Origin of the sequence: Dyella sp. SG609 (assembly GCF_012275375.1) — a bacterium.
In the GTDB taxonomy this organism is placed as follows: domain Bacteria; phylum Pseudomonadota; class Gammaproteobacteria; order Xanthomonadales; family Rhodanobacteraceae; genus Dyella_D; species Dyella_D marensis.
On record NZ_JAAZQJ010000004.1, the window covers coordinates 1 to 230,686 of the forward strand.

Sequence of the window (230,686 nt, forward strand, 5' to 3'; positions counted from 1 at the left end):
TCAGCCTTGAACTCGTCGGTGAAACGTTTGCTGGTCATAGATCCTCCGATCCTCAATAGACACTATCAGGTGTCTACGGAATCGGGGGCGTACCACTGAGTCGTCGAATAGCCCTGCCAGGAGCGCCGAAATGGCTGAGACCAGCAAGAAAGCCGTTCCACCCTACGCCACGTATCAAAGTTTCTTCAATTTTATCAATGGTTTGCGCGAGCACGGTACGCCCAAGCACATCACCCGTAGCATGCTCCCGGGTTCGAACTCCGGCAAGGCGTCTATGTCTGCAACGCTGTCGGTGCTTGGGCTGGTTAACGCCAAGGATGAGCCAACGGATAAGATGCGACAACTTACTGATTCTGAAACTAATTACGGGGAGAAGTTAAAGGAAATTCTTCAGAGTTCCTACCCGTTCTTCCAGGATGGTTCGTTGGATCTGTCTGACACAACCACCGACAAGGTGGTCGAGAAGTTCAAGGAATTAGGAGCGGGCGGTAGCACCATCACGAAGTGTATGGCCTTTCTCTTGGCTGCCGCGAAGGACGCGAACATCCCCGTCTCCCGGTACGTGAAGACGCCGCCCCCTCCGACGAAGGGCAACGGCAAGAAAAAGATCTCGCGCGCCTCGGTGGTTGAGGAGGAGGAAGAGGAAGAAGGCTTGCCGCCCCCGCCTACCGACAAGGAGCGCATCGTCGTCTCGGTCCACGGAATGGACGACTGGGAGATCTACGTACCTAAGGGGTTGACTCCCGCTCAATGGAAGCACGGCCTGAAGATGGCCAACTTCATCCTGAGCAACTACCGGCTCGCCGATGACGACCCAGCACCCACAGGGGGTGCGACATGAGACCCCGCTAAAGGCTCTTGGTAACCGATGTGCCAGCAAACCCAGAGCCTATAACCACGCGGTACTACGTGCGATCCCCTGCAAGAGACTACACGTAGTACCGGCTGGCGACCTCGGAAGCGCTGCGGGCTCCACCTAGATCAATCGGGGTGCATGTTGACGCATGCAAATCCTCCCCGGAGAAGGAGGTGTTGCCGATGAAGCAGCTAAAGCTAGCGTTGCCGATCCCTGAGGGTTACGTACTGATCTTCCGTCCGTACCGTGACCTCAAGAACGGGAAACGCATTTATGCGAAAACGTACGGCTATCGTGCGTTCCCAATGCTGATCAAATCAGCTTAACCGGGACTCGTAGCGCTTCCGCCCTTTCAAGTCTACGCATTGGCCTATTTGGTGTCCAACGGCGGCCAGGCCGGTGGAAATGTCTGAGACAGATTTGTCTTGGGGTATCAAACAGTGCCCCGTTGCTGGATTCCCCCTGGGTACCCCTTCCGTGCAGCCAACCAATCTTGGCTGTGGCGCCTGCTCAGCGTGATCGCTGGCCTTGACGACCATAGAATCCCTCGCTGACTCACGCTCATGGCCTAACAGTGTTTCTCGGTTGTGCAGGTCTGCATGACCCAACCGGAGCGGCATCCAGACATCTCGCTTATGCTGCAACTTGGCTCCGAGGGAACCTTAAGCCAGTGCTCGATGCGCTGGCGGCAAACGGGGTGGTCAGCTTAGGCGCCGTGGCTGCTGCGTTGAATGAGCGCGGAATGCTTACCCTTGACAGCCCGCCTGCCCAGGCACAGCCTGCTCCAGTCCTGTCAGGGGGTGAGTCATGGGCAAGGTCAAGACGCAGCCGCGAAAGAGCGCGGCCGGCAAGAGTGCGACCGACAAGAAGCACAAGGTCATTCCTCCCAAGAAGCTGATCGATGCGCACAAGGCGCCGGATCTGCGCCGCTCGACGCGGCGCCTCGAGAAAATGCCGGAGGCGGCCTATCGCGCGGCGATCGACTTGGGCAACCGGCAGCCCACCATCAACATGCATGGCGGCGTGGGCATTCCCGGTCCGCGAACCAAGGCAGCCGTAACGAAACTGACCAGGCTCGATTTCGCCAAACTCGATACCGAGCTGCCCGCCATCTTGAAGATGTCGCAGCAGGTTCGCGGGAACAAGAACATCACCGCGGTCCGCAAGAAGGTAAAGCCGGTCAATCGCCAGGTCGTCTACCGCGAGGGCGCGTCCGACGTCCATTCGCTGCACGTCGCCAATGACATCGCCGCGGTGTCCAATAGCCGCACCAGCAAGGTCTACGACTATCCGGATCTCGCCCCCAAGCTCGACAAGCGCTTGCAGAGCAATGGCAAAGCCAAGGGCAAGACCTACTTCGACAGCAAGATCAAAGCGGCCGACCGCCGCTCCCGCGTCACCCAAGGCCTGCAGCACCTGATTGCCGGGCATAACGACAAGGCCCAGGAATCGTTCGACAACGCCGGACTCACCGCCAAGGGCCTCAAGTGGGTGCACAAGATGGGCACGCTGATGCTTGCCGAGCGCGGCAGGGAATTGCACGGCGGCGGCGGTGCCGACAGCAGCAAGGTGAGCGGCGCGCTGGAGCACGTCAAGGGTGGCCGCAACTTCGAGGATGTCTTCGTCAAGAATGCCGCCACGCTGGCGCCGTTCGCGCTGCGTGGCGGGGCCAAGACCCTGAAGTAGACGGAGCGGGCAGCCGCGTATTGCGCCTCCGAATTCCTCGCCCGCGCCGTGCGCTGACGCACATATCCAGCAGCCACGCCCGGCAATAAGCCCTATCGCCCCTGGCTAGCTGCAAGGCCGGCACGCCGGATGTAGCTTCCCTGCCCGCACCGCGCATTGGGCGCGAAAGGAGGCGACGATGGCTACGCAGAAGAGGCAGGCCCTGACGCTGGAAGGGCTGGTGGAGAAATACGGTGTCGCCGCACTGGCGGCGCTGCGCAATCCCGCGCTGTGGGATGTGATCGTGCCGATGGGCGGTCCAACCAAGAACGGTGCGCTCACCGCTGCCGCTAAAAAACAGCTGCAGAGCGAATTGAATGCGGTCTACGGTGCCTTGCTCGACAACGCCAAGGCCGGCGACGCCGTATCCGGCGCATTCGCCGCGCACGTGGCCATCAGCAAGGCGGCGATCCACTGAAAGGCGCAACCGCGTCCGCGCTTGCGGACGCGGTTCGCCGAGCGGCTTACATCTCGCGGTCGCCGATCAGCACCACATCCGCCGGACGCTGCGCGAACAGGCCCACGGTGACGATGCCGGGAATCTGGTTGAGCTCTTTTTCCAGCGCCACCGGGTCGGCGATCTGCCAGCCGTGCACGTCGATCACCCAGTTGCCGTTGTCGGTGACCACGCCGTCGCGCCACACCGGGTTGCCGCCGCGCTTGACGATCTCGCGGCCGACCAGGCTGCGCGCCATCGGGATCACCTCGATCGGCAGCGGGAACTTGCCCAGCAGTTCCACGCGCTTGCTGGAATCGATGATGCACACGAACTTCGCGCTGGCCGCGGCGATGATCTTCTCGCGCGTCAACGCGGCGCCGCCGCCCTTGATCAGGCGCTTGTAGGGGTCGCATTCGTCGGCGCCGTCGACGTAGATCGACAGCGGGCCGGTGGCGTTGAGGTCGAGCACCGGGATGCCGAGGCGCTTGAGCTGCGCGGTCGACTGCTCGGAGCTGGACACCGCGCCCTGGATGCGGTCCTTCAGGTCCGCCAGCGCGTCGATGAAGAACGCCACGGTGGAACCGGTGCCGACGCCGACGATGCCGCCTTCCTCGACGTAGCGGATGGCGGCTTCGCCCGCCAGGCGTTTTTCGTTGCTCATGATGCAGTCCGGACAGTAGGGAATTATTCGAGCGTGAGGATGTGGCGCCACTCGGCGGCGGCCACCGGCATCACCGACAGGCGGTTGCCCTTGCGCACCAGCGGCATCTCCACCAGGGCCGGGTCGGCCTGCAGTTCCTTCAGCGAAATGGTGCGCTTGAGCTTCTTCACGAACTTCACCTCGACCAGCATCCAGCGCGGGTTGTCGCGCGAACTGCCGGGGTCGAAGTAGTTGCTCTTGGGGTCGAACTGGGTCGGGTCCGGATAGGCCTCGGTCACCACTTCGGCCACGCCGACGATGCCCGGCTCGGCGCAGTTGGAGTGGTAGAAGAACACCTTGTCGCCCTTGCGCATGCCGTCGCGCATGTAATTGCGCGCCTGGTAGTTGCGCACGCCGTCCCAGGCCTCCTTGCCCTTGCGCTTGAGGTCGTCGATGGAAAAGGCGTCCGGCTCGGACTTCATCAGCCAGTGGTTCATGCGTGGGCGTCTCCGTTGCCGGCCGCGTCGGCATGGCAATCGATCAGTTCCTGCTCGGTGGCGATGTAGTCCAGCTGCACGTCCCAGGCGGCCGGCTCGATCGCGGGCAGTTCCTGGAAGGCGTAGCCGATGCCGACCAGCAGCGGTTCGGTGGGGCGCGCCTGGTCCTTGAGGAAGGCGAAGCCGCGGTCGTAATAGCCGCCGCCGTAGCCCAGGCGGTTGCCGAGCCGGTCGAAGGCGAGCAGGGGCAGCAGCACCAGATCGAGCTGGAAGGGCTCGAACAGCTCGGCGGGGTCGACCGGTTCGGGAATGCCGTAGCGGTTCGGCTGCACGTCCTGGCCGGCGCTCCACGGCGCGAAGCGCAGGCGCTTGCCGGGGCCGATCACCGGCAGCATGAACTGCTGGCCGCGCGTGGCCAGGGGCGGGATCGCCAGGTTCAGCGGCAGCTCGCCGTTGGTGGCCCAGTAGCCGGCCACGCGGACGTCGGTGTGGTATTCGGGCAGCTGCTCCAGGCTGCGGCGCAGCCCCTGGGCGGCGGCCATGCGCTGGGGCGGGGAGAGCTCCCGGCGGCGTTCGGCCAGCCGTTGGCGTAGCTCGCGGCGCTGGGCGGTGGCGTCCACGTCGAGGTCTCCTCAAGAGAACGCCCGCAGCGCAAGCGCTGCGGGCGGTTTCCGCGGGCCCGGCCGATGTCGGAACAAGCTCGGCCGTAGCGGTAAAAAGGTGGCGTCCACCGCGGTGCCGCTGCCCACCAAACGACCTTGATCCACGATGGATCAGGTGGGAGGGCTACATGGCCTCAAGGCTTTCCGCACGCAGCGGACATGCACAACAGCCGATGAAAAGCCGACCCGGGGCCGTATTTAGGAACAAGGCAAATGTAAGAGTGTGCTGGCGCACACCGCAGTAAACGCCGAGGACTATTTTAGTTGCCCGTCGAGGGCCGCTTCAAGCTTGCGCCGCATCGCGGCAAGTGTGTCGCCCACGCTCTGGTCAGCTCCGCTATGGGTTTTGCGCAGGGCCAGGAACTCGTGGGTGATGCTGATCGCCGCCAGCACGGCCAGGCGGTCGAAGCCCGGCGTCTTGGCGTTGGCGCGCAGCTCGCGCATCTTGCGGTCCAGGTAGGCGGCCGATTCCAGCAGGCCCTCCCGTTCCTCCGGCGCGCAGGCGATCAGGAATTCGCGATCGATCAGCCGCAGCGCGACGGGTTCACTGGAGTTCGTCATCTGGGTGCTCAGCCGTTGTTCTCAAGTGCCTTGAGGCGCTGGATCATCGCTTCGACGCGACTGCGCGCCTGCTCGTTGCGGGCCATCAGGCCGGCTCGCTCGCTGGCCAGCTGTTCCTGGCTGTGGCGCAGGCTGCGGTTTTCCTCGGCCAGGCGGCGCACCGCGTCCAGCAGGCGGTCGACCTGCTCGCCTAGCGCGGCAAGTTCCTGCTTGACCGGATCGTTGAACGGGGCGGTGCTCATGCGCGGAACTATAGCAGGAGGCCCGGCCGTGTCAGCTGCCACTCCCGGCGCATTTCCGGAGGCTGCATTAAACTGCCGTCTTGACCCCGAAGGAGTACTTCCATGGCGCCTGCCGAGCTGATCGGTCACGAGGAACTGGACGGCGTCGCGGCGCGCCTGAAACTGGCCGTCGACGCCAGCGAACTGCACGGTTCGCTCTGCGGCTATCTCAGCGGCGGCGGCCGCGTCGGCAAGGATGCGCTGCTGGCCGTGTTGCAGCTCGATGGCGGCGAACAGGTCAGCCCCTCGGCCAACGACCGCGCCCTGCTCGAGCAGCTGGTGCGCCAGAGCGAACAGGAACTGGCCGACCCGGAACTGGGCTTCGAGCCGCTGCTCCCCGCCGACGACCGCCCGCTGGAAGAGCGCGCCGACTCGCTCGGCGACTGGTGCCGCGGCTTCCTCGGCGGCTTCGGCCTGGCCGGGCCGGAGAAGTTCGGCAAGCTGTCCGACGAAGCGCAGGAGATCCTGCGCGACCTGAACACCATCGCCGCTTCCGAATTCGAATTCGGCGACAGCCGCGACGACGAGGACGCGCTGATCGAACTGCACGAATTCGTGCGCGTCGCCGCCATGCTGCTGCACGCCGAATGCGTGGGCGGCCGCAACAAGCCCAACAGCGACACCGTGCATTGAGCATCGCGCAGGACGAATACGCCCGCCGCCGCCGGCAGCTGATGAAGATGGCCGGCGAGGACGCGGTGCTGCTGGTCGCCGCCGCGCCCGAACGCATCCGCAACGCCGACGCCGCCTGGCCCTACCGCCAGGACTCCGACCTGCATTACCTCTCGGGCTTCCCCGAGCCGGACGCCGTGCTGGCCCTGCTGCCCGGCCGCCTGCACGGCGAGGCGGTGCTGTTCTGCCGCGAGCGCGACGACGAGCGCGAGCGCTGGCACGGCGAATCGATCGGCACCGAGCGCGCCGTGTCCGAGCACGGCATGGACGACGCCTTCCCGATCGACGACATCGACGACATCCTGCCCGGCATGATCGAAGGCCGCGGCCGCGTGTATTGCCACTTCGGCCGCGAGCCGGAATTCGACGCCCGCCTGCTCGGCTGGATGCGCCGCCTGCGCCAGCTGCGCGGCGGCGGCGTGGTGCCGAAGGAATTCGTGGCGCTGGGCCATCTGCTGCACGACCTGCGCCTGTACAAGTCGCGCGCCGAACTGCGCCTGATGCGCAGCTCCGCCGCCATCGCCGCCGAGGCGCATCTTTCGGCCATGCGCATGGCGCAGCCGGGCCGGCACGAATACGAAGTGGAAGCCGAGCTGGTGCGCACCATGCGCAGCCGCGGCGCGGTGCCGGCCTTCCCGCCGATCGTGGCCTCCGGCGCCAACGCCTGCGTCATGCACTACCAGGCCAACCGCGCGCCGCTGCGCGACGGCGACCTGCTGCTGATCGACGCCGGCGCGGAACTGGACTGCTACGCCTCGGACATCAGCCGCAGCTTCCCCGTCAACGGCCGCTACAGCCGCGAACAGCGCGCGCTCTACGAAGTGGTGCTGGCCGCGCAGCACGCCGCCATCGACGAAGTGCGGCCCGGCCGCCCGTTCAGCGCCGCGCACGAGGCGGCCGTGTATCTGCTCGCCGAAGGCCTGTGTTCGCTGGGCCTGCTGCAGGGTGATGCCGAAACCGCCATCGCCGAAGGCAGCTATAAGCGTTTCTTCCCCGCCAAGACCGGCCACTGGCTGGGCCTGGACGTGCACGACGTGGGCGATTACCGCATCGACGGCGAGCCGCGCATCCTGGAGCCGGGCATGGTGGTGACGGTGGAGCCGGGCCTCTACGTGCCGCCCGGCGAGCGCTCGGTGCACGAGCGCTGGCGCGGCATCGGCATCCGCATCGAGGACGACGTGGCGGTGACCCGCGACGGCAACGAGGTGCTTACCGCCGCGGTGCCGAAGGAAGCGGAGGCGATTGAAGCGATGCTCGCGGAACGTTAGCTCGTCATCCCGGCGCAGGCCGGGATCCAGTAGCGATAAGTTCCATAAGAGCAAACACACCCCAAAGCCCGGCTCTTGAGTCTCCGGCGACCACCGAACGATGACGCCACTGGATCCCGGCCTGCGCCGGGATGACGAGCTTTAATGTTCCGGCGGATTTGTGTCCTCGCGCTGCCGCGCTTCATCCGACGCATGCACCTCGTACCACATCGCATTGAGGATGCCGAAGGCGCAGGCCAGGCCCAGGCCGAGAATCCAGCTGAAATACCACATGGTCCGCTCTCCGTATCAGTAGCTGCGATGCGTGCCGCGCACGTGTTCCAGGGTCACCCGGCCGCGCATCACGCGGAACACCCATGAGGTGTACAGCACAATCAAGGGCAGGAACACCATGACGGCGCCGAGCATCAGCAGCAGGGTGCTGCGGCTGGAGGAGGCGTCCCACACCGTGAGGCTGGAACGCGGGTCGATGCTCGACGGCAGCAGGAAGGGAAACAGCGCGAAGCCGGCCGACAGAATGGTGCCGATCACCATCAGGCTGCTGCCCAGGAAGCCGGCGAAGCCCTGCCTGGCCACCTGCCACTGCAGCAGCAGCGCGCCGCCGAACGCCGCCAGTGGCGCCGCCCAGAACCACGGATGGCGCATATAGCTGGCGAACCAGCTGCTGCCCGTCGCCACCTGCTTGAACAGCGGGTTGGACGGGCCGCCCGGCACCACCTCGCTGGCGATCGCATAGCCGGGAATGCCATAGGCCAGCCAGATGCCCGCGGCCACGTACAGCACGGCCCAGGCCAGGCAGGTCCAGCGCGCGACGCGGGCGGCGCGCGCGGCGATGCTGCGGTCGGCCTTGAACGCCACCCAGGCGGCGCCGTGAGCCAGCAGCATGCTCAGTGACACCAGCCCCGCGACCAGTGCGAACGGATGCAGCAGCTCGAAGAAGCTGCCGTGCCAGCTCATGCGCAGGTCGTCGTCGAAGCGGAACGGCACGCCCAGGAACAGATTGCCGAAGGCGACGCCGGTGAGCAGCGGCACCGCGGTGCCGGAGGCGACCAGCACCCAGTCCCACAGTCCCTGCCAGCGCGTGTGCTCGATCTTGCCGCGGAAATTGAAGCCCACCGGCCGCAGGATGAAGGCGACCAGCACCAGGAAGATCGCCAGGTACATGCCGGAGAACGACACGGCATACAGCATCGGCCAGGCCGCGAACGCGGCGCCGCCGCCCAGCACGAACCACACCTGGTTGCCTTCCCAGGTCGGCTCGATGGTTTCCAGCAGCACGTGGCGCTCGTCGGAGTCGCGGCCGAGCACGCGCAGCAGCGCCGCGGTGCCGAAGTCGAAGCCGTCGGTGACGGCGAAGGCGACCAGCAGGATGCCCAGCAGCGCCCACCAGATCACCCGCAGAGTGTCGAGATCGAACATGGCAGGCTCCTCAATCTTCCAGGGCGGGACGCAGCGACGGGTCGCGCGTGACCATGGGCCAGATGCCTAAGCCATCCGGCCCCTTGCGAGCGAACTTCAGCATCAGCACCACGTCCACCACCGCCAGCGCCGTGTAGAACAGCACGAAGCCGCCGAGCGAGGTCCATACCTGGCCGGCGCTCACGCTGGACACGCCCAGCGCGGTCGGCAGGATGCCTTCGATGGCCCAGGGCTGGCGGCCGTATTCGGCCACGATCCAGCCCAGCTCCGCCGCCAGCCATGGCAGCGGCAGGCTGTAGAAGGCCAGCTTCAGGTACCAGCGGTTGCGGTCCAGCCGGCGCCGGCTGGACAGCCAGAACGAATACGCGAACAGCGCGATGAAGTAGAAGCCGCAGGCCACCATGATGCGGAACGACCAGAACAGCACCGGCACGTTCGGGATGGTGCTGTCGGCGGCCTTCTGGATGTCTTCCGGGGTGGCCTTGCGCGGGTCTTCGACGAAGTGCTTCAGCAGCAGGGCGTAGCCGAGATCCTTGTCGTGCGCGGCCAGAATCTCCTTGGCCTGCGCGTTGTGCTTGTCCTCGCGCAGCACCAGCATGGCGTCGTAGGCGCGGATGCCGTTGTCGATCTTGCCCTTGGTGTCTTCCACCAGGTTGTTGATGCCGGGGATCGGCTTGGTCGTAGAGCGCGTGCCGATCAGGCCCATCACCCACGGCACCTGCAGCGCGTAGTGCGTGGTGCGGTTCTTGACGTCGGGAATGCCGAACACGGTAAACGAGGCGGGCGCGGGTTCCGTTTCCCACATGGCCTCGATCGCGGCCATCTTCATCTTCTGGTTCTCCGACACCGCGTAGCCGGATTCGTCGCCCAGTACTACCACCGACAGCGCCGCGGCCAGGCCGAAGCTGGCGGCCACCGTCATCGAGCGCTTGGCGAAGTCCACGTTGCGTCCGCGCAGCAGGTACCAGGCGCTGATCGACAGCACGAACATCGAGCCCAGCACATAGCCCGCGCTCACCGTGTGCACGAACTTGGCCTGCGCCACCGGATTGAAGAACACCTCGGCGAACGAGGTCACTTCCATGCGCATGGTCTCGGGATTGAAGGCCGAGCCCACCGGATTCTGCATCCACGCATTGGCCACCAGGATCCACAGCGCGGACAGGCTGGTGGCCAGCGCCAGGAACCAGGTCACCAGCAGGTGCTTCACCGGCGACACGCGCGTCCAGCCCATGAAGAACACGCCGATCAGGGTGCCTTCCAGGAAGAACGCCATCAGTCCTTCGATCGCCAGCGGCGTGCCGAACACGTCGCCGACGTAGTGCGCGTAATAGGCCCAGTTCATGCCGAACTGGAATTCCATGGTGATGCCGGTGGCCACGCCCATGGCGAAGTTGATGCCGAACAGCACGCCCCAGAACTGGGTCATGCGTTTCCATACTTCGCGGCCGGTCATGACGTAGACGCTCTCCATGATGGCGAGGATCCACACCAGTCCCAGCGTGAGCGGCACGAACAGGAAGTGATAGAGCGCCGTCAGTGCGAACTGCAGGCGCGACAAGGTGACGACATCGGCGTCGATGATCATGGGTGGCCTTGGCTCGCGGCGGAGGACGGAGCGGCCGGCGCGAGCAGATGCTCGATCGCGGCCGGACGGGTATCGGGACGGGGATGCGGGGCGATCGCCACCCACCAGATCAGGGTGAGCAGCACGATCTTGGCGATCACGATCAGGATCAGCTCGCGGGCCAGCCGGCGCAGCACCGGTCGCTGCGGCTCGCGGCTGCCGGGTTGGGTCGACGGCGTGGACATCCGAGGCTCCCCTGCTTCAGCTGCAGGGCAGGATACGCCGCGTTCACGTGCATGTCGCGCGAAGCATTGCCGCGCGGCAGCCGGCCGCAGGAGCTTGATCCAGATCAGGAAACGGCAGGGCCGCCGGGGCCTCAGCCGTGTTCGTCGTCTGCGCTGCCGTCCTGCGTGCCGCGGCTGCGCAGGGGGATGCGCGAGCCGTCCTGCATGATCAGCACGCCGCCGTCGATGGTCTCGCTGTCGGCGTCCTCGGTGATGAAGCGCGCGACCACGGTGCCGCTGCCGCGCTCGCCTTTCAGATGAAAGGCGAAGGTGTCCTCGTCGGGTTCGGAACTGGTCAAGGTCCAGTCGAACTCGCTGCTGCGGATGCTGCCGATGTGTTCGGCGATGACCGGGTCGGCCGCCATCGCCACCACCGCCTGCTGCTCGAATGCCAGCCAGCCCCACCAGGCCAGCCCGCCGACCGCGGCCACGATGGCCACGATCAGGCTGCCCAGCAGGATCAGCCACAGCGGCACGCGCTTGCGCGGCGGTGCGGCTACCGGCGGCGGGGGCAGCGGGGCGGGGCCTAGCGGCGGCAGCGGATCCATGGCGTGGCTCAGGCTTGCGCGAACGCGTCGCGCGTGAGGTTTTCGGGTTCGCCGGCGGTGCAGGCCACGTCGTCCTCGATGCGGATGCCGCCGTAGGGCTTGAACAGCTCGATGCGCTCCCAGTCGATGTCCTTGGCCACCGGCGTATCGCGCAGTTCGTCGAGCAGCATGTCGATGAAGTACAGGCCCGGTTCGATGGTGACCACCATGCCCGGTTCCAGCGTGCGCGTCATGCGCAGGTACGGATGCCCGGCGGGGCGCGGAATGCTGCCGCCGCGCTCGCCCTGCTGGAAGCCGGCCACGTCGTGCACCTGCAGGCCGATCGGATGGCCCAGGCCGTGCGGGAAGAACGCCGCGGTCACGCCGGTTTCCACCGCGCTCTCGGCGGCCATGCGGATAAAGCCGTGCTCGCGCAGCACGCCGGCCAGCACGTGGTGGGCGTGGATGTGCAGGTCCGGATAGCTCTGTCCCGCGCGCACCTTGGCGGCGAACGTGAGCTGGGCGGCTTCCACGCTGTCGATCAGCGCCTGGAACTCGTCTTCGCCGCGGCCGGCGTAGGTGCGGGTGATGTCGCTGGCGTAGCCGAACGCGCTCGCGCCGGCGTCGATCAGAAAGGAGCGGTGATACTCCGGCGCCACGCGGCCGAAATGCGTGTAGTGCAGCACGGCGCCGTGCTGGTTCAGCGCCACGATGCTGGCGTACGGCAGCTCCGCGTCGATCGCGCCGGCTGCCGCCAGATAGGCCTGGTGGATGCCCAGCTCGCTGGCGCCGGCGCGGAACGCCTGCTCGGCGGCGCGGTGCGCGCGCGCGCCGATGCGGCTGGCTTCGCGCATCAGTGCCAGTTCGTAGGGCGTCTTGTACGAGCGGTGCCAGTGCAGGATGTCGAGCACGTCCTGCGGGTTGTTCGGCTCGATGCCGGCCAGCGCGGGCTGGGCCGGCGCGATCACCGCGCGGCGCGTCTGCGCGCCGGGCAGTTGGGCGACCGCTTCTTCGGCCGTGCGCACGATGGTGATGTCGAAATGCTCCACCCAGTAGCCGCTGGGCGCCTGCGGCACCACATGCCAGTAATCGCGCGGCTGCAGGAACACCAGCCGCGGCCGCTGCCCTGGCGTATGCACGACCCAGCTGCCCGGCGCGTCGATCAGCGGCAGCCAGTGGCGGAAATGGGGGCTGGCGATAAAGGGGTAGTCCTGGTCGTCCAGGAACTTGCGCGGCGGCAGGCCGGCGGCGATCAGCAGGTGGTCGTGGCCGGTCAGCGCAAGCGCCTGGTCGGCGTGCTGGCGCACCGTGGCCAGGTGCTGGGGATAGAACGGGGCGAGGCGGTCGATCATGCGGTTTCCTGGCTTGAGTCCGCCGCGCGGGGCCGGGGCGGACGGATAACCGCCGCATGATCGCGCGCGGGCGCTGCCGCCGCCAGTCCGGGCGCTTAAGGGTGTGGACTGGCAGACTTCGCCGTGCCGCCTATGCCAGGGTTGAAACAGTTGCAGGGGTCGAGCTGCGCATAGAAGCCGGCGAGCGCGGGTTTTGCCTTGTACAGATGGCCCACGTTGTGCTCCGCCGGATATTCGGCACCGCGCTGGTCGAGCAGTTCGAGCATCCGATGTTCCAGCGCCGCGCAATCCGTGCCCTTCGCCACGATGTAGTCCTGGTGGAACACATGGCACAGGAAGTGCCCGTAATAGAGCTTCCGCCGTATCGAAGCCTCGATGTCCGCCGGCAGTCGCTCGAACCAGTCGCGCTGGTTGCGCGGCAGGGCGATATCCAGCGCGACGATGTCCTCGACCTCGCGCGGATGCACGGCGCGGTAGCGCACCGCCGCGCTCGCCGCCGCGAAGCGGTGCAGGAAGGCCTTGTGGCCTTCCTCGTCCGTGCATTCGAAGTACGCGCCGTCTTCGCCGGAAAAATGTGCGGACAGGAAACCGCGCGCCTCGTCGATGCCCGCGGCCGGCACCTTGAGCAGCAGGTGATGCTCGTAGCGGTTGCGATACAGCCGCAGCCGCTCCGGCAGGTGTTCCGGCAGCCGTTCGCTCAGCCACTGCATGATGCGGTCGCTCATCTGCGCCGGCAGGAAGCCGAGGCGGTCGAACCAGGCATCGCAGCGGGTCTTCAGGTTGAACAGCGCAGGCATGCGCTGCGTGCCGAAGCGGTCGATCACCAGGAACAGATCCTTGCCGTACCGGTGCGCGACGTCGAAGGCATCGCGGTGCATGTATTCGGCGGCGATGGGCAGGTGCTCGAAATTCGCCAGCACGTGGCGGCGCAGTTCCGTCAGCGCGGATGTCGTGTTGGTGCCGATATAGAACACCTTGGCGCCGCGCTCGGCCGGGAAGGTGTCCAGCCGCACCGCGAACACCATGATCTTGCCGGCGCAGCCGGAGGCTTCGAACAGGCGGCGCGGGTCGGCGTTGAAGCGGGCGGGTGTCGCAGCGTCGATATCGCGGACGTGGCTGGCGTATGCGTGATCCGATGCTGCCGCGCCGGGCTGGATCTCTTCTTGCGCAAATGCGCCGGCTTCGACACGCGCCAGTATTTCTTCGGGCGTGCCGGCCAGTTCGATACCCAGGTGATTGACCAGCCGCAACACGCCCGCTGCGTCGACGGCCGCATAGATCGCCATTTCCGTGTAGGCCGGCCCGCGCTGCACCAGCGAGCCGCCCGAGTTGTTGCAGATGCCGCCCAGCACCGAGGCGCCGATGCACGAGGAGCCGATCACCGAATGCGGCTCCCGCCCCAGCGGCTTCAAGGTGCGTTCGAGCTGGTCCAGCGTGGCGCCGCCCACGCAGACCACCTGCCGGCCGCCGTCGAGCAGATGCACGCGGCGGATGCGCGTGGTGCTGACGATGACGACGTCGCGGCCGTAGTCGTCGCCGTCGGGCGTGGAGCCGCCGGTCAAGCCGGTATTCGAGGCCTGCGTGATCACCACCGCGCCGGCGGCGAGGCATGCGGCCAGCGCATGCCATTGCTCCACCAGGCTGCCCGGGCGAATCACCGCCAGCACCTTGCCGTTACCGAAGCGGTAACCCTGCCGGTAGCGGCGCGTCTTCGCATCGCCGGTGAGCACGTGCCGCGCGCCGACGATCCCGCGGCATGCCGCGAGCAGTGCTGCGCTTGCTTCGTGAAGAGATGGCATCAGGCCCGCCCCGGCGCGGCAGCGGAGCGCCCGGTCAGCGCCAGCGCGGCACCGGCGACCAGCGCCAGCGCGACCACCACCAGCCCGCCATTCGTGCTGTGCGTCAGATCCTTGATCCAGCCGATGATCGACGGGCTGGCGAAGCCGGCGAGATTGCCGATCGAATTGATCATCGCAATGCCGGCCGCTGCCGCCGTGCCGGCCAGCACGCGGCTGGGATGGGTCCAGAACACCGGCATGGTCGACAGCACGCCGGCCGTGCCGATCGACAGCGCGATCAGGCCGGGCGACAGCTGGCCCGCGCACAGCGTGCTCGCGTACAGCCCGACGGCGCCGGCCAGGCTCGCCACGGCGAGATGCCAGCGGCGCTCGTTGCGCCGGTCGGAGCTGCGCGCGACCAGGATCATCGCCACCACGGCGACCGCGTACGGAACCGCCGTCAGCAAGCCCACGTCCAGCGCATCGCTCACCCCGGCCGCGGCGATCAGCGTGGGCAGATAGAAGCTCACGCCGTACAGGCCCATCATGCAGCAGAAGTAGATGGCCGCCAGCCGCCACACGCGGCCATCCGCCAGCACGCTGCGCAGCGGCGCTTCGGCGCCCGCATCGCCGTCGCTGGCCATGTTCGCTTCGAGCAATTGCTTCTCGCGCTCGTCCAGCCACGCTGCCGCATGGATGCCATTGGGCAGCACGAACGGCGTGGCGATGCCCAGCGCCAAGGAAGGCAGCGCTTCGAGCAGGAACAGCCACTGCCAGTTCGCCAGCCCGTGCAGCCCGCCGAACGCATGCATGATCCAGCCCGACAGCGGGCCGCCGAGCACGCCGGCGACCGGAATGCCGATCATGAAAAGCGCATTCATGCGCCCGCGCCGCGCCGACGGATACCAGTAGGTGAGATACAGCACGATGCCGGGAAAGAAGCCGGCCTCCGCCACGCCGAGCAGGAAGCGCACCACGTAGAACGCCGCCGGCGTGGTCACGAACATCGACGAGGCGGACACCAGCGCCCAGCTCACCATGATCCGGCTGATCCACAGCCGCGCGCCCAGCCGGTGCAGCAGCATGTTGCTCGGCACCTCGAACAGGAAATAGCCGATAAAGAACACGCCGGCGCCGAGGCCGTACACCGATTCGCTGAAACGCAGGTCGCTGAGCATCTGCAGCTTGGCGAAGCCGACGTTGACGCGGTCCAGATAGGCGGCCACGTAGCAGACGAACAGGAACGGCAGCAGCCGCAGCGTCACTTTGGCGTAGGTGGCGGTTTCCAGCTCGGCGGAGGCTTGCGGGGGCATGGCGAGGTTCCTGCGGCGTGCGCGATGGGGATCGCGGCGAGTGTGGTGCTTCGCACGAGGCCGGCACCACTATCGCGCAGCAGAAAGCCTCACTTTGGGATTATTCGCACCGAACGGCCGTTCCGGACGGCGTCAATCGGTGCCGCCGGGCAAGGCCAGCCAGGCTTCCAGCAGCGCGGCGTCGGCGGGGCTGATCGAGACGATGCGGAAGCCGGACCACACCTGGCCGGGCGTGGCCGCATCGTCGTGCCATTGTTCCTGGATGCCCAGCTCGATGCTCAGTGCCGCGGCGCTCGTTCCGGGGAAGCTCAGGCCCGGCAGGCCCAGGCTCACCTGGTAAATCGCTTCGCTGCGCGGTGTCTCCGGCCCAATCAGCAGCAGCCCGGTGGCCGACAGATTGCCGAGGTGGCCGAGCGGGCGGTCGTTGATGACGTCGGTGACCGCCACCGTGTAGTTGGCGCGCTTGCGCTGCGCGCGGCGCTGTTCGATCGCGCTGGCAGGGGTGTTCACTGGCGGCCTCCGGCATGCGCGGCGCCGGGCCGCAGGTTCTCCATCAGCGCGCGCAGCGCGCGGTCGAACAGGTTCTCGCGCGGCGCTACCGCCTCGCGGATATGGCCCTGCACCAGCTGGCGCGCCAGCTGTTCCAGCGCCAATTCGTCGCCGCGCGAACCGCGCCGCGTGACGAACAGGCAGCGCCCGGACACGGTCGAGTACCAGGCCAGCTTCTGCGTCCGGGCGACCTGGCCGGCGTCGTCGAGGAAATCGAACCAGGTGCCGAAGGGCAGGGTGAGCACATGCGCATGCATGCGGCGTTCTTCGTCGTCCAACGGCACCGCGGCCTTCGCCGCTTCCGGCGGCGTGGCGGCTTCGGTGGCCTGGTGTTCGCCCAGGCGCTGGTGCTGCTTGAGCTTCATCGCCACGCCGGTGGCGGTGAGGCCATCGTCCGCTGCCGTCTCGTCACCGTTGCCGAGCAGGCGGCGGGCGACCTGCGCGGCTTCCTCGGCCTGCATGCCGATCTGCTGCAGGCCGGTCTGGATGTCGTCGAGCAGGCTGTTGCGGTCGTCGATCGGCGCCAGGCCCAGCAGCTGGTCGGTGATGCGCAGGCGCGCGGCGAAGGTGTCGCTCTCTTCGCCGTTGCGCAGCAGGGTGAGCGCGAGCACGTCGGACCAGGCGCGTTCGAGCAGGGTGCGCACCAGTCCGCGCGGCGGCGCGGCGCGGAAGCGTTCGGCCATCAGCTCGGCGGCATGGTGGCGCGCATGCTCCAGGCGCTCGCGGCCCTGCATCGCTTCCACCTGGCGCCGCTCGGTGGCCTGCGCCTTGCGCGACAGCAGCGAGAGGTGGTGCTCGATATCGGTCAGCAGGCTGGCGTACAGCGCGGCGCTCGGCGGCTCGCGCTGCGCGCGCTCGGCCAGCTGGGCCAGCTTGGTGGCGAGCGAGCGGTCGACGTCGGCGTCGCCGCCATCCAGCCAGTCGTGCGCGGCCTCGGACATCGCCGCCAGCAGGCGGCGTGCGGGATGTTCGCGCTGGTCGAATACGTCGCGGTCGGCCAGCGCCATGCGCAGCAGCGGCACTTCCCATTCGCCGAGCATGCGCTGCGCGTGGCTGCCGCGCTGCATGCCGCCGGCCATCTGCTCGAACAGCAGGGCCACCAGCTGCACGGTGTCGTCCTGCCGCGGGCTGAGCGAAAGCTTGGGCGTGGAATGTTCGGTGCCGGCATTGAGCAGGGCCAGCAGCTGCTCGCGCAGGCGCAGAGCCTGGCCTTCGGCGGCGACCTGCTGCGCGGCCTGCGCCAGCGGCAATTGCAGGGCGGCCAGCAGATGCTGCAGCTGTTCGTCGCTCAGGGCCTGGCCCATGGGAGCGGGCGGCGGCGCCGCGGCGCGCTGCAGCGACAGCAGTTCGCGCAGCATGTCGAGCATGTGCTCGCCCAGTTCCACCTGCGGGCCGCCGATGCCGGCCGGCAGGCTGCCGGGGATGGCGGCAGCAGGGCTGCGCAGGCCGCGGGCGTCGCCGGGGCGGGCCACGCGATAAGCGTGCAGGTGCGGCAGGATGCCTTCGCCGGCCAGGTGCTGATTGACCGTTTCGTACAGCGAGGCCAGGTGGCGCACCACCATGTGGTCGAACGCATCGAGCAGCAGCAGGCGGTGGCGCACCGGCAGCTCCCAGTCGCGCAAGGCCTCCAGGAAGCAGCGCGACAAGGCCTGCGCGCCCAGCGGCAGATCCTCGCCCTCCATCGGCGGCAGGCTGGCCAGGGCGCCGAAGCGGAAGCTCAGTTCGAACAGCGCCGGCGCATGGCGTGCCTCGCTGCGCACGCCGGACTGTTCCAGCGCGGCGCGCTCGTCGTCCTCGCCGTCGTCCAGCAGCGACAGCGTGAGCGGCGCGGTTTCTTCAGGCTGGATGCCGATGCGCTCGAAGCGCTTGGCCACTTCGGCGAAGAAGCGCTGTTCGAGCATGTCGCGATGGCTCTGCAGCCGCTGGCGCACGCTCATGTGGACCTGCTGGTCCAGATGGTTGCGCGCCTGCTCGGCCTGGCCGAACAGCTTGTGCTCGGCGTCCAGCAGGCAGGCGCGCAAGGGTGCTTCCAGCCAGCTGTCGCAGAGCGCGTGGGTTTCCTCGATGAGGCGGCGCGCGCGCAGGCTCCAGGCCCCGTGGCCGTCGGGCTGCGCGCCGTGGCCGGGCGCGAGCGGTTGACGTCGACCCTGTTCGACATCCATGGCAGTTCCGCCGTTTTCCCCTGTGGACGGGCGCAGTCTAGGCCCGCGGCGGCGGGGCTGCCATCGGCCGAAGGTGCAGGCCGGCCGCCTTAGTCCAGGAAGGCGGCGATCACGTCGTTGAGGAAGCGCTGGCCCAGCCCGGTGGTGTGAAGAAGGGCGGGATCGTCCGCCAGCCAGCCGCGCTCGCGGCACCGGGCCAGGGCGGGGGCGATGCGCCCGGCGGGCAGGCCGGTGCGCGCCTCGAACTCGGCCATCGGCACGCCGTCGACCAGGCGCAGCGCATTGAGCATGTATTCGAACGGCAGCTCGGCCGCGTCCACCGCCTGGTCGCCGCCGATGCGGCCGGGGCCGGCGGCCGCTTCCATCCACGCGCGCGGGTGGCGCGTCTTCCAGCGCCGGCGCACTTCGCCGATGGCCGCGTCGCTGAGCTTGCCGTGCGCGCCCGCGCCGATGCCGAGGTAGTCGCCGAAGCGCCAGTAATTGAGGTTGTGCGCGCAGCGCCGGCCGGGCTGCGCATAGGCGGAGATTTCGTACTGGCCGTAGCCGGCGGCGGCGAGCGCCTGCTCGCAGGCTTCCTGCATGGCCCAGGCGTGGTCGTCGTCCGGCAGCGGCGGCGGATTGGCGGCAAATGCCGTGTTCGGTTCCAGCGTGAGCTGGTAGTGCGAGATATGCGTCGGCGCCAGCGCGACGGCGCGCGCCACGTCGTCGAGCGCGCCGTCCAGGGTCTGCTCCGGCAGCGCGTACATCAGGTCCAGGTTGATGTTGGCGTAGCCGGCGTCCTGCGCGGACTTCACCGCGGCCTCCGCCTCGCCGGCGGAATGGATGCGGCCGAGGCGGCGCAGCTTGTCGTCGTCGAAGCTCTGGATGCCGAACGACAGGCGGTTCACGCCTGCGGCGAGATAGCCGTCGAAACGGCCGTGCTCCACCGTGCCGGGGTTGGTTTCCAGGGTGATTTCAGCGTCCTGCGCCAGCGGCAGCCGTTCGCGCACGCCGTCCAGGAAACGCGCGATCAGTTCCGGCGCGAACAGGCTGGGCGTGCCGCCGCCGAAGAAGATGCTGTGCACGCTGCGGCCGTGCAGCGCGGCGGCGAAGTCGGCGCGGTCGGCGTCGAGATCGGCCAGCAGCAGGTCCACGTAGCGCTCGTACGGCGGCTCGCCGCGCAGGCCGTGCGAGTTGAAGTCGCAGTACGGGCACTTCTTCACGCACCAAGGCATGTGCACGTAAAGCGACAGCGGCGGCGCGAGCAGCGGCATCTCAGGTCCGGTCGCGCTGCCAGCCGGCCAGCCGCGCATGCAGTACGGCGAGCGCCTGGCCGCGGTGGCTGAGGCGGTTCTTGGTGGCCGGCTCCAGCTCGGCCGCGCTGTGCGCCATGCCATCGGGCAGGAACAGCGGGTCGTAGCCGAAGCCGCCCGGCCCGCGCGGCGCGGTGAGCACGCGGCCGTGCCAGCGGCCTTCGGCGATCAGCGGGGCCGGGTCTTCGGCGTGGCGCACCAGGGCCAGCACGCAGATGAAGAAGGCGCCGCGCTGCTCGTCCGGCAGGCCGTCCAGCTCGCGCAGCAGCTTGGCGTTGTTCGCCGCGTTGTCGCCGTGGCCGCCGCTGTAGCGCGCCGAGTACAGGCCCGGCGCGCCGCGCAGGTGGTCGACGCAGATGCCGGAGTCGTCGGCCAGCGCGGGCAGGCCGGTGGCGGCCGCCGCGTTGCGCGCCTTCAGCAGCGCGTTCTCGACGAAGGTCAGGCCGGTTTCGTCCGCATCGGCCACGCCCAGGCTGGCCTGCGCGACCACTTCCAGGCCGACGCCGGCGAACAGCTGGTTGAACTCGGCGAGCTTGCCGGGGTTGCTGCTGGCCAGGACGATGCGGTCCATGTTCAACCCTGCGCCAGGGCGGCGCGCTGCGCGGCGACCAGCTCGCCGATGCCCTTCTCGGCGAGCAGCAGCAGGCTGTCCATTTCGTCGCGGCGGAAGGCGTGGCCCTCGGCGGTGCCCTGCACCTCGATAAAGCCGCCGCCGTCGTTCATCACCACGTTCATGTCGGTATCGCAGTTGGAATCTTCGGCGTAGTCCAGGTCCAGCACCGGCATGCCCTGGTAGATGCCGACCGAGACCGCGGCGATCGCGCCGAACACCGGGTTGCGGCGCAGGTTCTCGCGCTTCATCAGCACGTTGACCGCGTCGACCAGGGCCACGTAGGCGCCGGTGATGGCGGCGGTGCGGGTGCCGCCGTCGGCCTGGATCACGTCGCAGTCCAGGGTGATGACGCGTTCGCCCAGGGCCTGGCGGTCGACGCAGGCGCGCAGGCTGCGGCCGATCAGGCGCTGGATTTCCTGGGTGCGCCCGCCCTGGCCGCCGCGGGCGGCTTCGCGCTGGGTGCGGCTGGAGGTGGCGCGGGGCAGCATGCCGTATTCGGCGGTGACCCAGCCCTCGCCCTTGCCGCGCAGCCACGGCGGCACGCGGTCTTCGACGCTGGCGGTGCACAGCACGCGGGTGTCGCCGAAGCTGACCAGCACGGAGCCTTCCGCGTGGCGGGTGTAGTGGCGTTCGATGGTGACGGGGCGCAGCTGGTCGCTGGCGCGGCCGCTCGGGCGGCTGACGGCATTCATGAGGGGCGGTGGCCTGATTGGGCAAGGCAGGGCGGGAGAGTTTACCATTGCGCCCTTTCCGGCCGCCCGCGGCTGCAGATAGGGATTTTCCGATGATCCGCAGCATGACTGCCTACGCCTTCGCCGAGACCACCGGTCCGGTCGGCACCCTCAGCTGCGAGCTGCGCACGGTCAACCACCGCTATCTGGAACTCAGCCCGCGCCTGCCCGACGACCTGCGCGTGTTCGAGAGCACCCTGCGCGAACGCATCGCCGCCCGCCTGTCGCGCGGCAAGGTCGACCTCACCGTGCGCCTGCGCGGCGAAGCCCGCGGCGACGCGCTGCAGGTGAACCATGCGGTGCTGGGCAAGCTGTCGGAGCTGTCGATGGACCTGGAAGCGCGCTTCCCGCGCCTGCAGATCGAATTCACCGAACTGCTGCGCTTCCCCGGCGTGCTGCAGCAGGCCGAGGTGGACCAGGACCAGCTGCAGGCCGCCCTGGTCGCCGTGCTGGACGACGCGCTGGAGGCGCTCACCGCCACCCGCGAACGCGAGGGCGCCAAGCTCGGCGCCATCCTGGGCGAGCGCCTGGACAGCATCGAGCGCATCGTCGGCGACGTGCGCGGCTGGATGCCGCAGATCCGCGAAGGCCTGCGCGCACGCCTGGAGCAGCGCCTGGCGGACCTCAAGCAGCCGGCCGATCCGGGCCGCCTGGAACAGGAACTGGTGCTGCAGATCACCCGCATCGACGTCGACGAAGAACTGGACCGCCTCGCCACGCACATCGCCGAAGCGCGCCGCGTGCTGGGCCTGAAGGAACCGGTCGGCCGCCGCCTGGATTTCCTCATGCAGGAATTCAACCGCGAGGCGAACACGCTCGGTTCCAAGTCGGTGGATTCGCGCAGCACCAATGCGGCGGTGGAGCTGAAGGTGCTGATCGAGCAGATGCGCGAGCAGGTGCAGAACATCGAATGAGCGCGAGCGATACCGCCGCCGGCATTCCGGAAGGCACCCTTTTCGTGGTGGCCGCGCCTTCGGGCGCCGGCAAGTCCACCCTGGTCAATGCGCTGCTGGAGCGCGAGCCGGCGATCTCGCTGTCGATCTCGCACACCACGCGGCCGCCGCGGCCGGGCGAGCAGTACGGGCGGCATTACTACTTCGTCGAGCGCGCGGAATTCGAGCGCGAGATCGCCGACGGGATCTTCCTGGAGCATGCCGAGGTGCACGGCAATCTGTATGGCACTTCGCGCACCACGGTGTCCGATCTGCTGTGCCAGGGGCGCGACGTGCTGCTGGAGATCGACTGGCAGGGCGCGCGGCAGATCCGCCAGTCCAAGCCGGACTGCGTCAGCGTGTTCATCCTGCCGCCGTCGCGGGTGGAACTGGAGCGGCGCCTGCGCGGGCGCGCCTCGGACAGCGCGGACGTGATCGAGCGCCGGCTGCACAACTCGCGCGAGGAAATCGCGCATGCCCACGAGTTCGACTACATCATCGTCAACGACAGCTTCGACGAGGCGCTGGGCGACCTGCAGTCCATCGTGCGGGCGGTGCGCCAGCGCAGCGAGCTGCAATGGCGGCGGCACGAGGCGCTGATCGCCGAGTTGCTCGCATAACGGCGGGCGCGGCGGCTCGCCTGAACGGCAGCCATCAAACCGAGGCGGGGCGCGGCCTCGCATAGCCTTCATGGCCGTCTTCGGCTACTTTGGGCGCCTTTCCCCTGGCAGCTTCGCCCATGACCGACTCCGTTCGTGCCAAGCCAGACGACAGCGCCATCGTGCGCGTCCGTGGCCTGACCACGGTGCTCAACGGCAAGACCATCTTCGACGCGATGGACCTGGACATCCCGCGCGGCAAGGTCACCGCCATCATGGGTCCCAGCGGCACCGGCAAGACCACCCTGCTCAAGCACATCACCGGCCAGATGCGCGGCCAGTCGGGCGAGGTGTGGGTGGACGGCCGGAACGTGCCGGCGCTGCGCCGCGAGCAGCTGTTCGAGCTGCGCGAGCGCATCGGCTACCTGTTCCAGAACTCGGCCCTGCTCACCGACTTCGACGTGTTCGAGAACGTGGCGTTTCCGCTGCGCCAGCACACCGAACTGCCGGAAGTGCTGATCCGCAATATCGTCCTGACCAAACTGCAGGCGGTCGGCCTGCGCGGCGCGGCCAGGCTGATGCCGACCGAGCTTTCCGGCGGCATGGCCCGGCGCGTGGCGCTGGCGCGCGCGATCGTGTTCGATCCGATGCTGATCCTCTACGACGAACCCTTCGTCGGCCTCGATCCCATCGCGCTGAACCAGGTGCTGAAGCTGATCCGCACGCTCAACCAGACCTTGGGCATCACCAGCGTGCTGGTGGCGCACGAGCTGGCCGCGGTGCAGCAGGTGGCCGACCACGTCTACCTCATTGCCAACGGCAAGGTGGTGGCGCAGGGCGATCCGAAAACCATCGCCGACGACGGCTCGCCGTGGACGCGGCAGTTCTTCGGCGGCGAGGCCGACGGCCCGGTGCCGTTCCAGTATCCGGCCGGCGACTACGCCGCGTCGCTCGGCTTCAAGGGGGGCGCATGAGCGCGCCACGCGACAACATCGTCACCCGCTCGCTGGCCCAGATCGGCGACTGCGGGCTGTTCCTGCTGCAGATCCTGGCGGCGATCCCGCGCAGCCTGCGCCACGCGCGCGAGACGGTGCGGCAGCTGTGGTTCGTCGGCGCGATGAGCCTGATCATCATCATGGTCTGCGGCCTGTTCGTCGGCATGGTGCTGGGGCTGCAGCTGTACGACGTGCTGTCGATCTTCGGCGGCACCTCGGCCACCGGCACGGTGGTGGCGATCGCCATCTACCGCGAGCTGGGGCCGGTGGTCACGGCGCTGCTGTTCGCCGGCCGCGCGGGTACCTCGGTCACCGCCGAGATCGGCCTGATGCGCGCCACCGACCAGATCGCCGCCATGGAAATGATGGCGGTGGACCCGATCGCCTACGTGGCGGTGCCGCGTTTCCTCGCCGGCGTGATCGCCATGCCGCTGCTGTGCTGCGTGTTCTGCGCGCTGGGCATCTTCGGCGGCCACCTGGTCGGCGTGAGCTGGCTGGGCATCGACAACGGCACGTTCTGGTCGAACATGACCGCCACCGTCGACCTGGTGAAGGACGTGCTCAACGGCGTGCTGTGGAAGAGCGTGGTGTTCGGCGGCGTGGTGTCGCTGATCGCCGTGTTCCAGGGCTACACCACGCCGCCCACCAGCGAGGGCGTGGCTTATGCCACGACGCGCACGGTGGTGGCTTCGTCGATCGCCATCCTGGCGCTGGACTTCGTGCTCACCGCCTTCCTGATGTGATGCCCATGACTACGCAGATCACTATTGCAACCATCCATTCGCCTGTGAGGATCGTGCCGTGAGCCAGAGACCGTCCTATGCCGTCGGCACCGGCCTGTTCATCGTGCTCGGCTTCGCCGCGCTCGGTTACCTCGCCACGCAGACCACCTCGGTGGCCAATACCAGCCGCGGGCCGAGCTATACCGTCGAGGCGCACTTCGCCAACATCGGCCAGCTCAAGGAGCGCGCGCCAGTGAAGGTGGCGGGCGTGCGCATCGGCCAGGTGCAGTCGATCGTGCTCGATCCCGGCAAGGAGACCGCCGACGTGAAGCTGGCCATCGACCAGCGCTACGACAAGATTCCCACCGATTCGGTGGCGACCATCTTCACCAGCGGCCTGCTCGGCGACCAGTACGTGGGCATCCAGTACGGCAGCTCGGCCAAGCCGCTGGCCAACGGCGGCACCCTGGCGCTGACGCGCCCGGCGCAGCAGCTGGAGGAAATGCTCGGCAAGTTCTTCGGCGCCGGCGGCGCGGCCGACAATCTCGGCGGCAGCTACACGGTGAAGGCGCGCTTCACCAACGTCGGTGCGCTCTCCGCCGGCGCGCCGGTGAAGATGGCCGGCGTGGCGATCGGCAGCGTCAAGTCGGTGCTGGCCGATCCGGTCAAGCTGGACGCCCTGGTGGAGCTGTCGATCGACAAGAAATACGCGCAGATTCCCGACGATTCGGCGGCCGCGGTATTCACCAGCGGTTTGATCGGCACGCAGTACGTTGCGATCCAGCCCGGCGGCTCGCCGGATGCGCTGAAGGACGGTGACGAGCTGGTTCTGACCCAGTCGGCCCTGCAGCTCGAAGACCTGATCGGCAAGTTCCTGGTCAGCGGCTCGGGCGACAAGAAACCGGACGGCGCCCCCGCTTCCTCCTCTTCCTCTCCGGCCGGCAAGCACTGAGCCGGCCGCCACTTCCCAGGAGTTTCCCCATGATGCTGCGCAGTCTGGCTCTCGCCACCGCCATCGCATTCACCGGCATCGTTGCCGCCCCGGTCCACGCCCAGGCCGCCGCCCAGGCGCCGGCCTCCACCCAGACCCCCCAGCAGGTCGCCCAGACCATCGTCGACCAGCTGGGCAAGGCCATCGACGGCCACCAGGCCGAGCTGAAGAAGGACAAGGAAAAGCTCATCTCGGTGATCGACGATGTGTTCCTGCCGCACTTCGACATCGACTACGCCTCGATCCTGGTGCTCGGCCAGCACGCCCGCGAAGCCACGCCGGAGAAGCGCGCCGAATTCGCCCGCGCGTTCTACAACTCGATCACCCACCGCTACGCCGAAGGCCTGCTCAGCTACACCCAGGGCCGCGTGAAGGTGCTGCCGTTCAGCGGCGACCTCAATGACAAGCGCACCGTGGTGCGCACCCAGGTGGTGCTGGACGACGGCAAGACGGTGTCGGTCGACTACGCGTTCCGCAAGTCGCGCGAAGGCGACTGGAAGGCCTACGACGTGATCATCGAAGGCATCTCGTACATCACCAACTACCGCAACCAGGTCGACGCCGAGATCAAGAAGGGCGGCCTGGACAACCTCATCTCCGACCTGAAGACCAAGGGCGCCGACGCGCTCAAGCAGATGGACAAGGACGGCAAGCAGGGATGAGCGCCGCCGCCTTCCAGGTGACGCGCGCCGCGCCGGATGCCGTGCAGGTATCCGGCGCGCTGACCTTCGCCACGGCGGCGCAGGCGCTGGCTGCGATCGACGCGGCAGCGGCCGGGGGTTGCCGCCAGGTCGACCTGGCCGGCGTCAGCCAGAGCGACAGCGCCGGCCTGGCCTGCATGCTGGCGGTGCTGGCCAAGGCGGTGGAGAGCGGCCGTCCGCTGGCATTGCGCAACGTGCCCGAGGGCATGCGCGTGCTGGCCTCGGTATGCGAAGTGGACCAGCTGCTCGGCTGAGCCGGCGCGCCGGCAACGCGGCAAAGAGAAAGGGGCCTTGCGGCCCCTTTTTCGTGTGCTCAGTTCTGGCTGGGCTTCTGCGCCGCGGGCGGTTCCTGCGACTGCTTCTGTTCCCACTGGTGCTGCTCGTTGAGCAGCTCGTCCGGGTCGAAGTTGGTTTCCTTCAGGCCCTGCATCTGCTCGATGACTTCCGCCGGCGGGTTGCCGTCGTAGATCTGGTAGATGCGCTGCTGGCGGTAGGCGTCGCGCAGGAACACGTAGGGGTCGTAGGCCGACTTCAGGAAGCTCTCGGCGTCGATCGCGCGCGAACGGATGGTGACCAGGTACAGCACCTGCGGGATGTAGTACTGCCCGTAGTGGAATTCGTGGTTGCGCGAGAAATAGCTGAGCGGGTCGAAGAAGTAGCTGTCCACCGGCAGGCGCCACACGTCGCGCACCGTGGTCGGGCCCACGAACGGCAGCATCAGGAAGTCGCCCTCCGGCACGCCCCAGCGGGCGAGGGTGATGCCGAAATCGTTGTCTTCCAGCGGCAGGCCGAGCTGGCTGGCCGGGTCGAAGAAGCCGCCCACGCCCAGGGTCAGGTTCACCAGGAAGCGCCCCGTGCTGCGCGCGGCCTGCAGCGGCCGGGCCTGCAGCAGGTCGTTGGCGACCGTGATCGGCATCTTGATGTTGGTAAAGAAGTCGCTGACCGCGCGGCGCACCGGCGGATTGGTCACCTTGCGGTAGCCGACGGCCACCGGGCGGATCACCGCCTGGTCGAGCGAGTCGTTGAAGGCGTAAACCTTGCGGTTGAACTGCTCGTGCGGATCGTCCGTGCGCGGCTTGGCGATGCTGCAGCCGGCCAGCAGGGCGATCGCGGCCAGGGGGAGCAGGCGCAGCAGGAAGAGTCGGATCGAAGAAGACATCGGCGTCGGGGGTCCTGTCCGCTGCGGATTTGAGGGACAACGATTAAGTGTACTGCCTGGTTTTTATATTGTGTACAGCGGGCGAGTCTCGCCCGTTGGCGCTGCAGGCCGGCTGAACCGCGCATGATACGTCCATGCTGCATTGCCAGGAAAGCGCCCCCTGGCTACACTGGCGACCTATAAGTCGCTTTATTCCCTAAGGATTTCACATGGCACGCATTACCGTGGAAGACTGCCTCGAGGTAGTCGACAACCGTTTCGAGCTGGTGCTGATGGCGACCAAGCGCGCCCGCCAGCTCGCCAAGGGTGCCGAGCCGGCGGTCAATCCCGATCACGACAAGCCGACCGTGGTGGCCCTGCGCGAAATCGCCGACCGCCGCATCGACCAGGCCACCATCGACGAGATCGACCGCGCCGAGCGCGAGCGCGCCGAGCGCGAGGCGCTGGAATGGGCCGCGGCCGAAGTCGACGACGACCTCTCCAAGGGCGGCGACGACTGATGGATGGCGCCGGCTGTAAACCTGGCCCCGCACGCGCCGGCATCGCCGGTGCGGCGCGCGGCCGCCAGCCAGCCGGCTCTTTGCTTCACCCCGATCAGCGACACGAGGTGGCTGCCTGAGCGGCGGCCAGCGCCCCGTGAGCGCGACTACGCATCCCGATCCCGTGGATACGTCGTCCTTGCCCCCCTACGTACTGGCGCTCAAGGAGCGCATCGCCTACCTGCCGCCCGAGCAGGTGGCGCGCGTGCTGCGCGCCTACGAGGTCGGCGCGCAGGCGCATGAAGGCCAGGCGCGCAAAAGCGGCGAGCCGTACATCACGCATCCGGTGGCCGTCGCCGGCATCCTGGCCGAGCTGGGCCTGGACGCCGAGACCATCATCGCGGCGATCCTGCACGACACGCTCGAAGACACCGCGCTGAGCCGCGCCGAGCTGGCCGGCGAATTCGGCGAGACCGTGGCGGACCTGGTCGACGGCGTCACCAAGCTGGACAAGATGCGCTTCAGCAGCCGCCAGGAAGCGGATGCCGAAAGCTTCCGCAAGATGCTGCTGGCGATGGCGCGCGACCTGCGCGTCATCCTGATCAAGCTCGCCGACCGCTTGCACAACATGCGCACGCTCGGCGCCAAGGATGCCGCGTCGCGCCGCCGCATCGCGCGCGAAACGCTGGAGATCTACGCGCCGATCGCGCAGCGCCTGGGCATGAACAAGTTCAAGGCCGAGCTGCAGGACCTGGGCTTCCGCGCCCTGCATCCGGACCGCTACCGCGTGATCAGCGAGCGCATCCGCGCCGCGCTGGGCAACCGCCGCGAGGCCATGGGCAAGATCGAGGCCGCGCTGTCCTCGCGCCTGGCCGGCGAGCACCTGGCCTCGCGCGTGCTCGGCCGCATCAAGTCGCCGTGGAGCATCTATTCGAAGATGCGCAGCGAGCACAAGAGCTTCGCCCAGCTGATGGACGTCTACGGCTTCCGCGTGGTGGTCGACACCGCGATGAGCTGCTACGTCGCGCTGGGCGCGGTGCACTCGCTGTACAAGCCGGTGGACCGCCGCTTCAAGGATTTCATCGCCATCCCCAAGGCCAACGGCTACCAATCGCTGCACACCGTGCTGCTGGGGCCGTTCGGCGCGCCGATCGAAGTGCAGATCCGCACCGCGGAGATGGACTCCGTGGCCGAACGCGGCGTGGCCGCGCACTGGGCCTACAAGACCGACAGCGGCCCCGCCAACAGCGCGCAGGCACGGGCGCGCGAGTGGCTGTCGTCGCTGGCGGACAGCCAGGCCAATACGGCGTCGTCGTCCGAGTTCATCGAGAACGTCAAGATCGACCTGTTCCCGGACGAGGTCTATCTGTTCACCCCGCGCGGCGACATCCTCTCGCTGCCGCGCAACGCCACGGCGCTGGACTTCGCCTACGCGGTGCATACCGACGTCGGCGACCACGCGGTGGCCGCGCGCGTCGACAAGAAGCTGCTGCCGCTGCGCACGCGGCTGGAATCGGGCCAGCTGGTGGAAATCATCACCGCGCCGTCCGCGGTGCCGAACCCGGCCTGGCTGGAATCGGTGGTCACCGGCAAGGCGCGCACCGCCATTCGCCAGTACCTCAAGCATCTGCAGCACGAAGACGCCGTCGACTTCGGCCACCGCATGCTCGACCGTGCGCTCGATGCGCAAGGCTCCAGCCTCGATGCCATTCCGGTGGCCGTGCTGGACCGCTTCCTCGAAGCCGCCAAGCTCAAGCGCCTGGAAGAACTGCTCGCCGACATCGCGCTGGGCAACCGCATGCCCGACGTGGTCGCCGGCCAGCTGCTGGCCGCGCGCGGCAAGCAGAAGGGCGGTGCGGCGCCGGCCCAGCATGCGGTGGAAAAGATCCGCATCACCGGCGCCGAGCGCGGCGTGCTCAGCTTCGGCAATTGCTGCCACCCGCTGCCGGGCGACGAGATCATCGGCTATCTCTCCACCGGCAAGGGCATCGTGGTGCACCGGATCGAATGCCCGAACGTGGTGGAATTGCGCAAGTCGCCGGAGCGCTGCGTCGCCATCGAATGGGACCGCGACGTGCAGGGCGACTACCGCGCCGAGCTGCGCATCGAGGTCATCAACCGGCCGGGCGTGCTCGCCACGGTGGCCGCGGCCATCGCGGCGGCGAATTCGAATATCGAGAACGTGGAATACGTCGAGCGCGACAGCGCCGCCGCCACCTTGCTGTTCGCGCTGGAAGTGAAGAACCGCAAGCACCTGGCCGACGTGATCCGCCGCGTGCGCCGCACCGGCGTGGTGAGCGGCGCGTACCGCTACCCGCTCTAGGCCGGTCCCGGGATTTCCGTTTTACACTTCGGGCTTTCCCCGCCCGAGGTTCCCGCGATGTCCCGCAGCATCATCTCCACCGACAAGGCGCCGGCCGCGATCGGCCCGTACTCGCAGGCCGTGCGTGCCGGCAACACCGTGTACTTCTCCGGACAGATCCCGCTGGATCCGGCCACCGGCAACCTGGTCCAGGGCGATATCGCGCTGCAGACGCGGCGCGTGTTCGACAACCTCAAGGCGGTGGCCGAGGCGGCCGGCAGTTCGCTGTCGGCGATCGTGCGCGTGGGCATCTACGTCACCGACCTGGCCAACTTCGCCACGGTCAATGCGGTGATGGCCGAGTATTTCCAGGCGCCGTATCCGGCGCGTTCCACCATCCAGGTCTCGGCCCTGCCCAAGGGCGCCGAGGTGGAAGTGGACGCGGTGCTGGTGATCGACTGACCCGGCGGCGGGGCATGCGCCGACACGCGCGGTCTCCCTCGCCGCTACGCGCCGGCGCACGCCTCCGCTAGGCTTTCCGCAATGTCAGCTGCACCCGCTTCCACCGCTATCGCTCCCGGTCTCGCGCCGGTCTCTTCGCTGCCCGGCATCGGTCCGGCGCTGGCGGCGACGCTGGCCAAGCTGGGGCTGGAGCGCGTGCAGGATCTGTGGTTCCACCTGCCGCTGCGCTACGAGGACCGCACCCAGATCAGCACCATCGCCGACCTGCACGTCGGCGAGCGGGCGCAGGTGGAGGGCATGGTGGAGGCAGTGGAGCGCGGTTTTCGCTACCGGCCGCAGCTCAAGGTCGCCATCACCGACGATTCGCGCGAAACCCTGGTGCTGCGCTTCTTCCATTTCCATCGCGCCCAGGCGGAGCAACTGCGGCCCGGCGTGCGGCTGCTGGTCTACGGCGAGGTGCGCCACGGCGCGCAGGGGCTGGAGATGGTGCATCCGCAGTACCAGCGCCTGGAGGGCGTGGCCGAGCCCACGGTGGAGGAGCGGCTCACGCCGGTCTATCCCACCACCGAAGGCCTGGGCACCAGGCGCCTGGCCGGCGTGATCGCCAAGGCGCTGGCGCTGCTGCCGCCCGACCGCGAGCTGGAGCTGATTCCGCCTGCGCTCGGCGCCGGCCACGGCCTCACGTCGCTGCGCGAAGCGCTGCTGTACGTGCATCGCCCGCCGCCGGATGCGCACCTGGGCGAGCTCACCCAGGGCCGCCATCCCGCGCAGCAGCGCCTGGCTTTCGAGGAACTGCTCACCCAGCACCTCAGCCTCAAGCGCATGCGCGCCGCGGTGAAGCAGCGGCACTCGCCGGCATTGGGCGGCGACGGCGTGCTGCGCGAGCGCCTGCTGCATAGCCTGCCGTTCCGGCTTACCGGCGCGCAGCAGCGCGTCAGCGAGGCCGTGGCCAAGGACATGGCCAGGACGCATCCCATGCTGCGGCTGGTGCAGGGCGACGTCGGCAGCGGCAAGACCGTGGTCGCCGCGCTGGCCGCGCTGGCCGCGGTGGAATCCGGCCGCCAGGTGGCGCTGATGGCGCCCACCGAGCTGCTGGCCGAGCAGCATCTGCGCAACTTCAGGCATTGGCTGGAGCCGCTGGGCATCGAGGTGGAATGGCTGGCCGGCAAGGTCACCGGCAAGGCGCGCACGCGCGCGCTGGAGCGCGTCGCCGCCGGCGCGCCGGTGGTGATCGGCACGCATGCGCTGATGCAGGAGGGGGTGGAGTTCGCGCGGCTGGGCCTGGTCATCGTCGACGAGCAGCACCGCTTCGGCGTGCAGCAGCGCCTGTCGCTGCGCGACAAGGGGCTGGAAGGCGACCAGGTGCCGCACCAGCTGGTGCTTACCGCCACGCCTATCCCGCGCACGCTGGCGATGAGCGCGTACGCCGACCTGGACGTCTCCTCCATCGACGAACTGCCGCCCGGCCGCACGCCGGTGCAGACCATCGCCATTTCCAACGCGCGCCGCATCGACGTGATCGAGCGCATCCATGCCGCCTGCCGCGAAGGGCGCCAGGTGTACTGGGTGTGCACCCTGATCGAGGAGACCGAGCAGCTGCGCGCGCAGGCTGCCGAAGTGGCGCACGCGGAACTCTCCGCGGCGCTGCAGGACTGCAAGGTAGGCCTGATCCACGGCCGCATGAAGCCGAAGGAAAAGCAGGCGGTGATGGACGCGTTCAAGGCCGGCGAGCTGGCCGTGCTGGTGGCCACCACGGTGATCGAGGTGGGCGTGGACGTGCCCAATGCCAGCCTGATGGTGATCGAGAACAGCGAGCGGCTGGGCCTGGCCCAGCTGCACCAGCTGCGCGGCCGCGTGGGTCGCGGCGCGGTGGCCTCCAACTGCGTGCTGCTGTACCAGCCGCCGCTGGGCATGCTGGCCAAGGAGCGCCTGCAGGTGATGCGCGACACCAACGACGGCTTCCGCATCGCCGAGAAAGACCTGGAACTGCGCGGCCCCGGCGAGGTGCTCGGCACGCGCCAGACCGGCCAGCTCAGCTTCCGCATCGCCGACCTTTCCCGCGACGCGCACCTGCTGCCGGCGGTGCAGGAAGTGGGCGCCGAGATGCTGCGCCACCACGCCGCCCAGGCCGAGCGGCTGATCGAGCGCTGGATCGGCGGCGCGGCGCGCTATGCGCATGCGTGAGCGGGGAACGGGGAACGCGACATCCATCCCCGCGCAACCGCGCAAGTCCCCGTTCCCCGCTCCCCGTTCCCCGTTCCCCGCCTTAAGCTATCCGGCTCACCGAAGGAAAGCCCATGACCAAGCCCCAGCTCCTGATCGACACCGACCCCGGCGTGGATGACGCGCTCGCGATCCTGATGGCCCATGCCCATGCCGACATCGCCGGCCTGAGCATCGCCGCCGGCAATGTGGGCCTGGGGCATACCGTGCGCAATGCGCGCACGCTGGTCGATCTGGTCGGCGGCGGCGTGCCGGTGTTTGCCGGCTGCCCGACGCCGCTGGTGCGCGGGCCGGAGGAAGACGCCGCTTTCGTGCACGGCATGGACGGCCTGGGTGACGTCGGCTTCGCCGAACCGGCTGCGGCGGCCGAAGCGGAGCAGGCCGCTCTGGCCCTGCTGCGGCTCACCCGCGAGCGCCCCGGCGAGCTGACCCTGGTGGCGCTGGCGCCGCTCACCAACGTGGCCCTGGCGCTGCGCCTGGACCCGACCCTGCCGCAGCGCGTGAAGCGCCTGGTGGTGATGGGCGGCGCGGTCACCGGGCATGGCAATACCGGCAACATTCCGGCGGAATTCAACGTCGGCTTCGATCCGGAAGCCGCCCACGTGGTGTTCGAGGCCTTCCCGCAGTTCGACCTGGTCGACTGGGAAGCCACCCTGCGCCATGCCTTCGACGAGGCGGAATTCGACCAGTGGCTGGCCGCCGGCGACAAGCGCGCCGAATTCTTCGGCCAGGTGTTCCGCACCGCCCGCGCCTTCAATGCCAGCAGCAAGCGCCGCGGCATCATCGCCGCCGATGCGCTCGCCATGGCAGTGGCGATCGACCCCTCCATCGTCACCCGCAGCGAGGAGCGCCACGTCGCGGTGGAGCTGGACGGCCGCCTTACCCGCGGCGCCACCGTGGTGGACTGGGGCGGCCGCCTGGGCCATCCGGCCAATGCGCGCATCGTGCTGGACGTGGACCAGGCGCGCTTCGCGGCCATGGTGAGACGCGCGCTGGGCGCGGCCTGAGCACCGGTCCCGGGGCAAGTGACTGACGCGCTTGCCCTTGGGTCGAAAGGGTCGCTATAATGCCGCTCTTTCGCCCACCGCTTTGAGTCCGTCATGAAGCCCGATATCCATCCGAATTACCGCCCGGTGGTGTTCCAGGATCTTTCGTCCGACTTCGCGTTCCTGACGCGTTCGACGATCGCCACCAAGGAAACCGTCAAGTGGCAGGACGGCAACGAGTACCCGCTGGTCAAGGTGGATATCTCCAGCCACTCCCACCCGTTCTACACCGGCAAGCAGAAGACCATCGAAACCGGTGGCCGCGTGGACAAGTTCCGCCGCCGCTACGCGCAGAAGTAATCTTCGCGCGACCGGTCAGCCGGGTTTCCGGCTGGCGATAAAGCCAAGCCAGTACACGGAGCATGGGGCGAGCGCAAGCTCGCCCCATGCTTTTTCGCGCCTGTCATCCGACCATTCGCCAAGGGATGTTCGCCGGGTGATGTGTGATAATGGCCGGCGTTGCATCGCGCCTTCCCCAGCGCGCTGCGCTTAATTCCCCCGCCTGGCGCACCACCCCCGGTGACCGGCGGCGACATTCGCTGAAGGAGGTTTCCGTGTCCGATACCAAGACCGTCAAGCTGGTGGATGAGTCGAACAAACGCAGCAGCGAGCTGCCCCTGCTGAGCGGCACGCTCGGCCCGGACTGCATCGACATCGGCAACCTGTACAAGGACACCGGCCACTTCACCTACGACCCGGGCTACGGCAGCACCGCCAGCACCAAGAGCGCCATCACCTACATCGACGGCGACCAGGGCGTGCTGCTGTACCGCGGCTACCCGATCGAGCAGCTGGCCGAGAAGTCGAGCTTCCTCGAGACGGCCTACCTGCTGCTCAACGGCGAGCTGCCCAGCAAGGGCGAGTTCGCCAAGTTCGAAGACGACATCACCCATCACACGATGATGCACGAGTCGCTCAAGGACTTCTTCAAGGGCTTCCACCACGACGCGCACCCGATGGCCATGCTGGCCGCCTCGGTCGCCTCGCTGTCGGCCTTCTACCACGACGATATCGACGTCGATAACGCCGAAGACCGCAAGCTGGCCGCGATCCGCCTGATCGCCAAGATGCCGACGATCGCCGCTGCCTGCTTCCGCTATTCGATCGGCTGGCCGTTCCGCTATCCGCGCAACAACCTCGAATACGTCGACCGCTTCCTGCACATGATGTTCGAAGTGCCGAGCGAGCCGCTGACCCTCAGCCCGGTTGCCGCCAAGGCGCTGGACCTGCTGTTCATCCTGCACGCCGACCACGAGCAGAACGCTTCCACCTCCACCGTCCGCCTGGTCGGTTCGACCGGCGCCAACCCGTACGCCTCCATCGCCGCGGGCATCACCGCGCTGTGGGGCCCGGCGCACGGCGGCGCGAACGAAGCGGTGCTGAAGATGCTCGAGGAGATCGGTACGGCCGACAAGGTCGAAACCGCCGTCAAGCGCGCCAAGGACAAGAACGACAACTTCCGCCTGATGGGCTTCGGCCACCGCGTGTACAAGAACTTCGACCCGCGCGCCAAGATCATCCGCGAGATGACCCACAAGGTGCTGGGCGAGCTGGGCGTCAACGACCCGCTGCTGGAAGTGGCGCTGAAGCTGGAAGAGGCGGCGCTGAAGGACGAGTACTTCGTCGAGCGCAAGCTGTACCCGAACGTCGACTTCTACTCGGGCATCATCTACAAGGCGCTCAACATCCCGACCGAGATGTTCACGGTGATGTTCGCCATCGCGCGTACCGCCGGCTGGATCGCCCACTGGATCGAGCAGCACGAAACCCCCGGCGCCCGCATCGGCCGCCCGCGCCAGATCTACACCGGCGCCGACGTGCGCAACTACGTGCCGGCCGACAAGCGCTGAGCGCTTAAGACCCCGCCACACGAAAACGCCCGGCCATGCCGGGCGTTTTCTTTTGCGTGGAAGGAAGGCGTCAGCGCAGCGCCGACGCCAGCTTGCGTTCGAAGTCGTCGTCTTCGCCGCCCTCGGCGACCAGGGCTTCCACCCCGGCCAGCGAGGCGCGGCGCATCGGTTTCTCGTCGATGCGGTCCAGCGGCGGCTGGCGCAGGGAATTCACCGGCAGCACGGTGAGATCGAACGGCAGTTCGTCGGCGGCGAACAGCAGCACCGGGTATTCGGCCTGTTCGTCGCGGCTCAGGCGCAGGCGGCGCGTCTGCGTTTCCACCGGCACGCCGTGCTCGCGTAGGTGCAGGATGACGGCCTCCGGATCGTCACTGAAAACGTGCAGGCACACGGCCGAATGGCTGTCCGCAGTGCCTTCCAGTACCGCGCCGACCAGCCGCGGCTCGTAGTCGCTGAGGAAGCGCATGGCTTCCAGGGCCGCCTCGCGGCGCTTCTGCAAAAGCTGCGGCTGGCTGTGCGCCTGAAAGATGCGCTGGTGCTCGCGCAGCGCTTCCTCGATCTCGTTGTTGCGGGGCAGTGCCTGGGTGTCGAAGATGCCGAGCCGCTCGGCGGCCTTGAGCTTGGCGTGATGAAAATCGCGGATGCCATGCTCGCTCATGAGGCGCGCGGCCTCCTGGGCGATACGCAGGCGGTTGCGCTGGACGCGGTCCTGCGCGTGGATGCGGTGATGCTCGCCTCGAGCCATGATCCTGGTCCCTCCTGGTCGTTGGTTGGAGGTGCGGCCGTTCGCTGACGGCCTCGCGGCGCAGCGGGTGGACCGGGCCACCCGCCTGTCGCGTCAGAAGATGTCGTACGCGTGCTGCTGGTCGGGATCCTCCTGCTGCTGGGTAGCCTGCTGGCGCAGGCGGTCCACGTCTTCCACCTTGAACATTTCCGGCATCGCATTGGGGTTGCCGGGTTCCGAGGGCAGGCCGCTGGAGCGGTCGATCTGTACCGTAGTGATGCCCGGGGGCATCGACAAGGTGGAGGAGGGGCGGTCCTTCAGGGCCGCGCCCATGTAGTCCATCCAGATCGGCAGCGCCGCCTTGGCGCCGAATTCGCCGCGGCCGAGCGAGCCGAAGTCGTCGAAGCCCACCCAGACGGCCGTGGAAAGGTCGCCGTTGAAGCCGACGAACCAGGCGTCGCGGTGCTCGTTGGTCGAGCCGGTCTTGCCGGCCAGGTCGTCGCGGCCCAGGGCCATGGCGGCCGCGCCGGTGCCGCGCCGGATCACGTCCTTCATCAGCGAGGTGACCAGGAAGTCGTTGCGCACGTCGATCACCTGCGGTGCCAGCGTCGGCGGGTGGTTGCCCTCATGCGCGTCGGCCGGCAGCACCGCGCCGCCCGTGGTGGCGGCGGCGGCCGGCGTGCCGGCGGCGGCCACCGGGTTGGCCGGGGCGGCGCTGGAGGAGGGCGGACCCGGCGGGCGGGTGTCGAGCAGGCGCTCCTGGCAGGTGCGGCAGGCGCGCGCCGGGTTGGCCACGTAGACCGGCTTGCCGTCGCGGTCGTCGATCTCGCTGATGAAGTAGGGCGTGACCAGGTAGCCGCCATTGGCGAACACCGCATAGCCGCGCGCCATGCCCATCGGCGATACCGAGGCGGTGCCCAGGGCCATCGAAAGATTCGGCGGCAGGGCGTCGGGCGAGAAGCCGAAGCGGGTGACGTAGTCGCGCGCATAGCGCACGCCGATGGCGTCCAGCAGGCGCACCGAGACCAGGTTCTTCGACTTCACCAGCGCTTCGCGCAGGCGGATCGGGCCGTCGAACTTGTCGTCGTCGTTGGACGGCGTCCACAGGCCGTCCGGGCGCGAGGGGTCGGGCAGGGCCAGCGGGGCGTCGTTGACGATCGAGGCCGGCGTGAAGCCGCGCTCGAACGCCGCCGAGTAGATGTAGGGCTTGAAGCTGGAACCCGGCTGGCGCGCCGCCATCACCGCGCGGTTGAACTTGCTGCGCAGGAAGTTGAAGCCGCCGACCAGGGCCTGCAGCGAGCCGTCCTCCGGGTTCACCGAGGCCAGCGCGCCCTGCACCTTGGGGATCTGCGCCAGTTCCCACTCGCCCTTGGCATTGCGCGCCACGCGGATGATGTCGCCGCGCTTGAGCACGGCCGCCACGTTCCTGGGCGGGGCGCCGACGCGGGTCTCGTTGACGTAGGGCTTGGCCCAGGCCACCGCGTCCTGGCCCAGCTGCACCTGCTCGCGGGTGGACAGGTAGACCGTGGCGTCGCTGGCGCCCACCCCGGTGACCACGCCCGGACGCAGGCCGGCGATGTCGGTATAGCTGGACAGGATGCGGTCGAAGTCCTCGTTGCCGGCGTTCTCGGCCAGCTCCTGGTGGTCCTCGGGGCCGCGCCAGCCATGGCGGCGGTCGTAGTCGATGAGGCCGGCGCGCATGGCGTCCACGGCGGACTGCTGCCGGGCGCTCTGCACCGTGGTCTTGATCACGTAGCCCTCGGTGAGGGCATCGTTGCCCAGGCGGTCCAGCGCCTGCAGGCGGACCATTTCGGCCAGGTAGGGCGCGTCCACCTCGATCGGCGGCTCGTGCGGGAAGGCGTTGTTGGGCTCGGCGATGGCCTGCTGGTACTCGGCCTGGGTGATGTAGCGGTTCGCCAGCATCTGCCCCAGCACCCAGTTGCGGCGCATCAGGCCGCGCTTGGGGTTGTTGATCGGATTGACCACCGAAGGCAGCTGGAAGGTCGAGGCGATCATCGCGCACTCGGCCACGCTGAGCTGGTCCAGCGACTTGCCGTAGTAGTACGAGGCGGCCGCGGCCACGCCGTAGGAGCGGTGGCCGAGGAACATCTTGTTCAGATAGAGCTCGAGGATCTGGTCCTTGCTCAACTCGTTCTCCATGCGCAGGGCGATGAAGATTTCGGTGAGCTTGCGCGAATACAACTTCTCGGGGCTCAGGAAGAAGTTGCGCGCAACCTGTTGGGTAATGGTCGAGCCGCCGGGGCCCTTGTCGCCGCCGGAGACGATCACGTGCCAGCCCGCGCGGGCGATGCCGTGCCAGTCGACGCCGGGGTGGCGGTAGAAATCGCCGTCCTCGGCCGACAGCACCGCATGCTTCAGCCGGTCGGGCACCGCGGCGATGCCGACGGGGATGCGCCGGGTTTCACCGAAGGTGGCGATCAGCTTGCCGTCCGCGCTCACGACGCGCAGCGGCACCTGCATGTGATAGTCCTTCAGGACCGCCACCGAGGGGATGCGCGGCGAGACCAGCCAATACGCCACACCTACTGCGGCGACCGCCAGCAGCAATCCGGTGAAAGCAAGGATCAGCACCCAGCGCAGCAGACGCTTGAGAATTTGCATGGTGTGGATATTGCGAGACCTGAGTCAAAACACGGCACAGTATAGATGTAGCACCATTTGCTTAACGGTACCGGCTGGCAGATTCCCACCTGCGGGTCACTGTTACGTCACAAAAAAGGCCGGGACGTGATTGGCGCTAATTGTGGATGCCGTCACGCCAAAACAGTCGAGATAGTTCGTGTAGGCCGTTGCCAATACGTTAATTTTTGGATTTAATGCCGTCGCGCACTCACCACTCAAATACGGTGCAGGCGTCCAGGGGCAAGGGGGAAAATCGTGGGGCTCTTTACACCCAAGAAGCCGCCGCTGATTGGCGTCGACATCAGTTCGACCGCCGTCAAGCTGCTGCAGCTCAGCCAGGCCGGTGGCCGCTATCGCGTGGAACACTACGCGGTCGAGCCACTGCCCCCCAATGCCGTGGTCGAAAAGAACATCGTCGAAGTCGAGGCGGTGGGCGAAGCGATCCGGCGCGCGGTGGCCCGTTCGGGCACCAAGCTCAAACACGCTGCCGCGGCGGTCGCCGGTTCCGCGGTGATCACGCGCATCATCCCGATGTCCAGTGATTTGTCCGAAGAAGATCTCGAAGGACAGATCCAGGTCGAAGCGAACCAGTACATCCCGTATCCGATCGAGGAAGTCAGCCTCGATTTCGAGGTGCTGGGTCCGGTGCGCGACAACCCCGAAATGAACAACGTGCTGCTCGCCGCGTCGCGCACCGAGAACGTCGACATGCGCGTCGCCGCGCTCGACCTCGGCGGCATCAGCGCCAAGGTGGTCGACGTCGAAGCCTTCGCGATGGAGAACGCCTTCGCGATGGTGGCCGACCAGCTCAACGTCGGCCGCGACGCGCTCGTCGCCGTGATCGACATCGGCGCCACCATGACCACGCTGTCGGTGCTGCGCAACCAGCGCACCATCTACTCGCGCGAGCAGGTGTTCGGCGGCAAGCAGCTCACCGACGAAATCATGCGCCGCTACGGCCTCTCCTACGAGGAAGCCGGCCGCGCCAAGCGCAAGGGCGGCCTGCCGGAGTCCTACGAGACCGAGGCGCTGGAGCCGTTCAAGGAATCGCTGATCCAGCAGATCAGCCGCCTGCTGCAGTTCTTCTTCGCAGGCAGTGAATACAGCAAGGTCGACCAGGTGGTGCTCGCCGGCGGCTGCGCCTCCATCGAAGGCCTGTGCCCGATGCTCGAGGAGCAGCTGGGCGTGTCCTGCGTGGTGGCCAATCCCCTGGCGCGCATGTCGCTGTCGCCGCGCGTGCAGGCGCAGCAGCTGGCCCAGGATGCGCCGGCGCTGATGATCGCGGTCGGCCTCGCCATGAGGAGCTTCGACTGATGGCACGCATCAACTTACTTCCCTGGCGCGCGGAACGCCGCAAGCATCGCGAGCGCGAGTTCTTCATGCAGCTCGGCGCGGCGATCGTCGCGGCGATCCTGTTCGTGCTGGTGTGGATGACCTGGATGGACCAGCGCATCGGCAACCAGAACGAGCGCAATACCTATCTGCAGGGCGAGATCGCGCAGCTCGACGAACGCATCGCCAAGATCAAGGATCTCGAGAAAGTCCGCGAGCGCCTGCTGGCGCGCAAGCAGATCATCGAGCAGCTGCAGGCCAACCGTTCGCAGATGGTCCACCTGTTCGACGAACTGGTGAAGACCATTCCCGCCAGCGCCCGCCTCAGTGGCCTCAAGCAGGTCGGCGAGTCGATGTCGCTCGACGGCGTCGCCCAGTCCAACGCCAGCGTCGCCGAATACATGCGCAACCTCGAAGCCTCGCCGTGGATGGGCCACGCGGACCTGCGCAAGACCGAGAACACCCACGGCGATTCGCGCATGCCTTACGTGTTTGGCCTCGACGTCGCGCTCAGCAAGCCCAAGCCCGACGAGGGCGCGGACGCCGAGCACACGCCGGTGCAGCCGGCCGGTGCCGCCAGCGCCGCGGCTCCCGCCGCGCCGGCTCCGTCCGGCACCGCCGCCCGCCAGGCTCTCGGCTCCGCCGCGCAGGCGCTGACCGCTCCGCCGGCCAAGCCCGCCCAGCCCGCCGCTGCCGCACCGCAGGCTCCCAAGCCGACCAACGCGCCGCCCAGTGCGCCGGCCAACGGGGGGGCCAAGCCATGAGTTTCATCAGCGATCTGCGCAACCTCGACCGCAACAACATCGGCGGCTGGCCCAAGTCGGCCAAGATCACCTTCATCGTGCTGCTGTTCGCGGTGGTCAGCTTCATCGGCTGGTACTCGATCATCAGCAACCAGCAGGACGAGCTGACCCAGCTCGCCGGCAAGGAAGAACAGCTCAAGCAGGAGTTCGCCCAGAAGCAGGCCAAGGCGGTCAATCTCGAAGCGCTGCAGCAGCAGCTCGACGAGATGCAGGACATGCTGCGCCAGCTGCTGCGCCAGCTGCCCAGCCGCACCGAGATGCCTGAGTTGCTGGTCGACATCTCCCAGACGGCGCTGTCCGCGGGCCTGGAGACCGAGCTGTTCCAGCCGGGCGCCGAGATCCCCAAGGACTTCTACGCCGAGAAGCCGATCCAGCTGCGCATGGTGGGCAACTACCACCAGTTCGGCACCTTCATCAGCGGCGTGGCCTCGCTGCCGCGCGTGGTGATCCTGACCCTGCACGACGTCTCGCTGACGCCGAAGGACAAGGGCGGCACCCTGGTGCTGCAGGGCACGGTCAAGACCTATCGCTATCTGGAAGACGACGAAAGCGCGGAGGCCAAGGCCGCCAATGCCAAGTCGTCCGGTGCCAAGAACGGGGGGCAGAAATGAGCAAGACCACAGCCCTCCGCGCCGCACGCGTCGCGCTGGCCATCGGTGCCGTACTGATGCTGGCCGGCTGCACCCGCGGCATGTCGGACCTGCGCGACTGGGTTTCGCAGGAGAAGCAGAAGAAGGGTGCGCCGATTCCGCCGCTGCCCGTCATCAAGACCTTCGAAACCTTCCTCTACAACGACCAGGACCGCCGCGACCCGTTCAGCCCCAGCACCGCTGAGCTGGACAACGGCGCCTCCAACGGGCCGCGCCCCGACCAGGACCGTACCAAGGAGCCGCTGGAAGCGTTCGCGCTGGACAGCCTCAAGATGGTCGGCACGGTCGGCACCGGCAACGGCATCGAAGTGCTCATCAAGGATCCTACCGGGGTGATCCACCGGACCCACCGCGGCGAGTACATGGGCCAGAACTACGGACACGTCACCGCCATCGCCGAAGACCACATCGAGCTGGTCGAACTGGTGCCTAACGGCAACGGCGGTTGGATGGAACGCTCAGCCAGCATCGCGCTTGGCGAGAAATAAGAATCACAGGGGCTGATGCAATGACGAACCTCAACAAACCAGTCCAGGGCCGTGTCATGCGCCATGCGAGTCGTCGCTTGTTCACCGCACTGCTGATCGCAGGCGCCGCGTGGTCGGGAATCGCGGCTGCCGCGACCAACACCTTGCGCGAGATCAGCTACGACACCCTGCCGGGCGGCAAGATCGAGCTGCACCTGAACTTCGCCCAGGGCCCCGTGCCCGAGCCGAAGATCTTCACCACCGGCAATCCGCCGCGCATCGCGATCGACCTGCCCGACACCGAGAACTCGGCCGCGCGCCATCTCGACATCGGCAAGGGCTCGACCATGGGCGTCTCGGCGATCGCCGCCGGCGGCCGCACCCGCGTGGTGGTCGAGCTGATCCGCGACTCGTCCTACCGCTCGCGCGTCGAAGGCAACAGCCTGGTGTTCACCGTCAACAACGGCACCGACGCGCAGACCACCACCACGGCGTCCACCATCGACCCGTCCAAGGCGCTGCCGTCCTCGGCCGCCGGTCCCGCGGTGTCGAACATCGACTTCCGCCGCGGTCCGAACGGCGAAGGCCGCGTGCTGATCAACTTCAGCGGCGCCGGCGCCAATGCGGACATGAAGCGCGAAGGCGACAAGGTGGTGGTCAACCTCGACCACGTGAACCTGCCCGCCAACCTCGCCCAGCGCCTGGACGTGCTCGACTTCGCCACGCCGGTGCAGTCGGTCACCACCAAGGCCGGCACGCGCGGCGGCGCCCGCATGGAAATCGCCATCAAGGGCAACGTGGACACCTCGGCCTACCAGACCGGCGACCAGTACGTGGTCGAGGTCGCGCCGAAGAAGGTGGCCCCGGGCACCGGTCCGGACGGCAAGCCGCTGCGCGGCCAGGAGCCGACCTACAGCGGCAATCGCGTCACCTTCAACTTCCAGGACATCCCGGTCCGCTCGGTGCTGCAGCTGATCGCCGACATGTCCGGCCAGAACCTGGTGGCCTCCGACACCGTCGGCGGCGCGATCACCCTGCGCCTGGTCAACGTGCCGTGGGACCAGGCACTGGACGTGGTGCTGCGCGCCAAGGGCCTGGACAAGCGCCGTAACGGCAACGTGATCTGGATCGCTCCGCAGGAAGAACTGGCCAAGTACGAGCAGAGCGTGGCCGAGGCCCGCCTGAAGGCCGAGGACACCGCCGAGCTGGTCACCGACTACGTGCCGATCAGCTACGGCAAGGCGCAGGACATCGCCAAGCTGCTGACCCAGGGCAGCATGACCGGTACCGGCGGCAGCGGTGGCGGCAATGGCGGCGGCCGCGGCTTCCTGTCCTCGCGCGGCAGCGTCTCCTTCGACGAGCGCACCAACACCCTGCTGATCAACGACAACCCGCAGAAGATCCGCGAGCTGCGCGAACTGATCTCGGTGCTCGACCGTCCGGTGCAGCAGGTGCTGATCGAGTCGCGCATCGTGGTGGCCACCGACACCTTCACCCGCGAGCTCGGCGTGAAGTGGGGTGTGCAGGCCACGCACACCACCGACAGCGGCAACGTGATCTCGACCAGCCCGAGCGGCGACAACGCTTCCGGACTGGGCATCAACACCAGCAACGTCCGCAATCAGTACGCGTACGATCTGCAGAACTGGATCAACGGCGGCCGCGTCGGCAATCCGCCGAAGCCGGGCACCATCACCTACCAGACCGGCGGCAACAACGGCTACAACGTCAATCTTCCGGTGTCCAACCCGGCCGGCCAGCTGGGCCTGGCGATCCTGGGCCGCAACTACCTGGTCGACCTGGAACTGTCGGCCGCCCAGACCGAAGGCCGCGGCGAAGTGATCTCCAGCCCGCGCGTCATCACCGCCAACCAGCAGGAAGCGGTGATCCGCCAGGGCCAGGAAATCGGCTACGTCACCTACCAGAACAGCGGCGGCACCGCCGGCGGCACCGCGCCGACCGCGTCCGTGCAGTTCAAGGACGCCGTGCTGGAGCTGAAGGTCACCCCGACCATCACCGCCGACAACCGCGTCTACCTCGCCATCAACGTGAAGAAGGATGCGCTGGCGCAGTTCGTCGACACGCCGAACGGCAAGGTGCCGCAGATCGACACCCGCGAGATCAACACCTCCGTGCTGGTGGACAACGGCCAGACCGTGGTGCTCGGCGGTATCTACGAGATCACCAAGCAGAACACCATCACCAAGGTGCCTGGCCTCGGCGACATCCCCGGCCTCGGCGCGCTGTTCCGCAAGACCTCGCGCCAGAACGACAAGGCCGAGCTGCTGATCTTCGTCACCCCGCGCATCCTGAGCGACAGCCTGCGCTGAGCGGAGCAGACGATCGAACGAAGAAGGGCGGCCACCGGCCGCCCTTTCTTTTTGCGCCGGCCGCTGGTCGCCTTTTTCTTCGTGCGGAGCGTCGGGCATCGCCCTTGCTGTGCCATCAGTCGCGCCCCCGCGCCGGTTGCGCCTCGCTAAACTTCCGGAACCTGCCGCTGTCTGTAGGCGGATCAAGCCGGATGGAAACCCGATGGATATGCCCGAGAGTCAAGCGTCGTCGCGGCTGCAGCAGGCCTTCACGCGTCTGCGCGAAGAACTGCAGCAGAGCATCGTCGGCCAGCCGCACCTGATCGACTGCCTGCTCGTCGCGTTGCTCGCCGACGGCCACCTGCTGGTGGAAGGCGCGCCGGGCCTGGCCAAGACCACCGCGGTGAAGGCGCTGGCCGGGCGCATCGAGGCGGATTTCCACCGCGTGCAGTTCACCCCGGACCTGCTGCCGGCCGATCTCACCGGCACCGACATCTTCCGTCCGCAGTCGGGCAGCTTCGAATTCGAACGCGGCCCGCTGTTCCACAACATCGTGCTGGCGGACGAGATCAACCGCGCGCCGGCCAAGGTCCAGTCCGCCCTGCTCGAAGCCATGGCCGAGCGCCAGATCACCATCGGCCGCAGCACCTGGCGGCTGCCCGAGCTGTTCATGGTGATGGCCACGCAGAATCCGATCGAACAGGAAGGCACCTTCGCGCTGCCCGAAGCGCAGCTCGACCGCTTCGTGATGCACGTGACCATCGGTTATCCGGATGCCGCCTCGGAACTGGCCATCCTGCGCCTGGCGCGCGAACAGGCGCGGCGCAGCCTGCATCCGCAGCCGGAGCCGCCGCCCACCTTGAGCCAGTCCGACGTGTTCGCCGCGCGCGAAGCGGTGCTGGCGGTGCATATGGCGCCGGCGCTGGAGTCGTATATCGCGCAGCTGGTGCTGGCCAGCCGCGATGCCGGCGCCTACGGCCCGCAGCTGAAGCGCTGGATCGCCTGGGGCAGCAGCCCGCGCGCCACCATCGCGCTGGACCGCTGCGCCCGCGCGCAGGCCTGGCTGGCCGGCCGCGACTACGTGCTGCCGGAAGACGTGCACACGCTGGCCCACGACGTGCTGCGCCATCGCATCCTGCTCAGCTACGAGGCCGAAGCCGAAGGCATCCGCAGCGACCAGGTGGTGACGCGCCTGCTGGAGCTCGTGCCCCTGCCGTGAGCGCCGTGCTGCCACCCGCCGCGGACGGCGACGGACGCGCCAGCGTCGCGCTTGCCGAATTGCTCGCCCTGCGTGCCCGCGCGGCGCGCAAGCCGCTGTCGCCGCGCCGCAGCCGCGCCACGCCGTCCGGCCCGCAGGCCAGCCGCGTGCATGGCCGCGGCATGGACTACGCCGAATCGCGCGCCTACCAGCCCGGCGACGACATCCGCCGGCTCGACTGGCGCCTCACCGCGCGCAGCGGAAAGCTGCACACCAAGCTGTTCCAGGAAGAACGCGAAGGCCGCCTGCTGGTGCTGCTGGATACGCACGGCAGCATGCGCTTCGGCACCCGCGCCCGCTTCAAGTCGGTGCAGGCGGCGCGCGCCGCGGCGCTGGCCGGATGGCTCGCCGCGCGTGCCGGCGAGCGCGTCGGCGCGCTGGCTTTCGGCGAACGCCGGCATCTGCTGCGTCCGCAGGGCAGCACGCGCGGTGCGCTCGCGCTGTGCGGCGCGCTGGCGGCGTGGGATGCGGAACGCAGCACCGCCGCCGCGGCGGAGCCGCTGTCCGAAGCGCTGATGCGCGCCGGCCGCCTGATGCACGGCGCCAGCCGCGTGCTGCTGATCAGCGACGGCCTCAGCGCCGACGAAGCCGCGAAGGGTCGATTGATCGACCTCGCCCGCCATACCGACGTGTCCGTGCTGATCGTCGGCGATGCGCTGGAACTGGCCTCCGCGCCGCCCGGCCGCTATCCGCTGGAACACGGCGGCCTGCGCCGCGAAGTGGTGCTGTTCGGCGATCGCCAGCGCCGCGATTTCCAGCAGGCGCTCGGCGCCGGGCAGATGAAGCTGGCCGCGCTGGCGCGCTCGCTCGGCCTGCCGCACCGCGTGATCGACACCGTCGCCGATCCGCTCGATCCCGTCGCCGCGCTGCTGGCCGGCGCCAAGGCCGGCGCATGATGCCCGCCGCCACGCCGCCGCCGGATGGCCCGGTCCTGCGCGATATCCATCTGCCGCCGGATCCGTCGTGGTGGCCGCCCGCACCGGGCTGGTGGATGCTCGCCGCGCTGCTCCTGATCGCCGGCGCGCTGGCCTGGTGGCTGCTGCGCCGGCGCCGCCTGCAGCGCGAGCGCATCGCCGCCGCGCTCGCCGGCATCGACGCGCTCGAACGCGCGCATGCGCAACAGCCGCAGCGCCTTGCCGCCGAATTGCATCAGCTGCTGCGGCGCGCGGCGCGCGCCTACGATCCGGCGGCCACGCATCATCGCGGCGACGCATGGCGCCGCTGCCTCGCACGGATTCCCGTCGATGCAACAACGCTGGATCGCCTCATCGCACTCGAAGACGCCATGTTCCGCCCGTCCACGCGCAGCACGGACATCGCCGACATCGCCGCTGCCACGCGCCGCTGGCTTGCACTTGCGCTGCAGCCGCGCCGGACGAAACGGCTGACCGCCGCCGCGCAAGGGGCCAGCCGTGCTTGAATTCGCCTGGCCCTGGATCGCCCTGCTGCTGCCGCTGCCCTGGCTGCTGTGGCGCTGGCTGCGCCCGGCCGCGCCGGGGCAGGCGCTGCATCTGCCGCATCCGCAATTGCGCCTGGCGGTGGTCGCGCAGAACGCGCGCGAGGGCGGCCGCATGTGGTGGCTGGTGCTGGCCTGGATCTGCCTGGTCGCCGCCGCCGCGCGGCCGCAGTGGGTGGGTCCGCCGCAGGCGCAGCAGCGCAGCGGGCGCGCCATGATGCTGGCGGTCGACCTGTCCGGCAGCATGCGCCTGGAAGACATGAAGCTCGCCGGCCAGGCGGTCAGCCGCTTCGGCGCGGTCGAAGCGATCGCCACCGACTTCATCGCGCGCCGCAGCGGCGACGAAATGGGCCTGATCCTGTTCGGCACGCGCGCCTTCCTGGTCACGCCGATCACCTACGACCTCGGCGCGGTCAGCGCGCAGCTGCAGGGTTCCACCGTCGGCCTGGCCGGCACCGAGACGGCGATCGGCGATGCGGTGGCGGTGGCGGTGAAGCGCTTGTCCGCGCTGCCGGAACAGGCGCGCGTGCTGGTGCTGCTCACCGACGGCGTCAACAACGCCGGCAGCATCGCGCCGCTGGACGCGGCGCGCGCCGCCAAGGCCGCCGGCGTGCGCGTGTACACCATCGGCATCGGCGCCACCGAAATGCGCGTGCCGGATTTCTTCGGTTCGCGCGTGGTGAATCCTTCCGCCGACCTGGACGAAGGCATGCTGCGGACCATGGCCTCGCAGACCGGCGGCCGCTATTTCCGCGCCACCGACACCAGCGAGCTGGCTGCGGCGTACCACACCATCGACACGCTCGAACCGATGCCGCAGCACGGCCCGGAACTGCGCCCGCGGCATGAGCTGTTCGACCGCCCGCTGCTCGCCGGCATGGTCTGTTTCGTGTTCGCCATCGTGCTCACCCGGCGCCGCAGCGGCGCCAGGGCGGCCGCATGATGACCGCCTTGCACGACTTCCACTTCCTGCATCCGTGGTGGCTGCTCGGCCTGCTGCTGGCGCCGCTGGCCTATGCGCTGGCCGCGCGCGGCGGACAGGAGCGGCGCGAGCTGGCGCGGCTGGTCGATCCGGAGCTGCTGCCGCACGTGCTGTACGGGCAGGGCGGCCACAGCCGCTGGCCGGCGGCCTTGCTGGCCTCCGGCGCGGTGCTGGGCTTTCTGGCGCTGGCCGGCCCGGCCTGGGACCGCGTGGCCTCGCCGCTGTACGCCAGCCGCGCGGCGCAGGTGGTGGCGGTGTCGCTGTCGCGGCACATGCTGGCCAAGGACGTCGCGCCCAGCCGCATCGACCGCGCGCGCTACAAGGCACGCGACCTGCTGGCGGCGAACCGCGGCGGCCTCAACGGGCTGGTCGCCTATGCCGGCGAATCCTTCAGCGTGGCGCCGCTCACCTCCGACGCCAACGCGCTCGACGACCTGCTCGACTCGCTCGCCCCCGACACCATGCCCACCGACGGCAACGACGCCGCCTCGGCGATCGAGCGCGCCGCCGGCATGATCCGTGCGGCCAAGGCCGGCAGCGGCCGCATCGTGCTGATTACCGACACCGCCGACACGGCCGCGCAGGAAGCCGCGCGCAAGGTGCGCAACGAGGGCATCAGCGTGTCCGTGCTGGGCGTCGGCACGCCGCAGGGCAGTCCGGTGCCCGACGGCGACGGCGGCCTGCTGCGCGACGCGCACGGCGAAGTCGTGGTGACGCGCCGCGACGACGATGCGCTGCGCGCGCTGGCCGCCGCCGGCAACGGCCGCTACGTGCCGATGAGCGACGACAACCGCGACATCGCCGCGCTCAAGCCGGGCGACGCCGGCACCCAGGCCATCGTGCGCGCCGACGGCGAGCACGGCGACGAATGGCAGGACCGCGGCCCCTGGCTGCTGCTGCCGCTGCTGGCGGTGCTCGCGCTGGCGTTCCGCCGCGGCTGGCTGCTGCTGGTGCCGCTGGTGGCATTGCCGCTGCTGCCGTCCACCGCGCAGGCCGGCAGCTGGAGCGATCTGTGGCGCCGGCCGGATCAGCAGGCTGCCGCCGCGCTGCGCCAAGGCGATGCGAAACGCGCGCAGGAACTCGCGCATGATCCTGCGCTGCGCGCCGCCGCGTCCTACCGCAACGGCGATTACGCGGGTGCCGCGGCCGCGTGGCAGGACCAGGCCGGCGCCGATCCGGCCTACAACCTCGGCAACGCGCTGGCCAAACAGGGCCGCTACAAGGAAGCCATCGAGGCCTACGACCGCGCGCTGAAAGCCGATCCCGCGCATGCCGACGCCAAGGCCAACCGCGACGCCGTCGAAGAATGGCTGCGCAAGCATCCGCCGCAGGACCAGCCCGGGCAGGACGACAAGCAGAAGAAGAAAGGCGACGGCAAGGGCAGCGACAAGGACCAGGCCGGCAAGGGCGACGACCGTCCCGACGAAAAGAAGGAAGGCGAGCAGAAGCCCGGCCAGAACGAATCGAAAGACGGCGGCGGCTCCGATTCCAAGCGCGACGCCTCCGGCCAGGCCAAGCAGGACGGCAACGCGGCCGAGAAGCCCGGGCAGGGCGAAGCCAAGCCGCCCTCGGCGCAGGAACAGGCCGAACAGAAAGCGCGCGCCGAAGAAGCCCGCAAGGCGCTGAGCGCGCAGATGGACCAGGCGCTGCGCGAAGGCAAGCAAGGCCAGCGCGAAGGCACCCACGAACTCGGCGCGATGTCGCCGGACGACCCGCAGGCCAAGCTGCCCGCCGACGTGCGCCGCGCGCTGCAGCGCGTGCCCGACGACCCCGGCGCGCTGCTGCGCCGCAAGTTCGAACTGGAATACCGGCAGCGCCATGGCGGCGCCGGGGAGGAAGATTGATGGCTTCGTCGCGCCTGCGCTGGTGGCTGTGCCTGCTGCTGTGCTGCCTGCCCTGGCTGGCTTCCGCGGCCGACGTGCGCGCGGTGCTCGACCGCGGCAGCGTGCAGCTCGGCGAAACCGTCACCTTGAATCTGAAGGTCTCCGGCGGTTCGGTCGGCACGCCGGATCTGTCCGTGCTCGACAATGATTTCGAGGTGCTGGGCACCTCGAGCAATTCCAGCCTCAGCATCGTCAACGGCAAGCGCACTTCGGAATTCACCTACGGCATCGCGCTGCGGCCCAAGCATGTCGGCCGCCTGACCATTCCTGCGATCGCGCTTGCCGGCGGCAGCACCGAGCCGGTGCAGCTGGAAGTGACGGCGCCCGATCAGCAGGCCGCCGCGGCCGCGGGCAAGGACGTCTTCGTCGAAGCGGTGGCCGAGCCGCGCAATGCCTATGTCGGCCAGCAGATGTCCTTCGTGGTGCGGCTGTTTTTCGCCGCCAGCCTCAGCAATGGCGCGATGGACGAGCCGCAGGCCGACGGCGCGGAGCTGAGCAAGCTCGGCGACGACAGCAACTACCAGGCCGAGCGCGGCGGCCGCCGCTACAACGTGATCGAGCGCCGCTACGCGCTGATCCCGCAGCATGCGGGGCATATCCAGGTCGGCCCGGTCTCGTTCCAGGGCGAGCTGATCGACATGGCCGACCCCAACAGTTTCTTCGGCAGCACGCGCGCGATGTCGGCCGCATCCGCGCCGGTATCGATCGACGTGCGCGCCGTGCCCGCTGCCGCGGGCAAGACCGCCTGGCTGCCCGCGCGCGCGCTGTCGCTGGCGATGGAAGCGCCGCCGGAACCGACGCAGCTGCGCGCCGGCCAGCCGCTCAATCTCACCATGACGGTGCAGGCCACCGGCCTGCCGTACGAATCGCTGCCGGCGCTGAGCCTGCCGCGGATCGACGGCGCCACGGTGTATCCGGACAAGCCGGTCAACGGCACGCGCGTCGACGGCGCCTGGTTGTCCGGGCGGCGCCAGCAGTCGTTCGCGGTGGTGCCGGGCAAGCCGGGCGAGCTGGTGATTCCGGCCACCACGCTGACCTGGTGGAATACGCAGACCGACAAGGCCGAGGTCGCGACCATTCCCGAGCATCGCTACACCGTGCTGCCGGCGGTGGGCGCACCTGCCACGGCGGCGTCGGTGGCGACACCGGAAGCGACGGAGGCGCCGGTCGCTGTCACTACGTCGGCAGACGCCACGCCGTGGCGCTGGATCGCCCTGGGCAGCATCGGACTGTGGCTGCTCACCTTGCTCGGCTGGTGGGCGCTGCGCCGTGCCACGCCGGCGCAGCGCAAGCCCGCGGCGGAAGCCCCGGCCAGCGACCGCCAGCGCCGCGCCGCCTTCCTCGCCGCCGCGCGCGGCAACGACGCGGCGGCCCAGGCACACAGCCTGCTTGCGTGGGCGCAGACCGAGCGTCCTGGCCTGGTGAATCTCGGCGCGCTTGCCGCGGCGCTCGCTTCGGCGCCGCAGCGCGAAGCCATCGCCACCCTGCAGAAGCGCCTGTATGCGACCGACGGCGCCGCGCCTTCCGGCGAGGCGCTTGCTGCGGCCTTCCGCGACGGCTTCCAGTGGCATGCCGCGGCGCCGCCGCCGGCCGATCCTTCCGGCCTGCCGCCGCTTTATCCGTTCAAGCTGGACTGAGCGCGGCGCGCCACACCGCGGCCATGCGTGCGTCGAAGCAGCACAGCAGGACACGCAGGTCGCCGTGCTCGCGCAGGTCGTCGCGCAGCGCGGCGATCGCCACCGCCGCGGCCTGTTCCGGCGGATAGCCGTAGACGCCGCAGCTGATGGCGGGAAACGCGATGCCGGCGATGCCGCGCGAGCGCGCCAGGCGCAGGCTTTCCCGATAGCAGCTCGCCAGCAGCGCAGGTTCGCCCGCGCCGCCGCCATGCCATACCGGCCCCACCGTGTGGATCACATAGCGCGCGGGCAGGGCGAAGCCCGAGGTGATGCGCGCCATGCCGGTGGGGCAGCGCACGCCGGGCGAGACCTGCGGCAGCGCGCGGCAGGCTTCCAGCAGGGCGGGGCCGGCGGCGCGGTGGATGGCGCCGTCCACGCCGCCGCCGCCGAGCAGGCCGGGGTTGGCCGCGTTGACGATGGCATCTACATCGAGCTGGGTGATATCGGCGATGATGATTTCGATGGCCATGGCGATAAACGCTATAACGAAAGCCGCTATGTCGTGATTGGCGTGGTTTCGCAGGTTTTTGCGCCGTATGCTTGCCGCCGGGGCGCCCGCAGGGGCGGAGGGTTCGGGAAACACATGAAGACTGAAGACATCTCGTTCGGCTATCTGCTCAACGACGTCACCTTGCTGTTCCGCAAGCATTTCGACCGGCGCGCGGTGAAATTCGGGTTGACGCGCGCGCAGTGGCGCGCGACCAAGGTGCTGTACCACCGCGAAGGCCTGCGCCAGACCGAGCTGGCGGAATTCCTGGAAATGGAGCCGATCGCCGTGGGCCGCGTGATCGACCGCCTGCAGGCGGCCGGTTTCGTCGAGCGCCGCGCCGATCCGCGCGACCGCCGCGCCTGGCGCCTCTACGTGACCGAGCAGGCGCGCGGGGTAATCGCGGACATGGAGCTGATCGGGCGCGGCCTGCGCAAGGACGCTACCAAGGGCATCGAACTGCACGAGATGCAGCAGGCCATGGACGTGCTCAACCGCATCAAGGACAACCTTCAGGCGCTGGACCAGCCCGGCGACTCGGAAGATCCTGCGACCGGCTAACCTTACGCCATGCTTACGATGGTCATGCCAGTGCCATTGGTCCTTGTGAGACTTTAGGAATTCTCCCGGCATAGTACGGGTCTTTTGGGCGTGCACGGTTGCCGCCATTCCGAAGTCCCGGCGAAGGATCGCGGGTCAGCATGCGTCGCGATCCTGGGAGGGAGCGCGGCGCCGGCCGAACAAGTCCGAGAGTTCCCATGCCCTGGAAGAAACTGCTCCTTATCGTGCTGGCGGTAGCGCTGCTTGGCGTCGCCATGCTCGTGTTCCGCGGCCGCCAAGAAACCACGCCTGCGCTGGGCAAGGGCGGCGGCGCGCAGGCCGGCGAAGTGCCGGTGCAGGTGGCCACCGCCACGCGCGGCGACGTCGACCTCAGCCTGAAGCTGGTCGGCCGCGCCGAGGCCTTTTCCACCGTGACCTTGCGCTCGCGCGTTTCCGGCCAGCTGCAGACCCTGGCCTTCAAGCCCGGCGCGCAGGTGAAGCGGGGCGAGCTGCTGATCCAGATCGATCCCAGCCTGCTCAAGGCGCAGCTCGACCAGGCGCGCGGCACCGTGGCCAAGGACCAAGCCCAATGGGTCAAGGCGCAGGCCGACCAGCAGCGCTACACCGACATGCTGGCCAAGGGCTTCGTGTCCAAGGCCGACTACGACACTTACCAGGCCAACCTCGGCGTGGCCAAGGCCACCTTGCAGAGCGACCTGGCCCTGCAGGAAACCGCGCAGACCCAGCTCGACTACGCGCGCATCGTGGCGCCGTTCGACGGCGTGATCGGCTCGCCGCTGGTGTGGCCCGGCGCGCAGATCACCGCCGACAGCACCGACATCGTGGTGCTCAACCAGATCGAACCGATGCGCATCGCCTTCAGCATTCCCGAGGAAAGCCTCGCCGCGCTACGCGCCGCTCAGGCGCGCGGGCAGGTCGCCGTGCAGGCAGCGATTCCCGGCGACAAGGGCCAGCCGCTGGCCGGCACGCTGGAATTCATCGACAACGCGGTGGATGCCACCACCGGCACCATCGTGGTGAAGGGCCGCTTCGAGAATACCGACCACCGCCTCACCGCCGGCCAGTTCGTGCAGGTGACCCTGCCGACCACGCGTATCGCCAACGCCGTGAGCGTGCCGGTGGAAGCGCTGCAGAGTTCGGCCAAGGGCAGCTTCGTGTTCGTGCTGGGCCACGACGGCAAGGTGCAGCAGCGCTACATCACGCCGGGGCCGACCGCCGGCCAGCGGCTGGTGGTCGACAAGGGCCTGGATGCCGGCGAGCAGGTGGTGACCGAGGGCCAGATGCTGCTGGTCGACGGCGCCCGCGCCAAGGTCAAGGCGGGAGGCGGCTGACGCCATGAGCCTGCCCGAGCTGTGCATCCGCCGACCGGTGATGACCACGCTGCTGATGGCGGCGCTGCTGGTGTTCGGCATCGCGGCGTATCCGCGGCTGGCGGTGAACGAGCTGCCGAATGTCGACTTTCCCACCATCAGCATCAGCGCCAGCCTGCCGGGCGCCTCGCCGGAGACCATGGCCTCCGCGGTGGCCACGCCGCTGGAGTCCCAGCTGTCGACCATTGCCGGCATCAGCTCGATGAGTTCGACCAGCGCGCTGGGTTCCACCAGCATCACGCTGACCTTCGAGCTGGACCGCAATATCGACGGCGCCGCGCAGGACGTGCAGTCCGCCATCTCCGCCGCGCTGCGCCAGCTGCCGAAGGAAATGACCACGCCGCCCACCTTCCGCAAGGTGAATCCGGCCGACGCGCCGATCCTGTTCCTCACCATGACCTCGTCCACCTTGCCCCTGTCGCAGGTGGACGAATACGCCGAGACCGAACTGGCGCAGCGCCTGTCGATGGTCGACGGCGTGGCGCAGGTGAACGTGTACGGCTCGCAGAAATATGCCGTGCGCGTGAGCGTGGATCCGGCGCGGCTGGTCGGCACGGGCGTGGGCATCGACCAGGTGCAGGCGGCGATCGCCGCGGCCAACGTCAACCAGGCCACCGGCTCGCTGTACGGCACCCGCCAGCAGCTGCCGATCCGCAGCGAAGGCCAGCTGATGCGCGCCGACGCCTACAACGACGTGGTGGTGGCCTACCGCAACGGCGCCCCGGTGCGCATCCGCGACCTGGGCCGCGCTTTCGACAGCGTGCAGAACGACCTGGCGGCGAGCTGGTACAACGGCGAGCGCGCCATCGTGCTGGCGATCCAGCGCCAGCCCGGCGCCAACACCGTGGAAACGGTGGACCGCATCAAGGCGCTGCTGCCGGGCTTTACCGCCGGCCTGCCGCCGTCGGTGAAGCTCAACACGCTGTACGACCGCTCGCTGTCGATCCGCGCCTCGGTGGACGACGTGCAGTTCACCCTGGTGCTGGCCGGCGTGCTGGTGGTGCTGGTGATCTACCTGTTCCTGGGCAATCTCTCCGCCACGCTGATTCCGGCCATCGCGCTGCCGATCTCGGTGATCGGCACCTTCGGCGTGATGTACGGGTTGGGCTACAGCCTGGACAACCTGTCCCTGCTGGCGCTCACGCTCGCGGTCGGCTTCGTGGTGGACGACGCCATCGTCATGCTGGAAAACATCGTGCGCCACATGGAAGCCGGCCTGTCGCCGTACGAGGCCTCGCTCAAGGGCGCCGGCGAGATCGGCTTCACCATTTTCTCGATGACGCTGTCCCTTATTGCCGTGTTCATCCCGGTGATGTTCATGGGCGGCATCGTGGGGCGTTTGTTCCACGAGTTCGCGGTGACCATCAGCGTGTCGATCCTGATCTCCGGCGTGGTGGCGATCACGCTGACGCCGATGCTGTGCAGCCGCTTCATCCGCGCGCACGACCACGAGAACAAGAACTGGCTGATCGCCGGCTTCGACCGCGGCTTCAACGCCGTGCAGCGCGGCTATGCCGGCAGCCTGCGCTGGTGCATGGAGCGTCCGCTGCTGGTGCTGGCCGGCTTCGCGTTGAGCCTGGCGGCCACCGCGCTGCTGTTCTACGTGACGCCGAAGGACTTCATCCCCGCCGGCGACACCGGCCAGTTGCGCGTCACCACCGAAGGCCCGCAGGACGTGTCGTTCGACAGCATGGTGGCGCGCCAGCAGAAGCTGGCGGAGATCGTGGCGGACGATCCGAACATCGCCGGCTACATGTCCAGCGTCGGCGCGGGCGGCCCGCGCAGCACGGTGAACAACGGTTCGCTGCTGTTGCTGCTCAAGCCCGCGCACGACCGCGAGCTGGGACCGGACGGCATCATCCAGGAGCTGCGCAAGAAGTTCGCGCAGGTGCCGGGCATCCGCACCTATATCCAGAACCCGCCGTCGATCCAGGTCGGCGGCCGCCAGTCCAAGGCGCAGTACCAGTACACGCTGCAGTCGATCGACCTGCCGCTGCTGTACGACTGGAGCGGGCGCATCACCCAGGCCTTCACCCAGCTGGAAGGTTTCCAGGACGTCACCAACGACCTCGATCTCAACAGCCCGTCGATCATGGTCGACGTCAACCGCGACAAGCTCGCCACCCTCGGCCTGACCATGGCGCAGGTGCAGTCGGCGCTGGGTTCCGCTTTCGGCCAGAACCAGATCTCCACCATCTACGGCGCGGCGACGCAGTACTGGGTGATCCTGCAGGTGTCGCGCACGCTGCAGAACGATCCGGACGTGCTGTCGCGCCTTTACGTCACCTCCGCCAGCGGCACCCTGGTGCCGCTGGACACGGTGGCCACGTTCCGCCGCCAGCCGCAGGTGCTCACGGTGAACCACCAGGGCCAGCTGCCGGCGGTGACGGTGTCGTTCAACCTGGCGCCCGGCGTGAGCCTGAGCCAGGCGGTGCAGCGCATCGATGCATCGATGGACAAGATCGGCCTGCCCGCCACCATCAGCGGCAGCGTGCAGGGCACCGCGCAGGCGTTCCAGGATTCGATGCAGGGCATGGGCCTGCTGCTGTTGCTGGCAGTGTTCGTGATCTACCTGGTGCTGGGTATTCTGTACGAGAGCTTCATCCATCCGCTGACGATCCTGTCCGGCCTGCCGGCCGCGGCGGTGGGCGCGCTGCTGACGCTGGTAATCTTCAACGCCTCGCTGGACTTGTTCGCCTTCGTCGGCATCGTGATGCTGATCGGCATCGTGAAGAAGAACGCGATCATGATGATCGACTTCGCGCTGGAGCGTCAGCGCGACGAAGGCATGGCGCCCGCGCATGCCATCTACGAAGCCTGCAAGGTGCGTTTCCGCCCGATCATGATGACCACGATGGCGGCGTTCGCCGGCACCTTGCCGATCGCGCTGGGCATCGGCGCGGGCGCGGAAACGCGCCGGCCGCTGGGCCTGGCGGTGGTGGGCGGCCTGGCGGTGTCGCAGGTGCTGACCTTGTATCTGACGCCGGTGATTTACCTCTATCTGGACCGGGTGCAGGCGCGGTTTTCTGCGAAGCCTGCGGCTTAGCTCGTCATCCCGGCGTAGGCCGGGATCCAGTGGCGATTGCGCTTGGTTGTCGCGTTGGCGCGTGGTGGTCTCGCCGTTGGCGAGTGTTTCGCCCCGCTGCCGCGAGGCGAGTTACTTCTTCTTTGCGTGCACAAAGAAGAAGTAACCAAGAAGAAAGTGCACCCTGCTTGGCGCCCTCAGCAGCAAGCTGCTGAGGGTCCGTGAGGGCTGGCCGGGCTTTTTGACAGGGCATCCATGCCCTGATCAAAAAGGCGAGGACTCCTGTCCTCGCCCCCCTGCGGGGGCCTTTTCGTCCAGCCCTCACCGCCGGCGCCAAGGGGACCCTGAAGATCAAAAGCAAAAGCGCGCAAGCGGAACGCCGCGGCTGCGCCGCGTGCTCTTCGCTGGATTTTCGCGCCGCCCTGCATCCCCCTCTCCCCTCCGGGGAGAGGGCCGGGGTGAGGGGTCGGCCGGAGCGATGCGCGGAGGGCCGCTGTAAGTTCAACAGCTCTTACTCGCTCCGTGGAAGCATTACCGCGAGCACCCGCCCCTCATCTGCCTGCCGGCATCTTCCTCGCTCCTCAAAGCCGCGCACATCCCTGTGCGCTCCCCGCGTGCTTTTCGCAGGGGAGAAGAGTTCGATAGCTCCGCTCCTCAATAAAAAAAAGCGGCCTTGCGGCCGCTTTCTTTTATGTCATGAAGCAAACGTTCAATCCCGCGCCCCATCATTCTTGAACGCCCCCGGCGCCGAACCGAAATCCCCCTCCGCCTGCGCCGCCATGTACGAGAACGCCGCATACACCGCCACGTTCTGCGCCAGTTCGCGCGGGTCGATCTTGTCCAGCGTGTCGTTGGCGGTGTGGTGGTAGTCGAAGTAGTCGGTGCCGTCCTGGGTCAGGGTGAGCGCAGCCATGCCCTTGGCGTGCATCTGCGACAGGTCGGAACCGCCGCCGCCCGGATGCTGCGGGTCGTAGGCCACGCCGACCGGCTCGATCACCTTGGCGATCTGCTCGATGGCGCCGCGCGCCGACGGCTTCACGCTGGCGGTCATGCGCCAGATCTTGCGCGCGCCGAAATCGGACTCGGTGCCGAGCTGGTGCTTGCTCACTTCCGCGGCATGCTGGTCGGCATAGGCGCGGCCGCCGAACAGGCCCATTTCCTCGTTGGCGAAGGCGATCACGCGGATGGTGCGGTCGGGACGCTGCGGCAGGCTCAGGATCATCTTGCCCGCGGCCATGGCGATCGCCACGCCGGCGCCGTCGTCGATCGCGCCGGTGCCCGGATCCCAGGAATCCAGATGGCCGCCGATCGGCACGATCTGGTCGGGGTACTTCTTGCCGGTGATCTCGCCGATCACGTTGGCGCCGGTATAGGTGCCGGTGATGCCGCAGTCCAGGTCCAGCTTGATGCTCACCGGCTTGCCGGAGGCCAGCACGCGGTCGAGCTGGTCGGCGTCCGGCAGCGACAGCGCGGCGGCGGGGATGGCTTCCTTCGGATCGCGGAAACCGGTGACGCCGGTGTGCGGCGTGCGGCTGTGCTCGTCGGTACCGGCCGAGCGCAGCAGGAAGGCGGCGGCGCCCATCTTGGAAGCGATCACCGGGCCGCCGGTGCGCACGGCCGAGCCGATGCCGTAGTCGTGGCCGTCCTTGTGGCGCTGCATCCTGGCGTCGACGAAGACGATCTTGCCCTTGACGCTGGCCGGGTCGGCCTTCTTCAGCGCGTCGAGGCTGTCAAACTTCACCACCTCGGCGGTGAGGCCGCCCTTGGGCGTGCCGGCCGAATAGCCCAGCGCGATCACGGTCAGCGGCTGCGGGTAGGGGCCGACGATGGCGGCGTGCTCGCTGCGGCGTTCCCACAGCGGGTAGGTGACGGTCTCGGTATAGACCTTGTCGTAGCCCAGTTCCTTGAACTTGGCGATGGCCCATTCGCGGCCGCGCTGGTCGTTCGGGCCGCCGGCGATGCGCGGGCCGACTTCGGTGGTGAGCGATTCGACGATCTTGTAGCCGGTGTCGTCCGCCATGGCCTTGTCGCGCAGCTGTTCGGCCGTCTTTACGGCGGACTGCGGAATGGTGGTGGCCTTGTCGGCGGCGCTGGCGGCGCCCGCGGCGAAGGCGAGGCTGGCGGCGAGCAGGGTGAGAGGCAGGCGGCGCATCGGGGACTCCTCGGTGTAAACCCCGATTATGGCGCCGGTCGGTGCTGCCGCTTAGGCCAGAAGTCACGGTTGGGGCGGGAATAGGGAGTGGCGAATCGGGAATCGGAAGAACAGCGCTCCCGATGTCCCGATTCGCCCTGTTTACCCGAGCAAAAAACGCCCACGGTCGCGGCGCCCTGCTCTTCCTATTCCCGATTCCCGACTCTCTATTCCCGCTGAAGAAGCAGCAGCTACTGCTGCTTCTTCAGCAAATCGCGGATCTCGGTCAGCAGGGTCTCGGTCGGCGGCGGCGGGGCCGGCGCGGCTTCCTCGCGGCGGGTGAGGCGGTTGATCGCCTTGACCACCAGGAAGATGGCGAACGCGATGATCACGAACTGGATCACCACGTTGAAGAAGGCGCCGTACTGGATCGCGACCTCGGCGACCTTGTGTTTGGGATCGCTGTCGTCGCCGGGCTTGAGCACCCACTTCATGGCGGAGAAATCGACGCCGCCGGTGAGCAGGCCGATCGGCGGCATGATGATCTGGTCGACCAGCGAGGTGACGATCTTGCCGAACGCGGCGCCGATCACCACGCCGACCGCCAGGTCGACGACGTTGCCACGCATGGCGAAGTCCTTGAACTCTTTCATCATGCCCATTGCTGCTCTCCCTCTTCAGTGGATGTTGTTGCCCCCTGCGATGGGCGGCCGGCCCGACGCATTCCGCGCGCCAGCTTGCCGCCGCCGATGTTGCGATGCCGTTTACGCGATGCGGCCGTCCAAGGTGGCGACGCCTTCCAGCGCCGCATGGAAACTGTCGCCGCGCTGCAGCGCGGCGACGCCGGCCGGCGTGCCGGTAAAGATCAGGTCGCCGGCTTTCAATTCGAACAGGGTCGACAGGATGGCGATGATGCCGGCCACGTCGTGCACCATCTCGCCCAGCGTGCTGTGCTGGCGCACCGTGCCGTTGACGCTGAGGCTCAGGCCCGTCGCCGCCGACAGCTGCGCTTCGGCCGCCGGGCGCAGCGCCGACACCGGCGCCGAATGGTCGAAGCCCTTGGCCACGTCCCAGGGATGGCTCTTGGCCTTGGCCAGCGCCTGCAGGTCGCGGCGGGTCAGGTCCAGGCCCACGCCATAGCCCCAGATCAGGGCGGCGGCGCGCTCGGCCGGAATATTTTTTCCGCCCGCGCCCAGCGCCACCACCATCTCCACTTCGTGGTGCAGGTCCTGGGTGGCCTGCGGGTAGGGCACGTCGGCGCCGTCGGTGACGATGGCGTCGGCGGGCTTGCAGAAGAACAGCGGCGCATCCTTCTCCACCACCGCGCCCATCTCGCGGGCGTGATCGGCGTAGTTGCGGCCGATGCAGAACACGCGGCGCACGGGGAAACGCAGGTCGCTGCCGTACACCGGCAGGCTGGGCTGGAGCGGGGCGGGGATGGCGTAGGTCATGCGCGGAAGGGTAGCAGCTAGGCGGGGCGGCCCGGCAGGGATACGTGCCGTGTCAGCTATCGCCCGCGCGCGCAGAGCGCTATACCCCTGTCGATTTCGCGCGGCGCCGTTCGACGTAAGGGAAGCAGCAGTCATCGCCAGGGCTTGTTCGGCCCGGATGACAGCTGTCATTGCCATCGGCTGATGAGGCGTTCTGCAAAGCCATGCGGGCTTGCTTCATCGTGCCGGCCATCGGTAGCCGGTGGGAACCGGCTTTTGGGGAGCGGGTGTGAAGAACGCGGAACTGCTGAAGGAATTGCGCATCGAGCGCCACGAGCGCGAGGACCATGGGCACGGTCCCGGGCGCTGGCCATGGATTGCGGGCGGCGTGCTGGTGGTGGTGCTGGCGGCCGGCGCCGGCGGCTGGATGCTGTGGGGCCACCCGGCCCTGGAAGTGAAGACCGCCGCCGCCGTCGCGCCCAGCGCCGCGGCCGGCCCCGGTGCGGTGCTGCAGGCCACCGGCTATATCACCGCGCGCCGCCAGGCCACGGTGTCGGCGCAGATCACCGGCACGCTGACCGAGGTGCTGATCGAGGAAGGCGACCGCGTGCAGAAGGACCAGGTGCTGGCGCGCCTGGACGACAACGCCTACCGCGCCGCGCTCGACGCCGCCGAAGCCAACGCGCGCGCCACCGAGGCGCAGGTGCTGCAGCTGCAGGCCCAGCTCGACCAGGCCAACCGCGACGCGGTGCGCGCGCATACGCTGGCGACGAGCGGCCTGGTGCCCAAGCAGCAGGACGAGCAGGCGCGCACCCTGGTCAACACCACCGCTGCCCAGCTCAATGCGCAGCGCAAGCTGGCGGCAGCCGCGCAGGCGCAGGCCAAGCAGGCGCAGGTGAACTTCGACTACACCGTGGTGCGCGCGCCGTTCACCGGCGTGATCACGGTGAAGGCGGCCCAGGTCGGCGAAATCATTTCGCCGCTGTCGGCCGGCGGCGGTTTCACCCGCACCGGCGTGGGCACCATCGTCGACATGGATTCGCTGGAAATCGACGTCGACGTCAACGAGGCCTATATCGGCCGCGTGCAGGCGGCGATGCCGGCCGAGGCCGTGCTCGATGCCTACCCGGACTGGAAGATCCCCGCCCACGTGATCGCCATCGTGCCCGCCGCCGACCGCGGCAAGGCCACGGTGAAGGTGCGCGTGGCGCTGGACCAGAAGGACCCGCGCATCGTGCCGGACATGGGTGTGCGCGTCTCGTTCCTGGAGAAGGCCGCGCCGAAGCAGGCCGCCGAGCCGCCCAAGGGCGTGCTGGTGCCGGCCGGCGCCATCGCGCAGCGCGACGGCCACGACGCCGTGTTCGTGGTCAGCGGCGACACCGCCCACGAGCGCGCGGTGCAGCCGGCGCCGCAGGCCTACGGCGAGATGCGCCTGCTGCCGGCCGGCGTGCAGGCCGGCGACACGGTGGTGGTCTCGCCGCCGGAAGCACTGAAAGACGGCATGCGCGTAAAGAGCGCGGCTAATCCTTGAGCGCGGCCGGTGCCGCGCGAGATCACGACGAAAGCCAACGCAGTTTCGGGAGAACAGGCATGAGCATGGGCACGCTGATCGAAGTCCGCGATCTTTCCAAGGTGTACGAGCGCGGCAAGCAGAAAGTGGAAGTGCTGCACCACATCAACCTCGATATCGCCGAGGGCGACTTCCTCGCGCTGATGGGTCCGTCCGGTTCGGGCAAGACCACCTTGCTCAACCTGATCGGCGGCCTGGATTCGCCGACCGGCGGCAGCATCAGCGTGGGCGGCCAGCGCATCGACCAGCTCGGCGCCGGCGCGCTGGCCAAGTGGCGCGCGGCCAATGTCGGCTTCGTGTTCCAGTTCTACAACCTGATGCCGATGCTCACCGCGCAGCGCAACGTGGAACTGCCGCTGCTGCTGACCAGGCTGTCGGCCGCGCAGCGCCGCAAGAACGCCGCCATCGCGCTGCAGCTGGTGGGCCTGGACGAGCGCTCCACGCACAAGCCGAGCGAGCTTTCCGGCGGCCAGCAGCAGCGCGTGGCGATCGCGCGCGCGATCGTGTCCGATCCCACCCTGCTGGTCTGCGACGAGCCGACCGGCGACCTGGACCGCCAGTCCGCCGAGGACGTGCTCGGCCTGCTACGCACGCTCAACCGCGAGCACGGCAAGACCATCGTGATGGTCACCCACGATCCCAAGGCGGCCGATTACGCCAACCACACGCTGCACCTCGACAAGGGCACCCTGGTCGAGCAGGCGCTGGCCTGAGGGGATGCCGCGATGAAATATCTTCATCTGATCTGGGCGGCGCTGTTCCGGCGCAAGACCCGCACCATCCTCACCCTGGTCTCGATCGTCACCGCGTTCCTGCTGTTCGGCATGCTCGACGCGGTGCGCACCTCGTTCGACCAGGCCGGCCAGAGCGCGAACGGCGCGCAGCGCCTGCAGACCGGCTCGCGCCTGTCCTTCATCCAGACCTTGCCTTCCGGCCTCAACGGCCAGATCGCGCAGGTGCCGGGGGTGAAGTCGGTGGCATTCGCCAACTGGTTCGGCGGCGCCTATCAGGACCCGCACAACCAGGTCTTCAGCTTCGCGGTGAGCGACAACTACCTGGACCAGTTCCCGGAAATCGAAGCCAGCCCCGAGGCGCGCAAGGCGTTCCAGGACACGCGCACCGGCATCCTGGTGGGCGAGAAGCTGGCGCAGCGCTTCGGCTGGAAAGTGGGCGACAAGATCCCGCTGCAGTCGACCATCTTTCCGCTGCATGACGGCAGCAAGAACTGGAGCTTCGACATCGTCGGCACGCTCAAGGCCAAGGAAGCCAGCGCGGGCTGGTACGACCAGACCGTGCTGATGCACTGGAAGTACTTCGACGAAGGCACCGCGTACAACCGCGGCATGGTCGGCTGGTATGTGAGCCGCATCAGCGACGTCAACCAGGCCGACCGCGTGGCCAAGGCGATCGATGCGATCTCCGCCAACTCCGACCATGAGACGCGCACGCAGACCGAACAGGCTGCGGCCGCGGCGTGGATGAAGCAACTTGCCGATATCGGCCTGATCGTCGGGGCGATCATGGGCGCGGTGTTCTTCACCCTGCTGCTGCTGTCGGGCAACACCATGATGCAGGCGGTGCGCGAGCGCACTTCGGAACTGGCGGTGCTCAAGACCATCGGCTTCACCAGCCCCTCGGTGCTGATGATGGTGCTGGCCGAGTCGGTGCTGCTGCTGCTGATCGGCGGCGTGATCGGGCTGGGCCTGGCCTCGCTGCTGATTCCGATCGTGGCCAAGGGCAGCGGCGGCATGCTCAACCTGCCCGGCGTGACCGGCGGCAGCTGGATGCTCGGCCTGGGGATCATGGTGCTGATCGGACTGCTGGTGGGTGCGCTGCCGGCCGTCCGCGCGATGCGCCTGAACATTGTCGATGCACTGGCTGGACGCTGAGGAGCCGACGCCATGTCCAAATCCAAGAATTTCCTGTTCGGCTTCGGCCTCTTCGTGCTGGTGATCGTGTGCCTGGCGGTGTGGATCAAGCTGCCGCCGCTCATGGTCGGCGTGCTGGTGCTGGCCTTCGCGCTCTGGCTGGGCCTGACCCGCCGCGGCAGGCAGGCCGCCTCGGTGACCGGCGTGGGCATCAGCACCTTGAAGTCGCGGCTCGGTTCCTCCGCGGTGGTGGTGATCGGCATTGCCGGCGTGGTCGGTGTGCTGGTCGCGCTGCTGGCGATGGGCGAAGGCTACGCCGAGACGCTGCGCAAGACCGGCAGCGCCGATACCGCCATCGTGATGCGCGGCGGTTCGGCCAGCGAAGTGATGTCGGTGCTCGACCGCGACAGCGTGGTGGTGATTCCGCAGACCGCGGGCATCGCTCGCAATGCCAAGGGCGAGCCGATCGCGTCGTCCGAAATCGTGGTCGCCGCCAACCTGCCGGTGAAGGGCGGCAAGGGCGCCGACGACGAGGGCAGCGTGCAGTTGCGCGGCATCGACCAGCAAGGCTGGGAGCTGCGGCCCAACCTCAAGATCGTCGCCGGCCGCAAGTTCAATCCCGGCATGCGCGAGCTGGTGGTGGGCAAGGGTGCGCAGCGCCAGTTCGCTGGCCTGGAGCCGGGCCACGAGATCAAGCTGGGCAGCCAGCAATGGACCGTGGTCGGTGTGTTCGCCAGCGACGACGCGCTGGAATCGGAAGTGTGGGGCGATGCCTCGGTGGTGTCCGACACCTACCGCCGCGGCTCCAGCCGCGCCTCGGTGATCGTGAAGCTGGCCGACCCGAACGGCTTCAAGGCGTTCGAGTCCACCCTGGCCGCCGACCCGCGCCTGAAGGTCGATACCAGCACCACGCTGGACTACTTCAACAAGCAGTCCGAGGGCACCAGCAAGGTGATCCGCATCATCGGCATCACGGTGGGCCTGATCATGGCGATCGGCGCGATCTTCGGCGCGCTCAACACCATGTTCGCCGCGGTGGCCTCGCGTGCCCGCGAAATCGCCACGCTGCGCGCGATCGGCTTCCGCGGCCTGCCGGTGGTGGTGGCGATCATGCTGGAGACCATGCTGCTGGCCTTGCTCGGCGGCGTGCTCGGCGGCGCGCTGGCATGGCTGATCTTCAACGGCTATACCGCCTCGACCTTGGCGCAGGGCTCGGTGGGGCAGCTCACCTTCGAGTTCCACGTCTCGCCGGCACTGCTGTGGACCGGCGTGAAGTGGGCGCTGGCGATCGGCTTCGTGGGCGGCCTGTTCCCCGCGGTGCGCGCGGCACGGCTGCCGGTGACGACGGCCTTGCGCGAGCTGTGATGCGCTGAATCGAAGTTGGAGAAAAGGGCCGCATCGCGGCCCTTTTTTTTATGCCTCCGGCGCCACCTGCACGCTGGCATTCGCCACGCCATGGCGGCCGAGCAGGCTGGCCAGCAGCGCGATGACGGCGAGCGCGACGACGTTGCAGCCCAGGCCCGTGGTGAAGGCGTGCGCGTACGCCGACGGGTCGCGCGCCGCGCCCAGCGTGCTGTAGAACACGCCGCCGATGACCGCCACGCCGAGCGCGGCGCTGATCTGCAGCGCGGTGATCACCATGCCGGAGGCGAGGCCGGCGTGGCGCGCATCGACGCTGCCGAGCACGGCGCGCATCAGCGACGGGAACGCGAAGCCGAAGCCGATGCCGGAGACGATCAGGCCCGTCTGCATGGCGGAGGCGTTCCTGATGCCGGCGATGATCAGCGCGAAGCCAACCGCCTGCGCCGCGAGCGACAGCGGCAGCGTGGCGCGTCCCAATCGGTGCATGACTGGCGCGGCAGTGACCGAGGCGAACAGATAGCCGAGCGTGAACGGCAGCGTCGCCAGGCCCGTATGCAAGGCATCGCGGCCCAGGCCGCCTTGCAGATAGGCCGCATAAGTGAACATGAAAGCCGAAGTCAGATAGAAACCCAGGGTAACGACGATGCCGAGCATGAATTCGCCATGCCGCAGCAGGCTCACGTCGACCAGCGGCGCGCCGCCGTGGCGCGCCAGCTTCGCCTCGAAGCGCAGGAACAGCGCGAACAGCAGCAGCGAGGCGCCGAGCATGGCCCAGGTCCATGACGGCCAGCCCTGCTCGCGGCCTTCCACCAGCGGATAGACCAGCGCGGCGAGCGCCATGGAGAGCAGGGCCATGCCGCCGGGATCGAGCTTCTTCGCCCGCGCCTCGCGTGACTCGCGCAGCCAGCGCAGGCCGCCGGCAAACGCGGCGATGCCCACCGGCAGATTCACCAGGAAGATCCACTGCCAGCTCATGCCCCACCAGCCGGCCGCGATCAGCACGCCGCCGAGCACCTGGCCGAGCGTGGCCGCCAGGCCGAACGTCGCCGCGTACAGCGCCAGCGCACGCGGCTGCTCGGCGCTGGGGAACATCACGCGGATCGAGGCGAGCACCTGCGGCGCCAGCGCGGCCGCGGCCAGGCCCTGCAGCAGGCGGCCGGCCAGCAGCGCATCCGCCGACCAGGCCAGGCCGCACAGCAGGGAGGCCAGCACGAAGCCGGCGATGCCGAGCAGAAACAGCCGGCGGCGGCCGAACAGGTCGCCCAGGCGGCCGCCGGTGATCAGGCAGACGGCGTAGATCGCTGCATAGGCCGAGATCACGAACTGCGTCTGGGCGGCGCTGGCGTGCAGTGCGCCGCGGATCGAGGGCAGGGCCACGTTGACGATGAAGAAATCCAGCGGTGGCAGGAAGGCGCCGGTCAGCAGCACGGGCAAGGCCAACCAGCGGCGCGGGTCGCCCGCGTCGGTCGGGGTCATGGCGGTCTCCTCGATGGGGAAGGAGGTGGGAATGGCGTGCAGCGTAGTACCGGCTTAAGATAAGAAAAACTGATCGACGGATATTTCAATCATGACGATCGAAAATGGTTCATTGATCCGGCCGCTGGATCTCGATGCGGTGCAGGCCTTCGTGCTGGTGGCGGATCTGAGCAGCTTCACCCGTGCGGCCGAGGCGCTGGATACCACCCAGTCGGCGGTCAGCCTGAAGCTCAAGCGGCTGGAGGAACGGCTGGGACGGCGGCTGCTGGAACGCACGCCGCGGCGCGTGCGGCTGTCGCAGGAAGGCGCGGCGTTTCTCGATGCCGCCCGCGACTTGCTGGAAGCCCATGAGCGCGCGCTGCATGGGCGCACGGAAGCGCGGCTCAGCCTGCGCGTCGGCATCAGCGATCAATCGGCCGGCACCGAGCTGCCGCAGCTGCTGGCGAAGATCGGCGCTTACGACCGCTCGCTGCGCATCGAGGTACGCATCGGTTCCTCGGTCAGCGTGATGGCCGCCTATGACAACGGCGAACTCGACGCGGCCATCGTCTGCAGCGCCGACGGGCGTCCGGGTGGCGAGCTGCTCTTCAGCGAGCCGTATGCCTGGTACGCGCTGCCGGACTGGAAGCAGCCGGCGGGCGAGCCGCTGCGTCTTGCGGCACTCGCGGCGCCTTGCGCGGTGCGCGCGATGGCCTTGAAGGCGCTGGACGATGCGGACGTGGCGTGGACCGAGGTGTTCGTCGGCGGCGGCTTGCCTGCGGTTGTGGCGGCTGCGTGCGCGGGATTGGCGGTGGCGCCGTTGCCAAGGCGCGTATGTCCGCCTTCGATCGTCGATGTGGGCGAGCCGCTGGGTTTGCCGCGCTTGCCGCTGACGCGCATCGTGCTGCACCAGCGCGCCGCCGACCCGCGCACGCGCGAGGCGGTGCGCATTCTTGCCGCGGCCCTCAAAGCCAGCGTCAACGCAGCCTGATGTGCAGGTTGGAGTGAGCCGTAGGCGAACTCCAACGTGGCGCCCGGGTACATCGGGACATCCGTCGGGGTTCGCTGCGCTCACCCCAACCTGCGCTGTGCGTTATGGCATCACTGGGGGCACATAAGTCAGGGTCATGCCCAGCAGCCACAGCAGGCCCAGCACCAGCGGCACGTGCACCACCAGCTGGATAAAGGTGAAGCCGACCACGTCGCGCGCCTTCAAACCGAGCACGCCCAGCAGCGGCAGCATCCAGAACGGATTGATCAGGTTGGGCAGCGCCTCGGCCGCGTTGTAGACCTGCACCGCCCAGCCCAGGTGCACGTGCAGGTCGTTCGCCGCCTGCATCACGTATGGCGCCTCCACCAGCCATTTGCCACCGCCGGACGGCACGAAGAAGCCGAGGATGGCGGAGTACGCGCCCATCACCAGGGTGAAGCTCTCGGTGGAAGCGATGTGCACGAACAGGCCGGACAGGCGATGCGCCAGCGTGTCGCCGCCCAGCCCCGGCGCATGCGTGAGCAGCGCGGCGATGCCGCCGTACAGCGGGAACTGGATCAGCACGCCGGCCGTGCTGGGCACCGCACGCGCCACTGCGTTGAGAAAACTGCGCGGACGCCAGTGCAGCAGCAGGCCGACGGTGAGGAACAGAAAGTTGTAGGTATTGAGATTGGCGATGGCGGTGACCGCCGGCTTGCTGGCGAACTCATAGCCGAGCCAGCCCAGCCCGAGCAGGCCGATCAGCAGCGACAGCAGCGGGCTGTATTCCAGCCATTCGCCGGGCCGCGTGCGCGGCGGCAGCGGCGGCGTGGCGGTGGCTTCGCCCACGCCGAAATCTTCCGCGGTGCGCGCGCTCGCTTCCGACGGCGCGGTGAACCAGCAGATCAGCAGCGACACCGCGATCAGCACGGCGGTGAGCACGATCGATTGCCAGAGGAAAATGGTCTGGCTGAAAGGCAGCACGCCGGTGATGTTGAGCAGCCCCGGCGGCATGCTCTTGGGATTGGCCTGAAGTTGCGCGGCGGACGAGGAAAGCCCCATCGCCCACACCGCGCCCAGGCCCAGGTAGGCCGCGGCGCCGGCCGCGCGATAGTCCATGCGCAGCTCGCCGCGCCGCGCCAGCGCACGCACCAGCAGACCGCCGAACACCAGCGAGAAACCCCAGGACAGCAGCGAAGCCAGCATGCTGACCAGGCCCACGTAGCACACCGCGCCGCGGCCGCTGCGCGGCACGCGCGCCAGTAATTCGATAAAGCGCGCGACCACCGGCGCGGTGGCGACCACATAGCCGCCGATCACCACGAAGGCCATCTGCATGGTGAAGGGAATCAGGCTCCAGAAACCGTCGCCGAAGGCATTGACGGTGACCGTGGGCGTGGCGCCGAAGGCCAGCGCGGCGCCGGCCACCAGGATCACGCCCAGCGCGGCGAACACCCATGCATCGGGAAACCAGCGTTCGGCCCAGGCGGAACTGCGCAGGGCCGCGCGGGCCAGGGCACCTTCGTTCGCATTCGGCATGACCGCCCTCCCCAAATGCGGGGAGGGTGGCGCAAGCCGCGCACAGCGGCAATACGATCTTGGTCTCAGCCCTTCGCGCGCTGCTTGAACAGCGTGATGATCGCCACGCCGAGCAGGATCACCGCCATGCCGGCGATGTCGTACGGGCCTACGTGCTCGCCGGCGATCAGCACGCCGAACAGCACCGCCACCGGCGGGTTCACGTAGGCATAGCTGGTGGCCACGGCGGGGCGCGCGTTCTTGAGCACGTAGAGGTAGGCGCTGAAGGCGATCAGCGAACCGAACACCACCAGGTAGCCGACCGCCAGCGTCGCGTGCAGGGTCGGATGCGCGGGCAGGCGTTCGCCCGTGCCGAAGCCCACCAGCAGCAGGGCCACGCTGGCCGCCAGCATCTGAGCGGCGGTGTTCATCGGGCCGGCGGGCATGTCCTGGCGCTTGCTCCAGATCGAGCCGAAGGCCCAGCTCGCCGCCGCCACGATCAGCGCGATGGCGCCGATGCGCGACGCCGACAGGCTGCTGCCCAGGTTGAGCACCACCACGCCGGCGAAGCCGATCACCAGGCCGACGGTTTCGCGCCCGGTCGGCCACTGCCCGTACAGCCCGGAGAACAGCGCCGCGAACAGCGGCAGGCTGGCCACCGCCACCGCGGCGATGCCGGAACTGACGCTTTGCTCGGCGAAGCACACCAGGCCGTTGCCGAAGCCCAGCAGCAGCACGCCGGTGATGCCGGCATTGCGCCACTGCCGCGCGGTGGGCATGGCCACGCCGCGCAGGCGCAGCAGGCCGAACATCAGCACGCCGGCGCACAGGAAGCGGATGCCGGCGAGCAGGAACGGCGGATAGCTTTCCAGCGCCAGGCGGATGCCCAGATAGGTGGAACCCCAGATGATGTACAGCGCGAACAGCGCGAGCGGAATCATCACGCGCGTATCGGCGAACGGGCCTTGCGCCGCGCGGACGGCGTTGGAAACGGACTGGTCGGTCATGGCGGGGATGGCGCGGGAGGGAAGGGGCGCGGCGACTAGTCTAGCGACCCGGCAAGATAATGCGTGGCCCGGACGGCGAGTAGCGAGCGGTTTGCAAGGCTACCTTGAGGGAGCATCAAGGCGCAGCCGGAATTACCCGGTTTTAGGCTCAGGCCGAAGCCCGCCGCCGTTCCCGCGCCAGCAGCTCGCGCTTGCGTTCGACACCCCAGCGCCAGCCGCCGATGGAACCGTCCTCGCGCACCACGCGGTGGCAGGGCACGATCAGGGCCACCCGGTTGTTGCCGCAGGCCTGGCCTACCGCGCGCGCCGCCTTCGGCAGGCCGATGTCCCCGGCGATCTCGCCATAACTGCGCGTGCTGCCGGCGGGGATGCGGGTGAGGGCGTCCCACACGCGCCACTGGAACGCGGTGGCGGCGATATCCAGCGGCGGCAGCTCCGGCGCGGCGGCGTCGGTCCAGCCCAGTTCGGAAGCGATGCGCGCGATCACCGCGTCCAGCCATTCCTCGCGGCCGGCGTCGACGCGTTCCAGTTCGGCCTGGGGGAATTCCTCGCGCAGGCGGCGCTGCAGGTCAGCGTCGCCGTCGCCCAGGGTCACCGAGCAGATGCCGCGCGCGGTGGTCGCCACCAGCAGGCGGCCCAGCGGGGTGTCGGTGGTGGTGTAGCGGATGCTGGCGCCGAGGCCGCCGGCGCGGTAGCTGGCCGGGGTCATGCCGAGCAGGCGGTTGCTGTGCTCATAGACGCGGCTGCCGGAGCCGAAGCCGGCGTCGTAGACCGCGTCGGTCACCGCCGCGCCGTCGCGCAGCGAGGCCTTGAACTGGCCGAAGCGGCGGGCGCGGTGGTATTCGGCCGGACTCATGCCATAGCGGCGGCGGAACGCGCGCTGCAGATAAGTGGGGCTCAAGCCCGCGGCTTCGGCCAGGGTGTCCAGGCTGGGCGCCTGCTCGGCGTCCTCGATCAGCGCACGCGCGCGTTCGAGCGCGGCTTCGGTGCCCTGGCGGTGGTTCATGGGAGTGGTGCGGATGTCCATGCCATCAGGCTAGCCATCCGGCATGGGCGGGACTATCCGCTTCTTGCGCGAACGCGCTCAGCGCGCGGCGTGGTGGTGCGACTGGTGCAGCACCACGAACTCGCCTTCCAGCACTTCCGGCTGGTGCGTGCCGGCGGCGCGCGGCGCCGCGGCGGAGGCATTACTCTTGCGGGTCCAGTGGCGCAGGGCCAGCCACAGGCCGCCACCGACCAGCAGCACGCCGGCCACGACCAGACCGAACACCAGCAGCACGCCCACCAGCGCCACGCCGACCAGCAGCGACAGGGCACGGACCAGCGGGTGGCGGGAACGACGCGGAGACGGCAGCGTGAAGCGCATGTGTTAAAAATCCGTGTGGTAAAATCAATGACTTACGTGCGTAACGATGGGGCTTTCACCCCCGAGAGACAAGTGCCGATGGATACAGCCACCCCCGCCCAGCCACTCTGCCGCCTCGACGAAATTATCGACGGCGAAGCGATCGCCGTCGACGCCGCGCTGCCCGAGGGGGAAGAAAGCCTGATCGTGGTGCGCCACGGCGGCGCCGCGCAGGCCTATCTCAATATCTGCCCGCATGCGGGGCGCCGGCTGGACTGGGCGCCGGGCAAGTTCCTGATCCGCGACGGCGTGCTGGTCTGCGCCGCGCATGGCGCCAGCTTTAATACCGCCGACGGCCTGTGCATCGGCGGCCCCTGCCGCGGCGAGCACCTGCACGCGGTGGCGGTGGAGGTGGTGGACGGCGAAGTGCGCCTCGGCTGACTCAACGGAACATCAGGTTGATCGCCACCAGGGTGATCACCAGCACCATCGCGGTCAGCGGCAGGCCCACGCGCAGGAAGTCCTTGCCGCGGTAGCCGCCGGGGCCGGCCACCATCATCAGGGCGGGGTGGCCGGAGGTGAGCAGGAAGGTGTTGGACGAGGACACCGCCACGATCAGCGCATACGCCGACGGGTTGCCGCCGGTGGCCACTGCCACGCTGATGGCGATCGGCACCATCATCACCGTGGCGCCGACGTTGGACATCACCTGCGAGAACAGCAGGGTGAGGATCGCCAGGCACAGCTGCAGCACGTAAGGCGAGGCATTGCCCAGGTGCTGCAGCACCTCCTGCGCCAGCCACGCGGCGGTGCCGGTGGCGTCCATCGACCAGCCCAGCGGAATCAGGCAGGCGGTGACGAAGATGGTCTTCCAGTTGATCGCCTTGTAGGCCTCGTCCATGTTCAGCACGCCGGTGAGCAGCATGCCGATGGCGCCGGTCATCATCGCCACCGACAGATCCAGGTGGGTGAACAGGGCCAGGCACTTGGCCAGCACGAAGAAGCCCACCGCCTGCCAGATCTTGCCGGGGCGCTGTTCCTCCTTCGGGATGTCGGTGACCACGACCAGGTCCTTGTCCTCCGACGCCAGCCCCAGGTCGCGCCAGCTGCTGTGCAGCACCAGGGTGTCGCCGGCGCGCAGGCTCACCGCGCGCACGTCGTCGCGGAACACCTGGTCGCCGCGGTTCACCGCCAGCACCGAGATGCCGTAGCGCTTGCGCAGGCGCAGTTCGGCGACACTCTGCTTGATGAAGCGCGAGCTGGGCGGGATCACCGCCTCCGAAATGCCGGCGCGGCTGGAATTGAACAGCTCGCCCAGCTGGCGCATGCGCGGCGACAGCTTGCACAGCTGGTTGTTGGCGAACTGGCTGAGCTGCTCGCGCGGACCCAGCACGCCCAGCACCGAGCCCACCCAGATCACGTGGTCCACCGGCGGCGCCATGCGCGCCTCGGTGCCGCTCTTGATCGCCAGGATCAGCGGCGCGCCGTACAGCTGTTCCACCTCGCCGATGCTCATGCCGACCAGCGGGCTTTCCGCGGTGACGGTGAGCTCGGCGGTCTCGCCCACGATGCCGTAGGTCTCGGCGAAGTAGCTCTCGGTGCGGCCCGGCGTCACTTTCAGGCGCTCGTCCTCGCGCTCCGGCAGCAGCTTGGGCGTGAACAGGTAGAAGAACAGCACGCCGCACAGCGCCAGCACCAGGCCGACCGGGGTCACGCTGAACAGGCCGAACTTCGGAATGGTGTGCGCGCCCGGCGGCAGGTTGGCGTTCGCGCTCGCGATCAGGTCGTTGAGCACGATCAGCGGCGAGTTGGCGATCAGCGTGGTGTTGGTGGCGGTGAGGATGCAGAACGCCATCGGCAGCAGCAGGCGCGACAGCGGCACGCCGGTGCGCGCGGCCAGGCGGCTGGTGACCGGGATCATCAGCGCGGCCAGCGCCTGGCTGGGGATCACCGCGCTGAACAGGCTGGTGACCAGGTTGATCACCACGCCCAGGCGCGATTCCACGCCGCGCGCCATGCGCATCACGAAGTTGGCGGTCAGGCCGAGCACGCCGGCGCGGTCGAGCCCCGCGCCCATGATCATGATCGCGATGATGGCGATCACCGCGTTGCCGGCGAAGCCGTTGAACACGCGGTCGGAGGGAATCAGGCCGGTCAGGCCGATCACCACCACCACCAGCAGCGCCACCACGTCGGCGCGGATCCACTCCAGCACCAGCATCAGCATGGTGAAGCCCACCAGCCCGAGCACCAGGATCATTTCGGGGGTGAGCGAGAGTCCCACTAGCTGGCTTCCTGTCGGACCAGAGGGCGAAGGTGGATGGCGTTGGGCGGTGCTTGCGTCACGCTGCGAAGACTCGTCCCTGTTTTTGTCAGCTTGCTCTGGCCGGCGAGTATAGGCGGTGCCACTGCTTCACTGGTGAATCGGAGCCGTCCCTGGGGACACGCCGCACCTCAGGCGCGGCGATAGAGCAGATCCCACACGCCGTGGCCCAGCTTCAGGCCGCGCCGCTCGAAGTGGGTCTCGATGCGCCATGCGGGTTTCTCGGCGTATTGGCCGGGGCCGGCGTCGTTGCGCCAGTCCGGCGCCGCTTCCATCACTTCGAGCATGTGCTCGGCGTAGGGCTGCCAATCGGTGGCCAGGTGCAGCAGGCCGCCGGGCGCCATGCGCGAGGCCAGCAGCGCGACAAACTCCGGCTGCACGATGCGGCGCTTGTTGTGGCGCTTCTTGTGCCAGGGATCGGGGAACCAGATGCGCGCCTCGGCCAGGGTGCCGGGGGCGATCTCGTGTTCGAGCACTTCCACCGCATCGTGCTTGTACAGGCGCACATTGGCGGCATCGCGCGCGGCCAGCGCATTCATCAGCCGGCCCACGCCCGGGCCGTGCACCTCGATGCCCAGATAGTCGCGCGCCTGATCGTGCTCGCTGGCCCAGGCCAGCGCCTCGCCGTTGCCGAAGCCGATCTCCATCACCAGCGGCGCCTGGCGGCCGAAGCGCGCGGGGTAGTCCTGCACGGTGGCGCTGTAGTCGATGCCGAAGCGCGCCCAGTGTTCGTCGAAGGCGCGCTGCTGCGCCGGCGTCATGCGGCCCTCGCGCAGCACGAAGCTGCGGATGCGGCGCAGGTACGGCGCGCTGTCTTCGCTGTGCTCGCCCATGCTCAGCCGATGGTGCCGTCGATCGGACTGGACGCCGAGGCGTAGCGCTTGCGCGGGATGCGGCCGGCGCGGAAGGCGGCGCGGCCGGCCTCGATCGCCAGCTTCATCGCGTGCGCCATCAGCACCGGGTCCCTGGCGCCGGCGATGGCGGTGTTCATCAGCACGCCGTCGCAGCCCAGTTCCATCGCGATGGCGGCATCCGAGGCGGTGCCCACGCCGGCGTCGACGATGATCGGCACCTTGGCGCTCTCGATGATTTCCAGCAGGTTGTAGCGGTTCTGGATGCCCAGCCCCGAGCCGATCGGCGCGGCCAGCGGCATCACCGCCACGCAGCCGATCTGTTCCAGGCGCCTGGCCAGGATCGGGTCGTCGCTGGTGTAGACCATGACGTCGAAGCCGTCGGCGACCAGGGTCTCGGCGGCTTTCAGGGTTTCCACCACGTCGGGGAACAGGGTGCGCTCGTCGCCGAGCACTTCCAGCTTCACCAGCTTGTGGCCGTCCAGCAGTTCGCGCGCAAGGCGGCAGGTGCGCACGGCGTCGACGGCGTTGTAGCAGCCGGCGGTATTGGGCAGCAGGGTGAATTCGCTGGGCGGCAGTGCGTCGAGCAGGTTGGGCTGGCTGGCGTCCTGGCCGATGTTCACGCGGCGGATCGCCAGGGTGACGATGTCGGCGCCGGCGGCCTGGGTGGCGCGGCGCGTTTCGTCGAAATCCTTGTACTTGCCGGTGCCGGTGAGCAGGCGCGAGCCGTAGCTCTTGCCGGCGATGACGAGCGGGTCGGCGACGTCGTGGGTCTTGGTGTTCATGGGGTCTCGGACACGGGGGAGGGGCGGGGCATCAGCCGCCGCCGATGGCGTGCACGATCTCGACCTGGTCGCCCTCGGCGAGGACCCAGCGGATGTGCATGCTGCGGGGGACGATTTCGCGATTCACTTCCACCGCCACGCGGCGGTCGCCGTAGCCGGCTTCCTGCAGCAGCTGGGCGACGGTGATGGCGTTGGCGCAGTCGCGTGGGCTGCCATTGAGCATGATCTGCATCGCGGCATTGTAGCCGCTGCCGGCGTGATGCCCAAAGAAAGAGCCCGGCGTGTGCCGGGCTCGTGGGGCGCTTCAGTTCTGGTGCTCTTCCTTGCCGCGCGGCGGCGGACGGTGTTCGCCGCCGTGGTTCTGGTTCTGGGGCGGCTGCGGCCGGGCCTGTTCGCGCGGCTGCGGTTGCGGCGGCGGGTTCGGCCGCTCGTAGGCAGGCCGCGCTTCGCGCAGGCTGGGCTGCGGCATCGGCTCGGCCCGCTGCGGCGGGGCGCGTTCGATGCGCGGCTCCGGCTGCGGTTCATTGCGCTCCTGGCGGAACGAGGGCTGCGGCTGCGCCTGGCGGAAGTCGCGCGGGGCGGCGTTCTGCGGCATGGGCTGCGGGCGGTCCAGCTGGCGCTCCGGTTGCGGACGGTCGTCCTGGCGGTTGGGCTGCGGCTCGTAGCGCGGCTGGCGCGCTTCGGGCGCGGCGCCCGGCTCGTCGCGGCGGTTGAAGCGCTGCACGTCGGGCAGGTTGCGCGGCTGCGGGGTGGCCTGCGGCTGCGGCTGCATCTGCGCCTGGCGGGCACGGTCCTGCTCGGGGTTGGTGACGAAGCTCACGCCAGGACGCGGGTTGTTGCCGCGGCCGTTGTCGTTGCCGATCGGCTGCCCGCCATCGCGGCGGTTCTGCCAGGCGGCGCGGTCGGCGGCGTCGGGGTGGGCGAAGCGGGCCGAGGGCAGTTCGTTCGGGCGCATGTCCGGGCGTGCGTTCGGCGCGTTCGCGGCGTTGTCCGGGCGGTTATTGGCTTCGAAGCGGCGCGGTGCGTTGTCGACGCTGGCGTTATCGGGGCGGTTGCCGACCGGCGGCAGGCGCGCCGGCACGGTGGCGGCGGTGTCGCGGCCTGGCATCGGACGATTCGCACCGTTCGGGCCCACCGGACCGGCGCTGCCCAGCACGCGCACGTTCGACGGCGGCGCCACCGGCATGCCGGGGCGCTGCTGGCCGAGGCGGTTCGGCCGCACGTCGTCGGCCACCGGGCGCGCCATGGGGTTGGCCGGCGGTGCGCGGCGCGCCACCACTTCACGCTGGAAGCCGGCCGCCGGCAGCGGCCGCGCATTGGCCGGGCGCGGCGGCGCGAAGCTGGCGCGGGTCGGCTGGATCGCCACGCCGCGGGCGAGCACCGGCGCGGCGGCGAAGCGGCCCGGATCGGCCTGGACCAGGTTGCGGCGCACGTTCTGCGCGCTGGCGAAAGTGCGGCCCGGCACGGCGCTGAAGGCGTGCGGCACGCCGCGGTTGGCGTAGGCGACGTTGGGCGCCGGGCGTCCGCTGCGGAAATAGTTGTACTGGTTGTTGATGTTATTGATCACCGTGGTGCGGTTGACGTTGCGCACATAGATATTGGTGACGTTGACGTTGGTGTAGTAGTTGCGGCTGGCGCGGTACCACGGGTTGTAGACCTCGCGCGGGCCGAGCGGGAACCAGCCCACCGGCGCGCCGCCGCCGATACCGATCGACACGCTCCAGTTGCCGCCGCCGACGAAGGCGACCAGCGCCGGCGCATACACCGGACGCACCGCCACCGGCCCCGGCACCCAGCCCCAGCGGTGGCCGACGAAGGCCCAGCGGCCGTAATGGAACGGGGCGAAGCCCCAGGGCGCGTCGTCCACCCAGGTCCAGCCCCAGGGGGCGACCCAGGCCCAGTGGCCGTCGCGGTACGGCGCCCAGTCGGCCGCCACCTGCGACGGGTACCAGACGGCGCCGTAGTCGGGATCGGTCTGCCAGTCGCCGTGATCGTCCAGGTCCTGGTAGCCGACCACTTCGTCGGAGACATAGCGGCGGCTCGGCGAATTCGCGTAGCGCTGGTCGCGCTGGTAGCACCAGTCGTCGAAGGCGTCGCCGCGGTCGCCGATGTCCTCCAGCGACACCTGGTTCAGCGCCGCATCGCCAATGACGTAGCGCGTGCCGGCATTGACCATGCGCTGCGCATTGTTCTCGCCGTACAGCGTGGCCTGGCCGCGGAACACGGTGACGTCGGTGGTGTGGCCGTCGCGGTCGATGTCGACGCGGAAGGTGCCCGGCTGGGTGATCACCAGCGCGGCGGTGGGCGTGTCGATCTCGTAGCTCTCGCCTTCGCCGAGGTTGCGCACGGCGAGGTTGAGCGTGCCCTGGGTCAGTTCCACCTGGGCGACCTGGTCGTTCAGATCGAGCAGGCCGAAATCGGTGTTCTGCGCCATGCGCAGGCTGCCGCCGCCGAGTTCGAGCTCCGCGCGGCCGTCGGCGCCGGTGGACAGGCGGTCGCCGCTGGTGAGCGGGCGGTTGAGGCTGGCATCGCTCCAATCCTGCGTGCCGGAGGGGAGCATGCCGAGGTCGCCGGATTCATAGGAGAGCCGGGCGACGCGCGACGGCGGATCGCCGGCGTCGCTGTCGGGTGGCTGCGACTGGGCCTGGACCAGGCCGGCCGCGCACCATAACAGCGCCGCCGCCGCGGCGAGCGGCCAGGCGCGTGCCATGAAGGAATAGGGAAGACGCATGACGTTCTCCAGAGCGTTGCGCGTTGATGACGTCCGTAAGAACGCATGGGATGGCCGGACGCCGACGGCCCGATTATGTGCATGCCGCGCTGCGCGCCGTGCGCAAGGAATTCGTTCAGTCCCGCGCGCGATTCAGCCGGCCGCTATCTGCGGTTCACCGCGCGTTCGGACGCGTCCGCGGGGCAGCCGCCGCCGGGTTGTTCCCAAGCGCACGGCTCCCGGTTACCATCCGCCGTCGTTGCGGGTGTAGCTCAATGGTAGAGCTGTAGCTTCCCAAGCTACTGACGAGGGTTCGATTCCCTTCACCCGCTCCATTCCCGCCCTCGCCCCACCGAGCCCCTCTCCCGAATCAGTGCGCTGAAGATGGCGGATGTGATCACACTCGGCTGGCGGGAGCGCCTGGCATTGCCGGACCTCGGCATTCACTCGCTCAAGGTCAAGCTCGACACCGGCGCGCGCAGCAGCGCGCTGCACGTGGAAGAACTGGAAACCTTCGAACGCGACGGCGCCACCTGGCTGCGCTTCGTCGTGCGCACCGGCCGCGGCCATCGCGTGGGGCGGCTGTGCGAGGCGCCGGCGCACGACCGGCGCGTGGTCATCGACACCGGCGGCAGGCGCACCGAACGCTGGTTCATCCGCACCGGCCTGGTACTGGCCGGGCGCAGCTTCAGCGTCGACGTCAATCTGACCGATCGGCGGCATATGCTGTTTCCCATGTTGCTGGGACGCACGGCGCTGCACGGGCGCTTCGCGGTGGACCCGGCCCTCTCCTACACCCAACCGCGCCATCCCCTCGCGGCCACGGATGTCCCATGAAGATCGCCATCCTCTCGCGCAATTCCCGCCTGTATTCCACCCAGCGCCTGGTCGAGGTGGCGCGCGAGCGCGGCCACGTGGTGCGCGTGCTCGACCCGCTGCGCTGCTACGTGCGCATCGCGCCCGGCGACGTGGCGATCCGCTACAAGGGCAAGCCGCTGAAGGACATCGATGCGGTGATCCCGCGCATCGGCACCACCAGCACCTTCTACGGCACCGCGGTGCTGCGCCAGCTGGAGATGATGGGCGTGTACACGCCCAACCCGTCCGACGCCGTGCTGCGCGCGCGCGACAAGCTGCGCGCGCTGCAGATCCTGGCCTCGCAGGGCCTGGACATGCCGGTGACGGTGTTCGGCGACAACCCCGACGACACCGCCGACGTGCTGGCCATGCTGGGCGACCCGCCGCACGTCATCAAGCTCAACGAAGGCAGCCAGGGCACCGGCGTGGTGCTGGCGGAAAAGCGCAGCGCCTCGCAGAGCGTGATCGAGGCCTTCCGCGGCCTGTACGCGAACTTCCTGGTGCAGGAGTTCATCGGCGAGGCCAACGGCAGCGACCTGCGCTGCTTCGTGGTCGGCAACAAGGTGGTGGCGGCGATGCAGCGCGACGCCAGCCCCGGCGACTTCCGCGCCAACCTGCATCGCGGCGGCAGCGCGCAGGCGGCGACACTCAGCGCCGAAGAACGGCAGATCTCGATCCGCGCGGCCAAGGCGCTGGGCTTGGGCATTGCCGGCGTCGACCTGCTGCGTTCCAGGCGCGGGCCGCTCATTCTCGAAGTGAATGCGTCGCCCGGACTGGAGGGCATCGAAGCGGCGACGGGCGTCGACGTGTCGGCGCACATCATCAAGCACCTCGAGCAGCATCAGCGGAAAGCCGCCGCACGCTGAACGGTTAACGGTGGCCTCAGTACGGGTTAACCACACCGTAACTCCACCGCCCCTATAAAGGTCCCACTGCAATTTGCTTGGCACTTCAACCGCTATGGTCTAGTGACAGCAGATTACGGTATCGGGGCAGTAGCTTGGGCCCGGATGGAGCGGCTTCCCGCCGCGCCTCCGGGCCTTTTCTTTTGGGCCCGATTCACGGCCGCGCAAGAGATTGCAGCCTGCTGCCGGCCTCGCGCCCACCTTCCCCGGCGCAAATTGTTAAGCTTGCCGCCATGGCCGGACCCAAGCCGGCGGCGACACGGAGTGGCGTATGCGCGTACTGGTGATCGAAGACAACAGCGATATCGCGACCAATATCGGCGATTACCTGGAGGATCGCGGCCATGTGGTCGATTTCGCCGGCGACGGCGTGACCGGCCTGCACCTGGCGGTGGTGAACGAATTCGACGTGATCGTGCTGGACCTGACCCTGCCCGGCATGGACGGCCTGGACGTGGCGCGCAAGCTGCGCCACGAGGCGCACAAGCAGACCCCGGTGCTGATGCTCACCGCGCGCGATGCGCTGGAGCAGAAGCTCACCGGCTTCGAGTCCGGCGCCGACGACTACATGACCAAGCCGTTCGCCCTGCAGGAACTGGCCGCCCGCCTGGAAGTGCTGGCGCGCCGCGGCAAGGGCCCGCAGAGCCGCGTGCTGAAGGTGGCCGACCTCACCTACAACCTGGACACGCTCACCGTCACCCGCGACAGCAAGTCGATCCAGCTCAACCCGATCGGCCTGAAGCTATTACAGGCGCTGATGGAAGCCAGCCCTTCGGTGGTCACCCGCCAGGATCTGGAACAGCGCGTGTGGGGCGAGGAACTGCCCGACAGCGACAGCCTGCGCGTGCATATCCACGGACTGCGCGCGGCGATCGACAAACCATTTGACAAGCCGCTGATCCACACGCGGCACGGTATCGGATATCGCATGGTCGACCCGGATGCGGTCCAGACGTAAGCTTCGTTTTCGCCTGGTCCTGAGCTTCGCGCTGTTCGGGTTCGGCCTCAGCGCCCTGTTTGCCTTCGCGGCGCTCAACATCCGCGAGCGCGTCGAGAACCAGCTCATCACCTCGGCCTTGCAGGACGAGGTGGACCGCCTCAACGAACAAGTCCTGGCCCACCCGGACCGGGCGCCTGCGTTCGAAATCATCAAGGCGGCATCCTGGAGCGACCGCACCATCTATAAGGCGCCGCTGTCCTGGCAGGCCCTGGATACCGGCGTGCACGACCTGTTCGAGACCGGTCCGGACGGCAAGCCGCATCATTACAAGCTGGCCGTGCGCCGCAAGGACGGCGTGATCAGCTTCGTGCAGTACGACGTCTCGCGCGACGAACTGGGCAAGCGCCAGCTGCTCACCGCGGTGCTCGCCGCGGTTTTCCTGTTCGGCCTGATCTCGCTGGCGCTGGGGCTGTGGCTGTCGCGCAAGGTGCTCAAGCCGGTGAGCGAACTGGCCCAGCGCCTGCGCGAGTTCCGCAAGAACGGCAAGGCCGAGCCGCTGGCGCCGCATTTCGCTGACGACGAAGTGGGCGAGCTGGCGCTGGCGCTGGACGAATACGCCAACCGCCTGACCTCGATGGTGGAGCGCGACCGCGAATTCAATTCCGACGTGAGCCACGAGCTGCGCACGCCGCTGGCGGTGATCGCCAGCACCACGGAACTGCTGCAGGGTTCGCCCGACCTTACCGACAAGCTGCGCGAGCGCCTGAAGCGCATCGAGCGCGCCTCGCGCCAGGCCACCGAACTGATCGAAGCGCTGCTGCTGCTGTCGCGCGCGGAACGCCGCGGCCCCACGCGCGGCGAGACCACCGAGGTGGCCAAGGTCGCCTCCGACGTGATCGAAAGCCAGCGCCCGCAGATGCGCGACAAGCCGCTCAACGTGGAGCTGGTGGTGAACGGCGGCCTGAGCATCAATGCGCCGGCCTCGGTGCTGTCGGTCGCGCTCACCAACCTGATCGGCAACGCCATCAAGTACACGCTGGAAGGCCAGGTCACGGTGAAGGTCGAGAAGGACCGCATCGAAGTGATCGACACCGGCCCCGGCATCAAGCCGGAAGACGCCGAGCGCCTGTTCCAGCGCGGCGTGCGCGGCGAAGGCGCCGGCGGCAGCGGCGCGGGGCTGGGCCTGGCGATCGTGCGGCGCTTGTGCGAGCTCTATGGCTGGGACGTGTCGATGCGTCCGCGGCCGGATACCAACGGGGCGATCGCCTGCATCGTGTTTCAGTGACGTGGCACATCGGCATGATTATCAGGTCATGCCGATGCGTGATTTCACATTAGTGAATTGACGGCCATTTCATGATCGGCCGGATAATGCGGTCAGATAATCCGCGCATTGACGCGATTTTCATGCGGCGCAATAGTCCGCATTAATTCCGCGCTTCGTTGACAAATCCTTCGCCATTAATTTCTCATTTTCCTGGCAAACTCTTGCTGCGCCGCACAATCTGTGATGCGAAGCACATTTCCCCCGATGGACAAGCTCCCGTTCAGGCATGGACACTCAAAGCCGGGAACAGGGTAGGGGAAAAGTCTTAGCGTATTTTCCAATACGTCATGCGGAATCCCCCATTCCGTCACCCGCGTCACCCAGCAGATCCGTCACAGCTTGTCCCGGCCGTTGCGATGCCGGTGCTGGTAGCCGTCTGCGTCATAAAAATCGATGGTACGCGACATTTTGAAACATGGCCGTATTGGCCGTGGCGGACCGGTTCGGTCGCGATTATCCGATATTTCAAATGCATTACCTGGGCGATTAACGCCGGCTAACGCGTGCCTGCTTTTCGTGCCGCAAAGGATCGTGCGGCGGAGCGGGCCGCAGGGGGAAAAACCATGAGCGATGTGCGCGACGACGTGCTGCTGCCTTTGACCACCGCCCAGCGCGGCCTGTGGATGAACCACAAGATCGGCGGCGATGGCGCGATCATGAATATCGCCGAGGCGGTGGATATCCGCGGCCCGGTGCAGCCGCCGCTGTTCCGCCAGGCGCTGTACCGCCTCGTCTACGAGGCCGAGATGATGCGCGCCAACGTGATCGAGCGCGACGGCAAGCCGCTGCTGGTGGTGCGCCAGGTCTACGGCGGGCAGTTTCCCTATTTCGACATGAGCGCCGAAGCCGATCCGCGCGCGGCCGCCGAGGCGTGGATGCACGAGGAGTACTCGCGCAACCCGGACCTCGAACACGACCCGCTGTGGGTCAGCGTGCTGTTCAAGCTCGCCGACGACCACTACGTCTGGTACCAGCGCGCGCACCACATCGTGCTGGATGGCTACGGCGGCGGCCTGCTCGCGCGGCGCCTGGCCGAGCTGTACACCGCCCTGGTGCGGGGCAGCGAGCCGCCGCCGTGCGAGTTCGCGCCCGCCGCCACCGCCAGTGCACTGGAAAGCGCGTATCGCGAATCGGACCGCTTCCGCCGCGACCGCGACTACTGGAAGGAACTGCTGGCCGACCTGCCCGAGGCGGTGACGCTGTCGCGCCGCCAGCATCGCCCCGGCCTGGCCGACCGCCTGTGCCGCAGCACGGCGATCCTGCCGCCGGAAACCTCGCGCCGCCTGGCCGAACTGGGCAAGGCCACCGGCGCCAGCCTGCCGCAGGTGCTGATCGGCCTGGTCGCGGCGTATTACCACCGCGTCACCGGTGCGGAAGACCTGGTGTTCGGCATGCCGGTGACGGCGCGGCTCAATGCCGAGGCGCGCCGCATGCCGGGCATCTTCGCCAACGTGGTGCCGATCCGCCTGCAGTTCGCCGCGGAGCTCACCGCCGGCGGCCTGTTCGAACAGGTCTCCCGCGCGGTGCGGCAGACGCTGCGCCATCAGCAGTACCGCTACGAAGACCTGCGCCGCGACCTGGGCCTGGTCGGGCAGGGCCGTGCCGTGGCCTGGCTGGGCATCAATATCGAGCCGTTCGATTACCAGCTCGATTTCGCCGGCGCGGGTACGTCCTCGCACAACATGTCCAACAGTTCGGCGGAAGACCTGATGGTCTTCGTCTACGACCGCGGCACCGATGCCGGCCTGCGCATCGACCTCGACGCCAACCCGCTGCTGTACGACATGGACGAACTGGACGAGCACCGCCGCCGCCTGTGCCGCCTGATCGACGGCGTGCTGGCCGAACCGGAGGCGCGCCTGCGCGACATCGACCTGCTCGGCGACGAAGAACGCCACCGCCTGCTGGTGGCCTGGAACGACACCGCCGCGCCGATCGAACTGAGCGGCCTGCCCGCGCACGTGGCGCAGCAGGCGGCGCTGCGGCCGGAGGCGCCGGCGGTGATCGCGGGCGACACCGTGCTGAGCTACCGCGAGCTGCACCGGCGCAGCGTGGCGCAGGCGCGGCAGCTGATCGACGACGGCATCGCGCCCGGCGACATCGTGGCCGTGGCGCTGCCGCGCAACGAGCAGCTGCTGATCGTGCTGCTGGCGATCATGCGCACCGGCGCCACGTATCTGCCGATCGATCCGGACGGCCCGGCCGAGCGCATCGCGCTGCTGCTGGACGATGCCGCGCCGATCGCGCTGATCGCCACCCGCGCCATCCACGAGCGCCTGCCCATGGGCGGCGGCATGCAGCTGCTGCCGGAACAGCTGGACGCGCGCGCGCTGGAAGCCGTGCACGAGCCGGACCTGAGCCATCCCGACGGCGTTGCCTACGTGCTCTACACCTCCGGTTCCACCGGTCGCCCCAAGGGCGTGGAAGTCACCCACCGCAATCTCGCCAACTTCCTGCAGGGCATGGCGCGCCTGCTGGAACCCGTACCCGGCCATCGCTTCCTTGCCGTTACCACGGTGATCTTCGATATCGCGGGGCTGGAGCTGTACCTGCCGCTCACCGCCGGCGCCTGCGTGGTGATGGCCGGCAGCGGCGCCGCGCAGCAGCCGGTGGAACTGGCGCGGCTGATCCGCGCCAGCGGCGTCACCCATGTGCAGGCGACGCCGTCGCTGTGGCGCATCCTGCTGGGCAGCCCGGAAACCAGGCTGGACGAAGTGCATGCCATGGTGGGCGGCGAAGCGCTGGGTGCGGAACTCGCCGCGCGGCTCAAGGCCGCGGCGGCGCGGGTGACGCAGTTCTATGGCCCCACCGAAACCACGGTGTGGTCCACCGCTTACGAGCTGGAAGTGATCGGCTCCGGCATTCCGCCGATCGGCCGCCCCATCCTCAACACGCGTCTGTACGTGCTCGATGCCGCGCGGCAGCCGGTGGTGACCGGCGCGATCGGCGAGCTGTACATCGGCGGTGCGGGCGTGGCCAAGGGCTATCTGCATCGCCCGCAGCTCACCGAGGAACGCTTCCCGGCCGACCCCTTCGCTGCCGACGGCAGCCGCATGTACGCCACCGGCGACCTGGTGCGCTGGCGCGACGACGGCTTGCTGGAATTCATCGGGCGCGCCGACAGCCAGGTGAAGATCCGCGGCCATCGTATCGAGCTGGGCGAGGTCGAGAACCTGCTGGCCCAGCACGCCGGCGTCGCCGCTGCGGCGGTCACCACGTTCCGCGATGCGAACGGCAGTCTCGCCGTGGCCGCCTATGTGGTGCCGCGCGAGCCCGCCGCCGTCGATTCCGACCAGCTGCGCATGTTCCTGGCGCGCCGCCTGCCGGAGCCCGCGCTGCCGTCCAGCTTCACCTTGCTGGACGCGCTGCCGCTGACGCCGAACGGCAAGCTGGACCGCCGCGCGCTGCCGGCGCCGGACCGCATTGCGCGCGCCGCGTTCGTGGAACCGTCCACGCCGGTCGAACGCAAGCTGGCGGAACTGTGGCAGCGCCTGCTGCGCATCGAACGCGTCGGCCTGCACGACAACTTCTTCGAGCTCGGCGGCGATTCGCTCACCGCGGCGGAGATGGCGGTGGGCTTCCCCGCGGAATTCGGCGTGGAGCTGCCGCTGGGCAGCCTGTTCGAAGCGCCGACGGTGGCCAACCTGGCGGCCTTCGTCGACCGCCTCGGCGGCGACAGCGACGATCCGCTCGGCGAGGTGATCGTGCTGCGCGCGCCGCCGCGGTTGCGCGAAGTGGGCAGGGCGCCGGCGCGGCCGCTGTTCTGCATCCATCCGATGATGGGCCTGAGCCTGGGCTTCTCCGCGCTGCTGCGGCATCTCGACCCGGCCGTCCCGGTGTACGGCCTGCAGTCGCGCGGCCTGCGCGGCGACCTGCGCCTGCCAGGCAGCATCGAGGAAGTGGCGGCGGATTATCTGGCGCAGATCCGGCGCATCCAGCCCGAGGGGCCGTACCGCCTGGTCGGGCGTTCGATGGGCGGACTGATCGGCCACGCCATCGCCGAGCAGCTGCTGGCGATGGGCGAGCGCGTCGAGCTGCTGGCGATGATCGACAGCTATCTGTTCACCGCCGGCGAGCGTTCGCGCCCGCGCGAGGAAGCCAAAGAAGTACGCGCCGCGCTGAACTTCCTCGGCCTGCACCAGCACGCCGGCGAAGACGCGCCGCAGACGCTGAAGGAGCTGGCCTCGCTGCTGCTGCACAGCTACAACGCGCGCTCGATCCCGCTGGTGCAGGAGATCATCAAGAGCCACCCGCAATTCATCGAGCATCTGTTCGCGGTGATGCGCAACAACCTGGAGCTGGCGCGCCAGTACACGCCGCGCCGGATCAACGTGGACCTTCTGTTCTTCCACGCCACCGAGCGCGAGGGCGACCTGGGCGGCATCCTCGACCACCGCCCCTCGGCGTGGCGGCCCTTCATCGGCTGGCGCATCGAGGTGCAGGAGCTGGCCTGCCATCACGAGGCGGTGCTGGAGCCGGCGCCGGCGGAGACGATCGGCACCGTGCTGCGCCATCGCCTGTTCGATATCCCGGACGAGCGCGCGGGCGCCGCCACGCCGCTGGCGCCGCAGCCGGGGCTGGCCGCCGCATGAGCGCGCCCAGGCCGATCGTCATCTTCACCATCGGCACGCAAGGCGACGTGCGGCCCTGCGTGGCGCTGGGGCAGGGGCTGCAGCGCGCGGGTTATCCGGTGCGCATCGCCACCAGCGGTAATTTCGAGCCGCTGGTGCGCGAAGCGGGGCTGGCATTCTTTCCGCTCACCGCCGATTTCCAGGCCATGCTGGAAGCCGACCGCAGCATCGCCGAGCAGGGCCTCAACCTGCGCGCGATGGCGCGCATCTTCCGTCAGCGCTATGCGCTGTGGGCCGAGCGCTGGGCCGAGGAAGGCATGGCGGCGAGCGAAGGCGCGGGCCTGCTGATCGGCGTGAGCAACAGCACCTTGCTGGCCAAGGCGCTGTCGGAGTGGCGCGGCGTGCCGTTCGCCATCGCGCGCCTGCAGCCGTTGACGCCCTCGCGCCTGCTGCCGCCGATGGTGCTGAGCGGTTCGCGCGACCGCCTGCCCGGCCCGGTGAGCCTGGCCGCGCATCATCTGCTGTGGTTGCTGGTGTGGCATGTGATGCGGCCGGCGATCAACGACATCGTGCGGCCGCGGCTGGGCCTGCCGCGCTATCCCTGGCATGGGCCTTATCTGGGCCGCCATGCGCTGGACGAGAAGGTGATCAACGGCTTCAGCCGCTACGTGCTGCCGCGGCCGGCGGACTGGCCGGACAGCTCACAGGTTACCGGCTACTGGTTCTTCGATCCGCCGGCGTGGACGCCGCCGGCGGAACTTGCCGAGTTTCTGGCTGCCGGCCCCAAGCCGGTCTATATCGGCTTCGGCAGCATGGTGAGCAGCCGCGCCGCCGAGTTCACCCGCATCGTGCTGGACGGCGTGCGCAAGAGCGGGCGCCGCGCGGTGCTGGCGGCGGGCTGGGGCGGGCTGGAGATCGCCGAAGGCGCGCTGGACGAGCAGATCTATGGCCTGCGCCAGGCACCGCACGACTGGCTGTTTCCGCGCATGGCCGGCGCCGTGCATCACGGCGGCGCGGGCACTACGGCAGCGGCGGCGCGCGCCGGCATTCCGGCCGCGGTGGTGCCGTTCTACGGCGACCAGCCGTTCTGGGCGCGCTGCCTGCAGCGCCGCGGCGTGGCGCCCGCCGCGCTGGACCGGCGCAGCTTGAACGCCGATGCGCTGGCCGCGGCGCTCACCGCGATGGCGCAGCCGGAGATGCTGCGCGAGGCCGAAGCGCTGGGCCGCGCGATCCGCGCCGAGGACGGCGTGGGCGAAGCGCTGCGGCATCTGCGGCGCTGGGGCTTGCTGGAGGAAGTTGAAATGATGGAGGCCGCGATGGAACCGCAGCGGAGCGTGGCATGAGCGCGCGCAGGCCATTCGCGCTGTTCGAGCGCGGCATGTATCTGGACGGCCAGCGCGCGGTGGCGCTGGTGCTGCCCGCCACGCTGTCCGGCACGCTCGACGAACCGCGCCTGCGCCTGGCGCTGGAGCGCGTGCAGGCGCGGCATGCCGTGCTGCAAAGCCTGGTGGAGCACGACGCCGATGGACGTCCGTGGTTCGTGCAGCAGGACGCGCCCCCGCCGATCGCGCTGCGCATCGTCGATCGGCAGGGCGATGACGACTGGCAGGAGCAGGCGCGGCTGGAATGCGAGCGCCTGTTCGACGGCAGGCGCGAGCCGCTGATCCGCATGATCTGGCTGCGCGGCGCCGGGCGCAGCGATCTGCTGCTGAGCTGCCATCACTGCATCTGCGACGGGTTGTCGGCGGTGAATCTGCTGCGCGACATCCTGACCGTGTGCGGCCGCCCCGACGCCAGGCTGGGGCCGCGCTTCGAACTGCAGGGCGGCGCCGACGTGGTGCCGCCCGAAGCCCTGCGTAATCGCTGGCTGCAGCGGCGCGCGCGCCTGAAGGCCGCGCTGTTCGGCGCCTTTATCCGCACGCGGCGCATCGGCGCGCCGGTGAGCTACGGCGCCGCCTATACGCAGCGCTGGTCGATCGAACCGGCGGCGGTGCAGGCGCTGGTGCGGCGGGCGAAGGACGCCGAGGTCGGCGTGTTCGCGGCGCTGTGCACGGCTTTCATGCTGGCCTGCTGGTCGGTGCGCGGCGTCCGCGGCGTGGAGAAGTTCGTCGCGCCGGTCGATGCGCGCCGCTATCTGCCGGCGCTGCAGGGTGGTGCCCTGTTCACCATGGCGCCGACGGTGCGGCTGACCTTCGGCGGGCGCAAGTCGCGCGATGCGGATTTCTGGGTGCTGGCGCGTGCTTTGCACGAGGATATGCGGCGGCAGATCGACCGCCTCGGGCCGGCGGTCCACGAACAGTTGCTGGGACTCGAACGGCTGCATCCGCTATTCGACCAGCTGCTCGCGTGGTCGCGCTCGAAGCGCAGTGGCGGCGGTGTGTCGCTTTCTTACCTGGGCCGCCTCGACGACTCCTCGCGCGACGAAGGCGGCGTCCGCCTGGAAGCGATCCACGCGCCCTCGGCCCTGCTCGAACCCACGCCGGCCAGCCTGATCACCATCGTCGGTTTCGCCGAACGCCTGGACCTGGCCTTGATCTCGGACGAAAGCTCGTTGCCCAGCGCGCAGGCCGCGCAGATCCGCCAGCTGGCGATGGAGCTGCTGCAGGCGGCTTCGGCCTTGCCGGCGCCGGCCGCGGCCGGCTTGTCCGCTCCCGTACCCGTGGAAAGCGTATGAAAAGCTATGGCGTGATCTTCGTGCTGTACCACCCCAGCGAGGCCTTCCTGCGCCATCTGGAGAAAGCGGCGGCGTCGGGGCAGAACGTGGTGGCAATCGACAACTCGCCGCAGCCGGATCTGGCGCTGTACGACGTGCTGCAGCGGCAGGGCTGCACGGTGCTGCACAACGCCAATCGCGGCGGCCTGGCCGGCGCCTACAACCGCGGCGCGGAGCTGCTGCTCGAACGCGGCTGCGAGGTGATCTTCCTGCTCGATCAGGATTCGGATATCGGCGACGACTTTTTCGCCGCGATGATGCAGGCCTGCGAGCGCGAACCGGGCGAGGCTTTCGTCCTCGGGCCGAAGATCTACGAGATCAACCTGGAAAAGTTCATGGTGGTGATGCCGCCGGGACGGCGCTGGCCGAAGCCGCAGAAGATGCGCGAGCCGACGGAAGGCGTGTACGACACCTTGTTCGTGATCTCGTCCGGCTCGGCGATCTCGGCGCAGGCATACCGCCAGCTTGGCGCGTTCCGCGAGGATTTCTTTATCGAGTACATCGATATCGAATACGGCTTGCGTGCCAACACGCAGGGTGTGCCGGTGCGCATGAACGCGGCGGTGACGATGCGCCAGACCACCGGGCAGATCGAGCGCCACGGCCGCCTGTTCACCACCAACCATGCGGCGTGGCGCCGCTACTACGGCGCACGCAACGGCGTGTATACCTTGCGCTTGTATCGCGCGCACTGGGGGCTGCATTGGCTGGGCGGACTGCTCGCACTGCACCAGGCGTTCAACGTGCTGCTGTTCGAGCCGCAGAAGCTGCGCAAGGTGCTGGCGATTGCCTGCGGCTACGTCGACGGGCGCCGCGGCCGGCTGGGCACCTTCGAAGACCTGCATCCGCGCATCGCCGCGTTCTGCAAGAAGGAGCCGGCGCGCAGCGGGGCGCTTGCCGGCGCTGCCACCGTCGCCACGGAGCAGACGCCATGATGCGCAAGCTCACCACCATCGAGCGGCTGATCGACGGCAATATCACCTATCGCCTCACCATCGAAGGCGCGCTGCCGGTCGAACGCCTGCGCGCGGCGCTGGACCGCGTGCAGCGCAAGCATCCGGCGCTGCGCATGCTGCTGCGCGAGGAAAGCGACGGCTTGTACTACGCGCTGGACGCGGCCGGCCCGGTGCCGCTGCGCGTGGCGATCTGCACCTCGGAGCAGGTGCTGGCCGGGGAGATCGCGCGCGAGGAGGCCAGCGTCTTCGCGCCCGACGAACCGCTGCTGCGCGTGGCCTGGCTGCGCACGGCGCGCGGCGGCGTGCTGCTGATCACCACCGCGCACCGCATCTGCGACGGCATGAGCATCCTCACCCTGGCGCGCGAACTGCTGGCCGGCCTGCACAGCGACGCGCCGCTGCTGCCGTATGCGCCGATCAGTCCGCTGGACGTCGCCGCTCCGCCGGGCGGCCCGGAAGAACGCAGGCAGCGCATGGTCGCGGCGGTGATCAACGGGCTGATCGCGGCGATCCCGCCCTCGCGCCGGCCGCCGCGCCACGACACCTTGCGGCGGGAATGGCATGTGGATGCGGGGCTGACCGCGGTGCTCAAGCATCGCTGCCGGGTCGAGCAGGTGTCGATGCATGCGGCCTTGCTGGCGATCCTGGATCTGGCCTTGCAGTCGGCGCTGGGCAAGCGCGCGCCCACGCGCATCGACAATCCGATCGACGCGCGCCGCGGCCGGCTGGCGCAGCTGAAGGACGACATGCTGTTCTTCGGCGGCGGCAGCTTCAAGATCGAAGTGGGGTGCGAGCGCGGCGCGGACCTGTGGGAGCGGGCGCGCGACATCTATCGCGAGATGGCCGGCAAGATGGAGCAGGAACTGCTGGCGATTCCCGGCAAGTACCGCTTCTGCGAAATGCTGAAGCCGCCGTCGGAGCACAAGTTGAACGCCATCGTGCGGCTGGGCGATGCGCTCAGCCGCAATGGCAACTGGAATCAGTTTTCCTTTTCCAACCTGGGGCCGATCGATCTGCTGGAGGCGCAGGCGCCGTTCCGGCTGGAGGATTTCACCTTGTCGGTGCGCTCCTTCGGCGTGCGTCCGCTGGGCCTGGTGGCGTTCGCGCTGCACGGTCGGCTGCGCTTCGTGTTCATCGGCGAGGAGCAGTGCATGAGCGCGGCGCAGGTGGATGCGCTGGAGCAGGCGTTCATGGGGGTGTTGCGGGAGCAGGCGGCGCATCGCAGGCGCGAGGTCGAGCCGGCGGTGACGTTGGCGGTCGACTGATGCCTTGCCTATAGCGTCATTCCGGCGCAGGCCGGAATCCAGTAACGACAACATATGGATATGCGAAAGCGCTGACGTCCAGGCTTTCGCGACAACCGATCGATATCGTCACTGGATTCCGGCCTGCGCCGGAATGACGAGAGTGGGAAGTTGCGGCAGGGAACCGGTATTACACCGGCTCCAGCCAACCCCACTGGTCGTTGGTCTTGCCATTGAACAGCCCGAAGAACAGCTCCTGCATCCGGCGCGTCACGCGGCCGGCCTTGCCCGAGCCGATCTTCTTGCCGTCGACCGAGCGGATCGGGGTGATCTCCGCGGCGGTGCCGCACATCAGCAGCTCGTCGCACAGGTACAGGTATTCGCGCGGGATGTCGCGCTCGATCACTTCGATGCCGTCTTCGCGCGCCAGCGTCATCAGCGTGTGGCGGGTGATGCCGGTGAGGATCGAGGCGCTGGCCGGCGTGGTGTGCAGCACGCCGTCGAAGACCAGGAACAGGTTCTCGCCCGCGCCTTCGCTGAGCAGGCCGGTATTGGCCAGCGCGATGCCTTCGCCGAAGCCCAGGCGGCGCGCTTCACGCGCGATCAGCTGGCCGGAGAGGTAATTGCCGCCGGCCTTGGCGCCGGCCGGAATGGTGTTCGGCGCGAAGCGCTGCCAGCTCGACACGCAGGCGTCGATGCCGCTTTCCAGCGCCTCCGGCCCGAGGTACGGGCCCATCGGCCACGCGGCCACCGCCACGTCGATCGGCGTTTCCGCTGACAGGCCGAAGCCGCCGAGGCCGCGGTAGGCGACCGGTCGCAGATACGCGGCGCCCAGGCCGTTCTGCTTGATCACGTCGCGGCAGGCCGCGGCGATTTCGTCCTGCGAATAGGGCAGCACCATGTCGTAGATCTTGGCCGACTGGTACAGGCGCTTGAGATGGTCGGTGAGGCGGAAGATCGCGGCGCCGTCCGGCGTGGCGTAGCTGCGGATGCCTTCGAACACCGACGAGCCGTAATGCAGCGCGTGCGACATCACATGCGTGGTGGCCTCGCGCCAGGGCTTGATCTGGCCGTTCTGCCAGATCCATTCGGGATACTGCTGCGCCATGTCGATTCTCCGAAAATGAGCGACATGATAACCGCTGGCGGGCGGGCTCATCTTTCAGCCGCCTTGCAGGGGTTCAAGCGCTCGTTCGAATCGCGGCGATGTGCGGCTCAGCCGGCGCTGCGCAGCCACAGGCAGCCGGAACGGCGCACGATGTCGAAGCGTGTTTCCTTCGGCTCGCCGCTGGCGTCGTCCGAGGCGGTGTGCACCACCAGCTGGCGCTCCTGCGGCGCGGGATGTTCGGCGGGCGGCGCATCGGGATCGTTGCCGCCGGTCTGCTCCGCCGCGCTCTGTTCGCCGAAATCCAGCAGCGGGCGTTTCATCAGCGCACCCAGGGAGCGGATGTCGGACACCACCGCATTGCGCCCCGCGCCTTCCCACAGCATCAGGCCGGCGAGGCGGTTGGGATCGCGCGTGGCGAAGGCGTCGGTGACGCTCTGGCGCAGCTCGGCCACGCTGGTGGCGCACAGGATCGGCGGCGGCGCGGAGGCCACCGGCGCGTTGGGCGCGGGAGCGGCGGATTTCGGCGCGGCCTGCACCGGTGTGGCTTTCAGTGCGGCGCAGGGCTGGTCGGTGAACAGCGGATTGCCGTCGGGGCCGATGCAGCGGTGCACGCCCTCCTGCGCGTTGGCGGGAGCGGGCAGCAGCCAGAGGGAGAGGAACAGCGCGGAAGCAACGAGGAAGAGACGCATGCCGCGCAGGATAACCCGCGCGGCCTGACTGAAAGCTCGACCTGCCGCTTAAATCGACAGCCGCTCCAGCACGGCCTGCGTCGCCTTGGCGCGGTTGAGCGTGTAGAAGTGCAGGCCCGGCGCGCCGCCGTCCAGCAGGCGCTGGCACAGCTGCGCCACCACGTCGGCGGCCAGTTCGCGGATCGATTCGGCATCGTCGCCATGCGCCTGCATGCGCTTGGCGATCCAGCGCGGGATCTCCGCGCCGCAGGCATCGGAGAAGCGCTTGAGCTGCGAGAAATTGCCGATCGGCATGATGCCCGGCACCACCGGTACGTCCACGCCCAGGCGGCGCACGTCGTCGAGGAAACGGAAGTAGGCGTCGGCGTTGTAGAAGTACTGGGTGATCGCGCCATTGGCGCCGGCGTCGACCTTGCTCTTGAAGTGGCGCAGGTCGGCCAGCGCGTCGTCGGCCTGCGGATGGGTTTCCGGATAAGCCGCCACTTCGATATGGAAATGCTCCCCGCTGTGCTGGCGGATAAAGCCGACCAGTTCGGCCGCGTAGCGGAAGTCGCCGGGCGAGGCCATGCCCGAGGGCAGGTCGCCGCGCAGCGCCACCAGGCGGCGGTAGCCGGCGGCGCGGTAGCCGTCCAGCAGTTCGGCGATCTCGGCGCGGGTGCCGCCCATGCAAGACAGATGCGGCGCCACGTCCAGGCCGTGCTCGCGGTGCAGGCGCGCCACCGTCTCGCCGGTGTAGCTGAGGGTGGAACCGCCGGCGCCGAAGGTCACCGAGACATAGTCCGGCCCGCGCCCCTTCAGCAAGCGGGCGGTGCGGTCGAGCTGGTCGCGTTGCTCGTCGGTCTTGGGCGGGAAGAATTCGAAGCTGATGGCCGGCATCGTCGGAGTCTCGGTGGGCGATGCGGGCGAGTATATATCTCTTGGTCGCGATGAAGCGATATATGGATGGATCGCAACCACGGCGTAGGTTGGGGTGAGCCGCCGGCGAACCCCAACATCGCAGGCTTGGCCAGGCCGCGCACTGTTGGGGTTCGCCTGCGGCTCACCCCAACCTACGCCGGTCGATGAGGCGGTGGCGGGCATAAAAAAAGCGCGCGGTTCGCACCGCGCGCCTTTCGTTCCCGCTGGACCGACGCTCAGTAGCGGTAGTGGTCCGGCTTGTACGGGCCTTCCACCGGCACGCCGATGTAGGCGGCCTGATCCGGGGTCAGCTTGGTCAGCTTCACGCCGATCTGCTCCAGGTGCAGGCGGGCGACTTCCTCGTCCAGCTGCTTGGGCAGGCGGTAGACGGTCTTCTCGTAGACGTCCTTGTTCTTCCACAGGTCGAGCTGCGCCAGCGTCTGGTTGGAGAAGCTGTTGGACATCACGAAGCTCGGATGGCCGTGCGCGCAGCCGAGGTTCACCAGGCGGCCTTCGGCCAGCATGTAGATGCTGTGGCCCGTCTTGCCGAAGGTGTAGCGGTCGACCTGCGGCTTGATGGTCTCGCGCGACACGTCCTTGGCGCCGTTCAGGCGGTCGATCTGGATCTCGTTGTCGAAGTGGCCGATGTTGCACACCAGGGCGTTGTTCTTCATCGCCGCCATGTGCTCCAGCGTGATGATGTCCTTGTTGCCGGTGGTGGTGACATAGATGTCGGCCATGCCGAGCGTGTCTTCCACGGTGGTGACCTGGAAGCCTTCCATCGCCGCCTGCAGGGCGTTGATCGGGTCGATCTCGGTGACGATCACGCGCGCGCCGAAGCCCTTCAGCGAGTGCGCGCAGCCCTTGCCCACGTCGCCGTAGCCGCACACCACGGCGACCTTGCCGGCGACCATCAGGTCGGTGGCGCGCTTGATGCCGTCGGCCAGCGACTCGCGGCAGCCGTACAGGTTGTCGAACTTGCTCTTGGTGACCGAGTCGTTGACGTTGATCGCCGGCACCAGCAGCTTGCCCGCTTCCATCATCTGGTACAGGCGGTGCACGCCGGTGGTGGTCTCCTCGGAGACGCCCTTCCAGTCGGCCGCGACCTTCTTCCAGAAGCCGGGACGCTCCTTGGCGGTGCGCTTGAGCAGGTCCTTGATCACCTGCTCCTCATGGTTGCCGCTGGGCGTGTTGACCCAGTCGTCGCCGTTCTCCATGTCCAGGCCCTTGTGGATCAGCAGGGTGGCGTCGCCGCCGTCGTCGACGATCAGTTCCGGACCTTGCATGCCCGGGTGGGTGAGCATGTCCAGCGTGCAGTCCCAGTATTCCTCCAGCGTCTCGCCCTTCCAGGCGAACACCGGGATGCCGGCGGCGGCGATGGCCGCGGCGCAGTCGTCCTGGGTGGAGAAGATGTTGCAGGAGGCCCAGCGCACCGAGGCGCCCAGGGTGCTCAGGGTCTCGATCAGGACCGCGGTTTCCTTGGTCATGTGCAGCGAACCGGACAGGCGCACGCCCTTGAGCGGCTGCTCCTTGGCGTAGCGGGCGCGGATCTGCATCAGGCCCGGCATTTCCTCTTCCGCCATGCGGATGCGGCGGCGGCCGAGGTCGGCGAGGGAGATGTCGCGGACCTTGAAGTCCTGGCCGGCGGCTTCTTTGCTTACTGCGTTCATGGTGTGGCTCCGGAAATTTGTGCGGCAGCGAATGCCGCATCGGTTGACCGGGCGCCGTTTGACGATGAAAACCATCGAGCCTGGCCGGACTCGTGCCGCCCTGTAACTGGGCAAGACACAGCCGCGGTCGCAGCGCCCCTCGATGGGAGTTCGGAAGTATAGCCGCTGCGGCGTTCGGGATTCGTCACGCCGGCCCGGGTGCCCAGGCGGCCTGGACCATGACGGATGGCCTAGGCCCGGCCGGCGCCGGGCCGGTAACGTCGCAAGTTTCTTCGTCCATAGGCCGTCTGCCCCCATGAACCGTCCGCTCCGGCGCCTCGCCCTCGTTGGTTTCCTGCTGGCGGCACTGCCGCTGGCCACCTCCGCCCGCACCCCGCTGGCCCCGCCCGCGGCGGCCGCCGCGGCCGATGGCTACCGCCTGCCGCCCGCGCCGCTGCAGGCGCTGGTGGATGCACCGCGCCCGCCGCAGCTGTCGATCAGCCCGCACCGCGACCTGCTGGCACTGATCCAGACCCCTGCGCTGCCCGGCATCGACCTGGTCGCGCAGCCCGAGCTGAAGCTGGCCGGCCTGCGCATCAATCCGCGCACCTATGCGCAGAGCCGCTTCTCCTTCGGCACCGACCTGTGGCTGCTGGACATCGCCAGCGGCAAGGAGCAGCGCCTGCAGGGCCTGCCGGCGCCGCTGTCGATAGCCACCACCAGCTGGTCGCCGGACCAGCGCTTCCTGGCCTTCAACCAGGTGGATGCGAAATCCGGGCGCAACGAGCTGTGGGTGGTCGACGTCGCCGCGCATAGCGCACGCCGCCTGACCGAACTGCCGCTCAATACCGTCTCCGGCCGCGGCTACCGCTGGATGTCCGACAGCAAGCGCCTGCTGGTGGAACTGCGGCCGGACGGGCAGGGCGAGGCGCCGGCCGGTGGCGGCATTCCCACCGGCCCGAACGTGCAGGAGACGCGCGCCGGCGGCGGCGTGAAGTCGCTGCCGACCTATCAGGATCTGCTGCACAACGAGAACGACGCACGCGTGCTGGAGCACTACCTGCGCGCGCAGGCGGCGCTGGTCGATCTCGACGGCAAGGTGACCAGGCTGGGCGAGCCCGCGCTCACGCTGTCGCTCGCGCCCTCGCCGGACGGCCGCTATCTGCTGCGCGAGCGGGTCGAGCGGCCGTTCTCCTACCTGGTGCCGGTGGATTACTTCCCGCGCCGGATCGAAGTGCTGGATCTGGACGGCAAGCTGGTGAAGGAGATCGCGCACCAGCCGCTGATCGACGGCCTGCCCACCGGCAACGACGCCGTGCGCACCGGCGTGCGCGAGATCGAGTGGCGTGCCGACGCACCCGCCACCCTGGTCTGGGCCGAGGCGCAGGATGGCGGCGACCCCGCGCGCCAGGCCGAGGTGCGCGACCTGGTGAAGACCCAGGCTGCGCCGTTCACGCAGGAGCCCACCGTGCTGGCGCGCCTGGGCAGCCGCTATGCCGGCGCCTATTGGGGCTCGGGCGAGCTGGCGCTGATCGAGGAGTTCTGGTGGAAGACGCGCCAGGTGAAGGAATGGCGCATCGCGCCGGACCGTCCGGAGCAGGCGCCGAAGCTGGTGCGCGAAGGTTCCTCCGAAGACCGCTACAAGGACCCGGGCCTGCCCGCGACGGCGATCGACGAGCACGGCGAGCAGCGGCTGGTCGTCACCGCCGACGGGCACGGCATCTTCCGCCTGGGCAAGGGCGCCTCGCCGGAGGGCGACCGTCCGTTTATCGACAAGGTCGACCTGGACAGCGGCAGGAGCGAGCGCCTGTTCCATTCGCAGGCGCCGTACTACGAAGCGCCGCAGGTGCTGCTCGATGCACAGGGCAAGCGCGCGTTGACCTCGCGCGAAGCGCCTACGGAGACGCCGAACTTCTACGTGCGCGAACTGGCCTCCAGCAGCGCGCCGCGCGCGCTCACGCACTTCGCGCATCCCACGCCGCAATTGAAGGACGTGAAGAAGGAGCAGATCCGCTACAAGCGCAAGGACGGCGTCGAGCTCACCGCCACGCTATTCCTGCCGCCGCACTACGACCCGAAGAAGGACGGCCCGCGCCCGATGCTGATGTGGGCCTATCCCACCGAGTTCAAATCGGCCGACGCGGCGGGGCAGGTCACCGATTCGCCGTACCGCTTCAACCGCATCAGCTACTGGAGCCCGCAGGCGTTCCTGGCGATGGGCTATACGGTGCTGGACGATTTCTCCGTGCCGATCGTCGGCGAGGGCAGCAAGGAACCTAACGACACCTACGTGCCGCAGCTGGTGGCGAGCGCGGAAGCGGCGGTGGACGAAGTGGTGCGCCGCGGCGTGGCCGAGCGCGGCCGCATCGCGGTGGGCGGGCATTCCTACGGCGCCTTCATGACCGCCAACCTGCTCGCGCATACGCGGCTGTTCAAGGCGGGCATCGCGCGCAGCGGCGCGTACAACCGCACGCTGACGCCGTTCGGCTTCCAGTCGGAGGAGCGCAACTACTGGCAGGCGCAGGAGGTGTACAGCGCGATGTCGCCGTTCAACTACGCCGACCACATCAAGGACGCGCTGCTGCTGATCCACGGCGAACAGGACAACAACTCCGGCACCTTCCCGATCCAGAGCGAGCGCCTGTACGCGGCGGTGAAGGGGCTGGGCGGTACGGCGCGGCTGGTGATGCTGCCGAACGAAGCGCATGCGTACCGCGCGCGCGAATCGATCATGCAGATGCTGGCGGAGTCCAACGATTGGCTGGAGCGGTATGTGAAGAACCCGCCAGCACATTGACGCTTGGCGCCAACGCCTGGCGTAGGTTGGGGTGAGCCATAGGCGAACCCCAACATCGCGAAGCGTACGAGGGCACCGATGTTGGGGTTCGCCTATGGCTCACCCCAACCTACCCCGGCTCATTCGTTTCATAAGCAACTTTGCGAGCTCATGCGGCGCCGCACAAAAGGCCATTCGTTCGGGGTAGTCTTGGAAGTCCAGACATCCGCCGACCCAGGTTCCGATGGCCCAGCAGCGCAGTCCCGAGTTCGCTCCGCACGATGCCCCCCTGCGCGAAGACGTCCGCCGTTTAGGCACCCTGGTCGGCAACATGCTCGCCGAGCAGGTGGCGCCGGCATTCCTCGATGAAGTCGAACGCGTGCGCACCGCTGCCATCGCGCGCCGCCACGAGGGCGCGCCGCTGGCTCTGCTGGCGGAACCGCTGACCGGTGTGGAGACCGCGCATGCCGAAGCGCTGGCGCGCGCCTTCGCAACGTATTTCCAGGCGGTGAACATCGCCGAGCGCGTGCACCGCATCCGCCGCCGCCGCGATTACCAGCGCGAGGACCATGCGCCGCAGCCCGAATCGCTGCTCGATGCGCTCGGCCGCCTGAAGGAGCAGGGCGTCGGTGCGGCCGAGCTGCTGGAATGGCTGGCGCGGCTGCGGGTGGAACCGGTGTTCACCGCGCATCCGACCGAAGCGATGCGCCGCTCGCTGCTGGAGAAGGAACAGGCGATCGTGCGCGCGCTGATCGACAACTTCGATCCCAGCCGCACGCCGCAGGAACGCAAGGAAGACGACGACCGCATCTTCATGGCGCTGTCCTCCGCGTGGCAGACCGCCGAAGCTTCACCCGTGCGGCCCAGCGTGCAGGACGAGCATCACCACGTCGGTTTCTACCTGGCCAATCCGATCTACCGCATCGTGCCGGCGCTGTACGAGTCGCTGGCGGATGCGCTGCAGCAGGTCTACGGCGTGGCGGTGGCGTTGCCGCGCCTGCTGTCGTTCGCCACCTGGGTGGGCGGCGACATGGACGGCAATCCGAACGTGGGCGCGGACACCATCGCGGCCAGCCTCGGCAACCAGCGCGCGCACGTGCTGGAGCATTACATCGACGACATCGCCGGACTGGCGCGGCTGCTCAGCCAGACCGAGGGGCGCGTGGGCGTCGACGACGGACTGGCGCGGCGCCTGGCCGATTATCGCCAGCGTTTCCCGGAGGCCGCGGCGCAGGTGCGGCCGCGCCATGCGGACATGCCGTACCGCGCCTTCCTCGCCGTGGTCAAGGCGCGCCTGCAGGCCACGCACGACGACGATCATCCGGAAGCCTATGCGTCGCCGCAGGACCTGCTGGCCGACCTGCAGCTGATTGCCGACAGCCTGCTCGATCATCGCGGCCTGCATGCCGGCGCGTACGCGGTGCAGCGCCTGATCTGGCGCGTGCGCAGCTTCGGCTTCCATCTGGCGCGGCTGGACGTACGGCAGGACTCGCGCGTGCACGACGATGCGCTCGCCGCCCTGTTCGGCGAGGCGGACTGGCCCGAGCGCGACGACGCGGCGCGTGCGCAGGCCTTGCAGCCGTATGCGAGCGGCGAACGCGCGTTCGGCGACAGCGACGATGCCGGCGCGCAATCATTGAAGGCGGTGTTCGCCACGCTGCGCGATGCGCGCAAGCGTTACGGCAGCGATGCGGTGGGCCTGTACATCATCAGCATGGCGCGCTCCGCCGCCGACGTGCTGGCGGTGCTGGCGCTGGCGCGGCATGGCGGGCTGGTGGCCGAGGAAGACCGCGTGCCGCTGGACGTGGCTCCGCTGTTCGAAACCGTGGACGACCTGGCCAATGCGCCGGCAACCCTGCGCGCGCTGTTCGGCGACCCGGTCTACCGCGCCCATCTCGACCAGCGCGGCGGCCGCCAGTGGGTGATGCTGGGTTATTCGGACAGCGGCAAGGACGGCGGCACGCTGGCCTCGCGCTGGGGCCTGCAGCGCGCGCAGGTGGAGCTGCTGGAAGTGGCGAACGAGGCCGGTGTGCGGCTGTCGTTCTTCCATGGCCGCGGCGGTTCGGCCAGCCGCGGCGGCGCGCGCATCGCGCCGGCGCTGATGTCCTCGCCGCGCGGTTCGGTGGCCGGCGTGCTGCGCGTGACCGAGCAGGGCGAGGTGATCCATCGCAAGTACGGCATCCGCGCCTTGGCGCTGCGCAATCTGGAACAGACCGTGGGCGCGGTGCTGCGCGCCAGCCTGCGTCCGCGCGAGCAGGACGAGCGCGAGGCGGTGTGGCGCGAGCGCATGGGCGAGCTGGCGGCGAACAGCCGCAAGACGTATCGCGCCTTCGTCGACCGCGACGGCTTTATCGATTATTTCCGCAGCGCCACGCCGATCGACGTGATCGAGCGCATGACCCTGGGCTCGCGTCCTTCGCGCCGCCGCAGCATGCGCGGCGTGCAGGATCTGCGCGCGATCCCGTGGGTGTTCGCGTGGACGCAGTGCCGCTCGATCATCACCGGCTGGTACGGACTGGGCACGGCGCTGGAGCAGGGCGCCGCGGCTTTCGGCGAGGAGGCGCTGGCGGAGATGGCAAGCGACTGGCCGTTCTTCGCCAATATGCTGGACGACGTGGAGATGGTGCTGGCCAAGAGCGACCTGGATATTGCCGAGGCCTTCTCGCAGTTGGCCGGCGAACTGCACGAGCCGTTCTTCGCGCTGATCCGCGAGGAATTCGAACGCACCACGCGCTGGGTGCTGCGCCTGAAAGGGGCGGACGAACTGCTGCGCGATGCGCCGAAGCTGAAGGTGTCGATCCGCCTGCGCAATCCCTATATCGATCCGATGAGCCTGCTGCAGGTGGATCTGCTGCGCCGCTGGCGCGCGGGCGGCAGCGAGGACGATGCGTTGCTGCGCGCGCTGGTCGCTTGCGTGAACGGCGTATCGCAGGGGCTGCAGAACACCGGTTGAAAGGCCGCGCTGGAGAGGCCTGCCGGGAGCTTGCGCAAAATCTTTCGATCTCGCTAGGCTGGACGCTTTAGACCACGAGTTTTTCCCATGCATGAAGCTCCCCGCCGCCTCGGCCCCTTGCCCTGGCTGATCTTCGGCTCCCGCTGGCTGCAGCTGCCGCTGTATCTGGGCCTGATCGTGGCGCAGTGCGTCTACGTGTTCCTGTTCGCCAAGGAGCTGTGGCATCTGATCCACGAAGCGCCGTCGCTGGGCGAACAGGAGATCATGCTGATCGTGCTCGGCCTGATCGACGTGGTGATGATCTCCAACCTGCTGGTAATGGTGATCGTCGGCGGCTACGAGACCTTCGTCTCGCGCCTGCGCCTGGAGAACCATCCGGACCAGCCGGAATGGCTGTCGCACGTGAACGCCTCGGTGCTGAAGGTGAAGCTGGCGATGGCGATCATCGGCATCTCCTCGATCCACCTGCTGAAGACGTTCATCGCCGCCGGCTCGCTGACGGGGTTGCCGTTCTGCTCGGCGGAGATGCTGGCGAGCATTGCCGAGAATGGCCCAGGCACGGCGCTGAAATGCGCCACGCTCACGCCGGTGGGCGTGATGTGGCAGACCATCATCCACTTGGTGTTTATCGTGTCGGCGATCGGGATCGCGTGGACGGACCGGTTGATGCAGAGCGCGAAGCGCGAGGAGCATTGAGCTTTTCACTCCCTCTCCCCTCCGGGGAGAGGGTTGGGGTGAGGGGCCGGGCGGAGCGGTGAGTGGAGGGTCTCGATAAGCTCAAGAGCTTTTTCCTCTCTTCTTAGAAGCGCTACCGCGAGCACCCACCCCTCATCTGCCTGCCGGCATCTTCTCCCCGGAGGGGAGAAGAGTTTCGGTCTTTAGCCTTCCAGCTCAGTCCACCGCGCGTACGCCACTTCCAGCTCCGCCTGCAGCTTCGCCAGCGCCTCGTTGTGCCGCTGGATCGCCGCGTTGTCCTGCTGGTAGAACGCCGGATCGTTCATCGCCGCCGAACACTCGGCGATATCCGTCTCCAGCTTTTCGATCAGCGCCGGCAGCTGCTCCAGCTCGCGCTGGTCCTTGTAGCTGAGCTTGCGCTTCGGCTCCGCGGCGCGCGGCGCTTCGGCGGGCTTCGCCGGCACCGGCACGGCTTCCACCGCCTTCGCCACCGGCCGCTGCCGCAGCCAGTCGCTGTAGCCGCCGACGTAGTCGCCGACCCGGCCTTCGCCTTCCAGCACCAGCGTGCTGCTGACCACGTTGTCGAGAAACTCGCGGTCGTGCGACACCAGCAGCAAGGTGCCCTGGTATTCGGTCAGCAGTTCTTCCAGCAGCTCCAGTGTTTCCACGTCCAGGTCGTTGGTGGGTTCGTCCATCACCAGCAGGTTGGACGGCTGGGCGAACAGCTTGGCCAGCAGCAGGCGGTTGCGTTCGCCGCCGGAGAGGCGGGTGATCGGTGCGCGGGCGCGTTCGGGCGAGAACAGGAAATCCTGCAGGTAGCCGATGACGTGCTTGCGCTGGCCGTTGAGCTCGATGTATTCGCGCCCGCCGGCCACGTTGTCCAGCGCATTGAGCGCGTCGTCGAGCTGGCTGCGGTGCTGGTCGAAGTAGGCGATCTGCAGGCCGGTGCCCAGCGTCACCTCGCCGCGCTGCGGCGTGAGTTCGCCCAGCAGGATCTTGAGCAGGGTGCTCTTGCCGGCGCCGTTCGGGCCGACGATGCCGACGCGGTCGCCGCGCATGATCACGGTGTCGAGCTGGTCGATCAGCACGCGCCCGCCGTAGGCCTGGTGCACGCCGCGCGTCTCGATCACCTTCTTGCCGGAGGCCTGTGCATTGGCCAGGGTGATCCTGGCGTTGCCGCCCAGCTCGCGCCGCTCGGCACGCTCGCGGCGCAGCGCCTTCAGCGCGCGCACGCGGCCTTCGTTGCGGGTGCGGCGCGCCTTGATGCCCTGGCGGATCCACACTTCTTCCTGCGCCAGCTTCTTGTCGAACAGCGCATTGGCCTGCGCCTCGGCGTGCAGGCGTTCCTCGCGGCGGCGCAGGTAGTTGTCGTAGTCGCCGGGCCAGCTGGTCAGCTGGCCGCGGTCGATCTCCACGATGCGCGTGGCCAGCGAGCGCAGGAACGAGCGGTCATGGGTGATGAAGATCAGGCTGCCGGCGAAGGACTTGAGAAAACCCTCGAGCCAGCCGATCGCCTCGATATCCAGGTGGTTGGTCGGCTCGTCCAGCAGCAGCACGTCCGGCTTGCGCACCAGCGCCTGGGCCAGCAGCACACGGCGCTTCATGCCGCCGGACAGCGCGGCGAAGTCGGTGTCGGCCGGCAGTTCCAGCCGCTCCAGCACCTCGTTGACGCGGCGGTCCAGATCCCAGCCGTGCCGCGCCTCGATCTGCGCCTGCACGTCGCCCAGCGCGTCGAAGTCGTGCTCGGCGAGCAGGTGGTGGTAGCGCGCCAGCAGCGCGCCGAGATCGCCCAGGCCCGCCGCGACCACGTCGAACACACTGCCGGCGGTGTCCTGCGGCACTTCCTGCGCCATGCGCGCGACCACGATGCCGGTCTGCAGGCGCAACTCGCCGTCATCCGGCTTGAGGTCGCCCGCGATCAGCTTGAGCAGGGTGGATTTGCCTTCGCCGTTGCGGCCGACGATGCACACGCGCTCGTTCGCCTCGATCGACAGATCGACGTGTTCGAGCAGGAGGGGGCCGCCGACGCTGAAGTCGACACGCTGGAGTTGGATCAGGGACATCCGCGCATTGTAGCCGTTGCGCGGGGCCCCGACGAAAACGGGCCGCTTGCGCGGCCCGTTTTCCTGCAGCGGATGAAACGTCCGCTTACTTCAGCTTGGCGTCCGCGCGCAGCGCCTCGGCCTTGTCCGTCTTCTCCCAGGAGAAAGCGGTGTAGGTCTTGCCGTCCGGACCCTTCACTTCGTACGGCGAGCGGCCGAAGTGGCCGTAGCTGGCGGTCTGCTGGTACATCGGATGGATCAGGTCCAGCATCTTGATGATGCCGTACGGGCGCAGGTCGAAATGCTTGCGGATCAGCTTTTCGATCTTGTCGTCCGAGATCTTGCCGGTGCCGAAGGTGGTCACCGAGATCGAGGTCGGCTCGGCCACGCCGATGGCGTAGGAGACCTGCACTTCGCAGCGGTCGGCGATGCCGGCGGCCACGATGTTCTTGGCCACGTAGCGCGCCGCGTAGGCGGCCGAACGGTCGACCTTGGACGGGTCCTTGCCCGAGAACGCGCCGCCGCCGTGGCGGGCCCAGCCGCCGTAGGTGTCGACGATGATCTTGCGGCCGGTCAGGCCGCAGTCGCCCACCGGGCCGCCGATCACGAACTTGCCGGTCGGGTTGATGTGGAACTTGGTGCCCTTGTGCAGCAGCTTGGCCGGCAGCACGGGCTTGAGGATGTGCTCGCGCACGGCCTCGACCAGGTCCTTCTGCTTGATGTCCGGATCGTGCTGGGTCGACAGCACCACGGCGTCGATCGCCACGGCCTGGTCGTTCTCGTAGCGCAGGGTGACCTGGCTCTTGGCGTCCGGGCGCAGCCACGGCAGCGGCGACTTCTTCGCCTTGCGCACCTTGGCCTGCTGCTCGACCAGGCGGTGCGAGTAGTACACCGCCGCCGGCATGTAGTCCTTGGTCTCGTTGGTGGCGTAGCCGAACATCAGGCCCTGGTCGCCGGCGCCCTGTTCTTCCGGCTTCTTGCGGTCCACGCCCTGGTTGATGTCGGGGGACTGCTTGCCGATCAGGTTCAGCACGCCGCAGGTCTCGCCGTCGAAGCCGACGTCGGAGGAGTTGTAGCCGATGTCGACGATGACCTTGCGGGTCAGCGCCTCGAGGTCGATCCAGGCGCTGGTGGTGATCTCGCCGGCCACGATGGCCACGCCGGTCTTCACCAGGGTCTCGCAGGCCACGCGCGCACGCGGATCCTGGGCCAGGATGGCATCGAGGACGGCGTCGGAGATCTGGTCGGCGACCTTGTCCGGATGGCCTTCGGAAACCGATTCGGAGGTGAAGAGGAAGTTGCTCATCGCGGGTTATATCCTTCCTTACGGATAGAGAGATAAATAAAGGGTGCGGCATGATACATGCCGGCCCCCGGTTTTGCAGCTACAGCATGCGGCCGGCAGGTGACGATTTCATGCCGATTCAGCCGTTTGGACGGCCAGGAGGCCGAATGTCGCAGGCTTCCGGCGGCCTGCCGGGCGGCCGCGCAAGCGCCCGAGGATAGCTCACGGCCGTCCCGGCCGTTGCTGCGCTGCGGGTAGGCGGGGCGGGGATTTCCGGGCCCGATCCGCTACATTCGGGCGGATCGGCACGACTCGCGGAGGCCTGCATGACCCGGAACCACACCATCCATCCCGCCCGCTGGCTGCTGGCCCTGGCCTGGCTGCTTCTGGCCTCGGCCGCCGCCGCCCAGACCGTCCAGACCGTCCAGACCAAGGGGCCGGCCGAATGGCTGCCCGCCATGGACGCCTTCGCCAGGCAGGACCAGGCCCAGCCCCCGCCGCAGCAGGCCGTGCTGTTCATCGGCAGCTCCTCGATCAATTACTGGCATTCGCTGGCCGAGGATTTCCCCGGCGTGCCGGTGATCAACCGCGGCTTCGGCGGTTCGGCGATCGAGGACAGCACCTACTACGCCGACCGCATCGTTACGCCGTACCACCCGCGCCTGATCGTGATGTACGCCGGCGACAACGACGTCTACGAAGGCCACTCCGCGCAGCAGGTGGCGGACGACTTCAAGGCCTTCGTGGCGCGCGTGCGCAAGGACCTGCCGGCGGTGCCGGTGGTGTACATCTCCATCAAGCCGAGCGTGGCGCGCTGGTCGCTGTGGCCGGCGATGAGCCAGGCGAACGGCCTGATCCGCGACTGGGCGGCGACGCAGCGCGGCGTGCGCTTCGTGGATATCGCGCCGCTGATGCTCGATGCGCAGGGCAAGCCGCGCGCGGAGCTGTTCCGCGACGACGGCCTGCATATGAAGCCGGCCGGCTATGCGCTGTGGATCCAGGCGCTGCGCCCGGTGCTGGCCTCATATGGCTTCAAGGCGAAGCCGCCAGCCGCCGACGCACCGTGATACGGCGTAGGTTGGGGTGAGCCCGTAGGCGACTGCGAAGGCAGGATGCCGTAGCGAACATCCGCGTAGCGGATGGCCCGAAGGGCTGGCTGCTGATGCAGCCAGTAACCCCAACGTCGAGACCTCCAGGCGCACCGCAGCGTTGGGGTGCGCCTGCGGCTTACCCCAACCTACCGCAGAGCACGCTCAGTACACGCTGGCCCGCGCCTGCACGAAGGCGAAGAAGAACACTGCGTTCGGGTCGTTGCGCACGGCCTGCAGTTCCTTACGCATGCCGGCGACGGTGGCTGCATCGACCTGGCCGCCGTCGAGCAGGGCATCGGCCGCCGACAGCAGCAGTTCTTCCCAGAACTCGATCATGTGCTTGCGCCTGCCTGGCTGGCGGTTGTCGAGGTGGATGGTTTTCACCTCGGTATGCACGTCGTGGTAGCCGCCGGCCAGCAGCAGGTTGCCGAGCTTGGCGCCGATGAAGGGATCGCCGCCGGCGTCGTACTGGTGGTCGTTGAAGGCCAGCCAGTAGCGCAGCAGGTGCGGCGAATACGGGTCGAGGAAGAACGAGGCGTTCAGCACCTCGGTGACGTAGACGGTGGCGCCCGGGCTCAGCACGCGGCGCACTTCGCTCAGCACGCGCGCGGGGCTGGGCATGTGTTCCAGCACCCAGCACAGGTAGGCGGCGTCGAAGCTGCGTTCGCCGAACGGCAGGTCGGTGGCGTCGGCCTGTTTCAACGTGTAGCGCGCCTCGCACCAGGCGGTGGCGGCGAGGTTGCGCTCGGCGGCGGCGAGCTGGGCCGCCGAGCGGTCGATGCCGGTGACGTGCAGCTGCGGGAAGCGGCGCAGCAGGATCTCGGTCTGCGCGCCGACGCCGCAGCCGACTTCGAGCAGGCGGGTGGCGTCGCTGTAGTCCACGTGGCTGAACAGGCTGGGTTCGAACATGCGCGCCTGGCGCACCAGGCGGGCCTGTTCCTCGGTCGAGAAGCCGTGGATATAGGGGAAATCGCCGGTGGGTTCGGTGGCCATGGGGCCTCCGCAGCGGGGCTGGAAGGAAAGCTTAGGCCTCGGCCGTGGCGCGCTCAAGATTGGCGCACGTGGGGGTAGGCGTAAGCGACTGCGAAGGCAGGATGCCGTAGCGAACATCCGCGTAGCGGATGGCCCGAAGGGCTGGCTGCTGATGCAGCCAGTAACCTCGACGATGCGCGCGGAAACCCGCTCGGTGCGCAGGCATGGCGTTGGGTATCACCCCAACCTACGCGGCGAGTTCGAGGCCGTTTTCCAGTGCCTGGAAATATTCGCGCGTCAGGCGCAGCTGGTCCTGCGCGCTTTCGGCGCGGTTGACCACCTCGCGGAAGGCGGCGTTTTCCGGGCGATCCTTGGCGTACCAGCCCAGGTGCTTGCGCGCGATGCGCACGCCGGACTGCTCGCCGTAGAACGCGTACAGATGTTCCAGATGCGCCAGCAGGATCGCGGCCACTTCCGCCGGACCCGGCTCGGGCAGGCGCTCGCCGGTGGCGAGGTAGTGCGCGATCTCGCGGAAGATCCACGGCCGGCCCTGCGCGCCGCGGCCGACCATCACCGCGTCGGCGCCGGTCGCATCGAGCACGTGTTTGGCCTGCTCCGGCGTGGTGACGTCGCCGTTGGCGAAGATCGGCATGCGCACGGCGGCCTTGACCGCGGCGATGGTGTCGTACTCCGCCTCGCCTTCGTATTTGTCGGCGCGGGTGCGGCCGTGCACGGCCAGCGCGGCGATGCCGGCGTCCTCGGCGATGCGGGCGATGGTGAGCGCGTTCTTGTTCTGGCGGTCCCAGCCAGTGCGGATCTTCAGCGTCACCGGGATGTCGACCGCATCGACCACCGCCTTGACGATGCGCGCCACCAGCGGCTCGTCCTGCAGCAGGGCGGAGCCGGACCACACGTTGCAGACCTTCTTGGCCGGGCAGCCCATGTTGATGTCGACGATCTGCGCGCCGTGCCCGGCGTTGTAGCGCGCGGCCTCTGCCAGCATGGCCGGGTCGTAGCCGGCGATCTGCACGCTCACCGGTTCGGGTTCGCCGGCGTGGTCCATGCGGTGCAGCGACTTGCGCGTCTGCCACAGGCGCGGGTCGGCGGTGGTCATCTCGGACACGGCCAGGCCCGCGCCCAGCCGTTTGCACAGCAGGCGGAAGGGCTTGTCGGTGACCCCCGCCATGGGCGCGAGCACCACGGGCGGGTCGATGCGGTAGGGGCCGATCTGCATCCGGCCATTTTAGCCGGGAGCGGCCCCGCCGGTCAGAAATCCACCGAAGCCTGCACGAAGAAGGTGCGCGGCTGGCCCACGTAGAGGCCGTTGTTGTTGTCGGTGGAACGGGTGAAATAGCGCCGGTCGAACAGGTTCTTCACGCCCACGCCGAGCTTCAGATACGACAGCGCCGGGCCGAAGCGGTACTCGCCGCGCAGGTTCCAGCTGGTCCAGCCGGGGATGTCGCCGTAGTCGCCCGCCGGCGTGCCGACGGTGATGTACTGCGAAGGCCTGGTCGGATCGAAGCTGGGCGAACCGGGCGAATGCTGGCGCGACTGGGTGAAGGCATCCAGGTTCAGCGTCCACGGGCCGCGCTCGTAGCGCACGCCGAGGTTGGCGGTGCGGCGCGAATAAAACGGCAGGTCGCGGCCGGCGAACGAGCCGTAGTTATAGGTGGCCTTGGTGTAGGTGAAGGTGCTCCACAGGGTGAGGCCGCGCAGGTTCGGATCGAACGCGCCGGCATCGAGGTGGGCGGCGGTTTCCAGGCCCTTGTGGGTGGTGGCGCCGAGGTTGGTCCAGCCGTCGTGCGAATCGGCCACGCCGGGAATCTTGCCCACCAGCTGCAGCTCATGGTCGAAGTTGATGCGGAACAGCGTGGCTTCCGCGCCCCAGGCGCCGTTGTCGTAGCGCGTGCCGGCTTCGTAGGTGCGCGCGGTTTCCGGGGCCAGGCCGCTGGCGAACTGGTTATCGGCGTTCTTCTGGCCGATCTGGAAATACTGCAGGCTGCCGAACGAGGTCTCGGCGTTGGCGTAGAGCTTCCAGCGCTCGGACAGGTGATAGATCACATTGAGCGACGGCAGCGGCTTGGAATATTTCTCGCGCCGGAAAGCGGGGCCTTTCACGATCACCGTGGCGTCGGGCAGCGCGCGCCACCAGGTGTTGATGCGCTCGTAGCGCAGGCCGGGGGTGATGGTCCAGCTGCCGGCGTTGATGGTGTCGTCGATGTACAGCGCATGCGCTTCGGTGCCGCCGGCGTTGTTGCCCGAACGCACGTACGCACCGTTGTACGGATTGCTGTCGAACGGTGTGTAGTACAGCGGCGAGTCGTACTTGTTGTTGCGCAGCGTGCGCTCGTGCATCGCTTCGTTGAGATAGCGGTAGCCGACGCCGATCTCGTGCGTCCAGCCGCCGAAATCGAACAGCTGCGAATAGCGCGGTTCGATCGCGAAGGTGTGGTAGTTGCGCGGGTAGGCGTTGAGCTGGTGCGTGTAGATGCCGGTCTTGGCGTTCTGCGTGATCGTCTCGATATGGCTGCCGCGGAAGCTGTCGGTGTAGTAGGTCTGCACCTCGAAGCTGCGGGTGTCGTCGACGTGGCTGTACTTCAGCGCGGCGTCCTTGCGCAGGCCGCGGAAGTCGTCGAACGGGCGGCGCGACTGGAACGGGTTGGCGTCGTAGTCGGCCTGGCTTAAGCCCCCGGGCATGCCGGCCTGGCCGCGGTAGTAGTGCAGGCTGCTGCTGAGCGTGTCGGTGGCGCTGAAGCGGTAGCTGGACTTCAGCATCACGTCGTCGATGTTGGTGTTGTTCTCGTGCTCGCGGTAGCCCGGGCCCTTGGTGCCGGAGTAGAGCAGGGCGATGCCCAGTCCTTGCGCGGTGGTGCCGCCGATGAAAGCGTTGCTCTGGGTCTGGATGCCGCCATGCGCGCCGCCCTGCAGCAGTACGCCGGCGCTGCCGCCGAAGGTCTCGGGAATCTCGCGGGTGACGAAGTTGACGATGCCGCCCACGTTCTGCGGCCCGTAGCGCACCGAGCCGCCGCCGCGCACCACGTCCACCGCTTCGAGGTTGGCCACCGCCATCGGCATCATCGACACCTGCGGCTGGCCGTACGGCGCCACCGCCACGGGGATGCCGTCGAGCAGGATGGTGGAGCGCGGCGACAGGCGCGCGGTCAGGCCGCGCACGCCCACGTTCAGCGACACGTCGCTGCCGCCGGTGCCGTTGCTTTCCTGGATCTGCACGCCGGGAATGCGCCGCAGGATGTCGCGCACCTGGGTAGGCGCGGCCTCGACGATCTGCTCGCGGCGGATCGTGGTGCGCGCGCCGGGGTGGTTCTGCACGTCCCGCGCGGTGGCGTCGCCCAGCCAGTCGCCGGTGACGCGCACGGCCGCCAGGTCTTTCGCCTGCTGCTGGTCCGGCGTGTCATCGGCGGCATGGGCGGAGGCGGCGCTGGCCAGCAGGGCCAGGGCGATGGTGCGGGAAAGACGGGGCATGGTGTTAGGAGGCCGTGAAAACAGGCATCTTAAATGAGAATAATTCTCACCACAAATTCATGCGCCGGCCCCGCCAGACGTAGGTTGGGGTGAGCCGTCAGGCGACTGCGAAGGCAGGATGCCGTAGCGAACATCCGCGTAGCGGATGGCCCGAAGGGCGGGCTGCTGATGCAGCCAGTAACCCCAACAGTGCGAGGCGTATGCAGGTGGCCATGTTGGGGTTCGCCTGACGGCTCACCCCAACCTACGCCATGTGTTTCAGTGCGCCGCGCGCGCCGCCGCCACTGCCGCCGGATCGTGCTTGTGCTTGAACAGGAACACGAACAGCACCGCCACCACCAGCGAGTAGGCCGAGAACGCCGTCCAGATGCCGTGCCAGTTCTTGCTGCCGTCGGCATGGGTGAAGAAGGCATCGATCATCCAGCCGCTGACCGAGCTGCCCAGCACCGCGCCGATGCCGTTGGTCATCAGCATGAACAGGCCCTGCGCGCTGGCGCGGATCGACGGATCGGCCTGGCCTTCCACGAACAGCGAGCCGGAGATATTGAAGAAGTCGAAGGCCATCCCGTAGACGATGCACGACAGCACGATCATCCACAGCCCCGCGCCCGGGTCCCCATAGGCGAACAGGCCGAAGCGCAGCGTCCAGGCCAGCATGCTGATCAGCATCACGGTCTTGATGCCGAAGCGCTTCAGGAAGAACGGAATGGCCAGGATGAACAGCGTTTCGGAAATCTGCGAGATGGACATGATGATCGCCGGATAGCGCACGGCGAGCAGGTCCTTGTACTGGTCCATCGTGGCGAAGTCGTGCAGGAAAGTATCGCCGTAGGCGTTGGTGAGCTGCAGCGCCGCGCCCAGCAGCATGGCGAACACGAAGAAGATCGCCATCTGCGCGTTGCGGAACAGCGCGAACGAGGTCAGGCCCAGCGTATCGAGCAGCGACTGGTGCTCCTTGCGCTCGAAGCGCGGCGGGCACTTGGGCAGGGTGAATGCGTACAGGCCCAGCAGCAGGGCGGCGGCGCCGGCCACGTGGAACTGGCCTTCGGTGGTTTCCAGGTGCAGCAGGCTCACCGTCCACAGCGCGGCGATGAAACCCACCGTGCCCCACACGCGGATCGGCGGAAACACCGTGACGATGTCTTCGCCGCCTGTCTTCAACGCGTTGTACGCCACTGCGATCGAGAGCGAGATCGTGGGCATGTAGAACATCATGTTCAGCAGCATCACCCAGAACATCAGCCCGGGCGAATTGATGCTGGGCACGATGAACAGCATGATCGCGCCACCGATATGCATCAGGCCGAACAGCTTCTCGGCGTTGATCCACTTGTCGGCGATCACGCCGGCGATCGAGGGCATGAACAGCGAGGCGATGCCCATGGTGGAGAAGATCGCGCCGAACTGGGTGCCGGGCCAATGCTTGTTCTGGAACCAGTACGCCCCGATGGTCAGCAGCCACGAACCCCATACGAAGAACTGCAGGAAGTACATGATGACGAGGCGGAGTTTGATGCTCATCGGGCTTTATCGGTCCTGGTGATTCGTTAATATCGCGGAGCGGTCCGTCGGGCACACGCCGGGCGGGGCAGCCAGCCGAGCTGGTGCTGCCCTTCCGGTGAACGCGCTGATCCCCCGCGGGCGGCCTAGGACTGGTCTTAGGTCCTGGCCAAACGTCCGCCAGCGTAGGGAATCGGCCCGGCGGGAACAAGTTGCGCAGCCGCAAAATACCCGTGCCTTATTCCGAGCGTCCTTTCCACGCCGAGAGTGACCCCATGAGCCTGTTCCTCACCATCGCCGCGATCCAGCTGATCGCCCTGGCCAGCCCCGGCCCGGATTTCTTCTTCGTCTCCCAGACCGCGGTCAGCCGCTCGCGCCGGCAGGCCATGTTCGGCGTGGCCGGCATTACCCTGGGCGCGCTGGTATGGGCGGCGCTGGCCCTGCTGGGCCTGCAGATCGTGTTGCACCAGATGGCCTGGCTGTCGCGCCTGATCGCCATCGCCGGCGGCCTCTACCTGGCCTGGATGGGCGTGAAGATGCTGCGCGGCGCGTGGAAGACGCCGGCCGGCGGGGCTACCCGGACCGTGGTGGTGGAGCGCAGCGACTTCGCCGCCCTGCGCGCCGGCCTGCTCACCAACCTGGCCAACCCCAAGGCCCTGGTCTACTTCGGCTCGGTGTTCTCGGCCTTCGTCGGCGACGGCGTGGGCGCGGCGGCGCGCTGGGGCCTGTGGGGCATGATCATCGCCGAGACGTTTCTATGGTTCTCGCTGGTCGCGGCGTTCTTCGCGCTGCCGGCGATGCGGCGCGGCTATCTGCGGCTGGTCCGCTGGATCGACGGCTTCGCCGGGGCGGTGTTCGTGCTGTTCGGGCTGCACCTGATCCTGCGCGGGACAGGTAACCGCGCAGCGTGACGGGTCCGATGGCCGCCGATCGTGTGCCGAGCGAAAGCCTTGGCGCCACCTCCACTGATGAGATGGCGCCAAGGCCGGCAATGGGTCTTCAGGACAGCCAGCCAACCCCGTCCTTGCCCGCGAAGCAATAGGATCGATCCTGCAGTTGCAGGCATCCGGTCATTTCGGTCCCTCCGACTCTCATGGTGAATCGAAATACGCCCAGCTTCGCACCGCCCGGCTGCGTCGACCGGATCTCACCGTGCAGGCTCCGATAGGAGGATTGCGCCCGTTGCGCGGTTTCCTCCCAGTTGACCAGGAACGTCACCGCGCCGGCATAGTCCAGGCCGAGCTGCGCCGTGAAGGATGCTCCCGGAGTGAGCCTGGATATCTTGTCGCCCTCGTAGATGACGTAGGGGAAGTAAAAATTCGGCCTTAACGGCTGCTGGAACAGCCAGGCCGACTCCCGGCCGCTGTGTTCGACGGCGTACTTGTCCACGCCGGCCTGGAAGATGGGCGGACTCTGGGCGTACGACGCATGAACGGGAATGGCCAGACCGAGACATGCCGTGAACGCAGCGAGGGTGCGATAGATGGAATGATTCATTGGAGCCTCACCGATATCCGGACACGTAGGGCGAAAATTCATTCATTGCGTCCATGGCGTCGTAGCGGTCCTTCATTCCCATAGGCAGGCCGTAATCCCGCGTGTATCGATGCGGTGTCGAATAGAACGCGACCTTGTTGCCGGCCATGATCGTGCCGACCAGCGGGTAGCCGGACCGGCCGTATGCCCAAGGCGGCGTGTCATCGTAAATGCCGAGCAAATGGCCTAATTCATGCCGCATCACCGACGTGGAGCAATGGGTTGATCCCGCTGCTGCAAAAGATTTTTCTGATGGGCCGACGGCATAAGCGACCCCGCAAGAGCCTTCCTGCTTTTCGGTTCCCTCGTAGTAAACCAAGTCCGCCTTGAGGTTATCCCGCCATTTCGCTACCTGAGGATGGCTGCCGATCAATTGCGATACCGCCGATAGATCCTTCCAGGCGGCCGGCGCATTGATTCTCCTGAAACCGACCAGTCTCATCGTGAAAGTAGCGCCTGAATTCTCCAGTGCCTGGTTGGTACCCAGGATTCCGCTGAGCAGCCGGCTGCGCATGTATTCCTCGCCGTAGGTCGAGGCCGCGGCGCTGCTGTAAACGGCAAGGACGTCGATGGTGACGGCTTCCGGCATCCACTTCTGGCCATCGCTCACGAACGCGGGTGTTTCGCCGATACCGACCGAATGCGGTGTGCTGCTTCCGTCGCTCGCCAGGAGCACGTTGAAAGGGTTGGAGGCCTCGCCCCTGAAGAGGATCCGCGCGCCTTTCTTCTGCGGCCCTTGCGGCAGCTGGATGTTCGGCACATAGGACGCTCGATCCGACACGTAGATAGTGCGCGGAGTGGCTGGGTCAGGCATGACCCCCTTACGCAGATTCGCTGCCGTATAGATCGTGTCTGGCGCGTCCATGACGACCCAGCGCTTCTTCTCGCCGATATACATGAACGTATATTCCTGGCCGCGGCTCAGGCCGAACATGCCTTTTTCCTCGACGCCGCCTCCTTCGATCAGCGCGGTTCGCGCGGTCGACGATCGAATCGTGATGCGGTCGCGGTCGCCGGCACCTGCCGGCAGCTTGATGTTGGGAATCCAGCCGTCGTCGGTCAGCGTGAAGACGGAGCGTGGCGCTTTGGTGCGGGCGTCGGGCGATTTCAGGTCGATCAATCGCTCCGGAGATTTCTCTATCGCCCATTTCTTGAAGTCGGCGACATAGCGGAGCATGTATGCATCGCCATTCTCGATCGTGGCCGTGGATGCATGGAGCAGGTCATCCGGGTTTATCCGTGACGAAAGTTGCGACGACGATCGGATATAGATGATCGATCCAGCCACCGCGGTGGCGGGCAGCGAGATGCGCGGATGGCTGTCGCCGGGTTTTATGTCGTAGACGGTATACGGTCCGTTTCCCGCAGGAATGGAGCTCCGTTCGGAGGAATAGTATTTGACCTTTGTTCCGGTGACGCTCCACAGGCCAGTTTTTTTCTCGTAGCGGAACTGGCAAAAGGCACCGCAAGCCCAGATTGCGACGCTGTCGCGCGGCAGATCGAGTTTTTCGCTGTGCACGGTGTATCTGCTGCTTCCATCCGTGCCGAAGAGAACCCAATCCTGGTCCTTGGGGTTCTGTGGAAGCTTCAGTATGTAGGGCTGCTCTCCTTGGGTGAAATTAAAAAGAATGCCCGCATATCCACTCGGCAGCTGTCCATCGGGAATGTTGGAGGGTGTCAGCGAGGTGGTTGCGGTTATGGCCAGGCATGCCGTGCTGATCAGCAATGCGGGTATCAGTAGGAGTGAGGTGCGACGTATTTTCATGAATATCGTGCCCTTGATAAATGGAAGCCGTACCCGGGTGTGGCGCGATATTTAAAGCAGCTGCCCGATGCGGGCGATATGGATTTGCCGATGAATTAGGAGTACTTCGCGGTGTTTCGAGTGCGGCGGGCAGGCCGGCTTCTCATCAGGGCACCAGCGAGCATCGGCTTGGCGGACACGATGGTTGCCCCAGGCGAGGCGTAATCCGGGTTGTGCTCCTAGGACGAAGCGATCGAAAAGCCGGGTCGCGGCGCAGCGCTCAGGGCAGCAACTTGCCCGGATTGAGAATCCCGTCCGGATCGAACGCCGCCTTCACTGCGCGCATCAGCCCCAGCGTCGACGGCTGCAGCGCCAGCGGCATGAATTCGCGCTTGACCAGCCCGATGCCGTGTTCGCCGGACAGCGTGCCGTCCAGGCGGATCACCAGTGCGAATACTTCGGCCAGGCAGGCATGCGCGCGTTCGCGTTCGGCGTCGTCGCGCGGCAGCAGGTTCACGTGCAGGTTGCCGTTGCCGGCGTGGCCGAAGCTGACGATCAGCACGTCGTGCTTCGCGGCGAGGCGCTTGATGCCGTCGACCAGCTCGGGCAGGCGGCTGACCGGCACCACCACGTCCTCGTTGATCTTGTTCGGCGAGATGGTGCGCTGCGCCGGCGACAAGGCTTTGCGCGCGGACCACAGCGCCTGGGTTTCCTCGGCGGTCTGCGCCACCTGCAGGCTGTCCAGGCCGTCGCCGCGGGCGGCGCGCGAGACGGCTTCCACGGCACCGTCGAGCGTGTCCGGCTCGCCGTCGACTTCGATCATCAGCATGGCGCCGGCCAGCGGCACGCTGTCGCCGCCGTGGTCGCGGGCCAGCTTCAGCGCCACGTCGTCGATGAATTCCAGCGCGCAGGGCGTCACCGGCTGGGCCATGATGCGCGCCACCGCGTGGGCGGCGGCGCCGACGTCGCGATAGGTGGCGCGCAGCGTGCGCAGGCCGCTGGGCTTGGGCGTGAGCTTGAGCGTGGCCTCGGTGATCAGTGCCAGCGTGCCTTCCGAACCGATCAGCAGGCGGGTCAGGTCGTAGCCGGTGGAACCCTTGCTGGTGTAGGTGCCGCAGCGGAAGCCTTCGCCGGTGCCGGCGACCGCGCGCATTCCTAAGGTGTTCTCGCGCGGGCTGCCGTACTTCACCGTGCGCGGGCCGGCCGAATTGCAGGCCAGGTTGCCGCCGATGCTGCACCAGGGCGAGGAGGTGGGATCGGGCGGCCAGAAGAAGCCGTGCGGCTTCAAGGCCTGCTGCAGGTCGCCGTTGAGCACGCCGGGTTCGACTACAGCGAGGCGGTTGTCCGGGTCGATGCGCAGGATGCGGTTCATGCGCTCGAAGCTGGCCACCACGCCGCCGCCCACCGGCACCGTGGCGCCGGTGGTATTGGTGCCGCGGCCGCGCGCCACCAGCGGCACGCCGTGTGCGCGGCAGGCGCGCACCAGCGCTTCGGTCTGCTCGTGCGTGGTGGGAAACACCACGGCGTCGGGCAGGGCGTTGCGGCGGGAGTTGTCGTAGGCGTAGGCGAGGCGCTCGGCTTCGGCCAGCGACAGGGCGTCGCCGGCGAAGCTGGCATGGAGGGCCTCGAGCAGGGCGGAGGGCAGCGTCATGCGCCAAGTCTAGCGCCGACGCCGCCCGGGTTCGTCCAAGTTGGCCCGGATCGGCCCGGTTCGCGGCCTCAGATCTTCAAGGTGGGAATATCGACCTTGGGCAGCAGGCGCGAGGTGAAGTAGCTGTCCTTGTAGTAGCGGATCTTCTCGCACATCACCGGATGCGGGATGCCCTCGTACAGGAACACTTCCTTGTCCGCGCCCATGGCCTTCAGTTCCTGCGGCAGCATCAGCGCGCGGCGTTCCTCGGACTCGCTGCGCGAGCGGTCGCCGCCCTTGCCGCGGGTGATGTTTTCCTTGCGCACGGTGGTGTAGCCGAGCATCTCGGAGTAGTCATTGGCGTCCTGCTGCTCGCGCGGCGCGTAGACGATCTGCAGCGCGTGGTTGGTGATCAGGGTGCGCGCCACTTCCTTGCCGTAGGTGGCGTCCAGCTGGGCCACGCTCTGGATGATCGGCAGCAGGCGGATGTTGTAGCCGGCCATGTACGACACGGCGGAGGAAATGATGTCCACCTTGCCGATCGAGGTGAACTCGTCCATCAGCAGCAGGCACTGGTGCTTGAGCGCCTTGTTGTTCTGCGGCAGTTCCTTGGTGTTCTGGTTGATCAGCTGGCTGAAGAACAGGTTCACGATCAGCCGGCTCTCGGCCAGCTTGTTGGGCTGGATGCCGATATAGATGGTCATGCGCTTCTTGCGCACGTCGGTGAGCAGGAAGTCGTCGTCGCCGGTGGCGGCGTCCAGCACCGGGTTGATCCAGGCGTTGAGCGGCTCCTTGAAGGTGCCGAGGATCGAGGCGAAGGTTTCGTTCGCCTGCGACAGCAGGTTGGCGAAGGCCGACTGCGCATTGCTGCTGAGGAAGGGCTGCTGCGACATCCACTGGTACAGCTGGCGCAGGTCTGTGCCGTCGCCGGAAGAGAGCCGGTACACCGCGCCCAGGGTGGGTTTGTCGCGCAGCACCAGGGGCAGGCCCTTCTGCTCATCGTGCTCCCACTTCTCGCACAGGTACAGGGTGAAGGCCATGAAGGCGTTGCGCGCCTGGCTCACCCAGAATTTCTGGTCGTCCGCGCCGTCCGGGTAGAGCATGGCGGAGATGCTCATCAGGTCGGACACGCGGAAGGACGGGTCCTTGGACACGTAGCTCAGCGGATTCCAGCGGTGCGAGCGGCGGTCTTCGGCGAAGGGGTTGAACAGGTAGATCTCGTGGCCCTGGCTGGCGCGCCAGCCGGAGGTGAGCTCGTAGTTCTCCTGCTTGATGTCCAGCACCACCATGGATTCCTGGTAGTCCAGCAGGTTCGGGATCACCACGCCCACGCCTTTGCCCGAACGGGTCGGCGCGGCCAGGATCACGAACTGCTGCCCGCCCAGGCGCACCAGGTCGCCCTTGTACTTGCCGACCAGGATGCCGTTGGCCTGCTCCTTGAACATGCCGGCCTTGCGCAGGTCGCCGCCGTGGGCGAAGCGCGCGTCGCCGTGCATGGAGGGCTTGTGGGTGCGGGCGATGAAATAGAACACCACCATCCACAGCGCCACCGGGATGCCGAAGCCGATGTAGCCGGCGGCCTTGATGCGGCCGGCGTAGGCCTGCACCTGCGGCACGTCCAGCGCGCTGGCGTACTGGTAGTAGGTGTTCCACGACAGCGGAACCTCCACTTTCAGCAGCAGGCGCACCAGCCAGCCGGAAAAGAACATGCCGCCGACGAGGGCGGCCAGCAGCAGGCCGGCGGCCCAATACCATTTCGTCTTGCTCATGAGAACCTGACTCGCATCCATTGCTCCGAAGCCAAGGTGCTTCGGCCCCTGTGCTCTTGCCATGCCGCGGTGGGAGCAGGCCCCGCCGCGGCATCCCTTCGTACTGTCATTGGAACCTAGTGTAAACGGGTTTCGGTGACAGGTCCGGTGATCGCCTTCGCGTCCGCGCTGACTCAGCCTCAGGCGCCCTGGTGCTGCGGCTGGCCGGGCGCCGGCCCCTGCTGCAGCCCCGGCCTGGCCGCCTGCTGCTGCGCCGCTGCCTGCTCCAGCTGGGCGCTGCTGCGTTCGACCGGCGTGTTCACCGCCTGCTGGGTCGGCACCTCGGCCACGCGCTTGAACGGCGAGTTCAGATCGCCCTGCACGGCGTAGGCGCGGCTGCCGTCTTCGCTGAGCATCACGCGGTCGATGCGCTCCAGGCCGGCCTTGCGCGAAGCCACCACCAGCGCGCCGGAGAGATTGTCGCTCTGCTGGTCGGAAGCGCGCTGGCGCGAGGCGTCCAGCGCGCGCACCGCATCGCGCGCCTGCTGGAACAGGGCATGGTCCGGGTGGCCGGGCTGGTCGAGCGGGGGCTTGGCGTGATGCCACTCGCCGGGGTGGGTGAGCGTATGGAGGGCGTGGGAGGCGCCGTCGCCGAAGTGCTCCAGCTTCTCCTCCACCTCGTGCACCGCGTGGCTGACCGCGTTGCCCACCGCATGCACGCCTTCGGAAACTTTCTCGCCCACTTCCTGCGCCACGTGCTCCACGCCGTGCACCACGGCGCGCGGCACTTCCCACGGCGCCGACAGCACGGTGCGGATGTCGCGCACGTCCTCGCGGTAGCGGTCGATCATGCCCTTGTGTTCCTGGTACAGGGCGGCGTTCCCGGCGCTGACGATGGAATGGCCGAGCAGCTTGTTGTCCGGCACGAAATTGTCGATCGCGTGCGCGCTGAAGTCGGTGGCCTTCAGCGGATTGCGCGGGCTGAGCGGGCCGCTGTCGTCGCGGTAGCCGGCCTTGCTCAAGGTGTCGATGTCCTGCGGCGCGGCATAGATGCGCACCTCGCCGAAGTGCGGGCTGGCCGCGCTGACCAGGTCGCCGGCGCGGATATGGTCGATCACCTGGTGGCCGCCCTCGGGCAGGCCGTAGAGCAGGCCGGCGGCGCCGTAGGCGTTGAAGGTTTCGCCCTTCAGGTTCAGCCGCGCGGCGGTGAGTTCGGCCAGGGTGCCGCCGAGCGAATGGCCGGTGACGGTGACGTCGTAAGGCACGCCCAGCTGTTCCGATTGCTGGTGCGCCTTGTCCATCACGCGCTGGGTGAACGCGGTGGCGTCCGGCGCCTGCGCGTTGAGGCCGGTGAGCACCATGCCGGCGTCGGTGCCGCCGTCCTGCAGCAGCTCGCGGTCGAATTCCGAGCCGCGGTGGGCGATCACGATCGCGCCGGTGTCCACGCGCTGGTAGGCGGTGCCCTGGTAGCCGGTGCGCGGGTCGTCGGTGTGGTCGAAGATGCGGTATTTGACGCCGCCGAGTTCGACCGTCTGGTTGATCTGGCGGTCCTGGTAGGCGTCGCGCGCGAGCAGGGCGTAGTCGGTGGTGCTGATGCCGGTGCTGTCCGTGCTCATGGGGCCGTCTCCCTGGCCGTCAGCGTCATCGAGAAGATGTCGGTGCGCGTGGTGGGCTTGAACAGCGCGCGGTTGGGTGTGCCGAAGGCGGTGCGCTCGTCGCTGCTGTTGAAGTATTCGCTGCGCACGAAATACGTGGGCACCGGCTTCTGGGCCAGCAGTTCGCGCGAATCCATCGCGGGCGAGAATTCCACGCCCTTGATGCGCAGCGTGGCCCAGGCGGTGTTCACCGCCCAGTGGCACACGCCCATGCCGTAGTAGTCCTCGTCCTGCAGCAGGTCGGCGTAGAGCGAGCCCTTGTACTCATGGTCGCTGATGCGGACGAAGTCGATGGCGACGTCCTGCTCCGGCGTGAGCGTGGCGCCGCTGACCGGCGTGGCCGGTACGCAGCGTTCGTTCTGCACCTTGTAGTGCACGGTGCCCTTGATGGAATCGAACGGCCCCGGTGCGCCCTCGATGCTGAGGGTCAGCTCGTAGCGTTTCTTCGGATGCGGATTCTGCTTGATCTCTGGAGTCTTCATGGGAGAACCGAAAGCGGTGGTGGACGCGAGCGCCAGCAGCAGCGCATGGACGGCGCGGCGCGGTCGCGGATGCACGGTGACACCCATGCTCAGTGCAGGGTGACCGTGAACGTAAGATGCTTGTCCGGGTCGGCCAGCCGGAAGTATTCGCCACTGATGGCCAGGCCGTTCTTGCCGGCGAGGCGGAAGGCGTCCTCGCCCTTGTCGACCCACGCCGAGGTGGCTTCGGCGGCGCCGGGCATCGGCACCTCGCGGTTGCCGGTGACGCTGCCGGTGGCGGCATCCAGCTCGATCACCCGCAGCTGGGTCTGCGACAGCGACTGCGCCGCCTGCGTGTCGGCCTGCAGCAGCACGTAGACGGTGCCGCCCTTGTGCAGGCAGTGGGTGGCCCGGCCCTGGAAGGTGTTGGACGGCAGCTCCAGCGGGCGGGTCCACAGCACGCGGTTGGCGGCGGTGTCCTCCACGTAGACGAACGGCTTCTGGTTCATGCCGTCCGCGTCGGCGACGGCGCCGACCACGCACTGCTTGTTGTCCCCGGCCGGCTCCGCCGCATAGGAGGAAAAGCCCTGCGGCACGCTGGCGGCGGAGGGTGCGCCGACGGCGGCGGGCTTTGGCGGCGCCGTGTCCTTGGTATCGGCAGCCGATGCGCCCTGGACGAGCAGCAGCAACAGCAGCAGCGGGAGAGTGAAGCCCTTCCCGGTTTTGAGTGATGCGGTTCTGATCGACATGGCTGGTCTCTGCGGAAGAAGCCGGGCCTGTCCGTGCGGACAGGCCCGGGCGTTGCCGGTTAGTGGGAAACGCTGGGACCCGCCTGCGCGGGCGCCTGCTGCTGCTTCTGCTGCTGGTGCTGCGCGTTCTGCGTCTGCGTGCTGGCGGCGTGCTCCAGCGCCGTGGTGCTCTTTTCCAGCGGCGTGTTCACCGCCTGCGCGGTGTCCACGCCGGCCACGCGCTTGAACGGCGAGTTCAGATCGCCCTGCACCGCGTAGGTGTGCTTGGCGTCGTCGCTGAGCACGGCGTGGTCGATGCGCTGCAGGCCTTCCTCGCGTGCGCGCGCCGCGAGCGAGCCGGCGAGCTGGCCGCTCTGGTGGTTCGGTTCGCGCTGGTGGGCGGCGTCGAGGCGGTGCACGGCGTCCAGCGCCTGCTTGTACAGGGCGTTTTCCGGATGGGCCGGGTTGTCCAGGCGCATCGGCGCCTTCGGCTCCTGGCCGTGCTGCTTCTGCTGCTCGAGCTGGTGGCGCACCGCGTCCATGGTCCTGGGCCCGGCAATGCCATCGGGTTCCAGCTTGTGATCGTGCTGGAACTTGCGCAGCGCCTCGTCGGTGAGGCCGCCGAACTTGCCGTCGGGATGCACCGGATAGCCGAGCCTGGTCAGCTCCTGCTGCAGGCTCATCACGTCGCCGCCGCGGGCACCCTTGTGCAGGTAATTCTCCTGCGCGTGCTTGTGCTCCGCCGGATGGGCCGGGGGCTGGTGCGCAGGCGCTGCCGGCGTGGCGGGCGGGTGCGGGGCTGCGCCGTGGCTCGGCGGCGTGGGCGCGTGATGGCCGGCCGGGTGATGGCGCGTGACCATCGGGCCGTTCGGCGCCTCCGGGATATTGACCTTCTCATGCCCGTGCAGCGGCTGGTGCACCTGGAACTCGGGCTTGGGGCGCATCGCGCCGACGATCTTGAAATCGCCGCCGTTCCAGTAGCCCTCCTTGGTGTCGGTCGGGCCCATCGCCTTGCTCAGCGCGGGGCCGGTGCTGACCTGGGAGCCGTAGAACTCGATGTTTCCCTTGTCGTCGTAGCCCTTGAAGATGGCCACGTGGCGTCCGTGCTTGCTGTCGAACATCAGCAGGTCGCCCGGCTGCAGCGAGCCGGGCGTCTTGCGCGCGTCCTCGGCCGGCACGATGTCGAAGTGCTGCTTGGCGTAGCCGGTGAAGCCACCGTCGTAGAGCTTGGACGTGGCGAACGGTTCGTTGCCGACGTCGTAGCCGGCGTTCTTCATGCCGCGCCAGACCAGGGACGAGCAATCGACGCCGTAGTAGCCGTCCTTGTCGAGGTCCTGCTCGGTGCGGCTCGGATCCGAGCGGTGATTGGGGGAGCCGTTCTTCAGGCTCATGTCGCCGCGGCCGTATTCGTACTTGCGGCCTTCCTGCGCAAAATGACGGTAAGCCTCATCCAGAATTTCGCGACCCATACATCCTCCGAGTGGTCAGAAAGAAAGGCTGCTTACAGTCCCATCGAGAACTCTGCGTACTGCGATGCGCTTACCCAGCCGGCGGCGCAATCCACGTACTGCCCGTGCTCCAGCCGGCAGGCGCCCTGCGGCGCCGGCTTGATCCACTCCACCTTCGGCGCGCCGGGCTCGCCGCACAGCTCGCTGTGCTTGCAGGCCGCGACGGATTCCGCCGGGATCGCCACCACGTAGTGCCATTCCGGCTGCCCCGCCTGCTTGTGCGCGTTGGCCATGACGCAGACGAACTGCATGTCGTGCAGCCTGGCCACCGGCGTGGACGGGAAGGGCGGGAACGCCGTGGCCAGCACCGCGGAGGGCTGGTCGTTGGCCTGGATCTGGCCGTAGATGCCGTCCGTGCCGCAGCCTTCCGTGTTCACCACGATCTGGTACTCGCCGGCCGTGCATTCCGGCGCCCAGTCTTTTTTCTTCTGGGTGCAGGCAATGCCCGGCAGGTTGGCGACAGGTAGCGGCAGCGGTCCTTCCATGGACATGTCCTTGGGCACCGAGGCATCGGCGGCCGGCGCGGTGCCGGCCGGTGCGGGTGCATGCAGTGCCGGCCGGGCGGAAACGGCGGTGGCCGGTGGCGTGGCAGCGGCTTCGCCGGAAGGCACCGGCAGCTGGCCCTCGCTCGCCGAATGGCTGCACGCTGCCAGCAGCAGGCAGGGCAGGAGGCGGAGGCTGGATCGGCTGACGGTCATGTTGATGTTTCCTTCCGGAGCGGGTTTGCGGTGGTGCGGAGCGGGAGCGGCTGTCGCGTGAGAAACGGCCGCGTGCCGGGCATCGAAGTTCGACAGGTTGTTCAGGGACTTTCACAGTCGGTTGACTGGGCCGCGGCCGGCGCCTGTTCCGGCCGCGGCACAGCGATTACCTGTGCTGCGGCGTAGTCGCCTGGGCCTGCTGAGCCTCGTGCGTCTGCGTCTGCGGTTTGCCGGCGGCCTGCTGTTCGCCGAGCTTGGCCATCTCGCGGCTGCTCTGCTCCAGCGACGTGTTCACCGCCTGCTGCGTCGGTACCTCTGCCATGCGCTTGTGCGGCGAGTTGAGGTCGCCCTGCACGGCGTAGACGCGGCTGCCGTCCTCGCTCATCACCACGTGGTCGATGCGGCTGAGCCCGGCGCGCTGCGCGGCGACGGCGAGCGAGCCGGCCACGTTCTGGCTGATCTGGTCCGGCGCGCGCTGGCGGTCGGCGTCGATCTTGTGCACGCCGTCCAGCGCCTGCTTGAACACGCCGTGCGCGGGGTGCGCCTGGTCGCCGAGGTGCTTGCCGTCGCGCCCGGCGTGCTGCTTCAGCTCGCGGTCGAGCGCGGCCTTGGTCTGCGGGCCGTACTGGCCATCGGACTTCAGGCCGTGGTCGTGCTGGAAGGCCTTGAGCTTCGCTTCGGTCTGCGGGCCGAACTGCTTGTCGGCCTTCAGGTCGTAGCCCAGGCGGTTGAGTTCCTCCTGCAGCTTGCCGACCTCGGCGCCATGCGCACCCTGCTTGAGCACACCCGGCGCGCTGTCGCGGGCCGGTTCCGGGGCGTGCTGCCCAGGTGCGCGCTTCATCAGCTGGTCCAGGCCATCACGGTTGCGCGTGATGTCGTGCATGTAGTCGTAATTGCTGGTGCCGTTGCTGTCGCGCATCACGCGGCCGCCGGTGACCGCCGCCACGGCGCCGCCGTAGCCGGCGATATGGCGCGCCTTGAGGAAGCCGGCGATCTTTTCGGGCTTGTCATCCTCGTGCAGCACGCCGTTCTTCAGCGCCTGCTTGTAGGCGTGGTCGCTGTTGATGCGGAAGGCGTTGTCCTGCAGCTCGGCGGAGCCCTTGTACTTCTCCAGGCTCAGGCCGTTCTTCCAGTTGGAAGGATCGTTGAGGAATTCGGTCATGCCGCCCTTGGAGGCCCATGCCCATTCGCTGCGGCTGCCCTTCATGGCTTCCTGCAGTTTTTCCTTGTCGATGTAGCCTGCGTCCGCCAGCCAGCCGGCGCCGGCCTGGTAGCGGCCGACATAGCCTTGCTTGTTGGTCACGCTGAGGTTGCCGCCGTTGCTCTCCGTCATGACGACGGAAGCCACGAGCCGGCGGGTCATCGCGTCGTCCAGACCGGCGATGTTGCCCTGGTGGTATGCCTGCGCAGTGGCCACTGCGTGCTCTCGTCTATCAGCCATTGCTTACTCCTTAGTGGATGACGATGCTGGTTGAGTTGTAGGTGGAGGTTTTATGACTCCTTACAGCGCATGGCCTCCATCCGCTGCGCCGGCTTGCTCCGGTAGAACACGAACGTGGTGCTGCCCGGCCCCTGGTTGCCGCCGTCGTCGTCGATATAAGCTTCGGCGAAGACGGGCGCAGCGTTGGCCCCGAGCGTGATCTGGTAGAAGGCATTCTTCTGCGTGTTGGCGGCGGTGGTGCCGAAGTCCAGCGCGCAGGAGCCGCCGATGGGCTTGACCGCGGCATCGCCGCTGAGCTGGTGCTGCAGGATTTCCTGGTAGTTCTCGCTGGGATAGAACTTCACCAGCGCGATCGACTGCACCGCGGCCGCGTCGCCGTTGAGCGTGGCGCCGGCGTTGCCCTCGTTGTCCTGTCTGGTGCCGGCCTCGCCGCCCGTCTTGCCGTCCGGCACGTCGACCATGCCGAAGCCCGCCAGCAGCAGGTTGCCGCTGCGGTAGTGCGACATGTCGGGGCCGGTGGCGTCGGGGTTGTCCAGCGGCTTGGCGTCGCGCCACTGCACACCGGCTACGGCGTCGAAGGCCGCCCAGGGCGAGGCGTTGGTGGCGGCGAATACGCCAAGAAGGTTCTGCAGGGGAGACATGGCACTCTTTCCTTGAGTTTCGGCGGCGGCATGCACCGCAGGCGCGGAAGCCGCTGCTGCCGGTGCCTTCGCCGACGACGCGGCGGAAGGATCGGCCGATTGCGATGAGCCGCACGCGCTCAGCGAAGCGAGCAGCGCGACGAGCAGTAGCTTCCTTGGGCTCATGGATCGATGGGTCCTTTCAATCTGCCGTCGGCGAGTTTCAATGCCGCGGTGGCGTAAGGCAAGTGCAAGGGATGTGCGGAATTGCCTGAAATTTGCTCTGCGTCGTGCGCTTCGTCTCATCCGCCCACCTGCGGGCAGGTGGGCGGCATCTTTCCGTCGTGCAAACGTTCAGCGGCTGGATTGGGTCGAGTCGGACACGCCGTTCGCGGGGTTCGCGGGCGGCACCGGTTCCAGCGAGCTGCCGAGGTTGCCGGTCGTCGATGCGCCCGGGAACGCTTTCGGGCAGATTTCCTCGTAGACGAGTGCGGACGTCGGGTTGAAGCACTCCCAGTCCGTGACCGTGAACGAGCCGGTCACCGGATTGGAGGGCAGCCAGCAGTCCGAGGGCATGCCGAGGGTGCAGAACAGATAGGGGTTGTTCCCGTAGTAGGGGATGGCCTTAAAGAACTGCGCCGACGCGGTGGTGCTGGCGGCCAGGAGCAGGATGAGCAGCAGTGCTTTCTTCATGGGCATTCCTTTGCGTGAGATGGGATTGACGGATGCGTTAGCGGGAACGCTGCTTCCAGTACATTTTCATGGGCTGGCTTCAGCACGCCGTTTCCCGCGCAGAAACTGCAGCAGTGCTTGTCGTTCGCGTTATCGCGTTACTGAATGCGCCGAGCCAGGCTGCATCCGGAGTAATAGACCCAGCACTTTGCAGAGCCTTTCGAGGAGCAGTTCTTCATGCCTAGCCTGGATGCGTCATCCGATGTTTGGGCATTTTCGGTCCAGATGATCTGTCCATTCGCCATCACCGCGACACAGGCGTTCGCGTACACGTTGTTGACCGTGCAGTTGGCGCCGCCACGGTTGTGGCATTCCTGCATCGCGGAAGAGATCGCGCTTTCTTTGTCTGGCATGTCGGACACGATGCCAAAGGCACCCTGGTCCGACACCACCGCTCCCCAGCGCGAAGCCCAGCGCACAGGGGGCTGCGACGGTTGCTGAGGCTGCTGCTGGGCGTTGGGGTCGGGCCCGCAAACGCTTTGATCCTGGGCCGTTCCATAGGGAATCATGCCTGGAGGGCAGGAGACCTGTGCTCGTACCCCGGCGCTAAGGCCAATAAGACAGATCAGCAGGAGAATTCTTGCTTTCACATCTATGTCCTCTGGCTTGGCTCAAAGGCTTTGACTTTGTCCTCGGAAGCTGCCGCCGTCGTGGTGCCTATGACGCGGGTGCCCGCATTCGGGTTATACGTGGCGCCTTGAGGGATCGCTTGTTGCGAACTTCCGGAATTCTGGATCTGCGGCGGCGGCGCCGCATACGGCATCTGCTGGCCACTGGGGCTCATTTGAGACGAGGAACCGCCGAAGGCCGAATTGAACATGAAGTTGCCCATCGTGCCTTGGAAGAACAGCGAAGCCATGGGCGGAACGCTGATAATCAGCGCCGTCATCAGCAGGCCGATGCCGCCCTGCTGCAAGGCGAGGCTCGACAAGCCCTCAGTGCCTTCTGCTCCAGGGATAAGGCTATTGATCATATTGGCCGCCCATAGTGCCTCGGCGACGCTCAGGCATAGCCGCATGGCGATCGAGGTGACCACCGCCAGCATGGCCATCGAGAACAGCGTGCCGATGCCGTACATCAACCATTTTCGGAATAGTTCCTTGGTCTGCTCAAAGATCAGGCACAGGATGAACAATGGTCCCAATCCTATGAATAACGCCATAGCGAACTGGTAGAGCAGCAGCATCGCGCCGGCGGTCATGGGCGGGCTGGCGGTGCCGAACGTGGCCAACAGTTCGGCCTTGGATTTCTCGCTGGCCATTTCGATGTCGGTGGGGTTGACCTTGATCACATTGATCGCCGACAAGGCCAGCTGGGTCTTGGCCAGGTTCTTGTCGATCATGTCTTCCGGGGAGCTGTCGCTGCCGGTGAACAGGAAGTTGATGTGCTTGCCCAGGTCGGTGGTAAGCAATTCCTGGATGTCATTGCCGGCAACGGCGAGCGTGGTCGCCACCGAGACGATGAATACTATCTTCGCCATGTTCGCGACCAGGGCCATCATTGGCTCGCGGCTCTGGCCGGTGACCATGCGATAGCCCTGGATCATGATCCAGAGGGTGACCAGGATGACCGCGAAGGTCGACACCCACAGAGACATGCGTCCGAGGACGTCTTCCTGGAAATGGGCGATCTGGCTTTTCAGATAGCTGTTGACCAGCGAGAAGAAAATATAATCGCCGGTAGTTGCGGCAGGCTGCACCATAGCACCCAGTTCCTTAGGTTCGTGTCGCGAATGGCATCAATGCAGAACGGCTCAGTTGCCGTTGTTGAGATGATCGAAGGCGAGCTTCAGCGTGCCGGCCTGGACTAGGGTACCCAGCAGCGAACTCTTGCCCTTCATCGCCGTTTGGCCCAATTGGGCCTGCTGGCTTTGCAGATACTGGATTATCTGTTCGTCGGCCTGGACCTGTACCTGCCACAGACGGACTTCGGCATCCATGCTGGCCTGGCCACGCACGATATTGGCTTGCGCGCCGGCGAGCGCACCCTGGCTGGTGCCGACCATCTGCGATATCTGCTCGAACTGCTGCATGTAGCCGCCGTAGACGGTGTTGATGCGGTTGAGCATGTCGACGGTGAGGTTGTACTGGTGGTTGCGCCGCATCACGATCTGCTGGCAGATCTTGAGCTGGGCGTCGACCACCGGCTCGTTCATGCTGGGCATGGCCAGGGATATCAGGTCGGAGATGCTGGGCATGCCATCCTTGGAGGAGGGGCACGCATCCGCCACGCCGTCTTTCAGATCGACCCTGGTGTAGGTGGTGTTGAGGGTCAGCACGCTGCTGAAGCTCATGCTCTGCAACGAAATCAGCTGCTGCGCGTAGTGCTGCAGCACGGCCTGGTACTGCGCGAGCTCCTTGCCGTACTGCGCCGCGGTCTGCAGGAAGTTCGCCGCATCCTGCGCGATATGCGCCGGGTCGATGACCGCCCACTGCGCCTGCGCCTGATTGGCGTAGAAGCCGCTGAGCGAAACCACCGCGAATGCCACGGCAGCCGGAAGCTTCAGAAGACGGGGGGTGCGCGTTTGCTTGGTCATGGCACGTTGTCCGTAGTCGAGGGTTGGGGTCAGCCGGCCGCGGTGCGGCGGGGGGTGTTCTGGTTGGCGCCGGCCGGCGAGCTGGGCCGGCCCTTGCCGCTGCCCTTGCGGCGCTCGTAGAAGGTGGGCAGCCACTGGTCGGGCTTGAGATCGCCGGCGGGCACGCCGGCGGCATTGGCGTGTTCGGCCAGCACCTGGTGCATGATCTCGATGTTGTCGGTGGAGGCGGAGATCACCGCCAGCGCATCGTCCAGGCCGCGCAGGTTGAGCTGGCACACCGACGAGGCATGGCCCTGCTTGACCAGGAAGCAGCGCGAGCGCTCGTCCAGTCCCACCACCACCTGGTATTCCGCTTCCGTCAGCTTGAGGCCGTTGATGTAGTCCTCGCGGCTGGCGTTGGGATTGGGCAGCAGGATCATGGTGGCGGTCTGCTCGATCAGCGCCGCGGAGATGTCGCTGGCCAGCGCGTCCTCGGGACTTTGCGTGGCGAAGATGCCCATGCCGTTCTGCTTACGGATGGTCTTCTGCTTGTTCTTGGCGAATTCCTTCAGGCCGCCCTTGCCGTCCAGGATCTTCCAGAACTCGTCCATCACGTAGATCAGGCGGCGGCCGTCGATCAGCGACTCCAGGCGGTGCAGCAGGTAGTTGATCACCGGCGAGCGCACTTCGGGGTTGTCGATGATGTCGGTGTAGTCGAAGCCGATGATGTTGGCTTTCTGCAGGTCGATGGTGTCGACCGGGTTGTCGAACACCCAGCCCAGCGAGTTGCCGGCGGTCCACTTGCGCATGCGCACGAACAGGCCGTCGTCGCCCATGTTGGGCAGGCTCTTCTGGAAGTTGGTCATGGTGCGCAGGTGCATCGGCGTGTCGAGGATGGCCTCGACGGCGCGGAAGATGTCGTCCTCCTCGCGCGAGCTGTACACGCTTTTGCCGGCCAGCACCTTGATCAGGTCGGACAGGAACTGCACGTTGCCTTCGTTGCGCTCGCACTGGAACGGGTTGAAGCCCGTGGGCTGGCCGTTCTCCAGCGACAGGTAATTGCCGCCGCAGGCGCGCACGAAGATCTCCGCGCCCTTGTCCTTGTCGAAGAAGAAGATGGTCGGCGCGGGCTTCAGCTTCTGCACCTGGCTGAGCAGGAAGTTGATCAGCGCGGTTTTACCGGTACCGGACTTGCCGATGACCATGGTGTTGGCGATCGCCTTCTCGCCCAGCGAATTCTCGCCCGGGTGGGTGGCGTGGAAATTGAAGTAGTACGGCTGGCCGTTGGTGGTCTGCAGCGTGGTGACGCAATCGCCCCAGGGGTTGTTCTCCTTCTTGCCCAGCGCGAAGTTGTGCAGCGGCGACAGGCCCAGGAAGTTCAGCGAGCTGACGTTGGCCAGGCGGGTGCGGAACTTCCAGTTGGCGGGGAACTGCGAGTAGTACGACGCGGTGACCGCCAGGTCTTCCTTGATCGAGACGAAGCCGGCGTTGGAAAGCTCCGCGCGGGTGGCGGCGATCTGCTGCGAGAGCAGTTCGTGCGTGGCCGCGTAGATGGTCATCATGAAGTGGTACTCGCCCAGCACGAAGTTGCCGGAGGCGAGCTGGTCCATGGCCTGGTCCATCTCGATGATCTGGCTCACCGCCTTGTCGCCGGAGGAGATCATCATGCCCTTGGTGCGCTCCAGCGCCTTGAGCGCGTCCTGGCGGCCCATTGGGCTGAACGAGTGGGTGACCACGTATTCGAAGTCGAGGTACTTCAGGCCGTTGAGAATGCCCGGGTAGGTACCGTCCGGGTATTCCTTGATGTTGAGCACCGCACCGAAGTGATTGACGCCGGTGGGCGTGGTGATCACGAAGTCGCCGGTCTTGGCGGAGAAGCGCTGCTTGCTCACCGGCAGGTAGCGGTACACCGGCGCCTGCAGCACCGGCACCGGTTCGTCGATGCGGTTGAGCAGGTAGCCGAAGAATTCCAGCGGCTCGGAGAACACGATGCCGTTGCTGGCTTCGTACATGCCCAGGCGCGTGGGCGAGTACTCCTTGAGCACCGCCTCGACGTTGCCGGCCAGCTCCAGGATGGTGGCGACCGCCTGCTGCTGCTCGGCTTCGAGCTGGCTGACGTTGTCCGACTTGTCGGCGAAGCGCTTGCCGGCCACCACCGGACGGTAGATCAGGGTGAGATACAGCTCGTTCTGCATCAGCTTCTGGGCCGACAGCGCGCTGTAGTAGGCGTCGGACAGGCCCTGGTTGAAGGTGTGGTCGAACTTGCTGTTGTTGACCAGCTTGCGGCGGCGGCGCACGTCGTGGACCCAGAAGGCCACGTTGACGAAGTCCGGCGCGCGCAAGGTCTGCAGCATGCGGTTGAAGGTGTTGTGCCGGTGCTCGAGTTCCCATTCCTCGCGTCCGACGAAGGGCAGGCCTTCCAGCCGCCATACGAGCATGTAGTCGCCGCCCGTGGTCTTGAGCACGGTCGGGGATACATGGGTGGACAGTGGCAGGAATTCGCTGATGGGTGCGTCTGACGTGAACATGGCTCGATGACCGGTGATGTGTCGAAAAAGGCCGCCCCCGGCGAAAGTCTTCGCCGAGGGGCCCTTGTGTTACTTGTCTTTGTGATCCCGATAGGCATTGGGGGTGAACACCCACATGCCTTCGTTCTGCTGCAGGTTGCGCACCCGGGTCCGGAACTGCAGCCGCAGCCCCAGCAGGCGGAAGATCAGCTCATCGCGGCGCGCCATCTGGCGCATCACCATGACGATCGGCGGGATGATCGCCAGCAGCAGCATGTTGCCGGAGTACATGGCCAACAGCAGTCCGCTTCCCGCTCCGATGAAGAAGGGTATGTACGGCACGCCCATGAACATGGGCGGGCGCGTGCAGCCCCGGAAGAGCGCGTTCTTATGCATAGTGCTGCAGGATGTGGATCACGGCGGCCGAGCAGGTGTTGCCGGTGTCGCCGATCAGCATCTTGGCGATCTGGGCCGCCGCGCCGATCAGCACGCCGCCGATCAGGATCGGAGCCACGTCGCCGATGCGCTTGTGCGCGAAGGCGATCTGGTAGCCGGAGAAGATCACCGCGATGGTCACCACGGCGATCGACGCCATGTTGAGCAGGCCGTTGATGTTCTTGAAGAAGCCGCAGACCTTGGTGTCGGTGCCGGCGAAGTCCTGCGCGAACGCCAGGTCGGGCATGGCGATGGTAGCGACAAGGACCAGGCCCACGATCATCATGGCGAGCATGTTCTTGGTGTTCATGTTGGTCGGGATGTTGAGCTTGTTTGCCATTGGACGGTTCCTTCTGGGCGGTTCGGTGACGGGCGTCAGCCCGCGGGCTTTGGTGATACGACGGACGGCCCGGCCTGGGCCGGAGCTTGCTGGCGGCCCGAGGGCCTTCGCGGCAGGCCAGGCGTACCCGCGCGCGAATCGTGGTGGCCGCGCCCCGCGGGCGGCAGCCGGAAGAGGTCAGAAAACGAAGGCGGCATCGCTGCCTCCCTGGCGCATGTCGGCGCGGTCGGTGCCAGGCGCCACGTTGGCGTTGGCCTGGCGCGGCTGCTGCTGTTGCTGCTGCGGTGCGCGGTCGTTGGGGCCGCGCACCTGCGGCGTGAACACCTCGTCGCCCTGCCCGGCGGGGCCGGCGACCGGATTGCCGGCGGGAGCGGCGCCGACGACGCCGGCCATGATCGGCTGGTTGTCGTTGGCCTGGCCCTGGAAGTTGCCCGGCATGGCCTGCGGTGCCACCTGGGTGTTGGCCTGGCCGTTGGGCGCCATGGCCTGCTGCATGGTCTGCGCGAAATTCGGATTGGGCACGCCCTGCGGCATGGCCTGCTGCGGCAGCGCGTTGACCTGCTGCTGCGCCGGCTGCATGCCCAGGCGCGCGGCCACCGCGTTCACCGCCGCGGTGGCGGCGGTGTCGATCGCCACGCTGCGCAGCGCCACGCGGTACGAAGCGTCGTCGATCTGCGTATTGACCACCGGCGGCACCACGCGGCGGTTGGCGTTCTGCGGCATGGCCTGGCTCTGGCCCTGGCCCTGGCTCTGCAGCGGAATGGCCTGGGCCACCTGGGTGTTGCTGGCCAGGCGCATGCCGCGGCCCATCGAGTCGTAGATCTTCTGGACGTAGCCGTCGCGGTAGCCGGTGGTGAAGTTGCCGGAGTAGTAGCAGCTGAAGGCCTTGCCCCAGTCGCCGCCCGCGCTGGCATAGCACTGCGCCAGGATGCGCGAGCCGGCGATCAGGTTGCCGCACATCGAGAACGCTTTCTCGTAGGTGTCCAGGCCGTACTTGCCGAAATTGCTGCGGTTGACCTGGGCCAGGCCGACCGAGAAGTTGTAGCCCTTGTTCTCCAGCATCTGGACGGTGGCGATCGCCTCGTCCAGGTTCTGCGGCTGGCGCACCAGCTGACCGCCCACCACGCCGATGGCGAAGGGGTTGGAGCTCGACTCGACATTGACGACGTGCTGCATCACCTCCGCCGGTACGGCGAGGTTCTGGCAGGCCATCATTTCCAGTCCGGTCAGCATGGTCGGTCCCTGTGCTCCTGTGCCGTCAGCCGCCGGCGAACTGGCGGGCGGGGTTGAAGTCGATGCCGGTGATGTAGCGCCGGCCCGCGTGCGCCTTGATGTGCACCACGATGTCGATGGTCATCTGCAGCAGGCGCTTGATGGTGGCGAACTCCAGGCCCGAGCCCTCGGCCGAGGCCTTCACCATCAGGGCGAGCTGGTCCCAGGTCTGTTCCGGGCTGCCGGCGTGGCAGCTGGTGATCGAACCCGGGTGGCCCGACGCGCAGTTGCGGATGAAGTAGAACGATTCGTCGCCGCGCAGCTCGGCCAGGATGATGCGGTCCGGCTTCATGCGCAGGCACGCTTCCATGCAGCTCTTCGCGGTGACGTTGCTGGTGCTCTGGCCGCCCTTGGAATAGAGCAGGTGCACCACGTTGGGCTGGTCCAGGAACAGCTCGCGCGCGTCCTCGATGCTCACCAGCCGCTCGTGGTGCGGGATGTGGTGCACCAGCGACTTCATGAAGGTGGTCTTGCCGCTGCCGGTGGCGCCGGACACCACGATGTTCTTCTTGTACAGCACCGCCTGGCGGAAGAAATCCGCGTAGCGGCGCTGCGCGCGCAGGTCGAGCAGTTCCTGGTCCAGGCTGCTGATGCCGTGCGCGTCCTCGATGATCTCGCTGAAGAAGCCGTCGTCGTGGTACTGCGCCAGCGTCTTGGTCTGCTTGGACGGCAGGCGGATGGTGATCGAGACCTTGCCGGCCTCGACGGCCGGCGGGATCACGAACTGCGCGCGCTGCCCGGTAGGGAAGGTGAGCGACACCACGGGGTCGGCGTCGGTGATGCGCTGCCCCGTGTTGCTCTCGTTGACGACGGCGGTGCAGAACTGGCGCGCGCGGTCGAAGGTCAGCGACGGGACTTCCATCTTCTGCCATCCGCCCCGGCTTTCCAGGTACAGCTCGCCCGGCCTGTTGATGCAGATTTCCGTGACCTCGGGCGAGGCCATGAACTCCTTGATGCCCAGTACCTCGTACTGGTAATCGAGGAATTCGTTGGAAACCTGTGCGACTGCGCCGTCATCCATACCGGTTCGTCTCGTTCCTCAAAGCCGGGAGACCACGCCGCTGAAATCCACGTCCTTGGCGACGTAGACATACAGCACCGTACCCTGATTGACGGTCACCGTCGGCAGCCGGTTGGCCGCTTCGCGCACGGCCTGGTTGGCCAGGCTCTGGATGGTGGCCGCGGTGTTGCTCTCGAACGGCGACTGCGTCACCACGCCATTGCTGACCGTGGTCTGGCGCGGGCCGTGCTCGGCCGCCTCGTACTTGAACGCGTCGCTGAGCAGGCTGATCAGCAGGGCCGCGCCGATGCGGCTGGGCCAATGCGCGTCGTACTGGCCGGGGTGGCCGGAGCTGCCGAGGTTGTCGATGCCGGGGCTGGACATGTTCACGTCCACGCCGTTGGGCGTGATGATGCGGTCCCAGATCACGGCGATGCGCGGACCCTTCGGCACCGACTGGTACTTGCCCAGCACCTTCGAACCCTTCGGCAGCAGCAGCTTGTGGCCGTTGAAGGAGTACACCGGCTCAGTGACGATGCAGGTGGTGAAGCCCGGGAAGTCGCTGATGATGCGGGTTTCGAGCACGCAGCGGATGTACGTGCCGCGCTGCATCAGCGTGTCGGGGTTGTGCACCGTCTGCGCGCTGGCGTTCTTGTCCAGCGAGTTGAAGCCGAAGTCCGGACGGTTCGGGTCGCCCTGCTGCTGCGCCGGCTGGTTCGGATTGCCCATGCCCGGCAGGCCCTGCAGATAGGGATTGCCGGCCGGCACCGGATTGCCCTGCGCATCGGCCGCCTGCGCGGCGGAGTTGCCGGTCATCATGCGGCGCTCGACCAGGCTGGGGCCGCGCGGGCCTTCCTCGCGCTTGGGCTGCGGCGTGGGGTTGAGCGGCAGCGGCGGCGTCTGCGCGACCTGGATCGGCTCGGCCTGGCGCGGCGGCGGCGGGGGCGGCAGCGGGATCGGCCTGGGCGCGTCCGGCACCGTGACGGTTTCTTCCTTCGCCTTCTTCGGCTGCTCATGGCGCGAGGTGGCGCCGTTGACCAGCCAGAACGCGAGCACTACCAGCAGCGCCAGGATGCCGCCCATGAAGCCGAGCGCGCGGCGGTTCATGCGCTTCAGGTCGTTGGAGCGCAGCTGCGGCGCGTTGGCGTCCAGGTCGGGGACGGACTGCTGCTGCTGGTAATTGGTGTGATAAGGATTGCTCGACAACGGCTCGCCGCTGCCTTGCGGATTGTCCTGCGGCGCGCCCTGGCCGCCCTCGTATGGATTGTTCGAGCTCACTTTTTGGTGTTCCTTCGCAGGCCTACGACGTTGTCGCCGTGACGGATGACCAGGTAGGGATAGGTGCCGTGCACGATGATGGTGTTGCCCTCGACGGTGGTGTTCACCAGCGAGTCTTCGCCATGCTCACGTTCGCGCATGTACACCACCGGGAAGTCGCCCGTGGGGAACTTCGCCAGGTCCGGCAGCTTGATGTAGGTGAAGTGCGCGTCGTCGTAGACGTTCACCGGAATCAGCCAGGGCGACTTCTTGCCGCCGCGGGTGGCGTAGTCGTAGTCGAAGTTGTAGACACGGTCCTTGTGCAGTTCGGTGCTCTGCTCCGGCACGGCGGCGGTCTTCACCGCCTCGTCCGCGAACGCGGTGTCGCCCGGATAGGTGAAGCTGATGCGGTACTGCACGCCGGCGCGCTTGGCCTGGTCCAGCGCCTTCCAGTCGGTGGCGACGACTTTCAGCTCGAAGATGTACGAATGCGTCTCCGTGCGGATCATCAGGTTGGTGTCGACGTCGACGTTCTTGGGCTTCAGGTAGAACACGTTGTCGCGGCGCGACAGCTCCCAGCCGTTGGCGAAGCCGGTGCTGTAGTCCAGGATCTTCTCGTTCGGGCTGAGCTCGATCTGCGTGGTGATGCCCAGCGCGGTGCGCACCTGGTAGATGCGGTCGGGCTGGTACTCGTACTGCTGCACCACCTGCGCGTGAGCGTGGGGCGCAAGGCCCATGGCGGCCATGCAGATGGCGCCAGCCAGGGCTAGTTTCCTCGTTCGGTTCATCGACGGCCGACTCCATTCGCGGTGTTACGGGGCGCCGGCGCGGCGGGCGCCGGTGCCGTGGTCCTGGGGGCTTCGCGTTCCGGAATCGGGGATTGCGGAACGGGAGCGGTGCGCAGTCCGTCGTCGGGCGCGGCGCCCGGCTGCACGGTCATGGTGCCTTCGGCCGGCGCGGCGCCTGCCGGCGCGGCGGCGGCCTGCTCGGCATTCGGGTCGGGCGCGGCCGCCGGCACCGGGACTTCCTCCGGCGGAGCCGTGGCGTAGTCGTTGTCGACGCGGTAGCTGGTGACCTGGAAGCCGAGCGGGTTCTCGATGCGGTACTGGTCGTCCATCTTCAGGTTCGCCTTGTAGGCGAATTCGATGGTGGCGATCTTGCTGTCCAGCGGCTGCAGCGTGCCGGACTGCTTGTTGTAGATGCTGCGCTGGAAGCGCACGGTGGCGCCCTTGGGCGTCTGGCCCTGGCCGCCGCCGATCAGCACGATGCTGAGGATCTTCACGCGGATCGCCCGCTCGCGGCCGTACAGCTTGTACGGGCTGGTCGGGTTATTGGCCGCATGCAGCACGCGGAAGGCGTCGGCCACGTCCGGCGCCGACATCACCAGCACGGTGCCCCAGTCGCGCAGCGTCATGGTGGCGACGTCGAAGGACTCGCGCGCCAGCACGAAGTGCGCCACGTTGCTGCGGTTGATCGCTTCGCTGGTGCTGATCTGGCGGTTGGTGAAGTCCTCCGTCAGGCGCGCCACGGTGGCGGTGCCGGTGTAGGCGTCGGCCATCACCATGTAGGGGATCTTTTCCTTCAGCGGCAGCATGTAGAAATAGCCGCCGGCAAGGATCAGGGACATCACCACGGAGGAACCGGCCACCCACCACGCGCGGCGTTCGCTGCGCTTGGCGAGGTCGGCGACGGTCACCTCGAAATTGACCGACTTGGCGACGGCCTCGTCGATCTTCTTGCTCGATGTGCGCTTCAGCATCGGCGGAAACCCATAACGGAATTCACGACTAATCCCCTGTGATTACTTCGCGCTCGGCGCGCTGGGCGCCGGGCTGTTCGGTGCATCCGCCGGCGCGCCGACGGAACCGCCCGCCGCCTGCACCAGGATCTGGCGCTCGTCCGCGCTCACCGACACGCCCTGGCTGGCGTAGATCGACGACAGCTCGGCCGTGGCGGACTGGATATCGGTGGTGTGCAGGTCGCTTACGCGCTTGTAGAGCGTGTAGTCGGAGGGCAGCTGGTAGGACAACTGCATGCCGGTGTCGCGCGACCAGCGCGTCAGCATGTTCTTGAGCGTCTCGTCCATCGGCGAGGCGTAGAACGTGTAGTTCTTGGCAAGCGGAATCTCGGTGGGCGCGTCCTGGAAGCGGTTGACCTGTTTCCAGGAGCCGCCGAAGTCCTTGGCCGGCGTAGTGCCGCAGCCGGAAAGTGCCAGGGTGGCGAGCAACGAGGCGCCCAGCAGGGCCGGTTTGAAGAAATCCTTTTTCACGTCGTACCCACAAGTTGTAAGGAAAGCCGATATCGAGCCGTGAATCGTTCGCCGCAGGGTCCGCAATACCCTGAAACCAGGGCATGCCGATGACACCGGCGCAGGCCGGCGGCGTCAGATTCAGAGCAAGCGAAGAAGCGTCGGTGCGCGAGAACGCGCCGGAGTCCCCGAAGGTCCGGTGCGGAGGCAGGCGGTCGAGCCGCCGGTTGTTTTCCCCTGTCGCGCTACGGCGATGGCGGGCGACGCAAGCGCCCGCGAAGTGATGTGCATCGATTCCATTCAGACTCCCTGTCTAGTCTGGCTTCTTGCGACCGTCCTTAAACCTTGCATGCGGGCGGTTGGATGTGCGGCCAGCACACTTATTACAAGTAAACCGCACATTAATCTCCGGGGGCCAGACCCCGAGGGGCGGATTGTGACGCAGTGCGCCTAAATTTGGCAACGCGGTGTGTAGGTACAGCTTTTGCTTAGCGTTTGAAACATTGTCGTAAATCAGCCATAAAACAGTGGCTTGGGCATTTGGACGTCTAAACGTCCAGCCTTAACAACTGCCTTGTTGCGGCGCGCTTTTCAGGCCATTCCTGAAGGCTGGTCAACTGACCTGAAAGGCATCGCGCCACCACGACATCCGCGCCGCTTCGGCCGGCCCGTCGTAGCAGACCACGTCGAAGCGGCAGGGGCTCTGTGCGTGCTTCGGGTGCGCGGCCAGCCATAGCCGGGCGGCGCTGATCAGCCTGGCCTGTTTTGCCGCAGTGATGGAGCTGGCCGCATCGCCATGCGTGGCCCGCACGCGGTGGCGCACTTCGACGAAGACCACGGTGTCGCCCTGGCGCATCACCAGATCGAGCTCGCCGTGGCGCGTGGTGAAGTTGCGCGCCAGCAGCGCCAGCCCGGCCCCTTGCAGGGCCGCGCAGGCGCGTTGCTCGAACAGCGCGCCGGCGGCGCGCATCGGTGCCGGATCAGCCCTGGCCGGGCGGCGGCGCCGTGCTGCCGGCGGGGGCGGGCGGCTGGGCGGGCGCGCTGTCCATCTGCAGGCTGCCGCTGAGCGGATGCGCCAGGCCGTCCTGGAACTTCGCCCACACCAGTACGCGGCGCACGCGCCCGAACTGGTCCGCGGTGAGCTGGCCGCTGGCGCCGGGCAGGTAGCTGCCGGCGTGCTCGCGCAGCCAGTCGACATAAGGAATGAGGTTCCACGCATCCATGCCGAAGGCGAACAGCCGCGCCGCGGGGCCGCGCGCGCTGGGCAGCTGCGCGGCGATCTCGGCGTGGTCGGGCAGGCCGGGCTGGGCGTCGAACAGCCAGGGCGCGTCGCAGAACTCGACGCCTTCCAGGTCGTGGTTGGCGCCCGCGTCGTCCACGCCCGCATACACGTGCGAGGTGGCGAACACCGGCAGGTTCACGCGGGCCAGGCGCAGCTGGGGCAGCAGCAGGCGCGCCTGTTGCGGACGCATGCTGATGAAGACGCCGGCATCGGAACCCGCATCGGCCGCGTTGAGCCCGGCGATCAGCGAGGCGTAATTGACCCCGTTGCCGTTGAGCGTGGCCATGCGCGTCACCTTGCCGCCGCGCGCTTCGAGCTCCGCCTTGAAGGCATTGGCGGCGCGCTGGCCGTAGTCCTCGCCGGTCACCACTACATAGGCGGTGAGCAGGCCGCGCTCGACCATGTGGTCCGCCGCCTGCGCGCCCTCGGTTTCCGGCAGCAGGCCGAATTCGGCGACGCCGCCGGCCGGCAGGCTCTTGTCGTCGGGATGGTTCAGCGCCAGCAGCTGCACCGGCAGCTCGGCCTGGCCGAACAGCGCCGACACCTCGCCGCGGGTGAGCGGGCCCACCACCAGCTTGGCGCCGTCGGCCACCGCCTGCTGATAGGCCTTGACCGCGCCGGCCGGCGTGCCGCCGCTGTCGTAGACCTTCACCGGCGGACGCGGCGCCCGGTTGCGCGCGGCATCGGCATAAGCGGCGAAGAAGCCTTCGCGGATGGTGGCGCCGGCCGCGGCGAAGCTGCCGCTGGCCGGCAGCAGCAGGGCCACGCGCTCGGGCATCTTGTAGCCCTCGCGCACGTTGGCGTCCTGCCCGGGGATCATGGTGCCGACCTGCTGCTCCAGCGTCGGCTGCGGGCGCGCCACGGCCACGCCGAGCTGGCTCAGCGCCTCGTTGATCCACGGCAGCATGCGGTCGCCCTGCTGCATGGCGGCGGCGCGCTGCTTGAGCGGGTCGACGCCCAGCTTGGCCAGCTGGGCCAGGATCTGCTTGCGGTTCTGCGTCTGATCCAGGCCGCTCAGGCGCTCGTCCATCTCCACGCGGCTGCGCGCGGCGCCCCAGGCATCGCCAGTGGCGTCCATGGCCTTGGCGCGCAGTTCCAGCTGGCGCAGCTGCAGGTTGGCCGGCACGGCGACGCCGGGCTGGGTGGTGAGCTGCAGCGCGCGCTGCGGGTTGTTCTGCTTCAGCGCGAGCTCGGCCTGCAGCAGATCCAGCCGCACCGGCTCGTCGCCGCTCAGGCGCGCGCGCTTGATGGTGGGCAGGAAGGCGGCGGCCTGTTCCAGGCGGCCTTCCTGGCGGTAGGCCTCGCCGGCCAGCAGGCGGTAGTGGTCGGCGGCCCCGGACGAGGTGCCGGCCAGGGCGAGATAAGCCTGCGCGGCCTGGTCGAAGCGGCCATCGCGCGCCATCGCGGCGGCGCTCTCCTCGGCGGAGACTTCGGCGGGAGTGCGCGTCGCGCTCGGCGGCACGCAGCCGGCGAGCGCCAGCGAGATCATCAGGCCGAGGCCTGTGGCGCGAATCAGGCGCATGCAAACGTCCTTGGATCTGTCGACACGAAGAACAATTGGGCGATCATAGCCGATCGTGCCGACCGCTTATGTCAGAGGAACTGCCGCCCATGTCTCAGCTTAAGCCCGGTTGTCTGTGGGTGGTGGCCACGCCGATCGGTCATCGCGACGACATCTCCGCGCGCGCCATCGAGACCCTGCGCTCCGTCGCCGTGATTGCTTGCGAAGACACCCGGCACAGCCGGCCGCTGCTCATGCATCACAACATCGGCACGCCGCTCACGGCCCTGCACGAGCACAACGAGCGCGAGGCGGTGGATGCGCTGGTGCGCAGGCTGCAGGGCGGCGAATCGGTGGCGCTGATTTCCGATGCGGGCACGCCGCTGGTCAGCGATCCGGGCTTCCGCCTGGTGCGTGCCGCGCGTGCCGCCGGCATCCGCTGCGCGCCGGTGCCGGGCGCCTGTGCCGCGATCGCCGCCTTGTCGGTGGCGGGGCTGCCCAGCGACCGCTTCGTGTTCGAGGGCTTCCTGCCGCCGAAGTCCGCCGCGCGCCGCGCGCGCCTGCAGGAGCTGGAAGGGGAAGGGCGCACGCTTATCTTCTATGAGTCTTCGCACCGCGTCGCCGAAAGCCTGGCCGACATGCGCGACGTGTTCGGCGAAGCGCGCGAGGCGGTGCTGGCGCGCGAACTGACCAAGCTGTTCGAAACCGTGCTGGGCGAGCCGCTCGCAGCGCTGGCCGCGCGCGTGGCGGCCGATCCGGACCAGCAGCGCGGCGAATGCGTGCTGCTGGTGCATGGCCGCGGCGACGATGCCGATGCGCGCGTGGCCGAAGGCCGCCGCGTCTTCGCCATCCTGCGCGAGGAAATGCCGCCGACGCGGGCCGCCAAGCTTGCCGCATCGATCACCGGCGCCTCGCGCCGCGCTCTATATGAAGGCGGCGACTGAAGCGCGGAGATGCCGCTGCGGTTACAATGGCTGGCGGAGTCGGCCGGGCAGTCGCGATACGCGCAAGCGCATCGAGGAAAGTCCGGGCTCCACAGGGCAGAGTGCCAGGTAACGCCTGGGCGGCGCGAGCCGACGGAAAGTGCAACAGAGAGCAAACCGCCGAACGGCATCTTCGATGCGCGTGGTAAGGGTGAAACGGTGCGGTAAGAGCGCACCGCGCGCGGGGCCAACGCCGCGTGGCACGGCAAACCCCACTCGGAGCAAGACCAAATAGGGGAACGATAACGCGGCCCGCGTTGTTCCCGGGTAGGTTGCTGGAGCCTGGCGGCGACGCCAGGCCGAGAGGAATGACTGTCGCGCCGCAAGGCGTACAGAACCCGGCTTACAGGCCGACTCCGCCTCTTTTTTCTCCCGCGCGCAGGCCCCTTGGCGGTGGCCTGGAAGGATCTCGCGTGGGATTTCCTGGAGTGGCAGGCCGCATGAACGCGGGTTCATGCGGCAGGCTCGTGCGCCCGCCTCCAGGACTGCGAAATGGTTCGCAAGTTTTCCAAAATTTCCTAGCCATTCAAATACCTCGGGGTATTTCCTAAGAAAAGGCTGGAATTACTGCCACACCTCCGCCTTTCTCATTGATTCACAAGCAAAATTCCCTTGACAGTCTCAGGGGGCGAGACTATCGTGGGTTCCCGTGTGAAATCGTGGGAATTCGTGGGAGTTATCGGGCCGTGTTCCAGGGCGAAACCGCCATCACCGTCGACGACAAGGGCCGCCTGGCCATCCCGACCGCGTATCGGGATCAGGTGGCGGACGCGTGCGCGAATCGCCTGGTGATCACCTACAACCCCTTCGACGCGGGCTGCCTGTGGGTCTTCCCGTACGCGGAGTGGGAGCAGGTGCGCGACCAGGTCAACGCCCTGCCCAAGGTCAAGGCGGCCCATCGCGACATGCAGATGAAGCTGGTGGGCGCCGCGGCCATCGTCGAACCGGATTCCGCCGCGCGCGTCCTGCTGCCGGCGAGCCAGCGGGCGGCGGCGGGCATCGAGAAGAAAGCGGTCCTGCTGGGCATGGGCAACAAGTTCGAGCTGTGGAGCGAACAGGCCCACCTGGCCAAGATCCGCCAGACCCTGGGCGAAGACGACATCACTGACGAAATGGCGGACCTGCGCCTGTAACCGGACACGGTGGCGGCGCAGCGCAGCAGTACATGGGACGGGAGCGGGAGTGCGGCATGGCCGAGCAAGTGTTGCGGCACATCCCGGTGATGCTGGGTGAAGCAGTGGAGGGTCTCGCCGTGCGGGCTGGCGGGCGTTATCTGGATGGCACCTTCGGACGCGGCGGTCACGCCCGCGCCGTGCTGTCGCGCCTGGGCCCCGACGGCCGCCTGCTGCTGATGGACCGCGACCCCGCCGCCATCGCCACCGCCCGGGCCGAATTCGCCGCCGATGCGCGCGTGTCGATCCGCCACGCCAATTTCTCCAGCCTGGCCGAATGGGACGAAACCGCCGCCGGCCTCGACGGCGTGCTGCTGGATCTGGGCGTCTCCTCGCCGCAGCTGGACGAAGCCGCGCGCGGCTTCAGCTTCATGGCCGATGCGCCGCTCGACATGCGCATGGACCCGACCCAGGGCGAAAGCGCCGCCGACTTCCTTGCCCGTGCCGACGAGCGCGAGATCGCCGACGTGCTGTGGGTCTACGGCGAGGAGCGCTTCAGCCGCAAGATCGCCCGCGCCATCGTCGAAGACCGCGCCGGGCATCCGCTGACGCGTACCGGCGAACTGGCCGGGCTGATCGAGCGCGTGATCGGCCGCCGGGAGCCCGGCAAGCATCCGGCCACGCGCAGCTTCCAGGCGCTGCGCATCCAGGTGAACGGCGAGCTGGACTCGCTCAGGCAGGGGCTGGCCTCGGCGCTGGAGCGCCTGAACGTCGGCGGCCGCCTGTCGATCATCAGCTTCCACTCGCTGGAAGACCGCGCGGTCAAGCTCTTCATCCGCGACCACTCCGGCCGCGTGCAGGGCAGCCGGCGCGGCCCGCCCATCGCCGCCGCGCCCGCGCGCCTGGCCGCGGTGGGCAAGGCGCAGTTCCCGTCCGAGGCCGAGCAGGCCGCCAATCCGCGCTCCCGCTCGGCGGTGCTGCGCGTGGCGGAGAAGCTCTCATGAAAGTGATCGGCACTCTCTTCCTGCTGCTCCTGCTCGGCGCCACGCTGGCCAGCGCGGTGGGCGTGGTGTGGACGCGCCACGAGAGCCGCACCTTGTTCGTCGAGCTCAGCCGCCTGCAGAACCAGCGCGACGAACTCAATATCGAATACGGCAAGCTGGAACTGGAGCAGGCCACCTGGGCCGAGCCGCGCCGCGTGGACAGCGAGGCGCGCCAGAAGCTGGGCATGGTCAATCCCAAGCCGCAAGACATCCAGCTGGTGCGCCGATGAACATGCGCCCCCGCTTCCCGACCCAGCCCACCGCCCGCCGCCGCCAGCATGGCCCCAGTCCCCGCCGCCGCATGATCGCGGTGGTGGCGATCCTGTCGCTGGCCTCGCTCGGCCTGGTCGCGCGCGCGTTCGACCTGCAGGTGGTGCGCAAGGAGTTCTACCAGAGCCAGGGCGACGCGCGCTTCCTGCGCGAAGTGCCGATCGCGGTTTCGCGCGGCACCATCTTCGACCGCAACGGCGAGCCGCTGGCGGTGTCGACGCCGGTGATGTCGATCTGGGCCAATCCGTCCGAAGTGCTGGAAAGCGAGGACCGCCTGCCGCAGCTGGCCAAGGCCATCGGCATGGATGCGGGTGAGCTCAAGCAATACCTGATGCAGCGCTCCGAGCGCGAGTTCGTCTACCTGCGCCGCCAGATGCGCCCGGACGCGGCGCAGGCCGTGCTGGACCTGGGCATCCCCGGCGTCAACGGCCAGCGCGAATACCGCCGCTACTACCCGTCGGGCGAAGTGACCTCGCACATCCTGGGCTTCACCAATATCGACGACCACGGCCAGGAAGGCCTGGAACTGGCCTTCGACGACTGGCTGGCCGGCAAGCCCGGCGCCAAGCGCGTGATCCGCGACCGCATGGGCCACATCGTGGAAGACGTGGAGCAGGTGCGCGCGCCGCAGCCGGGCCGCAACCTCACGCTGAGCATCGACCGCCGCATCCAGTTCCTCGCCTACAACGAGCTGAAGAACACGCTGGAGCAGTCGCAGGCCGATTCCGGCTCGATGGTGATCCTCGACATCACCACCGGCGAAGTGCTGGCGATGGTCAACCTGCCCACCTACAACCCCAACGCCCTGCGCAGCAGCACGGCCTCGCAGCGGCGCAACCGCTCGATGACCGACGTGGTGGAACCCGGTTCCACCATCAAGCCGGTGGTCATGGCCGCGGCCCTGTCCAGCGGCAAATACACGCCGAACGGCCCGCTGGTGGACACCGGCAACGGTCATTTCTATTACATGACCCATGACATCCGCGACACGCATGCCTACGGCATGTTGTCGCCCACCGGCGTGATCCAGAAATCCAGCAACATCGGCGCCGCCAAGATCGCGATGACGCTGGACACCGGCCTGCTCTACGACACCTACCGCGCCTTCGGCCTCGGCAGCAGCACCAACAGCGGCTTTCCCGGCGAGGCTTCCGGCTACCTCAAGGTGGGCCGCGACTGGCGTCCGCTGGAAAAGGCCATCATGGCCTACGGCTACGGCCTCAACGTCACCGCGCTGCAGCTGGCCAACGTCTACGCCACCATCGGCGACGGCGGCCTGATGCACGAGCCTTCCTTCGTGAAGGGCGCCGCCGGCGAGACCCGGCAGATCATCGCGCCGGAAATCGCGCGCAAGCTGGTCACCATGCTGGAATCCACCACCCAGCCGGGCGGCACCGCCGCGCCGTATGCGTGGATCGCCAACTACGCGGTGGCCGGCAAGACCGGCACGGCGCACAAGGCGCAAGCCGGCGGCTACGCCAAGAACAACTACAGCGCCGCCTTCGCCGGCATCGTGCCGGCCAGCAATCCGCGCATGGCCGCGGTGGTGGTGATCGACGATCCGAAGAAGGGCAGCTACTACGGCGGCCTGGTCTCGGCGCCGGTATTCGCCAAGGTGATGGACGGCGCGCTGCGCCTGCTCGACGTGCCGCCCGACAATATCGGCCGCTGGTACGTGGGCGGTCCGGTGCAGGGCAATAACGGACTGGTCGGCAGCAAGCCGCCGGACGCGCCGCTGGTCGAGGACGCGCCGGTCGAGGGAGCGACCCCATGAGCCAGCGCCTCGATCAGTTGCTGCACGGTATCGCCGACACGCAAAGTGCCGGCGATATCGTCGTTTCGGGCCTGGCGCTGGATTCGCGCCGCGTGCGCGCGGGCGAGGCCTTCTTCGCGCTGCGCGGCACGCGTGGCCACGGCATCGAATTCGCCGCCGGCGCGGTGGCGCAGGGCGCGCGCGTGGTACTGGCCGAAGCGCCGGCCACGGCGGCGCCCGCGCTCGGCGTGCCGGTGCTCTGGATCGAGCGCCTGCACGCGCAGGTGGGCGAGATCGCCGCGCGCTTCTACGGCCGTCCGTCCGAAGCGCTGCAGGTGGTGGGCGTCACCGGCACCAATGGCAAGACTTCCACCGTGCAGCTGATCGCGCAGGCGCTGCACCACCTGGGCCACAGCGCGGCCACCATCGGCACGCTCGGCGCCGGCCTGCACGGCCAGGTCGAGGAGGGCGAGCGCACCACGCCGGACGCCATCCACGTGCAGGAGCTGCTGGCTTCGTTCCGCGAGCAGGGCGCCACGCACGTGGCGATGGAAGTGTCCTCGCATGCGCTGGAGCAGGGCCGCGTCGGCGCGGTGAAATTCGGCACCGCGGTGTTCACCAATCTCACCCGCGACCATCTGGACTACCACGGCAGCATGCAGGCCTATGGCGACGCCAAGGCCAAGCTGTTCGCCTGGCCCACGCTGACCCACGCGGCGATCAACGTGGACGACGCCTTCGGCCGCGAACTGCTGGGCCGCACGCCGGAGCACGTGCGCAAGCTGCGCATCAGCGCGGCCGGCGACCTGGCTTCGGATATCCGCGCAAGCAACATCCTGACCTCGGCCGAAGGCCTGCGTTTCGACCTGCACACGCCGTGGGGCTCGCGTGCGCTGCAGACGCACCTGATCGGCCGCTTCAACGTCGACAACCTGCTCGCCGTGGTGGCGGTGCTGGGTGCGCTGGGCGAATCGTTCGAGCGCATCGTCGAGGCGGTGTCGGCGCTGCATCCGGTCAACGGCCGCATGAGCCGCCTCGGCGGCCAGCATGGCCTGCCGCTGGTGGTGGTGGACTACGCGCACACGCCGGACGCCCTGGAGCAATCGCTGCACGCCGTGCGCGCGCATTGCGAAGGGCGGCTGATCTGCGTGTTCGGCTGCGGCGGCGAGCGCGACGCCGGCAAGCGTCCGCTGATGGGCGCGATCGCCGAGCGGCTGGCCGACGTGGCGATCATCACCGACGACAACCCGCGCGGCGAAGACGGCGACGCCATCGTGGCGCAGATCGTGGCGGGCCTGGCGCATCCGGACGCCGCGCGCGTGCAGCGCAACCGCGCGCTGGCGATTACCGAAGCGCTGCAGCTGGCCCGGTCCGGCGACGTGGTGCTGATCGCCGGCAAGGGCCACGAAACCTATCAGGAGGGCGCGCACGGCAAGCGCCCGTTCGACGATCTTGCAGTCGCCCGTGCTGCATTGGAGCTGCACGCATGATGCGTTTGTCCGCCATCGCCCTGTGGACCCGCGGGCACCTGCACGGTGCCGACGTGGAAGTCCTGGGCGTGGGCATCGATACCCGCAAGCTGCGCGCGGGCGACCTGTTCGTCGCGATCGAGGGCGAGCGCGTGGACGGCCACGATTTCCTGGCGCAGGCCGCTGCCGCCGGCGCGGTCGCCGCGCTGGTGGAACGCCGCGTCGATGCGCCGATCGCCCAGGTGGTGGTGAACAACACGGAGCTGGCGCTCGGCGACCTGGCCAGCGCGGTGCGCGCGCAGAGCAATGTGCGCGTGGTGGGCATCACCGGCTCCAACGGCAAGACCACGGTGAAGACGCTGACCGCGTCGATCCTGTCGCGCCACGGCCGCACCCACGTCAACGCCGGCAACTACAACAACGAGCTGGGCCTGCCGCTGACCTTGCTGGCGATGCCGCAGGACACCGAATACGCCGTGCTGGAAATGGGCGCGGGCAAGCCGGGCGACATCGCCTATCTCGCCGCCATCGCGCGGCCGGATATCGGCATCGTCAACACGGTGGCGCCGGCGCACCTGGAGCGCATGGGCAGCGTGGAAGGCGTGGCCGAGACCAAGGGCGCGCTGTACCAGGCGCTGCCGGCCGACGGCGTGGCGGTGATCAATGCCGACGACGCCTTCGCCAAGTTCTTCGAAGGCCTGGCCACCGGCCGCCGCCAGCTGCGCTTCGGCCTGGATCATCCGGCCGAGGTGGTGGCCGAGATCCTGGAGCAGCGCGTGGACGGCTCGCGCTTCGTGCTGGCCACGCCGGCCGGCGACGCCGAAGTGAACCTGCCGCTGGCCGGCCGCCACAACATCGCCAATGCGCTGGCGGCGGCTTCGCTGGCGCTGGCGCTGGACGTACCGCTGGCCACGATCGTCGATGGCCTGGAGCAGGTGCCCGGCGTCGCCGGCCGCCTGAAGCTGGAGCGCATGCCGGGCGGCTGGACCCTGATCGACGACAGCTACAACGCCAACCCCGGGTCGGTCGGCGCGGCCATCGACACGCTGGCGCTGGCCGACGGCGAGCGCTGGCTGGTGCTCGGCGACATGGCGGAACTGGGTCCGGACGCGAAGGCGCTGCACGCCGGCATCGGCACGCGCGCCCGCGAGCGCGGCATCCAGCGGCTGTTCGCGGTCGGCCCGCTCGGCGCCGCCACCGTGGCCGCGTTCGGCGCCCACGGCGAACACCACGCGGACAAGGCCGCGCTGGTGGCTTCGCTGCAGCAACACCTACACGGCGGCGTGACCTGCCTGGTCAAGGGCTCGCGTTCGGCGGGCATGGAACAGGTGGTGGCCGCGCTTCGCAATGCACAACCGAAGGAGGGCGCATCCGATGCTGCTTGAACTCGCAGACTGGATGGCCCGCCACTTCACGGCGCTGCATCTGTTCCAGTACATCACCTTCCGCACCATCATGGCCGCGCTCACCGCCCTGGCCATGTCGCTGCTGTTCGGCCCCGCGCTGATCCGCAAGCTGGCCGCGCTGAAGGCGGGGCAGGTGGTGCGCAAGGACGGCCCGCAGACGCATCTGTCCAAGGCCGGCACGCCGACCATGGGCGGCGTGATGATCCTGCTCGCGGTGGCTATCGCCACCTTGCTGTGGGCGGACCTGCACAACCGCTACGTCTGGGTGGTGCTGGCCGTGCTGCTCAGCTTCGGCGTGATCGGCTTCTACGACGACTACAAGAAGCTGGTGCTGAAGGACAGCCGCGGCCTGGCCTCGCGCTGGAAGTATTTCTGGCAATCGGTATTCGGCCTGATCGCCGCGCTGTTCCTGTACTTCACCGCGCCCACCACGCCGCCGCCCTGCGTGCGCCCGGCCGTGCAGGCGGTGGTGCAGCACGTGGAGACCACCGCTACCGCGCTGGACAGCCGCCTCACCCTGGAGCCGCCGGCCAATGCCGCGCCGGTATGCATCAAGGAAGTGGCCGAGACCGCGCTGTTCGTGCCGCTGTTCAAGCAGGTGGCGGTGCCGCTGGGCCTGTTCTTCGTGGTGCTGACCTATTTCATGATCGTGGGCTTCTCCAACGCGGTGAACCTCACCGACGGCCTGGACGGCCTGGCGATCATGCCCACCGTGCTGGTGTCGGGTGCGCTCGGCGTGTTCGCTTACCTTGCGGGCAACCGCGTGTTCTCCGAATACCTGGGCATTCCCTCGATTCCCGGCGCCGGCGAGCTGGCCATCATCTGCGGCGCGCTGTCCGGCGCGGGCCTGGGCTTCCTGTGGTTCAACACCTATCCCGCCCAGGTCTTCATGGGCGACGTCGGCGCGCTGGCCATCGGCGCGGCGCTGGCCGCGATCGCCGTGATCGTGCGCCAGGAGATCGTGCTGCTGATCATGGGCGGCGTGTTCGTGATGGAGACCGTGTCGGTGATGCTGCAGGTGGCGAGCTTCAAGCTCACCGGCAAGCGCATCTTCCGCATGGCGCCGATCCATCACCATTTCGAATTGAAGGGCTGGCCCGAGCCGCGGGTGATCGTGCGCTTCTGGATCATCAGCGTCGTGCTGGTGCTGATCGGCCTCGCCACGTTGAAGGTGCGCTGATGCTATTCGACGCCACCCAGGCCAAACGCCGGCAAGGTCCGCAGGGCAGCTTCGATCTGCCGCTGCTGATCGCGCTCGTCGGCCTGGCCTGCGTCGGGCTGGTGATGATCACCTCCAGCTCGATCGCGGTGGCGGACAGCCAGCACCTGGGTGCGTTCTATTTCCTCAAGAAGCACCTGATGTTCCTGGGGCTGGGCATGGTGCTGGCCGGCGCGGCCATGCGCACCGAGCTGAAGGTGCTGGAGAAGCACAGCTTCCTGCTGTTGCTGCTGGCCTTCATCCTGCTGCTGGCGGTGTTCCTGCCGTTCCTGGGCATGCGCCTGAACGGCGCGCGGCGCTGGCTCAACCTGATCGTCACCAGCTTCCAGCCGGTGGAAGCGGTGAAGCTGATCCTGGTGGTCTATATCGCCAGCTACCTGGTGCGCCACCGCGAAAGCGTGGAAACGCGCTTCCTCGGCCTGCTCAAGCCCATCATGGTGGCCGGCCTGATGGTCGTGCTGCTGCTGCTGCAGCCGGACTTCGGCTCGGCCATGCTGGTGATCTCGGTGACCATCGCCATGGTGTGGCTGGGTGGCGCGCGGCCGATCTTCCTGTTCGGCATGGGCCTGCCGCTGATGCCGCTGCTGGCGATCGCGGCGACCAGCGAAAGCTATCGCATGAAGCGCCTCACCTCGTTCATGGATCCGTGGAAGGACCCGTTCAACGACGGCTTCCAGCTGACCCAGTCGCTGATGGCGATCGGCCGCGGCGAATGGACCGGGGTGGGCCTGGGTTCGAGCGTGCTGAAACTCTCCTACCTGCCGGAAGCGCATACCGACTTCATCTTCGCGGTGATCTCCGAGGAGCTGGGCCTGGCCGGCATCCTCGGCGTGATGAGCCTGTTCGCGCTGGCCGTCGGCCGCGGTCTGTACCTGGGCCTGAAGGGCGTGGAGCTGGGCCAGCGCTTCGCCGGCTACGTGGCCTTCGGCATCTCGCTGATGATCGGCCTGCAGACCATGGTGTCGATCGGAGTGAATCTCGGCGCGCTGCCGACCAAGGGCCTGACCCTGCCGCTGATCAGCTACGGCGGCTCGTCAATGGTGCTGACCTGCGCCATGGCCGGCGTGCTGCTGCGCGCCACCTACGAGATCAACCGCGCGATCGACGCGCGCCAGATGGCTACGCGCGTGCCGGCGCTGGCGGTGGCCGACGCCAGCGCGGCCACGGCGCGCGAGGCGGTGACCGCATGAGCGCGGGCAACGCACCCGTGCTGATCATGGCCGGCGGCACCGGCGGCCATATCTTCCCCGGCCTGGCCGTGGCCGAGACGCTGCGCGCGCAGGGTGTGCCGGTGGTGTGGCTGGGCGCGGACGGCGGCATGGAAACCAAGGTAGTGCCGGCGCACGGCGTGCCGCTGCGCACCGTGCCGGTCGGCGGCCTGCGCGGCAAGGGCCTGAAGACCCGCGTGCTGGCGCCACTGATGCTGGCGCGCGCGCTGCTCGCCTCGCTGCGCGTGGTCGGCGCGGTGAAGCCGCGCAGCGTGCTGTCGATGGGCGGCTATGTGGCCGGCCCCGGCGGCATCGCCGCGTGGCTGCTGCGCAAGCCGCTGCTGGTGCACGAACAGAACGGCGTGGCCGGCTTCACCAACCGCAAGCTCGCCACGCACGCGGCACGTGTGCTGGTGGGTTTCAGCGGCACGCTGCCGGGCGCGGAGTGGGTGGGCAATCCGGTGCGCGCCACCATCGCGGCGCTGCAGGCCCCGGAGGCGCGCATGGCCGGCCGCGACGGCAGGCCGCGCCTGCTGGTGCTCGGCGGCAGCCTCGGTGCGCGCGCCCTGAACCTGGCGCTGCCGCAGGCGCTGGCGCAACTGCCGCTGGCGGCCCGCCCCGAGGTGCTGCACCAGTGCGGCAACCGCGGCATCGACGAAGCGCGCGAGGCCTATGCCAAGGCCGGCGTCGACGCGCAGATCGTGCCGTTCATCGAAGACATGGCCGGCGCCTACGCCTGGGCCGACCTGGCCGTGTGCCGCGCGGGCGCGCTGACCGTGGCCGAGCTCACCGCCGCCGGCCTCGGCGCCGTGCTGGTGCCTTTCCCTCATGCGGTGGACGACCACCAGACCCGCAACGCCGAGGCCCTGGTGGCCGCCGGCGCCGCCGAAGTCGTACAGGAACGAGATTTGGACGTACAGCAGTTTGCCCAGCGCCTGGATGCGCTGTTGAACGATCGCGCGCGCACCGTGGCCATGGCCGCCGCCGCGCGCTCCCTGGCCAAGCCCGACGCCGCCGCGGCGATCGCGCGCGCCTGCCTGGAGGTGCGCGCATGACGCCCCGCCGCCTGCTGGCCCACGAAGACCTGATGACCACCTTCCGCCGCGTGCATTTCATCGGCATCGGCGGCGTGGGCATGAGCGGCATCGCCGAAGTGCTGCACAACCTCGGCTACCAGGTGTCCGGTTCCGACAAGTCGAACTCGCCGACCGCCCAGCGCCTGGCCGCGCTGGGCATCGTGGTGCACGTCGGCCACGCCGCCGAGCACATCGGCGATGCCGACGTGGTGGTCACCTCCAGCGCGATCCGCCAGGACAACCCCGAGCTGGTCGCCGCTCGCGCGGCGCGTATCCCGCTGGTGCCGCGCGCGGAGATGCTGGGCGAGCTCATGCGCTTCCGCCGCGGCGTGGCGATCGCCGGCACGCACGGCAAGACCACCACCACCAGCCTCACCGCCAGCGTGCTGGCCGAGGCCAACTACGACCCGACCTTCGTGATCGGCGGCCAGCTCAACGCGGCCGGCGCGAATGCGCGCCTGGGCACCGGCCAGTACATCGTGGCGGAAGCCGACGAGTCGGACGGCTCCTTCCTGATGCTGTCGCCGGTGGTGGCGGCGATCACCAATATCGACGCCGATCACCTGGAGAACTACCAGGGCGACTTCGCGCTGGTGAAGAAGGCCTTCGACGATTTCCTGCACCGCCTGCCGTTCTACGGCCTGGCCGTGCTGTGCGTGGACGATCCGGAAGTGGCCGCGCTGGCCAGGCGCACCACGCGCCGCGTGATGACCTACGGCATCGACTCGCCCGACGCCGACGTGCGCGCCAGCAACCTGACCCAGCACGGCTTCGAGATGCACTTCGACCTGTGGCTGCCCGGCCGCAACGAAGCGCTGCACGTGAAGCTCAACCTGCCGGGCCGCCACAACGTGCTCAACGCGCTGGCGGCCGCCACCATCGGCTGGCAGCTGGGCGTTGAAGCCGGCTCGATCGCGCGCGCGCTGGAGCAGTTCGAAGGCGTGGGCCGCCGTTTCCACCGCCGCGGCGAGATCGCGCTGGACAAGGGCACGGCGCTGCTGGTCGACGATTACGGCCACCATCCGCGCGAGCTGGCCGCGGTGTTCTCCGCCGTACGCGGCGGCTGGCCGGAACGCCGCCTGGTGGCGGCGTTCCAGCCGCACCGCTACAGCCGCACGCGCGACCTGCTGGACGACTTCGCCAATGTGCTGAGCGACGTCGACGTGCTGGTGCTGACCGACGTCTACCCGGCCGGCGAAGCACCGATCGCCGGCGCCGACGGCCGCGCCCTGGCGCGCGCGGTGCGCGCGCGCGGCAAGGTCGATCCGGTGCTGGTCGAGCATCCGCGCGAACTGAAAGAGACCCTGCCGGCGCTGCTGCGCGACGGCGACCTGTTGCTGCTGCTCGGCGCCGGCGATATCGGCGCGGCGGCGGTGGAGCTGGCTGCGGCCGGCAACCTGAGGAGCAAGAAGTGACGGCGCAGAAGAAGGACGAGTCGAAGACGGTCAGGGACCCCGCGCAGTTCGGCCGCGTCGCCGTGGTGATGGGCGGCAGCTCGGCCGAGCGCGAGGTCTCGCTCAACTCCGGCGACGGCGTGCTGAAGGCGCTGCGCGCGCGCGGCGTCGACGCCGAGGCGATCGACGGCATCCCCGCGCTGCTGGATGCGGCGCGCGCCGGCCACTTCGCGCGCGTGTTCAACATCCTGCACGGCGGCGGCGGCGAGAACGGCGAGCTGCAGGGCGCGCTGCAGTCGCTGCGCATTCCGTTCACCGGTTCCGGCGTGCTCGGTTCCGCGCTGTCGCTGGACAAGATCCGCGCCAAGCTGGTGTGGCAGGCGCTGGGCCTGCCGACGCCGCGCTTCAAGGCGCTGCCGCGCGGCGCCGACGTGCATGCCGCGGCGCGCGAGATCGGCTTCCCGCTGATCGTGAAGCCGGCCTGGGAAGGCTCCAGTGTGGGCGTCACCCGCGTGTTCGAGGAGAAAGACCTGGACGCCGCGGTGGAGCTGGCGCAGCGCTATCCCGGCGACATGCTGATGGAAACGCTGATCGAGGGCGGCGAGTTCACCGTCGGCATTCTCGGCCGCGACGTGCTGCCCACCATCCAGATCGTGCCCAAGGGCGAGTACTACGACTACAACGCCAAGTACATCGCCGAGGACACGCAGTACATCTGCCCCGGCCTGGAAGGCGAGGCCGAGCGCGAGATGCAGGCGCTGGCGCTGCGCGCGTTCGACGCGCTGGCCTGCGGCGGCTGGGGCCGCGTCGACGTGATGCGCGACCGCGACGGCCGCAACTGGCTGCTGGAGGTGAACACCGCCCCCGGCATGACTTCGCATTCGCTGGTGCCCAAGGCGGCCAAGGTAGTCGGCATCGACTACGAGACGCTGTGCTGGCGCGTGCTGGAAACGAGCTTCCGGGAGGGCGTGTGAGGGGAGCGATTCGCCTCGTTGCCTGGTGTCTGGCCATCGCGCTCGTGGCGCTGCCGATCGTCGGCGTGCTGCGCGGATGGTTCGCGGCCAATCGCTGGCCGGTGACCCAGCTGACGGTGCAGGCCGAGTTCAAGCACGTGAGCGCGGACGCCATCCGCGCCACCGTGCTGCCGCGCCTGGGCAAGGGCTTCTTCGCGCTGGACCTCGACGCGGTGCAGAAGGCCGTGGCCGCGCTGCCGTGGGTGGAGTCGGTGGAGGCGCGCAAGCGCTGGCCGGACACCCTGATCCTGCGCATCTACGAGCGCCAGCCGTTCGCGCGCTGGAACGACAAGCAGCTGATCAGCCGCCAGGGCCTGGTGTTCGACGCGCCCGGCGCCGACGGCTTCGACAGCCTGCCGCAGCTGCGCGGCCCCGATGCGCGCCTGGCCGAGGTGGTGAGCTTCTATGCCGAGACGCAGAAAGCGTTCGGCAGCACGCATCTGAAGATCACCGGCGTGTCGCTGACCGAGCGCGGCAGCTGGAGCCTCGGCACCTCCAGCGGCGCGCAGATCGTGCTCGGCGACCGCGACCAGGCCGGCCGCCGGCTGCGCCGCTTCCTCGACGTCTACCCCCAATTGATGGCGAACCGTCCCGACGGTTTCGCCTACGCAGACCTTCGCTATACCAACGGATTCGCCGTGCGCTGGCCGCAGACGCAAGTACCGGCCGCCGTCACCACCAAAGGCACGCCCAGCACATGAAAACCCGCAACGACAAGCAACTGGTCGTCGGCCTCGACATCGGCACCTCGAAAGTGGTGGCGATCGTGGGCGAGTACGAGCCGGGCGAGCCGATCGAAGTGATCGGCATCGGCACGCATGTGTCGCGCGGGCTCAAGCGCGGCTCGGTGGTGGATATCGAATCGACCGTGCACTCGATCCAGCGCGCGGTGGAAGAGGCCGAGCTGATGGCCGGCTGCGATATCCGCTCGGTCTACGCCTCGATCTCCGGCAGCCACCTGGAAACCAGGAACTCGCACGGCACCGCCGCCATCCGCGACCGCGAAGTGACCTCCGGCGACCTGGAACAGGTGCTCGAAGCCGCCAGCGCGGTAGCGATCCCGGCCGACCGCAAGGTTCTCTACAAGGAGTCGCAGGAGTACCGCATCGACGGCCAGGACGGCATCCGCTCGCCGGTGGGCATGAGCGGCGTGCGCCTGGAGGCGAGCGTGCACCTGGTGACCGGCGCGGCCGCGGCGGTGCAGAACATCAGCAAGTGCATCCAGCGCTGCGGCCTGAGCGTGGACGAGCTGGTGCCCTCCTCGGTGGCCAGCGCCAAGTCGGTGCTGACCGACGACGAGCGCGAGCTGGGCGTGTGCCTGGTCGACATCGGCGCGGGCACCACCGACATCGCCATCTATACGCAGGGCTCGATCCGCTACACCAAGTCGCTGCCGGTGGGCGGCGACCAGGTCACCAACGACATCGCCTACGGCGTGCACACGCCGACCGCGCATGCCGAGGAGATCAAGATCAAGTACGCCTGCGCGCTGGCCCAGCTGGCGCACGCCGAGGAAACCATCCAGGTGCCCAGCGTGGGCGACCGCCCGCCGCGCCGCCTGGCCCGCCAGTCGCTCGCGCAGAGCGTGCAGGCGCGCTACGAGGAAATCTTCGAGATGGTGCAGGACGAGCTGCGCCGCTCCGGCTACGAAAGCCTGGTGGCGGCCGGCGTGGTGCTGACCGGCGGCGCCTCGCGCATGGAAGGCGCGCTGGAGCTGGCCGAGGAGATCTTCCACAAGATGGTGCGCATCGGCGTGCCGCAGCACGTCAGCGGCCTGGGCGAAGTGGTCACCAACCCGCTGCATTCCACCGGCGTGGGCCTGCTGCTGCACGGCGCGCGCGCCGGCGGCATGCGCGCGGGCGGTTCCTCCGGCGGCAGCGTGGGCGGGCTGGTCGATCGCCTGCGCGGCTGGCTGGCGAAGAATTTCTGAGCCGGCGGGCCGCAAGGCCCGGCAGCTCGAAGCGATATCGGCGGCGCAGGACGCGCAGCCGCGGGCGACGGGAAGTCGCCCACCACTCGCGAGACCGCAAGGAGCGGAACCCGCGGGTTACAACGACAACGAAAGCTCTACGGAGGACGGGAAATGTTTGAACTGGTCGAAAAACTCGCACCGAACGCAGTCATCAAGGTCATCGGCGTGGGCGGTGGCGGCGGCAACGCCGTGGCCCACATGCTGGGCGCCAACATCGAAGGCGTCGAATTCGTCGTGGCGAACACCGATTCGCAGGCGATGAAGACTTGCGGTTCGCGTACCCACCTGCAGCTCGGCGCCAACGTCACCAAGGGCCTGGGCGCGGGCGCCAACCCCGAAGTGGGCCGCCAGGCCGCCCTGGAAGACCGCGAGCGCATCGAGGAAATGCTCGAAGGCGCGGACATGGTCTTCATCACCGCCGGCATGGGCGGCGGCACCGGCACCGGCGCGGCGCCGGTCGTTGCCCAGCTGGCCAAGGAAAAGGGCATCCTGACCGTGGCCGTGGTCACCAAGCCGTTTCCCTTCGAAGGCCGCCGCCGCATGCAGGTGGCGATGAAGGGCATCGAGGACCTGTCGCAGCACGTCGACTCGCTGATCACCGTGCCGAACGAGAAGCTGCTGTCGGTGCTCGGCCGCGAAGTCACCCTGCTGAACGCCTTCAAGGCCGCCAATGACGTGCTGCTGGGCGCGGTGCAGGGCATCGCCGACCTGATCACGGCCCCGGGCCTGATCAACGTCGACTTTGCCGACGTGCGCACCGTGATGTCCGAAATGGGCATGGCGATGATGGGCTCGGGCACCGCCCGCGGCGACGACCGCGCGCAGGCCGCCGCCGAGGCCGCCATCAACAACCCGCTGCTGGAAGACGTCAACCTCAACGGCGCCTGCGGCATCCTGGTCAACGTCACCGCCGGTCCGAACCTGACCATGCGGGAGTTCGACGAGATCGGCCGCGTGATCCACGACTTCGCCAGCGAAGACGCCACCGTGGTGATCGGCACCTCGCTCGACCCGGAAATGCAGGACGACGTCCGCGTCACCGTGGTGGCCACGGGCCTGAACCGCGCCGCGGCCGTGCGCCAGCCGCAGCGTCCGCAGGTGACCCAGCAGGTGGAGATGCGCCAGCGTCCGCGCCCGGTGGTGCTGCGCACCGGCACCGGCAACGAAGTGGTGGACTACGCCCAGCCCGACGTCGTGGCCAGCCGCAGCGACGCTGCCCCGGCCAAGGGCGCCGACCCGAGCTTCGACTACCTGGACATCCCTGCCTTCCTGCGCCGCCAGGCGGACTGAGTTCGGTCAATAGAAAAAAAATGTTCAAAAAGGAGTGAACAAACGTCAGATTGACTTGTCAGTCACATTACGTGCCTGGCGGCTGCTGCAAAGTTGGCCGCTTGTGCGTTCTCCCGCCCAGGGGCGGGGGAGTGTGCTGACGCCGGTCTGCGTGCTCCTGGAGGAACATGACAAGACTGTGCGTCCGGGATGACGCACGACTTGACCGGGGTATTTCCGCCCCGGCCGGTCCGACGCCCGCCACCGGATTTCCCGTCCCGGTGCGGGCGTCGTGTCGACCCTAACTAGCTGACGGAATTGAGGTATTTCGCCGCCTGGACCGCCTTCTGCTTTTCACAAGGATGAAAATGGCATGAAAGCGTGAACAGACTGTACGGGCCGGTTTGCTATTTTCAGTGGTTAAAACTGTGTTAGCATCCGTCTCCTGTTGGCTGCTGCCCCTTGCAGGTACCAAAAAAATGATCAAGCAGCGTACGCTCAAGAACATCATCCGGGCCACCGGCGTCGGTCTGCATACCGGCGACAAGGTCTACATGACGCTCCGCCCCGCCGCGCCGAACACCGGCATCGTTTTCCGCCGCACGGATCTCAATCCGCCGGTGGAAATTCCCGCCCGTCCCGACAACGTCGGCGACACCCGCCTGTCGACCACCCTGGTCAACGGCGACGTGCGCGTCTCCACCGTGGAGCATCTGCTCTCGGCGATGGCCGGCCTCGGCATCGACAACGCTTACGTCGATCTGTCGGCGCCGGAAGTGCCGATCATGGACGGCAGCGCCGGTCCCTTCGTGTTCCTGCTGCAGTCGGCGGGCATCGAAGAGCAGAACGTCGCCAAGCGCTTCATCCGCATCAAGAAGCCGATCAAGGTGCAGGACGGCGACAAGTGGGCCAGCTTCGAGCCGTTCGAAGGCTTCAAGGTCGGCTTCTCGATCGAGTTCAACCACCCGATCATCAGCAAGCGCACTTCCAAGGCGGAGATCGATTTCTCCACCACTTCGTTCGTGAAGGAAGTGAGCCGCGCGCGCACCTTCGGCTTCATGCGCGACATCGAGATGCTGCGCGAACACAACCTGGCGCTCGGCGGTTCGATGGACAACGCCGTGGTGCTGGACGACTACCGCGTGCTCAACGAAGACGGCCTCCGCTACGAGGACGAATTCGTCAAGCACAAGATCCTGGACGCCATCGGCGACCTGTATCTGCTGGGCCACAGCCTGATCGGCGCCTACTACGCGCACAAGTCCGGCCATGAGCTCAACAACAAGCTGCTGCGCACGCTGATGGCCGACGCCACCGCGTGGGAAGAGGTCGTCTACCAGGACGATCCCGCCACGGCTCCGATCTCCTACGCGCATCCCGCCCAGGCGATCTGAAGCATTCGCCTCCGGGCGAAGCTGAACAAACTGAACGGCCGCGTCCTCCGGGACGCGGCCGTTTGTTTTGTGATATACCTCGCCCCTTCGTCCTGGCACGACTCACGTATTCGGGATGTCAACGTCTTACGTGACCGTGGAGCCATGCTATAAACCCGCCACTGCCGATCGGGCAATGCGGGCGAACCGGCCGCTGGCGATCGCAGGATGTCTTGTCTGAACCGGGCGGCGAGTCGAACTCAGCCCTTCGGTTTGCGGGAATCAGCAGTTTCGGCGATGGACGCCAGCTCGAGGAACAGACGCTGCAATTCGCTGTCTGTCTGAGAGATCGCCGCGGCCCTCAAGTGGTCTGCGGCAGCAGGCGAAAGCGGTTTTGACCGATCCGGCAAGGTTTCAGCCGGTGGTAGGGGGGCCACTTTCACGGTGAGGTATCCGGCGCGCACGCCGATGGCATGCGCGGCAGCGAGGATTTGCGTCTGCATAAGACGAAGCCTCGAAGCCAGCGCCGGCGTAGGAGCCAGGAACACAAGACGGCCGTCGCGCAGGTTGGCGAATCTCACCTGCTCGCGGAGCGGTGACGGCAGCGTCTGGCGCAGTGCACGATCCAACGCCTCCAGCTCACTGGCCTTGCGGGCCAGCTTGGCGAAGGGGCCACATTCGGTAAGGGATTTCAGTCCTGAGCCGGTGCGGCGGGGAGCGTAGGGAACGTCGCGCTGCATGGGTGCCGACATCTTCGACGTGGAAAAACATGCAAATCATACTCGTGTCACGCACCAAGCGGGTGCCGAAAACCCTCGATCTGGCCGACCGGCGCCTGCGCTATCGGCTGATCGCAACGGCAGTCGCGGCGGTGCTGGCCTGTGCGGCGCTCGGCGCCACCGTGGCCCTTGCGGTAGCCAGTCCGCGCGACCGCGCGCTGGCCGAAATCAGCCAGCTCCATCAGCAGGTGTCCAAGCAGAACGTGCAGCTGGGCGACGTCCGCAAGGACGCGCAGCGCGACATCGATGCGCTCGCCGCCAAGCTCGGCCAGCTGCAGGCGCAGTCCACCCGCCTCAACGCCCTGGGCGAGCGCCTGGCGCAGATGGGCAAGCTCGACAGCACCGAATTCAATTTCGACGAACAGCCCCCGGTCGGCGGCGTCGAGGACGTCAACGACAGCGCCTACGCGCTGCCGCAGGCGCTGGATGCCGGCATCGACCAGCTGGCCAGCCGCTTCGACAGCCAGCAGGCCCAGCTCTACGCGCTGCAGAGCCTGCTGCTCGACGCCAAGATCGAATCCAATCTCAAGCCCACCGGCATGCCGGTCGAAGGCTATATCTCCTCGTATTTCGGCGGCCGCCCCGATCCGTTCAGCGGACACGCGGCCTACCACACGGGCCTGGACATCTCCGCCCCCACCGGCACGCCGGTGCATGCGGTGGCCGAAGGCATGGTCACCTTCGCGGGGTTGCGCAGCGGCTACGGCGACGTGATCGAGATCGACCACGGCAACGGCTACATGACCCGCTACGCGCACAACAGCTCGCTGATCGTGCGTCCGGGCCAGCGCGTGCACGTGGGCGACGTGATCGCCAAGGCCGGCTCCACCGGCCGTTCCACCGGATCGCACGTGCATTTCGAGGTCTGGTACAAGGGCAACGTGGTCAATCCGCTCGCCTACGTGCGCAACCATCGCTGATCTCGCGGAAGCCCAGGGCCCCGCGCGCCGGGGCCTCTTGAAACACCCCTCCAGCGCCGCCAAACACTCCACCGGGAAGGATGACGGGGTCTGCCGCAAGAGGTTGCGGCCGATACGGGCCACCGGCTGGGGCAAGCCCCGGCCCGCGTTCGTTTGGGATCGCCCGGCGACCCTAGTATCATCAACCCTTTCGTCCCGCCCCTTCTCCGGCGGCGGGCGTCTACGACTCATGCAGATCCGGAAGATCGATGCTCAATCGCGCCCTGACCAGCCTTTTCGGTAGCCGCAACGACCGCGTGCTGCGGCAGCTTTCCAAGTCTGTCGCCCGCATCAACGCGCTCGAGCCCGAGTTCGAAAAGTTGAGCGACGCCCAGCTGCGCGCGAAGACCGACGAGTTCAAGGAGCGCATCGCCGGCGGCGAAGCGCTGGACAAGCTGCTGCCCGAAGCCTTCGCCGTGGTGCGCGAAGGCGCCAAGCGCGTGCTCGGCATGCGCCATTACGACGTGCAGATGATCGGCGGCATGGTGCTGCATTCGGGCCGCATCGCCGAAATGCGCACGGGCGAGGGCAAGACCCTGGTCGGCACCCTGCCGGTGTACCTCAATGCGCTGGAAGGCAAGGGCGTGCACGTGGTCACGGTGAACGACTACCTGGCCCGCCGCGACTCCGCCCAGATGGGCAAGCTGTACAACTTCCTCGGCCTGACCGTGGGAGTGGTGTGGCCCGGCATGAATCACGCCGACAAGGGCGAGGCCTACGCCGCCGACATCACCTACGGCACCAACAACGAATTCGGCTTCGACTACCTGCGCGACAACATGGCCTCGAGCAAGGACCAGCGCTACCAGCGCGGCCTGCACTACGCCATCGTCGACGAGGTTGACTCGATCCTGATCGACGAAGCGCGCACCCCGCTGATCATCTCCGGCCCCGCCGAGGATTCCCCGCAGCTGTACATCGCGGTGAACAAGATCGTGCCGAAGATGATCCGCCAGGAGAAGGAAGACTCACCGGGCGATTACTTCGTCGACGAGAAGCAGAAGCAGGTGCACCTGTCCGAAGAGGGCATGTCGCACGCAGAAGAACTGCTGCAGCGCGCCGGCGTGATCGAAAGCGAGACCGGCCTGTACGACTCCAAGAACCTGGCCGTGGTGCATCACCTGAATGCCGCATTGCGCGCCAATGCCATCTACCACCGCGACGTGGACTACATCGTCCGCGACGGCGAGGTGGTGATCGTCGACGAATTCACTGGCCGCACCCTGGTGGGTCGCCGCTGGTCCGACGGCCTGCACCAGGCAGTGGAAGCGAAGGAAGGCGTGCCGATCCAGCGCGAGAACCAGACGCTGGCGACCATCACCTTCCAGAACCTGTTCCGCATGTACAAGAAGCTGGCCGGCATGACCGGTACGGCCGACACCGAAGCGTACGAGTTCCAGCAGATCTACGGCCTGGAAGTGGTGGTCATCCCCACCCACAAGCCGATGATCCGCAAGGACAACGCCGACATGGTCTTCCTCGGCCAGCAGGCCAAGTACGACGCCGTGGTCGAGGACATCACCGACTGCCACAAGCGCGGCCAGCCGGTGCTGGTGGGCACCACCTCGATCGAGGTGTCGGAGCTTTTGTCCAAGCTGCTCAACAAGGCCAGGATTCCGCACGAAGTGCTCAACGCCAAGCAGCACGAGCGCGAGGCGCACATCGTGGCCCAGGCCGGTGCGCCGGGCTCGGTCACCATCGCCACCAACATGGCCGGCCGCGGTACCGACATCGTGCTGGGCGGCAGCCTGGAGGCGGCCCTGGCCGCGCTGCCGGAAACCGCCACCGACGCCGAACGCGCCAAGATCAAGACCGAGTGGAAGAAGAAGCACGAGCAGGTGCTGGAAGCCGGCGGCCTGCACATCGTCGGCACCGAGCGGCACGAATCGCGCCGCATCGACAACCAGCTGCGCGGCCGTTCGGGCCGCCAGGGCGACCCGGGCTCTTCGCGCTTCTACCTGTCGCTGGAGGACAACCTCCTGCGCATCTTCGCCGGCGACTGGGTCGGCCGCTGGATGCGCATGTTCGGCATGAAGGAAAACGAGGCGCTGGAAGACCGCATGGTCAGCCGCCAGATCGAAAAGGCGCAGCGCAAGGTCGAGCAGCACAACTTCGACATCCGCAAGCACCTGCTGGAATTCGACGACGTCGCCAACGACCAGCGCAAGGTCATCTATGCGCAGCGCGACGAACTGCTGGAAACCGACAGCATCGCCGACACCATCGCCGACATCCGCGACGACGTGGTCAGCGGCGTGGTGCGCCGCCACGTGCCGGCCGACAGCATCGACGACCAGTGGGACCTGCCCGCGCTGGACCGCGAGCTGGAAAGCGAATTCGGCCTGCCGCTCGACGTGAAGCACTGGGTCGAGAAGCAGGACGACGTCGACGCCGGCATGATCCTCGAGCACGTGCGCGAGGCGGTCGAGAACCTGTTCAAGGCCAAGGAAGAGCAGATCGGCGCCGACACCATGCGCCAGCTCGAGAAGCACATCATGCTCAGCGTGCTGGACAACGCCTGGAAGGAGCACCTGGCCAGCATGGATTACCTGCGCCAGGGCATCTATCTGCGCGGCTATGCGCAGAAGCAGCCCAAGCAGGAGTTCAAGCGCGAGTCGTTCGAGCTGTTCTCCAACATGCTCGACCGCATCAAGACCGAAGTGATCCAGATGCTGGCGCGCATCCGCATCCGCAGCGAGGAAGAAGTCGCCGCGATGGAAGCCGAGCAGCAGCGCATGGCCGAGCGCCTGTCGCGCCAGATGCAGGCCACCGGCGGCGGCGCCCCGGTCGGTGCGCTGGGCGCCGATCCGGAAGCCGTGGCCGCCGGCAGCCTCAGCGCCGCCGTGGCCGCGGGCAACGAAGGCCCGAAAGTCGGCCGCAACGATCCTTGTCCCTGCGGCTCGGGCAAGAAGTTCAAGCATTGCCATGGCCAGCTGAGCTGAAGCCAGCCGGCATCGCGCACGAAAAAGGCGGCCATCGGCCGCCTTTTTCTTTTCCGCATCGGCGCTGGAGCTCAGTCCTCGCCCGGCATCCGCTTGCGGTGCGGTTCGGCATCCACGGTGATGTACTGCGGCTCCTCGCTGTCCAGGCGCAGCGCGGTGAGCTTGCCGCCCCACACGCAGCCGGTGTCGATGGCATAAACACCTAAGCCCGCGAAGCGGCCCAGCGCCGACCAGTGCCCGCACACGATGCGGCTCTCGCGCCGCTTCATGCCCGGCACCTCGAACCACGGATACATGCCCGGCTTCTGCGTGCCGGGGATGTCCTTGCTCTCGAAATCGATGCGGCCGTGGATGTCGCAGTAGCGCATCCGCGTGAAGGTGTTGATCGAGGCGCGCATGCGCTCGATGCCCTGCAGGCGGCTGGTCCAGGCCGCCGGGCGGTTGCCGAACAGGTTCTTCAGGATGCGGCCGTGGCGCGGGCTGGACAGCTCGCGCTCCACTTCCTGCGCCGAGCGCAGCGCCTGGCGCAGGGTCCAGATCGGCGCCAGGCCGGCGTGCACCATGGTCCAGCCCAGGGCTTCGTCGTGGTGCATCAGCTTCTGCGAGCGCATCCATTCGAACAGCACCGGCGCGTCGTCCGCGAACAGCACTTCGCGCAGCTCGGGATTGACCTTGGACTGCGCCTCCGGCCGCCGCTGCGCGATGGCCAGCAGGCTCAGGTCGTGGTTGCCCAGGGTGAGCACCACCTGCTCGCGCAGGCTGTGGATGAGGCGCAGGGTTTCCAGCGACTGCCCGCCGCGGTTGACCAGGTCGCCGCAGAACCACAGCCGGTCGGCGGCCGGGTCGAAGCGCAGTTTTTCCAGCAGGCGTTGCAGTTCGGGGAGGCAGCCCTGCACGTCGCCGATCGCATACGTAGCCATCAGTGCAGCGTACGCGGGATGGACAGGGTGAACGGCGCGATCGGTGCCTCGAAATGGGTGCCGTCGTCGGCCAGCATCTGGTAGCTGCCCTGCATGATGCCTACCGCGGTCTCCAGCACCGCGCCGGAGGTGTATTCGTAGTCGTCGCCGGGACGCATCCACGGCTGCTCGCCGACCACGCCCTCGCCGCGCACTTCCTCCACCTTGCCGTTGGCATCGGTGATCACCCAGTGGCGGGCGATCAGGCGCGCGGGCACGTCGCCGGCGTTGTGCAGCGTGACGGTGTAGGCGAACACATAGCGGTTGTCGCCGGGCTTGGATTGGTCGGGGACGAAGCGTGTTTCGACCTGCACGTCGATCGTGTAGGAGGCTTTCTCGGTCATGACGGGATTGTAAGGCTTGCCGACACGCATGGAGCAAGCCTGACCGCGCACGCCTGAACCGGGCATGCCCGCGGCGCGCTTGTCACGTCGCGGTTGGCACCTTGGCCAGCCGGACGAAATCCAGCGGCGCCAGGGTTTCGGCGCGCGCCTTGGGGTCGATGCCTGCCGCTTCGATCGCGGCCGCGTCCATCAACTGTTTCAGGCCGTTGCTCAGGGTCTTGCGCCGCTGCGCGAAGGCGGCCTTGACGATGGCGTAGACGCGCTCGGGATCCGCGTCGTGGCGCTGTTCCGGCGGCAGCGGCACCACGCGCACCACGGCCGAGTCCACCTTCGGCGGCGGGCGGAACGCGCCGGGCGGTACGGTGAACAGCGGCTCCACCCGGCAGGCCAGCTGCAGCATCACGGATAGACGTCCATACACCTTGCTGCCGGGCTCGGCCGCCATGCGGTCGACCACTTCCTTCTGCAGCATGAAGTGCATGTCCTGGATCGCCGCGGCGTGGTCCACGCAATGGAACAGGATGGGGCTGGAGATGTAGTACGGCAGGTTGCCCGCGATGCGCACGCGCTCCACGCCGAGCTCGCGCGCCAGCGCGGTGAAATCCACCTTCAGCACGTCGGAGTGCACGATGCGCAGCTCGCCCACCGCATCCGCGCGTGCCTGCAGGCCGGGGATCAGGTCGGTGTCCAGCTCGATCGCGGTGAGCTTGCCGGCCGCGGCCAGCAGGGGCAGGGTGAGCGCGCCCTCGCCGGGGCCGATCTCTACCACCACGTCCGCAGGCCTGGGCGCGATCGAGCTGACGATGCGCTCGATGTAGCGCTTCTCGTGGAGGAAGTGTTGGCCGAAGCTTTTCTTGGGGCGGGCGTTCATGGCATTCCGGAAAGCGGGCTCAGCCGCGTGCGGCGCGGCGGGCGGACAGGTCGAGCGCCATGCGCGCGGCGGCGATCAGGCTGGACGGATCGGCGCGGCCGCTGCCGGCCAGGTCCAGCGCCGTGCCGTGGTCCACCGAGGTGCGGATAAAGGGCAGGCCGAGCGTGAGATTGACGGTGCGGTCGAAGGCTTCGCTCTTGAGCACCGGCAGCGCCTGGTCGTGGTACATCGCCACCACCGCGTCGTAGCCGGCGCGCTGCGCGGGTACGAAGGCGGTGTCGGCCGGCAGCGGGCCGAGCAGCTGCATGCCTTCGGTGCGCAGCGCTTCCATCACCGGCGCGATCGTGTCGAGCTCCTCGCGGCCCAGGTGCCCGGCCTCGCCGGCATGCGGATTCAGGCCCAGCACCGCGATGCGCGGCGCGGTGAAGCCGAACTTGTCGCGCAGCTCCGCGTGCACGATGCGCAGCGTGCGGGTCAGGCCTGCGGCGGTGATCGCGGCGGACACCGCGGCCAGCGGCAGGTGCGTGGTGGCCAGCGCCACGCGCAGTTCCGGGCTGGCCAGCATCATCACCACGTCGCTGCGGCTGCGCTCGGCGAAGAATTCGGTGTGGCCGCTGAAGCGGATGCCGGCGTCGTTGATCGAGGCCTTCTGCAGCGGCGCGGTGACCACGGCTTCGTAGCGGCCGCTCATGCAGCCGTCGGCGGCTTCGGCCAGGGTGGTCAGCACGTGGGTGGCATTGCGCGGATCCGGCTGGCCGGGGCGTTCCTCGGCGGCCAGCGGGATATGCCGCACGCGCAGCGTGCCGGCAGGGCGCTCGCCGAGTGGCGCGCCATCGTCGTCGATCAGTTCGATCCTGCTGCCGCAGCGCCGCGCGGCGCGCTCGAGCAGGCCGCGATCGGTGACCGCAATGAAATTGGCCGCCAGCGAAGTGGCGGCCAATCGGATCAGCAGCTCGGGGCCGACGCCCGCCGGTTCGCCAGCGGTGACGGCGAGCCGGGGCAGCGCGACCGCGTTCAAGGCATCCCTCAGGAGGACTTGCCCGGCGCGGGGTCGCGCAGTTCCGGCACCAGGATGTTGACGTAGGCGCTGGAGCGCATGTCGCGCAGGAAGTCCTCGTAGGCCTGCTCGGCCTTGCGGTTGCCGATGGCCTGGCGGGCCTGGTCGCGCGCGATCTGGTCGGTCAGGTCGCTCTGGCGCATGCCCAGGCGCTGCATGATGTGCCAGCCGGCTTCGCTCTGGAACGGCTTGGAGACCTCGTTGTCCTTCAGGTCGCCGATCTGCTGGGCGATGGTGGTGCCCCAGGCCTGCTGCGGGAACCAGCCCATGTCGCCGCCGTTGTTGGCGGTGGTGTTGTCCTTGGACTCGTCCTTGGCCAGCTTGGCGAAGTCTTCCTTCTTGTTGACGATGCGGTTGTACAGGTCCTCGGCCTTCTGGCGGGCCTGCTCCGGCGTCACGATTTCGCTGGGCTTGATCAGGATCTGGCGGGCGTGGAATTCCGGCACCACCTGGCGGGTCGGCGCGCGCTGTTCCATCAGCTTGATGATGTGGAAGCCGGTGGGGCCGCGCAGGGCCGGGCTGACGTCGCCCACCTTCATGCCGGCGACGGCGTCGGCGAAGGCCGGCGGCACTTCGTCCATGCGGCGCCAGCCGAGGTCGCCGCCTTCGAGGGCGTCCTGGGCGTCGGAGTAGCGGATCGCCGCGGCCTTGAAATCCATGCCGCCGTGCACCGCGTTGATGGCTTCCTCGGCCTTCTTCTGCGCCGCGGCGATCGCCGCGGCGTCGCCGCCGGAGGGCACGCCGATCTGGATGTGCGCGAGGTGGATCTCGCCGGCCTTGTAGGTGGGGCTGGCCAGCAGGTTGTTGATCTCGCTGTCGGTGACGTTGACCGAATCGCGCACCACGCTCTCGTGCAGGCGCTGGGCGATCAGCTGCTCGCGCAGCTGCTGGCGGAACGCGGCGAAGCTGGAACCTTCCTGTTCCACCGCGGCGCGCAGCTGGTCGGCGGACATCTTGTTCTGCTGGGCCACGGCGCCCACGGCCTGGTCGACGTCGGCGTCGGACACGCGGATGCCCTGGTCGTCGGCCTTCTGCACCTGCAGCTTCATCAGCACGAGGCGGTCGAGCACCTGGCGCTGCAGCACGTCCATCGGCGGCAGCTGGCCCGGCTGGCTGGCGTACTGCTGCTGCACCGAGCGGACGGCGTCATTGAGTTCGCTCTGCAGGATCACGCCGTCGTCCACCACGGCCACGATGCGGTCCAGCGGCTGGTTGGCCTGGGCGCCGGGCAGCAGCTGGGCGTGGGCGGGAACGACGACGGCTGCGGCAACCGCGAGCAGGAACAACGCGAAAGGCTGTTTCATTACGTTTGGGACCTTCAATCGCCTCAGGCGGCGACCGGGAAGTTATTGATAGCCAAGGATACCACGGCGCAGCACCCCTTCCGTCTGGCCGTTGAAGGCGCCCAGACCCTTGAACTGCAGCTCGAACATGATGGCGTTGTTGGCGCGGGCGTTGGCGGTGGCGAAGTTGTAGGTGTTGACGTAGTGGCGGCCCACCACGCGCACCGCGACGCAGCAACTGTCGTATTCCACGCCGGCCAGCGCTTCCACCGTCCGCTTCTCCATCACCGAGTACGTCCAGCGGCCGACCAGGCGCCAGCGTTCGGAAACGGGGTAGACCGCGGAGGCGTCGTATTGTTCCAGCAGGCCGCGGCGGTAGCGGTAGGAGAAGTTGAGGATGCCGTCCGTACCGATCCGGCGCTGCACGCTGAACGCGGCCAGGTCGGTGCTGCGGCCGATGAAGTACGCCTTGCCGGTGATGTCGACGCCGCCCTGCTGGCGCTTGTGCGGGTCCCACTGGTACTGCGTGCTCAGGCGCCAGTCGTCGTCCAGCTGCATGTTCAGCTGGGCCACGTAGTTGGAGCCGGACCAGTCGGTCGGCGCGCCGGTGGTGTTGTTGCTGTTCGGCAGCTGCACGCGCTGCTGGTTGAAGTAGCGGATCTGGCCGAAGCTGGCCGACAGGCGTTCCACGCCGTTGTCGTCCAGCAGGCGCGTGGTCAGCGCCGCGGTCAGGTTGTTCGCATTCATCTGCCGGTCCGCGCCGGAATACTGGTTCGGCGAGAACAGCTGCCAGTAGTCGAACGACATCAGGTTGGTGTCGAACAGCGGCAGGTTGTTCTGGTTGCGGTACGGCACGTACAGGTAGTACAGCCGCGGCTCCAGGGTCTGCGTATAGCCCTTGCCGAACAGCGTGGTGAGGCGGTCGAACACCAGGCCGGTATCCAGGCTGGTGATCGGCACCGAGCGGCTGGGCGAGCGGTTGGTGAACGGCGAAGTCTGGCCCGTGCTCAGCGGCGTGTAGTAGCCGTAGCGGTCGTAGCCGCCGCTCAGTTCATAAGTGGTGTAGCGGTAGGCCACCTTCGGCCGGATGAACCACGCCGCGCCGCGGAAATCCGCCGCCAGGTAGGGGTACAGGTCCAGGCGGTTGCCTTCGACCACGTCGTCCTTGCGGAACGCCACCGCCTCGGTGCTGGCGCCGAATTCCAGCCACTTCTGCAGCGGCAGGTTGACGTTGAAGGTCGCCCGCGGCCAGCGCTTGTACTGCACGGCGCTGTCCGGCAGGGTCGGGTCGACGTTCTGGTAGCTATCCGCGCCGAACGTCGCGGTCCACCAGTTGCCGCCGCCCACGACGTAGGCGCTGGAGGTCAGCGTGCCGATCGCCGAGGTGTACAGGTCGTTGCCGAAGTCGCGCAGGTAGTTGCGGTCCGAGGCGCGGTTGATGCTGGTGGTGAAGGTCCACGGGCCGATCAGGTGCGACTGGTCGTTGAACTTCACCAGGTAGCGGTCGTCGCCCTTGGTCTGCTCCACGCTGTCCGGGTCGTTGGCGCCGCGGTCGTTGTGCAGGTATTCGATATTCAGCTGGCCGGTGGTGCCCGGGATCAGGTTCAGATAGCGGAACTCGCCGGCCAGCATCAGGCCGCGCGAAGTGTAGATGCGCGGCTCCAGCGTGGCGTCGTAGTTCGGCGCCAGGTTGAGATAGTACGGCGCGCCCAGCATGAAGCCGGAGCGGTTGGAGTTGCTGAAGGTCGGATACAGGAAACCGCTCTTGCGCCGGTCGTCGATCGGGAACGTGAAGTAGGGCAGGTACAGGAACGGCACGTTGGCGAAGCGCATGGTGGCGCCGTGCGCCGTGCCCACGCCGGTTTCCTTGTCGATGCGCAGGTCCTTCGAACGCACTTCCCACAGGTGGTGGCCCACGTCGCAGGTGGAATAGCTGACGCGGGTGTAGTGGGTGCGCTGCGCGTCCAGCATCTGGCCCTGCTGGGCCGTGCCGTTGCCGCGCGAGGCGAGCATCTGGTAGCGCACCGTGTCGGCGATGCCGGTGCTGGAGTCGGTGTTGCCGCGGATGTGCTCGGCGTTCAACAGCTGGCCGGCTTCCTGGTAGCGCACGTTGCCGCGTGCGTCGTAGTCGGTGCTGTCGCTGTTGTAGTCGGCGGTGTCCGACTGCAGCTTCTGGTCGGCGCGCTCGATCAGCACGCGGCCCTGCAGGTGGTAGACGGTCTGGTCGGAGCTGTCGACCTGCTCGGCGTACACCTCGGTGTTGGCGGTGTCGCGCAGCGTGGTGTCCTTGGGCAGTGCCGGGTCGTAGAACTCCAGCAGCGCGTTCGGGCGGCACATGGTGTAGTTCAGCGGGCGCGGCTTGCAGTGGAACGAGCCGAGCGGGCAGGACGGCGTGTCGGGGGCCTGGTTCTCGGCGCCCTGGGTCCCGTCGGAGGTCGACTGGGCTTCGGCCTGGCCGCCCATCAGGGCGAGGGCCGCGGCAACCGCCAGCAGGCGGCGCGGGGGCAGGTGGCGCGAGGTCGGCTTGGGCGTCACGATGGCGGTCTGCTGGTTTCGGAAAGGTCGTTAAGCTAGCAGAAAGACCCCATATACGGCAGGCAACACCCCCATCCCCAGCCTGAGGATTCAGCATGAGCGAGACCAAGCTGACCAAGACCGATGCCGAGTGGCGCGCCGAGCTCACCCCCGAGCAGTACGCCGTCTGCCGCTGTTCCGCCACCGAGCGCCCGTTCAGCGGCAAGTGGTACCAGCACCACGACGCGGGAACCTACGTCTGCGCCGCCTGCCACAGCCGCCTGTTCGGCTCCGACGCCAAGTACGACTCCGGCTCCGGCTGGCCCAGCTACTACCAGCCGATCGAACCGGGCACGGTGACCGAGCACGCCGACGACAGCCACGGCATGAGCCGTATCGAGGTGCGCTGCGCCCATTGCGATTCGCACCTGGGCCACGTCTTTCCGGACGGCCCGCAGCCGACCGGCCTGCGCTACTGCATCAATTCGGCGGCGCTGGATTTCAAGCCGGCCGGTTCGTAAGAACTCAGTCCATCAGCTCGGCGACGTGCGCGCCGACGCTGGCGGCCAGGGCCTGGAGGTCGTAGCCGCCCTCCAGGGTCGAGACCAGGCGGTCGGCGGCGTGCGCGCGGGCCAGGTCGAGCAGGCGTCCGGTGATCCAGGTGTAGTCCTCGGTGCCCAGCTGCAGCTGGGCCAGCGGGTCGGCGCGGTGGGCGTCGAAGCCGGCCGAGACCAGCACCAGCTGCGGCTTGAAGGCGAACAGCTTCGGCAGCAGCGCGCCTTCCCACAGTCCGCGGAATTCCTCGGAACCCTCGCCCGCGGCCAGCGGCGCATTGACGATATTGCCGACGCCGCGCTCGTCCGCGCGCCCGGTCTGCGGATACAGCGGCGACTGGTGGCTGGAGACGTACATCACGCGGCTGTCGCGCTCGAAGATGTCCTGCGTGCCATTGCCGTGGTGCACGTCGAAATCGACGATGGCCACGCGCTTGAGGCCATGCTCGGCGATGGCATGCGCCGCGGCCACGGCCACGTTGTTGAACAGGCAGAAGCCCATCGCGCGATCCGGCGTGGCGTGATGGCCCGGCGGGCGCACCGCGCAGAACGCGCGTCCGCCGCCGGCCATGGCCATGTCCACCGCCGCCACCACGGCGCCGGCGGCGCGCAGGGCGGCCTCGGCGGAACCGGGCGACATCAGGGTGTCCTCGTCCAGCCGCACGGTGCCGTCGGCCGGCGCGATGGCGAGGATGCGCTCCACGTGTTCCGCCGCGTGCACGCGCAGCAGCTGCTCGCGCGTGGCGCGCGGCGCCTCGATGCGGTCCAGTCCGGCGTAGCGGTCGTGGTCCAGCGCGCGCAGCACGGCGCGCAGGCGCGAGGGCGATTCGGGATGGCCTTCGCCGGGATCGTGCTGCAGGCAGGCCGGATGGGTGTAGAGCCGCAGCATGCGGCGGCTCAGCCCGCGGCGGGCTTGCGGCGGCGCTCGTGCTGCCACAGCACTTCGCCGTGGCCGCCGGCGCGCGCCAGCACGCGGCAGATCACGAACAAAAGATCGGACAGCCGGTTCAGATAGCGCTGCGCCTGTGGACGCACCGCTTCCACGCGGGCCAGCGCAATCACTTCGCGCTCGGCGCGGCGGCACACGGTGCGTGCCAGGTGGCAGCAGGAGGCGGCCATGCCGCCGCCCGGCAGGATGAAATCCTTCAGCGGCGGCAGCGGTTCGTTGAAGCCGTCGAGCACCTGTTCCAGGCGGTCGATGTCGCTGTCGTCGATCATCGCCATGCCGGGAATGCACAGCTCGCCGCCCAGATCGAACAGGTCGTGCTGCACCTGGGTGAGCGCCTCGCGCACGGCGTCGTCCACGCCGTCGCTGGCCAGCACCATGCCGATGGTGCTGTTGAGCTCGTCCACCGTGCCGTAGGCGCCGACGCGCAGCGAATCCTTGGCCACGCGCGAACCGTCGCCGAGGCCGGTGCTGCCGTCGTCGCCGGTGCGCGTGTAGATCTTGGAAAGACGATTGCCCACGCCGGAACTCAGCGCGTCAGCTTGGAATGGTCGGCATGGCCGAGCGTGCGCGAGAGCTGGGTGGCCAGCGCATGCACCACCAGGCCCAGGCCCGCCCACAGCGCGGTGGTTTCCAGGAAGAACAGGTACCAGTCGGCCATGTTGGCGAACCAGGCCGCCACGCTGCGCGGCTGCGGCACGGTGGCGCTCAGCCAGTAGTAGCTGCCGTTGGAGACCACATAGCAGGCCGCCCAGCTCACCAGCAGGGCGCCCACCGCCAGGCCCAGGCCGCGCACGTTCAGGCCCGGCTTGCGCGCGGCCAGCCAGCTGCCGCCCATCCACAGCGCGAAATACGAGGGCACCAGGAACCAGTAGGCCGCCGAGACGCAGTAGTGCTCCCAGAAATTGATGCCCTGGCCGGTGATCACGAAGTAATCGGCCAGCACCGCCAGCGCCATCAGCAGCGGGAAGGCCCAGCGCGCCGAGCCGCGCAGCCAGAAGCCCGCCAGGAAGAACACGCCCCAGGAGGCGTCCCACACGTCGTGGTGCAGGATCGAGATATGTACGCGGGTGGCGGCCATGACCAGGGCGAGGGCCGCGAAGATGCCGAGGCGCTGGGATTGCGTCGTAGCCATGAGCTGCTCCAGAAAAAAGTGTCGCGAGAAAATGCAGACGCGAAGTCTATCGCAAGTGGGTGCGGGCTTGATTGGGCGGGGCTGGCGGTAAGCCCCTCTCCCACCGGGAGAGGGGTTGGAGTGAGGGTACGGCCGGAGCGCAAGAGTGATGCGCGCCGCTCCGGCCGAACCCTCATCCGGCTGCCGCCACCTTCTCCCGATGGGAGAAGGATCTCGCATTGAAGGTTTGGGAATGCCTCAACGCTGAGCCCCTCTCCCTCCGGCGACCCGCAGGTAGTCCCCGTGGGAGAGAGGGGTTGGGGTGAGGGTACGGGCGGAGCGCAAGAGTGATATGCACCGCTCCGGCCGGACCCTCATCCGGCTGCCGCCACCTTCCTCGCTCCTCAAAGCCGGGCACATCCCTGTGCACTCCCCGCGTGCTCCCGGAGGGAGAAGGGCTAGCTCTTGAGGACTGAGCCAAGAGAGGCCGGCCGAGCGCGTATCATCCCCCGGGACCCTTCCCCCGGTGCCCCGCCAGCGATGACTTCGTCCCCGCCTTCTTCCACCCGCTCCCCCGTGCTCATCGTCGGCGGCGGCCTGGTCGGTGCCAGCCTGGCCATCGCGCTGGATGCGGCCGGGGTCGATGCCGTCATGGTCGAGGCCGCCGCGCCGCGCGCGGATGCGCAGCCCAGCTACGACGAGCGCAACCTCGCGCTGTCCCGCGCCACGGTCAACGGCCTGCAGGCGATCGGCGTGTGGCGGCATGCCGCTGCGCTGGCTACGCCGATCCGGCATATCCACGTCAGCCGCGCCGGCGATTTCGGCAGCGTGCGCCTGGACGCGCAACGCGAAGGCGTCGACGCCCTGGGCTGGACCTTGCCCGCCCGCGAACTCGGCAACGCCCTGCTGCGCCGCCTGGACGAATGCCAGCGCCTGCGCCGCCTCGCCCCGGCCCGGCTGGAAGCGCTGGAGCCGCTGGCCGAAGGCTGGCGCGCGCGGGTGAGCACGGCGGCAGGCACGCAGGAGATCGACGCGGCCCTGCTGGTCGGCGCCGACGGCACCGCCTCGTCGGTGCGCGACCGCCTCGGCATCGACGCCGAAACGTACGACTACGGCCAGACCTTGTTCGTCTGCACCGTCACTCCCGAACGCCCGCACGCCAACCGCGCCTACGAGCGCTTCGCCGACCACGGCCCCGTGGCCCTGCTGCCGCTGGCCGAGCGCCGCTGCGGCCTGGTGCTGACTGTGCCGACCGAACAGGCCGCCGAGGTGACGGCGCTGGACGACGAAGGTTTTCTCGCCTTCGCGCAGCAGCGCTTCGGCTGGCGCCTGGGCCGCCTCGCGCGGCCGGGCAAGCGGCATCCGTATGCGATCAAGCGCGTGGCGGCGGGGCGGCTTACCGGCCCGCGTGCCGTGCTGGTGGGCAATGCGGCGCAGACGGTGCATCCGATCGGCGCGCAGGGTTTCAATCTCGGCCTGCGCGATGCGCTGACCCTGGCGGAACTGGTCGCCGCGGCCGCCGACCCCGGCGCGCCCGCGCTGCTGGAGCACTACGCCGCGCGCCGCGCGCCGGACCGCGAAGGCACCATGGGCATGAGCCACGGCCTGGTGCAGCTGGCCTGCCTGGAACAGCCCCTGCTCGGCCCGCTGCGCTCGCTGGCCCTGCTGGCCTGCGACCGCGTGCCGCCGCTGCGCAGCCTGCTGGCGCGCAAGGGCATGGGCTTCCGCGCCGAGCCGCCGCAGGCGGTGCTGGAGCGTCTGCCATGACTCAGACGACTGCACGTGGTGACGCGCGTCGCCGTGGCCCGGCGCTGGATGTGGCGGTGGTCGGCGGCGGCATGGTCGGCGCGGCTGCGGCGCTTGCGCTGGCGCGTGCCGGTTTCGCCACCGCCTTGATCGAGGCGCGCGAACCGGCGCCGTGGTCGGCCGAGCAGGAAGTCGATCTGCGCGTGGTGGGCCTGGCGCCTTCGTCCATCGCCTTGCTCGACGAACTCGGCGTGTGGGCGTCCATCCGCGACTCGCGTTCCAGCCCCTACGCGCATATGCACGTGTGGGACGCCGAAAGCGGCGCCGCCATCCATTTCGACGCGGCCAACGAAGGCCGCGACCTGCTCGGCCATATCGTCGAGAACAGCCTGGTGCAGTGGCGCCTGTGGCTGGCGCTGGATGCGGCCGGCGTGCAGCGGCTGTGCCCGGCGGAAGTGAAGGGCTTCGAAGCGCAGGAAGACCGCATCCAGCTCGATCTGGCCGACGGCCGATCCATCGCCGCCCGCCTGCTGGTCGCCGCCGACGGCGCCGGCTCGCCGCTGCGCAAGCTCGCCGGCATCGGCACGCGCGGCCGCGATTACGCGCAGCGCGCGGTGGTGGCGCACGTGCGCACCGAGCGGCCGCACGAAGGCACCGCGTGGCAGCGCTTTCTTCCCGACGGCCCGCTGGCGCTGCTGCCGCTGGCCGACGGGCGCAGCTCCATCGTGTGGTCGCTGCCGGAAGACGAAGCCAAGCGCGTGCTCGCGCTGGACGACGCAGCCTTCCTTGCCGAACTCGGCACCGCCAGCGATTTCCGCCTGGGCCGCATCGTCGGCGCCACGAAGCGCGCGGCCTTCCCGCTCAAGCTGCAGCTGGCCGAAACCTACCAGGCCGACCGCTTCGTGCTGCTCGGCGACGCCGCGCACGCGGTGCATCCGCTGGCGGGGCAGGGTGTGAATCTGGGCCTGCGCGACGTGCTGGAACTGCGCGACACCTTGCTCGCCGCGCGCGCAGCCCACCGCGATATCGCCGCCGCCCACGTGCTGCGCCGCTACGCGCGCCGCCGGCGCAGCGCCGACACGCTGGACGCGCTGGGTTTCGACGCACTGGCACGCATCTACAGCTGGCGCGCTTCGCCGCTGATCGCCGCGCGCGGCGTTGGCGTGCGCCTGGTCGACCAGCTGTCGCCGCTGAAGCGCCGCCTCGCGGAGCATGCCGCCGGGCGCTGAGCCGCCGTCACTGCAAGCTTTCTTCGCACACCGTCAAGGAGTGGATCATGCGTATCGCACGACTCGGTTGTCTGCTGTTGCTGTCCGGTCTGGCCTTCGCCGCGCAGGCGAAGATGGTGCACAAGCCGGTGGAGTGGACGCTGGACGGCACCCGCTTCCACAGCGTGCTGGTCTACGACGACGCGGTATCCGCCAAGCGCCCCGCGCTGGTGATGGTGCCGAACTGGTACGGCGTGAACGACCTGGCGCTGAGCAAGGCCGAAGGCATCGCCGGCAAGGACTACGTCATCCTGGTCACCGACATGTACGGCGCCACCGTCCGCCCGAAGAGCGACCAGGAAGCGCAGGCCGCGGTAAAGCCGCTGTACGGCGACCGCGCGCTGATGCGCAAGCGCGTGTCCTACGCGCTGGACCAGCTGAAGGCGCAGGCCAAGGACGCGCCGATCGACGTGTCGAAACTGGCCGCGATCGGCTTCTGCTTCGGCGGCTCCGCCGTGCTGGATCTGGCCCGCGCTGGCGCCGACGTGGCCGCGGTGGTTTCCTTCCACGGCGGACTGGCCACCGACAACCCGGAACTGGCCAGGCAGATCAAGGCCCGCGTGCTGGTGTTCAACGGCGCCGACGACAAGGGCACCATGCCCGACGCCGACAAGTTCATGGACGAGATGCGCGGCAGCAAGGCCGACTGGCAGTTCGTGGTGCTGGGCAATGCGGTGCATTGCTTCACCGAGACGGACCAGCACCGCGAAGGCTGCGCGTATGACGAGCGGGCGGCGAAGCGGAGCTATCGGATGATGGGGGATTGGTTGCGCGGGGCTTTTAGCAACACGCCGTAACCTGCATACGAAGCACTCTTCTCCCCTCCGGGGAGAAGATGCCGGCAGGCAGATGAGGGGCGGGTGCTCGCGGTAAAAGATCGACGAAGTACCGCTCGCTTTGCAGCGTCCGCTTCACCGCTCCGTAGGCCCCCCTCACCCCAACCCTCTCCCCGCAGGGGAGAGGGGGCAAGAGCGTCAGTTGCCAGACGCATGAAGGCCGCGATGTTGGGGTTCGCCTTTGGCTCACCCCAACCTACGCCAGCGGTGCGATGCGCGGATCAATAGCTCCGCTGCACCGAATAATCAGCCAATGCCGCCAGCGCATCGCGATACCGCGACGGCGGCAGCGCTTCCAGCGCATCCCGCGCCGCATGCGCATGGAACACGGCGTGCTCGTGCGTGCGGTCCAGCGCACCGGAATCGCGGATCGCCGCGATGATCCGCTCCAGCGAATCCAGCCCGCCGTGCTCGATGGCGTGGCGCAGCGACTGCACCTGCTCCGGGTCGGCCTTCTGCATGGCGTAGATCAGCGGCAGGGTCGGCTTGCCCTCGGCGAGGTCGTCGCCGATGTTCTTGCCCAGGGTGTCGGCGTCGCTGACGTAGTCCAGCAGGTCGTCGGCGATCTGGAAGGCATAGCCCAGTTCCATGCCGTAGCGGCGCAGCGCGGCGATCTGGTCTTCCGGCAGGCCGCCGAGCACGCCGCCCAGTTCGGTGGCGGCGGCGAACAGCACCGCAGTCTTGCGCTCGATCACCGCCAGGTAGGCGGCTTCGTCCACGTCGGCATTGCCGATATTGAGCAGCTGCAGCACCTCGCCCTCGGCGATGGTGTTGGTGGTGTCGGCCAGGATGCGCATCACGCGCATGTCGTCTAGTTCCACCATCAGCTGGAACGAGCGCGAATACAGGAAGTCGCCCACCAGCACGCTGGCCGCATTGCCCCACACCGCGTTGGCGGTCTTGCGGCCGCGGCGCAGGTCGGACTCGTCGACCACGTCGTCGTGCAGCAGGGTGGAGGTGTGGATGAACTCGATCACCGCGGCCAGCTTGATGTGCTGCTCGCCGCCATAGCCGGCGGCGCCGGCCGCCAGCACGTGCAGCATCGGGCGCAGGCGCTTGCCGCCGCCGGCGATGATGTGGTCCGCGATCTGGTTGATCAGCACCACGTCGGAGGAGAGCCGGCGGCGGATCAGGCCGTCCACCCGCTTCATGTCGTCGTCGGCCAGCGCGCGCACGTCGGCGAAATCGGTCGGGCGGATGGCGGTGGCGGGCATCGTGGTCATGGCGGGGTCGCGGCTTCGTAGCGAACGATTATAGGGGGAGGGCGCGCCATTTCGCCGCCGGAAGGTCATGGTGCGCCGGGAGACACAGCCTGTTTCCCCGCTGGAACGTTTGCAAACCGGCCGCCGCGCCCCAATCATCAGCGCATTCGATCCGGCCTCGCGCCGGCTATCCCGGGGTGCCGACGATGGCCCATGAAATCATTGCCCTGCTGGCCGAATACGGCCTGGTGCTGGTGTTCTTCAACGTGCTGGTCGAGCAGGCCGGCGCGCCGGTGCCGGCGGTGCCCACCCTGGTCGTGGCCGGCGCCCTGGCCGCCAATGGCCAGCTGCCGCTGATGGGCGTGGTGGGGCTGGCCCTGCTGGCCTGCCTGCTGAGCGACCTGGTCTGGTACTGGGCCGGCCGCCGCTACGGCGCGGGGGTGATGCGCACCCTGTGCCGCATTTCCCTGTCCCCCGATTCCTGCGTCAAGCAATCCGAGCTGCGCTTCCAGCGCTGGCGCGGGCAGGTGCTGCTGGTGGCCAAGTTCGTGCCCGGCCTGTCCACCGTGGCCCCGCCCCTGGTCGGCGCGCTGGGCCTGCGCCCGGCCATGTTCGTGCTGATGGACGGCCTGGGTTCCCTGCTGTGGCTGGGCCTGGCCGTGGGCCTGGGCTATGTGCTGGCGCCGCAGATCGACCAGGTGCTGGTGGCGCTGGGCAATGCCGGCACCATCGCGCTGGAAGTGGTCGGCAGCCTGCTGGCGCTGTACATCCTGATGAAGTGGTGGCAGCGCCACCGCCTGATCGCCACCCTGCGCATGGCGCGCATCACCGTGGACGAACTCAAGCGCGCCATCGACGAAGGCCTGGAGCCGGTGCTGGTGGACGTGCGCTCGCCGGCCGCCCGCATGGTCGACACCCGCGTGATTCCCGGCGCCTTGCTGGCCGACGTGGCCGGCATCGACCGCGCCGTGCACGACGTGCCGCTGGACGCCGAGCTGGTCATCTACTGCAGCTGCCCCAACGAGGCCTCCGCCGCCGTCGCCGCCAAGAACCTGATGCAGCAAGGATATCGCCGCGTGCGCCCCCTGCTGGGCGGCCTGGACGCCTGGGAAGCGGCCGGCTTCGCCATCCTGCGGCTGCCGCCGGAAGGCGCCGACGCCGAGGACGGGCACCTGCCTACGCAGCACGCGGCCTGAGCCTTACCCGGGGCGAAGGCGCGGCGTCCTGACTCTTGAGACCGCGATCGGTATTATGACCGGCCATATCAACCCCGGCCGTACTCCTCCCTATTTACGGCCGGCCAATCGAGGAAACCCATTCCATGGCCCGTGGCATCAATAAAGTCATCATCGTCGGCAACCTGGGCGCCGACCCCGAGACGCGCTACACCAGCAGCGGCACCGCGATCACCAGCCTGCGCATCGCCACCTCCGAGCAGTGGACCGACAAGCAGAGCGGCGAGCGCCAGGAGCGCACCGAGTGGCACCGCGTGAAGCTGTTCGGCAAGCTGGCCGAGATCTCCGGCGAATACCTGAAGAAGGGCCGCCAGGTCTATATCGAAGGCTCCCTGCGCACCGACAAGTACACCGACAAGGACGGCGTCGAGCGCTACAGCACCGACATCATCGCCAACGAGATGCAGATGCTGGGCGGTGGCGGCGGTGAAGGCGGCGGCGCGGGTGGCGGTGGCGGCGGTTACCAGCGTTCGCAGGGCGGCGGTGGTGGCGGTCAGCGCCAGGGTGGCGGCGGTGGTGGCTATGGCAACCGCGGCGGTGGCGGTGGTGGCGGCGATTACGGCAATCGCGGCGGCAGCGACTTCGGTGGCGGCGCCAGCGGCGGCGGCAACCGCGGCGGCAACGACTACGGCTCGCGCCAGTCTTCTCCGCCGCCGGTGGAGAACAACAGTTTTGATGATGACGATATTCCGTTCTGACGATCACCCCGTTCCTAGGTGGTGAGAAAATTAGAGATAGAAGCCCCGCTTATGCGGGGCTTTCTTTTTTCCAGAGTTAGAAAAGGATGCCGCAATCCATGACTTCTATTTGCCGATGCGCTTCCATACCGACACGGCGACGCTGTCACTGCCAGGCTGAGCGGGAACCTGGTAGCTCAGTTCATCGTCGGACAAGGTATAAGGGCGAACCTGCACCGTGCCGTTCCATCGCTGGATGTATGAAAGATCAATGTGGAACGTCACCGTATGTGCCGCGGCGTCGAGATCGACATGGCCATAATGCGTACTGGCCAACTCACCGGGCTTGAATTCCTTGCGCATGCCACGCTCGTCGACTCCAAGCGTCGGCTCGTTGCTACGAAACACTTGCAGGGAGTAATCCCCCTCCTTGCCGACGACCAGGATGCCTTTGGGCTGCGATCCGAAGCCGAAGGTCTTTGTTCCGTCCTTGTGTAGGTCATACGCAGACTTTAAGGTCCAGGTGCCTGCGAGCGGCGACATGGCTTTGCCCGAAGCGGGCGCCCCGTCCGCGCTTTGTGCCGCCTTCTCCGGGACGCTTGTGCCGGCCATTAGCGTTGGCGACAAGATCAACAGCGCGAGAGCTATTTTGCATCGGTGCATGGGAATGCCTTTGGGCTGGAGGAGCCAAGCGTAGCCTCCCGCCATGTGCCAATGAATCCGTCAGAAATGAATTTCTGCCATTGCAAAATGAAATGATCACGGACGCTGCGGGCATCTCCCGTCACCCGAAGATCGGTGGCACGGAGAGGGGCTTACGCTCCGACATCCGGGATAGGGATTTTGCGGCTCATTTCGCGCCTCGCGGCCGCAGGCGGCCTACGGTATCTTCGATGTGCGCTGGGCCTCTCCAATAGCGCGCACGACCGCCTTCGCCACCGCCTCCGGCTGATCGATCTCGATGTCATGCGAGCTATCCGCAACATGCACCAGAGCGCCGCCGGATGACGTGGCAACGATCTGCGCCTGCGTGCGCGCCTTGGCTTCCTCCAACCCTTTGCGATCCCGCGGCAACGCATCAGCATAGGTATTGGCCGCAGACAGCACGATCAGCGGTGTCGAGCCGTGCGTCTCCTGCTTCGACACAGGCGGCTTGAACACCGCGGCATTGTTCTGCAGTACCGACAGCACGGTGTGCCAGTACGCAGGCTTCGACATGAGCGCGAGGTTCGCCGCGTTGACCTTCGCGCTGGCGTTCGGATCGGCCTCGCCGAGACACTGGCTCAGATCCTTATCGGTGGACGGCAATGCGTGCTTTTCGGCGGCAGCCGCACACTGGCGAAGAAACGCGAACCGCTGCACCGAGAGCGTGTCCTCATCCTTCTGCCAGCCGGGAGCAAACCGCCCGATATCCTGCGCGGGCGGATCGAGCAGGACCATCGCGCTCACCTCCGCCGGATAGCGGCTCGCATACTGCCGAACGATATTGCTGCCCAGCGAATGCCCCGCCATCACCAGCGGAGTCGCCAGCCCGGCGTGCTGGATCAGCGCATGCAGGTCCGACACGTCAGCGTCGAGATCTCGCGGCAACGGCCCCTCGCTGCTGAAGCCGAAGCCGGCCCGGTCGTATGCGCAGACGTGTACGTGGGTGGCCAAAAGCGGCTGCACCTTGAACCACGTGGAGGAATCGGCGAGCGCGCCAGCTTCCAGCAGCACGGTCTGCGTCCCGCTGCCCGAACAGCGCAGATTGAGATGGCGGCCATGACCGATATCGATCAGCTTCGCCGCTTCCGCATAGCTGTCCGGTATGCGCTGCGGTGTGGATGCGTGGTTGGCATCGGTGGCGACGGCCTGGCCGAACATCGCGGCCAGCACAAGGACGCCGCACGCCTTCAGGTACATCCCGCTCACGGTGTGTCTCCCCTCGATGGCCCGGACAGTACGCCGGGCAGGCCCTCCATCGACACGAGGTGATGCACGAAGTTCAGGAGCGTAGTGCGAGCACCATGGCGTGACGCAACTTTATTCCGCAGCGCGCCGCAATTTAATTCCGCTGAGTGGCGAGCCTTATTGACGACGGATGGCGCGCCACGTTTTGCTCCACGGCGATGAAAAGCAGCCTTTATCCAAAGAAAAACCCCGGTTACCCGGGGTTTTTGCTCTCCGATCCACTGGCCTCAAAACGCCACGAACAGATTCGTCGACAAGGTCTGTGCCTGATCGCGCTGTCCCTTCTCATAGTCGTAGTTGAACCGCAGCGAGGTGCGCTTCGACAGCGTCGCATTAAGCCCAAGGTTCAACACGCCACTATAGCGCGACAGGCCGATGCCCACCAGCGGTTGCCATTGCTGCAAGCCGACGAAGCTGGCGTCGAAGGCGTCGCCATGCGAAGCCAGCGTACGGCGAAGCTGCACGCTGGCGCTGAAATCCACGGCGCGGCCACCCGCGAAATCCCAGCGCCGCGCTGCACGCAAACCAAGGCCCGCGCGCCAGCGATCCAGCATCTGCGCATTGGTGCGCAGGCCGAAGCCGCCTGCGCCTTGTTCGGCGAAACCGTCGCGGTCGATGCTGGCGTATTCCACGCTGGCGAACGGCGTGATGCGGCTGCCCGCCAGGTTCAGATGCAGGCCGGTCTCGCCATAGGCCACGTTGTAGTTGCCGCTGTAGTCGGTGGAGACGCCTTGCAGGCTCGAACCCAGCAGCAAGCGGCGGTTGACGCTTTGCTGAAAATGACCGACGCCGAGGCGGCCCTGCGCGTACCAGTTGCCGTTGACCCAGCCGGCGTAGAGCATGCCCTCGGTGCTGCGGCTGCGATTGCGGTCGTACGCCTGGTCTAGCTGCTGCTGCCCCTGGTTCTGTCCGAAGGCAAAACCCGCCACGCCCGAGCTGCCGATCTTCCGGTCGCTGCCTACCAGCCATCCGTTCAACTGGAAGCCGACGCCGTCATAACCGGAACGGCCCATGCCGCCACCGACGTTGAGGCTCTGTGTCCACATGCCGTAGCCGGTGTTGCGGCCGAGCAGGTCGTCGAAGCGGTCGGCCAGCGCACGGCTGGAGGCGTCGATTGCCTCGAACGTCATCGCCGCGCTGGCGGCGTGCAGCTGGCCGGAGAGGCTTTGCAGCGAGGCCTGTGCAGCCTCCAGGTTGGGGGCCTGCTGGAACTCGCCGGCGGCTTGCACGAAATCGCTCGACACGCTGGAGAGGTTGCCGCTGGCGATCTTGCTATTGAGTTGGGTGAAGGCGCCTTGTACGCGCTGCGCGCTGCCGAGCGACAAAGGCGTATACGTCACGCCACCACCCGCCGCCGCAGTCGTCACATCGAGGCCGGTGGTATCCAGCCATGCGCTGTGGGAGTCGTAGTAAATCCTGGATGAGATGAAGACCACTCCTGCGGCTTTGGCCAGTCGGGTGAAGCTGCCACCAAACGAAATGCCTTTCGTGGTGGTAAAGACCTCGGTGTGGGAATTGGCGACGTAGCCTTGATCGGCACCGATAATTTCCAGCGTGCCTCCGCTCACCAGAATGTTGCCGTCGACCACGAGCTTGCTGCCTAGGCTCACGGCCAGGGTGCCGGTGAATGTATTGGTGTAGCTGCCGCCGATGTGGGTGTCGCCGCCGCGCACGACGACCCTGCCGGAGTTGTAGAGGTCGCCGGCGACACCGGCAAGCTGGGCGGCTCCCCCGTTCGCGTAGCCTTCCAGCGTGGTTGTGCCATTCACCTTGACATTGCCCGGCAATGCGTAAGCAGTCCTGATGGAACCCTGGTTGATCGTCGTCCCCCCGGTGTACGTATTGTCCGGTGACTGCAGGATCAACTCGCCCGGGCCGTTCTGCGTGACGGAGCCCGGCCCGGAGATCGCGCCGCTGGCAAAAACATTCCGCGCGCTATTGAAGAGCAGGGCGCCTTTATTCAGCACCGGCGCCTCGAACGAAAAATTGCCGGTTGCGCTGCCTGGGATGTCGCCGCTGTTGTCGATCTGTAGCGTTCCGCGCTCGATCGTGATCCGCGAGGGACGGAGCACCTGATTCCATGGAACCAGCGTCAACTTACCGCTGCCGGCATGGATCAGCGCGCCATCTCCCACGGACGAAATGCTGCTCGCGAAAGTGACATCATCGCTGCGATTGAATACCAAGGTGCCGGAATGGATCGCGATATTGCCGCCCAGGCCAAGCGAGCCCTTGGAGCCGCCATCGCCGATCTGCAGCGTGGTGCCATCGGGTCCGGTGCCGTCGATGGTTACGCTGCGCGGAATGAGATTGTCGTTGTCGATGACCCAGGTGCCGCCGTTCGCTACCGTCATGTCACCGTAGAAGCGGCTTTTACCGGTGACGGTCTGCGCATACGAGCGCACGCTTCCTGCTGCGCCGGTCAAGGTCAGCGTGGAATTCGAGCTTACGCCGACGTCGAGGTCGCCGCGGATGGAACTGCCGGCCGACAACAGGACGGCGTTGTTCGCGTTCTCGCGCAATTTCACATCACCGATGATGGTGCCCGCGTTGGTCAGCACCAGCGCTCCACCGGCATTGCCTGCGGGTAGGTATTCCGAAGCGACGAAAATGGCGCAGCCGCCGGACTTCGGGCAGTCCCCGGCGCGCGTACCGGTGCTTGCGATGGTGGAGCCGGCATCGTTGGTCACGCTGCCGCCGTGCTGCAGGTAGACCGCCGTGGCCGCCGCCGAGATCGTGGCGCCTCCACCGTTCGTGACCGCGCCGGGCTGGCCGGTCACTTCGATGGCTATGCCGTTGCTGGACAAGATGGAACTGCCGGCGCCTTCATTGGTAACGCTGCCGCCGTACTGCAGGCGGATCGCACCTGCTCCGCCGGATATGACGCCGCCCGCGCTGTTCCGGACCGTGCTTGTGGCCAGGGCCGCCTGCACCGCGAGGCCCGTGCCGGAGCTGATCGTGCTGCCGACGCCTTCGTTGTTGACCGATCCACCGTAGCTCAAATCGGTAGCGACATCTCCGCCCTGAATCGTTCCGCCGCCGTTGTTGGCGATTGATCCCGGATAGCCGTTGAAGGCGATGCCTGCGTGGCTTCCGCGGATGCTGCCGCCGTCCTGGTTGAGGACGGCATAGCTGCTGCCGAAGATGTTCTCGCCGCTGACGGCGACACCCACGTTGCCGCCAAGCGCCCCTGCATTGATCAGCGTCGCTCGACCCTGCAGCAGGATACGGTTGGATAGCGCCACACCTCGGCCTACCTGCAGGCTGGTGTCGATATTCGATGACGACCTGCGATCACCCACGGTGATGTCGCCTGCGCCCAGCGTGGCTCCCGCCGCAAGCTTCAACGTGCCGGCGTTCACCATGGTGCCGCCGGTGTACGTGCTGGCGCCGGTGAGTATCAGTGTTCCCGTGCCCTGCTGGGTCAACGAACCGCTGCCGCTGACGGCGCCGGCGAAGCTGATGTCGTCACTGCGGTTGAATACCAGCGACGCATTGTTCGTGACATTGCCCTGGATCGATCCGCTGGTGCCGCCATTGCCGATCTGCAGGATGCCCTGGTTGACGGTGGTGCCGCCGGTGTGACTGCTTGCGCCGGTAAGCGTCAGCGTGCCGGCGCCGTTCTTGACCAGGCTCGTCGAGCCGCTAAAGGTATCCGGTCGCACCGTAACCTGGCCGCCTTCGACGCTAATGTCACTGGACGTGGCTGGTGGTGCGGGCCTGACGTTGCCGCCACCGCTATTGCCACCGCCACCGCCACCACAACCGGATAATCCCAGCGCCATGGCCACTGCCAGCGCCATCGCGCAGGGCCTGGCCCATGCATCCATGACCGTACGATCGGGTGCTGCCGCACCGCGCAGAGCTTCCATGTATTTCCCCTTGTGAGCGCAATATCTTGTCGTAATAACTAACGACACGCCAGGGGTTTGCCGCTGATGCGCCAGGGCTGGCGCTTTCTTTTGCCGGATTGGCGGGTTGGACCGCCGCCATTGGCGCGGAGTCAAGCCCGAACATCTGCTCCTGCAAGTTCACTCGCAACGCTGCTCCAGCCACCGCGATTGCGACGCTCTGAACTCCTGCGGCGCCACCCCATACGCCCGCCGGAACGCCCGAGTGAAATCCGCCGCATAGTTGAAACCCAACCGCCCGCCCAGCTCGCCGATCGCCCCGGAGCGCGAGCCCGCCAGTTCATCCGCCGCCTGGCGCAGCCGGCAATTGCGGATATACGCGTGCAGCCCGCCTTCCGCTTCGAACAGCCGATACAGCGTGGCCCGCGCCAGCGGAAAGCGGCCAAGGATGTTTGCCGGCACCAGCTCCTGCGAATGCAGATGCGCGTCGATGTAATGCTTGATACGGCCAAGCATCGCCGCGCGTGCGGCGCCGCGGGGGCTATGGCTCTGGCTGGCCGCCTTGCGGAAGGCCGCGAGTATCAGTTCGGCCGCCACGTGCAGCGCGCGGCTCGCCTCGGTATCGCTCATCGCCGGCAAGGCGTCGCACATGTCCTGCAGATGCGCCCGCAACTGCCGTGTCGACGGCGCGGCATAGCCCACCACCTTGCCATGCAGCGACTCCGCCTGCGGAATCGCCGCTTCCACCACGGCGCGCGGAAGAAAGAAGGCCAGGGCGCGTGTGCGCGTGGGGCGCCGCATGGTCATCGGCCGGCCCATGTCCAGCGCGAGAATGCCCGGTACGAACTGCGTGATCGGGCGTCGCTGCGCGGTGCCGATTTCGGTCTCGGCAATGCCTTCCATCAGCACGTGGAAGCAGTAGTCGCGCATGTCGTCGGCGGCGATCTTTTGCGCAGAGCGTTGCAGCATGGTCGGGCCGGTACGGCTGTCCAGGTAGACGATGTCCGGCAGCACATACGTATCGAGTTCGGCATGGAAGCCGCCGGCGATCTGCGCCGGCGCCACCGGCACCTCCAGCATGCCGGCCAGCCGGTCGCGCCAGGCCGGCAGTTGCCGTTCCCTGGGTTCGCCGGCCACGCTGAAGCGCTGGCGGCTCAGCGCGGTGTCCGCGGAACCCTGTTCCTTGTGCCGCGCCCACGCGGCTGTGCGCGCCGCGTCGCCGCGGAGCGGATCCTGCCAGAAGGTGTGCATGCTCCTGCCCCTGTCGATGCGACCTGCCGTGGTCCGGTATCGTGGGAAGGGGGCGCCGGCTTGTCTGTAGAACAAACACGCTACAGGTGCCGCCGCCGGCCGCCGCGCACAATGCGCTTCTTCAAGGAACCCAGGGATCCACCATGGAATCACCGGCCGCCGGCCAGACTCCGCCGCTGATCCACGTGGCGATCGTCGAGGACGACCTGGGTTTCAGGCGCGCCCTCAGCGAGGCCATCGACAGCACGCAGGACCTGCGCCTGGCCGGCGTCGCCGGCACGCGCGCCGAAGGCTTGCAGTTGCTGCTGGGCGCGCCGGTGGACGTGCTGCTGGTGGACCTGGGCCTGCCGGACGGTTCCGGCATCGACGTGATCAAGGCCGCGGTGCAGCAGTGGAGCAGCTGCAGCGTGGTGGTCAGCACCAACTTCGGCGACGAGACCCACGTCATCCGCTCGATCGAGGCCGGCGCCTCCGGCTATCTGCTGAAGGACAGTTCGCCTGCCCGCATCGTCGACGAGATCCGCAGCGTGGCCAGCGGCGGCAGCCCGATCAGCCCTATCATTGCGCGCCAGGTGCTGGCACGGTTCCGGCAGCTGGGGGCAGGGGGTGCAAGCCGCGCCCAGAAGCCGGACGAGGCAGCGCAACTGCTGTCCGCGCGCGAGAAGGAAGTGCTGGAACTCATCACCAAGGGTTTCACGGCGAATGAAATCGCCCGGCTGATGTCGTTGTCGCCTTTCACCGTGCGCAGCTTCGTGCGGCGTATCTACAGCAAGTTGAATGTGACATCCAAGGCGGAAGCGATTTATGAGGCCAGGAATCAGGGGATTCTGGACGGCTGACTCGACCGGCAAAGCCGATGCGGTGGATGAGCGGGCGCCGCGTCCGCCCTTGAAAAGCGTCCCCGCGGCGGCGGCGCTGTTTTTCTCGGTGGCGTTATTGGCCGCGCTCGGCGCCTTTCTCTCGCTGGCGGTGAGCGGCATCGAGCGCTCCGGCGAATGCCTGCATCTGACGCAGGCCAGCTGGCAGGCGGTGCCGGCGACGGGTTTCGGTGCGATGCCGGCTACGCAGGACAGCCGGAGCCTTCCATCCGGCTGGCACGACACGCGCTTGCCATTGGCGATGCCGACGCGTGTCAAGGCTGCGGATACGTCCGCGTACTTCACCACCTGGGTGAGGCTGGCGGTCGACGAAGCGCAAGCGCTCACCGCGTCGCGCGCCTTGTACGGCGTGCGCCTGAAAACCGACGGCCCCATCGCGATCTATATCAACGGCAAGCTGGCCTATCGCGCGCAACCGCGCGGCCAGCAGTGGAACAGCCTGTTCATGCCGCTGTGGATGAACCTGGAACCCGGCACGAGCGATGCGCCGGTGCATGAAATCCTGATCGGCCTGCAGCACACGTCCAGCTATCCCGTAGCCGTGTCTTCGCTGTGGCTCGGGCCGGCCGACGCGTTGCGCGGCCGCTACCAGGTGCGCCAATGGCTGCAGTCGGGACTGCCGGCGATGTTGAACGCGGCGTTCCTGGCGGTGGGCATCTTCGCGCTGTTCGTGTGGTTCAGGCGCCGCGAGGATGCCAGCTATCTGCTATTCTTCTGCCTCGCCGCCACCGCCTTCGCCGGCCATCTGCATTACTACGTGGACCTGCCGATCGCTCGCGACTGGTTCGGCTGGCTGGTGATCAACTCGCTGTGCTGGGGGCTGACCTCGCTGCATTTCTTCCTGCGGCTGCTGCACGGCCGCCCGCTGCGCTGGCTGGGGCGTGCGGTGGTGGCCACCGTGGTACTGATCGGCTTGGCGACGATGCCGCTGCCATGGGCCTTGCCCAATTCCTCGCCGATGCTGGCGACGATCTACGCGCTCGAGCTGCTGCTGGCGCTGGCGATCTGCATCGTGGGCGGCGCCGCTACCTGGCGTGCATCGCGGGAGGGGCGGGTGGTGGTGGTGGCGCTGGCCATCTGCGAGCTGCTCGGCATGTCCGACTGGATGCTGCACAACAATGTGGTGGGGCCGGAGGGCTGGTTCCTCGGCGCGTACACCAATGGCGTGACATTCATCTTCTTCGGGCTGCTGATGTATCGGCGCTATGTGCGAGCCATCGAAGAAGTGGAGCGGGTGAATGCGAGCCTGGCCGAACGCTTGCGCTTGCGCGAGGCCGAACTGGAAGCAAGCCACCAGCGCCTGCGCGAGATCGAACAGCGCCAGTTGCTGAGCGACGAACGCCAACGCCTGATGCAGGACATGCATGACGGCCTGGGCTCCACGCTGATCAGCGCGATCCGCTCGGTGGAGCAGGGCCGCATGCGCGACGCCGAAGTTTCGCAGTTGCTCAAGGACTGCATGGATGACCTGAAGCTGGCAATCGACTCGATGGAGCCGGTGGAAGCGGACTTACTCTTGTTGTTGGCAACGTTGCGCTACCGCCTTGAACCTCGCATGGAAAGCGCCAACGTCGCGCTGGTGTGGGACGTAAAAGAACTGCCAGCGCTGGATTGGCTGGATCCGTCGAGCGCGTTGAATATCCTGCGCATCGTGCAGGAGAGCGTTGCCAACACCTTGCGCCATACGCGGGCCACGGTTATCCGTGTTGCTACCGCCGTCGAAGGCGATGGCGTGCAGGTGGTCATCGAGGACAACGGGCAGGGCTTCGATGTGGCGGCCGCGTTGTCGCGCGGCGGCGGCCGCGGCTTGCATAATCAGCAGCGGCGTGCGCAGGTGATCAATGGGCGGGTCGAATGGGTATCCGGAGAGGCCGGCACGCGATTTACGCTCTGGCTTCCCGTGCTGCGGGGAGATGAAGTATGCGGTTGAGAGGTGCCTTCGGACTGTTTTCGTTCGCGGTGGCGACCATGGCAGTGGGCGCGGAATACAGGATTGACCCGCATTATTCTCGCGAGCCGGTCTGCGTCGCGATGACAAAGGCACTCAATAAGGGCGCCATCGTCGATGTGCGAATGCCGGTGTGCCGCAGAAGGATGGATATCTCTGGCAACCGAGAAGGTCTGTCGTCCGCAAGTTTACGAAAGATCGATCTTCAGGATCATCGGCAGCTGCTCATCGAGATGCTGATGATCACCGGTGCACCCATGGCGAGCGACAAGGCCGGCCAGCGTGCGGATGACATCATTCGTTCTTCGGAGGTGAGGATCTACGCCACCAGGTTGGATCCCGATAACGGCGGCCATGTCCGAAACATATACGTCGTGGACAATACGAGCTGCGAGCCTGAGTGGTTCTCGAATCCGGCGTCTCCGGCTGTTTACGTGGAGGCGGCCAACGGGGAGTTGGATCCTTACTGGGGGAAGGGGACGTCGGCCTTGGGGTATCCGTTCTTCTACAGAGGGCAGACCTACTACGCCCAATGGCAGTCGAATGGATCGCGGTATCCGGCATCCTTGTCGTTGTATTCGCCGCTTGTTGTGAACGAATTCAATCGATCGATGTTCAAGCAAGAGGGTTTTGGTCTCGTTTGTTCCATCGAGAAAAAATAATCGGAAGCTATGTCATGGCACTTGCCTCACCCATCCTGGAATACAAAGTAGAGGCTGTCATTGGCGATATCCGCGTGCACTGTCGACGTATCATGGTGTGGCGTCCACGGTTGATCGGAACCTTCAGGTGTTGCAAGCAATTCCTGACCTTGCTGGCCTGCATATTTTTCTGCGGAAGTGCATCTGCCAACTGCCTGAGCAATCCGCTGTTCGCCCATGACCATGTCGTGTATGCCGGGGAGGTTGGGAACAGGCAGATCAGGTTGACTCTTCAATTCGATGCGCTCTCGCAACAAGTGTCAGGTATGTACGGCATCAGCGGCGATTCGATTTCGCACGATATCCCCAGTCAACCAGATGGTGAAGCCGTCACGATTCATATCGCGGGCAAGAACGGCCGTAGCGATCAGTTGAGGTTGCGTGCAGTGGACAGTCTGGCTGCCATCCATAGCCCGGATGCAAATGGATGTCTTGAACTGGATGGCGTGTACTTAAGAAATGGATTGGCTGAAGAAGACGTCAAGTTGCTCAGAGTGACTGCCATCAAGTCGGAATACGATGCAGATAGGAAGGCCAATGAAGCGGTTGCTCTGCGTTTTCAGCGAGCGCTTATCGCTCGTGACAAGCAGATTGTCGCTTCGCTGCTGATCTACCCGTTCTTTAGTCAGTACGGCCGAAAAACTTCAGTTTGGAAAGATGCGGGCGAAGTCGTCAAGCACTACGACGAAGCTATTCAGTTCGATGCGCCAGCTCTGCGCAAGGCGGTTCCCTTCCTGCTCGAAAGCAGATGGAACAAGAGCGAGTTTTTCGATGGCGCTGTCTGTCTATCCGAGCAGAAAGTCGAACAGATGTGCATCGGTCCCTGCGTTGGTGGCTGCCCCTGAGTTTCAGATCGAGGCGAATGCACTGACCTGAGCAGTTTGGACCATGCACTGCAGCTCAAGCGTTTTTATTTACGGCGCAAGAAAATAACGCAAGAAAATACTTCGCGTCATCACGCAAATTCACCCTAAACTTTTCCCCGCATTCCTGGATTGAGACAGAAGGACGGACTGAAAAACGGTCCGCGCATTCTTCGTTCGAACATCCAGGAAGACTTCATGGTTGCCGTGATTGCAGGAAATGGTCTGGGGCTGGGCAATACCTCGCTGACGCAGCTGGGCCAGGCGCAAGGAGGCGCATCGAATCTGGGGCAGGCGCAATCGCGCCAGTACGTCAATGCCGCCAACGGCAACCTGGTGCTGCAGGGGCAGGATCAGGGCCTGCTGTTCGACGACCTGCCGCTGAACCAGCTGCGCACCTACAACAGCTTGAGTCCCGGCGGCGGCAGCCAGGGCTGGCTGTTCGGTTTCAGCCGCAGCATCGGCGGGCTGGCCGGGACGGTGAACACGGCAGGCAGCACGGTGTCGCGCGTGGCGGATGACGGCTCCATGATGAGCTACGCCTACAACGCCAGCGCCGGCGCCTACCTCAGCACGGGACAGAGCGGCAGCGTCGACACGCTCACCTGGAATGCCGCCAGCTCCAGCTGGACCCGCACCGATGGCGCCAGCCGCCAGCAGGAGACCTACAACGCCGCCGGCCAGCTGACGGGGCTGAGCTCCCCCGAGAGCGGCGCCAGCTACAGCTTCGGCTACAACGGCAACCAGCTCACCACGATCACCGCCAGCGATGGCGACGTGCTGACGCTCGGCTATGACGGCAACGGCCGCCTGGGCAGCATCTCCGTCACCGAAGTGCCGCCGGGCCAGACTGCGGCCGTGACGCGCCAGGAAGTGAGCTATACCTACGACGCGCAGGGCCGCCTCGGCACCGTCACCACCACGCTCGCCTCCGACACCAACAGCTCCAGCTCCGCCAGCTACACCACCACCTACGGCTACGACGGCGGCAGCGACCGCGTGGCGTCGGTGACGCAGAGCGACGGCACGGTGGCCAGCTACACCTATGCGCAGGACAGCCAGGGCGTGTACCGCGTCGCCAGCGCGACCACCGGTACCGGCGCGGCCGCGCAGACGGTCAACTTCAGCTACGACTTGAACGGCGACACCACCACGGTGAGCAATGCGCTCGGCCAGGCGTGGACCTACGGCTACAACGCCGCCGGCCAGCTCACGCAGGTGACCGCGCCCAGCGTCAACGGCGCCAGTCCCGCCACGCATTACAGCTACGACGCCAGCGGCAATCTGCTGCAGTCGGTGGATGCGAACGGCGCGGCCACGCGGTACAGCTACGACGCGAACGGCAACCTGCTGAGCGTCACCGATGCCACCGGCCACGCGGTGAGCTATACCTACAACGCCGACAACCAGGTCACCAGCAAGACCGTCTACGCCGTCGCCGCGCAAGGCACGCCGGGGCAGGGCGGCTACGTGGCGCCTTCGGGCGCGCAGACCACCTATTACGTCTACGACGCCGGCGACCGTCTCAACTTCACCGTCGATCCGCTGGGCGCCGTGACGGAACACGACTACACCGTGTCGGCCGCCGGCCTCAGCGAGCTGAGCACGACGCGGACGTACCTCGGCGCTTCCTACGACACCAGCGCCGCCACGCCCGCCAACCCGCCCAGCCTGGCGAACCTGCAGGCCTGGGTGGCGAGCAGCCCGGTGCAGAACACGCTGGCGCAGGCCACGCGCACCGACTACAGCTACGACGTGCGCGGCCAGCTGGCCTCCAGCACGGTCTGGGGCACGCTGGCCGCGGATGGCACCGGCGCCATGCAGGGCGGCAATATCGCCTACGACGCGGTGCAGACCAGCTACACCTACGACGCCAGCGGCCGCCTGCTGCAGACGATCCGTCGCAGCGGTACCGATCGCTCGTCCCTGGCCACCACCAGCTACGCCTACGACGGCATGGGCCGGCTGATCGGTAGCACCGATGCTCTGGGCTACGTCACCAGCTACACCTACAGCGACAGCCAGAACACGCTGGCCATCCACCAGGCGAATGGCCTGGTCACTACCGAAGTGCGCAACAGCGCGGGCCAGCTGGTCAGCCGCACGCAGGCGGCGACGGGGCAGCCCAGCCGCGTCACCAGTTACCTGTACAACGCGGCGGGGCAGTCCGTCGCCACCATCGACCCGGCCGGCAACGGCAGCTTCACCTTCTATGACGCGGATGGCCGCGTCACCGGCACGGTGGATGCCACGGGCGCGGTGACGGCTTACGCCTACGACGCCGATGGCCGTGTCGTACGCACCACCGACTACGCCACGCCGGTCAGCACCAGCGGCTGGATCAGCGGCGGCGCATTGACGGCAAGCCTGCCCGCGGCCTTGCCGGTGCCGAGCGGCAGCGCGGACGACCGCATCGCCGACAGCGTGTACGACAGCGCCGGCCGCGCGGTGGCGAGCATCGACGGCCTGGGCAACGTGGTCACCGTCAGCTACGACGGTGCCGGCCGCGCGCTGAGCAGCCTGGCCTATGCCACGCCGCTCACCGCCACGCAGCGCGCGGGTCTTGGCACGCCGCCGACGCTGTCGGCCTTGAACGCCGTACTGGCCAGCAACAGTGCCGACCGTCTCGCGCAGACCGTCTACGACGCCGACGGCCGCACAGTTGCCAGCATCGACGCAGCGGGCTACGTCACCATCACCAGCTACGACAACAGCGGCAATGCGGTGCTGGTCACCGCATACGCCACCGCGCTCACGCCGAGCCAGCGCAGCGGCCTGGGTACGGCGCCAACGCTAGCTTCGCTGCAGGCCGTGGTGACGAGCAGCAGTACGGACCAGATCACCCGCAACTACTACGACCGCGAGAACCAGCTGGTCGGCAGCATCGACCCGGCCGGCTATCTGACGGTGCGCAGCTATCAGGAGCTGACCACGGCGTCCTATCCCACCGCCGTGCGCATGGAAAGCGACATGCGCTATGCGCAGCCGCTGACTGCGGCGCAGATTGCCGTGCTGCCCGCCCATCCGGGCTATAGCGACCTGGTCGCCGCTGCCGCCGCGGCGGGCCAGTCCGCGGGTTCCGCCCTGCAGCAGGTGCAGCGCTTCTACGATGCCGACGGCCGCCTGGCGGAAGTCGATGCCATCAACGGCGCGGAAACCACTTACACGCAGTACTCCTACGACAGCGCCGGCCGCCAGGCGCGGATCAAGCTGACCACCTCGGGCGTGGCGCTGACGGCGGAGCGTTCGACCATCACCGTGTACGACGGCTACGGCGATCTGGTCAGCACCACGGATCCGGTCAATGCCTTCGCCGGCTACACCTACAACACGCTGGGCCAGAAGACCCAGTCCAGGGACGCCGCTGGCAATATCACCTGGTACTACTACGGTAGCGACGAGCGCCTCGCCTACACCGTGCAGGGGCAATCCAGCGGCAGCACGCTCAATGCGCTGGCCAGCGTCACGGCTTACACCTACAACGCCTTCGGCCAGGTCACCGCAAGCACGGCCTACGCAAGTCTGCTGAGCCTGGTCACCAGCGGCAGCAGCAGCGGCACCACACTCAATGCCAATGCCGCCAGCACGGCGGACGTGGCGGCGGCGGTCGCGGCGCTGCCCGCCAGCGCGGCCGATCCCAACCAGCAGGTGAGCACCACTTACGACGCCGATGGCAACGTGGTGATGGTCACCAGCGGCGACGGCTACCACACCGCCACCGCTTACGACGCGTTCGGCGACGTCAGCCAGGTCACCCGCCAGCTGAGCGGCGCCGGCAGCGCGCTCAGCGGTTCCAACAGCACGGTCACGCAGTACGTCTACGATGCGCGCGGCGAGCGCGTACAGGAAGCCGATGGCGTGGGCGGCGCCGCGACCCAGGCCAGCTCGGCCACCTACGATGCCTTCGGCCGCGTCACCAGCCGCACCGACGCCAACAACAACGTGGTCACCTACAGCTACGACCCGCTGGGCCGCCAGGTCGGCAGCAGCCAGACCGTGCAGGGCCAGGTGCGCACCACGCAGACTACGTACGACGCCATCGGCCGCGTGCTTACCGCGGTGGATGGGGTGGGCAACACCACTACCTATCAGTACGACCCGACCGGGCTGACCACCACCATCATCACCCCGGGCGGCATCCACACCGTGGTGACCAAGGATCCGTTCGGCGACACGCTCACCGTGACCGACGGCGCCGGCAACGTCACCACCTCGACCTACGACGCCGACGGCCGCCTGCTCACCACCACGGACGCGCTGGGCAATGTCCGCACCAACCACTACGACCTCGACGGCAACCTGAGCCAGACCGCCTACGCCGTCGGCAGCAATTTCTCCTACAAGGATGTGAGCTACACCTACGACGCCGCCGGGCGCGTGCTGACGCAGACCGTCGACCCGGGCAGCGCGGTCACCACCTATGCCTACGACGGCGAAGGCCGCCGCCTCAGAGTCACCGACCCGCTGGGCACGGTCACCACTTACAGCTACGACGCCGACGGCAACACGCTCACCCAGGTGCAGGACGCCGGCAGCGGCAAGCTCAACATCACCACCACCTACAGCTACGACGGCGCCGGCAACGTGCTGACGGTGACGCACGGCGCGGGCACGTCCGCCGCCGCTGCCACTCAGTACGTCTACGACAACCTCGGCCGCCTGACGCAGAAGATCGACGATCCGTCGAACCTCGCCCTGAGCACGCGCTACACCTACGACGGCGACAACCATCTGCTCAGCGTCACCGACGCCGGCGGCAACGTGACGCGTTATGTCTACGACGAGGCGGGCGAGAAGGTCTTCACCATCGATCCCACCGGCGCCGTCACTCGCATGTGGTACGACGCCGACGGCCGCCTCACCACCACGCGCGGCTACGCCACGCTGCTGACGGCGAACCAGCTCAGCGCGCTAGGTGCGGCGCCGACCCTGGCCGCCGTGGCGGCCGATGTCACCAATACCGCCAGCGACAGCTATCAGCAGAGCGTCTACAACGCCGACGGCCAGGTGGCCTACGCGCTGTCCGGCACCACGCTCAACGCTACGCAGTACAGCTACAACGCGGACGGCCAAGTCAGCCAGGTGCGCCGCTATGCCGCGCCGCTGTCGACCGGCAGCATCAGCCCCACGGCGACCTCGACTGCCGTTGCTTCATACATCACGGCCGGCAGCAGCGACCTGCAGAGCTGGAGCGCCTACGATGCCAATGGCGAGGCGGTCTACCAGATCGACGGCACGGGCGGCGTTACCCAGCGCGTGTTCGATGCCAACGGCAACGTCACGCGCAGCATCGCTTACGCAACAGCCTTGACCACTGCGCAGCTCGCCGCGCTCGGCAGTGCGCCGACGGCGGCGCAGGTCGCGGCGGTGGTGACCACCAGTGCCGCCGATCGCAGCAGCTATGCGGCATATGACGGCCTAGGGCGGCAGCTGTACGCCGTCGGCGCCACGGGCGCAGTGACGCAGACCAGCTACGACGCCAACGGCCGCGTGACCGCGACCACGGCCTATATCAACGCGCTGACGCCAGCACAGCTCGCCGGCCTGGGCAATGCGCCGACCGATACGCAGATCCATGGCCTGCTCACCGCCAGCAACTACGATCGCCACAGCTACGCGGTGTACGACGCGGCCGGCGAGCAGCGCTACGCCATCGACGCGATGGGCAACGTCAAGGAAACCCGCTACGACGCGGCCGGCCGCGTCACCGAAGTGCTGGGCTATGCGAATGCGGTGGCGGGCGTGCCGGGAACGCTCGCGCAGGTGGCCAGCGCGGTAAGCGCCGCGGGCAATACCGATGCCAACGCCCAGGCCACGCTCTATCTCTACGACAGCGCCGGCCGCCAGCGCTTCACCGTGCGCCAGAACCAGGGCGGCACGGTGGGCGCCGTCACCGAGCAGCGCTACGACGCCAACGGCAACATAGTTGCGCGGATCGCTTATGCCAACACGTTGGCGTTGAGCACCAGCCAGCCGCTCAGCGCGCAGTTGAACACGGCGAGTGTGGCCAGCGCGGTGGCGGGCGCGCCGGCTGCGGGCATGCAGATCACCAGTTCGGTCTACGACGCGGACAGCCGCGAGATCTATCACGTCGACGCGCTCGGCGACGTCACCCAGAACGGTTACGACGCCTTTGGCCGCACGGTTTCGGTGCAGCAGTACGCGCATGCGATCACGGTGCCGGCGAGCATCACCGCGGCAACCATTGCCGCCGCCGTGGCAGCCGCGGGCGGCGCCACCGGTGCCCGCGTCAGCACCACCACCTACGACACGCGCGGCAACGTGCTCAGCACCGGCGATGCGCTGGGCGTCAATGCCACCTACAGCTACGACGGCCGCGGGCTGAAGACCGGCGCCACCAACCGCGACGGCGCGGCGTGGACCTACAGCTACGACACCACAGGCCGCCTGGTGCAGACCGGCAGCCCCGCGGTGACGGTGGGCAGTTACAACACCGGCGGCGCCCTGCAGAGCGCCGCGAACCAGTATCTCTACACCACCACCGCTTACGACACGTTCGGCGAAGCGACCAGCGTTACCCAAGGCTATGGCACCGCACCGACCGCGATCACCGCGGTCAGCACCGTGCATTACGCCTACGATGCCGCGGGGCACCGGGTGCAGACCACGGACGCGATGAGCGGCGTCAGCACCGCCACCTACGATGCCTTCGGCGATCAGGTGGTGAGCAAGGACGCGAACGGCAACTACGACTACCGCGTCTACGACAACGACGGCCGCCTGATCGGCGCCATCGATGGCGCGGGCGGCATCACCTCGTGGAGCTACGACGCTTACGGCAATGCGGTCAGCGCCGCGCAGCACGCCGCGCCCTTCGCCGGGCTGGGCGGCAGCTGGACGGCCGGGCAGCCGGTCACGCCGAATCATTTCAACTCAAGCACTTCCAGCGGCGACCGCATCACCACCACCACCTACGACCAGTGGAACCAGAAGACCCAGGTAGCGCAAGCCGCCATTTCGATGACGCTGGGCATGGGGCCGCTGGCGGGGCAGAGCGCCACTGCCGCGCCAACCACCGTCTATACTTACGACGCCTACGGCAACCTGGTCACCAGCGCGGTGCTGCTGCAGCCGGCCTTGACGGTGGGCGGCACCAGCTCGCCAGCGGTATGGGCGACCACCAACACCTATTACGACGCACTGCACCGTGTGGTGATGGTGGTGACGCCCACCGGCAGCTATACGAGCCCGCAGGGCTATGTCACCACCACCGCCTACGACGCGTTCGGCGAAGTCGCCACGCGTACGGACTATGCGCAGGCGATCAGTGCGAGCGGCCTAAGCACGTCGACCATGCCGGCGCTGCCGCCGGCGGGCAACCAGACCACCGGCGACAACCGCGTCACCACCTACGCCTACGATGCGATCGGCCGCGTGCTGAGTCAGACGCTGACCGGCGACGTGGGCTATGTCACCAGCAACGGTGCGACCCAGGGTGCGCTCAGCAGCGGCAACCCGACCGACGCGATCAGCGCCAGCGTCACCAGCTATACCTACGACGGCGAAGGCCGCGTGCTGAGCAAGTCGGTCAACGGCATTGTCACCACCACCACCTACGACGCGCTGGGCCGCGTGGCGACGGTGACCGATCCGGCGTGCCAGGCGCTGGTCAGCAACTGGGCGGCGCTGCTGCAGAGCAACCCCGGCTGGGATCTCACCACCGCCTCGCTGTATACCTCGGTCAGCCCCGTCACCAGCTACGTGTACGACGCGCAGGGCCATGCGCTGAGCACCACCGTGGCCGCCGGCGGACTGTCGCAGCAGAGCCTGGCCGTCTTCGACGCGGCGGGCCGGATGACCTCGTCCACCGATGCCGACGGCACGCGCCACAGCAAGACCTACGATGCCAATGGCAACCTGCGCACCGACAGCTACACGCTGACCGGTTCCACCACCGTCACCACCACCAACACCTACGACGGCAACGACCAGCTGCTCAGCACCACCGTGCAGCGCAGCGGCACGGCAACCTACGACAGCTACACGCAGCAGCAGCGCAATGCCTTCGGCGAGATCTCGGCCAAGGGCGACAACAACGGCTACGAGCTGAGCTACACCTACAACGCCGCCGGCCAGCTGCTGACGTCCACGGACAGCAAGACCGGCGTCGTCCACACCATGAGCTACGACCTGGCCGGTCACCTGATTTCCGATAGCGCATCGGGCCAGGCCACCACCAGCACGCTGGACCTGAGCGGCCGCGTCGTCACTCGCCTGTTGCCAGCCACCAATGCCACCAGCGGCGCCAATACCGCGCACAGCAGCTATGGCTACGACCGCTGGGGCAATGTCATCAGCAGCACCGATGCCAACGGCAATACCACTACCTACACCTACGACGACCAGGACCGCCTGTTCCAGACCACCGAGGCCAGCACCCTGGTGGTGTCCGCGCAGGGCAACTACGCCAACACCAGCTCCACCACCGTCAGCGCCTACAACGCCAACGGCGAGCTGATGGGAAGCAAGGACGAGAACGGCGTGTGGCTGTGGAAGACCTACGACAGCGCCGGCCACCTGACCATGGCGCAGGATGGCGTGGGCAACCGCACCTATACCGCCTACGACGCGCTGGGCCGCGCCGTGGCCCAGCAGACGCCGCCGGCGCAGACGGCCACCGGCACGGTGGCGCAGATCACCTTCACCAGCTACGACAATCTCAACCAGGTGACGGGGCAGGGCTACTTCCAGCTCAACGGTGCGGGCACCGCGCGCAGCATGGTTACCCAGCAGACGCTGGTGCTCGATGCCAACGGCGACCGCATCCAGGTCACCGACGCGCTAGGCAACAGCAGCTACTACACCTACGACGGCCAGAAGCGCGTGCTGAGCAGCCAGACGGCCCTGCAGCATGCCAACAGCCAGTCCAAGACCTACGGCTACGACGTCAACGGCTACCTGATCCACCAGGTGGATGCCAACGGCAACAGCCAGAGCTGGGTCTACGACGCCTTCGGCCGCGTGCAGAGCCACGTCGACGAAAGCGGCGCCACCTACAACTACACCTACAACGCCACCACCGGCCTGCTGGCGACCGAGACCAGCAACTGGTCGCCGACCGGGCCGGCCGGCAGCACCACCTCCACGCTGACCTTTACCTACGAGGCGGACGGCCAGGTGGCCAGCCTCAATGAAGTGGTCAACGGTGCTACTTCGAACTACACCTACAGCTACGACGCCAACGGCAACGTGGTGCGTGCCACGGTCGCCACGCAGGATGGCGGCGGCACGGCGGTCGGCAATCAGACGCTTATCGGCTACGACAGCCACAACCGCGTGCAGGAAGTGACCGTCGAGAACGCCGCCGGCACGGTGGCGACCATGCGCAGCGTGTATGTCTACGACGCCGCGGGCAATCGCCGCGCGGTGTTCACGGCGAATGCTGCGGGCCCCAATGGCGCGGCGGCGACGCCGATTCCGCTCACCACCGGCGGGCCGACGCTGACGACGGCGCTCACGGCGCAGAGCGTGCCGCCCGGTACGGCGCTGAACTACGCCATCGGCGGCAATTTCAACGATGCGCTGGGCATGGGCCTGAGCTATGCCGTGAGCGGCATGCCGAGCTGGCTGAGCTTCAACGCGACGTCGCAGACCTTTACCGGTACGCCGCCGGTGCCGACCGCGGTGGGCAGCAGCACCATCACGGTGGTGGCGACGGATGCGCTGGGGCATACGGTCAGCACGACGGTTGCAGTGGCGGTGCAGGCGGTGGCGCCGGTGTTCAGCGGTGCCGTCAGCAACCAGACGGTGCAGCCGGGCGCGGGGATGAGCTATACGGCGCCAGCGGCCACGGATAACAACGGCGAAGCCGTCACCTATACCGCCACGGGTTTGCCGGCGGGCCTGACCTTCAATGCTTCGACGCGGACGATCAGCGGCACTATCAGTTCCATCGCGGCGGCCACGTATGCCATCACCTACAAGGCGACGTCGACTTCCGGCACCAGCGTCAGCACCAGCTTTAACATCACCGTGCCGGCGGTGGCGCCGGCGTTCACCGGTGGCATGACCAACCAGACGGTGCAGCCTGGCGGCTCGCTCAGCTACCAGGCACCGACGGCGACGGATGCCAATGGCTATACGGTGAGCTACAGCGCCAGCGGTCTGCCGTCGGGGATCAGCTTCAATGCGTCCACGCGTACCTTCAGCGGTTCGCTGACCACGGCGGGCACGTATACGGTGACGTATACGGCGACGTCGAGCGCGGGGACCACGGCGTCGCAGACGTTCACCATCACGGTGCCGGCGGTGACGCCGGTGTTCACCGGTGGCGTGAGCAATCTCAGTGGCACGGCCAGCGTGGTGATGAATTCGTACCAGGCCCCGACCGCCACTGACGCCAACGGCTATGCCATCAGCTACAGCGCGAGCAATCTGCCGCCGGGGATCAGCTTCGATCCTTCGTCGCGCATCTTCAGCGGTACGCCGACGACGGCAGGGACGTGGACGGTGACGTATACCGCCACGTCGACGGCGAATACGGTGGCGTCGACGACGTTTACCATCACCGTGGGCGCGGCTTCGGCCCCGGTATACAACGGAGGCATGCCCACCGGCATCACCTTCAACGCGGGTGATTCGGAAACCTGGACCGTACCCGCCGGCGCTTTCAGCAATCCTATGGGGCGTCCGCTTTCTTACAACCTCCAGGGCAACAAGCCGCCCGGCGTTGAAATGAGCCCTTCCGGCGTGATCACCGCCAATGTGCCGGCAAGCGCGTTGAAGCAGGCCTACTCGTGCAGCGTCGTGGCTTGGGACCCTGCAGACAGTCTGTCTGTGAGCGTGCCTCTGCGCATCCAGATCCTGACCGGCATCGGCACCTTGTCCGCGCAGACCATGAGCGCGGGCGCATCCAGCCCGGCGCCGGAAATGATGTCGGTTCAGACCGCGCAAGCCACCCAGGCCACCACGCCCAACGTTGTCGCCGACTGGTACACCTACGACGCCGACAACCGCGTGGTGGTGGCGAACGGCGCGCTGCAGAACGGCCAGATCCTGATGACCACGGCCACCAACTCCGCGTCCAACGCCTACGACGCGGCGGGCAACGTGGTGACCTATACGACGGAGCAGAGCGCCGGCCAGTACACCACCCAGCGCAACAGCTACGACGCGCTGAATCAGCTGACCATGATCCAGAACGAGGCGCCGGGCAGCTCCACCTTCGCTACCTACGAAACGCGCAGCTACGACCTGGACGGCCGCCTCAGCAGCGACGTCACCTGGAACCTGCCGGGCCACCAGGGCGCAGGCACGCTCAACGGCAACGTGGTCACCTTCAACGACGCCGGCTGGGTCGCCACCGACACCTTCTACAGCTACAACGCCGACGGCGAACTGGTCGACCAGAGCGAATACGCCGAGGAAGGCGCGCAGGCGCTGATCAACCAGTACGGCAACAACGTCGCCACGAGCTACCAGGACACCACCGCGCCGAGCGCACCCAGCGGCGCCACGGCAGGCTCGCTGTACCTGGCCACCGAGAAGAACTACGCGGCGGCCGGCGCCGGCTATGGCTACGACGCCGATGGCAATGCGCTCGGCTACCGCGTCACCACCGGCAGCGTCTCCACGGTGGTCAACGGCAGCCCGGTGAGCGGCACCATCGGCTACCAGAACGCCTACATCAAGCAGAACGGCCTGCTGCTCGCCAGCACCACGCCCACGCTGATCAGCGGCGGCGGCACCGTCAACCAGCCCACGGTGAACACCTATAACGACCTGGGCGAACTGAGCAAAACCACCGGCACCGTCAACGGCACCAGCCAGACCCAGGTGATGGCCTACACCGCCGGCGGCCAGATGGCGCAGCAGAGCACCACCACCAGCAGCGGCACCGTCACCACCACTTACGAGTCGGTGAACGAACAGCAGCTGGGCAGCGTGGATACGGCCGGCGCCATCAACGTGCTCAGCACCACCGGCGGCTACAGCAACAGCACACAGGGTGCGCAGAACTACACCGTGCGTGCGGGTGACACGCTGCGCTCCATCGCCATGGCGGTGTACGGCAACAGCAACTACGACTACATCCTGGCCGAAGCCAATGGCCTGTCGATCGACAGCACCCTGCCGCTGGGCATGGTGCTGCGCATTCCGCAGGTCACCACCAGCACCAATGCCTACGACAACTTCCAGCCGTACTCGCAGGGCACCTTGCTGGGCGGCGGCGCGGCGGCGTTCGATACGGCCGGGCAGGCGGTGGCTTTGTCGATCGAGGCGCAGCTGAGCCAGCAGTCGGCCTTGGCCAAGACGGTGGCGCAGATCGAGCAGGCCGCGCAGCAGTGGGCCGCGCAGCAGGCGGCGGCGCTGGCGGCGCAGCAGGCCGCGGCGAAGGCGGCCGCGGCGGCGCAGATGGCGGCGGCGCAGGCGGCGTCGGCGCAAGCCGCGGTGCAGGTGGCGTTGGCGGCGAAGCAGGCTGCGCAGCAGGCGGAGGACGATGCGAGGCAGAAGGAGGCCGAGCAGCAGGCGGACCAGGCTGCAGCGGATGCGGCGAATCCTGGCAATGCGATTGCCGGGCTGTTCGGATCCGGCGGGGGTGGCAATACCGTCACCAACCCGTTCAACTCCTCGTATATCCCGCCGATTCCTGCCGACGACGGCATCGATATCAGCGGCGACCTGAACTTCGACGACAGCTCGGGCGGCGATGATGGCTGGGGCAGCTCCGACGATGGCTGGGGCGGTTTCGGCAATTACTTCGGCGGCAATTACGACACCGGGTCGTCGTATGACTATGGTTCTTACGGCAACGATTGGGGCGCCGATGATTGGGGTTCGGGCGATACGGGTAGCACCGATGAAACCGGCAGCAATGACGCTGCCGATAACAGCGGTGACACCACGTCGGACGATCCCTCGCCGTATGAGCAGCAGATTGCGCTGGATGACCAGCAGATTGCGGATTCGGAGCAGCAGATAGCGGCGTCGGTGCAGCAGATTGCGGTGTCGAATGAGCAGGTGACGCAGGCGAACGATGCGCAGGCGCAGGCTAATGCGGAGTATGCGCAGTATCAGGGGCAGTATCAGCAGGCGGTGCAGGAGGCGCAGCAGGCGCAGGCAGAGGCGACGCAGCTTGGGAGTACATTGGCAAGCGCTATGACCGTTGGGGCCATGAATTCGTGGTCAGATCCTGACGTTAGCCATATCAATCTGCAGAGTCAGCAGGATGTGTGGGCCGCAGCGGCTTTGGAGTCATCTAGCCAGTCTGGTGGCTCGGAGCTGAGCAATTTCATAGCGCCAGGCAATAACAGCGTCGGTAGTACCGCTATGAGCGCAATTCCTTACGGCGGCTATCAGGGAGATTTACTCGGTGTTGGGCCAGCGGACTATCAAGGTGGTCCCGTTTACTCTTTGCATCCGCTCGACTACACATTGCCTGCCTATCAGTCGGCAGAAACGTTTGCGTCACAAGACGAATCGCCCGCAACGGTGGTCAATCTCAACCCGTCGAACGTATTTTCACAGGGCAATCCATCCTGGCTCAGCCAGGCGGACGATCAAATTCATGGATTCAATGAAATCGTTCGCAACGAACTGGCGGACGAAGGAGCCCAAGATCTTCATGACGGCAATCAGGCCGCTTTTGTTTGGGGGGGCATTAAATACTCCTTCTATCAGACCTTTATGCCCGACAGCGTCGAGCAGGGGGTTGTCGGAATAGTAGGAGGCAAAGTGGCTGGCGCTGGTATCGGCTATCTCGCCAAGGGAGCGGTTTCCATTGCGCCAATCCTAGGACGTGATGTTGGTAGCCTGGCCGGAGATGTGGGCAAGTCGGTAGGAGGCTTGCTCGATAACTTGCGTGGTTCGGCTGGCAGCGTCGATACTCTCCCGGGCCCAGAAGCCCCAGGCGAGATGCCTGAGGCACCGGAAGCTGTTCCAAACAGTACACCTCCAGTTCCAAACACGGGACTTACTGGCGTGCCGATCAATGGGGCCACTAGGAGCGTTCCACTTGGGTTTGAATCTGAGACCCAATTCCACGCTGCTTCGCAAGAGCTTATAGATGCGATGGCTGAGAATGGATTTAACGATGCGACTGTTGGTGTGCGAGGAAGCTCAGTCACCGGCTTTGGCAGCAATCCGCGAAGCCCGACGTTTGGACAGCCATTTGGTCCATCAAGCGACATTGATCTTTTTGTCGAAAGTTCGGATGTGGTGTCTGCATTCAAGAACCAGCCGAACTTCATACACCCTGATCGCATGATCGATGCCTATCCCAATCTTGACGCATGGAGTCAAAAATGGAGTGAGATACTTGGTAGGCCAGTATCCCCCGCCGCCTGGAAACCGGGCGCGCTTCCGTCAACTCCTGCTATTTTGGTTAAGCCGCAATGAAGCATGTGAATCTGTTAATGGCCTCGGTGCCGGAAGAGACGATGGCTACGCTGGCAGCGAAGATATTTCCGCTGCTTGGTGTTGCGTCTTATGAAGAGCGTTTTGGTAGCCATTATGTGGAAGAGCGCTATTTTCTTGGCGAAACCGATCAGGTTGAGGTTAAGGTCATGCTTTCCGATGACCAGGATCATTCGGACCGGCCGTTCTGGGTCCGAATAAGTGCCCGGGGAAATGGCATGGACTTGGGCGATGAGCTCATTGAAAAGCTAGTCCGAGAGAGGCTTCTCCCATCGGGCTTACGAGTGGCGCGAATCGACAAATTTGGACAGGTTGGAGAGCGGAGGTCCGACTACTAAGGCTACTGGATATTGATGTCTCTAAGGCATCAGCTGATTGATGTTCTCGCTGTAATCGAGGGGATATCGCGCGACCACGATCGAGCTGTTGCCTGGCTGCAGGAGCCGATCGCGACGTTTGGCGGCAAGACTGCACTAGAGCTGGTCGCCGAAGGCCGCACCGAGGACCTGTTGGGTTCCTGGCCTCGGTCGAATCTGGCTATGTCGGCTGAATCGGCGGCCCACGACGAGCACGTGACATCGGTAGCGCGATGATCTGCTACCGATGTCACGCACGGAGAGGTTGATGAGCTACGCCACCGACGACAGGCCGATAAAGGGCTGGAGGTAGTTAAAGAGCCGTCTGCTCATTTAACTACCTCCGGCCATTTTTGGGGACTCATAACTAATTTTCATCCACGGTGAGCGGTATGGGCGGCGACATCTTTGAAAAAGTCGACTCAAGGACGGATCCAGATTGGATCGTTAAAGAGTTCTTCAACTCAATTTATTTCCAAGGTCGTTTCCTTTGGGCTCTTCCGTTGATTTTGGAAAGGAAGGGTTGTGGTGTTAATGAGGATTACTGTTTTTTCCCTGACGATTCCGATCCGAGTCCTGAGTACCACTTCAGTGGAGTGAAGGTTGGGTTGATGGATAGCGAGAAATTGCTAACAGAGGAGGATCTGTCAAAATTTCTTCATGAGGCTTGCGACAAGTATGTGCTCTTACATCCAGAAGATAAGTCGCAGCTAGAAGGGATTATGGAGGAGGCATCTTTAAGGGGGCATTCGATAAGGTCCGATAAAGGGCCGGAGGTAGTTAAAGAGCCGTCTTTTCGTTTAACTACCTCCGGCCCTTTTTTTGGGGATATGGTTCTAACAGTGGTGGCACAGAAGAGGTTTTCGTACACCTGCTATCGAGATGAGCATGATGCATTCATCCTGTCAGTTCTTTGTGGGCGGGCTGGGATGTATGAATTGAACATTCCCCTTTCTGTCGAGGATGCTCAGAGAGCGCAAGCCGACGGTGAGTTCCTGGATGACTTGGCTGAGTCAGTAAGAGCTAACCCGCAAGATTATTCGACAAGGAGCATCGCGCTAAAGCGATGAGGGGATACGGAGGACAATGCCAGTAAGGCCGGTTGTTCTACCGCCCGTTTCTTATCGGATGGTGGACGTATAGAAATGGTGGTCAATAACTTGGGGCATTCGTGTGATCCGCTTCTTTGATCGTGTAGTCGCCGGGACAGGCTGGTTCTTTCTGTGGAACTCTCGTTTCGGCGTGCACGGCAATGTGTCTGATCGAAGCTTGCGGGCGGCATGTTGGACCGCTATGCATCTGGCGATGTCTCTCTATACATTGGCGAGCGTCCTGGCATTCTTGGCTGCCGGGCACGGCTTTATGTCATGGATTGATGACTTGGGACTCTGCGCTGCCGAACGGGATTCTTGCGGCGGCGTAGGAGTTGCTGTCGCAGTGTTTTTTCTTGTCCCGTCTTTTGCAATGTCATTGTACGCAAGGCAGCGATATGCGTCCTTTGTAGGCGATAAGGCGCGAGGCGTAGAATACTTTTTATACTTCCTGACCGGCCTATTTTTCTTCTTCGCTTTTCTTGCAAACTTCTGGCTCGTCACATCTGCTGTGTCGCTTCTTGTCCAGATGTTTCTGTGGGGCTGGTTCTTTCGAAAGGGCCGGGATCTAATGCCTCAGAGCTAGATGATTACCGCTGCACCGAGCACATGCCATGTCGCTGCATCCAACCCCGCAATAGCTTGCGAACCCACGCCCTTCCTTGACAGCCCCGATACCCCTCGATAGAAAATCGACAGCCGGACGCAAGGTCCGGCCTGACCAGGGATCGGGAGTGCGAAGGCAGTGCATCGCCGCCGCACTTCCCGCGAATCATGTCGAACAGATGGGACGTCTGTGGATTCTCAAGGGGAAACCATGCATCGGAGTGGCCCGGCATTGAGGGCGGTTGGTTTGTGGCTCGCGCTTTGCGCGCCGGTACTGACCAGTGCGCAGAACGGCCTGCCGCCAACGCATGCCGTGGCGCAGGACCTCACTTACAACGCGCAGTTTCCGCCGCGTTTCCCGCCGGGTGCCGCCCAGGCCGGGCACTTCGGGAAAGTGCTGCTGCTGGTTCTGGTGCAGGCCGATGGCAGTACCGGTGAGGTCAAAGTGGAACGCAGCAGCGGCTATGCGGATCTCGATGCCAGCGCAGTGAGCGTGGCGAAGCATTGGCGCTTCATACCCGCTGCGAAAGACGGCGTGCCGGTGGCCGGCTGGGCGCGGGTGCCGGTGGACTTTCATGCCAATGCGCCCGCTGCCGCCGGCAGCAGCGCGCAGGCCGGCGGTGGTGATCAGGCGGATCGCTTTGAAGCCAATCGCCTGCTGCTGGCGGCGGTCGCGGGTGACGATGAGGCGAAGCAACGCCTGGACCATACCGATGCCGCCAAGCTGCCCGCGCTGGAGGACGGCAAGCTGTTCGTCCTGTCGAAGCAGCAGCCGGATCAGCGCGCTGCGCTGATCGAGCGCGCGTCGCATGGCGACACGCTTGCTCAATACCTGGTTGGAGCCATTTACGAGACCGGTTATGGGGTCGACAAGGATCCTTCCGCCGCGGTCGACTGGTTCCGCAAGTCCGCCGATGCCGGTAACCCGGTAGGGCAATACAAGCTCGGCCAGCTTTACGAAAGCGGGTGGCATGTTTCGAAAGACCCGAAGCAGGCGTTCGAGCTCTACATGAAGGCGGCCAGGCAGAACATGGCTGCCGCGCAGCATGCGGTCGGGCGGTTCTATGAGCACGGCATCGTGGTCGCGCAGGATTATCAGGAGGCTCTTTCCTGGTACCGGAAGTCCGCGGCTGCGGGCAATCCGAATGCGCAGACGAGCCTCGGCTATTTGTATCAGCAGGGGCTGGGCGTGCCTGCCGACGAGAAGGCCGCTTTCGACTGGTTCCAGCAGGCGGCGCGGCAGGGGCAGCCGGTGGCATCGTTCAATCTGGGCCTGATGTACGTCAAGGGACAGAGTGTGCTGCCAAACCGCCGGGCGGCGATTCCGCTGTTCGAGAAGGCGGCGGAAGCGGGGCTGGCGCCGGCGCAGTACAGCCTTGGGTTGATCTATGAGCAGAATGTCGAGGTTCCCGCCGACTATGCCAAGGCTCTTCAGTGGTTTTCGATCTGCCTGGCCGGCGGCGACCAGCAATGCTCCGATCACCTCGAAACGGCTCACCAGCACGCCACGCCCGCGCAGGTGGCGGAAGGCGAATCGGCGGCGCGCGACTGGCTGGCGCATCACGCCGCGCGTGCTCCGCATTGAAGCTTTTCATAAGGGGCCGAAGGTAGTTGGGATGGCGCGACCGCTTTTCCAAAAGCTGCGCGCATCAAGGGGATTGTGACCGTTGCTACGAAGCCTGACGAACAGATCGGGACGATGTAACTGACGGCGATTTATATGGGCCTGGTCGCCCCGCTCGGCTTGATAGCTATCCCCATGAGCCTGGGCGGCGTCTATCTCTTTGCCGGCGCCACGAGATGCGTCGCCATTGCTGCCGGCGGTATCGCTGGCTTCCTTGTGGCTCTTCATCTGTGAGGTCGTTCAAGGCGGTGCAGGACATGCGTTCCTGCTTCACGTCAACCCTGCAATGCCATCGGATATGTCTGTAAATGGTGCCAATTGGGCACAACGCATGGGTGCCCCTACAGACAACCCAAAATCGATTTGATAGTTTCGCAGGCGTTGCTCGCGGTGTGTTTTCAAGGCGCGTCGCGAGCAGCCATGGCAGCAATTGCTGTGAGAAGCGCGGGTCGCAGGAGGTGCAACTCCTACGACCCGCTGACCATCACCAACTAACCAGGAGTTGATCATGGCTGTGCCAGATCATACGGGATTCGCACGCTCGCCGATCCCCAGGGCGACACACCCACCGGCCATCCGGGCCGTCCGACGACTGCGCGGACGCGGTTGAAGAACCGCGGTTTAAGAGTTTTCGTAGGAAAGAATCCGAGCCGTCTTACCCGGCACGTCGCCTTGCGCGACGGCGAAAACCTCTGACGCCGCAACCCACTTCCTCAATCAAGCCGCCCGGCGCCCCCTCCAGGGGCCGCCGGTAAACCCCGAGCCCGTAAGGTCGGCGGCGCGTCGTGCTGTCTGGCGGCGCGCCGTTTTACGCGGCGGGGCGCGGTGCTTAGCAAGGAGTTGCTTATGGATATGTTTGGCGAACCGTGGATCGTGCGTAACGCTGTTTATTATTCCGACCCGGAAGCGGGGCCGGATGCTTTGTTGAACGATGCGACGGAGTGGTTGCAGTACGCCTATCACTCGATTCGGGTTCTGGCGGATTTGGTGCAAGAGGACCGCGATATCGATACGAAGCGCTTGCCCGTGATGCTGGAGGGGATCGGGGTGTTTATCGATATGGGCGCAAGGTGTGCGGCGCAGGCGCATTTGCGGATGCAGTGGTTGGAGGTGCAGGAGGAGCCGGAAAACCCGAGTTCTCCGCCATAGCGATGGCCATCGTCAACGGCTGGCGTAGGTTGGGGTGAGCCGCAGGCGAACCCCAACGTTGAGGGACGCTTGACATGTTGGGGTTCGCCTGCGGCTCACCCCAACCTACGCCGTGTTACAACCGGGGCGGACAAAATGGCGTGGGAGTGCTTAACTTGCCTCGCATTTCCCAGGGCCACGAATTGCATGCCAGTAATTGACCGTCTCTTCCAGGCCGCCTACCCGGGCGCATCCGAGTCTGTAGCAAAAGGGCAGCTTTCCCGTACCGAAGCCCTGGCTCTCTCCCGCCAATTCATCCAGCACCACCACCCCGACGCCATCGCCGCCTACGGCTTTGGCTCCGCCTTCAGCGATAACTTTCGCCCACACTCGGACCTCGACCTGGTCGTAGTGCTCCCCGAAAGCACGGCGCTGCGCAGCCGCTGCCTGATGTTCGACGGCGTGCCGATCGAGGCCCATATCTTCGGTGCGGACGGGATCGACCCGATTATCCATTTCTCGCGCCGGCACGGGAATGCGACGGTGCTGTTGCCGGTCGCGCATGGCGAGGTGCTGGTGGATTCGCACGGGCAAGCGGAAGAGATCAAGCGCCGCTTTATCGCAGCGTTTGCAGCGGGGCCCGGGGGGGCCGATCCGAAGCTGATCGATACGCTGCGCCACTTCGTCACTACGCAGTTGCTGGATCTCTCCGGCGGGCTGGTGCCGGCGGAGGCCTTGATGGTGGCGACCGGGGTGTATCCGTCATTGCTGCAGTTGCTGTTTTTGTCGAGCCGGACGTGGCGGCATCGGGGGAAGTGGGCGGTGCGGTATGGGGAGGCGATCGTCCAGGAGATGTCGGCGAAGGTTGCGCAGGCTTATGCGAAGGCGGTGGCCGGGGATTTCGAGGAATTCATGGCGTTGGCGGTGGGGATACTCGATCGTGCCGGTGGGCCGCTGTGGGCGGGGCATGAAGAGGAATTGGTTTTGCAGAAGGGGCGGTAAGGGGACGGCGACGCGGCGCCCTGTGTTGCGCCGGTTCGGCCCCATCGTCATCCCGGCGTAGGCCGGGATCCAGTGGCGGCATGGCCAGATTGTCGCGAAGAACTTCAGGGGCAAAAACGTTGGACGCATTCCCCTGGATGCGCCGCCTCGCTACTGGATCCCGGCCTGCGCCGGGATGACGAGTAGGGAGGGCTTTCTTTATGCCTTCTATACGCGCTTCGGTTTAGCGCATACCGCTTCTTTATGCGCGCCGCCGCCACAATGGCGGCATGCATTCCATCCTCGCGCGGACGCCCCGCTCATCGTTGCGCGGCCTGCTTTCCGCCGTGGTCGCCTGCGCACTCGCCACCGTGGCGGCTGGCCTGCTGCTGCGAGTGTTCGACCTCTCCAACGTGGTCGCGCTGTTCCTGTTCACCGTGGTGCTGGTGGCATTGCACTGGGGCAAGCTGGCCGGCGCCGCGGCGGCGCTGGTGGGTGTGCTCAGTTTCGATTTTTTCTTCGTGCCGCCGGTTTATTCCTTCCATGTATCGGATGCGCAATACCTGTTCACCTTCGCGCTCACCGTGGCGGTGGCGTTCGTCACCGGCCGCAGTGCGGAGCTCGCGCGCGAAGCGCGGTTGCGGGTGGAAGGGGAGCGGCTGCGGCATGCCTTGCTGGCTGCGGTTTCGCATGATCTGAAGACGCCGCTCACCGCGATACGTGGCCTGGCCGAGACGCTGGAATCGCCGGATCGAAGGCAAGCCGAGGTGGCGCGTGCCATTCGCCAGCAGGCGGATGCGCTGCATCGGCAGGTGGGCAATCTGCTGGATATGGCGCGGATGCAGGAGCAGGGCGTGCGGCTGCAGCTGGAGTGGCAGGCGATCGGCGAGGTGGTCGAGTGTGCGTTGGCGGCAGTGGTGGGGCTTGGCGAGCGAAAGATTCGTGTTGTTATGCAACCGGCGTTGCCATTGGTGGAGCTGGATGCCTGCCTGTTCGAGCGTGTGCTGATCAACCTGCTGGATAACGCGGCCAAGTACACGCCGTATGACGCGACGATCGAGATTGGCGCTGGCGTGGTGGGCGGGGCGTTAGTCGTGCATGTGCAGGATGACGGCCCCGGCTTGCCACCTGGCATTGCGCCTGAAGCGCTGTTCCAGCCATTCACGCGTGGCGCGCGCGAGTCATCCATCGGTGGCTCGGGGCTGGGTCTGGCGCTATGCAGGCGCATCGTGGAAGCCCACGGTGGTGCGATGCATGCTGTCCCGGGGCTTCCCGCCGGCGCCCGCTTCGAGATACGCCTGCCTTTGCGGTGCCCGCCCTCTATCGAACGGGAACGTGACTGATGAACCGGCCACGCATCCTGATGGTGGAGGACGAGCCGGATATCCGCCGCTTCGTGCGCATGGCCTTGGAGCGCGAAGGGATGGCGGTGTTCGAAGCGGGCAATGTGTGGGATGCCCGGATCGCCGCTGCCACTCGGCAACCGCAAGTCGTCGTTCTCGACCTGGGCCTGCCCGATGGCGACGGCAAGGACTTCATACTCGACCTGCGCGGCTGGTCCAGCGCACCGGTGCTGGTGCTGTCGGCGCGTGAGCATGAGCAGGAGAAGGTGGCGGCGCTGGAAGCCGGCGCCGACGATTATCTGGCGAAGCCATTCGGCGTGGCGGAGCTGATTGCACGCGTGCGTGCACATCTGCGCCGGGCAAGCCTTGTTGCGCAGCATGGAGCGGAGCTGTCGACTGTCCACTTCGGCGAAGTGGCAGTTGATCTCGCCACTTACGAAGTGCAACGCCACGGCACACCAGTCCACCTCACGCCCATCGAATTCCGTCTGCTCGCGGCGCTGATCCGCGGCCATGGCAAGGTGCTCACGTATCGACAGCTGCTGCTGGCCGTATGGGGGCCGGGGTATGCCGACCGGCCCCACTACGTCCGCGTCTACATGAACAACCTGCGCCAGAAGCTGGAACACGATCCGGCACGTCCTTGCCATCTGATTACCGAGCTGCAGGTGGGTTATCGGCTGGCGGGCATCCGGCGCGAAGACACCGTGCCCGCCATGCCTCCGCTAGAACGTCGCCTTGACGCCCGCCACCACGCGTGAACCGTAGATATCGCCGGAGCCATGCGCGCTGGTATCCCAGTAGCGCAGATCGAGCGAAGTGTGGTCGTTGATGGCCCAGGTCAGGCCGAGGTTCCAGGTGTTGTAGGCGAAGCGGCTGGCGCTGCCGTCTTCGTGGACAGTGGCGTGGGCGATGGATTGGCGACCCCAGGCGGCGGAGGCGCGCCAGGTGGCGTCGATGGCGTAGCTGATGTTGGCCTCGCCGTAGGTGGCGCGCCTGGAGATGCCTGGGAAGTTGGGGGAGTGATAGGCGGCCACGCCTAGGGTGACCGGGCCGAAGATGCGCGAGGCCCGCAGATAGGTTTCCGCGTACGACTCGCGCAGGCCGCGGGGCTGGTGGCGGTAGCCGTAGTAGATGTAGCCGAGGTCGAAGTTGATGCCCGCAACGGTAGGGCGCCAGCCGCCGTAGAGATCGATCTCCTGGCTGGTGCGGGTGTCGCCGGAAGGCGAGAAGTCGATGTTCGACGTCCACGCGCCCAGATACCACTGCTTGTCGTAGGTGACGTCGGCGCCGGCGAAGCCGGAGGGGCGCTCGTTGGTCTGGCTGATGCCGCGGAAAACATAATCGGATTGCGCGCCAGCGTTGAAGGTGGCCTGCCATGCGCTGGCATCTTGCGCATGGGTTTGCGTGGCGGCGCCGGCTAGCAGCACGGCCAGCGCGAGAGAAGAAACGTGGTTCATCGTGATCATCCGCAGGAAGCGGTGCGCGAGCGGGCTTGCGCACCGAGTGGAAACTGCTGCGGATGCTAGGAATGGCCGTCTAAAGACGGCGGTGGATTTTGGCGGCGGATATCAAGACCGCATCAAGAATTCTCGCGAGCCGCCCGCCTTTGCTCCCCTCTCCCCTCCGGGGAGAGGGCTGGGGTGAGGGGCCGGGCGGAGTCGTGAGCTGAGGGTCAGGAAAGCCTAAGAGCTTTTTCCTCACTTCGTAGCAAGGCCGTGGCTAGAGCGACCCCTCATCCGGCTGCCGCCACCTTCCTCGCTCCTCAAAACCGCGCACATCCCTGTGCGCTCCCCGCGTGCTCCCCGGAGGGGAGAAGGGGTTCTTTCTATGGGGCTGTCAGCACCACCAGGCGGCGATATTTTCGACGATCGCTTCCAAAGGAGCAGTCGCGCGCACCGACAACACGTGCTGCTCGTTGTGCGGTGATTCCAGATCCCGAAACTGACTCTCGATCAACGTCGCCGGCATGAAATGCCCACGACGATGCGCCACCCGCTCTCGGGCCTCATCCGGCGTCAACTCGAGATACACAAATCCCAGCTCAGGCACCGCCGCCCGCAGCATGTCCCGATAGCGCCGCTTCAACGCCGAGCAAGCCAGCACCACGGTTTCGCCACCGGCCACCGCTTTGGCCAACTCCTCGCCAAGCCGCGCCAACCACCCCGCGCGGTCCGCATCGTCCAGCGGAATGCCCGCACTCATCTTGCGAATATTGCTTTCCGGATGAAACGCGTCGCCCTCGATCATGCGCGCGCCAACACGTTCGCACAGCGCAATGCCCACCGTGGACTTGCCGCAACCGGCCACGCCCATCACCACTACGGCAGGCATCGCCGTCATGGCGATTACTTGAAGAACGTCGAATTAAACATCACCCCAAGCACATGCATCGCCGCCTCGTCCGTCAGCTCCTTCGGGATCGTCTCGTTGAAGAAGCGCATGCCGTCGATCAAGGCCATGGTGCCGAACGCAAGATCCTTCGGCGGAGCGGGTGGCTCCGTGCCCATCATCTTGTAGAACTGCTCGATGATCGAAGCGATATCGTCGCGCTTTTCCAGGCAATAGGCATTGAGGCGCGCGCGGAACTTGGCGTCGCGCAGGGCCAGCACGCGGGCTTCGGCCCACAGGATGAAATTCTTTTCGTCGCGGTAGACCTGCAGGTAGTACTGCGAGATCTGCGCCTGCATGTCCGCGATGGACAGCGGGGCGTCGAGGATCTTCTGCAGATCCTGCTGCACGCACTGATGGTCCTGGCTGAGCAGGGCGATGAACAGCTCGGCCTTGCTCTTGAAGTTGGAATAGAACGCGCCGCGGGTATAGCCGGCGTGCGCGGCGATGTCCTCGACGCTGGCGGCGGCGAAGCCTTTCCTGGCGATCACATGGGCGGCCGCTTCGAGCAGACGCTGGTTGGTCTGGTCGCGGCTTTCTTCGCGGGTCAGTCGTTTACGTGCCATGGGGCGATCCTAGCACGTAGGCCGAAAGTCACCATTTGGATGCTTTCTTGAATTCAAATACAACACTGTATTAGAGTGCGGCGACGTATCAAGGCGCTGGCAGCGGCATGGCCCGGCGCCGGCACCCCCGTCCCCGCCTTACCAGGAGTTGGCTCGTGACCTACCCCCTATCCACAGCGGGCGCCCGCCGCCCCGCGGCGTGGCTGGCTGCCGCCGCGGCGCTGGCCCTGCTGGCCGGCTGCGGCCACAAGGCCCCGGACGCCGAGGCCGCGCGGCCGGTGATCGCGCTGCCGGCGCCTGCCGCCGACGGCGCGCAGACCCTGCGCTTCCCCGGCGAAATCCACGCCCGCTACGAAATGCCGCTGGCCTTCCGCGTACCCGGCCAGCTGATCTCCCGCGAAGCGCGCCTGGGCGACACGGTGAAGAAGGGCGAGGTGCTGGCCCGCCTCGACGATGCCGACGCCGGCAAGAACGAAGCCGCCGCCCGCGCCGCGCTGGACGCGGCCGAACACCGCCTGAGCTTCGCCACCCAGCAGCGCGACCGCGACGAGGCGCAGGCCAAGGAAAACCTGATCAGCCAGCTGCAGCTGGACCAGACGCGCGATGCCTACGCCTCCGCGCTGGCCGCGCAGACGCAAGCCAAGCAGCAGTACGAACTGGCACGCAACCAGAGCCGCTACAACGCGCTGATCGCCGACCGCGACGGCGCCATTACCAGCGAGCACGCCGAAGTGGGCCAGGTGCTGGCGGCGGGGCAGGCGGTGTTCGGGTTTGCGTGGTCCGGCGAGCGCGATGTGTACGTGGACGTGCCGGAAGACCGCGTCGCCAAGATCCAGCCGGGGCAGCCGGCCAAGGTGAGCCTGCTGTCGGTGCAGGGCCAGCCGCTGGCTGCGCACGTGCGCGAGGTGGCGCCGGCGGCCGATCCGCAGACGCGCACCTATCGCGTGAAGCTCGGCCTGGATGCACCGGATCCGCACGTGCGGCTTGGGATGACCGCCGACGTTGCGCTCGCGGGCGATGCGCCCACGGCCAAGGCCGTGCGCCTGCCCGCCACCGCGCTGTTCCACGAAGGCGAGCGCCCCGCGGTCTGGGTGGTGCGCGCCGCGGATGCCACGCTCGAACTGCGCCCGGTCACCGTGCTGCGCTACGGCGAGCGCGACGTGCTGGTCGGCAGCGGCCTGGAAGCCGGCGAGCGCGTGGTGATGCAGGGCGTGCATGCGGTGAGCGCGGGCGAGAAGGTGGCCCCGATGGCGCCGCCGCATGCCGAGGACAGCCCGCTATGACGCAGCCGTCCAGCCAGGAAAGCGGCCACGAAGAAGGCCGCTTCAATCTCTCCGCGTGGGCGCTGCGCCATCAGTCCTTCGTGATCTTCTTGATGGTGATGATCACCGTCTTCGGCATGCTCTCGTACAGCCGGCTGTCGCAGTCGGAGGACCCGCCGTTCACCTTCAAGGTGATGGTGATCCAGAGCTTCTGGCCCGGCGCCGACGCCAAGCAGGTGCAGGACCAGGTTACCGACCGCATCTCGCGCAAGCTGCAGGAAACGCCGTCGATCGATTTCCTGCGCAGCTATTCGCGTCCGGGCGAATCGCTGATCTTCTTCAACATCAAGGATTCCGCGCCGGCTTCCAGCGTGCCCGACACCTGGTACCAGGTGCGCAAGAAGGTGGGCGATATCCGCGCGCAGCTGCCACCGGGCGTGCAGGGGCCGTTCTTCAACGACGAATTCGGCGACGTCTACACCAACATCTACGCGCTGGAAGGCGACGGCTTTACGCCGGCGCAACTGCACGACTACGCGGACCAGCTGCGCGCCGAACTGCTGCGCGTGCCGGGCGTGGGCAAGGTCGATTTCCTCGGCGACCAGAACCAGCGCATCACCATCGAGATGCCGAACGCGCGCCTGTCCAAGCTCGGCATCAGCCCGCAGCAGATTGCCGAGGCGATCAATGCGCAGAACGCGGTGGCTTCGGCCGGCGTGATGAGCACGGCGGACGACCGCGTGTATGTGCGCCCCAGCGGCCAGTTCAACGACATGGCCGCGCTGGAGAACACCTTGCTGCGCGCCGGCGGGCAGACCTTCCGCCTCGGCGATATCGCCACCATCCGCCGCGGCTACGACGACCCGCCCGGCCAGCAGATGCGCTTCATGTCGCAGCAGGTGCTGGGCGTGGGCATCACCATGCAGCCGGGTGGCGACGTGATCCATCTGGGCAAGGCGCTGGACGAAGCCACCGCCAAGTTGCAGCAGCGCCTGCCCGCGGGCTTGAAGCTGGCGGAAGTGACCAGCATGCCGCACGCCGTGGCGCATTCGGTGGACGATTTCCTGGAGTCGGTCGCCGAAGCCGTGGCGATCGTGCTGCTGGTCAACCTGCTCAGCCTGGGCCTGCGCACCGGCATGGTGGTGGTGATCTCGATTCCCTTCGTGCTGGCCGCCACCGCGCTGTGCATGGAGCTGATGGGCATCGGCCTGCACAAGGTTTCGCTGGGCACCCTGGTATTGGCATTGGGCCTGCTGGTGGACGACGCGATCATTGCGGTCGAGATGATGGCGGTGAAGCTGGAGCAGGGTTGGAGCCGGGCGCGTGCCGCCGCTTTTGCCTATACCAGCACCGCGTTCCCGATGCTCACCGGCACGCTGGTGACGGTGTCGGGCTTCCTGCCGATCGCGCTGGCCAAGTCGGGCACGGGCGAGTACACGCGTTCGATCTTCGAGGTATCGGCGATCGCGCTGCTGCTCTCGTGGCTGGCGGCGGTGATCGTGATCCCGCTGCTCGGTTATCACTTCCTGCCGGAGCACCACGCGCGCGTGCAGCCGGGCAGCGAGTGGTGGGCGCGCTTCATGCCAGCGCGCTGGAACGAGGCGCGGCGGGCGAAGGCGAAGACGCGGCCGGAGCATGGCGGCGATATCGAGATCTACGACACCGCCTTCTACCAGCGCTTCCGCCGCACGCTCGATTACTGCCTGAAGCACCGCGTGCTGGTGCTGGTGGTGACGGTGGCGCTGTTCGTGGTGTCGATGGCGGGTTTCGGCCTGGTGCCGAAGCAGTTCTTCCCCAGCTCCGACCGCTCCGAGCTGCTGGTCGACCTGCGCCTGCCCGAAGGCGCCTCGTTCGACGCCACCCTCGTACAGGTCAGGCGCATGGAGCACGTGCTGAAGGACCGCAAGGAGGTGGCGAACTACGTCAGCTTCGTCGGCAGCGGCGCGCCGCGCTTCTACCTGCCGCTGGACCAGCAGCTGGCGCAGCCTAACTTCGCGCAGTTCGTGGTCACGGCGAAAGACGTGGAGAACCGCGAGGCGCTGGCCAAGGTGCTCGACGGCGTGCTGGCCCGCGACTTCAGCGCCGTGCGCACGCGTGTGAGCCGGCTGGAGAACGGCCCGCCGGTGGGCTTCCCGGTGCAGTTCCGCGTCAGCGGCGACGATATCGCCACGGTGCGCGGCATCGCCGAGAAGATTGCCGGCGTGATGCGCGCCGACCCGCGCACGCGCAACGTGCAGTTCGACTGGGACGAGCCGGCGGAGCGCTCGGTGCGCTTCGAGATCGACCAGACCGCGGCGCGCCGCCTGGGCGTGAGTTCGCAGGACGTGGCCGACTTCCTCGCCATGTCGCTGTCCGGCACCACCATCACGCAGTACCGCGAGCGCGACAAGCTGATCGGCGTGGATCTGCGTGCGCCGAAGAATGAGCGCGTGCATCCGGATCAGATCGAGCGGCTGGCCTTGCCCACCCCGGGTGGCGCGGCCATTCCCCTCGCGCAGCTGGGCAAAGTGCATTACGGCCTGGAATACGGCGTGATCTGGGCGCGCGACCGCCAGGCCTCGATCAATGTGCAGTCCGATACGCGCAACGGCGCGCAGGGCCTGGACGTGACCAATGCGATCGATGCCAAGCTGGGCGAGCTGCGCAAGGGCCTGCCGGTGGGCTATCGCATCGAAGTGGGCGGTTCGGTGGAGCAGAACGCCAAGGCGCAGGGTTCGATCAATGACCAGATGCCGCTGATGGTGATCGCGGTGCTCACCTTGCTGATGATCCAGCTGCAGAGCATCGGCCGTACCTTCATGGTGGTGCTCACCGCGCCGTTGGGGCTGATCGGCGTGATCGTGTCGCTGCTGGTGTTCCGCCAGCCGTTCGGCTTCGTGGCGATGCTGGGCACGATCGCCATGTTCGGCATCATCATGCGCAACTCGGTGATCCTGGTGGACCAGATCGAGCAGGATATCCGCGAAGGGCATCCGCGCTGGGAGGCGATCGTCGGCGCCACGGTGCGGCGTTTCCGGCCGATTACCTTGACCGCGGCCGCGGCGGTGCTGGCCCTGATTCCCCTGCTGCGCAGCAACTTCTTCGGGCCGATGGCGACGGCGCTGATGGGCGGCATCACGGTGGCGACCATTCTCACCTTGTTCTATCTGCCGGCGCTGTATGCGGCCTGGTATCGCGTCAAATCGGATGAAGTGTCGAAGGAGGTGCGGCCATGATGCGCATGCATTGGGCACATGTGGCGGCGCTGGGCGTGGTGGTGGCCTTGGCGGGGTGTTCGTTCGCGCCGTCGGCGAAGCCGCCGAAGATGGCTGATCCGGAGCATTACGCGGTGGCGCCGACGCCGGAGTCCACCGCGGAAGCCGGTGGCGTGGCGCAGCGCTTCAGCCTTGGCCAGCGGGCGGTGCCGGAGTGGTGGAAGGCTTACGGATCAGCCAAGCTCGATGCGCTGGTGGACGAAGGGCTGCAGCGCAGTCCTTCGCTGGAAGCAGCGCGGCATACGCTGGAATCGGTACGCCAGCAGTATCGCGCGGTGGTGGGCGATGCGTTGTGGCCATCGCTCGATGCGGGTGGCCAGGCGACGCGCGAGCGTGCGCTGGGGCTGCCGAATGTCGGCAAGCCCACCAATATCTACAACGTGTATGCCGGGCAGCTGCAGCTGAGCTACGACTTCGACCTGTTCGGCGTATCGCGCAATGAAGTGAAGCAGGCGGCGGCGCAGGTGGATGCGCAGTCGTATCAATTCGATGCGGCGCGGCGTGCGCTGGCGGCGAATATCGTGATCTCGGCGGTGACGGCCTCGGCCTTGGCGGAGCAGGTCGAGGCCACGGAGCGGTTGGCGGCCCTGGCGCGCGAGCAGGTAGAGCTGACCGGCAAGGCGTATCGGCTGGGTGCGGCGGCGAACGAGGATCTGCTCGCGGCGCAGCGCAATGCGGCGGCCATCGAAGGCAGCCTGCCGGGTCTGCGTGCGCAGGCCTTGCGCGAGCGCCATGCCCTGGCGGTGTTGCTTGGGCGTACGCCGGATCAGGCGCCGGAGGTGTTTCCGCTGGCGGAGCTGAAATTGCCGGCCGAGGTTCCCGTGTCGGTGCCGTCGGAACTGCTGCAGCAGCGGCCGGATGTATTGGCGGCGGAAGCGGCGGTGCGTGCGGCCTCCGCGGAAGTGGGCGTGGCGACCGGCAATCTGTTTCCGCACCTGTCGCTGTCGGCTTCGCTGGGTTCGGCGGCGTTCGACCGTTCGAAGCTGTTTACCGGGGCCAGCACGATCTGGGGCGCCACGGCTTCGCTGACGCAGCCGATCTTCCATGGCGGCGCGCTGTGGGCGCAGCGTAAGGCGGCTATCGCTTCTTACGATGTGTCGCTGGCGCAGTATCGGCAAACGGTGCTGGGGGCGTTTCAGAACGTGGCCGATACCCTGACGGCGCTGGAGCAGGATGCGCTGGCGTTGCAGGCAGCGCAGAGCGGGTCGGTGTCGGCGAAGCAGTCGTTTGACGATGCGCGTAGTCGGTATCGGCTGGGTTCGGTGTCGTATCCGATGACGCTGGCCGGCGAGCAGCGTTGGCATAATGCGCGTTTGCAGGAGATCCAGGCGACGGCGCAGCGGTTGGTGGATACGGCAGCGTTATTTCAGGCGATGGGCGAGCCTTCGAGCGACACCCTCCATCCCCCTCTCCCCGCCGGGGAGAGGGTTGGGGTGAGGGGCCGGGCGGAGTGATGCGCTGAGGGTCGAGAAAACCTAAATGCTTTTCTTCTCTTCGTAGATGCGTCGTCGCGAGCACCCGCCCCTCATCCGGCTGCCGCCACCTTCCTCGCTCCTCAAAACCGCGCACATCCCTGTGCGCTCCCCGCGTGCTCCCCGGAGGGGAGAAGGGACTCTGTAGCAAGCATTTCGTTGGCTTGAACTTTTACGGCATCTATATACCTAACCACCCGCGCCGCATCGCTTCTTTACAAGCATGCGGCGCATCATTCCCGCTTCGATGCCGGGAAGGCTTGCGACCGGAGGCCACGGGTCGGGTTTGCGGGCAGCGCCCTGTACCCGCGGCTCCGGCCGCAAACCTTCCCGGCATCGTTGTTTTTCGTTGGCGCTCAGACGAAGCGGTGGATGACTTCTTCCATGCGGTCGCACGATCGCGCCACATGTTTTTGCGGCGACGTTGCAATGCCCAGCAGCAGCCCTGACTTCGCCGCATCCGGTTGCGCATACCACGGCGACAGCGGTGCGGGAGCTAGGCCGAATGGCAGCATGGCCTTGATGATCGCCATATCCGGCGTGCCGTCCGGCAGGTGCAGCAGTACGGCGAGGCCTGCTGTCGATACTTCGAAATCGCGTTCGGCAAGACAGGCCAGCAAGGCGTTGCGTTGGGCGGAATAGAGGTTCTTCATGCGGCGCAGATGGCGCATGTAGTGGCCGTCGCGGATGAAATGCGCGGCCGCCAATTGCACGGCCGGCCACGGCGCCGGTGCGAGGCAGGCGGCCACTTCGGCGAACTGCGCGACCAGCGGGAGCGGGACGACGATAAAGCCCAGGCGCAGGGCAGGGCTGATGGTCTTGCTGAACGAACCGAGGTGAATGACGCGCTGGCCGTGATCCAGCGAGGCGAGTGCCGGTGCGGCGCGCGAGGCGAGCTGCAGTTCGCTCAGATAATCGTCTTCGATAATCCAGGCGCCTTGCCGTCCGGCCCAGTCGAGCAATTGCAGACGCCTGGCCAATGAAAGCGTGGGGCCGAGTGGTGCTTGTTGTCCGGGTGTCACCACCACCAGGGCCGCATCCGGCGCACGCTCGATGCCGGCGTCGACATTCAGCCCTTCGGCATCGACGGGCACCGGTGCGATCTGAAGCTTCGCCAGTTCCAGGCCGTGCCGGGTGAATGGAAAACCGGGGTTCTCCATCCAGACCTTTTTGCCGTCCAGCCCCAGCGCACGCAGCGTCAGGCCAAGGCCGCCGCTGAAACCGCTGGTGATGACGATCTGCGCCGGCAGGCAATGGATGCCGCGCGCAATGGCCAGGTAGGCGGCAATCTCGCGGCGCAGTTCCTGTTCGCCGCGCGGGTCGGGATAAACCACCGACGCATTGGATTCCGCCCGCAGCGCAAACGAACGCACGTTGGTGAACAGCTTGGCCGGCAGCGTTTCCTGCGCGGGCACGCCCATCTGGAAAATCGCCGGCCCCGCGGTGAGTTCCTCGTACATCTCCATGAAGGGGCCGGCGGAGGGCTGTTCGAGTTTTTTCGGCGGGCTGGACGGCCGGTCGGCGACGCGGGTGCCGCTGGTGCGCGAGGCTTCGATCAATTGCGCATCGGCAAGCCGCTCATAGGCCTGGCGCACCGTGCCCCTGGCAACACCCAGTTGCGTGGCCAGGTCGATCCACGACGGCAGGCGCGCGCCCGGGGCCAGCAGTCCGGCTTCGATCGCGGCAGCGATGGCGGCGCGGATCTGTTCGGCCAGCGGCGTCCGGGCGGACCGGTCCAGCGCTATCTGCAGGGGCTTGGCCATGGCGCCATGGTACACACGGAAAGTTGATTCTTGGTTCTGTGCGATGGCCCAGGGGCGGCTCACACTGCGCAGGTCCCGAGGAGACCCGCGGCCGAGAACCTCTCCGCCGCTATCGCAACGTTTTGCCGCGCTGGTTCTGGCCGGCGCCGATTATTCGACAACAACCCGAGGAACTGCAGATGAGCAACCGATTGGATTACAGCAAGGTCGCGCCGGGCGGCGTCAAAGCCCTGGGCGGTGTGTATGGCTATGTGACGCAGAGCAGCTTGCCGCCGGTGCTGGTCGACCTGGTTTATCTGCGCGTCTCGCAGATCAACAACTGCGCGTATTGCCTGGATATGCATACGCGGGATCTGCTGAAGAAGGGCGTGAAGGTGGAGAAGCTGGCCTTGCTGCAGGCCTGGCATGAAGCCGGCGAGCTGTTCGACGAGCGCGAGCGTGCGGCGCTGGCGTGGGCGGAGTCGGTGACGCGGGTGGCGGAAACCGGAGTGCCCGATACGGATTATGCGGCGGTGCGCAAGCTGTTCGATGAGCGGGAGCTGGTGGATCTCACTATCGCCATTGGCTTGATGAATACGTACAACCGGATGGCGATCAGTTTCCGCAATACGCCGCAGGCGGTGCTCGATCTGTAACAACTGGCGCTGGCGGCGTAGGTTGGGGTGAGCCGCAGGCGAACCCCAACCTACGCCAGATGGGTGCCAGGTCAGGGCTTGCCGCCCGCGCGGATAAGCTCCATCACCTCATAGCAAGCCCCCATGGTGTGGTAATCCACCTTGCCCGCCGGGCTCTTTTCATCGTCGTACTTGCGGTTGTCACGCGTGAGGATGCGGAACCACGCACCGTACTTGTGATCGACGAAGTGCTCCCACGAGTAAGCCCACAGCTTCTGATACCACTCGTCGTACTTCGCCTCGCCCGTGCGCGCATGCAACAGCGCCGCCGCGGCCAGCGATTCCGCCTGCACCCAGAAATACTTGTCGTCGTCGCACACGCTGCCATCCGGCGCGAAGCCGTAGGCGATGCCGCCGTATTCCTTGTCCCAGGCGCGATCCAGCGCGGTGTCGAACAGATGCTGCGCCGTCGGCACCAGCCACTTCTCCTCGCGGTTGCGCTCCAGCAGCAGCGGTTCGAGGATCAGCAGCAGCTTGGCCCATTCGGTCTGGTGGCCGGGCTGGAAACCCCAGGGGCGGAACAGGTGCTTGGGATTATCGAGGTTGTATTTCCAGTCGATATTCCAGTCGACGTCGTAGTGCTCCCACACCAGCCCTTCGGCCTTGGCGGCCTGGCGGCGGGTCATGTTGTCGGCCAGGGTGAGCGCGCGTTCGAGATAGCGCGGCTCGTCGCTGGCCTGGTAGGCGGCGAGCATCGCCTCGCACATATGCATGTTGGCGTTCTGGCCGCGGTAGCCGCTGAAGTTCCAGTGCTCGTCGGCCTCGTCGCGGTACAGGCCGAAGTCGGCGTCCCAGTAGCGCTTTTCCAGCAGCTCCCAGGTTTCGTCCATCCACGGGCGCACTTCGGTGAGGCCGGCCTTCAGCGCGGTGGAGTAGGCCAGCAGCACGAAGGCCACGCCGTAGGCGTGATAGGTGCGGTCTTCCGGCTTGCCGTCGCGGATGGTCCAGGCATAGCCGCCGCTGGCGGCGTCGCGATGCACTTCGCGCAGGTAGCGCAGGCCGTGGCGGGCGGCGTCGAGGTATTCGGCGCGCTTGTCGTCGAATTCGCGCGCGGCCATGGCGTAGGTGAAGACGAAGCGCGTGCTGCTCACCAGGTGGCGGTGGCTGCGGTCGTAGATGGTGCCGTCGTCTTTGTAGTAATGGAAAAAGCCGCCGGCGGGGTCGATCGCGTGCGGATGGTAGAAGGCCATGGTGTGCGCGATATGCGCGCGCAGAAAGGCTTCGCTGCCGAAATTCGGGGTGTTGACGGGGGAATTCATGCGTGGGCGTCCATGAAAGCGAGCACCTCGGCTTCGTCCGGCATGGCGGCGAACGAACCCAGGCGGGTAACGGTGAGGGCGCCGCAGGCGGCGGCGAAGCGCAGCATGGCGTGCAGGCGCGGCAGTTCGGCGACGAGATGGTCGAGCTGGCCGTCGCCTTTCTCCACCGTGGCCAGTCGATGCAGCAGGCCGCCGACGAAGGCGTCGCCCGCGGCGGTGCTGTCCACCGTGGGCACGGCGTAGACCGGCATTTCGCCCGAGGCGTCGGGATGGAACCAGCGCAAGGTGCGCGAGCCGTCGGTGATCACCAGCAGGCGCGCCCGGCCGGCCCACAGGCGTTCCAGCGCGGCTTCCTCGCCGGCGTCGCCGGCCAGCCAGTGGAATTCCTCGGCGCTCAGTTTCACCACGTCGGCCAGGTGCAGCGCGGGCCACAGTTCGTCGTGCGAGGCGCTCTGCTGCGGCCACAGCGCGGGGCGCAGGTTGAGATCGAAGCTCACCCACGCGCCGGCCGCATGCGCGCGGCGCATGCCTTCGCGGGTGGCTTCGGCCAGCGCGGCTTCGGTCATGCTGTTGGAGCAGACGTGGAACACGGCTGCGTCGCGGAAGCTTTCCTCGCGGAAATGTGCGGGACGGAACAGCAGGTCGGCCGAGGGCGGGCGGTAGAAGCTGAAGCTGCGCTCGCCGTGGCTGTCCAGCGCGACGAAGGCCAGCGCGGTGTTGGCCTCGCCGGTGCGCGCGACGCCGCCGGTATCGACGCCGGCGCGGTGCAGGCTGTCCAGCAGGAAGTCGCCGAACATGTCCTGGCCCAGCATGCCGGCGAAGGCGGCCGGGCCGCCCAGCCGCGCCACGGCCACGGCGACATTGGCGGGCGCGCCGCCGGCGAAAGGAATGAAGCTGCGCGGGAAACCCTGCGCGTCACGCCCCTCGGCGTGGAAGTCGATCAGTGCTTCGCCGAAGCACAGGATATTGCGTGCCATCGAATGGGGATCTCAGTGGGTGGCGGCGACTGGGGTGTCGCTCTTGATGCGCGAGCCGTAAAGGCCGTAGAAAACGATGTAGGCGTAGCACAGCAGCGGCAGGAAGAACGCGTGCTGCACGCCGATGCGGTCGGCGAACAGGCCCTGCACGTAAGGCACCAGCGCGCCGCCGACGATGGCCATGATCAGCAGGCTGGACGCCTTGCCGGTCAGCGGGCCCATGCGTTCGATGCCGAGCGAGAAGATGGTGGGAAACATGATCGAGTTGAACAGGCCGATCGACACCACGCTGTACATCGCGACCGGGCCCTTGGTCGACATGGTGGTCAGCACCAGCGCCATGTTGATCGCGGCGAAGATCGCCAGCAGCTTGCGCGGCGACAGCCTGGCCAGCAGCGCCGAGCCGATGAAGCGGCCGATCATGGCGCCCAGCCAGTAATAGGCCACCCAGTTCGCGGCGGCCTGTTCGCTCATGTTGCCGATGTCCGGCATCGACAGGTAATTGACCAGGAAGCTGCCGATCGCCACCTCGCCGCCTACGTAGAAGAAGATGCCCAGCACGCCGAACAGCACGTGCGGGTGGCGCAGCGCATCGATCAAGGTGTGATGGCCGGTGTCGGCCTGCTCGGTACTTTCTTTCAGCGTGGGCAGGCGGAACAGGTAGACGAAGATCGCCAGCAGGAACAGCACCACGGCCAGGCCCAGGTACGGGCCCTGCACGGTCTGCGCTTCCTGCGCGCGGTAGGCCAGCTGTTCGGCGGGCGAGAGCTTGCCGATCTGCTCGGCGCTCAGCACCGCGGCCGAGAGGATCAGCAGGCCGCCGAACTTCGGCGCCAGGAAGGTGCCGAGCGAATTGAGCGCCTGCGCCAGGGTGAGGCGGCTGGAACTGGTTTTCTCAGGACCGAGCAGGGCGACATACGCATTGGCGGCCACCTGCAGCACAGTGATGCCGGTGGCCAGCACGAACAGCGCGCCGAGAAAGGCGTCGTAGGAATGCATCGCCGCGGCGGGCCAGAAACCCGCCGCGCCGACGCCGGCGATAGCCAGGCCGGCGACGATGCCCTTCTTGTAGCCCAGGTGCGCGACCAGCCGGCCCGCCGGCAGCGACATCAGGAAATACGCCCCGAAGAAGGTGAACTGCACCAGCATCGCCTCGGCGTAATTGAGCTGGAACACCGCCTTCAGATGCGGAATCAGGATGTCGTTGAGGCAGGTAAGAAAGCCCCACATGAAGAAGATGCTGGTGAGCACCCCCATCGCCATCGGGTAATCGGTGTAGCGCTCCTTGGCCGCCCCGGGGAGCGCAGTGTTCGACGGGGCGGGTGGTGAGGCGAAAGCCATGGGTGGTTTCCTCGGAGTAGGAATCAGGTCGTGCGCGGTGCGCCGCTGCTTTCGCGCACCACCAGGGTCACCTGCGCGACCGTGGTGGTGGCATCGGCCTGCGGCTTGCGCAGGCGCGCGAGCAGGAGTTGCGCGGCCTGGCGGCCGCGGGCGCGCGGATCGGTGGCCAGCGTGGTGAGCGGCGGCATGCTGAAGGCCGCCTCGGCCACGTCGTCGAAGCCGGTGAGCGCGAAATCGCGGCCCGGCTGGATGCCGCGCTGATTGAGGCCGAGCATCAGGCCCAGCGCGACCGCGTCGTTGTAGCAGACCGCCGCGGTGGGCGCGGGCTTGGCGGCGAACAGGTCGGCGCAGGCGCGCGCGGCGTCCATGCGCGTCGGCAGCGTTTCCACGCGCCAGCGCGGCGCGATCGGCAGGCCGGCCGCGTTCATCGCTTCGACATAGCCGGCATGGCGCTGGCGGCACGAGCTGGAATCGCCATGGCCGCCGAAGAACGCGATGCGCTTGTGGCCTTGGGCGATCAGGTGTTCGGTGGCGAGCCTGGCGCCGCGCTGGTTGTCCAGCATCAGGCGGTCCCAGTGCGCGTACTCCGGCAGGTTGCCGCCGAGCTCGCGGTTGAACAGCAGCACCGGCGTCTGCGCGCCCACCGCGGCGAGCACGCGCTCGGCGGCGCTGCCTTCGGCGGGGGAGAGAATGATTCCACCCGGGCCATGTTCGATCAGCGAACTCAGCACCGCCTGCTCGCGCTCCACCGATTCGCCGGTGCTGCCGAGCAAGGTGACGAAGCCGGCCTGGCCGAGCGTTTCATCCACGCCCGCGGCGAATTCCGCGAAGAACGGATTGCC

The 230,686-nt window shown here is 67.4% G+C and carries 188 protein-coding genes, 1 tRNA gene, 2 other RNA genes, 1 pseudogene and 1 riboswitch (1 of these 193 cut by a window edge); of the genes and pseudogenes, 96 read left to right on the top strand and 96 right to left on the bottom strand.

Annotated elements, in window-relative coordinates:
* Positions 1 to 130 precede the first annotated feature (130 nt).
* The 3 genes from FHW85_RS08590 to FHW85_RS08600 all read left to right on the top strand — a co-directional run bounded on the left by FHW85_RS08590 (position 131) and on the right by FHW85_RS08600 (position 2,999).
* Positions 131 to 841 carry a DUF5343 domain-containing protein gene (locus FHW85_RS08590; RefSeq protein ID WP_168647993.1) on the top strand — a complete coding sequence of 237 codons (711 nt, stop codon included), beginning with the start codon at positions 131 to 133 and terminating at the stop codon, positions 839 to 841.
* 822 nt (positions 842 to 1,663) lie between these two features.
* Complete coding sequence (locus FHW85_RS08595; RefSeq protein WP_167252602.1) at positions 1,664 to 2,542, top strand: hypothetical protein; 879 nt, start codon at positions 1,664 to 1,666, stop codon at positions 2,540 to 2,542.
* 178 nt (positions 2,543 to 2,720) lie between these two features.
* The gene (locus tag FHW85_RS08600; RefSeq protein WP_167252601.1) at positions 2,721 to 2,999 is read left to right on the top strand and encodes a hypothetical protein; all 279 of its coding nucleotides are present in this window, start codon (positions 2,721 to 2,723) and stop codon (positions 2,997 to 2,999) included.
* Between the two features lie 46 nt (positions 3,000 to 3,045).
* Here FHW85_RS08600 and rpiA read toward each other — a convergent pair whose 3' ends face one another.
* The 6 genes from rpiA to FHW85_RS08630 all read right to left on the bottom strand — a co-directional run bounded on the left by rpiA (position 3,046) and on the right by FHW85_RS08630 (position 5,622).
* On the bottom strand, positions 3,046 to 3,681 hold the full coding sequence (gene rpiA / locus FHW85_RS08605) for a ribose-5-phosphate isomerase RpiA (RefSeq protein ID WP_168647994.1): 636 nt from the start codon (positions 3,679 to 3,681) through the stop codon (positions 3,046 to 3,048).
* A 23-nt stretch (positions 3,682 to 3,704) separates the two neighbouring features.
* On the bottom strand, positions 3,705 to 4,157 hold the full coding sequence (locus FHW85_RS08610; protein WP_168647995.1) for an EVE domain-containing protein: 453 nt from the start codon (positions 4,155 to 4,157) through the stop codon (positions 3,705 to 3,707).
* On the bottom strand, positions 4,154 to 4,777 hold the full coding sequence (locus FHW85_RS08615; protein ID WP_168647996.1) for a 5-formyltetrahydrofolate cyclo-ligase: 624 nt from the start codon (positions 4,775 to 4,777) through the stop codon (positions 4,154 to 4,156). Before FHW85_RS08615 ends, FHW85_RS08610 begins: the two co-directional genes overlap by 4 nt.
* A 103-nt stretch (positions 4,778 to 4,880) precedes the next feature.
* A non-coding RNA gene (gene ssrS / locus FHW85_RS08620) (6S RNA) lies at positions 4,881 to 5,067 on the bottom strand.
* A gap of 7 nt (positions 5,068 to 5,074) precedes the next feature.
* The gene (locus FHW85_RS08625; protein ID WP_167252597.1) at positions 5,075 to 5,380 is read right to left on the bottom strand and encodes a cell division protein ZapA; all 306 of its coding nucleotides are present in this window, start codon (positions 5,378 to 5,380) and stop codon (positions 5,075 to 5,077) included.
* Between the two features lie 8 nt (positions 5,381 to 5,388).
* Positions 5,389 to 5,622, bottom strand: a complete 234-nt coding sequence (locus tag FHW85_RS08630; RefSeq protein ID WP_167252596.1) for a TIGR02449 family protein — start codon at positions 5,620 to 5,622, stop codon at positions 5,389 to 5,391.
* Between the two features lie 102 nt (positions 5,623 to 5,724).
* Between FHW85_RS08630 and FHW85_RS08635 the strand changes: the two genes are divergently transcribed.
* Together FHW85_RS08635 and FHW85_RS08640 are read left to right on the top strand one after the other, a co-directional pair.
* Positions 5,725 to 6,294 (top strand): UPF0149 family protein, encoded by a 570-nt coding sequence (locus tag FHW85_RS08635; protein WP_167252595.1) that lies wholly within the window; start codon positions 5,725 to 5,727, stop codon positions 6,292 to 6,294.
* Positions 6,249 to 7,601 carry an aminopeptidase P N-terminal domain-containing protein gene (locus tag FHW85_RS08640; protein ID WP_168647997.1) on the top strand — a complete coding sequence of 451 codons (1,353 nt, stop codon included), beginning with the start codon at positions 6,249 to 6,251 and terminating at the stop codon, positions 7,599 to 7,601. Before FHW85_RS08635 ends, FHW85_RS08640 begins: the two co-directional genes overlap by 46 nt.
* Positions 7,602 to 7,742: 141 nt before the next feature.
* On the opposite strand, the gene cydX is transcribed toward FHW85_RS08640, so the two are convergent.
* The 13 genes from cydX to rph form a co-directional block, all read right to left on the bottom strand.
* Positions 7,743 to 7,874, bottom strand: coding sequence for a cytochrome bd-I oxidase subunit CydX (gene cydX / locus FHW85_RS08645; RefSeq protein ID WP_167252593.1), 132 nt, complete (start codon positions 7,872 to 7,874; stop codon positions 7,743 to 7,745).
* Between the two features lie 15 nt (positions 7,875 to 7,889).
* Positions 7,890 to 9,020, bottom strand: a complete 1,131-nt coding sequence (gene cydB, locus FHW85_RS08650) for a cytochrome d ubiquinol oxidase subunit II (protein ID WP_168647998.1) — start codon at positions 9,018 to 9,020, stop codon at positions 7,890 to 7,892.
* Between the two features lie 10 nt (positions 9,021 to 9,030).
* Positions 9,031 to 10,608 carry a cytochrome ubiquinol oxidase subunit I gene (locus FHW85_RS08655; RefSeq protein ID WP_168647999.1) on the bottom strand — a complete coding sequence of 526 codons (1,578 nt, stop codon included), beginning with the start codon at positions 10,606 to 10,608 and terminating at the stop codon, positions 9,031 to 9,033.
* Complete coding sequence (gene cydP / locus FHW85_RS08660; RefSeq protein ID WP_167252590.1) at positions 10,605 to 10,832, bottom strand: cytochrome oxidase putative small subunit CydP; 228 nt, start codon at positions 10,830 to 10,832, stop codon at positions 10,605 to 10,607. Before cydP ends, FHW85_RS08655 begins: the two co-directional genes overlap by 4 nt.
* 131 nt (positions 10,833 to 10,963) lie before the next feature.
* The gene (locus FHW85_RS08665) at positions 10,964 to 11,419 is read right to left on the bottom strand and encodes a hypothetical protein (protein ID WP_167252589.1); all 456 of its coding nucleotides are present in this window, start codon (positions 11,417 to 11,419) and stop codon (positions 10,964 to 10,966) included.
* 8 nt (positions 11,420 to 11,427) lie between these two features.
* Complete coding sequence (gene pepQ, locus FHW85_RS08670; RefSeq protein WP_168648000.1) at positions 11,428 to 12,750, bottom strand: Xaa-Pro dipeptidase; 1,323 nt, start codon at positions 12,748 to 12,750, stop codon at positions 11,428 to 11,430.
* A gap of 95 nt (positions 12,751 to 12,845) precedes the next feature.
* On the bottom strand, positions 12,846 to 14,549 hold the full coding sequence (gene dld / locus FHW85_RS08675; protein WP_168648001.1) for a D-lactate dehydrogenase: 1,704 nt from the start codon (positions 14,547 to 14,549) through the stop codon (positions 12,846 to 12,848).
* A complete protein-coding gene (locus tag FHW85_RS08680; protein ID WP_168648002.1) occupies positions 14,549 to 15,841 on the bottom strand; it encodes an MFS transporter in 1,293 nt (430 codons plus the stop codon). Before FHW85_RS08680 ends, dld begins: the two co-directional genes overlap by 1 nt.
* A 132-nt stretch (positions 15,842 to 15,973) precedes the next feature.
* Positions 15,974 to 16,351 (bottom strand): PilZ domain-containing protein, encoded by a 378-nt coding sequence (locus tag FHW85_RS08685; protein ID WP_168648003.1) that lies wholly within the window; start codon positions 16,349 to 16,351, stop codon positions 15,974 to 15,976.
* Positions 16,348 to 18,552 (bottom strand): DUF1631 family protein, encoded by a 2,205-nt coding sequence (locus FHW85_RS08690; RefSeq protein WP_168648004.1) that lies wholly within the window; start codon positions 18,550 to 18,552, stop codon positions 16,348 to 16,350. Before FHW85_RS08690 ends, FHW85_RS08685 begins: the two co-directional genes overlap by 4 nt.
* An 89-nt stretch (positions 18,553 to 18,641) precedes the next feature.
* Complete coding sequence (gene hemW, locus FHW85_RS08695; RefSeq protein WP_168648005.1) at positions 18,642 to 19,805, bottom strand: radical SAM family heme chaperone HemW; 1,164 nt, start codon at positions 19,803 to 19,805, stop codon at positions 18,642 to 18,644.
* A gap of 1 nt (position 19,806) precedes the next feature.
* The gene (gene rdgB / locus FHW85_RS08700) at positions 19,807 to 20,415 is read right to left on the bottom strand and encodes an RdgB/HAM1 family non-canonical purine NTP pyrophosphatase (RefSeq protein WP_167252582.1); all 609 of its coding nucleotides are present in this window, start codon (positions 20,413 to 20,415) and stop codon (positions 19,807 to 19,809) included.
* 2 nt (positions 20,416 to 20,417) lie between these two features.
* Entirely contained in the window at positions 20,418 to 21,149 is a 732-nt protein-coding gene (gene rph, locus FHW85_RS08705) for a ribonuclease PH (protein WP_168648006.1), read from the bottom strand.
* A gap of 92 nt (positions 21,150 to 21,241) precedes the next feature.
* Here rph and FHW85_RS08710 point away from each other — a divergent pair, with 92 nt between their 5' ends.
* From FHW85_RS08710 to FHW85_RS08740, 7 genes are all read left to right on the top strand, one after another.
* Entirely contained in the window at positions 21,242 to 22,102 is an 861-nt protein-coding gene (locus FHW85_RS08710; RefSeq protein ID WP_167252580.1) for a YicC/YloC family endoribonuclease, read from the top strand.
* The gene (gene gmk / locus FHW85_RS08715; protein WP_167252579.1) at positions 22,099 to 22,740 is read left to right on the top strand and encodes a guanylate kinase; all 642 of its coding nucleotides are present in this window, start codon (positions 22,099 to 22,101) and stop codon (positions 22,738 to 22,740) included. Before FHW85_RS08710 ends, gmk begins: the two co-directional genes overlap by 4 nt.
* A 119-nt stretch (positions 22,741 to 22,859) precedes the next feature.
* Positions 22,860 to 23,693, top strand: a complete 834-nt coding sequence (locus FHW85_RS08720) for an ATP-binding cassette domain-containing protein (RefSeq protein ID WP_167252578.1) — start codon at positions 22,860 to 22,862, stop codon at positions 23,691 to 23,693.
* Positions 23,690 to 24,457, top strand: coding sequence for a lipid asymmetry maintenance ABC transporter permease subunit MlaE (gene mlaE / locus FHW85_RS08725; protein WP_167252577.1), 768 nt, complete (start codon positions 23,690 to 23,692; stop codon positions 24,455 to 24,457). Before FHW85_RS08720 ends, mlaE begins: the two co-directional genes overlap by 4 nt.
* Before the next feature lie 58 nt (positions 24,458 to 24,515).
* Entirely contained in the window at positions 24,516 to 25,388 is an 873-nt protein-coding gene (mlaD, locus tag FHW85_RS08730) for an outer membrane lipid asymmetry maintenance protein MlaD (protein WP_167252576.1), read from the top strand.
* Between the two features lie 32 nt (positions 25,389 to 25,420).
* Positions 25,421 to 26,089 (top strand): ABC transporter substrate-binding protein, encoded by a 669-nt coding sequence (locus tag FHW85_RS08735; RefSeq protein WP_167252755.1) that lies wholly within the window; start codon positions 25,421 to 25,423, stop codon positions 26,087 to 26,089.
* A complete protein-coding gene (locus tag FHW85_RS08740; protein WP_168648007.1) occupies positions 26,086 to 26,382 on the top strand; it encodes an STAS domain-containing protein in 297 nt (98 codons plus the stop codon). Before FHW85_RS08735 ends, FHW85_RS08740 begins: the two co-directional genes overlap by 4 nt.
* Positions 26,383 to 26,441: 59 nt before the next feature.
* On the opposite strand, the gene FHW85_RS08745 is transcribed toward FHW85_RS08740, so the two are convergent.
* A complete protein-coding gene (locus FHW85_RS08745; protein ID WP_167252574.1) occupies positions 26,442 to 27,287 on the bottom strand; it encodes a VacJ family lipoprotein in 846 nt (281 codons plus the stop codon).
* 209 nt (positions 27,288 to 27,496) lie between these two features.
* Here FHW85_RS08745 and rpoZ point away from each other — a divergent pair, with 209 nt between their 5' ends.
* The 7 genes from rpoZ to FHW85_RS08780 all read left to right on the top strand — a co-directional run bounded on the left by rpoZ (position 27,497) and on the right by FHW85_RS08780 (position 35,649).
* A complete protein-coding gene (gene rpoZ / locus FHW85_RS08750) occupies positions 27,497 to 27,787 on the top strand; it encodes a DNA-directed RNA polymerase subunit omega (protein ID WP_026633813.1) in 291 nt (96 codons plus the stop codon).
* Positions 27,788 to 27,923: 136 nt separating this feature from the next.
* A complete protein-coding gene (locus FHW85_RS08755) occupies positions 27,924 to 30,089 on the top strand; it encodes a bifunctional (p)ppGpp synthetase/guanosine-3',5'-bis(diphosphate) 3'-pyrophosphohydrolase (RefSeq protein ID WP_168648008.1) in 2,166 nt (721 codons plus the stop codon).
* A 57-nt stretch (positions 30,090 to 30,146) separates the two neighbouring features.
* Positions 30,147 to 30,530 carry a RidA family protein gene (locus FHW85_RS08760; protein WP_167252572.1) on the top strand — a complete coding sequence of 128 codons (384 nt, stop codon included), beginning with the start codon at positions 30,147 to 30,149 and terminating at the stop codon, positions 30,528 to 30,530.
* Between the two features lie 81 nt (positions 30,531 to 30,611).
* Entirely contained in the window at positions 30,612 to 32,714 is a 2,103-nt protein-coding gene (gene recG / locus FHW85_RS08765) for an ATP-dependent DNA helicase RecG (RefSeq protein WP_168648009.1), read from the top strand.
* Positions 32,715 to 32,827: 113 nt separating this feature from the next.
* Positions 32,828 to 33,760: a nucleoside hydrolase gene (locus FHW85_RS08770; RefSeq protein WP_167252570.1), complete on the top strand. Its 933-nt coding sequence runs from the start codon at positions 32,828 to 32,830 to the stop codon at positions 33,758 to 33,760.
* Between the two features lie 93 nt (positions 33,761 to 33,853).
* Positions 33,854 to 34,099, top strand: a complete 246-nt coding sequence (locus FHW85_RS08775) for a type B 50S ribosomal protein L31 (protein WP_167252569.1) — start codon at positions 33,854 to 33,856, stop codon at positions 34,097 to 34,099.
* A gap of 254 nt (positions 34,100 to 34,353) precedes the next feature.
* The gene (locus FHW85_RS08780) at positions 34,354 to 35,649 is read left to right on the top strand and encodes a citrate synthase (RefSeq protein ID WP_167252568.1); all 1,296 of its coding nucleotides are present in this window, start codon (positions 34,354 to 34,356) and stop codon (positions 35,647 to 35,649) included.
* Between the two features lie 70 nt (positions 35,650 to 35,719).
* Here FHW85_RS08780 and FHW85_RS08785 read toward each other — a convergent pair whose 3' ends face one another.
* Together FHW85_RS08785 and FHW85_RS08790 are read right to left on the bottom strand one after the other, a co-directional pair.
* Positions 35,720 to 36,394, bottom strand: a complete 675-nt coding sequence (locus FHW85_RS08785) for a hypothetical protein (protein ID WP_167252567.1) — start codon at positions 36,392 to 36,394, stop codon at positions 35,720 to 35,722.
* 93 nt (positions 36,395 to 36,487) lie between these two features.
* The gene (locus tag FHW85_RS08790) at positions 36,488 to 38,995 is read right to left on the bottom strand and encodes a penicillin-binding protein 1A (protein ID WP_168648010.1); all 2,508 of its coding nucleotides are present in this window, start codon (positions 38,993 to 38,995) and stop codon (positions 36,488 to 36,490) included.
* Between the two features lie 276 nt (positions 38,996 to 39,271).
* Between FHW85_RS08790 and FHW85_RS08795 the strand changes: the two genes are divergently transcribed.
* The 11 genes from FHW85_RS08795 to FHW85_RS08845 all read left to right on the top strand — a co-directional run bounded on the left by FHW85_RS08795 (position 39,272) and on the right by FHW85_RS08845 (position 51,793).
* Positions 39,272 to 40,330, top strand: coding sequence for a pilus assembly protein PilM (locus FHW85_RS08795; protein ID WP_167252565.1), 1,059 nt, complete (start codon positions 39,272 to 39,274; stop codon positions 40,328 to 40,330).
* Positions 40,330 to 41,112: a PilN domain-containing protein gene (locus FHW85_RS08800; RefSeq protein WP_168648011.1), complete on the top strand. Its 783-nt coding sequence runs from the start codon at positions 40,330 to 40,332 to the stop codon at positions 41,110 to 41,112. Before FHW85_RS08795 ends, FHW85_RS08800 begins: the two co-directional genes overlap by 1 nt.
* Positions 41,109 to 41,762, top strand: a complete 654-nt coding sequence (pilO, locus tag FHW85_RS08805; RefSeq protein ID WP_167252563.1) for a type 4a pilus biogenesis protein PilO — start codon at positions 41,109 to 41,111, stop codon at positions 41,760 to 41,762. Before FHW85_RS08800 ends, pilO begins: the two co-directional genes overlap by 4 nt.
* Complete coding sequence (locus FHW85_RS08810; RefSeq protein ID WP_167252562.1) at positions 41,759 to 42,289, top strand: pilus assembly protein PilP; 531 nt, start codon at positions 41,759 to 41,761, stop codon at positions 42,287 to 42,289. The genes pilO and FHW85_RS08810 overlap by 4 nt, the downstream gene beginning before the upstream one ends.
* Before the next feature lie 56 nt (positions 42,290 to 42,345).
* On the top strand, positions 42,346 to 44,598 hold the full coding sequence (locus FHW85_RS08815; RefSeq protein ID WP_167252561.1) for a type IV pilus secretin PilQ: 2,253 nt from the start codon (positions 42,346 to 42,348) through the stop codon (positions 44,596 to 44,598).
* 202 nt (positions 44,599 to 44,800) lie between these two features.
* Entirely contained in the window at positions 44,801 to 45,796 is a 996-nt protein-coding gene (locus FHW85_RS08820) for a MoxR family ATPase (protein ID WP_168648012.1), read from the top strand.
* The gene (locus tag FHW85_RS08825; protein ID WP_167252559.1) at positions 45,793 to 46,731 is read left to right on the top strand and encodes a DUF58 domain-containing protein; all 939 of its coding nucleotides are present in this window, start codon (positions 45,793 to 45,795) and stop codon (positions 46,729 to 46,731) included. Before FHW85_RS08820 ends, FHW85_RS08825 begins: the two co-directional genes overlap by 4 nt.
* On the top strand, positions 46,728 to 47,255 hold the full coding sequence (locus tag FHW85_RS08830) for a DUF4381 domain-containing protein (RefSeq protein WP_168648013.1): 528 nt from the start codon (positions 46,728 to 46,730) through the stop codon (positions 47,253 to 47,255). Before FHW85_RS08825 ends, FHW85_RS08830 begins: the two co-directional genes overlap by 4 nt.
* Positions 47,248 to 48,234 carry a VWA domain-containing protein gene (locus tag FHW85_RS08835; protein ID WP_168648014.1) on the top strand — a complete coding sequence of 329 codons (987 nt, stop codon included), beginning with the start codon at positions 47,248 to 47,250 and terminating at the stop codon, positions 48,232 to 48,234. Before FHW85_RS08830 ends, FHW85_RS08835 begins: the two co-directional genes overlap by 8 nt.
* Positions 48,231 to 50,117 carry a VWA domain-containing protein gene (locus FHW85_RS08840; RefSeq protein ID WP_168648015.1) on the top strand — a complete coding sequence of 629 codons (1,887 nt, stop codon included), beginning with the start codon at positions 48,231 to 48,233 and terminating at the stop codon, positions 50,115 to 50,117. The genes FHW85_RS08835 and FHW85_RS08840 overlap by 4 nt, the downstream gene beginning before the upstream one ends.
* Positions 50,117 to 51,793 (top strand): BatD family protein, encoded by a 1,677-nt coding sequence (locus tag FHW85_RS08845; RefSeq protein WP_168648016.1) that lies wholly within the window; start codon positions 50,117 to 50,119, stop codon positions 51,791 to 51,793. The genes FHW85_RS08840 and FHW85_RS08845 overlap by 1 nt, the downstream gene beginning before the upstream one ends.
* Here FHW85_RS08845 and FHW85_RS08850 read toward each other — a convergent pair.
* Positions 51,780 to 52,301, bottom strand: a complete 522-nt coding sequence (locus tag FHW85_RS08850) for an O-acetyl-ADP-ribose deacetylase (protein ID WP_168648017.1) — start codon at positions 52,299 to 52,301, stop codon at positions 51,780 to 51,782. The genes FHW85_RS08845 and FHW85_RS08850 overlap by 14 nt on opposite strands.
* Positions 52,302 to 52,415: 114 nt before the next feature.
* Here FHW85_RS08850 and FHW85_RS08855 point away from each other — a divergent pair, with 114 nt between their 5' ends.
* The 3 genes from FHW85_RS08855 (at position 52,416) to FHW85_RS08865 (ending at position 57,296) form a co-directional block, all read left to right on the top strand.
* Positions 52,416 to 52,880 (top strand): MarR family winged helix-turn-helix transcriptional regulator, encoded by a 465-nt coding sequence (locus FHW85_RS08855; protein WP_167252553.1) that lies wholly within the window; start codon positions 52,416 to 52,418, stop codon positions 52,878 to 52,880.
* Positions 52,881 to 53,077: 197 nt separating this feature from the next.
* Positions 53,078 to 54,211 (top strand): efflux RND transporter periplasmic adaptor subunit, encoded by a 1,134-nt coding sequence (locus tag FHW85_RS08860; protein ID WP_168648018.1) that lies wholly within the window; start codon positions 53,078 to 53,080, stop codon positions 54,209 to 54,211.
* 4 nt (positions 54,212 to 54,215) lie between these two features.
* Positions 54,216 to 57,296: an efflux RND transporter permease subunit gene (locus FHW85_RS08865; RefSeq protein ID WP_168648019.1), complete on the top strand. Its 3,081-nt coding sequence runs from the start codon at positions 54,216 to 54,218 to the stop codon at positions 57,294 to 57,296.
* A gap of 688 nt (positions 57,297 to 57,984) precedes the next feature.
* On the opposite strand, the gene FHW85_RS08870 is transcribed toward FHW85_RS08865, so the two are convergent.
* From FHW85_RS08870 to FHW85_RS08880, 3 genes are all read right to left on the bottom strand, one after another.
* Positions 57,985 to 59,427 carry a M20/M25/M40 family metallo-hydrolase gene (locus FHW85_RS08870; RefSeq protein WP_168648020.1) on the bottom strand — a complete coding sequence of 481 codons (1,443 nt, stop codon included), beginning with the start codon at positions 59,425 to 59,427 and terminating at the stop codon, positions 57,985 to 57,987.
* A gap of 230 nt (positions 59,428 to 59,657) precedes the next feature.
* Entirely contained in the window at positions 59,658 to 60,068 is a 411-nt protein-coding gene (mscL, locus tag FHW85_RS08875) for a large-conductance mechanosensitive channel protein MscL (RefSeq protein WP_167252549.1), read from the bottom strand.
* Positions 60,069 to 60,170: 102 nt separating this feature from the next.
* Entirely contained in the window at positions 60,171 to 60,857 is a 687-nt protein-coding gene (locus FHW85_RS08880) for a fumarylacetoacetate hydrolase family protein (protein WP_168648021.1), read from the bottom strand.
* Positions 60,858 to 61,125: 268 nt separating this feature from the next.
* Here FHW85_RS08880 and FHW85_RS08885 point away from each other — a divergent pair, with 268 nt between their 5' ends.
* From FHW85_RS08885 to FHW85_RS08900, 4 genes and pseudogenes are all read left to right on the top strand, one after another.
* Positions 61,126 to 62,367, top strand: coding sequence for an efflux RND transporter periplasmic adaptor subunit (locus tag FHW85_RS08885; RefSeq protein ID WP_168648022.1), 1,242 nt, complete (start codon positions 61,126 to 61,128; stop codon positions 62,365 to 62,367).
* Between the two features lie 65 nt (positions 62,368 to 62,432).
* The gene (locus tag FHW85_RS08890; RefSeq protein ID WP_168648181.1) at positions 62,433 to 63,119 is read left to right on the top strand and encodes an ABC transporter ATP-binding protein; all 687 of its coding nucleotides are present in this window, start codon (positions 62,433 to 62,435) and stop codon (positions 63,117 to 63,119) included.
* 12 nt (positions 63,120 to 63,131) lie between these two features.
* On the top strand, positions 63,132 to 64,295 hold the full coding sequence (locus FHW85_RS08895) for an FtsX-like permease family protein (protein ID WP_168648023.1): 1,164 nt from the start codon (positions 63,132 to 63,134) through the stop codon (positions 64,293 to 64,295).
* Positions 64,276 to 65,639: pseudogene (locus tag FHW85_RS08900) on the top strand (ABC transporter permease). Before FHW85_RS08895 ends, FHW85_RS08900 begins: the two are co-directional and overlap by 20 nt.
* Positions 65,640 to 65,687: 48 nt before the next feature.
* Here FHW85_RS08900 and FHW85_RS08905 read toward each other — a convergent pair.
* Positions 65,688 to 67,112: an MFS transporter gene (locus FHW85_RS08905; RefSeq protein ID WP_168648025.1), complete on the bottom strand. Its 1,425-nt coding sequence runs from the start codon at positions 67,110 to 67,112 to the stop codon at positions 65,688 to 65,690.
* A gap of 91 nt (positions 67,113 to 67,203) precedes the next feature.
* Between FHW85_RS08905 and FHW85_RS08910 the strand changes: the two genes are divergently transcribed.
* Entirely contained in the window at positions 67,204 to 68,082 is an 879-nt protein-coding gene (locus tag FHW85_RS08910; protein WP_167252543.1) for a LysR family transcriptional regulator, read from the top strand.
* Positions 68,083 to 68,184: 102 nt separating this feature from the next.
* On the opposite strand, the gene FHW85_RS08915 is transcribed toward FHW85_RS08910, so the two are convergent.
* The 4 genes from FHW85_RS08915 to FHW85_RS08930 all read right to left on the bottom strand — a co-directional run bounded on the left by FHW85_RS08915 (position 68,185) and on the right by FHW85_RS08930 (position 71,952).
* Positions 68,185 to 69,600: a TIGR00366 family protein gene (locus tag FHW85_RS08915; RefSeq protein WP_210427743.1), complete on the bottom strand. Its 1,416-nt coding sequence runs from the start codon at positions 69,598 to 69,600 to the stop codon at positions 68,185 to 68,187.
* A gap of 65 nt (positions 69,601 to 69,665) precedes the next feature.
* Complete coding sequence (gene yedA / locus FHW85_RS08920) at positions 69,666 to 70,586, bottom strand: drug/metabolite exporter YedA (RefSeq protein WP_168648026.1); 921 nt, start codon at positions 70,584 to 70,586, stop codon at positions 69,666 to 69,668.
* A 148-nt stretch (positions 70,587 to 70,734) separates the two neighbouring features.
* Positions 70,735 to 71,592 (bottom strand): methylated-DNA--[protein]-cysteine S-methyltransferase, encoded by an 858-nt coding sequence (locus tag FHW85_RS08925; RefSeq protein WP_168648027.1) that lies wholly within the window; start codon positions 71,590 to 71,592, stop codon positions 70,735 to 70,737.
* Between the two features lie 78 nt (positions 71,593 to 71,670).
* Positions 71,671 to 71,952, bottom strand: a complete 282-nt coding sequence (locus tag FHW85_RS08930) for a hypothetical protein (protein WP_167252540.1) — start codon at positions 71,950 to 71,952, stop codon at positions 71,671 to 71,673.
* 78 nt (positions 71,953 to 72,030) lie between these two features.
* Between FHW85_RS08930 and FHW85_RS08935 the strand changes: the two genes are divergently transcribed.
* Positions 72,031 to 72,372 carry a Rieske 2Fe-2S domain-containing protein gene (locus FHW85_RS08935; RefSeq protein WP_167252539.1) on the top strand — a complete coding sequence of 114 codons (342 nt, stop codon included), beginning with the start codon at positions 72,031 to 72,033 and terminating at the stop codon, positions 72,370 to 72,372.
* A gap of 1 nt (position 72,373) precedes the next feature.
* On the opposite strand, the gene FHW85_RS08940 is transcribed toward FHW85_RS08935, so the two are convergent.
* The 5 genes from FHW85_RS08940 to FHW85_RS08960 form a co-directional block, all read right to left on the bottom strand.
* Entirely contained in the window at positions 72,374 to 74,191 is a 1,818-nt protein-coding gene (locus tag FHW85_RS08940) for an SLC13 family permease (RefSeq protein ID WP_167252752.1), read from the bottom strand.
* 194 nt (positions 74,192 to 74,385) lie between these two features.
* Positions 74,386 to 75,087: a tRNA (guanosine(46)-N7)-methyltransferase TrmB gene (gene trmB / locus FHW85_RS08945; protein ID WP_168648028.1), complete on the bottom strand. Its 702-nt coding sequence runs from the start codon at positions 75,085 to 75,087 to the stop codon at positions 74,386 to 74,388.
* 2 nt (positions 75,088 to 75,089) lie between these two features.
* Positions 75,090 to 75,890, bottom strand: coding sequence for a thiazole synthase (locus FHW85_RS08950; RefSeq protein WP_167252537.1), 801 nt, complete (start codon positions 75,888 to 75,890; stop codon positions 75,090 to 75,092).
* A gap of 31 nt (positions 75,891 to 75,921) precedes the next feature.
* Positions 75,922 to 76,122, bottom strand: coding sequence for a sulfur carrier protein ThiS (gene thiS / locus FHW85_RS08955; RefSeq protein ID WP_026633771.1), 201 nt, complete (start codon positions 76,120 to 76,122; stop codon positions 75,922 to 75,924).
* A gap of 72 nt (positions 76,123 to 76,194) precedes the next feature.
* The gene (locus tag FHW85_RS08960) at positions 76,195 to 78,621 is read right to left on the bottom strand and encodes a FecR family protein (RefSeq protein WP_168648029.1); all 2,427 of its coding nucleotides are present in this window, start codon (positions 78,619 to 78,621) and stop codon (positions 76,195 to 76,197) included.
* Positions 78,622 to 78,861: 240 nt separating this feature from the next.
* On the opposite strand from FHW85_RS08960, the gene FHW85_RS08965 reads away from it, so the two are divergent.
* The 10 genes from FHW85_RS08965 to FHW85_RS09010 all read left to right on the top strand — a co-directional run bounded on the left by FHW85_RS08965 (position 78,862) and on the right by FHW85_RS09010 (position 92,135).
* Positions 78,862 to 78,935 (top strand) — tRNA-Gly (locus tag FHW85_RS08965).
* Positions 78,936 to 78,984: 49 nt separating this feature from the next.
* The gene (locus FHW85_RS08970) at positions 78,985 to 79,437 is read left to right on the top strand and encodes a RimK/LysX family protein (protein WP_167252535.1); all 453 of its coding nucleotides are present in this window, start codon (positions 78,985 to 78,987) and stop codon (positions 79,435 to 79,437) included.
* The gene (gene rimK, locus FHW85_RS08975; RefSeq protein ID WP_167252534.1) at positions 79,434 to 80,324 is read left to right on the top strand and encodes a 30S ribosomal protein S6--L-glutamate ligase; all 891 of its coding nucleotides are present in this window, start codon (positions 79,434 to 79,436) and stop codon (positions 80,322 to 80,324) included. Before FHW85_RS08970 ends, rimK begins: the two co-directional genes overlap by 4 nt.
* A gap of 310 nt (positions 80,325 to 80,634) precedes the next feature.
* Complete coding sequence (locus FHW85_RS08980; protein WP_026633768.1) at positions 80,635 to 81,321, top strand: response regulator transcription factor; 687 nt, start codon at positions 80,635 to 80,637, stop codon at positions 81,319 to 81,321.
* Positions 81,305 to 82,588: a HAMP domain-containing sensor histidine kinase gene (locus FHW85_RS08985; protein WP_167252533.1), complete on the top strand. Its 1,284-nt coding sequence runs from the start codon at positions 81,305 to 81,307 to the stop codon at positions 82,586 to 82,588. Before FHW85_RS08980 ends, FHW85_RS08985 begins: the two co-directional genes overlap by 17 nt.
* A gap of 605 nt (positions 82,589 to 83,193) precedes the next feature.
* Positions 83,194 to 87,222 carry a non-ribosomal peptide synthetase gene (locus FHW85_RS08990; RefSeq protein ID WP_168648030.1) on the top strand — a complete coding sequence of 1,343 codons (4,029 nt, stop codon included), beginning with the start codon at positions 83,194 to 83,196 and terminating at the stop codon, positions 87,220 to 87,222.
* Positions 87,219 to 88,544 carry a glycosyltransferase gene (locus FHW85_RS08995; protein WP_168648031.1) on the top strand — a complete coding sequence of 442 codons (1,326 nt, stop codon included), beginning with the start codon at positions 87,219 to 87,221 and terminating at the stop codon, positions 88,542 to 88,544. Before FHW85_RS08990 ends, FHW85_RS08995 begins: the two co-directional genes overlap by 4 nt.
* Entirely contained in the window at positions 88,541 to 89,875 is a 1,335-nt protein-coding gene (locus FHW85_RS09000) for a condensation domain-containing protein (protein WP_168648032.1), read from the top strand. Before FHW85_RS08995 ends, FHW85_RS09000 begins: the two co-directional genes overlap by 4 nt.
* Positions 89,872 to 90,849 (top strand): glycosyltransferase family 2 protein, encoded by a 978-nt coding sequence (locus FHW85_RS09005; protein WP_168648033.1) that lies wholly within the window; start codon positions 89,872 to 89,874, stop codon positions 90,847 to 90,849. The genes FHW85_RS09000 and FHW85_RS09005 overlap by 4 nt, the downstream gene beginning before the upstream one ends.
* Positions 90,846 to 92,135 (top strand): condensation domain-containing protein, encoded by a 1,290-nt coding sequence (locus FHW85_RS09010; RefSeq protein ID WP_168648034.1) that lies wholly within the window; start codon positions 90,846 to 90,848, stop codon positions 92,133 to 92,135. The genes FHW85_RS09005 and FHW85_RS09010 overlap by 4 nt, the downstream gene beginning before the upstream one ends.
* Positions 92,136 to 92,304: 169 nt before the next feature.
* Here FHW85_RS09010 and FHW85_RS09015 read toward each other — a convergent pair whose 3' ends face one another.
* The 4 genes from FHW85_RS09015 to ahcY all read right to left on the bottom strand — a co-directional run bounded on the left by FHW85_RS09015 (position 92,305) and on the right by ahcY (position 96,478).
* Entirely contained in the window at positions 92,305 to 93,222 is a 918-nt protein-coding gene (locus FHW85_RS09015) for a branched-chain amino acid transaminase (protein ID WP_168648035.1), read from the bottom strand.
* A gap of 107 nt (positions 93,223 to 93,329) precedes the next feature.
* Positions 93,330 to 93,911: a DUF4124 domain-containing protein gene (locus FHW85_RS09020; RefSeq protein ID WP_168648036.1), complete on the bottom strand. Its 582-nt coding sequence runs from the start codon at positions 93,909 to 93,911 to the stop codon at positions 93,330 to 93,332.
* A gap of 48 nt (positions 93,912 to 93,959) precedes the next feature.
* Positions 93,960 to 94,787, bottom strand: coding sequence for a methylenetetrahydrofolate reductase [NAD(P)H] (gene metF, locus FHW85_RS09025; protein ID WP_167252525.1), 828 nt, complete (start codon positions 94,785 to 94,787; stop codon positions 93,960 to 93,962).
* Positions 94,788 to 95,044: 257 nt separating this feature from the next.
* On the bottom strand, positions 95,045 to 96,478 hold the full coding sequence (gene ahcY, locus FHW85_RS09030) for an adenosylhomocysteinase (RefSeq protein WP_168648037.1): 1,434 nt from the start codon (positions 96,476 to 96,478) through the stop codon (positions 95,045 to 95,047).
* A gap of 42 nt (positions 96,479 to 96,520) precedes the next feature.
* A riboswitch (S-adenosyl-L-homocysteine riboswitch) is annotated at positions 96,521 to 96,625 on the bottom strand.
* Between the two features lie 148 nt (positions 96,626 to 96,773).
* Between ahcY and FHW85_RS09035 the strand changes: the two genes are divergently transcribed.
* From FHW85_RS09035 to FHW85_RS09045, 3 genes are all read left to right on the top strand, one after another.
* Positions 96,774 to 99,254 carry a prolyl oligopeptidase family serine peptidase gene (locus FHW85_RS09035; protein WP_168648038.1) on the top strand — a complete coding sequence of 827 codons (2,481 nt, stop codon included), beginning with the start codon at positions 96,774 to 96,776 and terminating at the stop codon, positions 99,252 to 99,254.
* A gap of 223 nt (positions 99,255 to 99,477) precedes the next feature.
* Entirely contained in the window at positions 99,478 to 102,186 is a 2,709-nt protein-coding gene (gene ppc / locus FHW85_RS09040; protein ID WP_167252522.1) for a phosphoenolpyruvate carboxylase, read from the top strand.
* 87 nt (positions 102,187 to 102,273) lie between these two features.
* A complete protein-coding gene (locus FHW85_RS09045) occupies positions 102,274 to 102,882 on the top strand; it encodes a TIGR00645 family protein (protein WP_167252521.1) in 609 nt (202 codons plus the stop codon).
* A 182-nt stretch (positions 102,883 to 103,064) separates the two neighbouring features.
* Here FHW85_RS09045 and FHW85_RS09050 read toward each other — a convergent pair whose 3' ends face one another.
* Together FHW85_RS09050 and metK are read right to left on the bottom strand one after the other, a co-directional pair.
* Positions 103,065 to 104,924, bottom strand: a complete 1,860-nt coding sequence (locus FHW85_RS09050) for an ATP-binding cassette domain-containing protein (RefSeq protein WP_168648039.1) — start codon at positions 104,922 to 104,924, stop codon at positions 103,065 to 103,067.
* An 85-nt stretch (positions 104,925 to 105,009) separates the two neighbouring features.
* Complete coding sequence (gene metK, locus FHW85_RS09055; protein ID WP_167252519.1) at positions 105,010 to 106,209, bottom strand: methionine adenosyltransferase; 1,200 nt, start codon at positions 106,207 to 106,209, stop codon at positions 105,010 to 105,012.
* A gap of 305 nt (positions 106,210 to 106,514) precedes the next feature.
* On the opposite strand from metK, the gene FHW85_RS09060 reads away from it, so the two are divergent.
* Positions 106,515 to 107,255: an SGNH/GDSL hydrolase family protein gene (locus FHW85_RS09060; protein ID WP_168648040.1), complete on the top strand. Its 741-nt coding sequence runs from the start codon at positions 106,515 to 106,517 to the stop codon at positions 107,253 to 107,255.
* Positions 107,256 to 107,441: 186 nt separating this feature from the next.
* On the opposite strand, the gene FHW85_RS09065 is transcribed toward FHW85_RS09060, so the two are convergent.
* The 4 genes from FHW85_RS09065 to FHW85_RS09080 all read right to left on the bottom strand — a co-directional run bounded on the left by FHW85_RS09065 (position 107,442) and on the right by FHW85_RS09080 (position 113,255).
* Positions 107,442 to 108,272 carry a class I SAM-dependent methyltransferase gene (locus tag FHW85_RS09065; RefSeq protein WP_168648041.1) on the bottom strand — a complete coding sequence of 277 codons (831 nt, stop codon included), beginning with the start codon at positions 108,270 to 108,272 and terminating at the stop codon, positions 107,442 to 107,444.
* Between the two features lie 226 nt (positions 108,273 to 108,498).
* The gene (gene dusB / locus FHW85_RS09070; RefSeq protein WP_168648042.1) at positions 108,499 to 109,485 is read right to left on the bottom strand and encodes a tRNA dihydrouridine synthase DusB; all 987 of its coding nucleotides are present in this window, start codon (positions 109,483 to 109,485) and stop codon (positions 108,499 to 108,501) included.
* 32 nt (positions 109,486 to 109,517) lie between these two features.
* The gene (locus tag FHW85_RS09075) at positions 109,518 to 111,734 is read right to left on the bottom strand and encodes a TonB-dependent siderophore receptor (RefSeq protein WP_168648043.1); all 2,217 of its coding nucleotides are present in this window, start codon (positions 111,732 to 111,734) and stop codon (positions 109,518 to 109,520) included.
* Positions 111,735 to 111,992: 258 nt separating this feature from the next.
* Entirely contained in the window at positions 111,993 to 113,255 is a 1,263-nt protein-coding gene (locus FHW85_RS09080) for a nucleoside permease (protein ID WP_167252514.1), read from the bottom strand.
* 254 nt (positions 113,256 to 113,509) lie between these two features.
* Between FHW85_RS09080 and FHW85_RS09085 the strand changes: the two genes are divergently transcribed.
* Positions 113,510 to 114,145: a homoserine/threonine efflux transporter gene (locus FHW85_RS09085; RefSeq protein ID WP_168648044.1), complete on the top strand. Its 636-nt coding sequence runs from the start codon at positions 113,510 to 113,512 to the stop codon at positions 114,143 to 114,145.
* Positions 114,146 to 114,233: 88 nt separating this feature from the next.
* Here FHW85_RS09085 and FHW85_RS09090 read toward each other — a convergent pair whose 3' ends face one another.
* From FHW85_RS09090 to FHW85_RS09215, 26 genes are all read right to left on the bottom strand, one after another.
* A complete protein-coding gene (locus FHW85_RS09090) occupies positions 114,234 to 114,731 on the bottom strand; it encodes a hypothetical protein (protein WP_167252512.1) in 498 nt (165 codons plus the stop codon).
* Positions 114,732 to 114,738: 7 nt separating this feature from the next.
* Entirely contained in the window at positions 114,739 to 116,535 is a 1,797-nt protein-coding gene (locus tag FHW85_RS09095; protein WP_168648045.1) for a zinc-dependent metalloprotease family protein, read from the bottom strand.
* A gap of 259 nt (positions 116,536 to 116,794) precedes the next feature.
* Positions 116,795 to 118,165 carry an FAD-linked oxidase C-terminal domain-containing protein gene (locus FHW85_RS09100; RefSeq protein WP_168648046.1) on the bottom strand — a complete coding sequence of 457 codons (1,371 nt, stop codon included), beginning with the start codon at positions 118,163 to 118,165 and terminating at the stop codon, positions 116,795 to 116,797.
* A gap of 68 nt (positions 118,166 to 118,233) precedes the next feature.
* Positions 118,234 to 119,913 carry a type IV secretory system conjugative DNA transfer family protein gene (locus FHW85_RS09105; protein WP_168648047.1) on the bottom strand — a complete coding sequence of 560 codons (1,680 nt, stop codon included), beginning with the start codon at positions 119,911 to 119,913 and terminating at the stop codon, positions 118,234 to 118,236.
* A 179-nt stretch (positions 119,914 to 120,092) separates the two neighbouring features.
* Positions 120,093 to 121,508, bottom strand: a complete 1,416-nt coding sequence (locus tag FHW85_RS09110) for an XVIPCD domain-containing protein (protein WP_168648048.1) — start codon at positions 121,506 to 121,508, stop codon at positions 120,093 to 120,095.
* Complete coding sequence (locus tag FHW85_RS09115; protein ID WP_168648049.1) at positions 121,505 to 122,029, bottom strand: hypothetical protein; 525 nt, start codon at positions 122,027 to 122,029, stop codon at positions 121,505 to 121,507. The genes FHW85_RS09110 and FHW85_RS09115 overlap by 4 nt, the downstream gene beginning before the upstream one ends.
* 89 nt (positions 122,030 to 122,118) lie before the next feature.
* Positions 122,119 to 122,757, bottom strand: a complete 639-nt coding sequence (locus FHW85_RS09120) for a hypothetical protein (protein WP_167252506.1) — start codon at positions 122,755 to 122,757, stop codon at positions 122,119 to 122,121.
* A 59-nt stretch (positions 122,758 to 122,816) separates the two neighbouring features.
* Entirely contained in the window at positions 122,817 to 124,205 is a 1,389-nt protein-coding gene (locus FHW85_RS09125) for a peptidoglycan-binding domain-containing protein (RefSeq protein ID WP_168648050.1), read from the bottom strand.
* 32 nt (positions 124,206 to 124,237) lie between these two features.
* A complete protein-coding gene (locus tag FHW85_RS09130) occupies positions 124,238 to 124,942 on the bottom strand; it encodes a hypothetical protein (RefSeq protein ID WP_168648051.1) in 705 nt (234 codons plus the stop codon).
* A 166-nt stretch (positions 124,943 to 125,108) separates the two neighbouring features.
* Positions 125,109 to 126,383, bottom strand: coding sequence for an XVIPCD domain-containing protein (locus FHW85_RS09135; protein ID WP_246866709.1), 1,275 nt, complete (start codon positions 126,381 to 126,383; stop codon positions 125,109 to 125,111).
* 50 nt (positions 126,384 to 126,433) lie between these two features.
* Positions 126,434 to 127,024 (bottom strand): hypothetical protein, encoded by a 591-nt coding sequence (locus FHW85_RS09140; protein ID WP_168648052.1) that lies wholly within the window; start codon positions 127,022 to 127,024, stop codon positions 126,434 to 126,436.
* 333 nt (positions 127,025 to 127,357) lie between these two features.
* Positions 127,358 to 127,696, bottom strand: coding sequence for a hypothetical protein (locus tag FHW85_RS09145; RefSeq protein ID WP_167252502.1), 339 nt, complete (start codon positions 127,694 to 127,696; stop codon positions 127,358 to 127,360).
* A 137-nt stretch (positions 127,697 to 127,833) separates the two neighbouring features.
* Complete coding sequence (locus tag FHW85_RS22485; protein ID WP_167252501.1) at positions 127,834 to 128,325, bottom strand: DUF4189 domain-containing protein; 492 nt, start codon at positions 128,323 to 128,325, stop codon at positions 127,834 to 127,836.
* 2 nt (positions 128,326 to 128,327) lie between these two features.
* Positions 128,328 to 129,437, bottom strand: coding sequence for a type IV secretion system protein (locus tag FHW85_RS09155; protein ID WP_167252500.1), 1,110 nt, complete (start codon positions 129,435 to 129,437; stop codon positions 128,328 to 128,330).
* Between the two features lie 51 nt (positions 129,438 to 129,488).
* Positions 129,489 to 130,271 carry a hypothetical protein gene (locus FHW85_RS09160; protein WP_167252499.1) on the bottom strand — a complete coding sequence of 261 codons (783 nt, stop codon included), beginning with the start codon at positions 130,269 to 130,271 and terminating at the stop codon, positions 129,489 to 129,491.
* Between the two features lie 29 nt (positions 130,272 to 130,300).
* Positions 130,301 to 132,778, bottom strand: coding sequence for a VirB4 family type IV secretion/conjugal transfer ATPase (locus FHW85_RS09165; protein ID WP_167252498.1), 2,478 nt, complete (start codon positions 132,776 to 132,778; stop codon positions 130,301 to 130,303).
* A 69-nt stretch (positions 132,779 to 132,847) separates the two neighbouring features.
* The gene (locus FHW85_RS09170; RefSeq protein WP_167252497.1) at positions 132,848 to 133,153 is read right to left on the bottom strand and encodes a VirB3 family type IV secretion system protein; all 306 of its coding nucleotides are present in this window, start codon (positions 133,151 to 133,153) and stop codon (positions 132,848 to 132,850) included.
* Positions 133,146 to 133,487, bottom strand: a complete 342-nt coding sequence (locus tag FHW85_RS09175; protein ID WP_279589658.1) for a TrbC/VirB2 family protein — start codon at positions 133,485 to 133,487, stop codon at positions 133,146 to 133,148. The genes FHW85_RS09170 and FHW85_RS09175 overlap by 8 nt, the downstream gene beginning before the upstream one ends.
* A 222-nt stretch (positions 133,488 to 133,709) precedes the next feature.
* Positions 133,710 to 134,765: a lytic transglycosylase domain-containing protein gene (locus tag FHW85_RS09180; RefSeq protein WP_168648053.1), complete on the bottom strand. Its 1,056-nt coding sequence runs from the start codon at positions 134,763 to 134,765 to the stop codon at positions 133,710 to 133,712.
* Positions 134,766 to 134,790: 25 nt separating this feature from the next.
* Complete coding sequence (gene virB11, locus FHW85_RS09185) at positions 134,791 to 135,825, bottom strand: P-type DNA transfer ATPase VirB11 (RefSeq protein ID WP_167252495.1); 1,035 nt, start codon at positions 135,823 to 135,825, stop codon at positions 134,791 to 134,793.
* 18 nt (positions 135,826 to 135,843) lie between these two features.
* The gene (locus tag FHW85_RS09190) at positions 135,844 to 137,082 is read right to left on the bottom strand and encodes a TrbI/VirB10 family protein (RefSeq protein WP_167252494.1); all 1,239 of its coding nucleotides are present in this window, start codon (positions 137,080 to 137,082) and stop codon (positions 135,844 to 135,846) included.
* Positions 137,079 to 137,807 carry a TrbG/VirB9 family P-type conjugative transfer protein gene (locus FHW85_RS09195; RefSeq protein ID WP_246866716.1) on the bottom strand — a complete coding sequence of 243 codons (729 nt, stop codon included), beginning with the start codon at positions 137,805 to 137,807 and terminating at the stop codon, positions 137,079 to 137,081. Before FHW85_RS09195 ends, FHW85_RS09190 begins: the two co-directional genes overlap by 4 nt.
* Positions 137,808 to 137,845: 38 nt before the next feature.
* Positions 137,846 to 138,820: a type IV secretion system protein gene (locus FHW85_RS09200; protein ID WP_168648055.1), complete on the bottom strand. Its 975-nt coding sequence runs from the start codon at positions 138,818 to 138,820 to the stop codon at positions 137,846 to 137,848.
* Positions 138,821 to 138,862: 42 nt separating this feature from the next.
* On the bottom strand, positions 138,863 to 139,300 hold the full coding sequence (locus FHW85_RS09205) for a hypothetical protein (protein WP_167252749.1): 438 nt from the start codon (positions 139,298 to 139,300) through the stop codon (positions 138,863 to 138,865).
* A 622-nt stretch (positions 139,301 to 139,922) separates the two neighbouring features.
* The gene (locus FHW85_RS09210; RefSeq protein ID WP_167252491.1) at positions 139,923 to 140,279 is read right to left on the bottom strand and encodes a YraN family protein; all 357 of its coding nucleotides are present in this window, start codon (positions 140,277 to 140,279) and stop codon (positions 139,923 to 139,925) included.
* 10 nt (positions 140,280 to 140,289) lie between these two features.
* Positions 140,290 to 142,113: a penicillin-binding protein activator gene (locus FHW85_RS09215; RefSeq protein WP_168648056.1), complete on the bottom strand. Its 1,824-nt coding sequence runs from the start codon at positions 142,111 to 142,113 to the stop codon at positions 140,290 to 140,292.
* A gap of 89 nt (positions 142,114 to 142,202) precedes the next feature.
* Between FHW85_RS09215 and rsmI the strand changes: the two genes are divergently transcribed.
* From rsmI to lpxC, 17 genes are all read left to right on the top strand, one after another.
* Positions 142,203 to 143,036, top strand: coding sequence for a 16S rRNA (cytidine(1402)-2'-O)-methyltransferase (gene rsmI / locus FHW85_RS09220; RefSeq protein ID WP_167252489.1), 834 nt, complete (start codon positions 142,203 to 142,205; stop codon positions 143,034 to 143,036).
* A gap of 35 nt (positions 143,037 to 143,071) precedes the next feature.
* Positions 143,072 to 143,437, top strand: an RNA gene (gene rnpB, locus FHW85_RS09225) — RNase P RNA component class A.
* Between the two features lie 324 nt (positions 143,438 to 143,761).
* Positions 143,762 to 144,208 (top strand): division/cell wall cluster transcriptional repressor MraZ, encoded by a 447-nt coding sequence (mraZ, locus tag FHW85_RS09230; RefSeq protein WP_167252488.1) that lies wholly within the window; start codon positions 143,762 to 143,764, stop codon positions 144,206 to 144,208.
* A gap of 56 nt (positions 144,209 to 144,264) precedes the next feature.
* A complete protein-coding gene (rsmH, locus tag FHW85_RS09235; RefSeq protein WP_168648057.1) occupies positions 144,265 to 145,191 on the top strand; it encodes a 16S rRNA (cytosine(1402)-N(4))-methyltransferase RsmH in 927 nt (308 codons plus the stop codon).
* 5 nt (positions 145,192 to 145,196) lie between these two features.
* Positions 145,197 to 145,460, top strand: a complete 264-nt coding sequence (gene ftsL / locus FHW85_RS09240) for a cell division protein FtsL (RefSeq protein WP_167252748.1) — start codon at positions 145,197 to 145,199, stop codon at positions 145,458 to 145,460.
* Positions 145,457 to 147,274 carry a penicillin-binding transpeptidase domain-containing protein gene (locus FHW85_RS09245; protein ID WP_246866710.1) on the top strand — a complete coding sequence of 606 codons (1,818 nt, stop codon included), beginning with the start codon at positions 145,457 to 145,459 and terminating at the stop codon, positions 147,272 to 147,274. The genes ftsL and FHW85_RS09245 overlap by 4 nt, the downstream gene beginning before the upstream one ends.
* Positions 147,271 to 148,743 (top strand): UDP-N-acetylmuramoyl-L-alanyl-D-glutamate--2,6-diaminopimelate ligase, encoded by a 1,473-nt coding sequence (locus FHW85_RS09250; RefSeq protein WP_167252486.1) that lies wholly within the window; start codon positions 147,271 to 147,273, stop codon positions 148,741 to 148,743. Before FHW85_RS09245 ends, FHW85_RS09250 begins: the two co-directional genes overlap by 4 nt.
* Complete coding sequence (gene murF / locus FHW85_RS09255; protein WP_168648058.1) at positions 148,740 to 150,107, top strand: UDP-N-acetylmuramoyl-tripeptide--D-alanyl-D-alanine ligase; 1,368 nt, start codon at positions 148,740 to 148,742, stop codon at positions 150,105 to 150,107. The genes FHW85_RS09250 and murF overlap by 4 nt, the downstream gene beginning before the upstream one ends.
* The gene (gene mraY, locus FHW85_RS09260) at positions 150,097 to 151,308 is read left to right on the top strand and encodes a phospho-N-acetylmuramoyl-pentapeptide-transferase (protein ID WP_168648059.1); all 1,212 of its coding nucleotides are present in this window, start codon (positions 150,097 to 150,099) and stop codon (positions 151,306 to 151,308) included. Before murF ends, mraY begins: the two co-directional genes overlap by 11 nt.
* A complete protein-coding gene (gene ftsW, locus FHW85_RS09265; RefSeq protein WP_210427744.1) occupies positions 151,308 to 152,537 on the top strand; it encodes a putative lipid II flippase FtsW in 1,230 nt (409 codons plus the stop codon). The genes mraY and ftsW overlap by 1 nt, the downstream gene beginning before the upstream one ends.
* On the top strand, positions 152,534 to 153,610 hold the full coding sequence (gene murG / locus FHW85_RS09270) for an undecaprenyldiphospho-muramoylpentapeptide beta-N-acetylglucosaminyltransferase (protein WP_168648060.1): 1,077 nt from the start codon (positions 152,534 to 152,536) through the stop codon (positions 153,608 to 153,610). The genes ftsW and murG overlap by 4 nt, the downstream gene beginning before the upstream one ends.
* A complete protein-coding gene (murC, locus tag FHW85_RS09275) occupies positions 153,607 to 155,046 on the top strand; it encodes a UDP-N-acetylmuramate--L-alanine ligase (RefSeq protein ID WP_167252482.1) in 1,440 nt (479 codons plus the stop codon). The genes murG and murC overlap by 4 nt, the downstream gene beginning before the upstream one ends.
* Entirely contained in the window at positions 155,043 to 155,999 is a 957-nt protein-coding gene (locus tag FHW85_RS09280; protein ID WP_167252481.1) for a D-alanine--D-alanine ligase, read from the top strand. Before murC ends, FHW85_RS09280 begins: the two co-directional genes overlap by 4 nt.
* Positions 155,996 to 156,739, top strand: a complete 744-nt coding sequence (locus FHW85_RS09285; protein WP_167252480.1) for a cell division protein FtsQ/DivIB — start codon at positions 155,996 to 155,998, stop codon at positions 156,737 to 156,739. Before FHW85_RS09280 ends, FHW85_RS09285 begins: the two co-directional genes overlap by 4 nt.
* A complete protein-coding gene (ftsA, locus tag FHW85_RS09290) occupies positions 156,736 to 157,968 on the top strand; it encodes a cell division protein FtsA (protein ID WP_168648061.1) in 1,233 nt (410 codons plus the stop codon). Before FHW85_RS09285 ends, ftsA begins: the two co-directional genes overlap by 4 nt.
* A gap of 153 nt (positions 157,969 to 158,121) precedes the next feature.
* Complete coding sequence (ftsZ, locus tag FHW85_RS09295; protein WP_167252478.1) at positions 158,122 to 159,300, top strand: cell division protein FtsZ; 1,179 nt, start codon at positions 158,122 to 158,124, stop codon at positions 159,298 to 159,300.
* 458 nt (positions 159,301 to 159,758) lie between these two features.
* On the top strand, positions 159,759 to 160,673 hold the full coding sequence (gene lpxC / locus FHW85_RS09300; protein WP_167252477.1) for a UDP-3-O-acyl-N-acetylglucosamine deacetylase: 915 nt from the start codon (positions 159,759 to 159,761) through the stop codon (positions 160,671 to 160,673).
* Positions 160,674 to 160,912: 239 nt separating this feature from the next.
* On the opposite strand, the gene FHW85_RS09305 is transcribed toward lpxC, so the two are convergent.
* Positions 160,913 to 161,392, bottom strand: coding sequence for a DUF721 domain-containing protein (locus FHW85_RS09305; protein ID WP_167252476.1), 480 nt, complete (start codon positions 161,390 to 161,392; stop codon positions 160,913 to 160,915).
* 29 nt (positions 161,393 to 161,421) lie between these two features.
* Between FHW85_RS09305 and FHW85_RS09310 the strand changes: the two genes are divergently transcribed.
* Both FHW85_RS09310 and secA read left to right on the top strand, forming a co-directional pair.
* Positions 161,422 to 162,351, top strand: coding sequence for a M23 family metallopeptidase (locus tag FHW85_RS09310; protein WP_167252475.1), 930 nt, complete (start codon positions 161,422 to 161,424; stop codon positions 162,349 to 162,351).
* 248 nt (positions 162,352 to 162,599) lie between these two features.
* Complete coding sequence (gene secA / locus FHW85_RS09315; protein WP_167252474.1) at positions 162,600 to 165,332, top strand: preprotein translocase subunit SecA; 2,733 nt, start codon at positions 162,600 to 162,602, stop codon at positions 165,330 to 165,332.
* 71 nt (positions 165,333 to 165,403) lie between these two features.
* Here the strand turns inward: secA and FHW85_RS09320 are convergent, their stop codons facing one another.
* The 6 genes from FHW85_RS09320 to lptD form a co-directional block, all read right to left on the bottom strand.
* Complete coding sequence (locus tag FHW85_RS09320; protein WP_167252473.1) at positions 165,404 to 166,252, bottom strand: symmetrical bis(5'-nucleosyl)-tetraphosphatase; 849 nt, start codon at positions 166,250 to 166,252, stop codon at positions 165,404 to 165,406.
* Positions 166,252 to 166,635, bottom strand: a complete 384-nt coding sequence (gene apaG / locus FHW85_RS09325; protein ID WP_167252472.1) for a Co2+/Mg2+ efflux protein ApaG — start codon at positions 166,633 to 166,635, stop codon at positions 166,252 to 166,254. Before apaG ends, FHW85_RS09320 begins: the two co-directional genes overlap by 1 nt.
* A gap of 82 nt (positions 166,636 to 166,717) precedes the next feature.
* Positions 166,718 to 167,506 carry a 16S rRNA (adenine(1518)-N(6)/adenine(1519)-N(6))-dimethyltransferase RsmA gene (gene rsmA, locus FHW85_RS09330; RefSeq protein ID WP_167252471.1) on the bottom strand — a complete coding sequence of 263 codons (789 nt, stop codon included), beginning with the start codon at positions 167,504 to 167,506 and terminating at the stop codon, positions 166,718 to 166,720.
* 19 nt (positions 167,507 to 167,525) lie between these two features.
* A complete protein-coding gene (pdxA, locus tag FHW85_RS09335) occupies positions 167,526 to 168,524 on the bottom strand; it encodes a 4-hydroxythreonine-4-phosphate dehydrogenase PdxA (RefSeq protein ID WP_168648062.1) in 999 nt (332 codons plus the stop codon).
* An 8-nt stretch (positions 168,525 to 168,532) separates the two neighbouring features.
* The gene (locus tag FHW85_RS09340) at positions 168,533 to 169,867 is read right to left on the bottom strand and encodes a peptidylprolyl isomerase (RefSeq protein WP_168648063.1); all 1,335 of its coding nucleotides are present in this window, start codon (positions 169,865 to 169,867) and stop codon (positions 168,533 to 168,535) included.
* Positions 169,868 to 169,909: 42 nt separating this feature from the next.
* On the bottom strand, positions 169,910 to 172,381 hold the full coding sequence (gene lptD, locus FHW85_RS09345) for an LPS assembly protein LptD (RefSeq protein WP_343203552.1): 2,472 nt from the start codon (positions 172,379 to 172,381) through the stop codon (positions 169,910 to 169,912).
* A 95-nt stretch (positions 172,382 to 172,476) separates the two neighbouring features.
* On the opposite strand from lptD, the gene msrB reads away from it, so the two are divergent.
* Positions 172,477 to 172,881 (top strand): peptide-methionine (R)-S-oxide reductase MsrB, encoded by a 405-nt coding sequence (gene msrB / locus FHW85_RS09350; protein ID WP_167252468.1) that lies wholly within the window; start codon positions 172,477 to 172,479, stop codon positions 172,879 to 172,881.
* 4 nt (positions 172,882 to 172,885) lie between these two features.
* Here msrB and FHW85_RS09355 read toward each other — a convergent pair whose 3' ends face one another.
* Genes FHW85_RS09355 through FHW85_RS09365 form a run of 3 tightly spaced genes read right to left on the bottom strand, consistent with a single transcriptional unit; the run spans position 172,886 to position 174,995 of the window.
* A complete protein-coding gene (locus tag FHW85_RS09355) occupies positions 172,886 to 173,800 on the bottom strand; it encodes a histone deacetylase family protein (protein WP_208399600.1) in 915 nt (304 codons plus the stop codon).
* Between the two features lie 11 nt (positions 173,801 to 173,811).
* Entirely contained in the window at positions 173,812 to 174,381 is a 570-nt protein-coding gene (locus FHW85_RS09360) for a cob(I)yrinic acid a,c-diamide adenosyltransferase (protein WP_167252466.1), read from the bottom strand.
* A gap of 8 nt (positions 174,382 to 174,389) precedes the next feature.
* Positions 174,390 to 174,995, bottom strand: a complete 606-nt coding sequence (locus tag FHW85_RS09365) for a hypothetical protein (RefSeq protein ID WP_168648064.1) — start codon at positions 174,993 to 174,995, stop codon at positions 174,390 to 174,392.
* A 519-nt stretch (positions 174,996 to 175,514) separates the two neighbouring features.
* Between FHW85_RS09365 and ubiH the strand changes: the two genes are divergently transcribed.
* The 3 genes from ubiH to FHW85_RS09380 are packed head-to-tail and all read left to right on the top strand — an operon-like array spanning position 175,515 to position 178,785.
* Positions 175,515 to 176,741: a 2-octaprenyl-6-methoxyphenyl hydroxylase gene (gene ubiH / locus FHW85_RS09370; RefSeq protein ID WP_168648065.1), complete on the top strand. Its 1,227-nt coding sequence runs from the start codon at positions 175,515 to 175,517 to the stop codon at positions 176,739 to 176,741.
* Positions 176,738 to 177,949, top strand: a complete 1,212-nt coding sequence (locus FHW85_RS09375; protein ID WP_168648066.1) for a UbiH/UbiF/VisC/COQ6 family ubiquinone biosynthesis hydroxylase — start codon at positions 176,738 to 176,740, stop codon at positions 177,947 to 177,949. The genes ubiH and FHW85_RS09375 overlap by 4 nt, the downstream gene beginning before the upstream one ends.
* A 47-nt stretch (positions 177,950 to 177,996) precedes the next feature.
* Entirely contained in the window at positions 177,997 to 178,785 is a 789-nt protein-coding gene (locus tag FHW85_RS09380) for a dienelactone hydrolase family protein (RefSeq protein WP_168648067.1), read from the top strand.
* Positions 178,786 to 179,045: 260 nt separating this feature from the next.
* Here the strand turns inward: FHW85_RS09380 and FHW85_RS09385 are convergent, their stop codons facing one another.
* Entirely contained in the window at positions 179,046 to 180,047 is a 1,002-nt protein-coding gene (locus FHW85_RS09385; RefSeq protein WP_168648068.1) for a polyprenyl synthetase family protein, read from the bottom strand.
* 185 nt (positions 180,048 to 180,232) lie between these two features.
* Here FHW85_RS09385 and FHW85_RS09390 point away from each other — a divergent pair, with 185 nt between their 5' ends.
* Both FHW85_RS09390 and ssb read left to right on the top strand, forming a co-directional pair.
* Positions 180,233 to 181,222 carry a DedA family protein/thiosulfate sulfurtransferase GlpE gene (locus FHW85_RS09390; protein WP_167252460.1) on the top strand — a complete coding sequence of 330 codons (990 nt, stop codon included), beginning with the start codon at positions 180,233 to 180,235 and terminating at the stop codon, positions 181,220 to 181,222.
* A gap of 125 nt (positions 181,223 to 181,347) precedes the next feature.
* Positions 181,348 to 181,959 (top strand): single-stranded DNA-binding protein, encoded by a 612-nt coding sequence (ssb, locus tag FHW85_RS09395; RefSeq protein ID WP_168648069.1) that lies wholly within the window; start codon positions 181,348 to 181,350, stop codon positions 181,957 to 181,959.
* Between the two features lie 105 nt (positions 181,960 to 182,064).
* Here the strand turns inward: ssb and FHW85_RS09400 are convergent, their stop codons facing one another.
* From FHW85_RS09400 to FHW85_RS09415, 4 genes are all read right to left on the bottom strand, one after another.
* A complete protein-coding gene (locus tag FHW85_RS09400) occupies positions 182,065 to 182,646 on the bottom strand; it encodes a lipocalin-like domain-containing protein (RefSeq protein WP_168648070.1) in 582 nt (193 codons plus the stop codon).
* Between the two features lie 171 nt (positions 182,647 to 182,817).
* Entirely contained in the window at positions 182,818 to 183,840 is a 1,023-nt protein-coding gene (locus FHW85_RS09405) for an alpha/beta hydrolase (RefSeq protein ID WP_210427754.1), read from the bottom strand.
* 275 nt (positions 183,841 to 184,115) lie between these two features.
* On the bottom strand, positions 184,116 to 187,760 hold the full coding sequence (locus FHW85_RS09410) for an autotransporter domain-containing protein (protein ID WP_168648072.1): 3,645 nt from the start codon (positions 187,758 to 187,760) through the stop codon (positions 184,116 to 184,118).
* Between the two features lie 159 nt (positions 187,761 to 187,919).
* On the bottom strand, positions 187,920 to 188,990 hold the full coding sequence (locus FHW85_RS09415) for a helix-turn-helix domain-containing protein (RefSeq protein WP_168648073.1): 1,071 nt from the start codon (positions 188,988 to 188,990) through the stop codon (positions 187,920 to 187,922).
* A 143-nt stretch (positions 188,991 to 189,133) separates the two neighbouring features.
* Between FHW85_RS09415 and FHW85_RS09420 the strand changes: the two genes are divergently transcribed.
* From FHW85_RS09420 to FHW85_RS09465, 9 genes are all read left to right on the top strand, one after another.
* Positions 189,134 to 189,829 carry a response regulator transcription factor gene (locus FHW85_RS09420; protein WP_168648074.1) on the top strand — a complete coding sequence of 232 codons (696 nt, stop codon included), beginning with the start codon at positions 189,134 to 189,136 and terminating at the stop codon, positions 189,827 to 189,829.
* Positions 189,830 to 189,878: 49 nt separating this feature from the next.
* A complete protein-coding gene (locus FHW85_RS09425) occupies positions 189,879 to 191,798 on the top strand; it encodes an ATP-binding protein (protein WP_168648075.1) in 1,920 nt (639 codons plus the stop codon).
* A 38-nt stretch (positions 191,799 to 191,836) separates the two neighbouring features.
* Positions 191,837 to 192,478, top strand: coding sequence for a hypothetical protein (locus FHW85_RS09430; protein WP_168648076.1), 642 nt, complete (start codon positions 191,837 to 191,839; stop codon positions 192,476 to 192,478).
* A gap of 14 nt (positions 192,479 to 192,492) precedes the next feature.
* On the top strand, positions 192,493 to 193,362 hold the full coding sequence (locus FHW85_RS09435) for a hypothetical protein (RefSeq protein ID WP_168648077.1): 870 nt from the start codon (positions 192,493 to 192,495) through the stop codon (positions 193,360 to 193,362).
* A gap of 216 nt (positions 193,363 to 193,578) precedes the next feature.
* Complete coding sequence (locus tag FHW85_RS09440; protein WP_168648078.1) at positions 193,579 to 207,738, top strand: putative Ig domain-containing protein; 14,160 nt, start codon at positions 193,579 to 193,581, stop codon at positions 207,736 to 207,738.
* Positions 207,735 to 208,094: a hypothetical protein gene (locus FHW85_RS09445; protein WP_167252450.1), complete on the top strand. Its 360-nt coding sequence runs from the start codon at positions 207,735 to 207,737 to the stop codon at positions 208,092 to 208,094. The genes FHW85_RS09440 and FHW85_RS09445 overlap by 4 nt, the downstream gene beginning before the upstream one ends.
* 410 nt (positions 208,095 to 208,504) lie before the next feature.
* Positions 208,505 to 209,182 carry a ribonuclease toxin immunity protein CdiI gene (gene cdiI / locus FHW85_RS09455; RefSeq protein WP_167252448.1) on the top strand — a complete coding sequence of 226 codons (678 nt, stop codon included), beginning with the start codon at positions 208,505 to 208,507 and terminating at the stop codon, positions 209,180 to 209,182.
* 103 nt (positions 209,183 to 209,285) lie between these two features.
* On the top strand, positions 209,286 to 209,789 hold the full coding sequence (locus FHW85_RS09460; RefSeq protein WP_168648079.1) for a hypothetical protein: 504 nt from the start codon (positions 209,286 to 209,288) through the stop codon (positions 209,787 to 209,789).
* Positions 209,790 to 210,020: 231 nt separating this feature from the next.
* Positions 210,021 to 211,394 (top strand): TonB family protein, encoded by a 1,374-nt coding sequence (locus FHW85_RS09465; protein ID WP_168648080.1) that lies wholly within the window; start codon positions 210,021 to 210,023, stop codon positions 211,392 to 211,394.
* Positions 211,395 to 211,400: 6 nt separating this feature from the next.
* On the opposite strand, the gene FHW85_RS09470 is transcribed toward FHW85_RS09465, so the two are convergent.
* Positions 211,401 to 211,661 carry a hypothetical protein gene (locus FHW85_RS09470; protein WP_168648081.1) on the bottom strand — a complete coding sequence of 87 codons (261 nt, stop codon included), beginning with the start codon at positions 211,659 to 211,661 and terminating at the stop codon, positions 211,401 to 211,403.
* 618 nt (positions 211,662 to 212,279) lie between these two features.
* Here FHW85_RS09470 and FHW85_RS09475 point away from each other — a divergent pair.
* The 4 genes from FHW85_RS09475 (at position 212,280) to FHW85_RS09490 (ending at position 215,646) form a co-directional block, all read left to right on the top strand.
* Positions 212,280 to 212,582 (top strand): hypothetical protein, encoded by a 303-nt coding sequence (locus FHW85_RS09475; protein WP_168648082.1) that lies wholly within the window; start codon positions 212,280 to 212,282, stop codon positions 212,580 to 212,582.
* A gap of 186 nt (positions 212,583 to 212,768) precedes the next feature.
* A complete protein-coding gene (locus FHW85_RS09480) occupies positions 212,769 to 213,563 on the top strand; it encodes a nucleotidyltransferase domain-containing protein (protein WP_168648083.1) in 795 nt (264 codons plus the stop codon).
* Positions 213,564 to 213,832: 269 nt separating this feature from the next.
* A complete protein-coding gene (locus tag FHW85_RS09485) occupies positions 213,833 to 214,885 on the top strand; it encodes an ATP-binding protein (RefSeq protein WP_168648084.1) in 1,053 nt (350 codons plus the stop codon).
* Complete coding sequence (locus tag FHW85_RS09490; protein WP_168648085.1) at positions 214,885 to 215,646, top strand: response regulator; 762 nt, start codon at positions 214,885 to 214,887, stop codon at positions 215,644 to 215,646. Before FHW85_RS09485 ends, FHW85_RS09490 begins: the two co-directional genes overlap by 1 nt.
* On the opposite strand, the gene FHW85_RS09495 is transcribed toward FHW85_RS09490, so the two are convergent.
* The 3 genes from FHW85_RS09495 to FHW85_RS09505 form a co-directional block, all read right to left on the bottom strand.
* Positions 215,611 to 216,345, bottom strand: a complete 735-nt coding sequence (locus FHW85_RS09495) for a TorF family putative porin (protein ID WP_168648086.1) — start codon at positions 216,343 to 216,345, stop codon at positions 215,611 to 215,613. The genes FHW85_RS09490 and FHW85_RS09495 overlap by 36 nt on opposite strands.
* 379 nt (positions 216,346 to 216,724) lie before the next feature.
* Positions 216,725 to 217,228, bottom strand: coding sequence for a gluconokinase (locus FHW85_RS09500; protein WP_168648087.1), 504 nt, complete (start codon positions 217,226 to 217,228; stop codon positions 216,725 to 216,727).
* 5 nt (positions 217,229 to 217,233) lie between these two features.
* Positions 217,234 to 217,842, bottom strand: coding sequence for a TetR/AcrR family transcriptional regulator (locus FHW85_RS09505; protein ID WP_167252439.1), 609 nt, complete (start codon positions 217,840 to 217,842; stop codon positions 217,234 to 217,236).
* 155 nt (positions 217,843 to 217,997) lie between these two features.
* Between FHW85_RS09505 and FHW85_RS09510 the strand changes: the two genes are divergently transcribed.
* From FHW85_RS09510 to FHW85_RS09520, 3 genes are read left to right on the top strand one after another with little or no spacing between them, the layout of a single operon-like run.
* Complete coding sequence (locus FHW85_RS09510) at positions 217,998 to 219,125, top strand: efflux RND transporter periplasmic adaptor subunit (RefSeq protein ID WP_343203551.1); 1,128 nt, start codon at positions 217,998 to 218,000, stop codon at positions 219,123 to 219,125.
* Positions 219,122 to 222,319 (top strand): efflux RND transporter permease subunit, encoded by a 3,198-nt coding sequence (locus FHW85_RS09515; RefSeq protein WP_168648088.1) that lies wholly within the window; start codon positions 219,122 to 219,124, stop codon positions 222,317 to 222,319. The genes FHW85_RS09510 and FHW85_RS09515 overlap by 4 nt, the downstream gene beginning before the upstream one ends.
* Positions 222,316 to 223,812 carry an efflux transporter outer membrane subunit gene (locus FHW85_RS09520; protein ID WP_246866711.1) on the top strand — a complete coding sequence of 499 codons (1,497 nt, stop codon included), beginning with the start codon at positions 222,316 to 222,318 and terminating at the stop codon, positions 223,810 to 223,812. Before FHW85_RS09515 ends, FHW85_RS09520 begins: the two co-directional genes overlap by 4 nt.
* Before the next feature lie 374 nt (positions 223,813 to 224,186).
* Here the strand turns inward: FHW85_RS09520 and FHW85_RS09525 are convergent, their stop codons facing one another.
* The gene (locus tag FHW85_RS09525) at positions 224,187 to 225,593 is read right to left on the bottom strand and encodes a PLP-dependent aminotransferase family protein (protein ID WP_168648089.1); all 1,407 of its coding nucleotides are present in this window, start codon (positions 225,591 to 225,593) and stop codon (positions 224,187 to 224,189) included.
* 179 nt (positions 225,594 to 225,772) lie between these two features.
* On the opposite strand from FHW85_RS09525, the gene FHW85_RS09530 reads away from it, so the two are divergent.
* Positions 225,773 to 226,228 (top strand): carboxymuconolactone decarboxylase family protein, encoded by a 456-nt coding sequence (locus tag FHW85_RS09530; RefSeq protein ID WP_168648090.1) that lies wholly within the window; start codon positions 225,773 to 225,775, stop codon positions 226,226 to 226,228.
* 71 nt (positions 226,229 to 226,299) lie between these two features.
* On the opposite strand, the gene FHW85_RS09535 is transcribed toward FHW85_RS09530, so the two are convergent.
* The 4 genes from FHW85_RS09535 to FHW85_RS09550 all read right to left on the bottom strand — a co-directional run.
* Positions 226,300 to 227,526, bottom strand: coding sequence for an AGE family epimerase/isomerase (locus FHW85_RS09535; RefSeq protein WP_167252434.1), 1,227 nt, complete (start codon positions 227,524 to 227,526; stop codon positions 226,300 to 226,302).
* Positions 227,523 to 228,503 carry a carbohydrate kinase gene (locus tag FHW85_RS09540; protein WP_167252433.1) on the bottom strand — a complete coding sequence of 327 codons (981 nt, stop codon included), beginning with the start codon at positions 228,501 to 228,503 and terminating at the stop codon, positions 227,523 to 227,525. Before FHW85_RS09540 ends, FHW85_RS09535 begins: the two co-directional genes overlap by 4 nt.
* A gap of 12 nt (positions 228,504 to 228,515) precedes the next feature.
* Complete coding sequence (fucP, locus tag FHW85_RS09545) at positions 228,516 to 229,766, bottom strand: L-fucose:H+ symporter permease (RefSeq protein ID WP_246866718.1); 1,251 nt, start codon at positions 229,764 to 229,766, stop codon at positions 228,516 to 228,518.
* Between the two features lie 101 nt (positions 229,767 to 229,867).
* A protein-coding gene (locus tag FHW85_RS09550) for a LacI family DNA-binding transcriptional regulator (RefSeq protein WP_167252431.1) crosses the window boundary here: on the bottom strand, positions 229,868 to 230,686 show its 3' portion. Its footprint extends 234 nt past the window's final position; 819 of the gene's 1,053 nt are visible here — the last part of the coding sequence; its start codon lies off the right edge, out of view; its stop codon occupies positions 229,868 to 229,870.

Coding starts and splice junctions, on each gene's coding strand:
- FHW85_RS08590 (WP_168647993.1), top strand. CDS start 131: ATGGCTGAGACCAGCAAGAAAGCCGTTCCACCCTACGCCACGTATCAA.
- FHW85_RS08595 (WP_167252602.1), top strand. CDS start 1,664: ATGGGCAAGGTCAAGACGCAGCCGCGAAAGAGCGCGGCCGGCAAGAGT.
- FHW85_RS08600 (WP_167252601.1), top strand. CDS start 2,721: ATGGCTACGCAGAAGAGGCAGGCCCTGACGCTGGAAGGGCTGGTGGAG.
- rpiA (WP_168647994.1), bottom strand. CDS start 3,681: ATGAGCAACGAAAAACGCCTGGCGGGCGAAGCCGCCATCCGCTACGTC.
- FHW85_RS08610 (WP_168647995.1), bottom strand. CDS start 4,157: ATGAACCACTGGCTGATGAAGTCCGAGCCGGACGCCTTTTCCATCGAC.
- FHW85_RS08625 (WP_167252597.1), bottom strand. CDS start 5,380: ATGACGAACTCCAGTGAACCCGTCGCGCTGCGGCTGATCGATCGCGAA.
- FHW85_RS08630 (WP_167252596.1), bottom strand. CDS start 5,622: ATGAGCACCGCCCCGTTCAACGATCCGGTCAAGCAGGAACTTGCCGCG.
- FHW85_RS08635 (WP_167252595.1), top strand. CDS start 5,725: ATGGCGCCTGCCGAGCTGATCGGTCACGAGGAACTGGACGGCGTCGCG.
- FHW85_RS08640 (WP_168647997.1), top strand. CDS start 6,249: ATGCGTGGGCGGCCGCAACAAGCCCAACAGCGACACCGTGCATTGAGC.
- cydX (WP_167252593.1), bottom strand. CDS start 7,874: ATGTGGTATTTCAGCTGGATTCTCGGCCTGGGCCTGGCCTGCGCCTTC.
- cydB (WP_168647998.1), bottom strand. CDS start 9,020: ATGTTCGATCTCGACACTCTGCGGGTGATCTGGTGGGCGCTGCTGGGC.
- FHW85_RS08655 (WP_168647999.1), bottom strand. CDS start 10,608: ATGATCATCGACGCCGATGTCGTCACCTTGTCGCGCCTGCAGTTCGCA.
- cydP (WP_167252590.1), bottom strand. CDS start 10,832: ATGTCCACGCCGTCGACCCAACCCGGCAGCCGCGAGCCGCAGCGACCG.
- FHW85_RS08665 (WP_167252589.1), bottom strand. CDS start 11,419: ATGGATCCGCTGCCGCCGCTAGGCCCCGCCCCGCTGCCCCCGCCGCCG.
- pepQ (WP_168648000.1), bottom strand. CDS start 12,750: ATGATCGACCGCCTCGCCCCGTTCTATCCCCAGCACCTGGCCACGGTG.
- dld (WP_168648001.1), bottom strand. CDS start 14,549: ATGCCATCTCTTCACGAAGCAAGCGCAGCACTGCTCGCGGCATGCCGC.
- FHW85_RS08680 (WP_168648002.1), bottom strand. CDS start 15,841: ATGCCCCCGCAAGCCTCCGCCGAGCTGGAAACCGCCACCTACGCCAAA.
- FHW85_RS08690 (WP_168648004.1), bottom strand. CDS start 18,552: ATGGATGTCGAACAGGGTCGACGTCAACCGCTCGCGCCCGGCCACGGC.
- hemW (WP_168648005.1), bottom strand. CDS start 19,805: ATGCCGCTGCTCGCGCCGCCGCTGTCGCTTTACGTGCACATGCCTTGG.
- rdgB (WP_167252582.1), bottom strand. CDS start 20,415: ATGGACCGCATCGTCCTGGCCAGCAGCAACCCCGGCAAGCTCGCCGAG.
- rph (WP_168648006.1), bottom strand. CDS start 21,149: ATGAATGCCGTCAGCCGCCCGAGCGGCCGCGCCAGCGACCAGCTGCGC.
- FHW85_RS08710 (WP_167252580.1), top strand. CDS start 21,242: ATGATCCGCAGCATGACTGCCTACGCCTTCGCCGAGACCACCGGTCCG.
- gmk (WP_167252579.1), top strand. CDS start 22,099: ATGAGCGCGAGCGATACCGCCGCCGGCATTCCGGAAGGCACCCTTTTC.
- FHW85_RS08720 (WP_167252578.1), top strand. CDS start 22,860: ATGACCGACTCCGTTCGTGCCAAGCCAGACGACAGCGCCATCGTGCGC.
- mlaE (WP_167252577.1), top strand. CDS start 23,690: ATGAGCGCGCCACGCGACAACATCGTCACCCGCTCGCTGGCCCAGATC.
- FHW85_RS08735 (WP_167252755.1), top strand. CDS start 25,421: ATGCTGCGCAGTCTGGCTCTCGCCACCGCCATCGCATTCACCGGCATC.
- FHW85_RS08740 (WP_168648007.1), top strand. CDS start 26,086: ATGAGCGCCGCCGCCTTCCAGGTGACGCGCGCCGCGCCGGATGCCGTG.
- FHW85_RS08745 (WP_167252574.1), bottom strand. CDS start 27,287: ATGTCTTCTTCGATCCGACTCTTCCTGCTGCGCCTGCTCCCCCTGGCC.
- rpoZ (WP_026633813.1), top strand. CDS start 27,497: ATGGCACGCATTACCGTGGAAGACTGCCTCGAGGTAGTCGACAACCGT.
- FHW85_RS08760 (WP_167252572.1), top strand. CDS start 30,147: ATGTCCCGCAGCATCATCTCCACCGACAAGGCGCCGGCCGCGATCGGC.
- recG (WP_168648009.1), top strand. CDS start 30,612: ATGTCAGCTGCACCCGCTTCCACCGCTATCGCTCCCGGTCTCGCGCCG.
- FHW85_RS08770 (WP_167252570.1), top strand. CDS start 32,828: ATGACCAAGCCCCAGCTCCTGATCGACACCGACCCCGGCGTGGATGAC.
- FHW85_RS08775 (WP_167252569.1), top strand. CDS start 33,854: ATGAAGCCCGATATCCATCCGAATTACCGCCCGGTGGTGTTCCAGGAT.
- FHW85_RS08785 (WP_167252567.1), bottom strand. CDS start 36,394: ATGGCTCGAGGCGAGCATCACCGCATCCACGCGCAGGACCGCGTCCAG.
- FHW85_RS08790 (WP_168648010.1), bottom strand. CDS start 38,995: ATGCAAATTCTCAAGCGTCTGCTGCGCTGGGTGCTGATCCTTGCTTTC.
- FHW85_RS08800 (WP_168648011.1), top strand. CDS start 40,330: ATGGCACGCATCAACTTACTTCCCTGGCGCGCGGAACGCCGCAAGCAT.
- pilO (WP_167252563.1), top strand. CDS start 41,109: ATGAGTTTCATCAGCGATCTGCGCAACCTCGACCGCAACAACATCGGC.
- FHW85_RS08810 (WP_167252562.1), top strand. CDS start 41,759: ATGAGCAAGACCACAGCCCTCCGCGCCGCACGCGTCGCGCTGGCCATC.
- FHW85_RS08815 (WP_167252561.1), top strand. CDS start 42,346: ATGCGCCATGCGAGTCGTCGCTTGTTCACCGCACTGCTGATCGCAGGC.
- FHW85_RS08820 (WP_168648012.1), top strand. CDS start 44,801: ATGGATATGCCCGAGAGTCAAGCGTCGTCGCGGCTGCAGCAGGCCTTC.
- FHW85_RS08830 (WP_168648013.1), top strand. CDS start 46,728: ATGATGCCCGCCGCCACGCCGCCGCCGGATGGCCCGGTCCTGCGCGAT.
- FHW85_RS08840 (WP_168648015.1), top strand. CDS start 48,231: ATGATGACCGCCTTGCACGACTTCCACTTCCTGCATCCGTGGTGGCTG.
- FHW85_RS08845 (WP_168648016.1), top strand. CDS start 50,117: ATGGCTTCGTCGCGCCTGCGCTGGTGGCTGTGCCTGCTGCTGTGCTGC.
- FHW85_RS08850 (WP_168648017.1), bottom strand. CDS start 52,301: ATGGCCATCGAAATCATCATCGCCGATATCACCCAGCTCGATGTAGAT.
- FHW85_RS08855 (WP_167252553.1), top strand. CDS start 52,416: ATGAAGACTGAAGACATCTCGTTCGGCTATCTGCTCAACGACGTCACC.
- FHW85_RS08860 (WP_168648018.1), top strand. CDS start 53,078: ATGCCCTGGAAGAAACTGCTCCTTATCGTGCTGGCGGTAGCGCTGCTT.
- FHW85_RS08865 (WP_168648019.1), top strand. CDS start 54,216: ATGAGCCTGCCCGAGCTGTGCATCCGCCGACCGGTGATGACCACGCTG.
- FHW85_RS08870 (WP_168648020.1), bottom strand. CDS start 59,427: ATGCGCCGCCTGCCTCTCACCCTGCTCGCCGCCAGCCTCGCCTTCGCC.
- mscL (WP_167252549.1), bottom strand. CDS start 60,068: ATGGGCATGATGAAAGAGTTCAAGGACTTCGCCATGCGTGGCAACGTC.
- FHW85_RS08880 (WP_168648021.1), bottom strand. CDS start 60,857: ATGACCTACGCCATCCCCGCCCCGCTCCAGCCCAGCCTGCCGGTGTAC.
- FHW85_RS08890 (WP_168648181.1), top strand. CDS start 62,433: ATGGGCACGCTGATCGAAGTCCGCGATCTTTCCAAGGTGTACGAGCGC.
- FHW85_RS08895 (WP_168648023.1), top strand. CDS start 63,132: ATGAAATATCTTCATCTGATCTGGGCGGCGCTGTTCCGGCGCAAGACC.
- FHW85_RS08905 (WP_168648025.1), bottom strand. CDS start 67,112: ATGACCCCGACCGACGCGGGCGACCCGCGCCGCTGGTTGGCCTTGCCC.
- FHW85_RS08910 (WP_167252543.1), top strand. CDS start 67,204: ATGACGATCGAAAATGGTTCATTGATCCGGCCGCTGGATCTCGATGCG.
- FHW85_RS08915 (WP_210427743.1), bottom strand. CDS start 69,600: ATGCCGAATGCGAACGAAGGTGCCCTGGCCCGCGCGGCCCTGCGCAGT.
- yedA (WP_168648026.1), bottom strand. CDS start 70,586: ATGACCGACCAGTCCGTTTCCAACGCCGTCCGCGCGGCGCAAGGCCCG.
- FHW85_RS08925 (WP_168648027.1), bottom strand. CDS start 71,592: ATGAACCACCGCCAGGGCACCGAAGCCGCGCTCGAACGCGCGCGTGCG.
- FHW85_RS08930 (WP_167252540.1), bottom strand. CDS start 71,952: ATGCGCTTCACGCTGCCGTCTCCGCGTCGTTCCCGCCACCCGCTGGTC.
- FHW85_RS08935 (WP_167252539.1), top strand. CDS start 72,031: ATGGATACAGCCACCCCCGCCCAGCCACTCTGCCGCCTCGACGAAATT.
- FHW85_RS08940 (WP_167252752.1), bottom strand. CDS start 74,191: ATGATCCTGGTGCTCGGGCTGGTGGGCTTCACCATGCTGATGCTGGTG.
- trmB (WP_168648028.1), bottom strand. CDS start 75,087: ATGGGCGAGCACAGCGAAGACAGCGCGCCGTACCTGCGCCGCATCCGC.
- FHW85_RS08950 (WP_167252537.1), bottom strand. CDS start 75,890: ATGAACACCAAGACCCACGACGTCGCCGACCCGCTCGTCATCGCCGGC.
- thiS (WP_026633771.1), bottom strand. CDS start 76,122: ATGCAGATCATGCTCAATGGCAGCCCACGCGACTGCGCCAACGCCATC.
- FHW85_RS08960 (WP_168648029.1), bottom strand. CDS start 78,621: ATGCGTCTTCCCTATTCCTTCATGGCACGCGCCTGGCCGCTCGCCGCG.
- FHW85_RS08970 (WP_167252535.1), top strand. CDS start 78,985: ATGGCGGATGTGATCACACTCGGCTGGCGGGAGCGCCTGGCATTGCCG.
- rimK (WP_167252534.1), top strand. CDS start 79,434: ATGAAGATCGCCATCCTCTCGCGCAATTCCCGCCTGTATTCCACCCAG.
- FHW85_RS08980 (WP_026633768.1), top strand. CDS start 80,635: ATGCGCGTACTGGTGATCGAAGACAACAGCGATATCGCGACCAATATC.
- FHW85_RS08985 (WP_167252533.1), top strand. CDS start 81,305: ATGCGGTCCAGACGTAAGCTTCGTTTTCGCCTGGTCCTGAGCTTCGCG.
- FHW85_RS08990 (WP_168648030.1), top strand. CDS start 83,194: ATGAGCGATGTGCGCGACGACGTGCTGCTGCCTTTGACCACCGCCCAG.
- FHW85_RS08995 (WP_168648031.1), top strand. CDS start 87,219: ATGAGCGCGCCCAGGCCGATCGTCATCTTCACCATCGGCACGCAAGGC.
- FHW85_RS09000 (WP_168648032.1), top strand. CDS start 88,541: ATGAGCGCGCGCAGGCCATTCGCGCTGTTCGAGCGCGGCATGTATCTG.
- FHW85_RS09005 (WP_168648033.1), top strand. CDS start 89,872: ATGAAAAGCTATGGCGTGATCTTCGTGCTGTACCACCCCAGCGAGGCC.
- FHW85_RS09010 (WP_168648034.1), top strand. CDS start 90,846: ATGATGCGCAAGCTCACCACCATCGAGCGGCTGATCGACGGCAATATC.
- FHW85_RS09015 (WP_168648035.1), bottom strand. CDS start 93,222: ATGGCGCAGCAGTATCCCGAATGGATCTGGCAGAACGGCCAGATCAAG.
- FHW85_RS09020 (WP_168648036.1), bottom strand. CDS start 93,911: ATGCGTCTCTTCCTCGTTGCTTCCGCGCTGTTCCTCTCCCTCTGGCTG.
- metF (WP_167252525.1), bottom strand. CDS start 94,787: ATGCCGGCCATCAGCTTCGAATTCTTCCCGCCCAAGACCGACGAGCAA.
- ahcY (WP_168648037.1), bottom strand. CDS start 96,478: ATGAACGCAGTAAGCAAAGAAGCCGCCGGCCAGGACTTCAAGGTCCGC.
- FHW85_RS09035 (WP_168648038.1), top strand. CDS start 96,774: ATGAACCGTCCGCTCCGGCGCCTCGCCCTCGTTGGTTTCCTGCTGGCG.
- ppc (WP_167252522.1), top strand. CDS start 99,478: ATGGCCCAGCAGCGCAGTCCCGAGTTCGCTCCGCACGATGCCCCCCTG.
- FHW85_RS09045 (WP_167252521.1), top strand. CDS start 102,274: ATGCATGAAGCTCCCCGCCGCCTCGGCCCCTTGCCCTGGCTGATCTTC.
- FHW85_RS09050 (WP_168648039.1), bottom strand. CDS start 104,924: ATGTCCCTGATCCAACTCCAGCGTGTCGACTTCAGCGTCGGCGGCCCC.
- metK (WP_167252519.1), bottom strand. CDS start 106,209: ATGAGCAACTTCCTCTTCACCTCCGAATCGGTTTCCGAAGGCCATCCG.
- FHW85_RS09060 (WP_168648040.1), top strand. CDS start 106,515: ATGACCCGGAACCACACCATCCATCCCGCCCGCTGGCTGCTGGCCCTG.
- FHW85_RS09065 (WP_168648041.1), bottom strand. CDS start 108,272: ATGGCCACCGAACCCACCGGCGATTTCCCCTATATCCACGGCTTCTCG.
- dusB (WP_168648042.1), bottom strand. CDS start 109,485: ATGCAGATCGGCCCCTACCGCATCGACCCGCCCGTGGTGCTCGCGCCC.
- FHW85_RS09075 (WP_168648043.1), bottom strand. CDS start 111,734: ATGCCCCGTCTTTCCCGCACCATCGCCCTGGCCCTGCTGGCCAGCGCC.
- FHW85_RS09080 (WP_167252514.1), bottom strand. CDS start 113,255: ATGAGCATCAAACTCCGCCTCGTCATCATGTACTTCCTGCAGTTCTTC.
- FHW85_RS09085 (WP_168648044.1), top strand. CDS start 113,510: ATGAGCCTGTTCCTCACCATCGCCGCGATCCAGCTGATCGCCCTGGCC.
- FHW85_RS09090 (WP_167252512.1), bottom strand. CDS start 114,731: ATGAATCATTCCATCTATCGCACCCTCGCTGCGTTCACGGCATGTCTC.
- FHW85_RS09095 (WP_168648045.1), bottom strand. CDS start 116,535: ATGAAAATACGTCGCACCTCACTCCTACTGATACCCGCATTGCTGATC.
- FHW85_RS09100 (WP_168648046.1), bottom strand. CDS start 118,165: ATGACGCTGCCCTCCGCCCTGCTCGAGGCCCTCCATGCCAGCTTCGCC.
- FHW85_RS09105 (WP_168648047.1), bottom strand. CDS start 119,913: ATGAGCAAGACGAAATGGTATTGGGCCGCCGGCCTGCTGCTGGCCGCC.
- FHW85_RS09110 (WP_168648048.1), bottom strand. CDS start 121,508: ATGAGCACGGACAGCACCGGCATCAGCACCACCGACTACGCCCTGCTC.
- FHW85_RS09115 (WP_168648049.1), bottom strand. CDS start 122,029: ATGAAGACTCCAGAGATCAAGCAGAATCCGCATCCGAAGAAACGCTAC.
- FHW85_RS09120 (WP_167252506.1), bottom strand. CDS start 122,757: ATGTCGATCAGAACCGCATCACTCAAAACCGGGAAGGGCTTCACTCTC.
- FHW85_RS09125 (WP_168648050.1), bottom strand. CDS start 124,205: ATGGGTCGCGAAATTCTGGATGAGGCTTACCGTCATTTTGCGCAGGAA.
- FHW85_RS09130 (WP_168648051.1), bottom strand. CDS start 124,942: ATGACCGTCAGCCGATCCAGCCTCCGCCTCCTGCCCTGCCTGCTGCTG.
- FHW85_RS09135 (WP_246866709.1), bottom strand. CDS start 126,383: ATGGCTGATAGACGAGAGCACGCAGTGGCCACTGCGCAGGCATACCAC.
- FHW85_RS09140 (WP_168648052.1), bottom strand. CDS start 127,024: ATGTCTCCCCTGCAGAACCTTCTTGGCGTATTCGCCGCCACCAACGCC.
- FHW85_RS09145 (WP_167252502.1), bottom strand. CDS start 127,696: ATGAAGAAAGCACTGCTGCTCATCCTGCTCCTGGCCGCCAGCACCACC.
- FHW85_RS09155 (WP_167252500.1), bottom strand. CDS start 129,437: ATGGTGCAGCCTGCCGCAACTACCGGCGATTATATTTTCTTCTCGCTG.
- FHW85_RS09160 (WP_167252499.1), bottom strand. CDS start 130,271: ATGACCAAGCAAACGCGCACCCCCCGTCTTCTGAAGCTTCCGGCTGCC.
- FHW85_RS09165 (WP_167252498.1), bottom strand. CDS start 132,778: ATGTTCACGTCAGACGCACCCATCAGCGAATTCCTGCCACTGTCCACC.
- FHW85_RS09170 (WP_167252497.1), bottom strand. CDS start 133,153: ATGCATAAGAACGCGCTCTTCCGGGGCTGCACGCGCCCGCCCATGTTC.
- FHW85_RS09175 (WP_279589658.1), bottom strand. CDS start 133,487: ATGCTCGCCATGATGATCGTGGGCCTGGTCCTTGTCGCTACCATCGCC.
- FHW85_RS09180 (WP_168648053.1), bottom strand. CDS start 134,765: ATGCTGACCGGACTGGAAATGATGGCCTGCCAGAACCTCGCCGTACCG.
- virB11 (WP_167252495.1), bottom strand. CDS start 135,825: ATGGATGACGGCGCAGTCGCACAGGTTTCCAACGAATTCCTCGATTAC.
- FHW85_RS09195 (WP_246866716.1), bottom strand. CDS start 137,807: ATGGCCGCCATGGGCCTTGCGCCCCACGCTCACGCGCAGGTGGTGCAG.
- FHW85_RS09200 (WP_168648055.1), bottom strand. CDS start 138,820: ATGCTGAAGCGCACATCGAGCAAGAAGATCGACGAGGCCGTCGCCAAG.
- FHW85_RS09210 (WP_167252491.1), bottom strand. CDS start 140,279: ATGCGCGCCGCCGGCGCGCTGTTCGAGCAACGCGCCTGCGCGGCCCTG.
- FHW85_RS09215 (WP_168648056.1), bottom strand. CDS start 142,113: ATGCGCCTGATTCGCGCCACAGGCCTCGGCCTGATGATCTCGCTGGCG.
- rsmI (WP_167252489.1), top strand. CDS start 142,203: ATGTCTCAGCTTAAGCCCGGTTGTCTGTGGGTGGTGGCCACGCCGATC.
- rsmH (WP_168648057.1), top strand. CDS start 144,265: ATGGCCGAGCAAGTGTTGCGGCACATCCCGGTGATGCTGGGTGAAGCA.
- FHW85_RS09245 (WP_246866710.1), top strand. CDS start 145,457: ATGAACATGCGCCCCCGCTTCCCGACCCAGCCCACCGCCCGCCGCCGC.
- FHW85_RS09250 (WP_167252486.1), top strand. CDS start 147,271: ATGAGCCAGCGCCTCGATCAGTTGCTGCACGGTATCGCCGACACGCAA.
- murF (WP_168648058.1), top strand. CDS start 148,740: ATGATGCGTTTGTCCGCCATCGCCCTGTGGACCCGCGGGCACCTGCAC.
- mraY (WP_168648059.1), top strand. CDS start 150,097: ATGCTGCTTGAACTCGCAGACTGGATGGCCCGCCACTTCACGGCGCTG.
- ftsW (WP_210427744.1), top strand. CDS start 151,308: ATGCTATTCGACGCCACCCAGGCCAAACGCCGGCAAGGTCCGCAGGGC.
- murG (WP_168648060.1), top strand. CDS start 152,534: ATGAGCGCGGGCAACGCACCCGTGCTGATCATGGCCGGCGGCACCGGC.
- murC (WP_167252482.1), top strand. CDS start 153,607: ATGACGCCCCGCCGCCTGCTGGCCCACGAAGACCTGATGACCACCTTC.
- ftsA (WP_168648061.1), top strand. CDS start 156,736: ATGAAAACCCGCAACGACAAGCAACTGGTCGTCGGCCTCGACATCGGC.
- ftsZ (WP_167252478.1), top strand. CDS start 158,122: ATGTTTGAACTGGTCGAAAAACTCGCACCGAACGCAGTCATCAAGGTC.
- lpxC (WP_167252477.1), top strand. CDS start 159,759: ATGATCAAGCAGCGTACGCTCAAGAACATCATCCGGGCCACCGGCGTC.
- FHW85_RS09305 (WP_167252476.1), bottom strand. CDS start 161,392: ATGCAGCGCGACGTTCCCTACGCTCCCCGCCGCACCGGCTCAGGACTG.
- FHW85_RS09310 (WP_167252475.1), top strand. CDS start 161,422: ATGCAAATCATACTCGTGTCACGCACCAAGCGGGTGCCGAAAACCCTC.
- secA (WP_167252474.1), top strand. CDS start 162,600: ATGCTCAATCGCGCCCTGACCAGCCTTTTCGGTAGCCGCAACGACCGC.
- FHW85_RS09320 (WP_167252473.1), bottom strand. CDS start 166,252: ATGGCTACGTATGCGATCGGCGACGTGCAGGGCTGCCTCCCCGAACTG.
- apaG (WP_167252472.1), bottom strand. CDS start 166,635: ATGACCGAGAAAGCCTCCTACACGATCGACGTGCAGGTCGAAACACGC.
- rsmA (WP_167252471.1), bottom strand. CDS start 167,506: ATGAACGCCCGCCCCAAGAAAAGCTTCGGCCAACACTTCCTCCACGAG.
- FHW85_RS09340 (WP_168648063.1), bottom strand. CDS start 169,867: ATGAAACAGCCTTTCGCGTTGTTCCTGCTCGCGGTTGCCGCAGCCGTC.
- msrB (WP_167252468.1), top strand. CDS start 172,477: ATGAGCGAGACCAAGCTGACCAAGACCGATGCCGAGTGGCGCGCCGAG.
- FHW85_RS09365 (WP_168648064.1), bottom strand. CDS start 174,995: ATGGCTACGACGCAATCCCAGCGCCTCGGCATCTTCGCGGCCCTCGCC.
- ubiH (WP_168648065.1), top strand. CDS start 175,515: ATGACTTCGTCCCCGCCTTCTTCCACCCGCTCCCCCGTGCTCATCGTC.
- FHW85_RS09375 (WP_168648066.1), top strand. CDS start 176,738: ATGACTCAGACGACTGCACGTGGTGACGCGCGTCGCCGTGGCCCGGCG.
- FHW85_RS09380 (WP_168648067.1), top strand. CDS start 177,997: ATGCGTATCGCACGACTCGGTTGTCTGCTGTTGCTGTCCGGTCTGGCC.
- FHW85_RS09385 (WP_168648068.1), bottom strand. CDS start 180,047: ATGACCACGATGCCCGCCACCGCCATCCGCCCGACCGATTTCGCCGAC.
- FHW85_RS09390 (WP_167252460.1), top strand. CDS start 180,233: ATGGCCCATGAAATCATTGCCCTGCTGGCCGAATACGGCCTGGTGCTG.
- ssb (WP_168648069.1), top strand. CDS start 181,348: ATGGCCCGTGGCATCAATAAAGTCATCATCGTCGGCAACCTGGGCGCC.
- FHW85_RS09400 (WP_168648070.1), bottom strand. CDS start 182,646: ATGGCGGGAGGCTACGCTTGGCTCCTCCAGCCCAAAGGCATTCCCATG.
- FHW85_RS09405 (WP_210427754.1), bottom strand. CDS start 183,840: ATGTACCTGAAGGCGTGCGGCGTCCTTGTGCTGGCCGCGATGTTCGGC.
- FHW85_RS09410 (WP_168648072.1), bottom strand. CDS start 187,760: ATGGAAGCTCTGCGCGGTGCGGCAGCACCCGATCGTACGGTCATGGAT.
- FHW85_RS09415 (WP_168648073.1), bottom strand. CDS start 188,990: ATGCACACCTTCTGGCAGGATCCGCTCCGCGGCGACGCGGCGCGCACA.
- FHW85_RS09420 (WP_168648074.1), top strand. CDS start 189,134: ATGGAATCACCGGCCGCCGGCCAGACTCCGCCGCTGATCCACGTGGCG.
- FHW85_RS09430 (WP_168648076.1), top strand. CDS start 191,837: ATGGCAGTGGGCGCGGAATACAGGATTGACCCGCATTATTCTCGCGAG.
- FHW85_RS09435 (WP_168648077.1), top strand. CDS start 192,493: ATGGCACTTGCCTCACCCATCCTGGAATACAAAGTAGAGGCTGTCATT.
- FHW85_RS09440 (WP_168648078.1), top strand. CDS start 193,579: ATGGTTGCCGTGATTGCAGGAAATGGTCTGGGGCTGGGCAATACCTCG.
- FHW85_RS09445 (WP_167252450.1), top strand. CDS start 207,735: ATGAAGCATGTGAATCTGTTAATGGCCTCGGTGCCGGAAGAGACGATG.
- cdiI (WP_167252448.1), top strand. CDS start 208,505: ATGGGCGGCGACATCTTTGAAAAAGTCGACTCAAGGACGGATCCAGAT.
- FHW85_RS09465 (WP_168648080.1), top strand. CDS start 210,021: ATGCATCGGAGTGGCCCGGCATTGAGGGCGGTTGGTTTGTGGCTCGCG.
- FHW85_RS09470 (WP_168648081.1), bottom strand. CDS start 211,661: ATGAAGAGCCACAAGGAAGCCAGCGATACCGCCGGCAGCAATGGCGAC.
- FHW85_RS09475 (WP_168648082.1), top strand. CDS start 212,280: ATGGATATGTTTGGCGAACCGTGGATCGTGCGTAACGCTGTTTATTAT.
- FHW85_RS09480 (WP_168648083.1), top strand. CDS start 212,769: ATGCCAGTAATTGACCGTCTCTTCCAGGCCGCCTACCCGGGCGCATCC.
- FHW85_RS09485 (WP_168648084.1), top strand. CDS start 213,833: ATGCATTCCATCCTCGCGCGGACGCCCCGCTCATCGTTGCGCGGCCTG.
- FHW85_RS09490 (WP_168648085.1), top strand. CDS start 214,885: ATGAACCGGCCACGCATCCTGATGGTGGAGGACGAGCCGGATATCCGC.
- FHW85_RS09495 (WP_168648086.1), bottom strand. CDS start 216,345: ATGAACCACGTTTCTTCTCTCGCGCTGGCCGTGCTGCTAGCCGGCGCC.
- FHW85_RS09500 (WP_168648087.1), bottom strand. CDS start 217,228: ATGACGGCGATGCCTGCCGTAGTGGTGATGGGCGTGGCCGGTTGCGGC.
- FHW85_RS09505 (WP_167252439.1), bottom strand. CDS start 217,842: ATGGCACGTAAACGACTGACCCGCGAAGAAAGCCGCGACCAGACCAAC.
- FHW85_RS09515 (WP_168648088.1), top strand. CDS start 219,122: ATGACGCAGCCGTCCAGCCAGGAAAGCGGCCACGAAGAAGGCCGCTTC.
- FHW85_RS09520 (WP_246866711.1), top strand. CDS start 222,316: ATGATGCGCATGCATTGGGCACATGTGGCGGCGCTGGGCGTGGTGGTG.
- FHW85_RS09525 (WP_168648089.1), bottom strand. CDS start 225,593: ATGGCCAAGCCCCTGCAGATAGCGCTGGACCGGTCCGCCCGGACGCCG.
- FHW85_RS09530 (WP_168648090.1), top strand. CDS start 225,773: ATGAGCAACCGATTGGATTACAGCAAGGTCGCGCCGGGCGGCGTCAAA.
- FHW85_RS09535 (WP_167252434.1), bottom strand. CDS start 227,526: ATGAATTCCCCCGTCAACACCCCGAATTTCGGCAGCGAAGCCTTTCTG.
- FHW85_RS09540 (WP_167252433.1), bottom strand. CDS start 228,503: ATGGCACGCAATATCCTGTGCTTCGGCGAAGCACTGATCGACTTCCAC.
- fucP (WP_246866718.1), bottom strand. CDS start 229,766: ATGGCGATGGGGGTGCTCACCAGCATCTTCTTCATGTGGGGCTTTCTT.